The following is a 230,686-nucleotide window of genomic DNA, read 5'->3' on the forward strand; positions in this document are numbered from 1 at the left end:
CCAGCTCTTCAGCACCTTCGCCCTGATCGCCGGCATTGCACTCGCGTGCGCCGCCGGGGCCCGGCTGGCCGCCAGGAACCGGGCCGCCAACAGGTAGAGTGGAGCGTACCTTTCCAAGGAAGACGCACCGACGCGCCGGGCCCGCCCAGGCGCCGTACCTGATTGGGGAACTGACACCATGAGCGGCAGGCACACCGGACAGCAGCAGGCGCACACCGTTGAAGGGACCGACCCGCAGCTGTACGTGGCGGTCCATGAACCCGCCAGCGACGCCGGCCTCCGGCCGGTCCTCCTGCTGCACGGCTTTTCCTCCTCCTCCAAACTCAATTGGGAGGACACCGGCTGGGTGTCCTCCCTGCTTGACGCCGGCCGCCGGGTCATTACCGTTGACCTGCCGGGCCACGGCCGCAGCGGTGCGCCGGAGGACCGGGATTCCTACTCCCCCAGCAAAATCAGGGCGGACCTGCTCCAGGCAGCGTTCGACGCCGGAGCGCGCCCCCTGCATGACGGGGACCCTGCCAGCGGGCTGGACGTAGTGGGCTATTCCCTGGGGTCCCGGCTCGCCTGGGAGTTCGCCGCGACCCAGCCCGAGCTGGTGCACCGGCTGGTGCTCGGCGGACCCAACGACTCCGACCCCCTGGCCGCATTCGACCTTCGGGCCGCCCAGGACTACCTGGCGGACGGCACGCCGATCAACGACGAATCCACCGCCCAGCTGCTCAAAATGGCCCTGCTGCTGCCGAGCAACAACATCTTCGCGCTGCTGTCCCTGGTGGAGGCCATCAAGGCAGAGCCCTACGACCCCGCCGAAGCGGTACCCCACGTTCCCATGCTGCTGGTGGTTGGCGACAAGGACGAGCGGGCCCACACGCTGCCCAAGCTCGCCGAGCTGGCCCGCAGTGCCGGCTCCATGGCCGAGCAGCTGGTCCTGCCAGGCCGGAACCACACCAACGCCATCACCAGCAGGGCTTTCAAGCAGGCCGCCATTTCATTCCTGGGCGTCTAGGCTGCAGCGATCCCTTGGGCGGCGCGGATTGATTCACATCCTGTCCGGTCAGTAGTCAACCCCCGGATCCGGCCCTCCCTCCATGTGGAAGCACGCGGAGGAGGACAACACGTAAAGTGAGTTCCGCTGCGGGTTGTACTCGATTGAATGCCGGTACCCTTCCCCGCTGACGACTACCAGTTCGGGGATTCCATTGATGCCCGTCCCGGACTGGACCGTCCAACCAGGCTTCGCGGACCACTCGGCTTCGATCTGCGGCAGCAAGGCCGCGACGTCGGCATCCGGGGTAAGGACCACATCCATCATTCCCGGCCAGTAATAGCCGCCGTTCCCGCATTCAAACAATGCACGGGACTTTTCGGTCCGCGTCGACGTGGAAACTTCGCCCGGCGGCACCACTGCCTTCAGCTCGTCCTGCTGACTGAGAAGGGACTGTTTCGCGGAAGCAAGATCCAGTCCCGCAGCCGTGGAGTCCACGGCGGGCGCACATGCCGCCAGCGCCGCGAGAAGGCTGGTCGCAAGCAGGGGCGCCCCCATACGGGCAAGCCTGACGGGCATGGGGGTCGATGCACTCCACCGACGGGATGAGCGGCGTCCACGCCGAATTTTTGAACTGTTGGCTTCTCCGGCCACCGTGCCCCCAAATGTTGATCCTGCCCCCACGGTTGGCACCCAGCTTTCGCCCCCCGGCCAACGCTACCGGGGGCGGTCAATCCCGGCGATGGGCAGAACTGCCCCGCACGCACCAGCAGCCCGGACTTGGCGGTCCGGGCTGCTGGTGTTGCGGTTCCGCGCCCCGGTTGGAGGCCACGGTGCAGCGGATGGAAACCCCCGCCGTCCGGACCCCTGACCGTAGCGGCGGGGTCAGGGGGACGGTGTTAGGAGGGCCGGTGGGATCAGTGGTGGCTGCTGACGCCGAGCGGGCGGCCCTTGGTCTCCTTGGCCAGCACCACGCCGACGGCGGAAATGACGCAGAGGGCCATGATGTAGATGCCGATCGAACCGGTCCATTTGGTGGACTGCAGCAGGGCCTCCGCGATGGTTGCTGCGAAGGCGCCGCCCAGGATGGCGCCGAAGGCGTACCCGATGGAGATGCCGGAGTACCGGACATTCGCGGGGAACATCTCTGCGTACATGGCGGACATGGGTCCGTAGGACAGGCCCAGGCCGATCGTCAGGACGAACAGGGCGACGCCGTAAAGCACGATGTCCTTGGTGTCGATCAAGGCAAACATGGGGATCATCCAGGCAAAGACAATGGCGTAGCCGATCAGGAAGGTCTTGACGCGGCCGATTCGGTCGGACAGCCATCCGCCCACCAGGGTGAAGATCAGCCAGCCGAAGGACGCCAGTGTGGTGGCCAGGAGGATCTGCGGCGTGGGCATCTTCAGGGTCTTGGTGGCATAGGAGATGAAGAACGCAATCAGCAGGTAGCCCGCTGCATTGTTGCCGATGAAGATCAGGGTGGAGTACAGCACGGGCAGCTTGTGGTTCCGGACCAGCTCACCCAGCGGTGCTTTGCTTTCCTTCTTCCGCAGGGCCATCTCCTGGAACACCGGGCTCTCGGCGACGGCGCGGCGGATGAGGTAGCCCACCACGATCAGGACGATGGAGAGCAGGAACGGCACACGCCAGCCCCAGGCAGCGAAGTCTTCCTTGGACATGCTGGTGTTGAGGAAGAACAGCAGGCCGGTAGCGAGGATCATGCCCACGGGCACGCCGATCTGTGGGTAGGCACCGAAGATCCCGCGCCGGTTGACCGGCGCATGCTCGACGGCCATGAGGGCGGCTCCGCCCCATTCACCGCCGGCTGAGAAGCCCTGGATAACCCGCAGCAGGATCAGCAGCACCGGGGCCCAGGCGCCAATCTGCGCGTAGGTGGGCAGCATGCCGATGAGGGCGGTGGCCGCACCCATCATCACGAGGGTGAAGACCAGCATTGCCTTCCGGCCCAGGCGGTCACCCAGGTGCCCGGCGACAACTGCACCAAGGGGGCGGAACAGGAAGCTGATGCCGATGAGGGCAAAGGAAAGGATCTGCGCCAGGCCCGGGTTGGACTCGTTCAGCGGTGCCAGGAACAGCGGTGACAGCAGCGTTGCGGTCAGCTGGGCAAAGATGAAGAAGTCGTACCACTCGATCGTGGTGCCGACGAGGGTGCTTACGAGGACCTTGCGCTCCTCCCGCCGGCTGCTGGGACCGGCGAGCGTATCCACCTTGGAAGGTGTGGTCATTGAAACTCCATTGTTTATTGGGCAGCAGCGCCGCCCGTACGCCTTCAGAATTACCGACAGAACGGTCAGTTAGTTAGTAGGGTACTACGGAAAGTGTGATACGGAACACGGAATGGTCAATATTTGCGGTGAACGGCGACCGAAACAAAGTTCTATATTTGAACTGCAAGTTCGTATAGAGGACATTACCGGCAGTGAGTGGTCGGGACAAGAGTCACAGCACTCCAGGCCCGCCAACCTAGGATGGACATCATGACTCCTCCAGCAGCCGCAGCCGGGAAGGGAGCGGCGGCACAGGCTTCGCCGTCCCAGACCCTCTCGCGCGGCATCCGCGCCCTCGAAATCCTGGCAGCCGCGCCCGGCCCGCTGACCATCGCAGAGCTTGCCGATGCCATGGGTGTTCACCGGTCGGTGGCTTACCGGATCCTGCGCACCCTCGAAGACCATTCGCTCCTGGTACGCGATGATGCCGGACGGGTCCAGCCCGGACCCGGCCTGGCGGTCCTGGCACGCGGCGTGTCCCGCAACCTGCAGAGCGCCGCGTTACCCGAGCTTACCCAGCTGGCGAACTCGCTGGACATGACTGCATTCGTGGCGGTGTGGGACCACCACGACTGCATTACGCTCGTCACGGTCGAGCCGAGGCATTCCGGCGCAACTGTTGCCCAGCACCCGGGCACACGCCACCCCATCAACGCCGGTGCCCCCGGGATCGCCATCCAGTCCGCCCTCTCGGAGGAGGAATGGGACCGGTTGGCAACCGGAATGCCCTATCGCCCGGAGGCGGCGGAGGCGCGGCGGAAGGGTTACTCGGCCAGCCACGACGAGGTGATCGCCGGGGTCTCATCGCTGGCAGCACCGGTCCGGGTGCCGGGTGGGCGTCCGGCCGCACTTGCAGTGGTCTATATCCGTTCCGCCCATGATCCGGATGCCGTGGGGGCTGCCATCGCGGAGAGCGCGGCAAGGATCGAGCGCCAGCTGGCGTAACGGCCCTGCCAGAACAACGCCGCAACGGACCGGTGCCGCCCGCAGGAACGTGCCGCGTCAGGCCCTGCGGCGGAGGACGACGGCGGTTCCCGCGCCGAGCACAGCCAGCGCCGCCGCCGCGCAGACCGGGACGAGGAACGCGGCCGCGGCCCCGTGGAGCTGGGCCAGCTGTCCCCCAACAGAGGACCCGATGGCTGTACCGGCGACAATGCCGCTGGCCAGCGCTGTCATCACGGTACCGAGCCTGCCGGCGGGTGCCACTTTCCCGCTTACGGCGAACACGGTGACCATGACGGGACCCACGGGGAGGCCCAGGACCAGCAGGACGGCCGCCATCATGGGCAGCGATGACGGTACCAGCAGCAGGACCGCGAGCCCTGCCATCAGGACTGCGCAGGACACCCAGCGCAATCCCAGTCCCGCACGGCGCGGCCAGTAGGCAACTGAGAGTGCCGCGGCGGCCGAACTGAGGCCCATGACGGCGTACAGCAGCCCGGCGATTTCCGCGCCGGCAAGCCCGGCAGAGAAGGCACTCAGTGCGGCCTGGGTGGAACCGAAGAAGGTGCCCATGCAGGCCATGGCGAGGACGGGCAGGGAGACAGTCCACGGCAGCTTGGTGCCCTGCGCAGCACCCTTGCGGGTCCCGCGTGCCGCAGGCCGGCTGGCGGGGACGGCCCGGTGGGTGGGATGAACGGCGAAGAGAGGCACCAAAATGATGGTCATGGCCGCTGCCAGGACCAGCGGAAGCCACGGCGCCACAAGGCTGGCCAGGATCCCCACCAGGGCCGGTCCCAGGACAAAGGTCACCTCGTCGGCCGTACTCTCGTACGAAAGCGCTGTGTCCAGGTCCCGGGCGGCCCCACCGGATGGTGCCGTTGGACCTCCGGCATCGGCCGTGAGCGACATCCACCTGACCCGGGCCAGGGGCCCCACCTGTGGGCAGGTGGCGCCGGTCGCGAAGGCAGCCGCGAGGACAGCGGGCAGGAAACCGCCCGAGGCCCCAGCGGTATGGGCTGCGAGGACCAGGGCCAGCACGGCCACTGTATTGAGTACGGCCGCCAGCAACAGGACCGGCAGCTGTCCCCGCCTGTCCGCAAGGGATCCCAGTCCGGGAGCCCCCAACGCGGAGCCGATGCCCACTGCTCCTGCTGCCGTTCCACCGGCGGCAAAGGAGCCGCTGACGGATGTGACCAGGGTGAGCGTGCCCATGGCCAACATGGCCAGGGGAAGCCGCGCAAAGAGGCCAAGGGGAATGAAACCCCGGTACCAGTTGGGGAAGGCGGGAAAAGCGTCCCCCGCTGCCGCGTCCGTCATGTCCGGGTCAAGGGTTTCCCGGGATGGAGACGCCTGGGCAGGGGCGGTGCCGGTGGATGAGGGGGTGGTTTGTGGTGCCACGTCAGGGCTCGTTCAGTACGTGCGCATCGTCCCTCCTCCCGATGCGCGCAACCCGGTAACACGGACAAGTATATCGGCCCCCGTCAGGGGTTGGTCAGAGGTAGTCAGAGGAGGGCGTCCAGGCTTTCGGAGATCCGCAGCGTTGAGCCGTTCCGGTTCTTGACCACCTGCAGCTGGGTGCCGATCCGCTGTTTCATTTCGGCCACGTGGCTGACCAGTCCCACGACCCTCCCGCCGTCGCGGAGTCCTTCGAGGGCATCCATGACCTGCTCCAGGGACTGGTCGTCCAGGCTGCCGAAGCCCTCGTCAACGAACAGGGTTTCGATTTCCACGCCTCCGGATTCCTGCTGGACAACGTCTGCAAGGCCCAGGGCCAGCGAGAGGGAGGCCATGAAGGACTCGCCTCCGGACAGCGTGGAGGTGTCCCGGCGGAATCCCGTCCACTGGTCCACTACTTCCAGGCCCAGCCCTGACTTTGCTCCGCGGGCCGCCTTGGCGTCGGTGTGCTGGAGAAGGTAGCGGCCGTCGCTCATGGCGACCAGGCGTTCGGAAGCCGCGAGGGCCACCTGTTCCAGCCGCGCGGCCAGGACGTAGCTGGTCAGGCTCATCCGGTAGGTGTTCTCGCCCCGGCCGGCGGCGGCGTCGGCCAACCCGGCAAGCATCTGCGCCCGCTCCGCCGGCTCGCGTGAGGAGCCGGCCAGCGCATCATATTCAGCGGCGATGGACTTCAACGACGCCAGGCAGCGGGCGGCCAGGCCGGCAGCCAGATCGGCTTCCCGCGCCTGATTACGGGCTGTCGCCGCATCCAGGCGCAACGCTGCCAGCCGCTCCTCATCCGCTGTGAAGCCGTCGGCGGCTTCGTCCAGGGCGAGCACAATGTCCTCCGACTCAAACAGCCCTGCCACGCGGGCTGCCTCGTCCTGGGCTGCACGGATGGCGGACTCGAGGGCTGCCAGTTCAGCGGTCCCGAGGAGCTGGCTGCGGGCATCGTCGGCACTTGCGAAGCCGGCACCTGGCAGGGCCCGTTCCAGGTGTTCCTGCGCTTCGGCGGCCTGCAGCCGGGCACCATCGAGGCGTGCCTGCGCTTCGACGGCTTTGTCCAGTACCGCCACGGCCTCCTCAAGTGCCCGCAGCCGGCGTTCCAGGCTGCGGTGGCCGCCCCGGAGGCCGGCAAGCGCCGTGTCCAGCGACGCAACCTGTTCGGCCAGGTCGGCAAGGGACGCTGCCGTCCGGGACAACTCCACTTCCGTTTCGGACAGCGTGGCCCGCGCCTGGGTAAGGCCGGCGTCCAGGGCCTCCAGCCGCTGCCGCCTGTCCTGCAGTTCCTCCGCAGCCTGCTCGGCATCCGCAGCCGCAGCAAGGGCATCCTCCGCGCCGGAGCGGGCCTCCTGCACGGGCGTAGTCCCGCCTTGACCGGCGAGGACCGCCACCGCCTGCTCGGCCTCGGCAAGGTCAGCGGCAACCAGGGCGTGGGCTGCTTCGGCGGCTTCGTAAACTCCGTGGGCCCGTTCCTCGTCCTGGGCCAGGGCCGGGCCTCCGGTGCCCGCATCCGCCGGGCCGGGATGATGTCCGCTTCCGCAGACGGGGCAGGGTTCCCCGGCAACCAGCCCTGCTGCCAGTTCCGATGCAGCGTTGGCCAGCCGTTCCTCCCGCAGGTCCAGCCAGCGGCGTTTCGCCTCGAGGAGGTTCTCCCGCGAGTCGGCGTGGCGGCTCTTGACCCGGTCCCTGCGTTCGATGGCTGTCCCGTACCGCCGGACGACGTCCAGCAGCTCTGCCGCAGCACCAGCCTCCTTGCGCCGCAGCGCAGCTTCCACCGACCGGGCCTCCAGCTGGTCCATGCCGTCGGCCAGCTGTTCGCGTTCAGCCACCAGGCGCCCGGTGCGCCGGCCCAGCGTCTCCACGGCGAGCTCCAGCTCACCCAGCTTACCGGTGAGGACATGGTGCCGCTTCCGCAGCTCCTGGAGCCTGTCCTCGTCAGGCAGCCGTGCCTCGACGACGGCCAGCAGCGAACGCAGGCGGCCCAGTTCCTCCGGAGCCCCCGGCATGCTCCCCCAGGCGTCTTTTGCGGTTCCGGGGCTGGCACCGGCACTCTCTGCCGGTCCACTGCCGAGCTGGGCCAGTTCGCCGCCGTCCCCGGCAGCCATGCGCAGCAACGTCATGGCTGATTCGGCGGCCGCGGCGGCGGCGCGGACTTTGGCGGATGCAGCGTCCACAGCCTGCAGTTGCCCGTGAAGAACCTCCGCCTGGCGGTGCCGCCCAAGCCGGGCGGTAGTTTGTTCCTGTTGCGCGGCCCCTGCCTCGACGGCCTTTTGCCGTGCTGCCGCGGCTTCGAGCTTGCGGTGCCGTTCATGGCGGGCAGCCTCCTGCTCAGCCTCTGTGCGGCGGGCCTGGTTCACAACCTCAGCGGCGGCGGCCTGCTCCGTGAGTTGCGCCAGGCGCACGGCAGCAGAAGCCTGCAGCCAGTCAAGGCGGCGGGGGATGTCGTCCGCCGGCGGCGCCTCCTCTTCCGGAAGCTGGAGCGGGCCGGCCTCGGTTTCGGCACGCGAGGCGAGGATGCCGAGTTGGCCGGACAGCACGGCCACGTCCTCCCGCGCGGCGGCGGCCTGCCGGGAGAGTTCCTGTTCCAGGGCTTCAAACCTCTGGGTACCGAAAAGCTTCTGCAGCAGGTCCAGCCGGTCAGCAGCCTTGGAGCGGAGGAAGGCAGCGAAATCACCCTGCGGCAGCATCACCACCCGGGTGAACTGTTCGCGGTCCATGCCCAATAACGCCATGATCTCCGCGCCCGCTTCATCATTGCGGGCAGACTTCTCCACCCAGGCCCCGCCCACCCGTTCGCGGAGGAGCGTCTTGGCCTGCTGGAGAGTGAAGCCGTTCTTCCCACGGGCGCTGGGCTTCTCCCATGCCGGGGACCGGGTGACTTCGAAGCGGCGGCCCTGCGCGGAAAATTCACAGGTGACGGCGGGTTCCTGCCCGGGCTCCGCATGGTCGCTGCGCAGCCGCTTGCCGTCCTGCCGTGCCCCCGGAACGGAGCCGTAGAGCGCAAAGCAGATGGCATCCAGCACGCTTGTCTTGCCGGCGCCGGTGGGCCCGTTCAGCAGGAACAGGCCGTGTGCGCTGAGCCGGTCAAAGTCGATGTCTTCGGTGCCGGCAAAGGGCCCGAACGCCGAAATGCGCAGATGGTGGATCCTCACCGCGACACCTCCAGGAGCCTGAGGTTTTCCAGCGCGGCCGCGAGCGCGGTCCTTTCCACCGGGTCAGCGCTCCTTCCCCGCACGTGGTCCAGGAACCCGCAGCAGACGGCGAGGTCGTCCGGGGCGCCTGCGAGCCTGCTGCTGTAGCTGGCCTCCGTGGCGGCAGTGACGCCCTGGGGATCAAAGGCAAGGACCAGCGTGTCAGGGAACCTGGCGCGGAGCCGTTCCATGGCACGGGTGGGGCGCTGGGAATCGGTAAGGGTGACCTGGCAATAGGCGGTTTCAGCCCAGGCATAGGCCGGATCCCCCAGGAGATCCTCCAGCGGTCCCCGGAGAACGGCCAGCGAACGCGGGGCCTCCCAGAGGACTTCCGCGACCGACGCGACGCCCTCCGGGCCGATCTCCACCAGCCAGGCACCCTTCTGGTGCGTGGACTCCGAAAAGGAATAGGCCAGCGGCGACCCCGAATACCTGACGGAACCGGACAGCTTCTGCCGGTCATGCAGGTGGCCCAGCGCGGTGTAGCTGAAACCGTCGAAGAGGTCCAAAGGAACAGCTCCCACACCGCCGATGCTGAGGTCCCGCTCGCTGTCCGAACTGATGCCTCCGCTGGCGAAGGTATGGGCCAGGACCACCGAGTGGACCGTGGCCGAAGCGGCGCGCCGGGCGATGTCCTCCCGGATCAGTTCGGTTGCGGCGCGGGTGACCTCGAAATGGCTGGCCGTTTCCACCCCCAGCTGTTCGGCCACCATCCTTGGCTCAAGCCACGGAATGCCGTAGAGCGCCAGCGTGGCGTCCTTCCCGGCCGCATCAGTTCCCAGCGGCAGCAGCAGCGGCTGGTCCAGGTCCTCCACCCTGGTGCGCAGGTGCACTCCCCCGCGTTCCAGCAGGCGGGATGCGAACCCCAGGCGGATGGCGGAGTCGTGGTTGCCGCTGGTGAGGACCACCTTTGCGCCTGCGGCAGTGAGCCGGACCAGGGCGTCGTCAAGAAGGTGGACCACGTCCACGCCCGGGAGCGCCCGGTCATAGACGTCGCCGGCGATCAGGACGACGTCGACGCTGTCCCGCTCAACCGCCGCCACCAACTGGTCAACGAAGGCCCGCTGGGCATCCAGCATTCCGACGCCGTGGAAGGAACGGCCCAGGTGCCAGTCCGAGGTGTGAAGTAACCGCATGTTCCTAAGCTATCGGCAGCCACTGACAGTGCAGAAAAACGCCGCGGCAAACAGCGCTCAGGACCTTTTGCCGTCAAAGAACTCCTGCGCCTCGCTGACACCGCGGGCTTTCTCCTGGCGGGCAGCCTCCGCAGGGGCAGGCTCACTCACGGCAGCAACGTCGGCGTCATCACCGGCGTCATCGTCAACGCCGGTGTCATCCCCGGCAGTCTCCACGTCGGCAACGGGCGCAGGGGAACCGGTCACCTCGCCGATCCGGAACACCAGCCCCGCGATGGCAGCGCCGGTCAGCGGAGCCACCAGGAAGACCCACAGCTGCTCCACGGCCCAGCCGGAGCTGAAGATGGCGGAGGCAACGGCGCGGGCCGGGTTGAACGGCAGGTTTCCCACCGACTGGCCCACCTGCAGCAGGGCGGCAAACGACAGGCCGACGGCGACGGGCGCCACCGTGCGGACGCCTCCTTCACGGCCCGCGGCTCCCAGGAAGACAGCCACGATGATGGCGGCACCCAGCAGCTCCAGGAGGACAACGGCCGCGAGGGGGGCCTGGATGATTGAGTGCTCACCGAAGCCCGCGGCCACGGTATCGAAGGCGGTGCGGCTGTCGGGGATGCTGGGCAGCGTGCGCAGGATGCCGAACAGGGCAAGGGCGCCCACCAGGGCCCCGACGAGCTGCGCGGCAGCATAGGCGGCTGCCGCCCCGGCCCGAATCCGCCCGGCCAGGAGGTGCCCCAGGGTGATGGCGGGGTTGAAGTGGCCGCCGGAGATATGACCGAAGGCCAGCATGGCGGCGGTAACGGCCAGGCCGGCAGCCAGGGCGGAGGGGACCGGGCTGGACTGCGGAATGCTGAACAGGGGCACGCCCAGGCTTACCACCGCCAGGAAAAGGCTGCCAAAGGCCTCGGCCGCCAGGCGGGGCAGCAGGCCGGTGGGCGCGGCAGCCGTGCCGGGCTGCAGTGCGTCGCGGGCTGGGACAGGGGTGCTCATGATGGGACCTTTGCTTGTGGGGGTCTGGGGTTCGGGCTGCCTGGGTGGCCCGGGCGCCGCGGCCGTCCAGGAATGTGCCGCTTCCGTCGATGGTGGCGCCGGGCAACCCGAGCAGTATGCCAGCCCCGGCTGTGCGTTTGCTGGACGGCAGCTGTCCGCGGGGTTGCTCGACCACGGTATGCAGCACGGGCCTCCGGGCTGCGGACGGTAAATTTACTCCATGAACTTCGACCACGGCACCCCCGCGCCCACCCTCAAGTCCCGAATCCACGGCTCCCTGCTGGGCGGGGCGCTGGGCGACGCCCTGGGCTACGCCGTGGAATCCGATTCCATCGCTGCGATCCGACAGCGCTTCGGGGCGCAGGGCCTGGCTGGCTTTGAGGACCTGCAGGGCCCGTGCCATTTTTCCGACGACACCCAGCTGACCCTGTACACGGTGGATGGGCTGGTGGAGGCACTGGAGTGGGCCAACTCCGGCGTGGGCGCGGACGTGAACGCCTGTCTTTGGCTGGCCTACCTGCGCTGGCTGGCCACCCAGGGTGAGGAGGCCGGGCCGTCCGCCCCGGCACCCCAGCCCCGCTGGATCGACGGCAACGAGGTGCTCCGGCAGCGCAGGCGTCCCGAGGAAGACTGCATTTCCGGGCTTGCCACCGGTGAGATGGGAACCATCATCCGCCCGGTGAACCCCGGAGCCAGGGGCGCCGGCACGGTGATGCGTTCGGCACCGTTTGGGCTGGTGCCGCACATCACGCCCGACGCCGTCTATAAGCTAAGTGCCGACGCCGCCGCCCTGACGCACGGGCATCCTTCAGCCCGGCAGAGTGCGGGCATCTTCAGCCTCCTGATCCACCGGCTGGTGTCCGGCGAGGGCCTGCGGGACGCCGCCGCCGGGGTTACGGCGCACGCCGGCGCCCTTGTGGACGTTGCCCCGGAGCTGCCGGAGCGCCTTGAGGCCGCCCTCGGGCTCGCGGACAAGGCGCTCGTCGGCCCCGAAGAACTGCTCCAGGTGCTGGGCGGGGGCCGGACAGCGGAGGAAGCACTCGCCGTCGCGCTTTATGCCGTCATGGCCGCTGCCCCGGCCGACGGGGCGGACACACAGCCCGTTGACCATTTCCGTCGTGCCATGGCCGTTGCCGTGAACCACAGCGGCCCCAGCGATACCGCGGGTTCGCTGGCAGGAAACATCCTGGGAGCCTTGTACGGTGAGGACTGCCTCCCCGCGCAGTGGCTTGAATCCCTGGAAGCGCCGGAGGTGATCCGCGGCATGGCCGATCAGCTGGTGAAGGTTACGACCGGCGAAGACTGAGGTTATTGCAGGCTTCGCAGACGTCCTCCGGGATCACTCCGCGTCGCTGGAGAAACCCGAAGATGGTGCATCCCAGGCAGAACCCGGCGAAGGCCTCGAGCGAGGCAGCAACCACCAGGACGCCCAGGAGCGTCCAGGCTGCCGGTGCCGCACCGGCGGCGAAAAGGAGCAGGGCGGCGGTGGATACTGCCGCACCGATGCCCTGGGCGAAGCGTTTGGGCGGCCCGGGAACGAGCTTCACCTTTCCCAGCCGGGGGGTGATCACCTTGACCGACAGCAGGGCCAGGGGCGAAATCCGCGGGCCGAAGAGCAGCCGCAGCCAGAATCCGACGGCGATGGCCGCCAGCCCCCATCCTGAATTTGCCACCGCGGTGATGACGGCGAGCAGCACCACGAGCGCTGCCGTGGTGCGGGCGGCGTATTCGTTGACGGGGTTGGGAAAAGTGAACAGGGAGGCCATCCCGCAAGGGTAGGAGCCACCCGCCGGAGCGGCCAAGCTTTGTTGCGCCGGATGACTGTGCGCGGCCCCGCCGGGGATCAGGCGTTGACGGCAGGTGCGCGGGCGCCGGCCCAGGCTTCCCCGGGACCATCGAGCGGCCCCCGGGCATCCCCGCCGCCCACCATCTGCAGGAACTCCCCCTCGGACAGCACTTCAATGGCCTGCCCCCGGTCGTGAAGCTCCAGGACCCGGCGCGCCTTGCCGGTGAGCCTGCCCGAGCGAAGGTCCGAGGCAACGAACCCGTCTCCCACCACCAGGACGGTGGTCCGCGCGGTGACCCGGCTCTCGGTCCGCGCCCCGCACCGGGCCGACCGCAGTTTGGCGTCCGGACGGTTGATGGAGAGCTGCCCGGTGAACACCACCGTCTGGGCGTACAACGGGTGCCCGGGCTCGGCGTCCAGGTTGGGCTCCGGGTTCAGTCCTTCCTCCGGCCAGCCGGACTGGAACCGGCGGACCAAGGCGGCCCCGTTGCCGGAGTTGCCTGCCAGCGCCGCGAGGCTGGGCTTTGACAGGTCGTCCGTGGCGGGGTCGAAGGCCTGCTGCCGCGGCATTGCCAGCCCCAGGGACAGGTAGAGTTCGGCGATGCTGTTGGCACCGTTGCGGCCGGCGATGTCGACGAGGATGCCGGCGCAGGCACGGGCATCCTCCGCGGCGTCGTGGTGGTTGACCAGCGGGACGCCCGCTTCCTCGGCGGCGAAGGGCAGGGAATTGGACACCAGCGAGTAGCAGCGACGGGACAGCATGACGGTGCAGACGTAGTCATAGGCGGGGCCGGGGAGGCCGGAGACTTCCAGCGCCGAGCGGATCACGCCGAGGTCGAAGGCGGCGTTGTGCGCGGCCAGCACGTCGTCGCCGATAAATGCGCCGATTTCGGGGAACAGGTCGCCAAAGCGGGGCGCGCCGGCGACGTCAGCGGCAGTGATGCCGTGGATCCTGACGTTGTTGTGGTCGAAGGAGTCGTATCCCGCCGGCGGACGCATCAGCCAGGAGGCCTCCTCAACGATCCGGCCTCCCCTCACCTTGGTCAGCCCCACCGAGCACGGGGAGCCACGGAAGCCGTTGGCCGTTTCGAAGTCGATCGCCGTAAAGTCCAAACCCACGGCCCCTACCTTACCGCCGCGGACCCCCGGCCCCGGGGAGCACAGGCCCGTCAAGTACCCTTGAGGGGTGAACTTTCCTGTGATGAATGACCTCGCTGTGTCCATGGTGGGCGGTGCGGGACCGGTCCAGCCGAAAATGGCTTCCTTCCTGCCCGATTGGCTGAACCCCCAGGTCTTCCTGGCCGATCCCGCGCTGGCCCCCTGGGTGGTCCTGCTGGTGTGCGGCATCATCTTCGCCGAGACCGGCCTGCTCATCGGTTTCTTCCTGCCGGGCGATTCCATGCTGTTCACGGCGGGCCTGCTGGTGGCCACCGGCACCACCAAGTTCAACATCTTCGCGTTCGCCGCGTTGATCGTGGTGTCCGCGATCATTGGCAACCAGGCCGGCTACCTGATCGGATCCAAGGCCGGCCCCGCCATCTTCAACAGGCCCAACTCCAAACTGTTCAAGCGCGAAAATGTCGAGAGCGCCCACGCATTCTTCGAAAAGCACGGCGGCAAGGCACTGATCCTGGCCCGCTTCGTGCCCATCATCCGTACTTTCGTGCCCGTGATCGTCGGCGTGGCGCAGATGAGCAAGCGAAAGTTCTTCATTTACAACGTCATCGGCGCGGTGCTGTGGGGCGGCGGCGTCACGCTCCTCGGCTATCTGCTGGGCGACAAGGTCCCGTGGGTCCGCGACAACCTTGACATTATCTTCATCGTCATCGTGCTGGTCTCGGTGGTCCCCATCGGCATCGAGCTCCTGCGCGGGCTGTCCGCACGGCGGCAGGCGAAGGCGTACGGCACCGACACCGTCGACGAGTACATCGAAGAACACGAACCGGAAGAGGAGCAGAAGACTCCCCGGAACATCCATCGCGGCCGGTCGGAGTAGCAGTCCTCCGCCCGCTCCCCACACCCAAAAAGGTGCGCACCCCGCCGGGGTGCGCACCTTTTTTGCTGGTTCCGTTCGGCGGGTTCCCGCGGCCCGGCCTCGTGTCCTAGCCTGCCGCCTCCAATGCCGCCACGATGGACGGCAGCAGCGCCCGGAAGGCCTTGCCGCGGTGGCTGATGGCGTTCTTCTCCTCGGCGGACAGCTCGGCGCAGCTGCGTTCCTCGCCCGTCGGCTGCAGCACGGGGTCGTAGCCGAAACCACCGGCACCGCGCGGTTCACGCAGGAGGATGCCCTCCAGCTGCCCGTACTCCACCACCTCGCGCCCGGGGCCCTCCGCGTCCGCGGGCATGGCCAGGGCGGCGGCGCACACAAACGCGGCACCGCGGTGCTCGTCGGGAACATCGGACAGCTGGTTCAGCAGGAGTTCCAGGTTGGCGGCATCGTCACCGTGCCGTCCCGACCAGCGGGCGGAGAAGATGCCCGGGGCCCCGCCCATGACGTCCACGGCCAGGCCGGAGTCGTCGGCGATGGCCACCAGGCCGGTGGCCCCGGCCACCGCACGCGCCTTCAGCAGGGAGTTCTCGGCGAACGTCACTCCGGTCTCGACGACGTCCGGCGCACCCGCCGCAGCGGCGTCCACCACCTGGGTGTCGACGTCGAGCCCTGGCACCTGTCCGCGCAGCAGCTCACGGAGTTCGCTGAGTTTGCCTTTGTTGTGTGTGGCGAGCACCAGCCGGGGAGCCACACCGGTCACAGGGTGTCCGCGAGGGTCTCGCGCTGGATGGCAGCCAGCTGGGCGGTGCCCAGCAGCGCGAGGTCCAGGAGCTGGTTCAGCTCGTCCCGGTCGAAGGGCGCACCCTCAGCAGTGCCCTGGACTTCGACGAACTTGCCGGAGCCGGTGACCACCACGTTCATGTCGGTCTCCGCACGGACGTCCTCCACGTAGGGCAGGTCAAGCATGGGGACGCCGTCGATGATTCCCACCGAGACTGCCGCGATGGTGTCGATGAGCGGCTGGGCATTCCTGGCGATGAGCTTGGTGTCGCGGGCAAACCGGATGGCGTCGGCCAGGGCAACGTAGGCGCCGGTGATGGCTGCCGTGCGGGTGCCGCCGTCGGCCTGCAGGACGTCGCAGTCGAGCACGATGGTGTTCTCGCCCAGTGCCTTGGTGTCGATGATGGAGCGCAGAGAACGCCCGATCAGGCGGGAGATCTCGTGCGTGCGGCCGCCGATCTTTCCCTTGACGGATTCGCGGTCCGAACGCGTGTTGGTGGCGCGCGGCAGCATGGCGTACTCGGCCGTGACCCAGCCGCGGCCCTCGCCCTTGAGCCAGCGCGGGACCCCGGCGGTCAGTGATGCCGTGCACAGGACCCTGGTGTTGCCGAATTCGATCAGCGCCGATCCCTCAGCCTGGTTGGACCATCCGCGGGTAATGCTGATGGGCCGGAGCTGGTCGGGGGCGCGGCCATCGGCGCGCACAATGGGTACTGCTGTTGCTTCAGATGTCATGCCTTTAGCTTATCGAGTGCCGGTGCGGCAGGCAGGCGCTGTGGAATCAGGCGCTGGAATCAGGGGCAGCTAGATCGTGTAGTGCACGCCCGCCACGGCAACCGCAACGTCGCCGGGAAACACCGGGCGGGCTTCGGCCATCACGGTGGTCTGGGACGTCCACACCGGGATGTGGGTCAGCAGGAGCCGACGCGCGCCCGCTGCCGCTGCGGCCTCCCCGGCCCGCTTGCCCGTCAGGTGCACATCGTTGATGCCGTCATCACGGCCCTCTTCGAAGGCTGCCTCGCACAGGAAGAGGTCCGCGTCCTTGGCGGCTTCCTCGAGCCCTGCGCAGGAATCGGTGTCCCCGGAATAGGTCAGGACCCGGGACACCGGGCTGCCGTCCTTGCCGGGCTCCACCACTTCCACCCGGAGGGCATAGGCCTCCTCAATGGGGTGGTTGACGGCGAACGGGGTGATGGTGAACGGCCCCACGGTCACGGGTTCGCGTTCGGTCCAGTTGGTGAAGTCAAACTCTTCGTGCATGCCGGGATCCAGGGGCAGGCCGTAGGCGGTGGCCATCCGGTCTGCCGTGGCGGCGGGCCCCCACACGGGAATCCGGCCGCGGCCCCAGCCGCCGGGCTTCCAGCGGATGGCAACGTGCAGCCCGCACAGGTCCATGCAGTGGTCAGGGTGCAGGTGGGTGAGGAAGATCGCGTCGATGTCCTCCAGGTCCGTGTAGCGCTGGATGGCCCCCAGTGCCCCGCTGCCGAGGTCCATCACCACCTTCCAGGTCCGCTCGCCGTCGGTGGCGGTCAGGAGGTAGCACGATGCCGGGGAGCCGGGCCCGGGAAAAGAGCCCGTGCATCCCACGATGGTCAGCTTCACTGGGCGGACCCTCCGCCGCGGCGCGCCCCGGCAAGACCGCCGCCCACGAAGTTGGAGATCCGGGGACGGTTGCGCGCGCTTTGGGCGGCTGCAATCATCTCAGGGGTTATCCGGGCCAGGCTGCCCGTGGGGTACTGCGCGGCTACATGGTCCACGTGCCGGACTGACAATACTTCCGGTCCCAGGAACCGCCGGGCGAGCGCCTCGAACTGCCCGGCGTCACCGGTGGCGACGAAGTGGTGCTCGGGCGGAGCCGCCAAGGTGCGCTGCAGGTTGTGGGTGGCCAGGGCGCGGTAGACGTCCTTGGCGGTCTCCTCCGCGCTGGAGACCAGCGTGACGTCGGCGCCCATGACGTAGGAGATGACGCCCGTCAGCAGCGGGTAGTGGGTGCAGCCCAGGACCACGGTGTCCACCCCGGCGGCCTTCAGCGGTGCCAGGTATTCCTCCGCGACGGCGAGCAGCGCCGGGCCCGTGGTGATTCCGGCCTCCACGTAGCTGACGAACTCCGGGCACGCCACCGACGTGATGTCCAGGTCCGGGGCCGCGGCGAAGGTGTCCTCGTACGCGCGGGACCCCACCGTTGCGGACGTGCCGATCACGCCCACCTTTCCGGTGCGGGTGGCGGCAACGGCACGCCGGACGGCAGGCTGGATGACCTCGATGACGGGGATGCCGTACTTGGCGGTGTAGCGCTCCCGGGCGTCCCGCAGGACAGCGGCCGACGCCGAGTTGCAGGCGATGGTGAGCAGCTTGACGCCGGAGTCCACCAGTTCGTCCATCACACCCAGTGCGTTGGCCCGCACTTCGGCGATGGGGAGCGGCCCGTACGGCCCGTGCGCGGTGTCCCCCACGTAGAGGATGGACTCGTTGGGAAGCTGGTCAATGATGGAGCGGGCCACGGTGAGGCCGCCGACACCGGAATCGAAGACGCCGATGGGGCGGGCTTCCGGGGCAGCGGCCGGCAGCGCGCCTTCGCCGGAGTCAGGCTGCGTTTCTGCCGGTGGTTCCATGCTCGGGGCTGTTGTCATGATTATTCGAGGATAGGGGGTCCCGGAAGCGTCAGCCATCATCTTGTGTCCGGTAACTCATGTCTGCTGTGTCACAGCGCACGGCCTCCCCCGGGCCGCCGGAGCTCACCGCCGGGGTTCCATGGACTGCAGCATGGCCTGGACGAGGGACTCCTGCAGCCAGGTGGTGAAGTTGTACACCAGCGCCAGGTAGCTCTCCACATCCTCGGCCTGGGACCAGTCCTGCATGCGGTGGACGTGCTCGGCGTCTGCCTCGTCCCGGATGTCCAGCCGCTCCGCCAGGACCAGCCGCACGTCGTTCAACGCCATCGACCAGTGGCGGGCCCCCTCGGGGGTCAGTACGATCTCGTCCTTGTCCAGGTCCAAAGCAGCCGCGCGGAGGGCGCCGATCTTTGTTTCCCGCAGTGAACGCTCGGTGAGCTGGCGGAACTCAAGGGACGCGGCGCCGTCGTCCTTCACCACGTTGGGCAGCAGCCTCTTGACGGCACGGTCCGTGGGTTCGGCCACGTCCATGTCCAGGCCGATGAGTGCCGCCAGCGGGTCCTGCCCTGTGCGGTCCTCGGGCTGGAGCATGGACACGACGTCATCGATGAGGCTGCGGAGCAGGTCCCGTTCAGCGGGTTCCAGGTAGCCCGTGATGCCTTTGAGCCCGTATTTGAATGCCTTAGCCACGCTTCCCCTTACCCTGGCCCGGACCGCCGGACTTGCCTGAATTGCCGCCCGTGCCGCCGCTGGCTTTTTCCACCGTGGCCCAGAGCCCGAAACCGTGCATGGCCACGGCGTGGCGCTCCACCTGTTCCTTGCTGCCCGAAGCAACGATGGAACGGCCCTTCTTGTGGACTTCCATCATGAGCTTGTTGGCTTTGCTTTCCGCGTAGCCAAAGTAGCTTTGGAAAACGTAGCTGACATAGCTCATCAGGTTGACGGGATCGTTCCAGATCACCAGGTTCCAGGGGATGTCCGGGGCGGTCAGGGAGTCGGTGGACTCTGCTGTGCCGGTCCGGATGCCCTCCTGTGTATCAGGGCCGGGCGCAACGCTTATGGTCATCTGTCCATTCTATGTGGATGCCCACTAGAGTGACTTCCGTGAGCACCTCAGCCGGTTGGGACCATCCCCGCACGTCCTTTTATACCGACCACTACGAGCTGACCATGCTGCAGGCGTCCCTCTATTCCGGGGCCGCGCACCGCAGGTCAGTGTTCGAGGCGTTCGCGCGGCGGCTGCCCGACGGCCGGCGCTACGGGATCGTTGCCGGCACCGGACGGCTCCTGGAAGGCATCGCCAACTTCCGTTTCGGCGAGGCGGAACTGGATTTCCTGGAGCGCACCCAGGTGGTCAACCAGGAAACGCTGGAGTATCTGGCCAATTACAAATTCTCCGGGGACATCTGGGGCTACGCCGAGGGAGAAGCGTATTTTCCCAACTCCCCCATCCTGGTGGTGGAGGCCTCCTTCGCCGAGGCCTGCATGCTGGAGACCTACCTGCTGTCCGTGCTCAACCACGACACCGCCATCGCCTCCGCCGCGTCCCGGATGGTCAGCGCTGCGGGCGGCCGTCCCTGCATCGAAATGGGATCCCGGCGCACCCACGAGGAGGCCGCCACCGCATCGGCGCGTGCGGCAATCATCGCCGGCTTTGACAGCACGTCCAACCTGGAGGCTGGCATCCGCTACGGCGTGAAAACCGTGGGGACTGCAGCCCACTCGTTCACCCTGCTGCACGACACCGAGCGGGAGGCCTTCGAGGCCCAGATTGCCTCGCTCGGCGCGGGCACCTCCCTGCTGGTGGACACGTACGACGTCGAAAAGGCCGTCCGCACGGCTGTGGAACTGGCGGGGCCGCGGCTGGGCGCCGTCCGGCTTGACTCGGGCGACCTGGTGGCCCAGGCCCAGTGGGTACGCCGCCTCCTGGACGACCTCGGCAACGAGCACACGAAGATCGTGGTGACCTCGGACCTGGACGAGTACGCCATCGCAGCCCTGCAGTCAGCCCCTGTGGACTCCTACGGCGTGGGCACCTCGCTGGTGACCGGTTCAGGCGCCCCGACGGCGAGCATGGTCTACAAACTCGTCAGCCGCACGGACGACGACGGCAACTTCGTCTCCGTTGCCAAGGCGGCCAAGAACAAGGCCAGCGTGGGCGGCCGCAAGTACGCCCTGCGGAAGCTGGACGAACGCGGTACCGCCACCGCCGAGGTGGTGGGAGTGGGCCACCGGCCCGAGGACGACGGCAACGACCGTGCGTTGCTGCAGCAGTTCATGAAGAACGGTGAATTGCTGCCGGGCTGGACCGGGCACGAAGGCGTTATGCGCGCACGGCAGCGCCACGCAGATTCCATGGCTGAGCTGCCGCCGGTGGTCAACCGCCTGCAGCGCGGCGAGGCCGCGATCCCCACCATCTACGAGGAGCACTGATGTCGCGCGCTTTGATCATCGTGGACGTGCAGAACGATTTCTGCGAGGGCGGCTCGCTCGCCGTTCCGGGCGGAGCCGCAGTTGCAGGCGCCATCACCGAGTACCTGGACGCCCACCACAGTGAATTCGACCATGTGGTGGCCACCCAGGACTGGCACATCGACCCCGGCAGCCACTTTTCCGATACGCCCGATTACAAGGACAGCTGGCCCCGGCACTGCGTGGCAGGCACCCGCGGAGCCGAACTCCACCCGGACCTGGACACGGAGTACGTCGATGCGTACTTCCGGAAAGGCCAGTTCGCCGCCGCCTACTCAGGCTTCGAGGGCCTGCTGGCACCTGAGGACGCCGTCCCCACCGGGGAACGGCAGCCCGGCGGCCTGCCCGGCGCCCAAGCCGAGCTGGAAGCCGATGAGGACGCCATCGGCCTCGATGACTGGCTGCAGAGCCATGACGTGGAGGACGTGGTGGTGGTTGGCATCGCCACCGACTACTGCGTGAAGGCCACAGCCCTGGACGCCGTCCAGGCCGGCTACGGCGTCACTGTGGTGCGGTCGCTGACCGCCGGGATCGCCGAGGACCTGGAAGACGCCGTTGCCGAGATGGAACTCGGCGGGGCGGACATCGCCTAGCGCGCTATTTGCGGCCCACGAACCAGTCCTGGAGCTTACGCAGCCGGGACTTCAGCTGCTCCTCGTTGGCCTGGGCCACGGGCGGCCCGCCACAGACCGTGCGCAGCTTGGTGTGCACCACCCCGTGCGGGGTTCCGGTCCGGGCAGCCCAGGCGGCCACGTTCTTGGCCAGTTCGTTGCGCAGGTCCATCAGCATGCGGTGGTCCGGAACGGCAGGAACCTGCTGGGCGTCCGCGGCCGGGGCCTTCCGGTTCTTGCGGTTCAGCTGCTCATGCTGGCGCTGGCGCAGCAGCGTTCCCACCTGCTCGGCGTCCAGCAGCCCGGGGATGCCCAGGAAGTCCATTTCGTCGTCGGACCCCACTTCGCCGCCGGTGCCGAACTCGCCGCCGTCGAACAGCACCCGGTCAAAGGACGCCCGGGAGTCCAGCGCTTCGAACTTGCCCTTCGTGAGGCTGTCGGAGGCCTTCTCTTCGCGGTTGGCCTCGTCCATCAGCGAGTCTTCAGGGTTGAAGAGGCCGTCGCCGTCTTCCTTCTCGGGCCGGTCCAGCGCGTGGTCCCGCTCCATCTCCATGGAGTTGGCCAGCGCCATCAGCTGCGGCACGGAGGGCAGGAACACCGACGCCGTTTCGCCCCTCTTGCGGGCACGCACGAAACGGCCCACGGCCTGGGCGAAGAACAGCGGCGTGGACGTTGACGTGGCGTAGACGCCCACGGACAGCCGGGGCACGTCGACGCCTTCGGACACCATGCGGACAGCCACCATCCAGCGCTTGTCGCCGGCGGAAAATTCCTCGATCTTACTGGAGGCCTTGGCGTCATCGGAGAGGATGACGGTGGGCGACTCCCCGGTGATCTTCTTCAGCTGGCCGGCGTACGCACGGGCGTCCTCGTGGTCGGTGGCGATGACCAGGCCGCCGGCATCCGGCACGGTGCGCCGGACTTCGCTGAGCCGCCTGTCCGCACCGGCCAGGACAGCGGGGATCCACTCCCCTGCCGGGTTCAGGGCGGTCCGCCAGGCGTGGCTGGTGATGTCCTTGGTCACGGCCGCCTCGCCCAGGGAGGCGGCCATTTCCTCGCCCGCGCTGGTGCGCCAGCGCATCTGGCCGGAGTAGGCCATGAACATCACGGGCCGGACCACGTGGTCGCGGAGGGCGTTGCCATAGCCGTAGGTGTAGTCGGCCTTGGAGCGCCGGATGCCGTCACGGTCTTCGGCGTACTCCACGAACGGGATGGGTGAGGTGTCCGAGCGGAACGGCGTACCGGTCAGGGACAGGCGGCGCACCGCGGGATCGAATGCCTCACGCAGGCCGTCGCCCCAGGACAGGGCCTCGCCGCCGTGGTGGATCTCGTCCAGGATCACCAGGGTGCGGGCAGCCTCGGTCTTGGCGCGGTGCAGCAGGGGTTTGCTGGCCACCTGCGCGTAGGTGACGGCGACGCCAATGAAGCCGCGGCCGTGCTGGCCGTCCGAGTTCTTGAAGTTGGGGTCGATGGCGATCCCCACCTTGGCGGCAGCATCCGCCCACTGGCGCTTCAGGTGGTCGGTGGGGGCAACAATGGTCACGCGGTTCACTGCCCCGGAGTCGATCAGCGTGGAAGCAATCCGCAGCGCGAACGTTGTCTTACCTGCACCCGGGGTTGCTACCGCAAGGAAGTCGCGCGGACTGCTCGCAAGATAGCGGTCAAGGGCTTCCTGCTGCCAGGCACGGAGTTTCGGGGCGGTTCCCCAAGCTGCACGTTCCGGGTAGGCCGGAGGCAGGGTGGGGCCGCCAAAGAGCGTCTCCGTCACTACTTGTTGTTGCCCGAGCCGCCCGGACCCTTCCCGCCGTCGTTGCCCGGGCGGAGGCCATCATAGACTTCCTTGCACTCGGGGCAGACAGGGAATTTCTTCGGGTCCCGGCCCGGGGTCCACACCTTGCCGCACAGGGCAATGACGGGCTCCCCGGTCATGGCGGACTCCATGATCTTTTCCTTCCGCACATAGTGCGAGAAGCGCTCCCGGTCCCCCGGCTCCACTTCCGGGCGCAGTTCCTCGCGCTCAATGGTGGCCGTGGACGTTCCAGCCCCGGAAAGCTCGCGCATCGGGTCGTTTTCGAGAGGGTCCGTCATGCTAGTCATGGCATCCATCTTAGCCGTTCCCCCGGCCTGACGTTCGACGGCGGCACGCCCGCGCCGGGGTCCCGCACCGGCCGCCGTCGTACTTTTGGACGCTGTCACGCCGCTCCCGCAGGCGCCGTCACAGCCCCTGCCACGCGGGCTTGTTCTCGTACGTGTGGCGGTAGAAATCCGCAAGTTTCAGGGCCGAGGCGGCCGCCTCGTCCAGCAGGACCGTGGCATGCGGATGGAACTGCAGCACCGACGCGGGACAGATGGCGGCCACCGGTCCCTCCACGAAATCGCGGACCGCCTGCGCCTTTTGCGCCCCTGTGGCCAGGAGGACCACGTGGCGCGCCGCCATGATGGTGCCCAGCCCCTGGGTGAGGACGTGGTGCGGCACCTCCGCCAGGTTGGTGAAGAACCTGGCATTGTCCCGGCGTGTCTGCTCGATCAGGCTCTTGATCCGCGTCCGCGACGCGAAGGAGGAGCCTGGTTCGTTAAAGCCGATGTGCCCGTCAGTGCCCACGCCCAGCAGCTGCAGGTCCACGCCACCGGCTGCGGCGATGGCCTGTTCGTACGCCTCGCAGGCAGCCGGGATGTCGGTGGCGGTTCCGTCGGGGCCGTGGACATTCTCCGGTGCGATGTTCACGCGGTCCGTGAATTCCCGGCGTATCACCTCCCGGTAGGACTCGGGGTGGCCGGCAGGCAGGCCCACGTACTCGTCCAGCGCGAACGCGGACGCCCTGCTGAAGTCCAGGCCCCGTTCATGGCGCGCGGCAAGTTCGTCATAGACGGGCAGCGGTGATGACCCCGTGGCCAGGCCAAGGACCGCGTCCGGCTTGCGGCGGACCAGCTGTTCAATGGCGTCTGCCGCAAGTCTTCCGATCTGCCTGCTGCCGCCGAGTATCACGACTTCCATGGTGCTCCTTTCCTGGAACTGTCAGCGGTTGACTGTGACCTGCGCCAGGAGTTCCGGCCCGCGGGCCTCCAGCCACCTGCCGCCCAGCCGGACGCCGGCCCCGAAAAGGACCAGGCCCAGGACGGTTCCCACCGCGAAGTTGAGCCAGCCGAACAGGATGTTGCCCGTCACCGCCTGGGCAACCAGCAGCGCAGCCTCCGGCAGGACCAGCACCATCAGGACCAGCATTCCCACGAACTGCACGGCCAGGGTCTGCCCAACGTTGCCTGGCGGTTTCTTAAACGGGCTGTCCCCCGGCAGCGGTACGGTGACGGTGTACCGGGCCGATACCACCGAGGAAAGGCCCAGGCCGGTAAAAAGGATCCCCAGGCTGAATCCCAGCTGGCCGGGCAGTGCCGCCCAGTTACCCGTGAAGGCGGCGTAACCGACCGAGAACACCAGCACCACGGGCAGCGCAAAGGTCATGCACGCCAGTGCCCGGCCCAGCCGGTCCGCCACCCCACGGACACCGGTGGCCAGGTGCAGGGCAAACGCGGTGTTGTCATAGGAGACGTCGGCGGAGATGGACCAGGCCAGGATGAAGGCGGACACCGGGGCAAGGAAAGCCAGGCTGCCATAGCTGCCCGTCTGCGTCCCCTGGAACGCCAGGACCACCGGGAGCAGCGGGATGACCACCAGGGAACCCGAGTACCGCGGGTCCCGGAGCCAGTAGGTGAGCGACCTGGCCATCACGGCGCCGGCCGGGGTGGGCGGCAGGACGCCGAACAATCCCAGCCTGCCGCCCCTGCGCTTCCCCGCGCCGGCATACGGCGGGGTGACCAGTGCCCGTTCGAGCAGCAGCTTCCAGCACCAGGCCAGGGCGCCGAGGACCGCCACCGATACCAGCAGCTTCACCGCGGCCTGCCCGGGCCGGCCCGACGCGATGTCGCCGCCGAGTGACCATGGCGCCCCGAGCGGCGTCCAGGACAAGGCCCGGGCGAACTCGGGCAGGAACCCGGTGGATGCCGGGATGCCGCGGCCAACCCCTGCCACGATGGGGCCCAGCAGGACCAGCGGCACCATGAACGCAATGGCACTGATGTCCTTGAAGCGCCGGGAAGCCGCCAGGCTGGCTGTTGCGGTGGTGACCACCTTGGCCAGCACAATACAGGTCATGACACCCAGGCACGCCCCGGCCAAAGCGGCGAGCGCGGGGAGCACGCCCCGGGACCAGGTGACTACCGTGGACAGTGACACCAGTGCGGTGGCCAGGCCCGGGATGCCGATCAGGCCGCCGAGGGCAAGGCCGGCGAGCATCTGCTTCATGGGGATCGCAAAAGTGGTGAAGCGGGCCGGATCGAGTGTCATGTCCGTGGCCGATGCCACCACCGGAACCACGGCCCAGCCCAGGACCGCGGCGGAGCCGCCCAGGACCACGGCAGTGTGGGCGGTGACCGGCCCGGCGTTGCGCAGCAGGACAAGGGCGATGACAAGCGTTGCCACCACGCCCAGGGCGTAGAGCCCGGCGATGGCCATCCCCACCAGCTGCCAGGGGCTGCGGCGCAGTCCGTTGCGGAGCAGCGTGAGCTTGAGCCTTAGAAGGTGCGCAACCATTCCAGCCCCTCCGTGTGGCTGTGGCCGCCGACCAGCTGCACGAACCGGTCCTCCAGCGAGGCTCCGGCGCGCACCTCATCCACCGTGCCCGCGGCCAGCAGCCGGCCTTTGGCCACCACCGCCACGTGGTCGCACATCCGCTGTACCAGGTCCATCACGTGGCTGGACACGATGACCGTTCCGCCGGAGTCCACGTACCGGTCCAGGATGGAGCGGATGTTCGCTGCAGACACAGGGTCAACGGCTTCGAAGGGCTCGTCCAGGACCAGGAGCCGCGGGGCGTGGATGAGCGCAGAGGCGAGGGCAATCTTCTTGGTCATGCCCGCCGAGTAGTCCACCACCAGTGTTCCGGCGTCCTGGCTGAGGTCCATGGCGGCCAGCAGCTCCCCCACCCGTGCGGCCACCACGGCCTTATCCATGCCGCGCAGCAGTCCGGCATACGTAATCAGCTGCTCTCCCGTCAGCCGGTCGAAGAGCCTGACCCCGTCGGGCAGGATCCCCATGAGCCGCTTCGCTTCGAGGGGGTGCTGCCAGACGTCGACGCCGTGCACCACGGCGGTGCCGAAGTCCGGGCGCAGGAGGCCGGTGGCCATGGACAGCGTGGTGGTCTTGCCTGCACCGTTGGGTCCCACAATGCCGAAGAATGAACCCGCCGGGACGTCCAGGCTGATACCGTCCACCGCGATCTTGCCGCCAAACCTTTTGGCCAGCCCGCGGATGGACAGGGCCGCCACGGGGCCGGGATTCGACGCCTGGTCAGGCATGGGAGCAGTCATGGTGCCAGCCTAGTCCGCGGGCCGTCGCTGCGGGGGTGCGAAACTAACCTCATGGACATTGCCCTGGGCCTGCTGGTGATCGTTGCGGTGGTGTGCGCCGGCAGCGCGGTGGGGCGGAAGCTCAATCTCCCGGTTCCCCTGCTCCTGGTCCTGGCGGGCGTGGCGGGATCCTTCCTGCCGTTCATCCCGCCGGTCGAGCTGAATCCTGAACTGGTCCTGGTTGGCCTGCTGCCCCCGCTGCTCTACGCCGCCGCGTTCCGCACATCGTTGTTCGACTTCACATCGAACCGCCGGTCCATCGGGCTCCTGTCCGTGGGCTATGTCATCTTCGGCACACTGGGGGTTGGGGCGGTGGTCTGGTGGCTGTTCCCGGAAATCCCGCTGGCCGCCGCCATCGCCCTCGGTGCGGTGGTGGCTCCCCCGGACGCCGTGGCGGCCACGGCGATCGCACGGAAGGTGGGCATGCCCCGCCGGATCGTCAACATCCTCGAAGGCGAGTCCCTGGTCAATGACGCCACGGCGCTGGTGTGCCTGCGCGCGGCCGTGGCCGCAATCGCCGGCTCGGTGTCCGCACTGGATGTGGCCGGCGGCTTCGTGGTGGCGGCCGGCGGCGGGCTGGCGGTGGGCCTCGCCGCCGCGTACATCCTGACAGAAATCCGGAAACGGATCAGCAACGTGGCCATCAACACCTCCACGTCGCTGATGGCCCCTTTCGTAGCCTTCCTTCCCGCCGAGGCCATCCATGCCTCCGGTGTGCTCGCCGTCGTCGTCACCGGCCTGGTGATGGGCACCAAGGCACCGTCCATGCCCAACGGAGCCGCGCGGCAAAGCGCCCGCAGCAACTGGGACACGGTGCAGTTCCTCCTGGAGAACTCCGTGTTCCTGCTGATCGGCCTGCAGGTCCGGACCATCATCGACAGCGTCCAGGACGATTCCCTGGGCGCGGGCCGGGTGTGGCTTGGCTGCGCGGTGATCCTGGTGGCCGTGCTGGTGCTGAGGCCCATCTGGGTCTTTCCCGCCACATACCTCCCCCGCCTGATTCCTTCCGTGCAGCGCAAGGACCCCGCGCCGCCATGGCAGTTTCCCGCCATCGTGTCCTGGGCGGGGATGCGTGGCGTAGTCACCCTGGCTGCCGTGCTCACGCTGCCCGATGACCTGGAACACCGCAACGTCCTGGTCCTGGCCGCCATGGTGGTGGTGGTAGCACCCTGGTGCTGCAGGGCTTTACGTTGCCGCCCTGGTCCGCGCCCTGGGTGTGCCCGGGCCGGACAGGCGCGAGGATGCGCTGAACCAGGCCTCACTGATGCAGCTGGCCACCACTGCGGGTATGGAGCGCCTGGAGAAGCTTCGCCGGGACAACGACCCCCCGGAGGTCATGGACATGCTGCGGCGGCGGACCCAGGAGCGGGGACTGGCAGCTTGGGAACGCCTGGGCAGGCCCGCGGCAGAGGCGGCCACCCCCAGCCAACGGTACGCCCAGCTGCGAATGGCCATGCTGGAAGCCGAACGTGAAAAAGTCCTGGAACTCAGGCGCGGCGGGGACTTTGCCCATGAGGTCCTCAGCGAAGTCCTGGAGCGGCTGGATGTGGAAGAGTCCATGCTCGATGCCTCCCTCAACGAACTGGACTCCGCTGCCGACGGCGGTGGCGGTGAAGGGCTGTCCCAGCCCGGCGGCGTCTGCGGCCACCTGACGGCGGCCATGCCGGCACCGCTCCCCGACAACCCGGCATGTGCAGGCTGCGAACGGGAGGGCACCACACCGGTGCACCTGCGCATGTGCCTTGCCTGCGGACACGTTGGCTGCTGCGACTCCTCGGCGGGACGTCACGCCAGCCGCCACTTCAAGGAAACCGGTCACCCCGTCATGCGCAGCATCGAACCCGGCGAAGAATGGCGCTGGTGCTACGTGGACGACCTGCTCGGGTGACGGGCGGCCTTCACGGCGCCTTGCGGATCCGGATCGGCCCCTTTGCCGTGGCGGGATCGACGACGGACCCGCCCTGGGTGATGTGGACCTGGTAGCATCAACCAGGCGCCGCGCGGCTTCGCGGGCGGCTCCATGAGGTGCCGCCAGTCGTCGCCGCCCACCGCCCTGGCCGCATCGGACGGGCAGATGGTGGACGTTGCCGCCCGGGAAGCCAGCAGTTCCAGGATTTTTGCTTCCAGCTGCCGCCCAACCGGCGTGTCCGGGCCGTCCCCGCCAGCGTGTGCCATGCCTGGTTCCGTCTTCACGGGATGGGGCTCAGAAGGTCCGCCGCGGGATGGCCCGCTCGTACTGGGGCGGCCAGGCCATGTCGTGGCCCAGTTCGAACGCGGCCCGGAGCCACCAGTGGGGATCGCGCAGCGCGGCCCGGGCAATGAAGACGCCGTCGGCCTGGCCGGTGGCGATCGCGTGCTCCGCCTGTTCCGGCGTGGTGACCAGGCCAACCGTGCCGGTGGCGATTCCTGCCTCCGAGCGGATGGCGGCGGAGAACCCGGTCTGGTAGCCCAGGCCCGGCTTGATCTGCTGGTGTGCCACCGCCCCGCCGCTGGAAACGTCCACCAGGTCCACGCCGCGGGCCGCCGCCTCACGGGCCAGGCGGACCGATGCTGCCTGGTCCACCCCGCCCGGCGCCCAATCGGTGGCCGAGATCCGTAGCAGCAGGGGCATGGAATCGGGAATCACGGCGCGGATGGCGTCAACCACGGCCAGCATCAGCCGGTTGCGGCCGGCCTCGTCCCCGCCCCACTCGTCGTCACGCTGGTTGATCAGCGGGCTTTGGAACTGGTGAAGGAGGTAGCCGTGCGCCCCGTGGATCTCCATGGTGTCGAAGCCCGCGGCCACCGCGCGTTCGGCGGCGGCGGCAAAATCGGCGATGACGCCGTGGATTTGATCCACGGTCATGGCTGCGGGCGCCGCGTAGCCCTCGAACGAGGTGGTGGACGGACCAACGGTGTCCCACCCGCCTTCGGCGGCGGGAACACTGCCGTGCTTACCGGAGAAGGGCCAGAACGTGGACGCTTTCCGGCCCGCGTGGGCCAGCTGCACGCCGATTTTGGTGCGGGCAGTACCGTTCCGGTGGACGAAGGAAATGATCCGCTGCCAGGCTTCCGCCTGCTCGTCGTTGTACAGGCCGGCATCCCGGGGGCTGATCCGGCCTTCGGCGTTCACGGCCGCGGCTTCCGTGAGGATCATCGCCGCGCCGCCCACGGCAAAGCCGCCCAGGTGCACCAGGTGCCAGTCGTTCGGAACCCCCGGGGCGTCGTCGGGATCGCAGCTGTACTGGCACATGGGCGACACCCAGCCCCGGTGCTGCAGCTCCATGGACCGCAGCGCCAGCGGCTGGAACAGGGCCGGCACTAGAACAGCACCCGGGCCAGCGCCTGGCGCGCCTTGGCCACGCGCCCGTCGCCGGCGCCCACCACCTCGAACAGTTCCAGCAGCCGCACCCGTGCGGTCTCACGCTCCGGACCGAAATTCCTTCCGATGAAGGCCACCAGCCGGTTCAGGGCGTCCTCCACATGGCCGCCGGCCACGTCCAGGTCCGCCACCCCAAGCTGGGCTTCCAGGTTGTCCGGCTCATTCGCCGCCAGCGTACGCAGCGCTTCACTGTCCTGGGCAGACACGGACTGCAGCCGGTCCATCAGCTCCACCTGGGCCAGGCCGGCCTTGGCTTCATGGTCCGACGGCATTTCCTTCAGCGCCTGGCGATAGGCCTCTGCCGCGGCGGCGTAATCGCCGGCTTCGATGGCGTCGTAGGCCGCCTGGTGCAGCGGCGGCAGCGGCGCCGGCTCCTGCTCAGCGGCACCGCCGGCGTCCAGGCTTCCGGTGACGCCGTTGGCTGCAGCCACCTTGAGGAGTTCGTCGAAGAGGCTGCGCACCTGCTGCTCCTCCGCAGACCCCTGGAAGAGCGGTACCGGCTGCCCCTTCAGGACGGCGACGGCGGTGGGGACGGCCTGCACCTGGAAGGCCTGGGCAAGCTGCGGGAAAGCTTCGATGTCGGCGGCGCCCAGGACCAGGCGGCCGCCGTAGCTGGCCACGACGCGGTCGAGGGTCTCCACCATCCTGCCGGACTCCGGCGAGTAAGAAGCCCACAGCGCGAACACCACCGGAACCTGCGCGGACAGTTCCACCAACTGCTGGAAGTTCGCTTCGGTGACGTTAACCTTGAGCTCAGGTCCGCCTGCCGCCGCCCCCGGCTGCCCTTCCTGCGCCACCCCTGCCGGAGGCCCCGACGGGGGCCCGGACGGAGCTGTACCGGAAGGAGCTGCGGGGCGCTTCAGTGAGGAAAGGTCGACGGCGCCGCGCAGGTTAAGCAGGTTGGCAGCGGCGGGAGGGACTGGGCGGGAAGCTGGCGAACTCATGTTTCCCACTCTAGCCACTCCGGCCGCTGCCGGTGGTAATGCAGTCAGGCGCTACTTGAAGCTGGCGCCGACCAGGCCGCGGGTTGCGGCAACGAGCTTCATCGGGTCCGTCGATCCTGCCGGCGGCACGTAGACAGCCATCGATTCGGCGAAGTTCAACACCATGCCCGTGGTGGTTTCCTTGCCACCGGCCAGGGCTGCGGCATCGTCACCGATGCTGAGCTTGTCGCCGGCGGCCTTCGGGGTGCCTTCGAAGCCGAAGTTGATCCGGCCCAGGACCAGTGCCCCGCCGTCGGAGGTCCGGAACACCACGGTGCTCTCGGGTACCACCTTGTGGGTGAAGGAGAAGTTGCCGTTCTCGCCGGCCTTGACCACCTCTGCCTGGTAGGACAGGGTGTCGGCGATGTACGGCGAGGAGTCGCCCTCGACCAGCTTGTCCTTGAACGGCGAGTCCGCGGACGTGAGCCTGTCGGCCAGGCCGGACATTGCTTCCTCGCCGCTGTAGAGCAGCCCGGACTTGTCCGACGCGGCCAGGGTGTCGGTGCCGCCCCGGCTGATGTTCGGGAACGTGGTTCCCGGCTGCAGGGGCGTGGTTTCCATGAGCTTGTAGTTCTCGCGGGGCGACTGCTGAACCAGCGTCAGGATCTGCGGAACAACGTTGCCTTCGCCCTGGGTCACGGCCAGCACAGAACGCGGCCAGTCACGGTCGCTGGTGACAACCGTGGTCAGCAGCTTGGTGGAGCGCACGGGCATGCGTGGCTCGTAGGAACCCACCTGGGAGCGGATCTTGTAGTTCTGGGTGCGGATTTCCAGTTCGGGGCCGGCAACGCGGTCCGCGAGCTTGGCGGCGTCCTTGGCCGCGTCCCCGGCGTCGGTGGCGCTGGAGACCTGCTCCAGGATCCGGCGGAACTGTGCGTCCAGCAGGACAGGCGATCCTGCTGCTTCCTTCGCCGGCGATGAGGCACTGCCGGAAGGCTGGGGGCTGGGGCTGGCGGCCTGGGCGGCCGTGCCGGATGCAGCCAGCACTGCTGCTGCCACACCGGCTGCCACCATGGTGACCTTGGAGGACGACGACGGGTCCTGGTTCTGCGCCTTCCGGGCACGGGCGCGGGCAGCGAAGCCGGGGTCGCCGCCGCCTTCGCCCTCGCCTTCGCCGTTCTTCCGGCGGGCGGAGAGCAGCGCGAGGACGATTCCGCCCACGATCAGGAGGCTGCCCAGGACCATCAGCGGAACAGCCCACGGAGTGGACGTGTCATTTGGGAACGTCATGGACACGGTGGCCGGCGCAGGCTTGGTGCCGTCGGAGGCGAGCAGGAGGCTCCAGTCGCCGTCGGCGGGCGGGGTCCAGGTGTATTCAAGCTCGCCGCTGGCGTTCTCGTTGGACACCCAGAGGTCCGAACCTGCCGGGTTCGGTGCGGTGCCTTCGCCGTCGGCGTGCTCGACCTGGAGGGACTTTTCGTCCTCGGACACCCCGGTGATGGTGTTGTGGGCTGTCTTGCCCACCCAGGCGTCCACGTCATCCGGCCGGCCGGAGGCCAGCATGAAATTTCCGTCGCCCTGGATGTTGATCTTGACCGTCCCGCCGTGCAGGGTGCGCAGCTTCTGGTCAATGACGGTCAGCGGCGCAGCGGCGGCGCCGGCCGGCGCGGACGCGGTGAACGTCTCGGAGGGAGCCCAGATGGTTCTCTGGCCGATGCTTACCAAAAGTGTCAGGAGGCCGAGCAGCACAAGTGCGGCTGCAGTCTTTAAACGCAAGGGAAACACCTATCATCAGCGGGGGTTTGCCTTCAATAGTAACCTTTTTGTTACCAGCGCCCCCTTTTTTGCCCTTCCGCCCCGCCCGCGCCGGCCCGCGCGCGGCGCCTTCGGCTCGTGGTGACAAGCCTGCTGATAGTGTTTGCGATGATCATCACACCGGCCCGCGCAGGCGGTGCCACGCACGGAACAGGCCCCCAAATCCATTGACTGACAAGACGGACCCGTCCTCGGCTGCAGCCGGAATTCCAGGGGATCCCAGGGGCCCTGTTCCTGCCGCCGTTCCTCCGCTCGCCATGGCAGCACGGCGCGGGGGTTCAGCCGCTGCAGCCCTTGGCCATGTGGTCCGCCTGCTTCGCCAGCCATTGCCCGGCGCCCAGCCCAGGCTTCGGTTCGAGATGCCGCCGGAATACACCGGACAGGCTCCGGAGTCGGAACACGACGGTGACGATGAGCCGCAGTTCGGCCACCCCGGACCGCGCATGTCCCCCCAGCATCCGCTCTACATGGGCTTCATGGGCACCGTGGGCGTGGGACTGGCGCTGCTGGTCTACTGGATCGGTTCCCACACCACGCAGCTGCTGCTGTGGATCGTGGCGGCGCTGTTCATCGCCCTGGGCCTGGAACCGGTGGTGGGCTGGCTCGAAAACCGGAAGATCCCGCGGCCCGCCGGCATCCTGGTCTCCGTGGCAGTCCTGATGGGCGCGGTGGTCGGATTCTTTGCCACCCTCATTCCCACCATCGTTGAACAGGTCTCCGAAATCGTGCGGCAGGCGCCGGACTGGGTGCGCAACTTCATGGATTCGGATTTCTTCCGCAACGTTGATGACCAGTTCGGCGTGCGCGACCGGATCACCGAGGAACTGAACAAGTTCGTCAACGATCCCGCCGCGATGGGCGGCATTTTCGGCGGTGTACTGGGCTTCGGATCCACCGTGGCCAACAGCCTCTTCGGCGCCCTGATCGTCCTGGTCCTGAGCCTGTACTTCCTGGCAGCGCTGCCAGCCATGAAGAAGTGGGGCTACCGCCTGGCCCCGCGCTCCCGGCGGAAGCGGGTGGCCGCCCTCTCGGAGGAGATCACGCGGTCGGTGGGAAACTACGTGATCGGCCAGGCGTGCGTGGCCCTGCTCAACGCCACCTTCGCGTTCGTGGTGATGTCCATCGTCGGCATTCCATTCGCCCTGCTCCTGGCATTCGTGGTGGTCCTGCTGGCCTTCATCCCCCTGGTGGGCGGGATGATCGCGGGCATCGTGGTAACTCTCGTGTCCCTCACCGAGGGCTGGCAGGTGGCGGCCATCTACGCCATCTGCTACTTCGCATACCTGCAGTTCGAGGCGTACTTCATTTCACCGCGCATCATGCAGAAGGCCGTTGCAGTGCCGGGTGCCGTGGCGGTGATTTCCGTCATCGCCGGCGGCAGCCTGCTGGGTGTCCTGGGGGCCTTGATCGCCATCCCCACTGCCGCCGCCGTGCTGCTGCTGGTCCGGGAGATCTACATCGTCCGGCAGGACCAGCACTAGCACTGGGGGAAGCCTAGGCTCCGGCAGTCGCCGCCGGACCGTCCCATTCCTGCGGCAGCTCCGCACGGTCGGGGTCGGGACTGACAAGGGCCACAATGTCGTTCAGCACCCGGGCCGCGTACTTCTCCCCCACCCAGAGGTGCTTGGCCCCGGCCACGCCCACCACGCGTGCCTGGGGCACCAGGCTGAAGCGTTCGGTTGCCTCGGCCGGCTGCAGGAAGTCGTCATGCTCCGGTACCAGGACGGTGAGGGGCTTGCCCGATTCCGCCCACATCTGCAGGTGCTTGTCCGTGGCGCGGTGCAGCGGCGGCGAGAGCAGCACCGCACCCTCGATTTGTCCGGCCACCGGTTCCACGGCGCCGTACATCAGCGCCAGCTCGGTCCCGAACGACCATCCCACCAGCCAGCGGTTTGGCAGGCCCCGTTCGACGGCGAAGCGGACGGCTGCTTCCACGTCGTAGCGCTCGCCCACTCCCTCCTCGAAGGCGCCGCTGCTGGTGCCGCGCGGCGAGGCTGTGCCCCGGGTGTTGAAGCGCAGCACCGCGATGCCGGCCAGCGCCGGCAGCCGGTAGGAGGCCTTCCGGTAAACGTGGGAATCCATGAAGCCGCCGTGCGTGGGCAGCGGGTGGAGCGTGATCAGCGTGGCCTTGACCGGCCCCGACTCGGGCAGCGCCAGCTCCCCCACCAGCGTGTGGCCGTCCTCTGTCTGCAGCTCGATGTTCTCGCGCCGGGCAGGCAGGACAGTGGAGGCACGGATGGGAGCGGGGCCCTGGGTTGGGCTGAATTCGTACGACGCCGGATCAAAAGTCATGCCTGCCAGCTTAGCGACAGCGGAGGTTCTTCCGCCGCGCCGGGTCAGCGGTAGCGGTAGCTGCGCGTCATCCAGCAGTTGGTGTGCCAGTGCCGCCGTTCCGCGAGGCCTGCGGCAGCTCCAAAGAGGTGGTCATCCTTCCAGACCACCAGGTGGGCGATCCCGGGCAGTACGGCGGTGGAGCATTCCGGGCAGATGTAGGTCTTTTCGGCATTTTTGGCGGTCATGGTGCGCACCATCCACTCGCCGTCGGGAGCGCTTTCCCGGCGGGCGATTCCAGCCCGGGCACGCTCAAGGTCCAGTTCGGGAACGTCCGCGCTGCCCTTCCGGCCTGCGCCCCGGCCCGAAACAGGGCCCTTGCCGGAAGCGGGACGGCGGGGACGGTTGGAACGCGGCATGTCTCCATTCTGCCCCAGCCGGTCCGCACGCCGAGCCTAACCGTGGTGCCCCCGCCCTTCCGTGGCGTCCCTGCCGCTCCGCCCGGCCACCCGGCGTCGACCATGGTCTGCCGGAGCCCACGCGATAGTCTGTACGGCGTGCGACTCGTCATAGCCCATTGCTCCGTTGATTACGTTGGCCGGCTAAAGGCCCATCTCCCCCTCGCCACCCGGCTCCTGCTGGTGAAGGCGGACGGCTCCGTGCTGGTGCACTCCGACGGCGGTTCCTACAAGCCGCTGAACTGGATGAGCCCGCCGGCAACCCTGCGCGTTACATCCCCGGACGAAGTGGACCTCGAACTGGGCGTGGTGGAGCAGTGGACCGTGCAGTCGGCCAAGACCGATGACCGGCTCATCATCAACATCCACGAGAAGGTCAGCGAGTCCTCCCACGACCTAGGCGTGGACCCCGGGCTGATCAAGGACGGTGTGGAAGCGGACCTGCAGCGGTTGCTGGCCGACCAGATTGAAACGCTGGGCCAGGGCTACTCCCTGATCAGGCGCGAGTACTTCACCGCGATCGGCCCCGTGGACATCCTGGCCCGGGACGCCGACGGTGCCACAGTGGCCATTGAACTCAAGCGCCGCGGGGACATCGACGGCGTGGAGCAGCTGACCAGGTACCTGGAACTGCTCAACCGCGATCCCCTGCTGGCACCTGTCCGCGGGATTTTTGCAGCCCAGCAAATCAAGCCGCAGGCAAAGGTACTGGCCAACGACCGCGGGATCGACTGCGTCACCCTTGACTATGACGCCATGCGCGGAGTCGACGACAGCGAATCCCGGCTCTTCTAGAATTCCCTTTGTTGCTTCGGGCACCTAATTGGCGCTTTTCGAGACGGGGTTCCCTGTCACCTGTTTTTTTACCTAAATTTTTTCCTTTTTGCTGTTCGGGCCGTTGACCTGCGGGAACGGGCATGAAATTCTTATCTCAGTCTTTGTGTAGGTGTTTTTCATGCTCGCAAGACATGTTGCGAGCGCGAAGCTCCTGCAGCGCCGGACCTGTCCCAGGCAAGGCAACCCAGGATTCTTCTCGCGGAGTGACCAAGGTCGGCACGAGGTGTGCCGGTCTTAAAAAGTTCCACAATGAGGAGAAATAAATGGCACAGGGAACCGTCAAGTGGTTCAACGCTGAAAAGGGCTTCGGCTTCATCACCCCGGACGACTCCGATGGCGATGTCTTCGTTCACTACTCCGAGATCCAGACCGGCGGCTTCAAGACCCTCGACGAGAACCAGCGCGTTCAGTTCGAAATCGGCCAGGGTGCCAAGGGCCCCCAGGCAACCGGCGTAACTCTGGTCTAGTACCGCCCGGCCGCTTGCCGCGGTTGTCAGCTAAAACAAAGGATCCCCGGCGCAATTGCCGGGGATCATTTGTTTGTGAAATATATATGCGCCGCAAATATGACTTTATCGTTGAGCGGCGTATGGCCGGTTTCAGGTCACTAATTTGCGGACCAGGCGGGCGCCCTGTGCAAGGGAAAGCCCCGGCAGGTAGGCGCGCGTCAGCGCCCTCCCGATGGCAGGCAGGTGCAGCGGGTCCTGGTAGTACAGGTACAGGGCCCGGTACTCGGGCTTGAACCGGGATTTGAAGGCTGCCAGGGAGCGGAAGCCATAGACGGGCTCAAGCGCGTGCCCCACCAGGTCCAGGATCCTTACGAGGTTCTGCGCGCCCTCGTCGGCCGCGGCTGCGTCTTCCTCCCTTTCGGCGTCCCCTGCTGCGTCCCCTTGGGCTGCATCCTCCGGACGGCTCGCCAGGGGCGAGCCGGACAGCGAGATCATGTCCACGGAATCGCGCAGCTCAAGGACAGCCGAGGCGATCAGGAACTCCATGACGCCGGGAAAGCCCTCACTGCCCCTGCGCATAACGTCCAGCGTCCGGCTGACCAGCCGCCCGCCGTCGTACACCGGAAGCCAGCTGGTCACGCCGTGGACCGCACCGTTGCCGTCCACGGCCAGGCAGCAGAGGACTTCCTCGTCATCGAGTTCGTCCACTCCCCCAAGCGTGAAGCCCATTTCGGGAACGGATTTGCTTACCGCCCATTCCTCGGACACTTCGTTCAACCGGGACCGTAGTGCGGCCGTCAGCGAATGGTATGAGCCCCAGACCGCGTGCACCCCCAGCTTGGCGGCACGGTTCAGGGCCGTCCTGACGTTCTGCCATTCCTTTCCCTTGAACTCCAGCTGGTCCAGCGCAAGACGCGTCTCCTGGGCCACGGCCACCCGGGAGAAGCCACGTTCCCTGAGCGCCGGCCACAGCGTGTCGTCGCAGGAATACAGCGCGGGGATCAGCGCCTGGCTGCGGCAGTAGTCCAGGAAACCCTCCGTCACGCGCTGCTCCGCCTTGCGCTCCCCAAAGGCGCCGCCCAGGGTCAGTGCCACCGTCCCGTGCTGCTGGAAGGCCATGGCACCCGCCCCGTCCGGGCTGAACCAGTACGTGTTGGGCTCCCACAGCGCCATCCAGGACAGCGGGCCGCCGCCCTGGTGGAGCAGCTGCCGCGCGCGGTCGCGGTCCTGCTTACCGAAGTTCAGGCCGTGGTGCCGGCTCACGAGTACCCACCACACGGCCACCAGGGCCACGAGCCAGAAGATTGGCCCCGAGTAGGCGAACAGGAGGGCTTCGGCGCTGTCCTGTTCCGGGAAGACCCGGCGGAAATGCTGGGGTATGGGCACCGGAACATACTGCCGGGCCAACTCCGCGAAAAGGCCCAGCAGCCCGCCGTCGCGGGCCAGGCCGCCGGACGAGAACCAGGCCACGGTGTAGGAACTGGCCAGGACAAGCCATGTTCCGCAGACCACGGCCCCGAGGGTGCGCCGGGCACCCGGCCGGGTCTGCACGCGGAACTGGCGGCGGTTCAGCCACAGGACCACCGCAAGCAGCAGGGGAACAACCACGAGTGGAAGGACGTGGGCGAAGGCCGAGGACAGCGGCGTTGCATGCGTGCCCTGGAGGCGCGAGGGAACCAGGGCGAACAGGGCCAGGTAGACCGCTGCCAGCGCCGTGACAGCCAGCTGGATGGCCAAGGCGATGTTAAGCGCGAGCCGGCGGCCCCGGCGCATGCCGTCCGCGCAGATCAGCAGCAGGATGACCGGCACCACTGCCAGCGCCAGGCCGAACGGTCCGGCGAATCCTGCCCTGCCTGTTTCGAGGCAGGAGGCATCAACGGTGGCGCCACAGTTGAACACGAGCTGGCTGAGCGTGGGCATCGGACTCAGCACGACGTCCCGCAGGAGTGCCAGCGGGCCGGTGGGTGCGCGGGTGATTCCCGTCAGGATGGGGCCCACGGCAAAGACGGCAACGGTGAGGGCCAGGAGGTTCCTGGTCTCGCGGCCGGTGGACCGGTGGCGATGGAGCCGTCCCTGGTCCCCCTGGATCCACCAGCCTGCCAGGAGGCCAAGAAGGGCACCGATGAGCCCAATAATGGTCTCGGCGTGACCTACGTAGAGGACCAGCAGGATCGAGATGGACAGCACCACGGTACGGAGCCGTCGCTGCCACAGCAGCGTGATCCGCGCACTGGCGGCAAGGCCCGCCGTCAGCACCGGCGCATAGGGCCCGATGAGGCTGTCATTCACCATTTTGTCCAGCCAGCCGTCCCCCACGTACCCCGCCAGCTGGGTCACCAGGAGGAACACCGTGACGGCGGCAAACTGCCCGCCAAAGAAGAGTCCGACGGCGGCACGCCGGCCCAGCTTGCGCTCGGCGAGTCCGAGCAGCAGGACAATCATCAGCGACGCGGTGAGGTAGGCCAGCGGGTTTGTGGCGAAGAACAGGCTGGTGAAGAGCGACCACCACTGCCCCTCGCGCAGGCCAGGCCCGCTGACGGACGCCAGCCCCAGGAGTTGCTCGGGCGGTCCATCCAGGAAGCTCCCGGTCAGTGCGGCGGCCGCCAGGAAGGCAACCACCACGCCAAGTGTGAAGGGCATCGATTTCAGCGTGCCCAGTGCCTGCTGGACGGCCGGGCGCCCGACGGCGGCCCACATCAGGACGACGGTACGGTCCGGTTTCCTGGTGCTCACCACTGCAGGCCCCATTGGCTGCCCAGGAACTGCAGTGCGTCCGCAAAGCGCTTGGACGAGGTATCCCAGGAGTGACCGGTGTGCTCCACCTCGTGTGCCTGCACGGTGAAGCCCGCGTTCTCTGCCGCAGCGGCCAGTGTCCGGAGGTTCCCCACGAACTCCGGATCGTTTTGGCCTGCCGTAAGGTACATGCCACTGGACTCGAACCGTTGGTGTTTCATGATCTCCAGTGGAGTCTGCTTGGTGAATTCTTCGGGGTTTCCAGGAAAGGCGGCGTCGATGGTCTTCTGCCGTTCCTTGGCAATGGCGGGTTCGGCCTCGCTGGAAAATGCCAGCACGTCCGCGTAGATGTCCGGATGCCGTGTTCCCATCTGCACTGCGCAGGTGCCGCCGAAGGAGAACCCGCCCACGGCCCAGTGGCTGTGGTTGGTGTCCACCGCCAGGGTGGAACTGATCCAGCGGGGCACGTCCTGGGACAGGTAGGTGTCTGCCTTGGCGATGCGGCTGTCCATGCACATGGTGTTTGCGGACTGCGATCCGTTCGGGTCCGGGATGACCACCACGGGGGCCACCCCGCCGTGTGCGGCGGCGAATGAATCCATATGGCCGCGGATTGCGCCACCGGTGAGCCAGTCCGCCGGGCCGCCGGGCTGCCCGGCCACCAGTACCAGCACGGGCAGCGCCGGCCTGTTGGCAGCAAAATAGGCAGGGGGAAGGTAGATGAAGGCATCCCGCGTGGCCATTCCCGAGGCTGTTCCCGGGATAGCGGACTTCCGCAGCTCGCCTCCGGCCGGCAACTCCCCCTCGGGCTTCCAGCCCTGGAGCGGGACACCGTCAGATTCGCCGGCGTGCCGCATGACGTCCTGCTCGAGGACCGGTATCCGGGCCAGGGCCGTTCCCAAAAGGTCGCTTACCGTCCTGTTCAGGCCAAAGTAGGCGTTGATCTGGATTGCTGAGAGCAGTACCACCAGCAGCGCGGCGAGGATTCCGGCCCCGCGTCCGCGCCAGCCCGTCCTGGACAGGCGGAGCAGGCCCAGGAGGACTGCCGCCACTCCGGGGACCAGCCACAGCAGTACCGGATTCGGCAGGTCCTCCGGGAAAACAGTGAAGACATTGATGAGGGCCCAGTGCACCGTGGCCACCAGCGCGAACGCGGCGGCGGCAGCAAGGAGGATGCGCAGCGCCCAAGTCCGGGCCCGGTGCACGGAAGTCATGGAGGCACGCCGGGGCGGCACCAGGAGATAGGCTGCGCCGCCAACTCCCAATACCAGGACGGTTCCATACAGTGGTCCGTCCGTGAGCCGGATGTCTGAAAACCAGTCCACGCCGGCTAGCGCCAGGTCCCCACGCCGATGACCGGACCCGCTTCCAGCCAGGAGGAAAGACCCGTGTAGGCGTCGAATTTCATGGCGAAGTGGAGGTCCTGCCCCTCGTACCGGAGTTCGACGATCACCACATCCGGCTGAACCTTGACGGCTTCAGCTTCGGTGGGTTTCCTGCGCCCCAGGAGCTCCAGGGAGCTGCGTTTGAAGGTGTACTTGGGCCGGACGCTCAAGGAGATGAGCCTGAACCATTCAAGGTCGTTGTCCTGATAACGACAAACCCCCATCTGCCAGCTGTTTCCAGCTACGCAAATGGAGGCGTCCACCGTGCCGAGGGCACGCCGCAGGTTGAAGCGGCGCACCCCCGAAAGGCACAGTGCAAAGATCAGCAATCCGAACGCGATTGCCAGTGCGATGAACGAAATACCCGGTGCGTCCATCAAGGTCGTGCTAGCGGATCCCAGCGGTAGCCGAGCCGCCCAGCTGGGCGTTGTCAGCAACGATAACCACGCGGTTGTTGTCAACGGAGAAGAATCCACCGTCCACATCTACCGCAATACGGTCCCCGGATACCGGCTGGATTGCCAGTTCACCCTCGGCCAGGATCGCCAGCAGGGGCGAGTGGCCGGGCAGGATTCCGATTTCACCATCGCTGGTGCGGGCCTTGACCATCTTGGCCGCTCCGGACCACACAAAGTGGTCCGCTGCGACAATCTCAACCTCAAGCTCAGCCATATTACTTGGTCTGTTCCTGGATCTTGGCCCACTGGCGCTCAACGTCATCGAGGCCGCCAACGTTGAAGAAGGCCTGCTCTGCGATGTGGTCGAGTTCGCCGTCGCAGATGGCTGCGAAGCCTTCAACGGTGTCCTTGATGGAAACCGTGGAGCCCTCGACGCCGGTGAACTGCTTGGCGGTGTAGGTGTTCTGCGACAGGAACTGCTGGATGCGGCGTGCACGCGACACGACGATCTTGTCTTCCTCGGAGAGTTCATCGACACCGAGGATGGCGATGATGTCCTGGAGTTCCTTGTTCTTCTGCAGGATCTGCTTCACACGGACAGCCGTGTTGTAGTGGTCCTTGCCGATGTACTGGGGATCCAGGATGCGGGAAGTCGACGTCAGCGGGTCAACGGCCGGGTACAGACCACGGGAGGCGATTTCACGGGAAAGTTCCGTGGTCGCGTCGAGGTGTGCGAAGGTCGTGGCCGGAGCCGGGTCGGTGTAGTCATCTGCGGGAACGTAGATGGCCTGCATCGAGGTGATGGAGTGGCCCTTGGTGGAGGTAATGCGCTCCTGCAGGAGGCCCATCTCATCCGCCAGGTTGGGCTGGTAGCCCACGGCCGAAGGCATGCGGCCCAGCAGCGTGGAAACCTCGGAGCCTGCCTGGGTGAAGCGGAAGATGTTGTCGATGAAGAGCAACACGTCCTGGTTCTGCACATCGCGGAAGTACTCCGCCATGGTCAGCGCGGACAGGGCCACGCGCAGGCGCGTTCCCGGCGGCTCATCCATCTGGCCGAATACAAGGGCGGTGTCCTTGAGGACGCCTGCCTCTTCCATTTCCACCCAGAGGTCGTTGCCCTCACGGGTACGCTCGCCAACACCGGCGAACACGGAAGTACCACCGAAGTTGCGGGCAACACGGGTGATCATTTCCTGGATCAGAACGGTCTTGCCCACGCCGGCGCCGCCGAACAGGCCGATCTTTCCACCCTTGATGTACGGGGTGAGGAGGTCGATGACCTTGATGCCGGTCTCCAGCATCTCGGTGGAACCTTCGAGCGAAGCGAAGCTGGGAGCCTTGCGGTGGATGGGCCAGCGTTCGCTGACATCCAGCTCGGACTCGGCAACGTCCAGGGGCTGGCCCAGCACGTTGAAGATGTGGCCCTTGACGCCGTCACCAACGGGAACGGAGATCGGGGCACCGGTGTCAACGACGCCGGTGCCGCGGACCAGGCCGTCGGTTGCCTGCAGCGAGATGGCGCGGATGAGGTTGTCGCCGAGGTGCAGCGCAACTTCGAAGGTAATGGTCTTGGTCTCACCGTTGAGAGTGATCTCGGTGGTGAGGGCGTTATAGATCGACGGGATTGCGTCAGCCGGGAATTCGACGTCGACAACCGGGCCGATTACGCGCGCAATACGGCCGGTTGCACCGGACGTTGCGGCTACGTGTTCGGTAGCAGTGGCAGTCATCTCTCTCACTTCATTCAGTAGATGGCGTGGGGTTAAGTCTATCTGTGGTGTTGCTGGTTCCGCGGAACCGAGGGTCGGGAGGCTACGACGCGAGGGCGTCGGCACCTGCAACAATCTCGGAGAGCTCCTGCGTGATTTCGGCCTGGCGGGCTGTGTTGCGCAGGCGCGTGTACTTCTTGATCAGGTCCGTTGCGTTGTCGCCTGCGGACTTCATCGCCCGCTGGCGGGCTGCAAGCTCGGAAGCTGCCGCCTGCAACATGGCTGCGAAGATACGGGATTCGATGTAGCGCGGCAGCAGGGCGTCAAGGACACGCTCCGTCTCCGGCTCGAACTCGTACAGCGGCAGGAGCTCCGATTCGGAAGCAGCCTGTTCTTCCACTACTTCCAGCGGGAGCAGGCGGATGACCGTCGGCTCCTGGGTAACCATGGACTTGAAGCGGGTGTAGACAACGTGGATTTCGTCCACGCCGCCCTCTTCGAAGTCAGTTGCGAAATCTGACAGCAGCGCCTCGCCGATTTCACGGGCGGTGGCGAACTCTGGAGCGTCGGTTCCTCCGGTCCAGACCCGCGCATATTCGCGGTTCCGGAATTCGAAGTACGCCTGGGCCTTGCGGCCCACGAGGTAGGTCTTGACTTCCTTGCCTTCGTCGTGGAGCAGCTCGAAGAGACCTTCCGCCTGCTTGAGCACACTGGCGGAGTAGGAACCTGCCAGGCCACGGTCCGAGGTAATTACCAGGACGGCGGCACGGCGGATCTGCTCCGGCTCAGTGGTCAGCGGGTGGTCGATTTCGCTTTGGCTGGCGACAGCAGAAACGGCGCGCGTGATCGCGTTCGCGTAAGGCAGTGAAGCTGCTACGCGCGCACGGGCCTTCCCGATGCGCGAGGTAGCGATCAGTTCCATCGCCTTGAAGATCTTGCGCATCGACGTGGTCGAGCTGATCTTCTGGCGGTAGACCCGGATCTGGGCTCCCATACTTATCCTTTCCTAACATTCCGTAGCCGGGTGTGCCGGACCCTGGGGCCCGGCACACCCGGCGATGCGGAACTAGCGCTTCTGCTTGACGATCTTTTCCTGGTCGACTTCGCCCTCGGAGATAGCGTCATGCTCCTCGTGGCCGGCGCCTACCAGGTGGTTGTCACCCTCGCCGAAGAAGCCCTTCTTGAAGTCCACGATTGAGGACTTCAGAGCGGCAACGGTGTCATCGTCCAGTACGTTGGTCTGGGCCAGCGTGGTCAGGATCGAGGACTTGTGGCGGAGGTGCTCCAGGAACTCGGCTTCAAAGCGGCTGATGTCCTCGACCGGGACGTCATCCAGGTAACCGTTGGTGCCGGCCCAGATGGACACAACCTGGTCCTCGACCGGGAACGGCGAGTACTGGCCCTGCTTGAGCAGTTCCATCAGGCGGGCGCCACGGGTCAGCTGCTGGCGGGACGCTGCATCCAGGTCGGATGCGAACATCGCGAACGCCTGCATGTCGCGGTACTGGGCAAGGTCCAGCTTCAAGGTACCGGAGACCTTCTTCATGGACTTCACCTGGGCGGCACCGCCAACGCGGGACACCGAGACACCCACGTCAACAGCGGGGCGCTGGTTGGCGTTGAAGAGGTCCGACTGCAGGAAGATCTGGCCGTCGGTGATGGAGATGACGTTGGTCGGGATGTAGGCGGACACGTCGTTCGCCTTGGTCTCGATCAACGGCAGGCCCGTCATGGAACCGGCACCGAGCTCGTCGGAGAGCTTGGCGCAACGCTCCAGAAGGCGGGAGTGCAGGTAGAAGACATCGCCCGGGTAGGCTTCGCGTCCCGGCGGGCGGCGGAGCAACAGCGACACGGCGCGGTATGCCTCGGCCTGCTTGGACAGGTCATCGAACACGATCAGGACGTGCTTGCCGCCGTACATCCAGTGCTGGCCAATGGCCGAGCCCGCGTACGGTGCCAGGTACTTGAAGCCTGCGGGGTCGGACGCGGGAGAGGCCACAATGGTGGTGTACTCAAGCGCGCCGTTGTCCTCGAGGGTCTGGCGGATGGCGGCGATGGTGGACGCCTTCTGGCCAATGGCGACGTAGATGCAGCGGACCTGCTTGGTGACATCGCCCGAAGCCCAGTTGGCCTTCTGGTTGATGATCGTGTCGATCGCGATGGCGGACTTGCCGGTCTGGCGGTCGCCGATGATCAGCTGGCGCTGGCCGCGGCCGATCGGGATCATCGCGTCGATGGCCTTCAGGCCGGTCTGCATCGGTTCGTGAACCGACTTGCGCTGGGTCACGCCGGGCGCCTGAAGTTCCAGGGCACGGGTGGTCTCAGCCTTGATCTCGCCCAGGTCGTCCATGGGCTGGCCCAAGGGGTCAACCACGCGGCCGAGGAAGGCGTCGCCAACCGGAACGGACAGAACCTGCCCGGTCCGGTGCACTTCCTGGCCTTCCTCGATGCCCTGGAAGTCACCGAGGATAATGACACCGATCTCGCGGACGTCAAGGTTCTGGGCCAGGCCCAGCGTGCCGTCTTCGAAGCGAAGAAGCTCGTTCGCCATGACCGAGGGAAGGCCCTCAACACGGGCGATGCCGTCACCTGCGGTCGTTACACGGCCAACCTCTACGCGCTCTGCGTTTCCGGGTTCGTAGGACGCCGCGAACTCGTTCAACGCATTACGGACGTCGTCGGCGTTGATGGTCAATTCGGCCATCTGCAGTCCCTGCTCTCCTGTTTGTGATCACCGCAAACGGTGACCGGGGTTTCTATCAGTTTGGTTGTGCTTGTCCGGCTAGCCGGTCAGCTGGCGTTGCAGTTCGCCCAGCCGGGAAAGGACGGAAGCGTCGAGCACTTCGTCTCCCACCTGGACGCGGATTCCGCCAATGAGCGACGGGTCAACGTTGACGTTGACCTTCAGTTCCCGCCCGTACAGGGCATTCAGGCCCGCCTGGAGGCGTGACTGCTGCGTCTGCGACAAGGGCCGGGTTACGCTGACCGTTGCAATCCAGCGCTGCTGCCGCTTGGCCGCCAGTTCGGCGAACCGCTCCACAAGCCTGGTGGGCTTGATTCCGCGTGGCTGGCTGACTGCCTGCGTAATGAGGACTTTTGCTTCCTCACTGACGCCGGGCACCAGCCTCTCTGCAAGGGCAGCCTTCGCGGCGGAGCTTGCCTGCGGTTCGGACAGAGCACGTTGTACCTCGTGGTTGGAGGCAACAGCCTGGTTGAAGGAAAACAGGTCGTTTTCCAGCTCCTCCAGGCCAGTGATTCCGGAGGCAGAAACGGCCGACTTGTTTTCAGCAACGGAAATGACCACCGTTGCGGCAAGAGTCTCGAGTGCATCGCCGATGTCACGCGCCGATGCCCAGCGTGAGCTGGCCAGACCGGCCGCGATCTCAGCAGCATCAGCGGAGACTTTTCCGCCAACCAGCTGCCTCACCAGCGCCGACTTTTCGTCACCGCTGCGGGAGGGGTCAGTCAGGGCACGGCGCAAGCCAGCCGAGCTGTCCACCATTCCCAGAATTCCGAAGAGTTCCTTTGCCAGCTGCAGCGACGCCGTGGGAAGCTTCGCTTCCAAAGCGCCAAGGGCTGTTGCCAGCGATTCGCTCGATACGCCTGCCATTACTTAGCTGCACCTGCGTTCTGGGACTCCAGATCTGCCAGGAAGCGGTCCACTACCCGTGCTGCGCGTGCGTCGTCGTCGAGGGACTCGCCCACGATGCGGCCGGCAAGGGTGGTGGCCAGGGTGCCTACCTCAGAGCGCAGGGACACAACGGCCGCCTGGCGCTCGGACTCGATCTGTGCGTGGGCCTGCGCGGTGATGCGGGCAGACTCTGCTGCCGCCTTCTCCTTGAGATCCGCGAGGATCTGGGCACCTTCGGCGCGGGCTTCCTCACGGATGCGGTTGGCTTCGGTGCGGGCGTCGGTCAGCTGCTGCTTGTACTCTTCGAGTGCAGCAGACGCCTCAGCCTGGGCCTTTTCAGCCTTGGCGATGCCGCCTTCGATGGCCTCGGCACGCTCTGCGAAGGTCTTCTCGAACATCGGGACAACAAACTTGACCACGATGAAGAAGAGGATGGCAAAGCCCACGAAGACAACCAGCATTTCCCAGCCATTGGGAACAAGGGGGTTGACGTCGCCTTCAGCGGCGGCTGAGATGATCAGCTGATGCATATTTCACCCGTCCTTATCTACTCGGTTCTGAATGTTCGCTGAAGTTCTGAAGGTTTACTTGAGAACGAAAGCGAAGACCAGGCCCAGGATGGCGAGTGCTTCGGTCAGGGCCAGGCCAAGGAATGCGATCGGCTGCAGGACGCGCTGGGCTTCCGGCTGGCGTGCAACGCCGTTGATGTAGGCAGCGAACACGAGACCCACACCGATACCACCGCCGATAGCCGAGAGGCCATAGCCGATGAGGTTGAGGGAGCCGTTGATGGAGCCTTCCATTTTTTTTCCTTTCAAGATGCCACTTGTGTGGCAGGTTGTTTGGGTTGCTTCATCCCCGCGAGGGGAAGACTGTGGTGTGCCGCCGGAGCGTGCTGCCCGGCCGGTGAGCCTAGTGGCTGTCGGCGTGCAGTGCGCCTTCGATGTAGATCGCGGTCAGCAGCGTAAAGACGTAGGCCTGCAGGACCATGATCAGGGCTTCAAGCATGTACATGGCAATGGCACCGGCAAGAACCAGGATTGAGGTTCCCTTCAGCAGGACGTTCTCCTGCATGATGAGGTACTCGATGCCGGAACCGGCGATCATCACGATCAGGTGGCCGGCGAGCATGGTCGCGAACAGACGGAGGCTGTGCGTGACGGGCCGGACAACGAAGTTGGAGATGATTTCGATCGGAATGACGATCGGCAGGATGTACCACGGCACGCCCGAGGGGACGGTGGCCAGCTTGAAGTACCGCAGGCCGTTCTTCTTGACGCCGATGGCGATCCAGGTGACGTAGACCAGGCCTGCCAGCACATACGCTCCACCCACGTGCGAGAACGTGGGGAGCTGGAACACCGGAATGGCGCCGTAGATGTTGTTGACCAGGATGAAGAAGAACAGGCTGAACAGCAGGGGGACGTACTTGATGAAGTCCCTGCCGCCGATGATGTCCTTGGCAATGCCGTTGCGGACGAAGCCGTACGCGGCTTCGCCGGCGAACTGGAGCTTGCCGGGTACCAGCTGCTGCTTGCGTGCGGCGAGCACGAAGAAGACGGCGATAAAGACGACAGAGAGGAGGACCAGCAGCATCTGCTTGGAGAATCCTTCTGCGGCACCCCACGGCAGGATTGCCGGCAAATGCATTTCGTTAATACCAGGAGGAGTGAACTCTCCTGAATCTTGGGCCGGGAGCGCAAGCGCGATCAACGCGTTTCCTCTCTGCAGTGTCCATCATTGGGCGTTGGGCGGGGTCCGGCAGCCTGACAGCCTGCTGTTCCCCCTGTGAAATTATTTGGCATTATCTTCTCCGTCCTGGGACGGTGCGCTGGGAGCATGGCGCCCATCAGCATTTTTGCGGGAACTGGTGAGGCCATGCATGTGGGAAAGGTAGAAACCTCCGACGGCTCCAAGCAGAGCGCCTGCGAGCACAATCCAGCGCGTTCCCCACAGATAATCCAGTCCCCACCCTATCAAACTCCAGACGATGATTCCGCCAATGATGTAGCTGAATACAGCCATTCCAGCGTTGTAGCCGCCATCGGTGGATGCGTCGGAAGAAGCCGGCGTGGAGCCGTTGGAGCCGCGTTTGCCGTCGCCGTCGCCTGCGGTTTTTTTCGAATCACGCATCGGATGATCCCCTGTCTTCAGGATCGTTGTAGATCTGGAGGCGTGCCCTGCTGAAGCCGTGGATCTCCGCGGCCTGCCACAGGACGACGGCAACGACGGCACCGATGACGAACCAGCGGCCGTGCAGCCATTCCGGAGCCCCGATGACGAACAGGACAACGGCGAAGCCAACTACCTTGATGAAGTAGGTTGCTACGAACATCCCGATCGCACCCGAGGGGTTGCGGCGTCCCACGAAGTGCCCCACCAGCAGGCTGATGCCAAAGAAAAGCATCACCAGCAGGCCACCAAGGAAACTGGACACCGCCCCGGTTGCCCCGTTGAGGATTCCGGCCGGGATTGCGCACACCACAAGTCCGGCCGTCGCGGCAATCGAACTGCGCTTGAGCAGGTTCAGCCAGAGCGAACGGGTGGGACCGGACGTACCAACGGGTCCATTGCCGGAGGCAGGTCCGGACTCGGCGTTGGAGGTCATGCGATCCAATCGTCGGCACCACATGGCAGATCGCCAGGAGGCAGGGGGTGGAGTGGCAGCTTGGGCTGCCCCTAAATTCTACACGAGATAGAAATAATTCAGAACCGCCGTTACGCCGCGGTTTCCCCATTGCCGCGGGACAGGTACGGCCACGCTGTCACCAGTCCCATGACCAGCGTCGCGAAGATGTCCACGGCGAGCACGATGTGCCAGGGGAAGACAGCGAACGCCAGGCCGCCGAAGGAGAGCACGGCGGTCCACAGGTACATCAGGACCACCGCGGTACGGTGCGAATAGCCGATGTCCAGCAATTTATGGTGCAGGTGTCCGCGGTCCGCCGACCAGGGCGAACGCCCGCGGGCCGTCCGCCGGACGACCGCCAGACCGAGGTCCAGCAGCGGCAGGAAGAGGACGGCGAAGGGAAGCAGGATGGGGATAATGGTGGAGATACCGTTGGCACGGTCGTAGAGGCCCGAGGTGATCTGCCCCGTGGACACGACGCCGGCCGAGGCCATGAGGAGCCCAATCAGCATGGCGCCGGAGTCCCCCATGAAGATCTTCGAGGGAAAGAAGTTGTGCGGCAGGAAGCCAAGGCACCCGCCCACCAGCACGGCCGTAATGAGCGTAGCCAGGTCTGAATAGTCCAGCAGGACTGCGTTCCGGTGGACCCAGTAGGCGGTGATGAAGAACGCCGTGCCGCCGATGATGGCCACTCCCGCGGCGAGGCCGTCCAGCCCGTCAATGAAGTTGAAGGCGTTCATGGTGGTGACGATCAGTCCGGCCGTCAGCACTATCCGCAGTGTTCCGTCCTGGAGGTAGATGGGTTCAGGTACCCAGGGGACGATGGTCATCTGGACACCCCAGATGGCCACTGTCAGTCCGGCGGCGCTCTGGCCGATCAGCTTCACCCACCAGCGGATGTCCAGCAGGTCGTCCGCCACGCCCACCAGGACGATGACCGCTGCTCCTGCCAGGACACCCCACGGTGAAAAGTTGTTGCGGTAGATGTCCTTGACGAAGAAGGACTGGCTGGCAACGACCAGCGCCACCATGACGCCCAGGAAGATTGCCACCCCGCCCAGCCTGGACACCGGCGTGGAATGCATGTCGCGGCTGCGGATGGGCAGGTGCAGCTCAAGCCGGTGCCCCACGATGCGGGCGCCCCAGGTGGCCCCGTAGGAGACAATGGCGGCGGTGAGCCCCATGAGCAGGTACATGATCATGGGACGGCAACCGCTTCAAGGGTGGTGGTGCCAAAGCCGCTCGGCCGATGTGGCAGCCGGTTGGGGGTGGGTGGGCTCACGGGCCGGGAATCTGTTCTTCGATAAATGAAACTTCTCCGTCGCCGAGCGCGCAGCAGGCAGTGCGCACAGACGTACGCGCAGCGCCTTACAGGGCTGTATTACAGTGGACTCTAGTCAAAGATACTAGTGCCAACGGCACCATGGCTCCGCGCCACACGGGCGCACAACAGGCGGGGAACTCCCTTGCAGCCATGCTGAAAGGACCCCCATGACCCCCCGCATTGCGGTTGCCGCCGTGACTTTCGACCGGCCGAAGGAACTCTCCGTCCTGTTGGATTCGATCAATGCCCAGAGCCGGCACGTGGACACGATTTGCCTGGTGGACAGCGGCACCACCCCGGCCGCGGATGTGGCAGCGGCGCACCCCAACGTGGACTATGTGCGCTCGGAAGCGAATCTGGGCGGCGCGGGCGGATTTGCGCTTGCCGCGCTCAAGGCCGTCGCCAGCGGTGCCCGCTGGATCTGGATGATGGACGACGACGCCGAGTAAGCAGATCCGGAATGCCTCGCCACGCTGCTTCGTGAGGCTGAGGCACGCGACCTGGAGGCGGTGGTCCCTTTGGTCACGGCGCCCGGCCATCCCGACCGGCTGTCCTTCTTCTTCCGCCTGGACGGCAAGGTCACGCACGACAGGGCCGAGGTGGAGAAACGAGGCTTCCTGCCGGACGACGGCCACTTCTTCAACGGTGCGCTGATCCGCTCCGACGTGTTCTTCAAGGTGGGCCTGCCGGACATGCGCCTGTTCATCCGCGGCGATGAAGTTGATTTCACCATCCGGCTGCGCAAGGCCGGGATCCGCTTTGGCACCGTCACCACCACGGCCATTACGCACCCGCACGCCTTCGGGGAAACGCAGCACGTCTACGGCGCCCGCTGGCACGTGATCGTCCCGGACTCCGCCTTCAAGCGTTTCTACTATTACCGGAACCGGGGCTACCTGATCCGCCGCTACTTCCGGGTGCGCTCGTTCGTGGCCGACGTCGGCGGGTATCTGGGCTACTTTCTGCAGCGCCGCGACCTTTCGGGCTTTCTGGGGTGGGCACATTCGTTCACCACCGGCCTGCGGGGCAAGGGCTTCGCTCCGTTGGAGGACCAGAAGTTCTAGGCGAACCCTGCCGCTGTTTGCCGCGCTCCGCTGCTTCCGGCCCCGGTTACCTGTTCAGGCCCGGTTTTCCGAGCCTCCGGGCGGCCAGGAGCCACAACAGGACCCAGGGCTCCCCCAGCACGCGGTAGGCCACGCGGCGGGGATGCAGGAGCAGGCGCCACGCCCACTCCAGGCCCATCCTGCCCAGCCACCGGGGGGCCAGCTTCTGGACGCCGGCCAGCTGCTCGATGGCGCCGCCCACGGCGCAGTACACGGCAGGCGGCATCTCAGCCAGCCGCCGCTGCAGCACTTCCTCCTGGAGCGGCATGCCCAGGCCAAGCAGGACAAGCTGCGGCTGTTCCCGGTGCAGCCAGGCAACGGCTGCCTCCTCAAGCGCAGGACCCCATCCTTCACCGGGAAAGCCTGACACGCGGGCGCCCGGAACGATGTCATTCAGCCTGCTGACTGCCCCCGCGTTCGCCTCCGCACCCGCACCGATTACGGCAATCCGTTCAAGGCCGCGCACTTGGTCCAGAGCCGGCAGCCAGTCCGTTGAACCCAGCCGGTAATCCATGACGGGGCCTTCGGCGTTGCCGGTCCTCCCCCACAGCCACAGCACGGGTGCGCCGTCCAGGAGCACGACGTCGCTGTCCTCGTAGAGGCGGCGGAATCCGTCGTCGGACAAAGCCAGCGTGACGCTGTGCAGGTTGTGGCCCAGGACGGTACGGGTGGAGCCATCCGCAACGAAGCTGCTCAGTTCCGCCACCAGTTCGGGGACGCGCAACGGCGTGGCGTGGACGTCCAGGACAGGAATCTGCTGGCGGTCCAGCGCCATCAAGGCTGCTGGTTCCCGGCCGGCGTGGTGGATTCCGCGGCCGGCCCGGTCACGGCGGACGACCCGGACGCCTCAGGTGCGGCCCCGCCGTCGTCCTGTACATCGGCTGCGCTTGACTGGCCTGTGCCCGGCTGCCCGGCGCCAGTTGGCTCACCACCAACCTGCTCACCGCCGGCTTCCTCTTCGGCCATGGGGATCTCTCCCAGGCCCAGGACGCCGGGGACGTGCCCGCGGAGCTGGTCCAGGCTCACTGCCCCGTTGCGCACCACGCGCAGGATGGGACCGGTGGCATCCACAATGGTGGACGGCACGCCGGCTTCACCCTCCACGGGGCGCTGGCCGCCCTCCAGGTACACCTCCACGGAATCAGCAAGCTGCTCCCGGGCGGCAGCTGCGGTCTGGGCCGGGGCGTGTCCGGTGCGGTTTGCGGAGGACACGGCAAGCGGGCCGGTCAAAGTCAGCAGTTCCAGGGCCACCTCGTCGGCAGGCATCCGCAGGGCCACGGTCCCCTTGGTTTCGCCCAGGTCCCAGTCCAGGGACGGCTGTGCGTGCAGGATCAGCGTCAGGCCTCCGGGCCAGAAGGCCTCGGCGAGTTTCCGTGCGTCAGCCGAGACCTCGGTGGCCAGGCCGTCCAGGGCGTTGATCCGCGGAATCAGGACGGGCGGGGGCATGGTGCGGCTGCGCCCCTTGGAAACCAGCAGCATGGTGACGGCCTGGGGCGAGAACGCGTCCGCGCCGATCCCGTAGACGGTGTCCGTGGGGAGCACGACGCACTTCTTCTCGCTGATCGCGCGCTGGGCGTGTTCCAGGCCCCGGGCCCGCTCGTCGTCGATGGTGCAGTCATAAGTTGTGGTCACTGGCCCATTCTTTCATTCCGTGCGGAGTCCCCCACGAGCACGGCGCTGGTGGCGCGCTCCTTGCCGTTGAGGTCCAGGTGCGTTGTGATGGCTGTCCAGGTTCCGGTCCTTGCAAGCATGGCGGCGATCCAGCCGGCCTGGACTTCTGCGTGTTCCATGACGAAGTAGCCGCCCGGCCGCAGCAGCCGGGCAGCGGAGGCCGCTGCCGCCGTCGGAAGTTCCATGCCCTCCGCTCCCCCGCCGTACAAAGCTTCCGGCGGATCGTGCAGGGCTACTTCGGGTTCGTTGGGGATGGCTTCGGCGGGGATGTACGGCGGGTTGGAAACCACGACGTCGACGCTTCCGTTAAGCTCCGGGAAGGCGTCGCGCAGGTCGCCCAGGACAAGGTTGACGCCCAGCGGCGCCAGGTTTTTCGCCGCCCAGGCGTGCGCGAACGGGCTGAATTCGACAGCATGCACCTCGGCTCCGGGAAGTTCGGAAGCGAGCGAACCGGCGATGGCACCGGACCCCGTGCCAAGGTCCACCATGCGGGGACTGCGCATGCCGCGGACGTGGTCGATGGCCAGCTGGACCACCGATTCGGTCTCCGGACGGGGAATAAAAACCCCCGGCCCCACAGCCAGCTCCAGGTAGCGGAAATGCGCCACCCCGGTGATGTGCTGCAGCGGGATCCGGCGCGCACGTTCGGCCACCAGCTCGCCATACCCCTGCGGTGCGGGAGTGTCGCCAAGCATCAGGGAGCGCAGGCGTCCCAGCCCGACGTTCAGGAGATGGTCCGCCAGGAGCTCCGCGTCGGCGCGGGGGCTGGGGACCCCGGCCTCAGCCAGCAGTGCGGCAGCCTCACGGACAGCTGCAGCCAGTGTCTGGGTCTGGGCAGGCACCGCGGAGGTGGGCTCGGTCATGGGTGGCAGCTTCCGATCAGTCGCCGATGGCGTCCAGCCGCGCCTGCTCGTCCATTTCGATCGCCGACTGGATGACCGGTTCCAGGTCACCGTTCATGACCTGGTCCAGGTTGTAGGCCTTGTAGCCGGTGCGGTGGTCGGCGATCCGGTTTTCCGGGTAGTTGTACGTACGGATGCGCTCGGAGCGGTCCATGGTGCGGATCTGCGACTTGCGCTGTTCCGAGTTGGCGGCGTCGATCTGCTCCTGCTGGTGCGCCAGGATGCGGGCACGGAGGACGCGCATGCCGGCCTCACGGTTCTGCAGCTGCGATTTCTCGTTCTGCATGGCCACCACAATGCCGGTGGGAAGGTGCGTGATGCGCACAGCGGAGTCCGTGGTGTTCACGGACTGGCCACCCGGGCCCGAGGACCGGTACACGTCGATTTTGAGGTCGTTCTGGTTGATCTCGAGCTCTTCCGGCTCGTCCACTTCGGGCAGGACCAGCACGCCGGCAGCCGAGGTGTGGATGCGTCCCTGGGACTCGGTCACGGGCACGCGCTGGACGCGGTGCACGCCGCCTTCGAATTTAAGCCGGGCGTACACGCCCTCAGCGGGGTCGTTCGAGTTGCCTTTGACGGCCACCTGGACGTCCTTGTAGCCGCCCAGGTCCGACTCCGTGGCGGAGATGATTTCGGTCTTCCAGCCGCGGGACTCCGCGTAGCGGGTGTACATGCGCAGCAGGTCGCCGGCGAACAGGGCAGCCTCGTCGCCACCTTCGCCGCCCTTGACCTCGAGGATCACGTTGCGGGCGTCGTCCGGATCGCGCGGAATCAGCAGGCGCCGCAGCTTGGCGGCAGCCGTCTCCAGCGCGGCCTCAAGTTCAGGCACCTCGGCAGCGAACTCGGGATCCTCGGCAGCCATCTCCTTGGCGGCAGCAAGGTCATCCCGGATGCCTTCCCACTTGTGGTAGGCCTCAACAATGCCATTGAGCTGAGCCGACCGCCGCCCCAGCTTCCGGGCAAGCCGCTGGTCAGCATAAACAGCAGGATCCCCCAGCTGCGCCTGGATGGAGTCATGCTCATCAAGCAGGCCCTGTACGGACTCAAACATCTATAAACCTCTTTCGACTTGTACAAGTCTAATGACTGCCATGCGGAGACTGACCGCACGTCCGGACGCGCGCCCGCATTTGGTGAGATAACTGCATGGCGTTCGGATTTTGCCGCCCCGGGAGTGGCATCGGGCCTGCCGGAGCTGGGCGGCGAACGATCGAAGATCGAAGCCGCCCAGCGAAGGGGCGGGGGCGGCAAAATCCGAACGACAAAGGCGGGGCCGGCAAAATGCGTCGGCCCCGCCCCTGGTGAAACTATTTGTCGTTATCCGACTTCGCACCAAGCGTCGTCTTCTGGACCTGCATGAGGAACTCGACGTTGCTCTGCGTTTCCCGGATCTTGTTGGTGAGCAGTTCAAGGCTCTGCTGGGTCTCGAGTCCGGAAAGGACGCGGCGCAGCTTCCACATGATCTTGACTTCTTCGGGCGAGAGCAGGTTCTCTTCGCGGCGGGTACCGGATGCGTTGACATCCACGGCCGGGAAGATGCGCTTGTCTGCCAGCTGGCGGGACAGGCGGAGTTCCATGTTGCCGGTGCCCTTGAACTCTTCGAAGATGACCTCGTCCATCTTGGAGCCGGTCTCGACGAGGGCGGTGGCCAGGATGGTGAGCGAGCCGCCGTTTTCGATGTTGCGGGCGGCACCGAAGAAGCGCTTGGGCGGGTAGAGGGCTGCGGAGTCCACACCACCGGACAGGATGCGGCCGGAGGCCGGTGCTGCCAGGTTGTAGGCGCGGCCCAGGCGGGTCATGGAGTCCAGGAGGACCACCACGTCCATGCCCATTTCCACGAGGCGCTTGGCGCGTTCGATGGACAGTTCGGCCACAGTTGTGTGGTCGTCTGCGGGACGGTCGAAGGTGGAGGCAATGACTTCACCCTTGACGGTGCGCTGCATGTCCGTGACTTCTTCGGGCCGTTCGTCAACCAGCACCATCATGAGGTGGACCTCAGGGTTGTTGGTGGTGATCGCGTTGGCGATGGACTGCAGGATGAGCGTCTTGCCGGCCTTGGGCGGGGAGACGATCAGGCCACGCTGGCCCTTGCCGATCGGGGCGACGAGGTCGATGACGCGGGGGCCGATCTTCTTGGGATCGGTCTCGAGGCGCAGGCGCTCCGACGGGTACAGCGGAACCAGCTTGGCGAATTCGACGCGGTCCTTGAGTTCTTCCGGCGTCTTGCCGTTGACGGACGTGACGCGGACCAGGGCGTTGAACTTCTGGCGGTTGGACTGCTGGCTGCGGTCTTCGCCTTCGCGCGGTGCACGGATTGCGCCTACTACGGCGTCACCCTTGCGCAGGTTGTACTTCTTGACCTGGGCCAGGGAGACGTAGACGTCGTTGGGGCCGGGCAGGTAGCCGGATGTGCGGATGAACGCGTAGTTCTCGAGGACGTCGAGGATGCCGGCGACCGGCAGCAGCACGTCGTCGTCGGTGACCTCGACGTCGTCTACGTCCGGGCCCTGGTTGCGGCCGCGGCGGCGGTCGTTGCGGTCGCGGAAGCGGTCGTTGCGCGAGTTGTCCCGGTCCTGGCCGCCGGAACGGTCGTTGCGGTCATTCCGGTCGCGGCGGTTACGGCGGTTGCGGCGGCTTCCGCCGTCGGCGTCGTCGTTGTCGCGGTTGTCCCGGCCGCCATCGCGCTGGCCGGCTTCGCGGCTGCCGGCATTGTCGCGGCCGCCATCGGAATCGCGGGTGTTGTCACGGCCGCGGGTGCGGCCGCCGTCACGGCGTTCGGTGCGCTGGTGGCGTCCCCTGCTTCTGCGGGGGTTTCGGTGCGCTGTTCGCCTGCACGCTGTTCCGCGGCCGGCTGCTCTGCCGGGGTTTCCACCGGGGCTTCCTGGACGGAGGCGGCAGCGGCTTCGCCGCGGCGGCGGTTGCGGGTGCGCGGCTGGCGGCGCTCGGGGGCGCCTTCCGTTGCCTCGGTGGTTTCCGCGGGGGCGGCCGACGGCGCCTCGACGGCTGCAGCGGCAGGTGCGGCAGCGGTTTCCACGACGGGAGCTTCGGTTGCCGGGGCAACCACGCCGTCACTGACAGCGCGGCGGCTGCGGCCGCGTCCGCGGGCACGGGTGCCTTCAGCGGCAGGAGCTTCCGCGGCAGCGGCCTCCGGAGCGGCTGCGGCAGGAGCCACGCTGCTTTCCGGAGCCTTTTCCGTTGCCTTCGCAGGAGTCTTGACGGTCAGGGTCCCTGCGCGGTGGGCGGAGATGGCCGAAACCAGGTCCCCCTTGCGCATGCGGGAGCCGCCGGAGATGCCGAGCTGGCTGGCGAGGGCCTGCAGCTGGGCGAGCTTCAGGCCGGCGAGGCCACTGCTCTTGGCGGGTGCGGCCGATGATTCGGCAGCAGAAGTTGTGTGTTCCACAGCTGGCGACAGCTCAGTGGTTTCGGTCACGAAGGATCCTTCCCCCTCGACGGCGTCCAGACTGGGAGCTGGACGCGATGATTTGATCTGGGCTGCAGTTCAGATCTGCAGCCGGATTTCAGCCTTGCCGGTTGGATTTCGGCCAGCAGGGCCGGATACTGATTCACCTTGCGCTGCGCCCACGGCGCAACGCCTGACTGACGCTTCAGGGGCAGTTGGATGCTGCAGTTCCTGCGACAGACCAAGCAGGTGGCACCGGAATACATTCACAGTGGTAGATCAAACAGCAACTGAATGCAGGAGCAGATCAGATAGGCGGAATTACCGCCGGTGCACGTCCACCTTAGCACCTTCAACGTCCACTGCGAGCTTCAGAACGCGCCAGCCAATGTCCGGCGTGTTCTCCGATGTAAAGGCCTCAATGAAGGCCAGTGCATCACTGGCCTGCGCTTCGCCGTTGGCCAGCACCAGGACGGTTGGCCCGGCGCCGGAAACCACTGCTGCGTAGCCTGCTTTACGGAGGGCGCCGATGAGCGCCGCACTGGGCCGCATGGCTTCCGCCCGGTAGCTCTGGTGCAGGTAGTCCTCGGTGCCCGGCAGGAGAAACTCAGGCTTTTGCGTCAATGCATGGATCAGCAGCGCCGCACGGCCCGAATTCATGGCCGCCGCATGGTGTCCCACTGATGCGGGCAGCAGGGCGCGGGCGGCTTCGGTGGACAGTTCGAAGTCGGGTACCGCCACGATGGGGATGATCGACCCGGTCACGGTGGCAGTGGTGCTGCTGTACTGCTCACTGTCCTGCCATGACAGCGCCAGTCCGCCGAAAATCGCGGGTGCGACGTTGTCCGGGTGGCCTTCCATTTCGCTGGTGAGCTGCAGGATCCAGTCGCGGCCGCGCTGGTTTTCCGCTGGAACCATGGCATTGGCGGCAGACACAGCCGCCACGACCGCCGAGGCGGACGAGCCCAGTCCCCTGCCGTGCGGGTTGACGTTTTCGGCAGTCACCTTCAGGCCGCCGTGGCGGAATCCCAGCCGTTCAAAGGCCGCGTCCATGGCCCGGACCACCAGGTGGCTGGCATCCCGGGGAAGGGTTTCCGCCCCTTCGCCGCGCAGGTCGAAGACGAGTTCGTCCGTGTCCAGGCTTTCCACGGTCAGGGTGTCGTGCAGGGCCAGGGCAAGCCCCAGGCTGTCGTAGCCGGGACCAAGGTTGGCCGTGGTGGCGGGGACGCGGACGGTGACGCGCTGGCCCGGCTCAATCAGTTGCAGTCCGACGGCGGCCTGCGAGGTGGTGTCCAAGGTTATTTTTCTTCCAGTCCCAGCTCAGCGGCTACGGTGACGACGTCGTTGGGGACCTTGACCGGCTGGACATCGCTGCCGTCCTCGGTGCGCAGGGCCCACTGGGGATCCTTGAGTCCGTGGCCTGTGACGGTGATGACGATGGTTTTTCCGCTGGGGACCTCGCCGGCGGCGTGCTTCTTGAGCAGTCCGGCCACGCCTGCGGCGGAACCGGGCTCCACGAAGACGCCTTCCTTGGACGACAGCCAGCGGTGGGCGTTCAGGATCTCCTCATCGGTGACGGCCTCGATGAGCCCGCCGGATTCGTCACGGGCGCCGACGGCACCGTCCCAGGACGCCGGGTTTCCAATGCGGATGGCAGTGGCGATGGTGTCCGGTTCTGTGATGGGGTGGCCTGCGACGAAGGGGGCGGCACCGGCGGCCTGGAAGCCCCACATGGCAGGTGTCCTGGTGGATACGGCGGGAAGGGTACCGGCCGTCTCCGATTCGAAGGGAGCGGAGTACTCTTTGTAGCCCTTCCAGTAGGCCGTGATGTTGCCGGCGTTGCCCACGGGCAGAACGTGGATGTCCGGTGCGTCGCCCAGGGAATCGACCACTTCGAAGGCGCCGGTCTTCTGGCCCTGGATGCGGGCGGGGTTTACCGAGTTCACCAGGAAGACGGGGTAGGACTCCCCCAGCTTGCGGGCTATGTCCAGGCAGTTGTCGAAGTTGCCGTCCACCTGGAGCAGGGTGGCCCCGTGGGCGATCGCCTGGCTGAGCTTGCCCATGGAGATCTTGCCTTCGGGCACCAGGACCGCACACTTGAGGCCGGCGGCCGTAGCGTAGGCAGCAGCAGAGGCGGACGTGTTGCCGGTGGAAGCGCACACAACGGCCTTCGCGCCGGAGGCAACTGCTGCCGTCATCGCCATGGTCATGCCACGGTCCTTGAAGGAGCCGGTGGGGTTCATGCCTTCCACCTTGAGGTAGACCTCGGAACCGGTGAGTTCGGAGAGCTTCTGCGCGTGTACCAGCGGGGTGCCGCCCTCGCCCAGGGTGATGACCCTGGTGGACTCCGTCACGGGCAGACGGTCAGCGTATTCGCGGATGACACCGCGCCATTGGTGAGCCACTTAGACTCCTTCTACCCGCAAAACGGATGTAACTGAATTGATGACGTCCAGGCCCTTCACGGCCTCGACGGTGGCTGCAAGGGCAGCCTCTGACGCACGGTGGGTGACGATCCGCAGTTCGGCAGACTCCACGTTGGAAGCTGAATCGCGGTGGATGGTCTGCCGCATGATTTCGATGGAGACGCCGTGCTCGGCGAAGAGCTGGGCGATCTTTGCCAGGACGCCGGGCTGGTCGGCGACGTCCAGGCCAATGTAGTAACTCGTGGTGGCCGCGTCGATGGGCAGCGCGGGAACGTGGCCCGTGGTGGTTTCGGTGCGGCCGGGACCGCCCAGGACCAGGCGCCTGGCTGCTGACACGAGGTCGCCCAGGACAGCGGATGCCGTCGGGGTGCCGCCGGCGCCCTGGCCATAGAACATCAGCTCACCGGCATTTTCGGCCTCGATGAACACCGCGTTGAATGCGCCCCGGACGGCGGCCAGCGGATGTTCGCGGGGCAGGAGGGTAGGGTGCACGCGGACGGACACGCCTTCCTTGCCGTCAGCGTCGGTCAGTTTCTCCGCGATGGCCAGCAGCTTGATGACGAAGCCGGCGTCCTTTGCGGCGGCGATGTCCGAAGCACTGACGGAGGTGATTCCCTCGCAGTGGACATCGTCCAGCGCAAAGCGGGTGTGGAAGGACAGCGACGCGAGGATGGCGGCCTTGGCGGCGGCGTCGTGGCCTTCGACGTCGGCAGTGGGGTCCGCTTCGGCGTAGCCAAGGCGCTGGGCTTCGGCGAGGGCATCGGCGAACTGGGCGCCGGTGGTGTCCATCTGGTCAAGGATGAAGTTGGTGGTGCCGTTGACGATGCCCAGCACGCGGGTGATCCGGTCGCCCGAGAGGCTGTCGCGGATGGGGCGCAGGATCGGGATGGCGCCGGTCACGGCGGCCTCGTAGGACAGCTGGACGCCCGCCTTGTCCGCCTCTTCGTAAAGGGTGGGTCCGTCCTGCGCCAGGAGTGCCTTGTTGCCGGTGACCACGCAGGCGCCGTTGCGCAGCGCGGAGAGGATCAGCGTGCGTGCGGGCTCAATGCCGCCCATCAGCTCGATCACCAGGTCGGCGTCCTTGACGAGAGTTTCGGCGTCGGTGGTGAAAAGCTCCTGCGGCAGGTCCACGTCGCGGGGGGCGTTAACGTTGCGCACGGCGATGCCGCTGAGCTGCAGGCGGGCACCGGTGCGGGCAGCGAGGGCGTCGGCGTCCTCAATGAGGATCCGCGCAACCTGGGCTCCAACGTTGCCACAGCCCAGCAGGGCTACTTTCAGCGTTCGCATTTCCGTCATTCAGGCTCCCATGTCGCGGTTCAGCAGATCTTCTTCGGTTTCCCCGCGGACAATCAGCCGGGAAGATCCGTCGCGCACCGCGACAACGCCCGGCCGGGCCAGATAGTTGTAGTTGCTCGAGAGGGCCCAGCAGTAGGCGCCGGTTCCCGGTACAGCAAGCAGATCACCGGCTGCCACGTCCTCGGGCAGATATACATCTCTAACAACTATGTCGCCGCTCTCGCAATGTTTGCCCACTACGCGGGACAACTGCGGGGCGGCGCTGGAGGTGCGGGAGGCCAGGACGGCCGAATAATCCGCGTCGTACAGCACCGGGCGGGCGTTGTCGCTCATGCCGCCGTCCACCGAAACATACCGCCGGGGATACGTAACGTTGTTGCCCGCGTCACCGTCGCCGGACGTGCCGGGTGCGTCCACGCGGACCGTCTTCAGCGTGCCCACTTCGTACAGGGTGAAGGTGGTGCTGCCAACGATGGCGCGTCCCGGTTCGATGGAGATGCGCGGCGCGTCGATGCCAAGCTCGGCGCAGGTGGAGCGCACGACGGCGGCCATCGCGTTGGCGATCTCCGCTGCAGGGCGCGGGGTGTCCACCGGCGTGTAGGCGATCCCGTAGCCGCCGCCAAGGTCCAGTTCCGGCAGGGTGATGGAGTACTTTTCCTGCATGGCGGCAAGGAAGCGCAGCAGCTTCTCCGCGGCCAGCGCAAAGCCGTCCGGCTCGAAAATCTGGGATCCGATGTGGCAGTGCAGGCCCAGCAGCTCGATGCCGGGATGCGCTGATGCAGCTGCCACCGCTTCCTCGGCAGCGGAGATGCCGGCTTCATCGGTGGTGTCGGCAGCCATGGAGAGGCCGAACTTCTGGTCCTCGTGGGCGGTGGCGATGAATTCGTGCGTGTGGGCATGCACGCCGGGGGTGAGCCGCAGCATGACCTTCGCCCGCTCCCCGCGTCCCTGCGCGATCGCGCCGACGCGCACGAGCTCATCCAGGCTGTCCACCACGATCCGCCCCAGGCCCATGTCAAGCGCCCTGTGGATCTCGCCGTCGGACTTGTTGTTGCCGTGCAGGGCGACGTCCGCCCCGGGAATTCCGGCCCGGTAGGCCACGGCGAGTTCCCCGCCCGAGGCCGTGTCCAGCCGCAGCCCTTCTTCCTCCACCCAGCGGACCACCGCCGTGCAGAGGAACGACTTGCCGGCGTAGTAGACATCCACTCCCCCGCAGATATCCGCGAAGGCGTCGTTGAACGCGTCGCTGAATGCCCTGGCCCGGGCACGGAAGTCGTTCTCGCTCATGACGAAAAGCGGGGTCCCGTATTGCCGCTGCAACTCGCTGACGGGGATCCCGCCGATGGCAAGTTCACCATCGGCGTTCCGCGCTGCGTCACCGGCCCATATCGGTTCGTGGAGGGCATTGAGGTCATCCGGAACGGCAAGCCACTCCGGGGCAAGCGGAGAGCCGTGTGCTGCTGTGTGCGTCATGGGTCCTACATCCGTTCCGGCGCGGAAACGCCCAGCAGGTCAAGGCCGTTCGCCAGCACCTGGCTGGTGGCGTCATTAAGCCAGAGCCGGGTGCGGTTGAGGTCCGTGACGGGTTCTTCACCCATGGGGGCGATACGGCAGGCGTCGTACCAGCGGTGGTACGCCCCTGCGATGGCCTCCAGGTGTCGCGCCACGCGGTGCGGTTCGCGCAGTTCAGCAGCCTTGGCCACGATCGACGGGTAGCTGCCCAGGTAGGACAGCAGCTCGTTTTCCGTGGCGTGGTCCAGGAGTGAAGCATCGAAGCTGTCCTGGCCGTCCACCTGGCGTTCGACGCCGGCGGCCACAGCGTTGCGCGCGGCGCCCCGGGAGCGGGCGTGGGCGTACTGGACGTAGAACACAGGGTTCTCGTTGCTGTGCTTCTTCAGCAGATCAGGATCAAGGGTCAGCGGCGAGTCGGCGGGGAACCGTGCCAGGGAGTAGCGGACTGCATCCTTGCCCAGCCAGTCGATCAGGTCCTTGAGTTCGATAATGTTGCCGGCGCGCTTGGACAGCTTGGCGCCGTTGACTGACACCAACTGGCCGATCAGCACTTCGATGTTCACCTCGGGGTCGTCACCGGCGGCGGCGGCGATGGCCTTGAGCCGGTTGATGTAGCCGTGGTGGTCGGCGCCCAGGAGGTAGATCTTCTCCGTGAAGCCGCGGTCCTTCTTGGACAGGTAGTAGGCAGCGTCCGCGGCGAAGTACGTGGGCTCGCCGTTGGCGCGGATCATGACGCGGTCCTTGTCGTCGCCAAAGTCCGTGGTCCGCAACCAGACCGCACCGCCGTCGTCGAACACGTGGCCCTGCTCGCGAAGGCGCGCCACGGCACTTTCAATGGCGCCGGCGTCGTGCAGTTCCTGCTCGGAGAAGAAGACGTCGAACTCGACGCCGAAGTCCGCCAGGGTGGCCTTGATGTCCTTCATCTGGGCCTCGTAGGCGGCGGCCCGGATGACCGGAAGGGCGGCCACTTCGGTGAGCTCGCGGATGTCCGGGTGCGCGGTGAGGACTTCATGTCCAAGCTCGGCGATGTACTGCCCGGGGTAGCCTCCGTCCGGCACCGGAAGGCCATGCAGGCGGGAGTAGACGGAGTTGGCGAAGGTGTTCATCTGCGAGCCGGCGTCGTTGATGTAGTACTCCGCGGTGACATCCGCGCCCGAAGCGCGCAGCACGCGGGCGATCGAGTCGCCCAGGGCGGCCCAGCGGGTGTGCCCGATGTGCAGCGGCCCGGTGGGGTTGGCGGAGACAAACTCCATGTTGACGGTGCGCCCGGCGAGCGCAGTGTTGGTGCCGTAGTCCTTGCCGGCCTCGACGATGGCCTTGGCCAGGGCACCGGCGGCTGCGGCGTCCACGGTGATGTTCAGGAATCCGGGCCCGGCGATATCCACGGCGGAGACGCCGTCGATGGACTTGAGCCGGCTGCTGAGGACGGCGGCGAATTCGCGCGGGTTGGTGCCGGCCTGCTTGGCGAGCTGGAGGGCGATGTTGGTGGCCCAGTCGCCGTGGTCCCGGTTCTTGGGTCGCTCCACGCGCACCTCAGCCGGAATGGCTGATGCCGCAAGGGCAATATCGCCGGCGGCGACGGCGTCCTTGAGGCAGGCGGATATGGCGAGGGAAAGTTCTTCGGGAGTCACCCCTCTAGCGTACCGGGGGCCAGTGACAGCAAAGAATTTGGGCCGTGCACGCCCCCGGCGGCGTGCAAAAGAAATCTTCCCGGCCGGTTCCGTGAACCATTCGGGCGGATCCGGCGTTGACTAAACCGTAGCCACTGCCGCAAGGGCCTCTCCCCACACAAGGTGGCAGCCCCAAGGAAGTGAACAGCCCACAGAGAAACGAGAGCCTTCATGAGACCCTCCATCCCTAAAAGCCCCGTCACTCCCGGGAGTACTTTTGCCGTGAAAGGCCCTTCTGTTCCCAAAGTCCTTCTCCGGAGAAGCCTCTTCGCCGGTATCGCAGGGCTGTCCCTGGCGGGAACCGTGGCGGGCTGCGCGCCGTCCACCGCCGACGGCACCCCCGGCACTGCCGCGGCACCGGGCGCCCCCGCTGCCGGATCCTCCCTGGCCGTCAGCGGCGGCAACTACAAAGACGGAACCTACAATGCGGACGGCAACTACGTCTCGCCCAACGGCACGGAGACGGTGGGTTTGCAGCTGACGCTTGCAGCGGGCAAAGTCACGGACGTGCAGATCACCGAGCACCCGTCCAATCCCAACACCCGCAAATTCCAGGGCCAGTTCGCCGGGGGCATCGCAGCCCAGGTGGTGGGCAGGAACATCGATGAACTCAACGTCTCCAAGGTTTCCGGCTCCTCACTGACCAGCGGAGGTTTCAACCAGGCGCTGGAGAAGATCAAGGCGGAGGCGCACTAGGCGGTGTCCGCGACGGACCGGGAGGACTTTTCGTTCCAGGGGATCGGCACCGGCTGGCACATCAGCACTCCCCTGCCGCTGCCGCATGGCGTGCGGGTGCGCCTTCTGGACCGGGTCGAAAAGTTCGACGGCGACTGGTCCCGTTTCCGCGCCGATTCCCTGGTTGCCGGCTTGGCCCGGCAGCCGGGGCGCCATGTGTTCCCCGACGAGGCCGCTGCCCTGGGCGACTTGTATTGGCGGCTCTACCGGCTGACCGGCGGAGCCATGACACCGCTGATAGGCGGCAGCCTGGAGCGCCTGGGGTATGACGCAGCGTACTCCCTCCGGGCAGCAGGGCCACCGCTCCCGGCGCCACCTGGGAATCGGTCCTCACGTGGTCCGGAACGGTCCTGACCGCGGCGCCCCCGTGGTCCTGGACATTGGTGCCGCGGCAAGGGCCTGTTGGTGGACCTGCTGGCGCAGGAGCTGGCGGCCGCCGGCGTGGGCGGGTTCGTCATTGATGCCGGCGGGGACCTGCTCGCCCGCGGAACCGGCCCTGTCAGCGTGGGGCTTGAACACCCCTACAACCCGGCCCAGGCGATTGGCGTGGTGGACCTGGAAGGCCGGGCGTTGTGTGCCTCGGCTGCCAACCGGCGTGCCTGGGGCGATGGACTGCACCACGTCCTGGACGGAACCACCGGGCAGCCGGTCCGCACCGCCGTCGCCACCTGGGCACTGGCAGAGACGGCGATGGTTGCCGATGCCCTCGCCACCGCCCTCTTCTTCGTCCCGGGCGACCTGCTCCAGGAGGCGTTCGACTTTTCCTGGCTGACAGTCTTTTCCGACGGCAGCGCAGCCTATTCCGCCGAATTCGAAGGAAAGCTGTTCCCATGAGCCCCGTGGACACACCGCAAATCGACCCGTGCCCCTCCCTGACGGGCCGGATAGGCACCGCCGTGGGCAGGTTCACCATGTACCGGCTCATCCTTGTGGTCCTGGCTGTACTCGCCGCGTACAGCCTGCTGCTGAATGTGCTGGGCTGGCTGACTTTCGGAATCCCGGAAATGCTGGCACACCTGGCGCTGTGCCTGGGTTTGACCTACGCCGCCAACCGGGCGCTGGCGGCACTGTTCCGGGTCAATCCCCATACGGAGTCCTCGCTGATCACCGGGCTGCTGCTCTATTTCCTGTTCTGGCCGTCCCTGCAGCCGAGGGACCTGGCAGGGGTGGCGCTGGCGTGCGTGCTGGCGTCGGCGTCCAAATACGCATTGGCGTGGCGCGGACGGCACATATTCAATCCCGCCGCGGCCGGCGCGTTTGCCACTGGACTCACCGGGCTGAACATCGCCACGTGGTGGGCCGCGACGCCGGCCATGCTCTGGGTGCTGGTCCCGGGCGTGCTGCTGGTCCTGCACCGGACACGCAAGATGCTGATGGCATCCGTGTTCACGGGGGTGGCCACCGCGATCATTACCCTTGAACTGCTTCGCTCGGGGATGACGGCCGGGATGGGAGTCTGGCAGGCCCTCGCCCAGCGTCCGGTGCTCTTCTTTGTGGGCTTCATGCTGACCGAGCCCCTTACGTTGCCACCGCGCCGCCACCAGCAGCTGGCACTTGCAGCCGTGGTTGGGGTGCTCTTCGCGGTGCCGTGGAACCTGGGCATTGTGGCCAACTCCCCGGAGGCTGCGCTGCTGGCGGGCAACCTGCTGGCTTTCCTGGCGGGCCAGCGCGGGGCCGTAAAGCTCCGGTTCGCGGGGACGCGCCCGCTGACGCCCACCACCGCCGAGTTCTCGTTCGAGCCCGCCCGGCCGGTACGTTTCCTCCCCGGACAGTACATGGAGCTGGACCTGCCGCAGGCCAGGCCGGATGGAAAAGGCCGGCGCCGGGTGTTCAGCCTGACCGGCTCCCCCGGCGAGCGCCTGGTGAAGTTTGGCGTCCGGACGGCGGGCCCTTTGTCAGCGGCAAAGGAGTCGCTCCTGGCGCTGCAGCCGGGTGACGAAGTGACAGCCACGGCGGTGGGCGGCGACTTTATCCTGCCGCGGGATCCCCGCCGGCCGGTGCTGCTCATCGCGGCGGGCATCGGCATCACCCCATTTGTGTCCCACCTGTCCTCGGGCGCCTTGCGGGAACGGGACGCTGTGCTCCTGCTCCTGGCCAGGAGCGCTGACGAGGTGGCCTACGCGGAAGAACTCCGGACGTCCGGCATGCGTGTACTGGTGCGGCTGGCGGATGGCTCCGACCCGCCGTCCGGCCTGGCCTCCGCTTCCGCTTCCGCCGCCAGAACCGGTGCGCCCGGCCGGTTGGATGGAAAGGCGCTTGCGGAGCTTGTCCCGGATATCGACCGCCGGGAGGTCTACGTTTCCGGCTCGCCCGCAAGCGTCGCATCCCTCCGCCGCGCGGCCAGGCGGGCCGGGGCACGGAGGGTCCGGACGGACTCTTTCTCGGGCTACTGAGGCTGCTTCGGCGACCACCCCCGGCTGGTCCGGGTGGCGGTTTTCCCTTGCGGGCCACCTTCCTGCTAAGCTCTAGGACGTCCCGCCGGGAACGGCAGGATATCCGGAAATTGCCCTCGTAGCTCAGGGGATAGAGCGTCTGCCTCCGGAGCAGAAGGCCGTAGGTTCGAATCCTACCGAGGGCACACGAATTCCCCCGCCGCTTGTTGAAGCGGCGGGGGTTTCTTCGTTCCCGTGCATCCTGCCCCCCGCCGGTCAGGTCCGCCGGGAGGCGCCGGCTTAGAAACGCAGGGCTGCCTCGTCAAGGGTTGCGAGGGTCAGGACGGCTTCCTCCACCGTTTCGTGGTCTTCCAGCTCACGCTCAATCCGGCGCAGCGCCACCGCCACCTCGTGCTCCGGGTGGTCCCCCTCCAGATCCACCGCAGCCACCAGGTACAGCTTGCGCGGGCCGACGAATTCCAGGTGCAGGTAGGTGAGCCGGGCGATGTCGCGGTGCTCCAGCACCCGCCGGGCCATGGAGCGCTCGATGTCCGGGGTGACGCCCTGGCCCACCAGGAAGCGCCTGTTGCGGTCGATCAGGACAACCGCGACGACGGCGAGCAACACGCCGACGACGATCGAACCGATCGCGTCCGGCAGCGGCGAGCCGGTGACCTGGTGCAGGAATACGCCCACGAACGCCACCACGAGGCCGATCAGCGCTGCGGCATCCTCGGCGAAGACCGCGCGCAGGGTGGGATCGGAGCTGATCAGGACCTGTTCAAGGGTGTGCCGTTCGAGCTCGTGGGCCGCCTTCCGGGTCTGGCGGAACGCCTGGACGAAGGAGACTCCCTCGAAGACGAAGGCCACGGCAAGGACGACGTACGCCACGGTGAAGTCCGACGCCGGTTCAGGGGCAATGATCTCCTGGATGCCGTGCATGATGGACACCACTGCCCCGGCGGTAAAAAGGCCGAACGCGGCGAACATCGACCAGACATAGGCCTCCCGGCCGTATCCCATCGGGTGGCTCTTGTCCCGGGGCCGGGCGGACCGCCGCTCCGCGAAGAACAGGAACACCTGGTTTCCCGTATCCGCCCAGGAATGCGCTGCCTCCGCGGCCATGGAGGCCGAGCCGGAAAGGACAGCGGCCACCGACTTTGCCGCCGCCACGAGCACATTCGCCACGAAGGCGATGATGACAGTCAGCAGGGTGGAACTGGATTTGGTTCGCTTTTCGGTTTCAGCCATGCGCCTACCGTACCCAGCCCTGCCCGCTCCAGCGCCCGGCGGCTGCTGAATTTGTGGCGGTGGCGTCCCTGTCATTGTCGGTGGCTCCTCTTAGGCTGATTTCACCTAGTTGAGGGGGTACGCCATGCACGTTCCATTCTGTTCAATCATTCCGCCGTACATGCTGCGGCGACTGGCGCAGCAGGATGCGCCGGAGTTTTCGTCCGCGGCAAGCGCCGCCAGGAAAGCGCTGGGACACGTCGAATTGTTCCAGGCTGCGCGTTCGCAGGCTGTTCCGCCCCTCCCGCCGGGCCTGCGGCCGGAAAAGCCAGGGCCCGTCAACCGCGCCGTCTACGACGCCGCCGGGGACGAAACCCTCCCGGGCAGGCCTGTCCGCGAAGAAGGCGGACCAGCCACCGGCGATGCCGCCACTGACGAGGCCTATGACGGGCTGGGGAACACGCACAGGCTGTATGCCGACGCCTTCGGGCGGGATTCGGTGGACGGCCGCGGGCTGAAGCTGGACGCCACGGTGCACTTTGGCAAGCTGTACGACAACGCCTTCTGGAACGGCAGCCAGATGGTCTTCGGCGATGGCGACGGCGACGTCTTCGAACGCTTCACCAAATCCGTAAGCGTCATCGGGCACGAGCTGGCACACGGGGTCACGCAGTACACGGCGGGGCTTGTGTACCGGAACCAGGCGGGTGCCCTGAACGAATCCATGTCCGACGTCTTCGGCGCGCTCGTTGAGCAGTACGTTAGGAACCAGACCGCCGCGCAGGCCAGCTGGCTGATCGGGGAAGGGCTCTTTACGTCCAAGGTCCAGGGGCGGGCCCTGCGGTCCATGAAGGCGCCGGGGACTGCGTACGACGACGATGTGCTGGGCAAGGACCCGCAGCCTGACTCCATGGACTCCTACGTCCGGACCAGCGCGGACAATGGCGGCGTACACATCAACTCCGGCATCCCCAACCGCGCCTTTTACCTGGTCGCGGAGGCATTGGGCGGCTGCGCGTGGGAGGCTCCGGGCCGTATCTGGTACGAGACCCTGACCAACGGTTCCCTGCCGCCCGCCGCCACGTTCACGGTCTTTGCCCGTGCCACGGTCCGCGCTGCCGCCGACCTTTTTGGCCCGGAGTCCCCGGAGCATGACGCCGTTGGGGCGGCGTGGGAGACTGTGAAGGTCAAGGTTTAACCACTGCCCGGCGGCCCGCTCACTGGCTCCCGGGCCGTATGGAAGCCCAGGGGCCAGGCCATGAAGATCAAGGTGGAGCGCACCGGCGGGATCGCGGCGGTCACGCGCGTGTGGACGGTGGACGCCCGGACGGACAGCGACCTCAGCCAGTGGCAGCCCATTGTCGAGGCCTGCCCGTGGGATGCGGTTCCCAGCACGCCACGGGCGGCCGCGGCGGCCTTCGAGGCGCCCCAGCCGGACCGCTTCATCTACTCAATCACCGCAGGGCAGCGCAGGGCTGCCCTGCCCGAGCATGCCCTCACCGGTCCATGGCGCATCCTGGTTGATACCGCGAGGGCCGCCGCGGAGGAAGCCGGCGGACCACTTCCCGGCGCGGACACCGACGGGCCCGGCTGAGGACGGCAGGCGGCCGGGAAACGAAGAAGGGGCGGTTCCTTACGGCAGTAGACTGTCTGCAGCCATGACTTTTCATATCTCCTATCCCGCCGAGCTGCCGGTTTCCGAGCGCCGCGAGGACCTGATGGCCGCAATCGCCGCCAACCAGGTGACCATCATCGCCGGCGAGACCGGCTCCGGTAAGACCACACAGATCCCCAAGATGTGCCTGGAACTGGGACTGGGCGAGAAAGGCCTCATCGGGCACACCCAGCCCCGTCGGCTGGCAGCCCGGACGGTGGCGGAGCGCATTGCGGAGGAGCTCGGCGTCGAGATCGGCCAGGAAGTAGGCTTCCAGGTCCGTTTCACGGGCGAGGTTAGCAAGGCGACCAAAGTCAAACTCATGACCGACGGCATCCTGCTCGCCGAGATCCAGCGGGACAAACTGCTGCGCAAGTACAGCACCATCATCATTGACGAGGCGCATGAACGCAGCCTCAACATCGACTTCATCCTGGGCTACCTCAAGCGCATCCTCCCCCAGCGGCCGGACCTGAAGGTCATCATCACCTCGGCCACCATTGATCCCGAACGGTTCGCCAAGCACTTCGGCACCCCGGAGGACCCGGCCCCCATTGTGGAGGTGTCAGGCCGGACCTACCCGGTGGAAATCCGCTACCGCCCCCTCTCACAGCCGAAAGCGGACGAAGAAGACGCCTCGGACGACGAACTTGAGGAAGACCGGGATCCGCTTGACGCCGTCTGCGACGCCGTGGATGAACTTGCCGCCGAGGCCCCGGGGGACATCCTGGTATTTTTCTCCGGCGAGCGCGAAATCCGGGACGCTGCGGAAGCATTGCAGTCCCGCATCCAGTCCAACCGCAGGTTTGCCAACACCGAGATCCTTCCCCTGTTTGCGCGCTTGAGCCTGCAGGAGCAGCACAAGGTGTTCCATCCCGGCAGCAAGCGACGGATCGTGCTGGCCACCAACGTGGCGGAAACGTCCTTGACGGTTCCGGGCATCAAATACGTCATCGATACCGGCACCGCCCGCATTTCCCGGTATTCGCACCGCACCAAGGTCCAGCGCCTGCCCATCGAGCGCGTCTCGCAGGCATCGGCCAACCAGCGTTCGGGCCGCTGCGGCCGCGTGTCCGACGGCATCGCCATCCGGCTGTACTCCGAGGACGACTTCGAATCCCGGCCCCGGTTCACCGACCCGGAGATCCTGCGGACCAACCTCGCCGCCGTCATCCTCCAGATGACTGCCATGGGCGTTGCAAGGGGGCCCAAGGACGTGGAGGACTTCCCCTTCGTTGAACCGCCGGAAACCCGCGCCATCAACGACGGCGTCACCCTCCTTCGCGAACTTGGCGCCCTGGCTCCCCCGCGGGCCCAGGGTACCGGTGCCAAGCCTGAAGCAGCCGGGGGCAGGGGCGGGCCGCAGGGCGGCGGCCTCACCGCCGTCGGGCAGAAACTCGCCCAGCTGCCCGTGGATCCGCGCCTGGGCCGCATGATCGTCGAAGCGGGAAAACGCGGCTGCGTCCGCGAGGTCATGGTGCTGGCGGCCGCGCTCACCATCCAGGACCCGCGCGAACGGCCCACCGACAAGCAGCAACTGGCCGCGGAAAAGCACAACCGCTTCCGGGACGAAAACTCCGACTTCACCGGCTACCTCAACCTCTGGAACTACCTGCAGGAGAAGCAGCAGGAGCTGTCGTCATCGGCCTTCCGCCGGCTGTGCCGCGCCGAGTTCATCAACTACCTGCGGGTGCGGGAATGGCAGGACCTCTTCACCCAGCTGCGCCAGCTCGCCCGTCCGCTGGGGATCACGCTGGACAACAAGCGGCTGGCGGATCCTGTGGGCAACCACGACGGCATCCATATCAGCCTGCTCTCCGGACTCCTGAGCCACATCGGCATCCTGGACGAGCGCAAGCGCGAATACGCCGGTGCCCGGGGCAGCCGCTTCGCGATCTTCCCCGGATCGGCCCTGTTCAAGAAGTCCCCCACGTTTGTGATGGCGGCCGAGCTGGTTGAGACCAGCCGGCTTTGGGCCAGGGTGGCCGCCAAATTCGATCCGGTATGGGCTGAACAGGTGGCCCCGGACCTGGTGAAGCGCAGCTACAGCGAACCACACTGGTCCACCAAGCAGGGCGCCGTCATGGCCTACGAGAAGGTCACCCTCTACGGCGTTCCTATCATCGCCCAGCGGCGGATCAACTACGGCCGGGTGGATCCGGTGGTTGCCCGTGAGCTGTTCATCCGGCATGCCCTGGTGGAAGGCGACTGGCGCACCCACCACAAGTTCTTCCACCGCAACCGGGCGCTCCTGCACGAGGTTGAGGAACTCGAGGCCCGCATGCGGCGCCGCGACCTGCTGGTTGATGACGAAACGCTGTTCGAGTTCTACGACGCCAGGATCGGCCCCGACGTGGTCTCCGAGCGGCACTTCGACAAGTGGTGGAAGGATGCCCGCCGGGAGAACCCGGACCTCCTGGATTACGACAAGTCGCTGCTGCTCAGCGATGACGCCGACGACCTGGACGTCTCCGCCTACCCGAAGACCTGGCTGCACAAGGGCTTCGAGCTTCCGCTGACGTACGAATTCCATCCGGTGGCACCGGGTTCTGCCCCCGACCCGTCCGACGGCGTCACTGCCGAAGTGCCGGTCCTGTTCCTGAACCAGCTCGACGACGCCCCGTTCCGGTGGCTGATCCCCGGCCAGCGGGTGGAGCTGGTGACGGCCCTGATCAAGTCGCTGCCCAAGCAAATCCGGAAGAACTTTGTCCCGGCCCCCGATGTCGCCCGGCAGGCAGTTGCCGTCCTCGAGTCCGACTTCGATCCCGCCACCGACGATCTGGAGCCCTCGCTGGAGCTTGCGCTGCGGCGGCTCCGCGGCGCGGTCATCCCGCCCGGCTCCTGGAACTGGGACGCGGTCCCCCCGCACCTGCGCGTCAGTTTCAAAGTGGTGGACAGCAAGGGCAAGGTCCTGGGCGAGGGCAAGGACCTCGCCGGGCTCCAGGAGCAGCTGGCCCCCGCCACCCGGCGTGCCATTGCCGAATCGCTTGGCGCCACCCCGGCCTCCACTGCGCCCGGTGCCGCCCCTAACGGGCAGCGCCGGAACGGGAAGTCGTCCGACGGCGGCCCACCGGCCCGTCAGCAGGGGGCCGGGGTGCCGGGAGCCCCGGCCACGGCAGGGTTCGCGGAGCAGGAAGGCCTGACCGAATGGACCTTCGGCACCATCGGGCGCCAGGTGAGCAGCATGGTCAAGGGCCATACAGTTACCGGCTATCCGGCCCTGGTGGACCAGGGCAAGTCGGTGGCCCTGCGCGTGTTCCAGACGGCAGAGGAACAGCTCGACGCCATGCGTGGCGGGGTGATCCGGCTGCTGGCACTGCGCGTTCCGGCGCCGGACCGCTACGTCCTGGAGCACCTGAGCAACACCGAGAAACTCACGTTCAGCCAGAACCCGCACGGCTCGGTGTCGGCCCTGATCGCCGACTGTGCACTGGCCGCCATCGACAAGCTCACGCCACCGGAACTGCCCTGGGACCGGCAGGCCTTTGACGCCCTGTATGAGCTGGTGCGCGCTGAACTCATTGACACCGTCTTCACCGTCACCGCCGTCGTCGAGCGCATCCTGGCCAGCACCCGGCGGATCGAAAAGCAGCTCAGGGGCACCACCAGCCTGGCCCTGATCAGTGCGCTGAACGACGTCAAGAGCCAGCTGGAGCAACTGGTGTATCCGGGTTTTGTGGCACGCACGGGCTACGCCCAGCTCAGCCAGCTCCCGCGGTATCTTGCGGCCATCGAGAAGCGGCTGGAGCGCCTGCCCGGGAACGTGCAGCGGGATGCACTGAACATGGCAGTGGTGCAGCGGCTCGAGGACGACTACGACGACGCCGTGTCGGCGCTGCTGCCGGGGCGGCGTGCCGGACGGGAGTTAACCCAGGTGCGCTGGATGATCGAGGAGCTCCGGGTGAGCCTCTTCGCCGTCGAACTCGGAACTGCCTACTCGGTGTCGGAGAAGCGCATCCGGGCCGTGCTCAACAAGGCACTTGCGCCGGCCTGAACACCTTCGGCTGCTCCGCGCGTCCTGCGTGCCCGGCCGACAAGGGCCGGGCACGCAGCGGAGAGCCGGATGTCAGGCCACGGGTACGAACTCCCCGTAGCCGGCCGTCCGGAGGCCCTCGCGGAGCTTTTCGGCGTTGGCGTCCAGCACCGCGGGGTCCGGGTTCTGGTCCGCTGAGCCGAAGTCGAAGTCGGCCATGCTTTGCGACGGCCACACGTGCACATGCAGGTGGTTGACCTCGTAGCCGGCCACGATCAGCCCGGCCCGCCGGGCACCGAAGATGTCCACCTGGACCGCACCGATCCGCCGTGCCACTTCCATGACCCTGGCCAGGGTCTCCGGCGTGGCGTCAGTCCACCGGTCCACTTCTTCGGTGGGGACCACCAGGGTGTGGCCGTGGGCAAGCGGTCCGGTGGTAAGGAACGCCGCGACATCGTCCTCGCGCCAGACGAACCGGCCGGGAATCTCGCCCTTCAGGATCTTTGTGAACAGGGTGCTCATACGTCTGCCTCCTCGGCTGCTGCCTGCAGCGTGCTGGTGTCCAGCACGAACCGGTACTTTACGTCTCCAGCGACCATCCGGTCGTAGGCTTCATTCAGCTGTCCGGCGGCCACCAGCTCGATATCGGCAACCACGCCGTGCTCAGCGCAGAAGTCGAGCATCTCCTGCGTTTCGGCAATGCCGCCGATCAGTGAGCCTGCATAGGCGATCCTGCGGCGGATCAGGGCGCCCGGATTGACCGGCGGCATGGCTTCGGAGGGAAGCCCCAGCTGGAACAGTGCGCCGTCCACGCGAAGAGTGCGGAAGAAGGGGTTCAGGTCGTGCGGGGCCGCCACGGTGTCGATGATGAGGTCGATGCTGCGGTTCGCGGCGGCCATCGCGGCATCATCGCGGGACAGGACAACCTCATCCGCGCCCAGTTCCAGGGCGGCCGCAACCTTCGATTCGGAGGTGGTGAACACCACCACCTTCGCGCCCATGGCCTTGGCCAGCTTGACGGCCATGTGGCCCAGCCCGCCGAGCCCCACGACGCCCACCACGTCGCCTTCCTCGACGTCGAAGTGGCGCAGCGGCGAAAAAGTGGTGACGCCGGCACACAACAGGGGCGCGGCGGCGGCCGGATCCAGCAATTCCGGTACGCGCAGGACGTAACGTCGGTCCACCACGATGGACGACGAATAACCGCCCTGGGTGATCGCGTCCCCGTTCCGCCGGTCCTTTGCGCCGTAGGTGCCGGTCATACCGTTTTCACAGTACTGCTCAAGGCCGTCCAGGCAGCTTTCGCATTCGCGGCAGGAATCCACCATGCAGCCAACGCCCACGCGGTCGCCCACTACGAAATCTTTGACGTTCGAACCGGTCCTGCTGACCGTTCCCACGATTTCGTGGCCGGGGATCAGGGGGTATGTCTGGCCGCCCCATTCTCCGCGGGTGGCGTGCACATCGGAGTGGCAGAGCCCGCAGAACTCGATGGCGATTTCCACATCGTCCGGCTTGGGGGCGCGCCTGGCGACGGTCAGCGGCACCAGCCCGCTGGCTCCTGATACGGCGCCGTACGCTGCGGCGCGCACGCCGGAGTCTGCGGCTGCGGCTGCTGGGGCTCCTGCTGCTGCGGGCGCGGTTCCGGCAACGGGCGAAATGGGATTGGCAAGGGGCGGTGGTACGGGACGTCCTGGTGTCATAGTGCGACGCTACCCCCGGCTCCGCCGGAGATTCCACCCGGGCCCGCACCCTCCCCAGGTTCCGCGCCGGTGGCCACCGGCAGGTCCGGGCGGTTTGACCACTCCGAGAAGGAGCCCGGGTAGAGCGCAGCGGAGAACCCGGCCAGTTCCAGTGCGGCCACCTCATGGGCCGCCGTGACGCCGGAGCCGCAGTAGACGGCCACCGGCCGGCCGTCCTGCACGCCCAGGGCTTCGAACCTCCGCCGCAGCTCGGCCGGCGCAAGGAACCGCCCGGCCCGGTCCACGTTCGCAGCGGTGGGGGCGCTGACTGCTCCCGGAATGTGGCCGGCACGTGGATCCACCGGTTCGATCTCACCCCGGTACCTCTCCCCCGCCCTCGCGTCGAGCAAAAGGCCGCTCTGCGGCCAGCTGGCGGCAGCACCGGCGTCGACCACGGGCATCTGCCCGCTGCCCAGCACAACGTCGCCGGGGACAGGGGGGACGGGGCCCGCCTCGAGCGGCAGGCCCGCGGCACGCCAGGCGCCCAGACCGCCGTCGAGCAGGTAGACCCCGCTGACGCCGGCGTCGCGCAGCATCCACCACAGCCTGGCCGCCGCCATGTTCCCGCTGTCATCGTAGGCAACCACCACGTCACCGTTGCGCAGGCCCCACCGGCGGGCCGACTCCTGGAAACGGTCGCGGGACGGCAGCGGGTGCCGCCCCCGGTCCGGCACGGCCGGATCGGCAAGCTCCGTGGCCAGGTCAACGAATACCGCGCCCGGCAGGTGCTCCGCCAGATAGTGGTCCTGGCCATGCGGGTCGCCCAGCACCCACCGCACGTCCAGCAGTACCGTCCGGCGCCCGGCAGCAAGCCTGGCCTCAAGGCCGGGGACGTCAATCAATGGCTTCATGGTGCTCCTTCTGCGGGATCCGGGCCATCTGCTGGCGCCGGCAACGGTCCAACTTTAGGCGGGCATTCCGGCCGCCGCGGGTAGGCTGGTGCGGTGAAGATCGAGGGCAGCACCGGCACTGGCAGCGGCGGAACGGACCGGGACTGGGCGGACCAGGCCATCCGCACCATCACGGCGGAGAACAACCGTTCCGCGGACACCCACCTCTATTCGGTGGCCCTGCCGGAGCACTGGGGCATCCAGCTGTACCTCAAGGACGAGTCCACCCACCGGTCCGGTAGCCTCAAGCACCGGCTGGCCAGATCGCTGTTCCTGTTCGGCCTGGTCAACGGCTGGATCCGGGAGGACACCACCATCGTCGAGGCCTCCAGCGGAAGCACCGCTGTATCGGAGGCGTACTTCGCCCAGCTGCTGGGGCTGCCCTTCGTCGCCGTCATGGCACGCACCACCAGCCCGGAGAAAATCGCACTGATCGAGAAGTTCGGCGGCTCGTGCCTGCTGGTGGAGAACGCCTCTGACGTCTACGCGGCGGCGGAAGAGGTGGCTGCCACCTGCAACGGGCACTACATGGACCAGTTCACCTATGCGGAGCGGGCCACGGACTGGCGCGGCAACAACAACATCGCCGAATCAATCTTCGGCCAGCTCAGCCTGGAGCCACACCCGGTGCCGGACTGGATCGTAGTGGGCGCCGGCACCGGCGGAACAAGCGCCACGATCGGCCGGTACCTGCGGTATCACAGCCATCCCACCAGGCTGCTGGTGGTCGACCCGGAAAACTCCGCGTTCTACCCCGGCTGGCTGGGGGAAGCAGCCGCGCAGCCCACGGGCCTGCCTTCGCGGATCGAAGGCATTGGCCGGGCGCGGATGGAGCCCAGTTTCATTCCCACGGTGATCGACAGGATGGTCCAGGTCCCCGATGCCGCGTCCATTGCTGCGATGCGCCACCTGCACTCCTTCGCCGGCCTGCACGCCGGCCCGTCCACCGGCACCAACCTGTGGGGCGTCTGGCAGACAATTGCCGGCATGCTGTCGGAGGGACGCCGGGGCAGCATCGTGTCCTTGATGTGCGACGGCGGCGAACGCTATGCGGGCAACTACTGGAACCAGGAGTGGCTGGCTGGCCAGGGGCTGGATCCGGCGCCGCACGAAGCGGTGATTGCGCGCTTCCTGGACACCGGGGAGTGGACCGGCTAGACCTCCACCGACTCGCGCGGTGCCAGGTGCCGGTATTCTGTGCCGTACTTGGCCCCGATCCGCTTGACGTGCCCTTCAACGATTCCCAGGCCGTTGTCGTTGAGCAGCCCGTCGTGGATCTGGAACGCACGCGGCGCCCGCACGCCGATCACAAAGTCCACTACCTCGGCGGACTTGCTCCACGGGGCGTGCAGCGGAACCAGGAGTGTCTGGACCGTGATGCCGTCCGGGATGATGAAGGAGTCCCCCGGGTGGTACACGTTCTGGTCCACCAGGAAGCCGATGTTGGCCACCATGGGAATCTGGGGGTGGATCAGGGCGTGCTGGCCACCAAAGCTGCGGATGTCGAAGCCCGCCGCCTGGAACGAGGATCCCGGATCCACCGCGTGGATGCGTTCCGCGGCACCGGCAGCTTCCTGGCGCAGCTGCTGTGCCACGCCCGCGGGAGCGTGGAGCTCTAGGTGCTGGTTGCCCTGGAGGGCCTCCACCACGGCCTTGGTGTCCAAATGGTCAGCGTGTTCGTGCGTCACCAGTACGGCGTGGGCCCCGGACAGCGCCTCCGCTGATTCGGAGAAGGTTCCGGGATCCAGGACCAGAACCCGGCCTTCCTTCTCGAGCCGGACACAGGCATGGGTGAATTTGGTCAGCTTCATAAGCGCCAGCCTAGGGTCCGTTCCGGAACGCTGTCCACGAACGCCGTCCAGGAAGATCCGGCTGGTAATCTTGATGTTTGCCCCCCACGGAAGCGAGTTCGTCCATGCCTACCGGCGTCAAGGCTGATTCCGCCGCCCCGTCCCCGGCTGGAGGCGGCAAGGAACAGCGCGTTACCAAGCAGCGCAAAGCCGTCAGTGCTGCCCTTGACCGGCTGGACGACTTCGTCAGCACCCAGGAGCTCTACCGGATCCTGCAGAACCAGGGCGTGTCGGTGTCGCTTGCCACCGCCTACCGCATCCTGCAGTCACTCGCCGATGAAGGCCTGGTTGACGTGCTGCGCAACGGCGATGGCGAGGCGGTGTACCGGCGCTGCGCTGTGACCGGCCACCATCACCACCTGCTGTGCAGGAACTGCGGAAAGGCCGTGGAGGTGGAAGCCCCCGCCGTGGAGACGTGGGCCGTGCGCACTGCGTCCGAGCATGGGTTCACCGAGGTGGACCACACAGTGGAAATCTTCGGGCTGTGCCCGGACTGCACTGCCCTTAAGGCTGCCGGGAAGCTGTAAGGACCCGCCCGTTGAGGCCACGGGCCTCCCGTACCGAGCCGATGGTACGGCACACCACGTAGATCAGGAACGACAACGTGGTGACATAGGGACTGATGGGGATCCGGCCGCCCAGGGCCAGCAGGATTCCGCCCACCGTGGCCGTCACGGCGAAAACCACGCTGAGCACCACCGCAGCCACCGGCGATGACGTGACCCGCAGGGCTGCGGCAGCGGGGGTGATGAGCAGGGCGAGGACCAGCAGTGCGCCCACCACCTGGATGGACAGGGCCACGCTGACGCCCAGGACAATCATGAAGACAATGCCCAGGCTGCGGACGGGCACTCCCCGCGCCTCGGCGAGTTCCGGGTCAACGCTGGCGAAGTTGAGCGGCCGCCAGACGGCCAGCAGCACGAGCATCACGACGACGGCAGTCCCGGCGAGTGCCTGGAGCTGGACTGTGTCCACGGAAACGATCTGCCCGGTCAGCAGCCCGAACTTGTTCGCCGCGCGGCCTTGGTAGAGCGACAGGAACAGGATCCCCAGTCCCAGCCCGAACGGCATGATGACCCCGATGATCGAGTTCTTGTCCCGGGCGCGCACCCCCATCAGGCCCAGCAGCAGCGCGGCCGCCACCGATCCAACCAGCGAGCCGAAGACCACATCGGCCCCGACCAGGAGCGCAAAAGCGGCGCCTGCAAAGGACAGCTCGGAGATGCCGTGGACAGCGAACGCAAGGTCGCGCTTCATGACGAAAGTGCCCACCAGGCCGCCGAGGAGCCCCAGGATGGCGCCGGCCCAGATGGAGTTCTGTACCAGGACCAACAGTTCGCCGTAGTTGTCGAAATTGAAAATGGCGCCCAGGATGCTGTCGGCGTCCATTACGCCACCTCCCCTGCCATCGCGTCCGCCCCGGCATGATGGTGCGTTGTGGCATCGGGCAGGCCGACCACCACGAGCCGGCCGTTGGCGCGGATCACCTCCACATGGCTGCCGTAAAGATCCGAAAGCACTTCCGTGGTCATGACCTCATCGGGCGCCCCGACGCGGAAACGTCCCCCGGCCAGGTAGAGGACACGGTCCACGTACTCGATAATCGGATTGATTTCGTGGGTCACAAAGACCACGGCACTGTTGTGCTCGCGGCTTTGTTTGCTGATCAGGGCGCTCACGGCCTGCTGGTGGTGGAGGTCCAGCGACAACAGCGGCTCGTCACAGAGCAGGACCTGGGGATCGGTCGCCAGGGCCTGGGCCACCCGGAGCCGCTGCTGCTCGCCGCCGGAGAGCTGGCCCACCGGGACGTTGGCATAGTCGGAGGCACCAACCAGCTCCAGGAGCTGGTCAACCTTCCGGTTTGTCCTGGCCAGTGAGAGCCGGATTCCCCAGCGGTGGCCGTCCACTCCCAGCCCCACCAGGTCGCGGGCCCGCATGGGTGTGTCCGGTGCAAAGGATTTCTGTTGGGGTATGTAGCCGATCAGGCTGCTGCCGCGTTCCACGGGCTGCCCGCCAAGCGATGCTTCTCCCGCCTGCAGCTTCTGCAGGCCCAGCAGCACTTTCAGGAAGCTGGTCTTGCCACTGCCGTTGGGACCCAGCACGGCGAAGAACTCACCGGGCCTGATGTCCAGGTCAAGGCCCTCCCAGAGCGTGCGCTGGCCGAACCTGAGGCACGCCCCTTTTAGGCTGACGACCGATTTCACCTGTTTGTCTCCAAAACCTTGCTGATGTTGTTCACATTGTCCGTCATCCACTGCAGGTAGGTCTTGCCTTCGGGCAGGGTCTCGGTGAAGTCCACCACAGGCACGCCCGCGGTTTCAGCCGCCTTCTTCAACGCTTCAGTCTGGGGCCCTTCCGTCTGGGCGTTGTATGCCAGCAGGCGGACGGCTTTGGACCCGACCAGGTCCGTGGCTTCCTTCAGGACGGCAGGAGGAACGTCGGCGCCCTCTTCAATTGCGGCGGTGTACTGCTCAGGCGTCGCGTTCGCCAGCCCGGCATCTTCGAGCAGGTACAGCGGCACTGGCTCCGTGACTGCCACCCGGCCCCCACCCCCGGCGGCTTTCAACGCGTCCAACTGGCTGTGCAGGGACGTCAGGGAGGACTTGAGGGATTCGGCGTTGGCGGAAAACGTGGCCGCGGAGCCGGGGTCCAGGGCGGCAAGCTTGTCCGCTATGCCGTCAGTTATCCGCTCCATGGCAGGCAGGCTGTACCAGACGTGCTCGTTGAGGCCGCCGTGGTCATGACCGTCGTGCCCGCCTGCCGCGTCCGGGGTTGTCGATGGCGCTGCAGTGGCAGCTTCTTCCGGATGGGCAAGGCCGGAAACCTCGACGGCGGTCAGCACCGAAGCGCTGTCGAGCTTGCTGCTCTCCACCAGGGTGTGGATGAAGTCGTCGTAGCCGCCACCGTTTTCGATGACGAGCTGGGCCTTGGACACAGCCAGCCGGTCCTGGGCGGTCGCCTCGTAGGAGTGCGGATCCTGCCCGGCGCTGTTGATGATGGCCGTCACCTTGACCTTGTCCCCGCCGATCGTGCGGGCAATGTCACCGTAGACGTTCGTTGAGGCCACGACGTTGATCCCCTGTGCCTGGTCCGCGGTTTGGGACGGCTGGGGGCTGCAGGCACTGAGCAGGAGGCCGACTCCTGCGAGGGCGGCAAGGAAGGAGCTGGCAGCGGCTGGACGGCGCACGGAAAACCTCAGTTCACACAGGATGGGGAGGACAACAATGCCCAGCCTATACCTAAATGCGAATGATTCCTATTTAGATGGGCGCGCTGCTTCACAGGGCCCGCGCCTGACGCGCCCCTGGGAAAAGGCAGGGGCGCGTCAGGGTCTCAGCTGCCGTTCGGCTGGCCCAGCCTGCGGATTCCGGTGGCCTGCGTTGCGTCCCTGATCTCGCCGACCAGCTGTTCGATGACGTCCTCGAGGAAGAGCACCCCGCGCGTATTGCCGTCCGGGCCAATCACTCGCGCAAGGTGGGATCCGGTGCGCTGCATGACGGACATGGCCTTTTCGATCTCGTCGCCCAGCGCCAGGTTTGCCAGGGACCGGACCCGGCTTTCGGCGATGGGCAGCTCATAGGCGGACTCCGGTATGGACAGCACGTCTTTTACATGGAGGTAGCCGTAGAGCATGTCGTCGTCGTCCAGCATGGGGAACCGGGAGAAACCAGTACGGCTGACGGCTTTCTCGAACTCCACGGGGGTGGTGGATGCCCCCAGCATGACCAGGTTTCCGATCGGGACCATGATGTCCTCGGCCGTGTGCTCCGAGAACTCGAGCGCACCCGTAATGAGCCCGGCGTCATCGTCCACCAAGCCGTGGCGGGTGGACTCCTGGACAATCGACTGCACCTCCTCCAGCGTGAAGGAGGACGTGACCTCGTCCTTGGGCTCGATCCGCATCAGTTTGAGGATGTGGTTGGCCGACCAGTTGAGGACTGAAATCACCGGATGGACCAGCCGCGAGATGAACAGCAGCGGCGGGGCCAGGAACAGTGCAGCCTTGTCCGCCACGGACACCGAGATGTTCTTGGGCACCATCTCGCCGAATGTCACGTGCAGGAAGGTCACCAGCATCAGGGCCACAGCGAAGGCTGCCACGTCAGCCACTTCCGCCGGCAGACCCACCGTTTCGATGGGGACCGCGAGCAGGTGGTGGATTGCCGGCTCGGCCACCAGCAGGATCAACAGCGAACAGACCGTGATGCCCAGCTGTGCGCATGCCAGCATCAGGGAGACGTTTTCCATGGCACGAAGGGTGGTGTGGGCGCGCTTTGAGCCGGCGTCGGCCAGGGGTTCGATCTGGCTGCGGCGCGCGGACATGATGGCGAACTCAGCGGCCACGAAGAAGGCGTTGCCCAGCAGGAGGACACCCAGCCACAGTATTCCGGCCCAGTCACTCATGGCTTGCTCCTGTGGTTGGCGTCCTGCGCAGCCGGCTCCGCCGCGGGGTGGAAGCAGATACGGTCGATCCTGCGGCCGTCCATCCGGGTGACGCTGAGTGTTCCGCCGTTGACCGGAACGGTGTCGCCCACGACCGCGATCCTGCCGAGCTTGCTCATGACATAGCCGCCCACGGTTTCATAGGCTGCTTCGTCCGGAACGCTCAGGCCAGGTATGTGCTCGGACAGCTCATCGGGACGGAGGAGCCCAGGGAAGTACCAGTCGCCGGAGGCGCTTTGCAGCAGCCCCGGCCGGACCTTGTCGTGCTCGTCCGCCACCTCGCCCACGATTTCCTCCACCAGGTCTTCCAGGGTGGCAATGCCGGCGGTTCCACCGTATTCATCCAGCACGACGGCCAGCTGCAGGTTTCCCTCCCGGAGCTCGGCCAGCAGGGCATCCAGGTGGATAGTTTCGGGCACGCGCAGCACCTCGGTCATGATGGCACCCGCTTCGAGATTCTGCCGGCGTTCCCACGGCACGGCAACGGCCTTCTTGACGTGCACCAGGCCTCGGATGTCATCGGCCGAGTCCCCGATGACCGGGAAGCGTGAGTAGCCGGTCCTGCGTGCCGCATCCACGACGTCGGAGACCGGCTGGTCGGCGTCGATCGTTTCCAGCCTGATGCGCGGTGTCATCACGTCCGCCGCTGTCCTCGTGGAGAAGTTCAGGGTGCGGGCAATGAAGTTGGCAGTCCCGGCGTCAAGGGTTCCCATCGCAGCGGACCTGCGGACCAGCGAGGCAAGCTCCGCCTGCGTCCGGGCACCCGAAATCTCCTCCTTGGCTTCCAGTCCAAAGACGTGCAGGACCTTGTTCGAAAATCCGTTGAGGACCAGGATGGCCGGTTTGAAGATGGTGGTGAAGACGAGTTGCGGCCCCGCCAGGGCGCGGCCCACGGGAAACGCCAGTGCGATGGCCATGTTTTTCGGCACCAGCTCACCCAGGAGCATGGACAGCAGCGTCGCCACCACCATCGCCAGGATCAGGGAGACGGACTCCACCGCCACGTCGGGAAGTCCGACCGCGCCCAGCGGCGCCTTGAGGAGGCGGCCCACCGAAGGTTCCATGACATAACCGGTGAGCAAAGTGGTCAGCGTGATGCCGAGCTGGCAGCTGGACAGCTGGGTTGACAGTGACTTAAGGCAGGTAAGCAAGGGCACCGCGCCCGTGTCGCCGTCGTCAATTGCGCGCTGGACAGTTGCCTGGTCCAGGGCGATAAGGGAGAACTCGACGGCTACGAAGAACCCGGTGCCGGCGATCAGCAGCAAGCCTGCTGCAAGGAGGAGCCACTCCATTCAGCATCCCGCCCGGAGCGCGGGCTGAGCCGGAAGGGTAGCCGGCCGTGGGGTGGAAAAGCTGTTTCGTCCCGGCGGAGGATGATCGGCGGATACCGACGCCTGGTCCGTGCGGGTTGCGGCAAGCTGGGCCGTGGGCTGGTGATGGGCGCGTTGTCGGGGTTTGCTTACTCTGGGGGCGGACTGCGCGGCGCTGCTCTTCGAGCTCCGCTGACAGCGCCCAGGCCGGCACCTAGATTTACTGTCCATAAGAATTTCAGTCTACAGGAGCAGCCCCGCGCCGGACGCTGGGCCGGGCGGCCGGAAGTGGCCTGTTGGCCTGCCTGCGCGAGCCCCGCACGGGCGGCCGCGCGGCCCCTCGCCGCAGGCCGGTGGCCGCCATATTCGGGCCCTGGTTCGTCACTTCATGATTTGAGTCACCCTTATTGGCAGTTAACACAGGATGCTCACTAGACTTGCAAAGGTCCGGGTTCAGAGGACGCAGAGACTGGTTCGAACGTAGTGCTGAAGCACCGGGGGGCCAAAGAGAAATCAAACTCATGGAAGAGGCGTATTTCAAGTGCCAGAGCAGCCAAGCCACCGTCTACCAGAGGAATTTGGCGGAAACGAGTGGCTCGTTGACGAACTGTACGAGCAGTACCAGCAGGACAAGAACGCCGTGGATGCCAAGTGGTGGCCCCTGTTCGAATCCTTCGACTCGGGCAACGGTTCTTCTTCCAATGGAAATTCCGCACAGGCCAACCCTCCCACCCGGGAACTCCCCGTCGTGAAGCAGGCTTCCGCAGCACCGGCACCGTCGCCGGCCGCTGCGCCGGCCGCCGCCGCTGCCCCGGCGCCCGCCGCACCGGCAGCCCCCGCACCCGTTAAGAAGGCCCCTGCCACGGAAGCCCGCGACGGCGGCAAGAAGACCGAGGCCGGCACCGGCTCGCAGCCCATCCCGGCGCAGCTGCCCAAGAACGTCAAGGCGCCCACCGCACCCGAGGAAGACGTCGTCTCCGTCCTCCGCGGACCGGCGAAGGCCATCGCCACCAACATGGTCACCAGCCTCCAGGTGCCCACCGCCACCAGCGTCCGTGCCATTCCGGCCAAGCTGCTCATCGACAACCGCGTGGTCATCAACTCAAACCTGGCCCGCGCCCGCGGCGGCAAGGTTTCCTTCACGCACCTTATCGGCTACGCCGTGATCCGCGCCCTGTCCCAGTTCCCCTCCATGAACGTGTACTACGACGAGGTGGATGGCAAGCCTGTTGCAGTCCAGCCGGCGCACGTCAACTTCGGCATCGCCATCGACATGCCCAAGCCCGACGGCACCCGGCTGCTCATGGTCCCGAACATCAAGAAGGCTGAGACCCTCAACTTCGCCGAGTTCTGGCACACGTACGAGGACCTGATCAAGCGGGCCCGCAACGGCAAGCTCACCGCCGAGGACCACCAGGGCACCACCGTGTCCCTGACCAACCCCGGCGGCATCGGCACCGTCCACTCGGTGCCGCGCCTTTCCAAGGGCCAGGCCGCCATCATCGGCGTCGGCGCCCTTGACTACCCCGCAGAGTTCCAGGGCGCCAGCGAGAAGATCATCGCCCAGAACGCCATCAGCAAGGTCCTCACCCTGACCTCGACGTACGACCACCGCGTCATCCAGGGCGCAGGCAGCGGCGAGTTCCTCAAGCTGGTCCACCAGCTGCTGCTGGGCGCGCAGAACTTCTACGACGAAATCTTCGAAGCCCTGCGCATCCCCTACGAGCCCGTCCGCTGGAGCCCGGACCTGCAGGTGGACCCGGCCGACGAGATCAACAAGGTCGCCCGGATCCAGCAGCTGATCCACTCCTTCCGCGTCCGCGGCCACCTCATGGCGGACACCGACCCGCTGGAGTACGTCCAGCGCAAGCACCCGGACCTCGACGTCCTCACCTACGGCCTGACCCTCTGGGACCTGGACCGCGAATGGCCCACCGGCGGCTTCGGCGGCAAGCCGATGTTGAAGTTCCGCGACATCCTCGGCGTCCTGCGCGATGCCTACTGCCGCACCACGGGCATCGAGTACATGCACATCCAGGAGCCTGCCGAACGCAAGTGGTTCCAGGACCAGCTGGAGCACGCCTACTCCAAGCCCAGCCGCGAGGAACAGCTGCGGATTGTCTCCAAGCTGAACGCCGCCGAGGCCTTTGAGACGTTCCTGCAGACCAAGTTCGTGGGCCAGAAGCGCTTCTCCCTGGAAGGCGGGGAGTCCCTGATCCCGCTGCTTGACGCCATCATGTCCGATGCCGCCGACGACGGCCTGGACGAGGTTGCGATCGGCATGGCCCACCGTGGCCGCCTCAACGTACTGACGAACATCGCCGGCAAGACCTACGCCCAGGTGTTCCGCGAGTTTGAAGGCACCCAGGATCCGCGCTCTGTGCAGGGCTCCGGTGACGTCAAGTACCACCTGGGCACCGAAGGCACCTTCACCTCCGACAACGGCAAGGAGACCAAGGTCTACCTCGCCGCCAACCCCTCGCACCTGGAAGCCGTGGACTCCGTCCTCGAAGGCATCGTCCGGGCCAAGCAGGACCGGCTGGACCAGGGCGAGTCGTTCCCTGTCCTGCCCATCATGGTCCACGGCGACGCGGCCTTCGCCGGTCAGGGCGTGGTGGCGGAAACGCTCAACCTGTCCCAGCTCCGGGGTTACCGCACCGGTGGAACCATCCACATCGTGGTCAACAACCAGGTGGGCTTCACCACCGCCCCGTCATCGTCGCGCTCGTCCACCTACTCCACTGACGTTGCCAAAATGATCCAGGCGCCCGTGTTCCACGTGAACGGCGACGACCCCGAGGCTGTTGTCCGCATCGGCCAGCTGGCCTATGAGTTCCGGCAGCGCTTCCACAAGGACGTTGTGATCGACATGGTGTGCTACCGCCGCCGGGGCCACAACGAGGGCGATGACCCCTCGATGACCCAGCCGCTGATGTACAACCTCATCGAAGCCAAGCGCTCCGTCCGCAAGCTGTACACCGAGTCACTCATCGGCCGCGGCGACATCACCGAGGAAGAAGCCGAGCAGCTGCTCCGCGACTACCAGGAACGGCTGGAACGGGTCTTTGCCGAGACCCACGCCGCCCAGACCTCGCCTATCCCGATCGTGACCGCCGACTCCGCTGCTGTGTCCGACATCGAACGGCCCAAGGCACAGCAGTCCGATTCCAGCGTCAGCGCACCGGCCTCCACCGCCATCAGCGCCGACACCTTGGCCCGGATCGGCAAGGCACACGTCGAGATCCCCGACGGCTTCACGGTCCACCCCAAGCTCAAGCAGCTTCTGGAGAAGCGCGAACAGATGTCCCGCGAGGGCGGCATCGACTGGGGCTTCGGCGAGATTGCAGCCTTCGGCTCGCTGATCATGGAAGGCGTCCCCGTGCGCCTGGCTTACCAGGACTCGCGCCGCGGCACCTTCGTGCAGCGCCACGCCGTCTTCCACGACCGTGCCAACGGCAAGGAATGGCTGCCCCTGGGCAACCTCTCCGATGACCAGGCCAAGCTGTGGATCTACGACTCCCTGTTGTCCGAATACGCCGCCATGGGCTTCGAGTACGGCTACTCGGTGGAACGCCCGGACGCCCTGGTCCTGTGGGAGGCCCAGTTCGGTGACTTCGTCAACGGTGCGCAGACCATCATCGACGAATTCATCTCGTCCGCCGAGCAGAAGTGGGGCCAGCGCTCCTCGCTGGTCCTGATGCTCCCGCACGGCTACGAGGGTCAGGGCCCGGACCACTCCTCCGCCAGGATCGAGCGGTTCCTGCAGCTGTGTGCCGAGGACAACATGATCGTGGCCAACCCCACCACGGCGGCCTCGCACTTCCACCTGCTGCGCCGCCAGGCGTACAGCCGCCCGCGCAAGCCGCTGATCATCTTCACGCCCAAGCAGCTCCTGCGCCTGAAGGCTGCCGCGTCGTCCGTCGAGGACTTCACCAACGGCACCTTCCGCCCCGTCATCGGTGACCACGAGCAACTGCCGGCCACCGCCGTCGAACGTGTGCTCCTGGTGTCCGGCCGCCTGTACTACGATCTCCTGTCCACCCGGCAGAAGACCGGCGACAAGACCACCGCCATCGTCCGCGTGGAGCAGCTCTACCCGCTGCCGCACGCCGAGATCGAAGCGGAACTCGCCAAGTACCCCAACGCCGAAGTGGTGTGGGCCCAGGACGAGCCCGCCAACCAGGGGCCGTGGCCGTTCATGGGCCTGCACCTGCCGGAGGCCCTCGACCGCCGCGTCCGACTGGTGTCCCGGCCGGCATCGGCCTCCACCGCTGCCGGATCCATGAAACGGCACGCTGCGGAGCAGGATGTCCTCCTGAAGCAGGCATTTGCACGGAAGTAAGCAGTAAGGCTGCCCGGCCGGAGTCGAAATACCCGACTCCGGCCGGGCAGTTCTGTTTAATGGATTGACAGCGCCTCCCCGCGCCTCCGCAGCAGCGGCGGCAACGGTGGCAGCGGCCGTAACGAAGTAAACCCGTACCGAAGTAAAGAGGAACGCGTGGAAGACAGGAAGCTGCGGATCGCGGCTGTAGGAGACGAACTGCTGGCCGGACTGGGCGATCCCCGGGCGCTTGGCTGGCTGGGCCGCGTCCTGGCCCGCACTCCCCAGGACGGCATGCTGCTGGAAAGCTATGCCCTCCCCTGCCCGCAGGAAGGTACGGAAGGCCTCGCTGCACGCTGGCTGGATGAAGCCGGGAGGCGGTTCAGCCCCCAGGCGGAGAACCGGCTGGTCATCGGCCTCTCGGGTCGCGACATCGAATTCGGCCTCTCCACTGCACGGAGCCGGTTGAACCTGGCCAATATCCTGGACTCGGCTTCCCAGAACAGGATCGAAGTATTCGTCGTGGGGCCACCCCCCACCCTGGACCCCGCCCAGAACCGCCGGCTGGACGAACTCAATACTGCCTTCGCGGATGTGACCACCCGCCGCAAGCACCTCTACGTCGACACGTTCTCGCCCCTGCTGAACCACGAACAGTGGCGCCAGGACCTCGCCGCAAACGGTGGAACCCCCGGCCAGGCCGGGTACGGCCTCATGGCCTGGCTGGTACTGCACCGCGGCTGGTTCCAGTGGCTGGGCATGGACGCGCCCCAGTAGCGCCATTCGAGATATATCTTGACCCCGCCACCGGGCGGCGATACGTTGGAGCGACAACGCGATATATCGCCTTCTGGAGGGGACCATGACCGGAGAAAGCTGGACTGTCGCCAGCCCGCAAACCATCGACATCGACGCTGTGACGGCCGTGAAGCTCGGCATGGTTGGGGGTAGGTTTGAGATCATCGAGCACGACGAACCCGCAGTTCGCCTGGAATTCTCCGAGGTCCACGGCGACCCCGTGGCGGTGTCCCTGAACGGCGGCAGGCTGGAGGTCCGGCACCAACTGCACGGCGCGCAGGGCTGGTTCAAGAACCTCATGGAGACCGTAAACCACACCAGCGACAACTCGGCCGTCATTACCATCCTCGTTCCCCGTGGAGTGGAGGTGGAAGCCGGAACCGTGAGGGGGGATGGAACCGTCACAGGTATTTCCGCCCACGTGCGGCTCAACACCGTGTCGGGTTCCGTCACTGCGGACAACACCTCCGGCGAACTGCAGGTCAACACGGTCAGCGGCAGCGTGGCCGTCAGGAACCACCGGGGCGTCCTCACCGCCAAAAGCATCTCCGGTGAGGTCACGGCGTCCGGCCACTTCAGCCATGTACGCACCAACACCGTCAGCGGACACCTCAGCTTCGACCTGCTCGATTACACGCAGGATTTTGGCTCCAACTCCGTCTCGGGAGACCTCACCATCAGCCTGCCGGCTGACGTGGGCGTCGACATCGTGGCCAAGTCCGCCGGCGGGGCGGTCATCCTCGACGGGCACCAGTGCCTCCTGACGAACGGCAAAGTGGAGACGATTGCCGGGCCCGATGGGCAACTGATGCTCGTCCGGACCAACTCGGTGTCCGGCAAGACCTCCATCTCGCACGCGCCCGCGCCCGTCGACTCCAATGGGGAAGCTGAACGCTGATGGCTCCCGTCTTCGCACACGGTGCGTTGCGCCTCTATCTCCTCTCCCTGCTCGAAAGCGGCCCCAAGCACGGCTACGAGCTCATCAAGGCGCTCAAGGACCGGTTCGGCGGGACTTATTCACCGAGTGCGGGGACCGTCTACCCCAGGCTGGGCAAACTCGAAGAGGACGGCTTGGTGGCCACCGAGCCGGCGGGACGGCGCACCAACTACCGCATCACAGCAGCCGGCCTTGCTGAACTGAACCGGCGCCGGGAGGACCTGGCGGGCGTTGAGAATGACATCGCAGCTTCGGTGCAACGGCTTTCCGGAACCCTCAAGGAGGACATCCGCAGCAGCATGCGGGGGTTCCGCAGCGACCTTGCCGCAGCGGCGGAGGCAGCCCGTGCCGCGGCTGCGTCGGCCACCACCCCGCCGGGAAGCGGCCAGCCGCAGGCGCGCAGGGGGCAACCGCTCAGGGAGGCAGAACTGCTGCTGCAGGATTTCCGCGACGAGCTTCGCGCGGACCTGCGGCGCCAGGCCACGCACCGGCCCATCAGCCCCGCGACGCTGGAGACCGTCAGGACGGCCCTGGACGAAGCCCGTGCGGCCATCCGTGGCACCCTTCAGCCCTAGCACCCCGCCATGCCAGCCCTCCCGCAGGTCATCCGCCGTTTCCCGGTTCGCGGGGCGCCAGATCATGTGGGAGACTTGAGGGCAGCTCTTTTGAGTACCAACAGTAAGGAGGCCAGCTATGAGCAAGCGTGCACGCAAGCGTCGTGACCGTAAGCGTGGCGGCGCGAACCACGGGAAGCGCCCCAACACCTAGGCAAATGCCAGGGACTACGGTTCAAGTGAAGGACCCCGCAAGCCTCTCGGCTTACGGGGTCCTTTGCTGTCTTCGGCCCTGACGGGGCGAACCGCGTCTTGTACCTACGCCTCCACGGGACGGATCGCGTGGATCCGGTCCAGGATGGCGTTCTTCAGATTGTCCGGCGCAGACTCGGTGCAGGACCGCTTGACCATGTTGCGGATGACGCACTCGAGGTCATACTGCTCCGTGCACTCGGGGCAGTCATCAAGGTGGTTCTTGATTTCCGTAATATCCTCGCGGGTCAGTGCCCCGTCAAGGTACTCGTAGATGCGTTGCATCCGGGTATCGTCGCAGTCGCCCAATCCCTGGCAGTCGCTCATTTCCTGTTCTCCTGTGCTTTGCTTCCTGCCGCATCCGACGCATTTGCGGCCGTTTTGAATCCCCGCTCGGCGGCGTATTCCGCGAGCATGTCCCGCAACATTCGCGCGGTGGAGCCGGGACATCACGGTGCCGATGGGCGTGTTCATGATGTCTGAGATTTCCTTGTAGGCGAAGCCCTCCACGTCAGCGAAATAGACCGCCAGGCGGAACTCCTCCGGAATGTCCTGCAGCGCCCTCTTGACGTCGGAATCCGGAAGGTGGTCCAGGGCTTCAGCCTCTGCCGAACGCAGTCCACTTGACGTGTGCGATTCCGCCCGGGCCAGCTGCCAGTCCTCGATGCTGTCCGAGTTCGACTGCAGTGGCTCGCGCTGCCGCTTGCGGTACAGGTTGATGTACGTGTTGGTCAGGATCCGGTAGAGCCAGGCTTTGAGGTTTGTGCCCGGCTTGTACTGGTGGAAGGCCGAGAAAGCTTTCGTGTAAGCCTCCTGGACCAGGTCCTCCGCGTCTGACGGGTTCCGTGCCATACGCATGGCCGCGGAGTACAGCTGGTCGACATACTGCATGGCGTCCCGCTCAAAGCGAAGCCGGCGTTGCTCCACGCTCTCGGTGGCAACGTCCAGGGTGCTGTCCTCAGCGTCCGCTTCAACGGCCAGCGGACCGGCATCTGCCTGTCCGGCAGGCAGGGGCGCTGCGCCTGCGCTGCCGTTCGCTTCGCCGGGAGAAGCCTCATACATGGCCGCGACGGCCGGATCCAGGGTGCTCATTGCCTTCAAGTCTACTGTCAGGCGCCCCGCAAGGGGCATGCCGTACTCCGGCGGCTCGGCGGCCAGTTTGTCCACTGCCACCGGTCCTGCCTGTCTGGTCCCGTCCAACACCTTCCGCAAGGCCCAACTCCGCTCTGTATCGGGTGAATGATCGCCGGGCCCGTCCCGCGGACCCGACAGCCATAACCGTCTTCCACGGGCAAATATTCCCCAAAAGTGCAAGACTAGGACCGACTCCGCCGCTCGCCGCGGCTCGTCCATCCAGGAGGAAATCCATGTCCTTTGTCCGCACGCTCGCCCGGCCCATGCTCGCTTCCAGTTTCGTTCTTGCCGGACTGGATAAGCTCAAGAACTCCGACGACACTGCCCAGCAGCTCTCCCCCCTGCTGCGCAAGGCTGCGGCCTCGCTGCCCTTCCAGACGAGCGAGAAGACCCTGGCCCGCGTCATCGGCGGAACCCAGGTGGGAGCCGGCGTCCTGTTCGGCCTTGGCAAATTCTCCCGGCTCTCCGCCGGCCTGCTCACCGTGGTCTCCCTCCTGAACACCTTCGTTGAGTGGCGCAGCGCGGACATCAGCAGCAAGGAAGGGCGCGAAGGCCGCAGGAACCAGCTGCTCAAGAACCTCTCCCTCAGTGGCGGCGCCCTGCTCGCATCCGTGGATACTGCAGGCAAGCCCGGCCTCGCCTGGCGCGCCGAACACCTTGCCGCCGACGCGCGCCGCAACGCTTCGCACCTGGCCGCCGACGCCCGCAGGACCACCACCAAGAAGCTGAACAAGGCGGACAAGGCCGTACGCCGCGCCGTCGAGCACGCCGCGGGAGCCTAAGCACGAATGACCGCAGCAGCTGCCACCCGGGACGCATCCGGAACACCCGTCCAGCACTGGGCCGCACCTTTCGCAGCCCGGCCCGTCAATGCCACCGTAACCGTCCCCGGCTCGAAGTCCCTGACCAACAGGTACCTGGTCCTCGCGGCCCTCGCGGACGGACCGTCCCGGCTCCGGGCCCCCCTGCACTCCAGGGACTCCGCGCTCATGATCGAGGCGCTCAGGCAGCTCGGCGCCACCATCACCGAAGTGCCCGGGGACGGCTCCTTTGGACCTGACCTGGAGGTTGTTCCGCTCCCGGCGGCAGCCGCGCCGTCCGCCACCAGGATCGACTGTGGGCTTGCCGGCACCGTCATGCGGTTCGTCCCGCCGCTCGCGGCGCTCCGCAACGGAGCCAGCGTGTTCGACGGCGATCCGCATGCCCGGAAGCGTCCCATGGGGACCATCATCGAAGCCCTCAAAGCCCTGGGCGTGGCCGTTTCCGCCGAAGACGGCAGCGCCCCGTCGTCGCTCCCGTTCGTGGTGGAAGGCACAGGCGCAGTCCGGGGCGGCCACCTGGTGATCGATGCCAGCGCCTCGTCGCAGTTCGTCTCCGCCCTCCTGCTGGTGGGAGCAAGGTTCGACGAGGGCCTGCACCTTGAGCACGTGGGCAAGCCGGTGCCGAGCCTGGACCACATCAACATGACGGTGGCTGTCCTGCGCGGCGCCGGCGTGTCAGTGGACGACTCGGTCCCCAACCACTGGGTGGTGGCGCCGGGACCCATCCGCGCCTTCGACCAAAGGATTGAACAGGACCTGTCCAATGCCGGGCCCTTCCTGGCGGCGGCCCTGGCGTCACGGGGCACGGTCCGCATCCCCAACTGGCCCACGGAAACGCAGCAGGTGGGCGACCTCTGGCGCGGCATCCTGACCCGGATGGGAGCCACCGTCACCCTGGCCGACGGCGTCCTGACCGTCACGGGCGGCCCGGAGATCAGGGGCGGTGACTTCGCTGACACCAGTGAGCTGGCTCCTACCGTCGCGGCCCTGTGCGCCCTTGCCACGGGGCCCTCCCGGCTCAGCGGGATCGCACACCTCAGGGGACATGAGACCGACCGGCTGGCGGCCCTGGTCGCGGAAATCAACCGGCTCGGCGGCGACGCCGAGGAAACCAGCGACGGCCTGGTCATCCGGCCCGCCCGGCTGCACGCCGGCGTCGTCCACAGCTACGCCGACCACCGCATGGCCACTGCCGGGGCGATCCTTGGCCTCGCGGTGGACGGCGTCCAGGTGGAGGACATCGCCACCACAGCCAAGACCATGCCCGACTTCCCGCAGCTCTGGGCAAGCATGCTGGCCCAGGATGCTGCCGGGGCGCCGGGGCCGGAAGGGCGCGGCAGTGGCGCGGAGCACTGATTCCTGGGACGAATCAGACGTCCGGATCCGCCCCAGCAAGAAAGGCTCCCGGCCCCGGACCAAGGACCGGCCCAGCCACGACGATGCCGTGACCGGTCGGATCATCACGGTGGACCGCGGACGGTACACGGCAGTGGTGGGCGAAGACTCGGACAACGAGCGCGTTGTCATCGCAGCGCGGGCCCGCGAACTGCGCCGCTCGCCCGTGGTGGCCGGCGACTTCGTCTCGCTCGTGGGGGACGTGTCCGGGGCCCCGGACACGCTGGCCCGACTGGTAAAGATCCAGGACCGCCATACCCTCCTGCGCCGCAGCGCCGACGACACCGACCCCGTTGAGCGGGCCGTCGTGGCCAACGCCGACCAACTGGTGATTGTGGTGGCGGCCGCCAACCCGGAGCCGCGAACCGGGTTCATCGATCGCGCCCTGGTGGCTGCCTACGACGCAGGAATCGAGCCGATCCTGCTGGTCACCAAGGCCGACGTCAAGGACCCTGCGGAGTTGCTGTCCAACTACACCCACCTGGACTTCCCGGTGATCATCAGCCGGACTGCGGATGCTCGAGCCTCGGGGATCGACGCAAGGTCCGACGACGGCCTCTCGGCAAGGCTGGACAGCGCTGCGGTCGCCGCCCTGCGCGACCACCTCGACGGCAAGGTCACCGTAATGCTGGGGCACTCCGGCGTGGGCAAGTCCACCATGGTGAACGCGCTGACCGGTGCCGAGCGGGCCACAGGTGGAGTAAACGCGGTCACCGGGCGCGGCCGCCACACGTCGTCGTCAGCCCTGGCCCTGCGCCTGGCAGACGCGCGGCAGCTGGATCATTGACACCCCCGGCATCCGTTCCTTCGGACTGGCACACGTGGACCCGGACCGGATCCTGCGCTCCTTTCCCGACCTCTCCCCCGGCATCGAAAACTGTGAACGCGGCTGCAAGCACACTGTAAACGCGGTGAACTGCGGCCTGGACGACTGGGTGGCAGGCGGGCACGCAGGTCCCACCGGCCCGGCACGCCTGGCATCGCTCCGGCGGCTGCTCGGCGCTGACCCCCGCATGGAAGCACAGGAAACCAAAGAGCTCGGCAGCGTCAACTGACGCGTTCTCCCGGCAGAAACGTCCGCAGACGGTAGTTTGTAACCATGATCCAACCCGCTTCGAGCTACAACGATGACCTGCGCCTGGCCCATGTCCTGGCCGACTCCGTGGATGACCAGACCATGGGCCGCTTCAAGGCCCTGGACCTCCACGTTGAGACCAAGCCGGACCTGACGCCCGTCACCGACGCCGACAAGGCAGCCGAGGAGGCCATCCGCGGCCAGCTCTCCCGCTCCCGGCCACGCGATGCCGTCCTGGGCGAGGAATTCGGCAGCACCGGGCACGGTTCACGGCGCTGGATCATCGATCCCATTGACGGGACGAAAAACTTTGTCCGGGGCGTCCCGGTCTGGGCCACGCTGATCGCCCTGGTGGACGAAGGCGAGCCCGTGGTGGGCGTCGTCAGCGCCCCGGCCCTCGGCAAGCGCTGGTGGGCGGCAAAGGGCATGGGCGCGTACATGGGCCGGTCCCTGGCAGCTGCTACCCGGCTGCGCGTCTCGAACGTGTCCAGCCTCTCCGACGCCTCCCTCTCCTACTCCAGCCTGACCGGCTGGAAGGAACGCGGAAACCTCGACGAATTCCTTGGGCTGACCGAGGACGTCTGGCGGACCCGGGCCTACGGCGATTTCTGGTCGTACTGCATGGTGGCAGAGGGCTCCGTGGACATCGCCTGCGAACCGGAGCTCAACCTCTACGACATGGCTGCGCTGGTGCCGATCGTCGTTGAGGCGGGCGGCCGGTTCACCTCCCTCGAAGGCGAGGACGGACCGTTCGGCGGGAACGCGCTGGCCACCAACTCGATCCTGCACTCAGAAGTGCTGCACCGCCTCAACCCGTACCTGGACGACCTGCTGTAACTGCCACGATTTGCCCCCTTAAACGAACATTGCGACGCCGGACACCTCCAGACGGGGGTGTCCGGCGTCGTTTATTCGATATTGCGTAACAAAGCCCTTAACAATTGCCGCGGCTTCAATCCTGGCCGCCCCATGTCCTACGCTTTTATGCAGGTCACGAGTGCCAGCGCAAAACCCCGGTTTGCTGGTAAGCAACCCTCCATTCGCGGCGGGGTGCCCCGGGTGACGACCAGGCCGGTCCGGAGTGGATGCGGCAAGCGCGGATTCCCTATGCCGGAGTCCTGTATTCAAGTGAGGTCTCTGTGACAACTGCCACCGTCTCCCCCCAACCCGCCATTGCCGAAGGCCGCATTGCCGGCGATCGCCACGCCGTTGCCGGCCGTCCCCTTGCTGCCGTCACCGGCGCCGAAATCCAGGCACCGCTGATTTCCGGCGGCCACATCCGGTACGCGAACCTTGACTACGGCGCATCCGCTCCGGCGCTCTCCGTGGTCTCCGCCTACCTGAACGAGATCCTGCCCTACTACGCGAGCGTCCACCGGGGGCCGGCTACGCGTCCCAGATCAGCACGTCCGTTTACGAGAATGCACGCAGCATTGTCCGGGACTTCGTGGGCGGCCGGACGATTCGGTCATCTTCACCCGCAACACCACCGATTCGCTGAACCTCCTGGCCGGCTGCCTGCCTGCCACCAACGGCCGGCATGACGGCGAAGTCCTCTACCTGGACATCGAACACCATGCCAACCTCCTGCCGTGGCAGGGGGTTCCGCACCGCAGCATCGTTGCCGCCGACACGGTGGCGGGCACCCTGGACGCCGTCCGGACCGAACTGGAGCAGGGCGGAGTCAGCCTGCTGGCGGTCACCGGCGCCTCCAACGTCACCGGCGAGATTCTTCCCATCCGGGCCCTGGCCGCGCTGGCCCACCAGCACGGTGCCCGGATCGTGGTGGACGCGGCCCAGCTCGCTCCGCACCGCCGGGTGGACATCAGCGCGGACGGCGTCGACTACCTCGCCTTTTCCGGCCACAAGCTGTACGCGCCGTTCGGCGCGGGTGTCCTGGTGGGACGTCCCGACTGGCTGGACACCGGCGTCCCGCACCTCGCCGGCGGCGGGGCGGTCAAGGAAGCACGGCTCGACGGCGTCAGCTGGGCCACCGGGCCGGCCCGCCATGAGGGGGGCTCGCCGAACGTCCTTGGCGCCGCCACCCTGGCCCGCGCCACCCAGGTCATCGCCGAACTCGACCAGGACCGGTGGCATGCCCACGAGTCAGCGATCAGGTCTTTCCTGGTGGAGGGCCTGCAGGACATCGACGGCGTCACCGTCCACCAGATCTTCAAGGACACCAACCCGGAAACGGACACCATCGGCGTGGTCAACTTCTCAGTCGAGGGCTACGACGCAGGGCTGGTGGCCGCCTACCTTTCCGCAGAGCACGGGGTGGGCCTGCGCGACGGACGCTTCTGCGCCCACCCCCTGTTGAAGCGCCTGGGCCTGCCGTCCGGTTCCCTCCGGGCAAGTTTCGGCGTGGGTTCGCGGCTGGAGGACGCCGAACGCCTCCTCACCGGCATCCGGACACTGCGCAGCAACGGACTGGGATGGGACTACGTGGTGGACGCGGGCCGCTGGGTGCCCGCCAACGATGTCCGCACCTACCCGCACTGGGCGCCCAACACTCCCGGGACGGCCGGCGCAGCCCCCTGCCTCGACGACTGAGCGGCGGGGCGGCGACTGCCTGCTGATGCCGGGCATGCGGTAAATTCGAAGGACATCCGCAGGCAGCACCAGAAGGAGGCCACGCGTGGTTCGGGGTGGCCCCAGGCTTGATAACGGCCGGCGCACGGAGCTCGGGCAGAGCTTCCAGGACGGCGGCCGCCACTACCAGCGCGTCCGGCCCGGCTACCCTGCGGAATCTGCACGGTGGCTGGTACCGGCCGGAGCCCATGACGCCCTGGACGTGGGCGCGGGTACGGGAAAGTTCACCGCGTTGCTGCTGGCCATGGGGCTGAACGTCACCGCCGTCGACCCCTCTGCGGACATGCTCGCCCAGCTGAAGGCCCACTGCCCCGCCGCCACGGCTGCGCCTGGGACTGCCGAGGCGACAGGCCTTCCCGACGCTGCCTTCGACGTCGTCACCGTTGCCCAGGCGTGGCACTGGTGCGACCCCCTCGCGGCAAGCACCGAGCTGGCGCGCGTCCTGCGCCCGCACGGAACGCTCGGCCTGGTCTGGAACCAGCTGGACACCTCCATCCCCTGGGTGCACCGGCTTTCCCGGATCATGCACGCCGGCGATGTGTACCGACCCGGCCACAAGCCCGTCGTCGGGCCCGAATTCCACGGGCTCGAAGGGCACGTCACCCACTGGCAGGACAGGGTGACCACCGGTGACTTGATGGAACTCACCAAGTCGCGCAGCTACTATCTGCGTGCCGGCGAGGCGACGCGGGCAAAAGTTCTGGCCAACCTGGACTGGTACCTGCACGAGCACCTGGCCCATGCCCACGGCCAGGAACTTGACCTTCCCTACCTCACCCTGGCCTGGCGCGCCACCAAGTCATGACGCACGCGGTTTGCGGCGGGGTGGCCGAAGCAGCGCACGCTGCCGCACCGGCCAAACCGGTAGGCTTGGGCATGTGAAGACCAGCGCGCCCTCCTCCTCAATCGAGGACTACGTCAAGGTCATCTACTCATTCACCGAATGGCAGGACAAGCCCATCACGTCCTCCCAGCTGGCACAGCGGCTGGGAGTGGCAAATTCCTCGGTCTCGGAAATGGTCCGGAAGCTGAAGGACCAGGGCCTGGTGGACCACAAGCCCTACAGCGCCGTCACGCTGACCGAGGCCGGCCTGCGGCTGGCACTGTCAATGGTCCGGCGCCACCGGCTCATCGAGACCTACCTCGTCCAGCGGCTCGGCTACAGCTGGGACGAGGTCCACGATGAAGCTGAACAGCTGGAGCATGCCGTGTCGGATACGTTCATCGAACGCGTCGCCGCGAAGCTCGGAGACCCTAAGCGGGACCCGCACGGCGACCCCATCCCCACCGCGGACGGCCAGGTCCTGATGCCGCGCGCCCACCTGCTCGCCGCGCTGGACCAGGGACACAGCGGCAAGATCACCAGGATCAGCGATGACAACCCTGAACACCTGCGGTACCTCGCCGCCCAGGACATCGACCTCGACGCGGAAGTCGAGGTGATGGGACGGAGGCCGTTTGGCGGCGCCCTTATGGTGCGGATCGCCGGTTCCGGCGGCACCCGCGAGTACGACCTTGCTGACGAAATCGCCTCAGCGTTGTGGGTCTCCAGCGACACCCCGCACCCAGGCTGCGTCCTGGGAAGCTAGCCCCGTTCACCTCCGCCGATTTGGCCGGTTCCCGTATTGTGGAAGGTGATGATCAGCAGACGCGACGCAGCAATAACCCTTGATGTTCCCCTTGAGATGGCACAGCGCCACGGCCTGCCGAAATGGATGTCGGAGGACGAGCTCCGCGGCATCATGGACAATCCCCCGCCCTGGCTGGTGCAGTCACGGGCCAACCGGACCGGCAAGCGGCCCGTCTGGGTACACCTGGAATGCGCCGTCTGCGGGTACGAGGAAGCCGCCCGGCCCAAGAAGTGGTGGCCGGACTTCACCTACGTGGTGTGCGGGCATCATGCCCCTTCCGACGTTCCCGCCGTGCGCCCCGGCTGCGTCCGCAGCGAGTACGACGGCGTGGGGACGCGTTTCGTGGGCATCGCTGACGTGGAAGCGCCACCGGTCAGCCAGTAGTCTTTCGTACTTCGCCTTCCGTGCTTCGCCTTCCGGACGTGCCCGCCCACGGTGCCGGGCCGCCGTCGACCCTTATCCAGCACCGTTGGCCGTCATTTCCTCCGGAACAGCTGTCAGGTGGAGCTCGACGCCGTCGCGCAGGACGGCCAGGTCGAGGGGCCGGCCGATGGCATCGGCGAACAGCAGGCGCTGCAGGCTCTCGGCGTTGCTGACGGGACGGCCGCCGGCTGTGACGATCACGTCCCCTGCGGACAGGCCTGCCGTGCCTGCGGGCGAACCGGGCAGCACCTCAACGACCCGGAGCCCTTCGCGCAGCCCGGTCCGGATCACGGCGCTGGAGCCGAGCTGCATGGGGGTGCTTACCAGGCCCAGGTACGCGCGGCGCACCCTCCCGTCTGACAGGAGCGCGGAGATGATCCTGCGGGTGGTGGCGTTGATCGGGATCGCCAGCCCCAATCCGGCTCCGGCCACGGCAGTGTTGATGCCCACGATCCTGGCATGGGTGTCCGCCAGCGCACCGCCGGAGTTTCCGGGGTTCAGGGCCGCGTCTGTCTGGATGACGTCCTCGATGACCCGCCGGTTTCCGCCCGACCAGACCGGAATAGCCCTGCCCAGGCCGCTGACCACCCCCGCAGTCACCGAACCGGCCAGTCCCAGCGGGTTTCCCACTGCGACCACGAGTTGGCCCACCCGGAGGGATTCCGCCGCACCGAACTCTGCAGGCCGGATCCCGGGCCGCGAACCTTTCACCACGGCAAGGTCTGACAACGGGTCCGCGCCCACCAGTTCCAGCTCCATCCTGCTGCCGTCGCCAAAGACCGCGAAGCCTTCCCGGGTGCTTACCACCACGTGGGAGTTTGTGAGCAGGTAGCCGTCCTCGGTGAAGAGGACCGCGGAACCTGCGCCCACCCTGACCCGTCCATTGCGGCGCTGCGCCGTCATTTCAATCGCTGCAACGTGGGGGGTGACTGCTGCCGCCACCCGCATCACCGTCTGCGAGTAGGAGTCCAGGACGTCGCCTGTGTCCGCTGGCATTGGTTCTTGCGCCTGTTCCATGGCGCACCTCCGGATTCAGTCCGCTCTCGGCGGTCGGGTGCCCTCAGGGGCCTTACGGAAGTCAACGATGCAGGGCCCGAATCCAGTCCCGCGCCGGCTACGCCTTCGGTGAACGGTGGAGGGGCAGCGCTGCACTTCGTGAGGGGTACCCCCAACGCCCTCAATATTCCATCAAGTAGAGAAATACCTGCTGCCCCGCTGTTAGCTTGGGGCAATGTCATGGGGGAATCACGGACCAGCCGCTGTGGAGCAGCCGGCAAAGGTCCGCGTCGAATGGATTGATGCGGCGCGGGGCCTGTGCGTCGTCGCGGTGGTGCTCTTCCACGTTGGGTTGTGGCACTTCCTCCGGTTCGAGCACGATGCCAGCGCTGCGTTCGCCTTCTGGGACATGGTGGCAACCGGACTCGGCTCAGTTCGCATGCCGCTGCTCCTTGCCGTCTCCGGAATCCTTGCGGCATCCAAGGTCCGTAACGGGTTCGGGAACGGCAGGGCATGGAATTCCAGCCTGAGCAACTATTACCTGTACGCCGTATGGCTGCTTCTCTATGCACTGCTCGGCATCGTCCTGGCGGGTTCGCCGCGGCCGCAGCGGGTTGTCTCTGTCGGTGATTTCTTCCTGCAGCTCATCGCCCCGGACACTCCCCTCTGGTTCATTTACGCCCTGGCCGTCTACGTCCCGCTGCTGACCCTCTGCAGGAAGCTCCCGTCGTGGGTGGTACTGGCCGCTCTTGCAGCCCTGAGCATCATCACCGCAACGCTGGTAGACAGCACTGCTTACCAGTGGGGCAAAGTCCCGGAGCTTGCGGTCTTCTTCGCCGCCGGTGTCTACGGAAAGAACATCTTCCTGCACATCGCGGGCGCCCGCAGGCTGCGCTGTCTCGCTGTGTCACTCCCGGCCCTCGCTGCCCTGATGGCGCTGCCGGAGAACCACCCCGGACTCGATCAGGCCGTCTTCATCCTTCAAGGATTGGCCGCTGTGATTGCACTGGTAGCGGTGATCAGTGCAGTCACCAGGTGCCGGCTCATTGCGGTGGCAGGGTCGTGGATTGGGCGGCGCACCCTTGGCATCTATCTCCTGCACGCGCCCATTATGGATTTCCTTGTCCTGGCTTTCCACGGCCCCTTGTCGCCGGTTGAGCCCGCCATCTCGAAGTCATTGCCCATCGCGCTTATTTATCCGCTTGCCTTGACCACGGCCGTCATCGCCGCCTGCGTGGGGGTCGAATCCCTCTTCAGGAGATGTGGGTTGACGTTCCTGTTCCAACGTCCGGGCGCCACACCGGGTCCTGTACCCACCCGTGCGCGGCTGCTGTCAAGGCTCTAGGATCGGTAGCATGACTGATTCGCCTGCCGGGTCCCGGACCGAACTGTTGAAACATGACGAATGCTGGCGGTATCTTCGGTCCTCCTATATCGGCTTACTGGCAGTCATCAACGGTGATGTGCCCGAGATTTTTCCCGTGAACTTTTCCGTTACCGGAGAAACGCTGGTGTTCCGCACGGCACCGGGCACCAAGCTGCGCGCCCTGCTCAGTGGGGCAGTTGCTGCGCTCGAAGTGGACGGGCTCAATCCGTACGCCACGGAAGTCTGGAGCGTAGTGGCCAAAGGCCGGCCGGAACCCTTCGATGAGGAACGGATGGCTTTGCCGGACGGCGATGCCGACCGGGAACCGTGGGAGCCGGGTATCAAGGACCATCTGGTGGCCCTTACCCCCACGGACATCACCGGGCGGCGTTTTGCCGTGCGGTCGCGCACTCGGTGGTGGCCGCCGGTCGACTTCTCCGCGGACTGGCTCTAGGCCCCCGGCAACCCTCCGCAGTTCCCGTCAGGACGTGCAGTTCCAGGCAGGACGTCACGACGTGAGAATCACCTTGAGCGCCTTGGTCTCGGCAGCCCGGGAGAACGTGTCGTAGGCGTCGAGGAACTGGTCGAAGCCGAAGTGGTGCGTGGCGAATTTCTCCGCCTTGATCTTCCCCTGGGCCACGAGCCTGAGCAGCATCGGCGTGGTGTTGGTATTCACCAGGCCCATGCTGATGTTGATGTTCTGGATCCATAGATTTTCCAGATGCAGTTCCACTGGTTTTCCATGCACCCCCACGTTGGCCACAGATCCGCCGGGCCGTACTATCCCGGTGCACATGGAAAAGGTCGCGGGGACGCCCACGGCCTCGATGGCGACGTCGACGCCGCGCCCTCCGGTCAGGGCCATGACCTGTTCCTTCCAATTGCCGCTGCCCGAGAGGACAGTGTCCGTGGCGCCGAACTCCATCGCCTTTTCGAGGCGGTTGGCGTCCAGGTCGATGGCCACCACGGTGGCAGCCCCATAGAGCCCGGCTGTGGTGATCGCCGCCAGTCCCACGGGCCCGGCACCGACCACGGCTACGCTGTCGCCCGGCTTGACCCGGCCGTACTGGACGCCGATTTCGAACCCGGTGGGAAGAATATCGGACAGCATCACCGCCTGCTCGTCGCTGACGCCCTCAGGCAGCAGGTGCAGCGAGTTTTCGGCATAGGGAACCCGGACATACTCCGCCTGGGTCCCGTCGATCAGGTGGCCGAAGATCCACCCGGTGCCTTCCGCACCTTCGGCCCCGAGGCAGTGTGAATAGAGGCCCGTCCTGCAGTTGGCGCAGTGGCCGCAGGATTTGATGCAGGAGATGATGACGCGGTCGTCTATCTTCAGGCCGGTGACGGACGGACCGGTTTCCACGACGGTTCCTACGCCCTCATGGCCCAGGATGCGCCCCTTTTCGACGGCGGGAACGTCACCTTTGAGGATGTGCAAATCCGTGCCGCAGATGGTGGTGGTGTCGACTTTGACGATGGCGTCACCGGGTTGCTGGATCCTGGGGTCCGGGACGTCGGTCCAGGACTTCTCCCCGGGTCCGCCATAGACGAGGGCTTTCATGGGATTCTCCTTTGGCTGAGGGCCGGCCCTGTGGCGTGCCGGGCGGCTTGCGCCGACTGTGCAGCCCCAGCAGGCATCCCACAGCGTCCCACCGTGCCGGGCGGGTCCCAAGTGCCATAGGTCCTTCCTTTTTCGCCGGGCCTTTATGCCCTTTCCGGACGCCGGAGAGTTGCCTACGCTGTGGCCTATGACTGACAACACAAACGTACCTGTGCCGGAAATCCTCGATGCGGAAGAGTGCTGGACGCTCCTCGGCCAAACCGGGGTGGGGCGGCTGGCCGTCATCACCGGTGGCCATCCCGATGTCTTTCCCGTCAACTACAAGGTGGACGGCCAAACGCTGGTTTTCCGGACCGGCGCCGGCACCAAGCAGCAGGCCATCCAGTCGGACGCCACCGTGGCGCTGGAAGCAGATGCTGTCAGCGCACAGTTCGGCCTGGCCTGGAGCGTCGTGGTCAAAGGCAAGGCTGTTGACACAGCGCCGACAGGACCTGACCTTGATAACATCCGACGGGCCCTGTTTCCCTGGCAGGGCGTGGGGCAGGAGCATTTCATCCGTATCACGCCGGAGTCGGTAACGGGACGGCGCTTCACCGTGAGCGCCCCGCTTTTGTGGCAGACCCCCTTGGACGACGCAACCCGGGCCTGCTTCGAGTAGGCGGGCCGGCTTCGAGTAGGCGGGCCGCCACGAGGCACGGGCCAGTAGGCTCCAGGCAGGAGAAACAGTGCGCGCATGGTGGGTGAATGAGCCCGGTGCCGTGTCCACCCGTCCGCTGGTACAGGGGATCCGCGCCGCGCCCCGGCCGGCAGCCGGTGAAATCCTGGTGGAAGTAAGCGTCTGCGGCGTTTGCCGCACCGACCTCCACCTCACTGAGGGAGATCTGCCTCCGCGGCACCCGCAGGTGGTGCCCGGGCACGAAGCAGTCGGCGTCGTCATTGAAACGGGGCCGGACTGCTCCCGCTTCAGGGTCGGTGACAGGGTCGGGGTGGCATGGCTGGGCGGTGTCTGCGGCCGCTGTGACTACTGCCGCCGCGGCGACGAGAACCTGTGCCTCTCGCCGGTGTTCACCGGATGGGACAGGGATGGCGGCTTTGCCGAGCAGATGACTGTCGTAGAGGATTTTGCCTACCCGGTGCCCCCGGTCTTCACCGACGAACAAGCCGCCCCGCTGCTCTGTTCCGGGATCATCGGATACCGGGCCCTGAAGCGCGCCGCCCTGCCCGTTGGCGGGCGCCTGGGCATCTACGGCTTCGGCAGCTCTGCGCACATTACGGCCCAGCTTGCCCTCAAGCAGGGCGCCTCCGTGTTCGTGATGACGCGTTCTGAAAATGCCCGGGCGCTCGCACTGGAGTTGGGAGCCGAGTATGCGGGAGACGCGTACGACAGCCCGCCGGTACCGCTCGATGCTGCCATTCTGTTCGCCCCGGTGGGAGGCCTGGTCCCGGTGGCGCTGCGTGCCCTGGACCGTGGCGGGACCTTGGCCATCGCCGGGATCCACCTGAGCGGCATCCCCTCCCTGGATTACGGCAGGGAACTCTTCTTCGAACGCCAGGTGCGCAGCGTGACGGCCAATACCCGGGCCGACGGGCGTGAGTTCCTGGCCCTCGCGGCCCGGCTTTCCCTGGCCATCACCACCACCGCCTATCCGTTCGAGGCTGCGGACAGGGCTTTGGAAGACCTGGCAGCCGACAGGATTACGGGATCCGCCGTCCTCCGGCTCCGGCCGGAGGAAAGTCAGCCGAACAGGACAGCGGCCTCCTGGTAGCGCGCCTCCGGCACCACCTTCAGTGCCCCCAGCGCTTCCTCGAGGCCAACGTTCACGATGTCGGTGCCACGGAGCGACACCATGGTGCCCCATCTTCCTGCCGCCGCTGACTCGACAGCAGCCAGGCCCAGCCTGGTGGCAAGAACACGGTCGAAGGCGGTGGGCTCGCCACCGCGCTGGATGTGGCCCAGGACTGTGGCACGGGTTTCTATGCCGGTCCTTATCTGAAGTTCCCCTTCAAGCAGCAACCCGATGCCTCCCAGGCGCGGTCGTCCGAAAGTATCCAGGCCGCGGGGGGCGTAAGGGGCTGGGTGGCCCTCGGGGGCGAAGGCCTCGGCCACGACGACAAGGGGCGCCCTGCCACGGTCACGGGCGGAAAGTACCCACGAGCAAATTTGGTCCAGGGACACGGGATGCTCAGGCATCAGGATGGCGTGTGCGCCGGAAGCCATTCCCGAATGCAGCGCTATCCAGCCGGCGTTGCGGCCCATGACTTCGGCAACCATGCACCGGTGGTGGGATTCGCCTGTAGTCCGCAAGCGGTCGATGGCCTCGGTGGCAGTCTGGACCGCTGTATCAAAGCCGAACGTGTAGTCCGTGGCGCCGAGGTCATTGTCGATGGTCTTGGGCACCCCCACCACATTGATGCCCTGTCCGCACAGTTCGCGGGCCGCCGCCAAGGTGCCCTCTCCCCCGATGGCAATCAGTCCGTCGAGGCCGTTGCGCTGGACGCAGGCGCGTACGCCGTCGATCCCCTTCCCTACCAGCGGATTGGTCCTGGACGTGCCCAGGATGGTTCCGCCCAGGCGCGAAATCCCCCGGACGCTCGTCCGGGGTAAAGGAACAACGTCCTGTTCCAGGACACCACGCCACCCATCCCGGAATCCCAGGAATTCGTACCCATGCGCAACGTCACCGCCCAGCACGGCTCCCCGGATAACCGCGTTGACTCCCGGGCAGTCACCCCCGCTGGTAAGGATCCCCAGCCGCTTCATGACGCCGCCACCCCGGAAGCCATGGAAGGCAGCGGAAAATGCCGGGTCTCGCCGGGAGGGAGGCCCACGTCCTGGCCACCCACGTGCACTTTGATGGGCCCGGCGTCACCGGGTGCCGAGGCGATGCTCATGTCCCCGTCCTTAAGATGAATGCGAAGGCGGTGTCCCCGGTACAGGACATCAAAGGCAACCGCGCGCAGCCCTGTGGGCAGGTTGGGAGCAAACAGGATGGTGTCGCCGCTAAACCTTAGCCCCGCAAAGCTGCGCTGCACCACGTCGATGGTTCCAGCCATCGCACCCAAATGGATGCCCGCGCGCGTGGTGCCGTGCTGCGTGTCGTCGAGGTCGGCGTCGAGCGCTTCACGGAAGCTGTCCCAGGCCCGGTCGGCGTCAACTCCGGCCAGCACGGAGGCGTGGGCAACGCGGCTCAATGTCGAACCATGGGCGGTCCTGGCAAGGTAGTACTCGATGGTCCGGTTGAGCTGCTCGTGCGTAAACCCGTAGCCCAGGCGTTGCAGGACGGTGAGCAGCCCCTCGTGTCCCAGGAGGTATGGAAGCATCAGGACGTCTGCCTGCTTTGCCAGCTTGTAGCCGTTGGTTTCGTCGTCTTCGGCTTCCAGGATCAGGTCCAGCCGCTCAATGTCACCATAGGTGTCGCGGTAATGTTCCCAGTCGAGCTCCTTCAGCTGCTCGTAGCCCTCAAACTGGCTGATGACCCCGTCTCTGTGAAAGGGCACATACATCGTGGTCCCCAAACGTTCCCACCCGGCCGCTTCCTCATCCGTGACGCCAAGACGGTCCATCAGCCCGGCGCGCTCACTGCCGTGCAGGAATGCCATGATCCCCGCGGCCTGGGAGCAAACCCACGCCGCCATGACGTTCGTGTAGGCATTGTCATTCAACCCTGGTTCGTCGCGGCCGGGATATGCCGTGTGGTATTCATCCGGGCCCACAACGCCACGAACGTGATACCGCGCACCATCCTGGTCGTATGCCGCCAACGAGAAGAAGAAGCGGGCAACCTCAATGACCAGTTCAGCCCCCTTCTGAAGCAGCCAGAGCTTGTCCCCGGTTGCCTGGAAGTACTGCCAGGCGTTGAAGGCGACCGCCAGGCCGGAGTGCACCTGCAGATGCGAGTAGTCCCGGACCCATCTGCCGGACCTGTCGTTGTACAGCCATTTCGGGGTTTCCTCGCTCCCGTCGCTGCCGCTTTGCCAAGGGAACTTTGCTCCCGCCAGCCCGGCCAACGATGCTGCATGCCGTGCGGCGGGAAGCCGCCGCCACCTGTACTCAATGACGGAACGGGCAATATCGGGCGTCCTTGACGTGAGGACAGGCAGGACAAACAGTTCGTCCCAAAAGACGTGGCCGCGGTAGCCCTCGCCGTGGAGTCCGCGCGCAGTGACACCGGCATCCAGTTCGGCGGTGTGGCGCGTCAGCGTCTGCAGGAGATGGAAGATGTGCAGGTTTAGGACCAGGCGTACCTGGACGGGAGCGTCGATCTCCACCAGGAATGGACGGAGTTCCCGCCGCCATGCTTCCTCATGGGCCGCAAGGAGGGCATTGAAATCCCCGCCTGCCCGGTCCAACACTGCGCGGGCGCCCGTTTCCGGGGAAGAGATGGCACGGTCACGGGATGTCACCACGGCTACCGTCTTGGTGATCCGAACTGCGGTACCGGCGTCCAGGGAAAGCAGCAGGGTGCGGAAATGGAAGGCCCCTTTCCTGCCGTCCTCAATGGCCGTTGCTTGGGGAGATACATGGGTCCGGTAGGCTGCGGCGATGCGGATCAGGCTTTGGGTGGTTTCAACTTCGACGACGGAGGCCGCGTCCGGGGGCAGGTCCTGGTCCGCGCACTGCGGGGCCGTCCTGTCAGCCAAATGGACATCGGACCCCTGGGCGCGTTCCGGCAGGTTGGCATTGCGGACACCGGCGTTGATCCCGCTGCGAACCTCCACTGCTCCGCTCCAGCCCAGTGCGGTGACAGTCGTCTCGAGCACCAACAGATGTGGTTCGGCCATGGATACGAAGCGGGTTTGAACCACCTCTATGCGGCGGCCGTCCCCGCCCTTCAACAGCAGGCGGCGCTCCAGCACAGCCCTTTTGAGATCAAGGACCCGGCGTTCGCGGACCGGGGTCATGCCGCCCTCTGACCACCACTCCTGGCCGTCCAGGCGGATATCCAAAGGAAGGCAGTCCGGCGCATTGACCATGTGTTCCTCGAGCAGCATTTCGCCGGTCGCATTCACCATGACGCGGTTGTAGACACCGGCGAGGTACATACCGGCGTAACTGAACGGACCCCCCTCGGGCACGGCTCCGCGGATCCCCATGTACCCGTTGCCCAAGGTGGTCAGTGCTTCCCGGTGTCCCTCGTGCAGGGCATCGAATCCTTCGTAGGCGAGGTGCCAGGCGTTGCCGATGATCAGCCCCAGGTCCAGTTCACCCACGTCATTAAGCACAGTGCCCGCTCCCGCCGCCTCCAGCTGGCGGCGGCTGCCACTGCGATCGATTCCCACCACGAGGCCAAAACCGCCCCGCCGCCCGGCCTCAACGCCTGCAGCGGAGTCCTCAATCACCACGGCATGTGAGGGAGCGACTCCCAGCCTCGCTGCCGCCGCCAGAAAGACATCAGGGGCGGGCTTTCCCTGCATCCCAAGACTTGCCGCAGTGGCTCCGTCCATGACGACGGTGAAGAAGCCCTGGATACCCGCTGCGTCCAGGACAGAGGCCGCATTCCGGCTTGAGGTGACCACGGCCGTTGGAACTCCCGCGCCTGTAAGCCTTTGCAGCAGCTGCAGCGTCCCGGGGTAGCTTTGGACGCCGTCCCGCTCGAGGTGTTCCAGGAACAGTGCGTTCTTCCACCGGCCCAGGCCGAATCCGGTCCAGGCTCCGGCCTCATCCGCCTCCTGGCCTTTCTCGAGATGTACTCCCCTGCTTGCCAGGAACCGCACCACCCCTTCCTCCCGCGGCATGCCGTCGATAAAGGTGAGGTAGTCCGCCCTGCTGAGCGGGGCACGGTTGGTACCAGGGGGAATCCTCGGGTCCTGCAGGATCCGGTCGAACGCGTCCTTCCAGGCGGCCTGGTGGACCAGCGCCGTGTTGGTTACCACCCCGTCCAGGTCGAAAATGACGGCGTCAAAAGGAGGCTTGGCAGCAGCGGCGGTAGGGGACGCGATCATAGGTCAGTGGTACCAGCAAGGAGTCGTCCAGCAAAGGGCCGATGGGCCCGCCGGCGGCTACGCGGTGTCCCTGCCTGCGGATTGCCCCACATGGTTCCACCATGTCAGCGGTGACGTGATGGTGAAGCGCCTGCCGCTGACGGACGTGGGGACGATGCGGACAAAGTGGTCCTTTTCTCCGGCCTGCCAGGGAAACAACGTGAGGCCGGCCCCGGTCAGGAGCTCTTTTGAGGGCTCCAGGATGACTGCCCTGCCTTTCACCAGCACGCTCCATGCCTGGGAATCGTCGTGGCCGTCGGCTTCAAGGGCGACGGCGAGTGGTCCCCCGGCGGCCCGCAGCTTCGTTCCTTCCCCGGTGCGGAAAACAACTGACTGTTGATCCACCTTGTAGTTGACGGGGAAGACTTCCGGATACCCGTCCACCAGGACAGCCAGATGGCCGACGGAGACGCCGCGCAGGAGGTCCCAGCACGTTCCGGCATCCAGGACTTCCGTAGGCGGTTGTGGCGGATCGTTGTGCATATGTGGACGGTACCTGCATGCCGGTCCGCCCCGGTAGAGCATTTGGGCCCGGGCGTGGATCATGGCAAAGAAAAACACCCCGGTCCGAAGACCGGGGTGTTTCACAAGGGTGGGCCGGACATCCTGTGGATGTCCGGCCCGCCGGGGTGGAGATGGGGGGAATTGAACCCCCGTCCGATGTCGTGTTGTCAGGGCTTCTCCGGGCGCAGTTTGCGTCGGATTTTCTCGGCCCCAGCCATGCCGCAAACAGCTGGCTGATCCGGGCCCAGTCATCTAAAAGTCCCGTTTACTCCGATGACGGGAGCAAACAGCAGTGGCTATCTAAATGACGCCAGGATCCGGGGCGATAGCAACCCCGGGCTGACGGACTGTCTTACTGCTTAGGCAGCAAGAGCGAAGTCAGTGCGCTTAGATTCGGCACTTATTGGTTTGCAGAAAGCGTTTACGAGATAATTCTGCATCCTCGGCCCGCTTCACCTGTCGCGACTAACACCGTCGAAACCGATCATCCCCGTATTTTGTTACCAAACCGGCTGGCAAGCCTGCCGGACTATCCATACTAACGCACGCCCTGCCGAAATAATTCCTAGCGCCGGCGGTTGCGCTCGCGCATCTCGCGCTGGGCCTCACGGTTGTCCTGCTGTTCCCGCAGTGTCTGCCGCTTGTCGTACTCACGCTTACCGCGGGCAACGGCGATTTCCACCTTGGCCCGGCCGTCCACAAAGTACAGCTGGAGCGGCACGATGGTGTAGCCGGCTTCCTGGACCTTGCGGGAAATCTTGATGAGCTCCTCGCGGTGCAGCAGCAGCTTACGGCGGCGGCGCGCAGCGTGGTTGGTCCAGCTGCCCTGGTTGTACTCGGGAATGTGGATTGCTTCCATCCACAGTTCGTCGTTGTAGAACGTGCAGAATCCGTCCACCATCGAGGCGTGGCCCTCGCGCAGCGACTTCACCTCGGTGCCCATCAGTGCGATGCCGGCCTCGTAAGTGTCCAGCACGTGATAGTCGTGCCGGGCCTTGCGGTTGGTGGCCACCACCTTACGGCCACTTTCTTTGGGCACGGGAAAACTCCTCGGGTTCAGGTCGGATGCCTCCGGGCCTTCGGCCCGGAGCTATACAAGTCTACGGCAGCGGCGCTTGTGCCCTACAGCAGGCCCATGGGGTCCACAGCCCTGCCGTTGAGCCAGGTTTCGAAGTGGGCGTGGCAGCCGGTGGAGTTGCCGGTGCTGCCCGAGTAGGCGATCAGCTGGCCCTGCGAGACCCTTTGCCCGTTTGAGACCACGATGCTCGAGTTGTGGTAGTAGATGGTGGTCAGGGTGTTGCCCTGCATCACGCCATGATCGATCTTGACGCGCCACCCGCCACCGTCGGCGGAGTTCCACCCGGAGCTGAAGACCTCCCCGGCGGCTGCCGCATACACGGGGGTGCCGCAGGCGGCACCGAAGTCGATGCCGGTGTGCATGTAGCCGCCGGTGCCGTAGAAGTCGATCGTTCCCGGCGGAGTGGTGCGGTACCCAAAGCCGGAAGTGATGGGGATGCTGCCGTCGAAAGGATGGCGGAGGCCAAAGGCCGACGGCGAGCCGGCCGCGGGCGGTACGTACGGCTGGACGGGCGGGGCGGGGCGGTTCGCTGCCGCAGCGGCAGCGGCAGCGGCTGCAGCTGCGGCCTCAGCCTGCCGGCGCTGTTCTGCTTCCCACGCCTCGCGGGCCTTGCGGTCACGTTCAGCAATTTCGTTGGCCACCTGGTTCTGGTTGGCCTGGACGCCGGCGAGCTGCGCCTGGATCCCGGGCTTGGCCGCCTGGAGCTCGGCATCGAGCCGGGTGGTGTCGGCAATCAGCTGGTCAACCTGGGCCTTCTTGGCCGCAGCCTCATCGCGGGCTGCCTTCTCCCGCTCCAGGGCGGCATCTGCCTTGGCCTTAAGGTCCTTGATTTCCGCTTCAACGGCCTGAAGCCGGGCTTCGGAGTTGACGTTGGTGGCATTCTGCTGGCTGAGCTTGTCCATGGCAGCGTTTTGGCTGCGCATGGCCTGGTCCGCGAGGTCCATGGTTTCGGTCAGGCTGCTGCCGCTGTTGGAACCGAAGAAGAGAGACAGGTTGGAGGGAACGCCGCCGGACTTGTAGGCCTGGGTGGCGATCTGCCCGATCAGTTTTTTGGTGTCCGCGATCTTCTGCTTGTCTGTTTCCAGCTGCTGGGTGATCTTGGCTTTGTTCTGCTGGGCCATGTCCACGCGGGCCGACAGGGCTTCGACTTCTTTGACCGCGCCGGCTACCCGACCCTGGGCCTCAAGCAGCGCCTGCTGGGCACCCGGCAACTGGCCCTGGTAGATCACCAGGTCACCGGCAGCTTTGGCAATCCGGGAATCGACAAACTCCAGGGACGCCTGGACACGGGCAGCTTCAGCCTCGAGCGCAGCCTTGCGGTCTTCGAGGTCGTCTGCGAACGCCACAGGAGTCGCAACGGCCATGCCGGCGGAAAGGATGAGGGTGAGCACGCCGCTGACGATCCCCAGACGGCGGGCAGCGGACCGCCCGCGGCTGTGCCGGGGGCGGTGCAAGGTCTGATCAGTTACGTTCATGGGCATTCCTCGGTCGGTGTGCACAGCCTAAACGCGCAAATATCTGCGTAAGGTCAAGAGAGACGAAATTCCTGCCAAGGATCCGCCAAGGACCAGCAGCGCCGGTGCGAGGATCAGGGTCTGGCCGGAGGAGATGAAGGCCGTGTCAGGGTACTGGCGGGACATGTAGTCGCCCAGGAAGAACTGCGCTACTGCCCACAGGGTGCCCGAGGCCAGGGCTGCACCGATGACCGCCGCTATGACGCCCTCGAGGATGAACGGCAACTGGATGACGGTCTTGGATGCACCGACAAGCCGCATGATTCCGGTCTCCCTGCGCCTGCTGAATGCAGAGAGCCTGATGGTGGTGGCGATCAGCAGGATCGCGCAGACGATCATCACACCTGCGATGCCCACTGCCACCAGGGAAGCCCCGTTCATCACCGAGAAGAGGCGTTCGAGCAGCTGGCGCTGGTCAATCACCGTTTCCACGCCCGGTTGGGAGGAGAAGGTCTCGCTGATGATCTGGTACTTCTCCGGGTCCTTCATATTGATCCGGAACGATGCCGGCAACTGGTCCGGCGTCACGGAATCAACGATGGGCGAGTTGGAGAACTGGTCCTTGAAGTGCTTGTAGGCCTCATCCTTGGACTCAAACTGGAAGTCATTGATGTACTGCGCCACGGCCGGTGACTCCAGGAGCGCGTTCAGGCCCTGTTGCTGCTCAGGGGTGACGGGCCCCGAGGCGCAACCCGGCGCCGTCGAACCTTCGCTGCAAAGGAAGATGGCCACCTGGACCTTGTCGTACCAATAGCCCTTCATCTGGTTGATCTGCATCTGCAGCATGCTTACCGCGCCCACGAACGTGAGGGACACGAACGTGACCAGGATGACTGAGACCACCATGGAAAGGTTGCGGCGCAGGCCGCTGCCGATCTCGGAAAGAATGAATGCGAGCCTCACCGCTGGGCCTCGCCTTCGGCGCCGCTGCCCGGAAGACCGGCGTCGGGCGTTTCCCTGCCGCTGGCGTCCTTCAGGCGCCGTGACTGGCCGACGACGGGGATCATCGAGGTGTACAAGGCCCTGGCTTCGTCGCGGATCACCACGCCATTCTTGAGTTCCACCACCCGCTTGCGCATCTCGTTGACGATGTCGTCGTCGTGGGTGGCCATCACCACTGTGGTTCCGTTCTGGTTGATCTTGTCCAGCACGCCCATGATTCCCATGGACGTGGTGGGGTCAAGGTTTCCCGTCGGCTCGTCTGCGAGGAGGATTCCGGGCCGGTTGACAACGGCGCGCGCGATGGCCACGCGCTGCTGCTCGCCGCCGGACAGCTCGTGCGGCATGCGGTGTTCCTTGCCTTCGAGTCCGACTGTTTTGAGGACCTCGGGGACGGTGTCGCGGATCACGCTGCGGCTCTTGCCGATGACCTGCATGGCGAATGCGACATTGGCGAACACGTTCTTCTGCGGCAGGAGCCGGAAGTCCTGGAAGACGACGCCGATGCCGCGCCGGAGGCGGGGAACGCGCCAGCTGGAAATCTTGGCGACATTCTGGCCGGCGACGTACACGGCACCGGAGGTGGCGCGGTCTTCCTTCAACACCAGCCGGAGGAAGGTGGACTTCCCGGAACCGGAAGCACCTACGAGGAAGGCGAATTCGCCGCGGTCGATCTCAAGATTGACGGAATCCAGTGCCGGTCGGGCTTTCTGGTCGTAAACCTTGGTGACATTTTCGAATCGGATCATGGCCCTAAGTACCCTGCAGGGCATGGCTGATCCGTCTGATGCAGCCCAGTTCTGCAGCCGGTGCACGGGTTTTCGTTTGGGGAAAGTAGGGCCCCGGCCCCTCGACTATACGCAGGATGGCCGTCGGTTGGGCGGGCTTTCGGTCGCGTGTCGCCGGATCAGCCGGCGGCCAGCCGGGAGGACCCGGGAGGACGGCCTACTTTTCAGCGTTGCGGTTGTCAGTGCGCCAGCGGATGCCCGCGTCGATGAAATCGTCAATCTCGCCATCGAACACCGCAGACGTGTTGCCCACCTCGTGTTCGGTGCGCAGGTCCTTCACCATCTGGTATGGGTTCAGGACGTAGGAGCGCATCTGGTCGCCCCAGGAGGCCTTGACGTCGCCGGTCAGCGCCTTCTTTTCCGCGTCCTCCTGTTCCTTCTTCAGCAGCAGGAGCCGGGACTGCAGCACGCGCATGGCAGCTGCGCGGTTCTGCAGCTGCGATTTCTCGTTCTGCATGGAGACCACGGTGCCGCTGGGGATGTGGGTGAGGCGGACGGCAGAGTCCGTGGTGTTGACCGACTGGCCGCCCGGGCCGGAGGAACGGAATACGTCCACCCTAATTTCGTTGTCCGGGATCTCGATCGAGTCTGTCTGCTCGATCAGCGGAATGACTTCAACGGCCGCGAACGACGTCTGGCGGCGTCCCTGGTTGTCAAACGGGCTGATTCTGACAAGGCGGTGGGTGCCGGCTTCCACACTGAGCGTGCCGTACGCATACGGCGCCTTCACCTCAAAAGTGGCTGATTTCAGTCCGGCTTCCTCCGCGTACGAGGTGTCCATGACCGTGGTGGGGTAGCCGTGCCGCTCAGCCCAGCGGAGGTACATGCGCATGAGCATTTCGGCGAAGTCCGCCGCGTCCACGCCGCCCGCACCGGCCCTGATGGAGACCACAGCTTCGCGTTCGTCGTATTCGCCGGACAGCAGGGTGACCACTTCCAGGTCCTTGAGGGCCTTCTTGATGGACTCGAGTTCGGCAGCGGCCTCCCCCATCGAGTCGGCGTCGTCCTCGTCCTGCCCGAGTTCCACCAGGACCTCGAGGTCGTCGATCCGGGACTCCAGGTTGGTGAGGCGCTCCAGTTCAGACTGGCGGTGGGACAGCCGGGAAGTGACTTTCTGCGCGGCCGCGGGATCGTCCCAAAGGTTTGGCTCCCCCGCCCGCTCGCTGAGTTCGGCGATGTCTTCCTTGAGCGCCTCCACGTCGGTGACGCGTTCGATGGACTCGTAGGTGGCGCGGAGCGCGCGGATTTCAGCGGAAAAATCAATATTGGCCATGGTGGTTTAAGCCTACGCTATCGGGGAATACCGGCGGGCTCGGCGGCCTGCGTCCTACCGGGTCAACCGCGAGCGCGCGGTTGACGTCGCCTCAATGGGGATGCCGTCGGGTATCAGGAAATTCACCACAGGCGGGTGGACGGCCGCTGTGAGGACCACGACGGCGGTGGAACCGTCCGGCGTACCCGTTGCCCCCGCAACGGCAAGGCTGGAGAAACGTTGCGACGCAGGGCTCCTGGCAACGAAGTCGGCGGCCACGTTCCGGACGCGGGCCGGGTTGAGGACTGCCGAGGGGCTGCCGCCCTGTGATGAGACCTCCCCCAGCGTGTAGCTGTCGGCAGCAGCAAGCGATGCCCCGTCCGCCAGGGACAGCAGGCGCTTGTGCTCCAGATAGACGGCGGATATTCCGATGACCACCGTCGCCACCAGGAGCGCCAGGACCACGTAGCCGAGGATCATAACCATCAACTGGCCGTTCTCGTCCGGTTCCCTGCGCTTCACCGGTACCGCCCTACCAGCTGGGAGGATGACGCTTGAACCTCTGTGGCGGACAGCCCCTCGGCAAAGGGGATGAACGGCAGCGGCACACTCAGGCTCACCGTCACTGTTACCGTACTGCCCGCCGCCTGGCAGTCTGCGGGGCTGCAGGCGGTGGTCATGCTGGCCCGGTCCGCCTGGTGACCGAAATCCGAGAGGGCAAGTGCCACCGCCTGCTCGGCTGCAGCCTGGGCGGTTGAGGCATCAGGCTGGGCCACGTAGACCTTCGCTGCCTGGTCCGCGGCGCCCACCACGGCGAAGGAGCCTCCCTGGATCTGCCCGACGGTGATCACGAAGTACACCAGCGGAACCATCAGCAGGAGTGCAAGGAACGTAAATTCGACCACTGCGCTTCCCTGTTCATGGGCCGGGCCCGGCTGGTTCCCGCCTTCCCTGCGGGCAGGCGCGGACTCCTGGGATGGGTTCCCCGGGCCGGTGTCCCCGGGCCGCTCCCGGCAGAGTGCTTCTGCCAGCCGGGTCCGGAAGTGCAGGTGCGCCTTGGCGCCCAGCACGGGGTGGTAGCCGGGCGTTGTTTTCCGGGTGAATGGGTCAGGGCTGGACAGCTGCATGCCCTTTCACCTCCAGCAGGTCCCGCGGTCCAATGAGACCAATGACAGGCATGGGAGAGCGGACCGTGACTTCCAGGGTGCGCATGCCGCTGACGTTCACTTCCTTGGAACTGATTTGTTCCGCGAAGCCCGGGTTGAGGGCCAGGCTTATGAGGCTGCGGGTCCGTTCTTCGGCGTCGGAGGCATTGCGGTCAGCGAGGGTTCCGTATCGCGCCCCGGACGCGGCAGCATCGATGAGGGTGTTCCTGACGTGGAGGACCAGGGTCAGCTGGACTATCGCGAGGAAGAACATCGTCAGCAGCCCACCGACCAGGACGAAGTCCACCACGGCCGATCCCCGCTCGCCTGCCCGGGACAGCGCCGGCTGCTCAGCCGTGCGGGGAGCAGCCCTCCTCATGGTTCAGTTCCCCACCTTGTCCATTGCCTGGTTGAACATGGCCTCAAGTGCAGGGCCTGCGAGCGCCAGCAGGGCCGCCACCAGAACCGCTGACATTAACGTAATCATCACCCAGCCCGGTACGTCGCCGCGCTCCGGATGATCGCATTTGGGTGCCGGTACTTCCCGGCCGTGATCAGAACCGACGTTGCACTGTGCGGCCTGACGCGGGTGCGGGCGAACAGCCCGGATCATCTGGAGCTGCAGCACGGCGGCCAGGGACAGAAACAGCGTCGCCCAGCGGATTCCCATGGTTTTCATCTTTGCGTCCTATTCCTGTTTCGGTGAGGGGACTTGCAGGTGTTGCTGAAATGCGGGCTTCGGGTTGTACTCATCGTCAGAAGCCCAGGTTGATCGCCGCGAGACCGGGAAACACCGCGAATACCACCGTCAGGGGAAGCACTCCGAATACCAGCGGCACCATCATGGCGATTTCCTTTTTCCCTGCGGCTTCCATGAGGTCGCGCTTCGCTGAATCGCGTACGTCCTGCGCCTGGGCGCGGAGCACGTCTGCGAGGGGTGTCCCCCGTTCCACCGCTACGATGATGCCGTCGACGAACCTGACCAGCGGTGCAAGATCGGTGCGCGCCGAGAACTCCTGCAGGGCCAGGACCAAGGGCTTGCCTGCCCTTGTCTCCGCGAGGATCTTCGAGAATTCCTTGGACAGTTCGCCCTTCGCACTTCTGCAGACCCGGTCCAGGGCGCCCGTCGCACTCTCCCCTGCGCCGACCGCCAGGGCCATCAGTTCGGCAAGGCTGGGGAATTCTGCCATCATCCGGGTTTCCCGTCGTCGGACCTGGACGCCGAGCCAGTAGTCGCGCAGCACAAAGCCCGCTGCGGCACTCCCAATGATCACCGCGGCCGCGAGGAAAGGGCTGAACCTGCCCGCTGCGGCACCAATGAAGACGACGGTGAGGGCGAATACGAAACCGGCCGCGGCCCACAGCAACTGCTCGGCGCGGAAGTCGATGGGTGACTTGTTGATTCCAGCCTGGGCAAGGCGCCGCGTGGTGGCGCCGGGCGAGGGGTTGAGTTTTCCCAGGGCGGACAGCCAGTCACGGAAGACGGGACGGAGGATCCGTTCAAGAGGGCCGAATGGCGTCAGGTTCTGCTCGCTGGCGCGCAGAAGTCGCGACTCCAGGTTCTGCGACTTCAGTTGGGGCTCAATCCGATCCGACAGCGTCAAGGGGCGCATTGGAGGGGACCGGAAAGTCACGAGCCACAAACCGAGGCCAAGACCGATTCCACAAGCCAACGCTGCAGGAGAAGGGACAATCATCGGAGCACCCTTTCGTCCTGCGGCAGCGCCCCGATCTTCAACATGATCGTGTAGCAAACCAAAGAGACCACCAAGCCCCCGAGCAGTACTGCGGCACCCATGGGAGTGTTGTACGCCTGGATTGCCTCGGGCCTTGTCGCGAGGAGGATCATCACGATCCACGGCGCAGCAACGGCGAGCCGGGCGGCATTGATGGTCCAGGACTGCCTCGCCTCGAGCTCGCTGCGGGTCCGTGCGTTTTCCCGCAGGAATTCAGCCAGTGTGCCCAGGAGCTTCCCCAGGTCGGAGCCCCCTACTTCGCGCGTCAACCGGAGTGCTTCGATGATGCGGTCAGCAACCGGATCGGCCAGCCGCTGTTTCAGCTTGTTCAGAGAACCATAGAACTGGCCGCCGGCGCGGTAGTCGGCACCGAACTCGCGAAACAGGGGCCGCAGTTCTTCGGGCCCCTTGTCCCCAAGTTGGATAAGGGCCTCCGGCAGGGGCAAGCCTGCCCGGATTGCAGACCGCAAGTGATCGACGACGTCGGGCCAGAGTTGGCGCAGCATTGCCGTCCGTTTCCTGGCCCGCCAGCGGAGTATGGTGATCGGCAGCCACGCTCCGAAGAGCCCGAAACAGCCGGCGATAGGCCAGGAGCGGCTAAGCGCGTAAAAGAGCAGTGCCACAAAGATCCCCAGCCCAAGGCACGTCCCCAGAAGACCGCGCGCAGAGACTTTGTCGACCCCGGCGCCCGCGAGCAGGTCAGCCAGTCGACCGGACCTACGCTCGCGGTGACCACGGTTTGGCGTTTCCCAGCAGGACCACCAGATGAGGAAGAGGCCAACCCCGGCGAGCGTTCCCACCAGCGTGGCCGTCATCGCTGATCCAGCAGAGCGGCGACGTCGTACCCGGCCCTCGAGAATTTCTCCGCCGAAGGCATGGCATTGGCGCGGGGGTGCAGGGCGCCGTCCTCCAGGCCAAAGACCAGGGATGATTCGATAACGCCGTTCTCCACGCGACGGCCCAGCGACAGGATCTGCGTGACTTGCCGCCGTCCATCAGGGTGCCTGCTGCAGTGCACGACGAGATCGATGCAGGATGCGACAGTGGGAACAACGAAAGCACTGGAAATGTTCTCGCCCGCCAACAGCGGGAGCGTGCATATCTTGGTGACTGCATCATGTGCCGAGTTCGCGTGGACGGTACACATTCCCGGCAGGCCCGAGTTCAGGGCAATGAGCATGTCCAGGCTTTCGGCTTCGCGCACCTCCCCCACCACCAGCCTGTCCGGACGCATCCGCAGCGCTTCCTTCACCAGGCGCCGGAGGGGAATTTCGCCCTCGCCTTCGAGATTCGGTTGACGGCACTGGAGGCCCACAACATCCCGGAGGGGAAACTGGAGCTCGAAGATCTCCTCGACGGTGATGACACGTTCCCGGCTTCCGATGCTCGCGGCCAGGCAATTCAGCATGGTGGTCTTACCCGCCTGGGTTGCTCCGGACACGAGGATGTTGAGGCCGCTGGACACCGCAGCGCCGAGAAAGCGTGCTGCTTGCGGCGTCAGCGTGCCCAACTCCACCAGATGTTCCAAGCGGGTGGCCTTCACCACGAACTTGCGAATGTTCACTGCCCAGTGACGGCGGGTGACATCTGGAATCACCACGTGCAGCCTTGAGCCGTCCGGCAGCGCGGCATCGACGAACGGGGATGACATATCCAGTCTTCGGCCGGAGCTTTTGAGCATGCGCTCCACGAGATCGCGCACCTGCTGTTCCGTGAGGCTCAGCGACGTCAGTTCAGACTCGCCGTTGCGCGCCACGTAGATTTCGTTGGGTGCATTAAGCCAGATCTCCTCGATCGACGGGTCATCGAGGAGCGGTTGGAGTACACCGAACCCGGCGACGGCGTCGAAGAGGAACCGGCGGGCCGCATCAAGCGGGCCGAGGGGCGGCAGGGGCCCCATCAAAGCCCGTTCGTCGTAATCCGTGACGGCTGCTTCGACCAACCGCCGGACCTCGCCTGCCTGCCTGAGCGGGTCCAGTCCACGGCGGCGGATGAGCTCGCGGACTTCGTCCTCGACAATTCCCAGCGCGTCCATATGTTCCCCCATACAACTGCCGCCCCCGGTGGAGGCAGTGCGACTGGGCTACAGCCTAGGGAGCTTGCCCGGCGGCAACAAGTCATCCTCCGGCTGTGTGGATAACTGACAAACCTCAAGATTGTCTCCAGTAGGCCTCAGGATTGAATCGGCAGGACCACAGGATTCACATAAGTAACATCAGAATCACTGGTTCCGCTGGTAACACGGGTGCTATGGTGAGCGCGTTATTTATCGAAATAGCACTATCAGGTGCCTTCCTGGGGGAATTCACCTGAGCAGTATCCAAAGAGGCGCTCGGGGGAGCGCCCCATTGTCTCCGGAGCACATATGAAGCGGAACCTGTCTCAGTCCCGTCGCCCAGTCCTGAAGTCTTTTGGACTCGTACTACTTGCCTGCTCCTTGTTAACGGGACCCGGCCTGAGCGGAGTCGCCTTCGCCGTTGATTCCAGCCCGACACCCGCTCCGTCACCTACTTCCACGACGGCGCAATCCCAGACTGTGCCTTCGTAAGCACCGACCTTGCAGGGTGTACCCACTACGCCCCCTCCGGCCCCGGCAGCGACCGCTTCACCTGCAGCTCCGGCCCCTGCGCCGTCTCCCACTGGCACTAACCCGGCAGCGCCCTCCACCACGAAGAAGTTGTCCAGGCAGGAGCTGCTCGCTGCCGGTGGGGCCCAAATGGGACAGCGTTCCTCGCGGGTGGCACGTGATACGGCAATCGCGGCAGGTTCAGGTTTGTCGACGCAGTCTTTGTCCACGGAAGGCACCTGGAGCCCAACATTTGGCGTCCTTGGACTGGACGTCAGCAAGTGGCAGCCAAGCGTGGACTGGCAAGGCGAGTGGAACAAGGGCGCCCGGTTTGCCTACGTAAAGGCGTCCGAAGGCACCTACTACACAAACGAATTGTTCAACTCCCAATACCAGGGCGCACGCAACGTGGGCATGATTCGCGGTGCCTACCACTTCGCCCATCCGTCATCGACATCCGGCGCTGACCAGGCGCGCTTCTTCGTCAACAACGGAGGGGGCTGGAGCGCGGACGGCTACACACTGCCCCCGGTCCTTGACATTGAATACAACCCCTACGATGGCAACATCTGCTATGACATGACGCCCACCCAAATGACGGCATGGATTGCGGACTTCGGCTCCACCATGCGGGCGTTGACGGGCCGGTTGCCGGTGATCTACTCGACCACCGATTGGTGGGCAACCTGCACCAACAACTCCGCCGCATTCGGGGACTACCCGTTATGGGTCGCTTCCTATCCGCTGTCACCGGCTTCCTCGCCCGGAATGCTGCCGGCAAGCTGGAGCACGTACAGCATCTGGCAGTACAGCAGCACCGGTCCCTTTGCCGGCGACTCAAATGTATGGAACGGCGACTTCGCAGCACTCCAGCGGTTCGCGGGAAGCAGCGCTCCCACTATCCAGGTCCCGTCCCAGGCCACCCAGCAAATTGCAGCGTATGCAGGCAGCCACCCCTCCCTCGGCAGCCAAACCACCGCCATCACATGCGGTTTGACCAGTGGCGGCTGCTACCAAGGATTCCAAGGCGGCACCGTCATGTGGTCCTCAGCCTCCGGGGCTTTCGCTGTATCGGCCGGACCTGTCACCGGCGCGTGGCAGGCCCTCGGCGCTGAGCGCAGTCCGGCCGTCTATCCGACCAGTGACCTGATCTGCGGACTGAAGAATAACGGCTGTTTCCAGAACTTCCAGGGCGGCAGCATCATGTCCTCCCCTGCCACAGGTGCCGCCTTCGTTCCATTTGGCGCGATCCGGGATGCCTGGGCAGCGCAGGGCTACGAAAACGGGCCCTGGGGCTACCCGACGAGCAATGCTACATGCGGGCTGCGGTCGGGCGGTTGCTTCCAACTGTTCCAGGCAGGATCGGGGCTGTGGAGTCCTTCCAGCGGCGCGCACCTGGTCAAATCAGGACCGATTCTGGACGCCTGGGCAAAAGACGGGTTTGAGAACGGCCTCCTTGGCTTCCCAAGCACGGATGCGACCTGCACGGCTTCCGACTGCACCCAGCTGTTCACCGGCGGAGTTATCGGATGGACCTCCGCAGCTGGAGCCTGGCCCATCTACATGGGCATCGGTGACACCTGGAAGGCAGCGCGCGCAAAGGGAGAACCAATCGGGTTCCCCCTGGCCAAGGAAGTGTGCGGACTTCGTGGCGGCGGCTGCTACCAACTGTTCCAAGGTGGAAGCATCCTGTTCTCCCCCACGTCCGGGGCGTACTCGATGACGGGCCGCATCCTTAACTACTGGGCGCAATCCGGCTTCGAAAACGGCCAGCTCGGCTACCCGACAGGTCCGGCCAGTTGCGGCGCCGTGCAGAGCGAATGCTGGCAGTCCTTTGAAAAGGGAACGGTCGCCTACTCCGCGGCCACACCGATCCAGACCATCCCGGTAAGCCCCATGGCCCAGGCGTGGAAGAACCTCGGCGCCTCAGGAGGGGCCCTCGGTTACCCCTCGTCAGCACAGATCTGCGGCCTCAAGGACGGCGGATGCTTCCAGATGTTCGCCAAAGGTGCCCTCATGTACTCCCCCGCTGCAGGGGCGCAACCCAGCCTGCTGGGGCCCATCCGTGACTTCTGGCAGAAGCAGGGGTTCGAAAACGGCGTCCTTGGCTACCCTGCTTCGAATGTCATTTGCGGGCTGGTCGGTGCCGGGTGCTTCCAGAACTACCTAGGCGGGACAGTGATGTGGTCCAATGCCAGCGGGGCGCACGCCATGTCGTTCGGTCCGGTCCGGGACGCCTGGATAGCTTCCGGTTTTGAGAACGGAATCCTTGGCTACCCCACGAGCGAACAGATGTGCGGTCTGCGGAACGGCGGCTGCTTCCAGAACTTCGTGAACGGAACCGTGATGTACTCACCTGCCACCGGGGCCCAGACCATGTCATCGGCACCTATTCGCGACAAGTGGGCCACCACAGGCTTTGAGGGCGGATCGTTGGGCTACCCCACCAGCGGCGCCATCTGTGGCCTGCGGAACGGCGGTTGCTTCCAGAACTTCGAGAAGGGAACCATCATGTGGTCCGCCGCGAGCGGCGCCCAGGTGATGGTACCGGGACCCATCCAGCAGAGCTGGGCGGCGCAGGGCTTCGAAAACGGTGCGCTGGCATTCCCTACTAACGGCCAGACCTGTACCGCCGACAAGCTTTCCTGCAGCCAGACCTTCCAGGGAGGCACCGTCAGCTGGACCTCCACGGGCGGGGCGAAAACCCGCCTCAACTGACCCGGCCCGCAAACAGCAGGGGCGGGACCGCTTTCGCGGTCCCGCCCCTGCTGTTTTGTTGTGGATCAGCGGCCGTGTTCCAACAGCTCGATGAGGTAGGAGCCGTAACCGCTCTTGACGAGAGGCTCCGCCCGCTCGCGCAGTTCGTCATCCGTAAGGAATCCCAAACGCCAGGCAATTTCCTCGGGTGCCCCGATCTTGAGCCCTTGCCGGTTCTCAGTGGTCCGGACAAAGTTCGAGGCGTCGTTCAGGTCATTGAAAGTTCCCGTGTCCAGCCATGCTGTCCCCCGCGGAAGAATCTCGACCTGCAGCTTGCCGCGCTCCAGGTAGGTTCGGTTAACGTCAGTGATCTCAAGCTCTCCCCGGGCCGACGGCTTGAGGTTCTTTGCAATATCCACGACGTCGTTGTCGTAGAAATAGAGCCCGGGCACCGCATAGTGGCTCTTGGGTTCCGCAGGCTTCTCTTCCAGCGAGACCGCCTTGCCGTTCTCGTCGAACTCCACAACGCCGTAGGCCTTCGGATCGGCCACCCAGTAACCGAACACTGCTCCACCGTCAATGTTTTCGAAGCGCCGCAGCTGCGTGCCCATGCCGTGCCCGTAGAAGATGTTGTCGCCCAGGACAAGGGCCACGCTGTCGTCACCAATGTGCTCGGCACCGAGCACAAACGCCTGTGCGAGGCCGTCGGGAGACGGCTGCTGCTTGTAGGTGATCGAGACACCAAACCGGGACCCGTCACCGAGGAGCCGCTCGAACTGCTCAGCGTCGTGGGGGGTGGTGATAATGAGGATGTCCCGGATGCCCGCGAGGATCAAGGTGGAGAGCGGGTAGTAGATCATGGGCTTGTCGTAGACCGGGACCAACTGCTTACTGACGCCCAAGGTGATGGGGTGGAGCCTCGAGCCGGTACCGCCGGCGAGTATTATTCCGCGCATGCACCCATCTTTCCTTTAGCTAAGTGCAGCGGCAAATCCGGTAGTCTTGGGAATTATGCAGCGACTTCTTGTTACCGGCGGCGCTTACTTCATTGGCTCGAACTTTGTCCACTACGTTATTGAGAACACAGAAGACCATGTCACTGTTCTGGACAAGTTGACCTACGCCGGCAACCTCGCGTCGCTGCAGGGCCTTCCAGCCGACCGCTTCTCATTCGTTCAGGGTGACATTGCCGACCCCGCACTCGTTGACGGGCTCGTTGCCGAGGCAGATGTAGTGGTCCACTACGCAGCAGAATCGCACAACGACAACTCCCTGCACGACCCCCGGCCGTTCCTTGACACCAACATCATCGGTACCTACACCCTCATCGAAGCAGCGCGGAAGCACAGCAAACGCTTCCACCACATTTCCACTGACGAGGTCTACGGCGATCTCGAGCTCGATGATCCCGAGCGCTTTACGGAACAGACACCGTATAACCCGTCCAGCCCGTACTCCTCCACGAAGGCCGGGTCCGACCTGCTGGTCCGCGCCTGGGTTCGCTCATTCGGTCTCCAGGCAACCATCAGCAACTGCTCCAACAACTACGGTCCCTACCAGCACGTGGAAAAGTTCATCCCTCGGCAGATCACCAACGTGATCGACGGCATCCGGCCCAAGCTCTACGGCAAGGGGGAAAATGTCCGCGACTGGATCCACGCCAACGACCACTCCTCCGCCGTCCTGGCCATCATTGCCAAGGGGCGCATCGGCGAGACCTACCTGATTGGCGCCGACGGTGAGAAGAACAACAAGGACGTCGTTGAACTGATCCTGAAGCACATGGGCCAGGCGCCGGACGCCTACGACCATGTGATCGACCGGGCCGGCCACGACTTGCGCTACGCGATCGACTCCACGAAGCTGCGGACCGAGCTCGGCTGGGAACCCCGGTTCTCCAACTTTGATACCGGCATAGAGGACACTATCGCCTGGTACCGGGACAACGAGGACTGGTGGCGCCCACAGAAGGCCGCCACCGAGGCCAAGTACAAGGAACAGGGCCAGTAGGGCATGTCCATCGAGTTCTCCAAAAAGCTCGCCGTCCACGAAACGCCCATTCCCGGCGTCGTTCTCTACGACCTTCCTGTCCACGGCGACAACCGCGGCTGGTTCAAAGAAAACTGGCAACGGGAAAAAATGGTTGCTCTCGGCCTGCCGGACTTCCGGCCCGTCCAGAACAACATCTCCTTTAACGAGAAGGCAGGTACTACCAGGGGGATCCACGCAGAACCCTGGGACAAGTTCATCTCGGTCGCCACGGGACGGATCTTTGGAGCATGGGTGGATCTGCGCCAGGGGCCCACGTTTGGTGCCGTTTTCACTGCCGAACTTGATCCGAGCCAGGCGATTTTCATTCCGCGCGGCGTCGGCAATGCTTTCCAGACCCTTGAAGATACGACGGCTTACACGTACCTCGTAAATGACCACTGGTCCGCGGACGCCCAGGGCCAGTACACCTTCCTGAACCTGGCGGACGAAACCGTGGCCATCGAATGGCCCATCCCGCTCTCCGAAGCCGAACTGTCCGATAAGGACAAGGCGCACCCCCGCCTCGCGGACGTCGTGCCCATGCCACCGAAGAAGACCCTGGTGATCGGCGCCAACGGCCAGCTGGGTAAGGCGCTGCGGAAAGAGTACGACGGCGACACTTCCGTTGAGTTCGCATCGCGCAGTGAGTTCGACCTCGGCAGTCCGGACGCGTTCAAAGACCGCAACTGGAAGAACTACTCCGCTGTCATCAACGCGGCGGCCTACACGGCCGTTGACGCGGCGGAGACTTCGGAGGGGCGCGCAGCCGCCTGGGCCACCAACGTGACCGCGTTGACGCAGCTTGCGCGAATTGCCGTTGAGCATGACCTCACCCTGGTGCATGTCTCCTCTGACTACGTGTTCGACGGGGCCAAGGAAGTCCATGCGGAGACTGAAGCGCTCACGCCGCTTGGTGTCTACGGGCAGACCAAAGCAGCAGGCGACGCTGTTGTCAGCGTGGTCCCCCGGCATTACATCGTCCGCACGAGTTGGGTCATCGGTGAAGGCAACAACTTTGTACGCACCATGGCCTCGCTCGCTTCACGCGGAGTGGAACCTTCCGTGGTGAACGACCAGTACGGCCGCCTCAGTTTCACTGATGACATCGCGGCAGGTATCCGGCACTTGCTGCACACCGGCGCTCCCTACGGCACCTACAACCTGAGCAACGACGGCGACCCGCAGTCGTGGGCGGACATCGCAGCGGACGTCTACGAATTGTCCGGCAAGAGCAGGGACGCCGTGACGGGCGTGAGCACCAAGGAATACTTCGAGGGGAAGGATGCTGCCCCCCGCCCGCTTAACAGTGTTCTGGATCTCTCCAAGATCAAGGCAGCAGGCTTCGAGGCACCGCCGGCAGGGCTGCGCCTGACCGAGTACGTTAATTCGACCACGAGCGGATTCCCAGCATGACCGAAGCACGCCACGACACCCTTGTCATCATGCCGGCCTGGAATGAGTCGGAAGCGATCGGCAACACCATTGCGGAAGTCCTTGAGTTTGGACCCCCATGCGATGTGCTGGTGGTGGACGACGGCTCCCGTGATAACACCGCCCGGGTGGCACGCGCGGCCGTCGCCACCGTTGTGCAATTGCCGTTCAACATGGGCGTCGGTGGCGCGATGCGGACCGGCTTCAAATATGCCCAGATGCATGGTTACCGGCAAGTCATCCAGGTGGACGCTGATGGCCAGCATGACCCCCGGGACATCAAGACAGTCCTTGACGGATTGCGCGACGCCGATATCGCCATTGGTGCCCGGTTCGCCGAGGCGGGAAACTACACCGTTCGCGGCCCCCGAAAGTGGGCCATGAACGTCCTGGCGTGGACAATATCCCGGCTTGCACGGACAAAGCTCACCGACGTGACCTCCGGTTTCCGCGCAGCGAACACCAAAGCCATCCGCCAATACCTGGACCATTACCCCGCTGAGTACCTGGGCGACACGATTGATTCACTGGTCGTGGCGATCCGTTCAGGCTGCACCGTCCGCCAGGTTGGCGTTTCTATGAGGGAGCGTCAGGGAGGCACCCCCAGCCATGACCCGATAAAGGCCGCCATCTACCTCGGCCGCTCAGGGATGGCGCTCTTGTTCGCGCTGACGCGCAAGAAATCCACACCTTCCACCAACTAGGAATCCACATGTCCCTCCTTATGGGCTCCATCGTCGTCGTGGCGATTCTCTTCTTCGTCTTCGAAATGCTGCGACGGCAGAAGTTGCGCGAGAAATACGCTGTTCTCTGGATCGTCATCGGCATCGGCACTCTTCTGCTGGCGGCCTTTCCCGCCCTGCTTGAGCAAGCCAGTGGCCTGCTCGGGATCCAGGTCCCCGCGAACCTTCTCTTCATCACCACCCTCGTCCTCCTTGTCGGGGTATGCCTTCACCTGTCCCGTGAGCAGTCGCAGGCCGAGGATGAGGTGCGCATTCTTTGCGAAGAGGTGGCCCTGTTGAAGGTGGAGCTTTCGGCACTGCAGCAGAGCGTCGGGTCACACCCGCGACAGGACGGAACCACCGGCCCCGCTGCGTAGCAGGAGCACTTCCGCGGGCCTGGCCAGGCGGACCAAACAAAAAAGGGAGCGACCCCCGCGGGGCGCTCCCTTTCCTATTGGATCGGTCAGCCGAAGATGTGCTTTGCCAGCCGTGGGAGGGAGTCCACCTTGCCCATGGCCACAGACTTGACCACCAAGGACGCAGCATTCAGCCGCGAGGTGGTGTGGAAGGACGCTGCGCGGGCAGCGCGGTTCCAGCCAAGTTCCTTGAACCGGGCTGCCTGCCCTTCAAAGAAGCGCCGCTCTTCATCAAAGCGGCGCCCGTCAAGGGCACGCACGGAAGAATCTGACGCCGAGTGCCTCCGGTACAGGAAGGACAGCGTGGGGTCCACCACAAGGGAGCCGCCTTCTGCCGCTATGTCCAGCAGCAGGGCAAGGTCCTGAACGACGTCCAGGCCGTCCGTGAAGCCAATCCGCACGATGGTCTCCGACCGCCAGGCCAACGACGGAAAGTATGCCCAGTCAGCACGTACCAGGCTGGTAGCCATCTGTTCGCCCTTGAGCTCGATCCGCTCGCGGGTCTTCGGGGCGTAGGCCTTTTTGACGGCATCAGCCAGGGGGATGCAGGCAATGCCCTTTTCATCAATGACCTGGACACCCGGCTGGACAACGCTGGCATGCGGGTAGGTCTCGAACGCATCGACTACGACGTCCAGGTAGTTGGGCAGCATGACATCGTCTGCGCCCATGATGACCACATACGGTGCCTCGACCATGGTCAGCGCCTTGCGGTAGTTGCCGTTGGCGCCCAGGTTTTTCTCGTTCTTGAGGTACGTAACGCGAGGGTCAGTAATCGTCGAGAACCAGCGTTCCGGCTCGGGATCCGGGTAGCCGTCATCGATCACGATGAGCCGCCAGTCTTCGTTCTCCTGGTTCATCACGCTTCGGGCTGCGAGCTTCATCTGATCGACATCGCCGTAGTAGGGCAGCATTACGTCAACGGTCATGGACCTGGGATTCCTTCCGTGGGCTCCGCTCGAAGAACTCGGCGGCTTCCCCACGATTATAGTTGACGGGCCCTTGTCGGGCCTGTCAGGCACGGCTTGCTAGACTGCTTGGGGTCCTGCCCGCCCCGCTGGCACCGCCCGGAGTGAGGAGAATTACTTTTGGAGCCCACAACCACACGGCCGCGCATCAGCGTGTGCATGGCTGCCTACAACGGCGCCCGCCACATCAGCGAGCAGATCGATTCGATCCTTCCCGAACTTGGCGCCCACGACGAAGTCATTGTCGTCAACGACTGTTCCACGGACAACACTGCTGCCATCGTCGCCGCTGTTCCGGATGGCCGGATCCGGCTGATCAATGCCGAACAAAACCGCGGCTATGTTTCAACATTTGAAAGAGCCCTCGGGGAGGCGCGGGGAGAGTTCGTTTTCCTTTCGGACCAGGACGATGTGTGGCTCCCGGGCCGGGTGGAACGCATGATTTCGGCCTTGGACGGCAAGGACATGGTGGTCAGTAACTGCAGGCACTTCGACGGAGCGCCCGGCTCATTCCATGAAATTCGTTTACGGGCCAAGGATTCCACCCACCACGTACGCAACCTCCTCGGCATCGTGGTCGGTTACCGGCTCCACTGGGGTTGCGCGATGGCCGTTCGGCGGAACCTTTTGGCGCAGGCACTGCCGTTCCCCAACTACATGAACGAATCCCACGACCAGTGGCTTGCCACTGTGGGCAACGTCAACCGCTCCATCGTCTACATGGAAGAAGACACCATCCTGCACAGACTTCACGGCGAGAACCTGACGCCCCACGGTATCCGCTCAGCCTCAAAAATAATTCGTGCACGGCTTGCCTTCCTGCGCAACGTCTACATCGCAGTAAGGCGCTCCCGGCAGGCGAGGCAGGCGTGATGGTCCAGTCCGGCCCGAACCCGACCAGTCCCCACCCCGGCGTGTGTGGAGTTGTATCGGCCTATAACCCCGGTGATGAAAATGTTGCCAACGTAAAGTGGCTGTTGCGCTTCGTCGCCCACGTCGTGGTTGTCGACGACGGCTCGCGCGACGATGTATCGCAGGCCCTGGCAGAGATGGAGCAGGCAGGTGCCGTTGTTCTGCGCCTCGGCACCAATTCCGGGATCGCCCGGGCCCTGAACACGGGAATCAAGGAAGCACTCGAGCGCTGGAACCCGGAGTGGATTGTCACCATGGACCAGGATTCCAGGTTCACTGGAGACTACATCGGTGCCGCTCTCGCTACTGTTGCAGCATCCAGTGACCCGCACAGCGTAGGCATGGTGTGCGCGGAGTCGCACAATCACATCCCCCTGCCGGTATGGGGCAGCCGGGATGAGCCCCAGATCTTCGACCCCATGACCAGCGGAACGTTGATGCGTGCACGCACGTTCGATGCAGTTGGCCTCTTCGATGAAGGGTTCTTCATCGATTGCGTGGATTCTGAATTCAATGCCCGGCTCCGGGAGCACGGACTTCGTGCACTGGCAGGACGGGGCTGCAATCTCGAGCACAGCTTGGGCAGTGCACGGCCGATGAAGATTCTCGGCTGGCACGCGCACATCGGAGCCAAAAAGCTCTACATCTACTACCACGCGCCGTTCCGGGTCTACTACATCACCCGGAACTCACTGACACTCGCACGCCGGTATGCGCTGAAACAACCGGCTTGGGTGCTGCGCCGAATCTACATGGAAATCCAAAGCAACATTGTGCGCTTCGGATTTGGTCCCAACCGGCGCAAACACGCGGTTGCCGCTGCAGCCGGCATCCGGGACGCCGTTCGTCAGCGGATGGGCAAGATTGACGACGACCTCGCTGCCCGCCTGCGCTAGGCGTCGGCTCCCCCATTCCCCTGCACTGCCCGGTCAACATCGAAAGAAAACTCATGACCACCAACTCAGGATCAATCTTCGTCCTCTATCACCGCGGCTTGCGCACCGGAGGGCCCGAAGCCCTCCACCAGCTGGTCGATATGCTGCGTGAGCTTGGGCAGGACGCCTATCTGGTCCCGCACCCGCACACAGCAGGCAACGACCGCGTGGAGCAGTACGGGATTTACGACGCCCCGGAGGCGCCTGAAATCATCGATTCCGCCGAAAACGTTGTGGTCTATCCGGAGACCTACGTCCACGAGATGTCCCACATCAAGCAGGCCCGCCGCATGTGCTGGTGGCTCAGCATCGACAACTCGCTGACCTTCATGGCCGAGCGTATGTGGTACCGGAACACGGTAAGCCTGTTTGAAAAGGCAAAGGAAGCGGCCGTCCCCTTCGCCCGGATGTGGAAGAACGGCGTGACGCCGGCAAAAATGCGCACGGACAAGGACGTCATCCACCTCGTGCAGTCCTCTTATGCATGGGCCTTCGTTGCCACCAGGTTGGACGTCGTGCCATCCCTGGTGTCCGACTACACCCCCACAAGGGAGTTCCAGGCCACCGCCACCGCCAAGCGGAACCGCCAGCTGGTCACCTACAATCCCGCCAAGGGCGGACACATCATCGATGCGGTGAAGGCCGCGAGCCCACCCACCATTGAGTGGCAGCCAATCGTCGGGATGACCCGCGCTGAGGTTGTTGCGACCCTGCAGCAGTGCGGCGTTTATTTGGACTTGGGGCACCACCCCGGTAAAGACCGCATGCCTCGGGAGGCAACACTTTCCGGCGCCCTGACCATCGTGGCCCGTCGCGGATCCGGTGCCTTCTACGCTGACGTTCCCATCCCCTGGGAACACAAGATCACGCCGGGAGATACCGAGGTTGCCACCGCTGCAGCCATGCTTCCGCAGCTCATCGCCAACTTCGAGCAGGAAGTGGCGAAACAAGCCAGCTACCGCGAAACCATCCTCAACGAACGTTCCCGGTTCAAGCGGGAGGTTGAGGACGTCTTCGTCAACGGTCGCCTGGGCAAGGACGCCTATGACTATGTGTAGTCGACGCACCGCGGCCGGGACCACGGCATGATCAAAAGGATCGCCGCTTTCGCCGGATTGCCGCTGCTCGCCTCGCTTGCATCATTCATCCTTTTGCCCATCATTGCCAGAGTGGGTGGGGCGCCGGCCTGGAATTCCCTCGCCGTAGGCCAGGCTGTAGGGGCAATCGCGGCGATTGTCATAGGTCTGGGGTGGCCGCTGACAGGCCCCGCCGCCGTCGCCTCAGAAAGCGATCCGGGAACCCGGCGCCGGCTTTACGCCACCAGTTTCATTACCCGCGCATTTGTCTTCGTCTGCGCCATCCCCCTTATGGCAGCCGCCCTCTCGTTCACGGGAGCCAAAGAACAGTTCTGGGTTGCTTTCCTGATGGCCTGCGCCCAGGCGGCGGCAGGACTCACCCCGGCTTGGTACTGCATTGCCACCGGACACGCCGGCAGGATCGCAAAATACGACGTTGTTCCCCGTATGGTGGCGACTCTGGGCGTCATCCCACTTTTGTTCGCAACAGGTCAGATCTTCCTCTACCCACTTGCGCTTCTGCTGCTGGGCCTCGCGGGCACCATGTGGTTCAACAAGGATCATTCCCAACGGGCGGACTTCGAGGGGCTGACGCCCCGCGCAGTGATCCGGGAGATCTGGGGACTGAGAGGCGGTGCCGTCGTGACGGTCGCCGCAGGAGCGTACGCTTCCACCCCCGTCCTTGTGGTGCAGTTCGCCGCCTCTGCCTCCGGCCTGGCTGCGTTTGTGTCAGCGGAGAAGCTGTACCGCATTGGACAGCTCGCGACGGCCGCGCTGGGAAACAGCCTCCAGGGGTGGGTCAACGAGTTCGGCTCAAACCATGCCGAGCGGCGAAAGTTCTCCCTTCTGGCTTTGTCAGTCCTGGGAGCAGCCGGCTGGCTGATCCTTGCTGTCCTGGGTCCATGGGTGAGCACCCTCCTTTTCGGTTCGGCGTTGGCCGCTGACTTCTGGACCTGTTTCTGGTTCGGTCTGTCGTTCCTCCTCGTCTGTGTCACAACGTCCACCGGAGCCCACTGGCTGGTGCCCGCAAAACAGATGCGCACCGTCTTCTCCAGCACCATCGCAGGAGCCATCGTTGGGCTCCCGGCCATGGTCATCCTGGCGCACCTGATGGGCGGCCCGGGCGGCGCACTGGGTCTGGTAGTGGGCGAAGTTGCGGTAACCGTCATACAGCTGCGTGCCATCATCCGTCTGCTGCGGGAACCGTCGCCGCAGGACAGGACTGAGGAAATTCCGTCGTGAACTGGCTGACCATTCTTCCGGCCTCGGCAGTCGCAATCCTGCTCCTGTATATCCCCGGTGCCGCAATCGCGTCGTGCCTCAAGTTCCGGTTGGGCGGGGTTCTCGGCATCGCGCCCCTTCTATCAACTGCAGCCGCCGGACTTGCCGGGGTCATCGGTGGGTTCCTCCACGTGCCCTGGAGCGTCCTGCCGTATCTTCTCGTCACCGCGGTTCTCGCCGCCGGAGCATTGGTCCTGACGCGCCGTATTCCGTGGCGCCTGGCTGCCCCCGCCTGGAGGCAATCCCTGCCCTTCGCTGCCTTGGCACTCGCAACGCTGCCCATGAGCTGGCGGTTCATCCAGCTTGTGGGGTCACCGGACCACCCGTCACAGGTCTTCGATAACGTCTTCCACCTCAATGCCATCCGCTTCATCATCGACAGCGGAAACGCCTCATCGCTGACGCTGGCGTCGATACAGGGAGTGCAGGGCCTTGACGCGGTCTATCCCGCGGCGTGGCATTCTTTTGCTGCCCTCCTGGTGCAGCTGGCTTCCGTGGATATCCCTACCGCTGAGAACGTCCTGAACCTGGTCATCGTCGTGCTCCTCTGGCCCGCGTCCTGCCTGTTCCTCGTCACGAAGACCATCTCGCGCAGGCCGGCGGCCCTCATCATCACCGCGGTGGTCGCCGGCGCACAGGTTGCCTTCCCCTTCCTCATGATTGTCTGGGGCCCTTTGTTCCCCTACGCCATGGCCCTCAGCATGATGCCGGTAGTGATAGTCGAACTCGCAGCGCTGGTCCGTATCGGGCGGACGCGGACGGACCCACTTCCCAGCTGGGCAGCGGCACTGGTGTTGTCGCTGGCAGGTCTCGCATTTGCCCACACGAGCTCCATCAACATCACGGTGGCGCTTGGCCTTCCGATCCTCGCCATTTTGTGGTGGCGGATCATGCCGCGCCGGGAGATGTGGCGGGTGAACCCCGCCGGAGCGTGGCTGTTCCTTGGCGGGACCGTGGGGATCCTCGCCGTCGCCGCGGTCCTGTGGTTGAAGCTGCGCCCTGCCCCGTATGACAACTGGGGACCAACCGTGAAGCCGGGCGCCGCCGTCGGGGAAATACTCACAGCCAGCACGATGCAATCAGCCATACCGGCCGTCGTGGTTTCCATCCTGTCGGTCTACGGCCTCCTCACCACCTTCAAAGTGGGGAGGTGGCGCTGGATGGCTGCGTGCTACGCCGTACTTGGAGGGCTCTATATCGTTGCGGCGTCGTTCCCGAAAGGCAGCATCCGGGACATCCTGATCGGCACCTGGTACCAGGACACCTACCGCCTCGCTGCACTCCTGCCCCTGCTGGTGACCCCACTTGCCGTCATCGGAGGTCTGCGTCTGTGGGACTCAGCCCGCTGCTCCCGCCCAGGCGCGCGGACGTGGCAGGTGTGGGAAGCTTCCATCGACCGGACAGGTGCAAGCGGGAAAACAGTACTGTCCACGGCCGCTGTGGTGGTCTTCGCCCTCCTCGCTTCGTTCGCAGGCCCGCTGAGCCACTACATCAAAGGCGCCTCGTCCGTTTACCGCTTCGACGCACAATCGGAGCTCCTGACACCCGATGAGCTGGCTTTAATACAGCGGCTCCCTACCCACGTCCCTTCCGATGCAGTCATAGCTGACAATCCGTGGAACGGGAGTTCACTCGCTTATGCGTACACCGGCCGCCGCGTCCTGACAACGCATCTGTTTTCAACAGACGACCCTGATACGGAACTGATTAATAAAAAGCTCGGAGAGGCCGCGGACAACCCTGCCGTCTGCGCCGCCCTGCGCAATAAAAACGTGCAGTACGTACTGGACTTCGGGGCCCGTTACCTGATCGACCTGCCAGGGTCCGAAAAGTACCCGGCGTTGACCAACCTTGCGCCCGGAAACGGATTGACCCTGGTGGATTCGCAGGGTCCGGACGCACGGCTATACCGGATTTCCAGTTGTGGATGAGCGTGGCCTTCGCCGGTGTGGCGCTTACCGTGCCCATACTTGCAGTGCTGGACCACTAGGCTGGATAGGTGATTCCCGTTTCTCGACGAACTAAAATCGGTGCCGCTGTTGTGCTGTCCGCACTCCTGCCCCTGTCTGCATGCGCAACCATGCCGCCGGGGACAATCGAGGGGGCCCTGACCGGAATTGGAAGCAATGCCGGCCAGGGAGCTGTCAGTGCGTGGGGCCTGGCGTGGGGAAGCTCGGTGAAGGGAACCTACGTCAGCTACTCCCCCGACGGGTCCGCGGCAGGGCTGAAAGCGTTCCAGGACGGGCAGTCACAGTTCGCTGTTGGTTCCGCTCCGCTCTCGGAAACCGAGGCTTCCGCGGTCCGGGGAATGTGCACAACCAAGGGTGCCATGTCCCTGGCTGCCGGTGTACTGCCGGTGGGTGTAGCCGTCAAGCTCAAGGGCGTCAACGACCTCATCCTGGACGCGAAAACCCTTGCACAGATCCTGCAGGGCGGCATCACGCGCTGGAATGACCCCAAAATAGCGGCACTGAATCCGGAGACCTCCCTTCCTGACGTGGCCATCACGGTTCTCGTACAGGAGGGGCCCTCGGATACTGTCCGCCCGGTTAATTCCTACCTCAAGGAAGCGGGAACCGACTGGAACGCGCCCGCTGAGGACCGATGGCCGGGCAGTGTAAAAGGTCAAGTCCAGTCTCCCCCCTTGGACCTCGCGAACAAGCTGGACGACACCAACGGAGGCCTGTCGATCCTTGATGGAAGCATCATCGGGAACAGGTTCGTCGCTGCCCAGCTTGTCTTCGACGGCAAGCCCCGGCGGCTCCAGGCATCCTCAGTGGTGGACGCCGTGTCCACCGGCAACGTAACCGCGTCATCAACTGCAGTCACCCAGGCACTGGATGGGCGCTCGGGTTATGGCCTGGGCACCGTTATCTACATGTACATGTGCAGGGAGTACACCGACGACCATATGGGCAGGCTGGCCCGCTCATTCGGTGAAAGCGCACTCAGCGAAGAAGCACAAAAGAACGCGAACGCATTCGCCTTCGTCATGTCGCCTAGCAAGAAGGCGGTGAACGAAGGGCGCGCCCTCGTCAATGCAATTGGAGACGGACAGTGAGTTTATTCCTAAGAAGTGTTCGCGCGCGTTCCCTTCCCCGGCCCCTTCCCACCTTCGCGCTCCTGACTGCGATCTTCTTCCTGCTGTTTGGTCTGTGGTCCCTGGCAACACCCTTGATGGGCGTCCCCGACGAACCGGCCCACACCATCAAGGCGGCAGCCGTGGTCCGGGGCCAGGTACTGGTTGAGGACGGCACATCGTTCGGCCACGGCGTCCACGTCCGCGTTCCCAACTACATCGCCAGTCTTCATGCCCAGAGCTGCTACAAGTTCAACAGGGCCCAGGCAGCCGACTGCGCAGCGCCCCTCTACGTGGACGATACGTTCACGAACATCGGTGTCACGTCAGCAGGCTCCTACAACCCGATGTACTACTGGATAGTAGGGCTTCCTACCCTGTTCATGTCCGGCGCACCCGCAATCTACGGCATGCGCCTGGTCAGCGCCCTCTTGTGCGCTGTGTTCTTCGCCGCTGGGTTCACAGCCTTGACGGAGCTGAGGCGGCCAAAGTACGCCGTCCTCGTCGCAGCGCTTGCAATGACGCCCATGGTTCTGTTCCTCGGCGGAGGCATCAACCCCAACTCATTGGAGATTGCCGCCACGATGGCTGCCTTCTCGGGTTTCGTCGTCGTCCTGGACAACCGAAGGGGCACCAAGCGCGTGTTGCCCGCCCTGGCCACCGTCGCGGCCGCGACGGTGGTGCTGGCAAATGCCCGGCAAATATCACTGGTGTGGCTGCTGTGCGCCCTCATCGTAGGGGTTTGCTCCTTCCGGCTCCGCAGGGTCGTGACCGTCTTCAGCGACCGGCGGGTCCTCACGGCTGTAGCACTGGCGGTTCCGGGGGCCCTGCTGGGCCTGCTGTGGATGTACATCGCGGCGAACGGCCCCGCCAACGTCGGAGTTGCTCCTGAGGGTATTGCCAGTCCGCACCCCGACGCCCCCCTCTACAGGGGCTTCATGATCATGCTTGACCAGACCTACGACTTCTTCCCGCAATACATCGGTACCATGGGCTGGCTGGACACGCCGGTCCCCGAACTGGTTGCCCTTGTTTGGGGCGGCTTAATGATTGCAGGCCTTGTGGTCCCCTTCTGCGTCCGCCCGCTGCGGAACTGGACGGGTTACTGGGTGGCGCTGGCCATGCTGTACCTGGTCCCGGCGCTCCTGCAAACCGCGTTGTGGCGCGGAATGGGATTCATCTGGCAGGGCCGCTACACGCTTCCCTTGGTGGTAGTTCTGTTCATCAGTGTGGGACTTGGCCTGCGGAAGCTGCGCTTCCCCGGCGGCGCTCTGGCGTTGCGCATTTCCAGGGTCTTCTTTTGGCTCATCGTCGCGTGCCACACGCTCGCCTTTGTCTATGTTCTGCGCCGCTACGTCGTCGGCATCAGCGAAATAGCCAACTGGCAAACACTGTTTTCGTCACCGCACTGGCAGCCGCCCCTGGGCTGGCTGCCTCTGACCGTCCTGTACCTGCTCGTGACAGCGGTCGGAGCCCTGCTCCTCTTCCGGTACCTCCACCCAGGAAGTCTCCTGGTGAAGGGAACTCTGTCCCGGAACGGCGGAACCCGACACAGCTCAGGCCGGGCGGCCGATAAAGAGGAAGAAGTCATTGGTCGGGAGCCTGCGCCGTCAGGTGCACGCGCTGCGGCTGAAGCGCAGATGAGTGCCGGCGAGAGCCTGCGGCAGGGAAAATAGACTGACCCGGGGCCACCCGGCGGGTCCGAGGGACTCTACCTTGGGGGAAACAGTGTGCCGCCCGTTGTCGACGGATCAACCTGCAGGCTGCCTGCCCGGCATCGAACGGCCGTCAGGCACCTTGCAGGCGGACGGACTGAGGCGTGGGCAGCCGTCCGGCAAGACCGTCCTCTACAGAGTGGTTAGGCCGGGAGGAATCGTCGCGCCGGCGGGCGGGGGTGGAAGCCTGAAGCGCAACACCCGCGTTTCCCTATGAGCGGGCCTCTTCCGGTGTACGCCGGAAGATCCAGTGCCGGTACAGGAAGTAATTCCACGCCGTCGTAAGGATGGTGGCAGCTGTCTTGCCAATGACGTAGGTCCAGCCCACGGCGTCGAACCCAGTGACGATGAGGTCGCTGATCACGATGTTGACGATGACCAGCAGGATGTACTTCAGTGCACTGATGCTGCCGCTGTTGTTGGCGCGGAACGTGAACAGGCGCTGCAGGAGAAAGTTGAAGACCAGGCTCACGATGAACGCGATGGGGGTCGCTATCCATAGCGGGACATCGAAAATTTCGTGGAGGATGGCCAACAGCCCGAGGTCCAGGGCAAACGAGACGCCGCCAACGAGCAGGAACCTGACCACCGGGTGCTGGTAGAGCCCCATCACCATCCCCGGAACAGCTGGAGCAGCCTCGACGGGGGTTTCCGGTGATGAAGACGTGCCTGACGGCGGTGTTGGCATGGGTGGGTGATCCTCTCATGGTTGCGGAGTGTTCAGCCTCTGCACAGCCCGCCTCCAAGTATCCTTAAAGCTATCATGCCGTATTCCACTCGCCCCTTGCTCATGCCCAAAATCAGGACAGCCGGCCCGCGCCGCCTCCCGCCGTCGCCAATCCGGGTACTCATCGTTGCCTGGCTGATTTTCGGCTCCATTGGCAGCGTCTGGAGTTTCGCGTCCCCGCTGATGTCCGTCCCTGACGAACCCGCGCACGCCATCAAGGCCGCTGCGGTGGCCAGGGGGCAACTTATGGGTACGGGGTCCGGCGTGCAGGGCGATCCGTTGGTTGTCCAGGTCCCGGGATACATTGCGAACCTGAATGTCCGCAGTTGTTTTGCCCAGCACTCGAATATCACCGCGGACTGCGCCAAGCCGGTCGACGCAACGGACCGCGGCTGGACCGCAGGAAAGACGTCCGCCGGAAACTACAATCCGGTGTATTACGCGATCGTCGGCATGGGAAGCCGGGGCCTCAGTGGTGAGCCGGCAATCTACGCCATGAGAATCATCAGCAGCTGGCTCGTCGGATTCTTCCTGGCAGCAATCTTCGCGGCCGCCTTCTCGCTTCGCCACTTCAGGCGCCCCGTCATCGCCGCCGCTGTTGCCCTGACGCCGGCGGTGTTCTTCCTCTCCGGTTCAATTAACCCCAATGCTCTGGAGATAGCGACCACCGGCGCCGTCTTCCTCAGCCTGTGCGCCGTCTTTGAACAGGTGGTAAGCAGGACATCGCTGCAACGGCTCCCGCTGGTTCTCCTTACCCTGTCCGCATCGCTCCTGGCGCACACCCGTCCGCTTTCACTGCTGTGGCTGGCGCTCGCTGCGATCGCAGCCGTACTGTGCTACGGCTTCGGGACTCTTATGAAGACCCTGGCCCAGCGCGGCTTCCAGATAGCCATGGGCATCATCGCGTTGTCCTGCGTGTTCGCTCTTTGGTGGGTCTTCTCCGCCAGGAGCTTTGACAGCCTTCTTGCGGGCGCACCTATGCGGGCAGAAGATGCGGCCGTCGCCATGCTGGATAAGACCGTGTTCTTCATGGTCGAGTACGTTGGTGTCCTGGGCTGGATCGACACCATGCCCCCGCCCGGCACCCTTTACACCTGGGTGCTTGGATTTGGCGCCCTGCTGTTTCTCGCCTACACGGCGCGCCCTGTGCGCGGCCGCTGGGTCATGGCCCTGCTCACGGTCACAGTCATCGCCGTGCCCACCGCGCTCCAAGCAAGTTCGAGTGAAAAGCTCGGCTGGATCTGGCAGGGCCGCTACGCACTCGCCATGGTGGTGACCTTGATTCTTGCAGCTGGGGTAACCACGCGGTTCCGCCAGTTCCGGATCACACCGTGGTCCAAGTCCATGATCCGCTGGGGCCTGGTCCTGGGCGTCCTCGCCCACACGTACATCTTCCTGGAGGGACTGCGCCGCTACACCATCGGCATTCAGGACCACGTCAACTGGACCGAAATGTTTGATCCCCGTTGGCAGCCGCCGCTGACCTGGCAGGGCCTCGCCGTCATTTACATCGCTCTTCTGGCCGCCGGTGCCGTGTGCCTGTACCGCCTGCTCACGGTGAAACGTGCAGTGTTCAGCCTGCCCCATGCAGAGTCAGTATCCGCCGTGGACGGGGCGTAAGCCTCCTTTAGGACGCAAAACGGCTGCCGGATGTGAATCCGGCAGCCGTTTCGTTGTTTAAGTGCAGCTACCCGTTCCCGTGAAAAGTTTTCCGCCACGCCTCCATCGATACCAGGTCCGCAAGCGCTGCGCGGTAGTCCGCCGCCAGGGCGTCCCAGTTTTTGTAGAGCGCCGCGTGCTGAAGAGCCGACTGGCCCAGCATGGCTTTCAGCTTTTTTGGGTCGCGTTTGTACCAGGAGGCGGCTGTTCCCTCGGCATTGGACACTACGACGGAATCAAACTGCGCCGTACGGAACCACCTGTTGTCGACGTGGGCAAGGTAACCCTGCGGGCGTTCAAGCGAGGCCGCGGAGGGCTGCTTGAGCAACTGCCGCGCCACTGTCGTCAGGCCCCACTTGACCATGTCCTTCTTCGCGGGCATCTGGCTGTCACCCTGTCCCGAAAGCCCTGCCCCGAGGGAAGGTGCGGGAAAATCGTCTATGTCTTCACGCAGCTGTGCATCGGGGAAGGAGTCCCGCAGCCTGTTGATGCTGGCCAGCTTGGTGGCGAGGGACGGATGCAGATGGGAGGGGCCGGTCATCAGGTCCGACCTCGCCGTCAGCCGGTTCTGCACCGTGAAGTACTGAAGCGAGACGAGGTGCTTTACGTCTTCCTGGAAAGATTCCCGCAACACGGAGCCGCCCTTCGGCTGTGGGCTGTGGAGGAGGGCGGTTATCAGGCGGTTCCGGTTATGGAAATATGCCTGCCAGCCAACCAGGTCGTCTTTATCAATCCATGAGATATGCCAGAGCGCCGCGCCGGGCAAGGATACGGTCCGGTAGCCGTCGGCCCGGGCGCGCAGCCCGTATTCCGAGTCGTCCCATTTGATGAACAATGGGAGTGGAAGGCCGATGTCGCGTATGACGGAAGTGGGTATCAGGCACATCCACCAGCCGTTGTAGTCGACGTCGACGCGCCTGTGCAGCCACGGCGTCTGCCGGAGATTCGACACACTGAAGTCGTGCCGCATCTGCATGTCCTGGTGCGGCTGGCTGGGTGAAAACCGCCGGGAATCAATCGTTTCGCCCATTGAATACAGCGTGCTGCGGCTGTACAGGTCGAACATGTGGCCGCCGACGATGGTGGGCTTACGGCAGCGGCCTGAGAACGCCATCATGCGCAGGATGCTTTCCGGCTCCATCACAACGTCGTCGTCAAGGAGCAGAACGTAATCGCTGCCGTTTTCAACAGCTTCATACATTCCACGGGCGAACCCTCCGGAACCACCCAGATTCGGCTGGTCGATCACTCGAAGCTTGGGGCCGATGCGGGCTGCAACTTCAGCGAAGCCGGGTTGGTCAGCCACCTTGACGGTGCCCTGGTCAACGATCAGTACTTCCCGGGCCACCTCGAGCGCTTCCGGGTGTTCTGCCAGGGCACGGACGTTGGCAAGGCAGAAGTCCGGCTTGTTCATTGTGGTGATCTGGATGGTCGCTGTTTCGAGGGGCCGTTCTGCGGGAGCCCCCTCCCAGCGGGCCTCCCCCAGGATAAGGTCACCCCGGCTTGACGCCAGGTCGAACCAATACCACCCGCCGTCACCAAAGGGTTTGATGGAAAGATTGAATTCTGTTCGTGAGTCGCCGTCGACCCTCGTGCCATCCACTCGTTGAATGGTGCCGCGCGCGTTTGATTTGTAGACGGTGATGGATCCGTGCCCGGACGTCTCGACCACCAGGCGAACCTCGCGCAGGTGTGTCCACCTCCGCCAGTAGCTGGCGGGAAACGCGTTGAAATAGGTTCCCAGCGAGATTTGCTCCCCTGAACGCACGCGTATGGAGAACCGGGACAGCAGGTCGTCGAAGTGCACCTCCCGCTGGCTGGATCCCACAAGTTGCAGCTTGTCCTCTGCCCGTTTGGGATTCCGGGCCGACTCATCGCTTTCCCGGAAACGGATCCCTGTTGCCGGGCCGGGGTCCGCATAGAGCGACATCGTGTCGACTCCGGATTCCGGCGGGAATATCACCCGCTGGAGTGTCGCCCAGCCCGGCGAACCGCTCATGCGTCCACGCCTCCGCTTTCCAGCTTCACGCCGCTTTCGAAGTGCGGCCTGATCTTGTTGTCGAACATGCTCAGCGCGGACCCGATGGCCATGTGCATGTCCAGGTACTTGTAGGTGCCGAGGCGGCCGCCAAACAGGACATCCTTCTCCGCGTTGGCGAGGTCGCGGTACTTGAGCAGCCGCTCCCTGTCCGCCGAGGTGTTGACCGGGTAGTAGGGCTCGTCGCCCTTCTCCGCAAAGCGCGAGAACTCGCGCATGATGACAGTCTTCTCACTCTGGTAGTCGCGCTCAGGGTGGAAGTGGCGGGGTTCGATGATGCGGGTGTAGGGGACGTCGTCGTCGTTGTAGTTCACAACGGACGTGCCCTGGAAGTCGCCCACCTCAAGGACTTCTTCTTCGAAGTCGATGGTGCGCCAGGACAAGTCACCCTCGGCGTAGTCGAAGTAGCGGTCAACCGGGCCGGTGTAAATAACGGGGATGTTGCCCACCACTTTGTTCTTGCTGTACTCGTGGGACTCATCGAAGAAGTCGGTGTTGAGCCGCACCTCGATGTTGGGGTGCTCCGCCATCTTCTCGATCCAGGCGGTGTAGCCGTTGGTGGGCAGCCCCTCGTACTTGTCGTTGAAGTACCGGTTGTCGTAGTTGTAACGCACGGGCAGCCGGGAGATGATGCCGGCCGGCAGGTCCTTGGGATCCGTCTGCCACTGCTTGCCGGTGTAGTGCTTGATGAAAGCCTCGTACAGTGGGCGGCCGATCAGCTGGATGCCCTTGTCGTTCAGGTTCTGGGGGTCCGTTCCCGCCAGCTCGCCGGCCTGCTCCTGGATGAGGTCCCTTGCCTGCCCTGGTGTGAGGTTGGCCCGGAAGAACTGGTTGATGGTGGCCAGGTTGATGGGCAGCGAATAGACCTCGCCCTTGTGGACGCCGTAGACCTTGTGCACGTAGTCAGTGAAGGTGGTGAACCTGTTGACGTACTCCCACACGCGTTCGTTGGAGGTGTGGAACAGGTGGGCACCATACCGGTGGATCTCGATGCCGGTCTGCTCTTCCTTTTCGCTGTACGCGTTGCCTCCGATGTGGTGGCGGCGGTCGATGACGACGACCTTCAGGCCGAGCTCGGTAGCGGCCTGTTCTGCGATTGTCAGGCCAAAAAAGCCGGACCCTACGATGACGAGGTCAGCGGTCACAAAATCTCCTGGTTCGAATGCGGGCAGCGCAAAAGCGTGCATTGTCTGCTGCTCCAGCCTACCCGAGGGACCGCAGGGCCCGTCGAATCAGCATGCCCGCTGTGAGTTGGTGCACACGCCGTTTTCAGGCAGGGCGCAGCACTCCGCCGCCCTCAAGGTAGGCGTCCCCCGTTTCCGGGCAGATCCACTGCCTGCCCTCTTGCGTGAGAGGCTTGCCCGCCTTCCCGACCCATCCGATTCGTCGCGCCGGGACTCCCGCCATGAGGGCAAAGTCCGGCACGTCCTTGGTGACGACGGCGCCTGCCGCCACCATGGCCCACGCACCGATCGTCACGGGTGCTATGCAGACGGCCCGGGCGCCGATGGCCGCTCCCTGCCGGATGGTGACGCCCACTTTGTCCCAGTCATCCTCCGTCTTCAGGCTGCCCTCCGGGGTCACGGCACGGGGAAAGACATCGTTGGTCAGGACCACCGCCGGGCCGATGAAGACTCCCGCCTCCAAAACTGCCGGCTCGTACACCAGTGCGTAGTTCTGGACCTTGCAGTTCTCTCCCAGGACCACGCCCGGGCCAATGTAGGCACCGCGGCCAATAACGCAGTTCTCCCCCAGGCGCGCTGCCTCCCTGATCTGGGCAAGGTGCCACACCTTGCTGCCTGCCCCTATGCAGGCTCCGGCGTCGACGTCCGCGCTGTCAGCGATCGTGTTCAAAGGGGACTCCTTCGCTGCTGTCGGACCGCCTAGTCAGGTCCAGGGTGTAGTGATCCTAACCGGGCTGCCACCTACCGGGGAGCCCGGAAACCACACGTTTATCCACATAGGCCGTGAAACGCCTGCCGGGCGCCGCGTGCCGTGGCTAGCGTGTGGGTACATGCACCAAGGATCCCAAGCGATGACACTCAATTTCACACTGGTTGGCGGCCCGGGATCATCACCGGAGCAGCTGCCCGTGGAACTATCCATCAGCGCCCCGACCGGGACGCCAGGCGACATGATCCACGAGCAGCTGGTCCGGAAGTTCCGTACGGGCGCCGTCACGGTAGATGGGGAGGACCTGCGTTGCGTGGCCTTCGGAGTACCGCCGCTTGTAGAGGCCGCGATCCTTGTCGACGGCGGCCCCATCCCGTCAAGCCGGCGCCCGCGGCGCCGCCCGTCCCCTGAAGCCGCGGCCCCCCTGGCTCTTGCCATCCACAGCGGCGCCGCCGCGGGGACGGTTGTTCCGTTGCGGCGCGGCAGTTACAGCATTGGCCGAAGCGGAACGCGGATAGTCATCCCGGACCCGGAGTTGTCGCGTGAACATGCGCGGGTTGTGGTCACGGACACCGACATCCTGTTGATTGACCTGGACAGTGCCAACGGCACCTATGTTGACGGTGAAAGGATCCGGACCAAGGTCATCTCCACGGATTCCAGCATCAGATGTGGGCAATCGAACCTGTCCCTGGTCTTTGCAGACCCGCCTGGCCGGGCGCTTGCCGACGCCGGCCAGTCCGTGACGGAGCCCATTGTCGTACCCGCGCGCGTTGACGCTGGAAACCGGGCAGCACTCGTTCTCACCGCGGTTCTCCCATTGGCAGCGGGGGTGATGCTGGCCGTATTCACAGGGATGTGGATGTTCCTTGCCTTCTCCGCGGCTTCCGCGTTCGCCGTCCTTGTTCCTGCTGTCAGCGGACGGCGGCAGAGACGGGATCTGTCAGCCGCCCTGCAGGCCGCAGTTGAGGAAGACAGGGAACGACGACGGCGGAGTGCACCGTCCCTGTCCCTCGTCGCGTTGGCAGCACCACGGGGCAAGGAGACGTCCGGTCCCGGCTCCGGCGGAGGCGTCTGGTTGCGGCTGGGCCAGGCAGCGCAGGCGGCCAACGTCCGGATTGAACCGGCAGGCGCCGGTCCAACGGTTCCACCGGCAGGGGCGGTGCCCCTGGTCCTGGACCCGGGCCGCGGACTCACCACCATTGGCGGTCCGCGGTTCGCCACTGACGGCGCCATCCGGTCCATACTCATGCAACTGGGAGGGTATCCGCGCGCAGGCAGAACGCACGTCCTGGTTCATGGAAAGCCAGGAAGCCTGCCACTCGCCGCCCGGTATCTGCCCAGGGTGACTCTCACTGCAACACCACACGCCGCCCTCGGTGTCGTGACCAGCGGTCACCCGCACGGCTGCGAGCGCGCCGTACTGCTGATTCGGGGGGAAAGCTCTGAAGGGGCAGCTGATGACTCAATACGGGACGCAGCGATTCGACACGGATGGCAGGTGCTTCACTTCCGGCCTGAAGAGGGGGAATGGCCCACACCTGACGTCTTTCTTTCCGAGCGCAGGTCTGTCCTGTTCGAGGAGCTTTGCGAGACCATTTTTGTTCCCGATCTGGTGCCGGAGGATGTCTTCACTGGTTTCTGCCGGCGCATGGCAGGCGCCACGCGGCAAGGCACGGTACAAGGGGGAACCGTTCCCGCCACCTGCAGCCTCGGCGATGTCCTGCCGTTGACGTCTGCAGCCACCGCCGCCCGCTGGGGATCCAGCGGACAAAAGGACGGACTGGCCGTACCGCTGGGCCTCACTGCGGCAGGAACCAAAACCCTGGATCTGCAGCACGACGGGCCCCACCTCCTGGTGGCGGGCACTACAGGCTCCGGGAAATCGGAACTGCTCTGCAGCCTCACGCTCGCACTCGCCCTCAGCTACCCGCCCGAGCGGGTCAACTTCTTCCTGATCGATTTCAAGGGCGGCTCGGGGCTTGGTCCACTGAGTGACCTCGTCCACTGTGTGGGACTGCAGACCGACCTTTCCAGCTCCGAAATGGAACGGACACTGACCTCGCTCCGCGCCGAACTGCAGCTCCGGGAGCAATGCCTTGCTGCGGCCCGGGTACCGGACCTTTCCGCGTACCGCTCCACTAAGGCGGCGGAGGACTTTGTCCTCCCCCACCTTGTCATTGTCATCGACGAGTTCAGGATGCTGGTTGAGGATGCGCCGGAGGCGCTCCGTGAGTTGCTGCGGATAGCGTCCATCGGGCGTTCCTTGGGCATTCACCTGATCATGGCAACGCAGAGGCCGCAGGGAGCGCTGACAGCGGACATCCGCGCGAACGTCACGTCCAGCATCGCCCTTCGTGTGCAATCCGACATGGAGTCGGTGGATGTGGTCAATTGCAGGAGCGCTGCGGCCATCAGTGTGGACGCACCTGGCCGGGCGTTCCTGGCCCGCGGGACGGAGGCCGCCGAGGAGTTCCAGGGTGCGTCACTGGCCGTGGCGGCGACGGGCGGTGCATCATGTCCCGTCGCTGTCCACCGGACGATTGATTTTCTCGCGGGCCAGGTTACCCGGCCCGGCAAGGCGCCAGCCTCTGTGCCAACTCCTGCGGAGGCGGTGGAACCCTTGGCAGCCATGGTGCGGAACCTCTGCACCCAGCAGGAGAAGCAGGTCCCGAGGAGGCCCGTCGCCTCTCCGCTGCCGGAGGATCTGGAAGAACCCGTCCCCGGGGGCCAGTCCCCCTGCTCTGCCGCCCCCGCTTCCCGGCCGCTGGAGCCCGTCAATCCGACGGGTGAGGTCCGCCTCGGCCTCATGGACATGCCCGAACAGCAACGGGTGGAAGCCCTGGCGTGGAGTCCTGTCCGCCACCGCCACGCAGCGTTTATCGGCAGCCCTGCGTCCGGTGCCGGGGCGGCCTTGGAACTGGCCGTCCACACATTGATGACCTGTGGCAGTGAAGCCCACTTTTACGTGCTGGACGCCACGGGAGGTTTCCTCCCGCTGGCCAGTGCAGGCCGGGTGGGTGCACTGGCCGGACTGGATGACCTGCGGCGTGGAGTTCGGATTTTGGAGCGGCTTGTCCGGGAGCTGGGTCAGCGGCGGAGCCACCCAACCTCCGGGGAGGTGCCTCTTGTCGTCGTCGTCTCCGGCTGGGGATCCTGGGTGTCGGCTTTCCGTGCGGGACCGCTGGCATGGGCTGAGGACCTGGTCCATGACCTGGTCCGTGACGGCGCCCTGGCAGGGATAACGCTGCTGCTCTCCGGGGAACGGGAGCTTGTCACTGCCAGGTTCTTCGGTGCCCTTCCCAACCGTTTCTATTTTCCGGCCGGTTCCACCGAGGAGAGCCGCGCCATGTGGCCACGAATGCCCTCGGTACCTGCAGTTGAAGGGAGGGCTGTTGCCTTCGGCCCGGTTTCAAACGGCAGTCCTGCTGTCTGCCAGTTCTACCGGAGCCCGGCCCCGAATTCACTGGGCAAAGGCGGCGCAGGATATCCGGTTGCCTCGCTGCGGCCATTCCGGCTGGAACCCCTCCCCGAGCAGATCACGGTGACGGAGGTGACAGCAAGGGCCGCACCGGCACTCCGACAGGGTCCCTTAGACGAAGCCCAGCCAGGCCGGGAACCAGCCGCCGGCGGCCGTCCGCCGGAGCGCCCCATGACCCGCACGGGGCAACGGGATGTCTTCCTCGGAGTCGCCGGGGATGAGCTGGCCGCAGCGTCCTTCCGCATTCCGGCCAGCGGGGTAGTTGCGGTGCTTGGCAACCCCGGAAGCGGCAAGAGCAATACCCTGCGCGCATTGGAGGCACTCAACCCCGACCAACTGTGGTGCGCGCATCAAGGGCCATCCCAGGCCGCGGACGACTTTTGGGCGGACATGCTCCTGCAGGCGGGGAGTGGTTGTTTGCCGCGGGAGGCACTGCTGCTGGTTGACGACGTCGACCAGCTCGCACCTTCGGCATTGAGGGATGTGGGCGAACTACATGCCCTGGGCCATTCCCTGGTGGTAACCGCTGGTTACAGTCCTGCACTTCTCCATCGTGTCCCGCTCCTCATCAATGCACGGTCATCCGGCGCCGGGCTACTGCTCGGCCCGCGTTCGATCGCTGACGGCGACCTTTTCGGGATACGGTTCGACGTCGAGTCCAATCCCCCGCCGGGACGTGCTGCCCTCATCACCGGCGGCCGGGCCGTCCCCCTCCAGGTGGCGTGGGCTGGAGCAGATGGGTGACCGGCCCGCGGGCCAGGACGTGCACACCGTCAGCCACATATCGGGGACGATCCAGCTCAGAGGGCAGGGGGTGCACTCCCTGTGCGGGAGGCATATCTGACAACCGGGTTGGTAAAGAGGAGAACGATGGCGGTGACGGCGGGGACGACCATCGCCAGGCCGGCCAGGACGAGGCCGCTGGTCATCGTGGGCACCCCGATGGTGAGGACGAATAGCTGGGCGACCAGCGCTGCCGCCCTGGTCCACCGGTAGCCCCGGTAGAGGAAGACTGCCACCGCGTACAGCCACGCCGAAAAAGCCAACAGGAGTCCCAAAGTGAAGACGGCACCCCAGAAGGACAGGACCGGGCTGCCACTGAGCAGCTCGTAGGCATACCAGCCAGCTGCCGCCAGGAGGGCAGTGGCCTCGGCAGCCGCAACGATGGCGACGACTTTCGCGGCCGTGGGCACCGGGTTCCGCCGCCCGTTCGTCCCGCCGTCGGGGACGCCGCCGGGTTCGTCGGAAGAGGATGGGGTACCTGCTGGGTCTACCGGGGGTCTTGACACACTGGCACCCTACCGGACATAGTCGGACACTGGTGAGGGCCGGAGCAGCCACTGTGATGCATCGCTCAGGTTTCGTGGGATATCAGGCGTTATTACCCCTTGTTTACACAGCGTTAACATGACAGGCTTGATGCAGATGACCAAGGGGGCCCAGAGGGCCCTTTTCCTTTGTAGCCACTAGTGAATAATTTCACAAAGGCTTATCCCAGAAATGGAGCAACTGATCAGCATGGATTGGCGTAACCGCGCAGCGTGCCTCGACAAGGACCCGGAACTGTTCTTCCCCGTCGGGAATACAGGACCGGCCCTCCTGCAGATCGAGGAAGCCAAGAGCGTCTGCCGCCGGTGCCCCGTTGTCGACACCTGCTTGCAGTGGGCCCTTGAGTCCGGCCAGGACGCCGGAGTCTGGGGCGGAATGAGCGAAGACGAGCGCCGCGCCCTGAAGCGGCGCGCTGCCCGCGCACGCCGCGCTTCCTAGGATCCCGGTGCCGGCGAAACGGCACAAGACGACGCTACCGGCACACAGAGGCCCCGCGACAAATCCATTTCGGATTGTCACGGGGCCTCTGTCAGTTCAAGCCCGCGGTCAGTTAAACCACTGGCCGGAGCGCACCTCCTACTTCCCGGCCAGGCTGAGCCGGATCTTGACCTCGGTCCCGCCGCCCTCGCGGCGCTCCCACGTGATGGTCCCGCCGAGCTCACTCGTGACGAGGGTCCGCACAATCTGCAGGCCAAGGCCCTCCACATGCGGGGTCTGCGGAAGGCCCACGCCGTCATCGGCGATGGTTACAGTCAGCTCTTCGCCGTCCTCCGCTTCGGACCGGTCGGCCACCAGCCAAACCGTGCCCGCCCTCCCCTCAAGGCCGTGCTCCACAGCATTGGTCACCAGTTCGTTGATCACCAGGGCAAGCGGCGTGGCGAGATCGCTGGGGAGCTCCCCGAAGCTGCCGGAGCGTTCCGTCCTGACCTGCTGGGAAGGGGAAGCCACTTCCGCGGACAGCCGGAACTGGCGGCCGATCAGTTCATCGAAATCAACGCTCTGCGTCAGTCCCTGCGACAACGTCTCATGGACCAGTGCGATGGTGGCCACGCGGCGCATGGCCTGCTCCAGGCCCTGTTTTGCTTCATCGCTCACCATCCGCCGGGACTGCATCCGCAGCAGCGCAGCCACCGTCTGCAGATTGTTCTTGACCCGGTGGTGGATTTCGCGGATGGTGGCGTCCTTGGTTACCAGCTCCATTTCACGGCGGCGCAGCTCTGAGACATCGCGGCAGAGGACCAGCGCGCCGAATCGCTGCTGCTCGTCCCGGAGCGGGATGGCACGCAGGGACAGGCTTACTCCCCTGGACTCAATCTCGCTGCGCCAGGGCATGCGGCCGGTAACTACAAGCGGCAGGGTCTCATCGACCAGCCGGCGGTCCTTGAGCAGGCCCGCGGTTACCTCAGCGAGCGAACGTCCCTCCAGGGACTCCCCGTCGCCCAGCCTGCGGAAGGCTGAAACTCCGTTTGGGCTCGCGTACTGCACCACCCCGTCGGCATCCAGCCTGATCAGCCCGTCGCCCACGCGGGGAGCGCCCCGCCGGGAGCCCGTGGGAGAGGCAAAGTCCGGCCACAATCCCAGCGTGCCCATCCTTAGCAGATCGTAGGCGCACTGCCGGTAGGTCAACTCAAGCCGGGACGGCATCCGTGAACTGGAGAGGTCCATATGGGTGGTAACAACTGCAAGTGTCCGGCCGTTGCGCACCATGGGGACAGCCTCTACCCGCAGGGCCATCTCACTGTTCCAGTTCGTCTCGCTGGAGCGCTCAATGGACCTGCTGTTCCATGCCTTGTCCACGAGCGGCTGCAGGTCGGAGCGGATACCCTCACCCACGAAGTCACTGTGGAATGCCGTGTGCGTGGTGGAAGGACGCACGTGGGCCAGGGCAATGTAGCCAAGCTCCGGGTGGGGGAACCACAGCGCCAGGTCGGCGAACGCAAGGTCCGCGACCATCTGCCAGTCCCCCACCAGGAGGTGCAGCCACTCGGCATCGCCCGGCCCGAAATCAGCGTGCTCCCTGATGGGGTCCGTAAAGATTGCCACTGCACCTCCAGTTACGGCGCCTGCTTCCTAGCGCCGGACGATTGACCTCAAGAGCCTCAATGCTACCGACAGTGAGGCCATGTCGTCGGCCTCCAGTGCGTTCACCTCGTCGAACATGCTCTTTGCCCGGCCCAACTGCTCGGCATTTTGCGCCTCCCAGTCCTTGAGCCGCGCATCCGGCGACCCGGTGGCGGACGTGGCGTCCAGCACCGCCGTCGTCATATCCGACACCGTTGAGTACAGGTCATCGCGCAACGCTGCCCGTGCCAGCGCCTGCCACCGGTCCTGCCGGGGAAGGCTGCTGATCCGTTCAAGCAGCGAGTCCGCGTGGAACCGGTTGAACACGGTGTAGTAAACGGCCGCGATCTCCTCTACCCGGTCCTTCCGGGAGCGGGCGATCTTGGCGATGTCCAACAGCACGAAGCTCTCGAACAACTCGGCCCAGCGCAGCGCAAGGCCTTCCGGGAGTTCCCACTCGCGCCCCTTCGCCAGCCACGCCGCCACCCGCTCGCGGTCGTCGCCGCGGAGGTAGTCCAGCAGCCGGGCGCGCATGGGATCCATCAGCGGCTTGAACTCTGCCACCACCTCGGCAATGGGGCGGGAAACACTTTCCTGGCTGAGCAGCCAGCGGACTGCCCGGTCCAGGAGCCGACGGATGTCCAGGTGAACTGTGCTCCAGTGCTCCGTGGGGAACGAGGCAGGCAGGCTGTTCAGTTCCCCCACCATCGCGTCCAGCTCATATACCTCGCGCAGCGCCACAAACGCCTTGGCCACGGCAACTTCGCTGGCCGAGGTTTCCTCCATCACCCGGAAGGCAAACGTGATACCGCCAAGGTTGATCATGTCGTTGGCCACCACCGTGGCGATGATTTCGCGGCGCAGCGGATGCGTGTCCAGTTCGGCGTCAAAACGTTCACGAAGCTGGTGCGGGAAGTAGGCACGCAGGGTGTCACGGAACCAGGGGTCATCGGCGAGATCGCTGTCCCGCAGGGCCGACGCCAGCTCGATCTTCGCGTAGGCGGCCAGTACTGACAGCTCCGGAGACGTCAGCCCCTGGCCCTGCTGCAGCCGTTCCCGCAGCGTTTCGGTGGTGGGCAGCGCCTCCAAATCGCGCTTAAGGTCGGCGCTCTTCTCCAGGCAGTCCATGAGCCGCTCGTAACTCGGGCTCCACTCAGCCACCCGCGTCCGGTCGTTCAGGAGCAGGATGTTCTGGTCGATGTTGTCTTCGAGAACCAGGCGCCCCACTTCATCGGTCATGGAGGCAAGGAAGTCAGCGCGCTCCCCGCGGCAACTTGCGGCAGCAACCATCCGGTCAACGAAGATCTTGATGTTGACCTCATGGTCGGAGCAATCCACACCGGCGGAGTTGTCGATGGCGTCCGTGTTGAGGATGACCCCCTGCAGCGCTGCTTCAATGCGGCCGCGCTGGGTCATTCCCAGGTTGCCGCCTTCACCCACTACCTTCACCCGCAGGTCCCGGCCGTTGACCCGGATGGCATCGTTGGCTTTATCGCCTACGGAGGCGTTCGACTCGGAAGACGCCTTGACGTAGGTTCCGATTCCGCCGTTGTAGAGCAGGTCAGCCGGCGCCAACAGGATGGCACGCAGGAGTTCAGGCGGGCTGAGCTCAGCGGTTTCCGCCGGAAGCCCCAGCGCGGCCCGGACCTGCGGGGACACGGGAATGGACTTGGCCTGACGGGCGAAGACACCGCCGCCTTCGCTGATCAGCGACTTGTCGTAGTCGTCCCAGGAAGACCTGGGCAGGTCGAACAGCCGCTGGCGCTCCGCGAACGAGGCTGCCTCATCCGGGTTGGGGTCCACGAAGATGTGCCGGTGGTCAAATGCCGCCAGCAGGCGGATGTGCCGGGACAGCAGCATCCCGTTGCCGAACACGTCGCCGGACATGTCCCCCACGCCAACCACGGTGAAAGGTTCGGTCTGGGTATCCAGGTCCAGTTCGCTGAAGTGGCGCTTCACCGACTCCCAGGCGCCCCGCGCCGTGATGCCCATGGCCTTGTGGTCGTAGCCCACGGAACCGCCGGAGGCGAATGCGTCCCCCAGCCAGAAGCCATACTCCGCGGACAGCCCGTTGGCGATGTCCGAGAAAGTAGCCGTTCCCTTGTCCGCCGCGACCACAAGATAGGAGTCGTCGTCGTCATGCCGGACAACGTTCGACGGCGGCACGAGCCGTTCGCCGCCGCCCTCGGTAAGGAGGTTGTCGGTAAGGTCCAGCAACCCGCGGATGAACGTCTTGTAGCTTTCGACGCCTTCGGCCATCCAGGCCGCGCGGTCGGTTGCGGGGTCCGGAAGCTGCTTCGCGAAGAAGCCGCCCTTGGCTCCCGTAGGCACGATAACGGCATTCTTGACCGTCTGCGCCTTAACCAGGCCCAGGACTTCCGTGCGGAAGTCCTCCCGCCTGTCGGACCAGCGGAGCCCGCCGCGGGCAACCTTGCCGAACCGGAGGTGCACACCCTCGACGCGCGGGGAGTAAACCCAGATTTCGAACATGGGCCGCGGGAACGGCAGCCCTTCAATATGGGCGGGATCCAGCTTGAAGCTCAGGTGCGGCTTGTTTTGGTAAAAGTTGGTGCGGAGGGTGGCCTCGATCAGGTTGACGAAGGTGCGCAGCACGCGGTCGGCGTCGAGAGTGGCAACTTTTTCGATGGACGCTGCCAGTTCCTGCCGCACCGAAGCCTGGGCCTCAGCGCGTTCACCATCGCTGATGGAGGGATCGAAGCGGGCCGCGAAGAGGGCGCTCAGCCCCCTGGTCACATCCGCGTTGGCCAGGAGAGTGTCCGCCATGAAGCCGAAGGAACTGCTGTTGCCCATCTGGCGCATGTACCGGGCGTAGGCGCGGAGCATGGTGATTTGCCGCCATTGCAGACCTTCCCGCAACACCAGTCGGTCAAAGTTGTCCGATTCCGCAGCACCGGTGACGGCCGCGCCAAAGGAGTCGGCAAGAAGCCCGCCCGTGGACAGGGGGTCCACTCCCGCCGGGTACTTCAGCCCCAGGTCGTACAGGAAGAAGTCCCGGTGGTCTGCTGTTTCGATTTCAAAGGGCCGCTCGTCCAGGACCTCGAGCCCGAGGTTGTGGAAGTAGGGCAGGATCTGGCTCAGGCTTTTGGGCTCCAGCATGTAGAGCTTTACCCGGGCGTCTTCCTCCAGTGTTGCACCGGCGCCTTCGGGAAGGTACACGTGGACTCCAGGACGGTCCTGCCGTGCCCCGGCGTTCCGCTCGGCGGCGGCCCCGTACTTTTCGAACCGGGCGATGTCTTCGAGGGCGTCCTCCACTTCGTAGTCCACGCGGTAGCTGGCCGGGAACGCCTCGGCCCAGGTGGCAGCCAGTTCCTTGGCCTCGGCTGGGTCCCGGCCCTCACGCAGGACCTCCGCGATGCCTTCGCTCCAGGACCTCGCCGCCCGGACCAGCCGCTTTTCCAGCTCGTCGCTGTTGACGTGGCTGACGTCGGCGTCCTTGGGCAGCCGGATGCGGAAGAACAGGCGCGCGAGTGCCGATTCGGTCATCCGGGCTTCGTAGTCGATCGAGACTGCCTGGAAGGTTTCCCGAAGTTCCTGTTCGATGCGAAGCCGGACGTTCGTGGTGTACCGGTCCCGGGGCAGGTACACGACAGCGGACATGAAACGCCCATAGATGTCAGGCCTCAGGAACAGCCGGGTACGCCGCCGTTCCTGCAGTTTCTGGATTCCAAGCGCGGTTGCGGCCAAATCGGGGATTTCGATCTGGAACAGCTCATCGCGTGGGTAGGTTTCCAGGATTCCCAGCAGGTCCTTGCCCGAGTGCGAGTCCGGCGGGAAGCCGGCGTTCTGGAGGACCGCATCCACCTTTTCCCGGACGATAGGAATGTCGCGGACGGAACCGGCATAGGCGCTGGTGGCAAAAAGGCCAATGAAGCGGCGTTCGCCGTTGACGTTACCCGCAGCGTCAAAGCTCTTGATGCCGATGTAGTCCAGGTACGCCGAGCGGTGCACGGTGGACCGTGAGTTGGCCTTGGTGATGACGAGGGCGCGCTTTTCCCGCGCCTTTTTACGGCCGGTATCAGTGAGGTGCTGGATGTGCGGGGAGTCCGCGGCTGCCCGGAGCAGTCCGAGGCCGCTGTCCTCGCGCAGTTCCAGGACGTCTTCGCCGTCGACGTTGAGCAGATCGTATTCGCGGTAGCCCAGGAACGTGAAGTTTCCATCGTCCAGCCAGCGCAGCAGATCCTTGGCCTGCCGCAATTCGGCAATCTGCGCAGAGTTGGCCACCTTGTCCAGGCTTTCGGCGATCTCCAGCGCCTTTTGGCGCATCCTTGGCCAGTCCTCGACGGCGGCCCTGACGTCGTTCAGGACGCGGGTCAGGCCCGCGAGCAGGGAAGTCTTCACTTCGTCGGAAACCCGGTGGATTTCGACGGCGATCCAGGACTCCATGTGCGAGGCATTTTCACCTTGCGCAATGAGGTGGGAAAGGTTGGGCATTGCCGCTGTGTCCCCGCTGGAAATGCCCAGGTGTGCCGGAACCCTGTTGACCTTGACCAGTTCGCCCGTTTCCCGGTTCCTGGTTGCTACGAAAAGCGGGTGGACCACGAGCCTGATGGCCGCGTGCTGCCGGACAAGTTCGGCGTTGACGGAGTCGACCAGGAACGGCATGTCGTCAGTAACGACAAAGATGACGCTGCTGTCCTCTTCATCGATGATCGCTATCTTCGCCTGACCGGGCTGCCGCACGGACGCTGCCCGGCGGTGTTCCTCGGCACGGGCTTCCAGAACATCCCGGGGGTAGCTTCGGGCATCCTCCTCAGCCAGGTGCTGGTAGTAGTCCCCCATGAAGCCTTCAAGGCCTTCAATGGAGAGGGGCTGGTCCTCCACACTGGATCCAGACGACATCGACAACGCCTCCATCAGAGATATTCGCCGCACCTTTGCAGCTCTTATGGCGAGCCTAGTCCTTTGCCCTTCGCCGTGGTGTGGAAGAAAATACAGAGGATTTGGCTTTTCGCTGGTCTGGTGCACAAACAAGTTCGCGGATGGCACGCCGAAGCGCGGAGTCGGGGCACGCTTCAAGCAGCAGCGACCCTGCAAGGAGTGCTGCATCGGCGGCGCCGGGGTCGTAGGGCAGGAACGCTTTGAGTTCCGACGCGGGGCCGTACCGTTCCCAGGCATCCCGCAACTGGCGCTCCGGGGCTCTGCCCACGGAGGAGGAACGCACCTTGTTCATGACGACAGTGGGTGAGGCTTGCGGTACAGCACCTTCCAGTTCGGCAAGCGCACGGACCATCCGCGGGACGCCCACGGGATCAGCCGCGCCAACGGCATAGACCGCGTCCGCCAGCTCCAGGGGACGCAGCGTCGCGGCATTCCGTCGCGGCGCCATGGTGTCGAAGCTCAGCTCTTCATCGGCTTCGAGGCAAAAGCCGGTATCCACCACCACAACGTCCGCGATCTGCCGGGCCCGTTCAAGAACAAGCGACAGGGCAGTGGCGCGCAGCTCAGTCCAGCGGTCCGCGCGGGTAATCCCCGTAAGCACCCGGAACGTCCCGGACGCAGTGGCGACGGTGGCGGCCACCTTCCTAAGGGCGTCCGGGTCCAGCAGCCCCTGGTCGGCAAGCCTGCACGCCTGGGCAAGCCCGGCTGACTCATCCAGGAGACCCAGCACCGCCGCGACGCTGGCGCCGTAGGTGTCCGCGTCGACCAGCAGGACATCCCGGCCATCGGCAGCCATCTCGCCGGCGATGTTCACCGCAACAGTGGTCCGTCCCGGCGCCCCGGCCGGTCCCCAGACAACGATGAGCCTGCCGGCTGGTTCGCCCTCGGGGCCAGGTGCAGGCTGCACGGGGTCTAAGGCCAGCGCAGCCCCGGTGTCAGCTCCCCCGCTCAGGATGGCGGGACGGGCAGCACCTGTCAGCTGGGCAACGGCATCGGCGATCCTGTCCGAAAGCTCTGCTGACTCGACTCCCGTCAGCGCCGACGCGACACCGATTTTGCGGAGCCTGGCCGCCTCCTCGGCATTGTCCGTCAGCGCGATGACTGCCACCCCAACAGCTCCAAGCCGGTCGACAAGGGAAGCAGTCAATCCGTCGGACCCTTCTGCCACTACGGCGGCCCTTGCCAGACCGCTTTGACAGGCAGCGAGGAGCTCGGGAAGTTCGGTGCATCGTCGAACCACCGTCACCGGACCGTGCAGCCTTTCGAGGCCGCCCACCAAGTCCTCCCGGCTTTGGCCAACGGTGACAACCGGGATACTCATCGGGCCCCGCCGGGATTCCACACAACGGATATCTTCGCGTCGTTGGCCTGGGCACCCAGCAACGCAGGCATCTGCTTGTCCTCCACCAGGACCATCAGCACGGTGGTCTTTGACGATCCGAGGGCAGTGGACCCGGTGGTGACCTCAGCGATTTCAGCTCCGGGAAGGATGAGTTTCGGCTCGCTGTATCCGTTCTTTGCATCCGGCTGCGCCACCCAGACGTCCACCTTCGCACCGGCAACCGCCTGGGACGGCAAAGTCTGGGCGATGTTGAGCGCCACCGGCTTACGGTCCAACCGGTCCACCTCGCCCAGGCTTGCCCTGGGAACCAGCTGGTCCTTGGCGATCCGCTGCACGGCGACAACGTCCTGGGGCAGGCCGTCCTCCACGGTGATGTAGTGCTGCTCCGTGTCGCCCAGGCGGACCTTCGCGCGGACCACGTTCTCCGCTGTCAGGCGCTCACCCACGGCAATGCCGTCCCGGGCCGCGAAGACCTCGGTGGTGCGGTCTGCGCTGCCGACCAGGAAAGTAACCCCTGCGACAGACACCAGGACCAGGAGAACGCCCACCAGCAACCGCGGGTCCTTCCACGACGGGCGCTTCAGCCGTGGCGCCGTGGCGCTCGAATCAGGAACCATACCGTTCTCCCCCTAGGTACACCGGACCTGCCCACTCTGGCCGGACTCCTCATTGTTACCGCCAGGGACCGGGAACAAAAGTCATTTGCCTAAATACCGGCTATCTGTGGAAAACGGGCGCAAACAACGTCATGTGATGGCAAAATGGGCGTATGCCAAGGTTCCTCACGCTCGCAGACGTCGCCGAGCAACTCCAGATCAACTCCCCCGCCGCGTACGCCTTGGTCCGCAGCGGGGAGCTGAAGGCCATTCAGGTTGGCGGCCGCGGGCAGTGGCGCGTCGAGGAGAAGATGCTGGAACAGTACATCGAGGAACGCTATGCCGAGGCCAGCCGCATGATCCAGGAGTCCCGTTCGAAGTCAGTGTGACGCCCTTAGGCTCCGCCGGCCTTATGGGACCTGATCATCGCCAGCGCCGCAAAAGGTATCGCTGACACCTGGCCAACGCTTTGGGCCCTCCGTGCCTCGCCCGGAATCACCGCGGCAAGGTCGATGTAGTCCCGGCCGACCCGGTCAATGACGCCCTCCACCCGCACGGCTCCGGTTCCCCCGGCAATCATCACGGTCACTTCCGCCCGATCCCGGGCAAGGGCCCGCAGGGAATGGGCAAGTCCGATCGAGCGGCGGACCGGTGAGTCCTCCGTCCGCACATGCCTGCCCAGGCCCACGTACCGGGCTGCGGCCGCATAGGGAATGAGCACCTGATGCCGTTCTTCATCCAGGACCAGCGCATCAGCTCCAACATGGGTCAGCTCCCCCTGCGCCGATTCGCCGCACAGGAGGTGGACCATGATCCTGTAACCAACGGCTGCCCGGAGCCTGTCATCGAGCCGCAGGCCAACCATCTCGGCCCGCATCCGCTCGCTGACCTCGCTCTCGAGCGCCAGCCGGTCAGCCTCCGCGAGCTGGCTTTCCATGTCGTTGAAGAGTGCATCCCAGCGCATCCCGCCAGCGTAGGGTTCCCTGCCCCGCCCGTCAACGCGCGCCTTATTTCACTCCAACGTCTGGACAAAAAGGGTTTAGGCGGTCCAGACTGAGTCAAACAACATCAAACAGCGTCAAACAACATCAAGGCGGTTGTAAATGGGACACTCAGGTAGGACCGGATGGTCGGATGCCGCCATAGCGTTGGCCTTTCTGGTGCTTGGAATCCTGCTCTGCATCCTGGGAGCGGGCCAGCTGGTGCAATGGCAGGACGCCGCCACGCATCAGCAGGGGTGGACCGTAGAGGTCCTCCTGGCAGCCGCCGCAACAGCAGTCGGCCTCGGACTTTTACTGTGGTGGGCATTTTCAATGCTGGCTGCTGGAGCCTCCGTCCTGCTGGAGCGGCTGGGCCGGTACCGGGCTGCTGCGGCCGCCCGCCGGCTCTCACCTGCATTCATGCAGCGGGCGGTGATTGCCGCCTTTTCGATGCAGCTGATAGCCGGCGCCGCGGCACATGCGGCCACCAACGCGCCGGGGCCGGAGTGGACACCCACGCACGAACAGTCCTCGGCGGCTTCCGCCAACCCTGCAACTGCGCACGTTGCTCCGACACCCCGCCAGGGCGCTGGCCCGGGCATGCATCTCTCTGTCCAACCGGGCCCCGCGGAGGTGCCACCACCGGACCGGGAAGCCGCGTCGCCGGCATGGCAACCCGCCGCGGCCCTGCCCACCGCCGCCACGCCCAACCCGGGATGGCAACCGGCCTCCCCGGTGGTGGAGCCAGGCCTGCTCGCCGCACCGGAAACCAGGACCGCCGCCGGCGCGGAGCCGGACCCACGGAAAGCGATTGGCGGGGCGGCCCCGGTGACCGTGCTTGCCGGCGACACACTATGGGACATCGTGGCGGCCCAGCTGGGGCCGGAGGCATCGGATGTGGACATAGCCCTCGAATGGCCCCGGTGGTACGCAGCGAACCGCGGACTGATCGGCGGGAGCCCGGATGTCCTGCTACCGGGACAGATCCTCCAGGCGCCGCAGGCGCCATAGCCACTGGCGTTTTCCGTGCTGCGCCGGCGCCGGGGCCGGGGCAGGTAATACCGACGATCCAACCGACGTGCCGGCATGCCGGACCGGCCTGCCCGCATTGCCCGGCGCCATGCCAGCCAATAGATCATCAGCTATTCCGCGATTCGAACCAAGGGGAACACCATGACCGCAGTGACACCTGCCCGGACCGCCCAGCGGCTGGCTGCCAACACCGTAAACGGCGGGAGGGCCCTCGCGAAAACCGCGTCAGCGTCAACAACGGCGGTGACCGCAGGCCGGTCCCGCGCCGCGGACCCATCGTCCCTGAGGCCCGTCAGTGAAGCTGCGGAAGTAAGGGCCATTACCCGCGGAACGGTTCAGGCTGCCATGGAGGTCCTGGCAGGGATCCGTCCCATACACCAGCTGGCGCGCCGGCTGGATCCTCGGTGCCTGGCATCGCTGCAGCACCGGGCGGCCCTGATCAGGCGCGAACTTACCAGGACGGGCAATCCCGCCCTTGCCCGTCTACACCGGAACTCCACAGTCCGCTCCGTGCGGGTGTGCGAGGTAGCGGAGGGAATTTACGAGGCAAGCGCTGTCGTGGTGGATGACGTACGGGCACGTGCCGTTGCCGTCCGGCTTGAGCGCAGCAAGCAGGTCTGGCGCATCGTTGAACTCGTCATCGGCTAAACCGTTGGGTGATTTGGTGCGCACCCGAAAGCACACGGTGCACCATACAAACAGGGCAGGGGCCCATCGGCCCCTGCCCTGTTCCTTAACGCCTGTGCGCGTTTACGGCTGTGTCTACTAGCGCTTTTTCTTCTTCGCCGGGCGCTTGGCGGCGTCCTGGGCAGCTGCCTTCGCAGGATTGCCGGAGCGTCCACTACCTGTCCGGGTTTCCACACGGGTTTGTGTTCCGCCGGTCTCGCTGGGAGCCGTGTACTGCAGCTGCGCGGGCTTTTCGGGTGCCTCAAGCCCGGCGGCATGGACCTGCGGGTCCACGTGCTCAGTATGTCCGCCGGCCGCGTCCTGGACGACGACATCCTGGGCCGGCGTCACCTCGACCTCAAGGTTGTAGAGGAAGCCAACGCTTTCCTCCCGGATGGCCTCCATCATGCTTTGGAACATGGCGAAACCTTCGCGCTGGTACTCCACCAGCGGATCACGCTGCGCCATGGCGCGCAGGCCGATGCCCTCTTTGAGGTAATCCATCTCGTAGAGGTGTTCCTGCCACTTGCGGCCAATGACGGAGAGGACCACACGGCGCTCGAGTTCCCGCATGCTTTCGGAGCCGATGACCTCCTCGCGGGCCTGGTACACCAGGCGGGCGTCGGAAAGGATCTCCTCCTTCAACAGCTCCACGGTGACCCTGGACTTGCCACCGGCCTCTTCGATGATGTCTTCGGGAGTAACGCTGACAGGATAGAGCGTCTTAAGGTTCGTCCACAGCTGGTGGAAGTCCCAGTCGTCGCCGTTCCCTTCCGCGGTGGCGGCGTCGATCAAGGCAGCGATGGTGTCCTCAATGAAGTACTGCACCTTCTCGTGCAGGTCATCACCTTCCAGGATCCGACGGCGGTCGCTGTAGATGGCTTCGCGCTGGCGGTTGAGGACGTCGTCGTACTTCAGCACGTTCTTGCGCTGCTCGGCGTTGCGGCCTTCCACCTGCCCCTGGGCAGAGGCGATGGCCCTGGATACCAGCTTTGATTCCAGCGCAACGTCGTCCGGCACCGAGCTGTTCATCAGCCGTTCCGCCGCCCCGGAATTGAAGAGCCGCATGAGGTCGTCGGTCAGCGACAGGTAGAACCGGGATTCACCCGGGTCGCCCTGGCGGCCGGAACGGCCGCGGAGCTGGTTGTCGATGCGTCGCGACTCGTGGCGTTCGGTGCCCAGGACGTACAGGCCGCCGAGGTCCAGGACTTCCTCGTGTTCGTCCTTGACGGACTGCTTGGCGGCTTCAAGCGCTGCGGGCCACGCGGCTTCGTACTGTTCGGAGTTCTCCTCCGGGTCCAGCCCGCGCTTGGCGAGTTCGGCGACAGCCGTGAATTCGGCGTTTCCGCCCAGCATGATGTCAGTGCCGCGGCCGTCCATGTTCGTGGCCACGGTGACGGCACCCTTCCGGCCTGCCTGAGCGACGATGGCAGCTTCCCGGGCGTGGTTCTTGGCGTTCAGGACCTCGTGGCGGATACCTTCCTTGGCAAGCAGCTTGGACAGGTACTCGCTCTTCTCCACGCTGGTGGTGCCCACGAGGACGGGCTGGCCTTTTTCGTGGCGCTCGGCGATATCGCGCACCACGGCGTCGAACTTTACAACCTCATTCTTGAACACGAGGTCCGGCTGGTCGATCCGCTGCATGTCCCTGTTGGTGGGGATGGCCACGACGCCCAGCTTATAAGTGCTCATGAACTCGGCCGCCTCAGTCTCGGCGGTACCGGTCATTCCGGAAAGCTTGCCGTACATACGGAAGTAGTTCTGGAGCGTCACGGTGGCCAGAGTCTGGTTTTCCGCTTTGATCTCGACGCCTTCCTTGGCCTCGATCGCCTGGTGCATGCCTTCGTTGTAGCGCGGTCAGGATGCGGCCGGTGTGCTCGTCAACGATCAGCACTTCGCCGTCCAGGATGACGTAGTCCTTGTCCCGCTTGAAGAGTTCCTTGGCCTTGATGGCATTGTTCAGGAAGCCGATCAGCGGGGTATTGGCGGACTCGTACAGGTTGGAGATGCCGAGGTAGTCCTCCACCTTTTCGATCCCGCTCTCGAGGACGCCCACCGTGCGCTTTTTCTCGTCGACCTCGTAGTCCTTTTCGGGCTGCAGCCGGAGCACCACTTTGGCGAATTCGCTGTACCAGCGGTTGGTGTCCCCCTGCGCAGGCCCGGAGATGATCAACGGGGTGCGAGCCTCATCGATCAGGATTGAGTCCACTTCATCGACGATGGCGAAGTTGTGGCCGCGCTGGACAAGTTCGGTCCGGTCCCACGCCATGTTGTCGCGCAGGTAGTCGAAACCAAACTCGTTGTTCGTCCCGTACGTGATATCGGCGGCGTACTGCTGACGGCGAACGGCGGGATCCTGGTTGGCCAGGATGACACCGCTGGTCAGGCCCAGGAAGCGGTAGACACGGCCCATGAGCTCGGACTGGTATTCGGCGAGGTAATCGTTGACCGTGACCACGTGGACGCCCTTGCCGGTAAGGGCGTTCAGGTAGGCGGGAGCGGTCGCCACCAGGGTCTTGCCTTCACCGGTCTTCATTTCAGCGATGTTGCCCAGGTGCAGGGCGGCGCCGCCCATGAGCTGGACGTCGAAGTGGCGCATGCCCAGGGTGCGGGAGGACGCTTCACGCACTGCTGCGAAAGCCTCCGGAAGCAGGTCCTCGAGCTTCTCGCCGTCCTGGTGGCGGGCGCGGAGGCGGTCCGTCTCCTCGCGCAGTTCGGCGTCGGTAAAGGTCTTGAATGAGTCTTCGAGGGCGTTGATGGAATCGGCATAGTTCCGCAGCTGCCGGAGTGTTTTCTTGTCACCCGTGCGGAGAATTTTTTCGATAAGTGATGCCACGTGAAGATGCTCCCAGTCTGATGCCGCCGAATTCTGGCGTGTTCAGTCTACGGGAGAGACACGCCGCCGGTGCTCCTTTTCCCTGAGAGCGGATACTCCCTACGGACGTGCCAGCTCCTGCGCCAGCCGGGCGGCAAGGTCTCCTGCCGGCCCCACTTCCACATCCGGCAGGCCAAGCCATTGGCCCATGAGCTTGAGCTCGGCGGCAAGTTCGACGGCGGTATCCGCCGGTGCGTCGGGCTCGGCGAACGCGGCCCTCGCCAGCAACCGGCCGCCGGCCCGGTCTGCTTTCAAATCCACCCGCGCCACGATCCTGTCACGCAGCAGGAAGGGCAGCACGTAATAGCCGAAGCGCCGGTTGGGTTCCGGGGTGTAGATCTCGATCCGGTAATGGAAGCCGAACAGTTCGGAAAGGCGCCGCCGCTCAAAGACCAGGGAATCGAACGGGCTCAAAAGCGCCCGGCCGGTGGCACGCCGCGGCAGCAGCGAATCCACATGCCGGAAGATCTTCCGGTTCCAGCCCGCCACCGTGACGGGTTCCAGCCTGCCTTGCTCCACCAGGTGCTCGACAGCCAGGGCTGTGGCCTTGACCGGAGTCCGGAAGTAGTCGGCGAAGCAGCGGATGCTGCCGATTCCGTGGGCCTGGGCGGCCGCGTCGGTCAGGCGCCGGAGTGCAGCCTCTGGATCCTTCTCCCCTGCGGCGGCGGCCGCATCCGGGAGGACCTTGGAGGTCAGCGTGTACCTGCGCTCGAACTGCCCGGTCCGGGAGGCCGCCGACACCAGACCCGCTTCGAAGAGGTGTTCAAGGACCCGTTTCACGGCGTTCCAGTTCCACCCCCAGTTGTCCGCCTGTTTCTCTTCGACATGCCCAATCCGTGACGTCAGTTCAGATGCCGTCATGGGCCGGGACCGGGCGAGGACCGCCAGGATCCTGGCAGCAACCTCATCGCGGAGCACGGGGTCCATCCGGGACGCGCCCACCCAGGCCCGCTTTTGCCAGAGAAGGAGGTCCTGGTAATGCTCCGGCCGGATGTAGCTGGCTTCGTGAGCCCAGTATTCGAACATCCGTCGCGGGTGGCTGGCGGACATGCGCTGCAGGATGTCCCGGTCATAGTTGCCAAGGCGGGAATAGAAGGGCAGGAAGTGGCTGCGGACCAGGACGTTTACGGAGTCGATCTGGACCAGCTGGAGACGGGCAAAGGTACGGCCCACCGCCCGTGCTGTCACGGGGCCGGTGGGCCGTCCTTTGTGGAGTCCCTGCGCTGCCAGCGCGATCCGCCGGGCCTGGTCAAGGCTCAGCGTTGCCGACAATTCAGACCTCTCTGGTGGTTGGTACCACCTTGGACGTTGCCAGGTACGTCAGACAGTGGCGGCTGCGTCGTCGGAGCGGTAGGCAAGGACCTTTTCCTCCACGACAGTGTCCCCTGGCTCGCATTCGTGGTCCAGGGTAATGACGCCGTAGGTCCAGCCGCGGCGGCGGTAGACCACGGACGGCGTGTTGGTGGCCTTGTCCACGAAAAGATAGAAGTCGTGGCCGACGAGCTCCATGTTGTCTACGGCGTCGTCGAGGGTCATGGACGCAGCGGGGAAGACCTTGCGCCGGATCAGTACCGGCGAGCTCCCGGCCGGGATGTCATTCTCGACATCGTAGGGGGATTTTTCCTCCGGCGCCTGCGCTGTTTCGCTCCTGCGGTTGGCCTCGAGGTAGAGCGGTTCGTGCGCGCTGGCTGGTTCAAGGGAGGCGGTTGCTTCACGGACGGCCTTGGGCGTGTGGCGGCCATGGTGGACCTTTTTGCGGTCCTTCGCGCGCCGGAGGCGCTCAAGCAGCTTGTTGTAGGCGAGGTCAAAGGCGGCAAATTTGTCTGCGGCGCTCGCTTCGGCACGGATTACGGGGCCCCTGCCCAGGACTGTCACTTCGACGGTCAACTGGTCGCCGGTTTGCCGGGCGTTGGTCTCCTTGGAGACTTTCGTATCCACCCGCTGGATCTTGTCGCCAAGCGATTCGATCTTTGCGATCTTTTCCCCGGCGTATTCGCGGAACCGGTCTGAAACGGTCAGATTTCGTCCGCTGATCATAAACTCCATGGTGCCCTCCAAATGACTTCGGTGACACGACGGCGGCACTTCCCTGGGCCGGGCTGTTTGACAGTCGAGCCCCTCTCCGAGCCGCCATCGAAAGGTACATTCTGTTCTTGGTACCCACCACCGACGTTAGTTCATAGCCACCTGTTATTCATCCTTTCCCAGTTTATTTTTTTCTAAGTCATGGCTCCTTCCGTGCGGGCCGGCGGCGGGCGTGCCGGGGTCCGCCGCAGCGGGCGGGCGTGTCGCGGCAAGCACGACGGCGCCCCTCACCTGGGCTCCGGCCAGGTGCAGGGCACGGGCTGCTTCTCCGATGGTGGCGCCGGTTGTCAGGACGTCGTCGACAATGATGCAGGGACGGCCCAGGACCTTGGTGCGGGCGCGGGATTTGACCTGCATGGACCCCCTGACACGTTGGGAGCGGGCGCCCCTGCCCAGACCTTTTTGGCCCGCCAGACCTTTCTGCCCGCCCAGACCCTTTGGTCCTTCCAGAAGCGCCCGGGGCTTCTTGCCCAGGACATCCGCGACGTCGAGGCCTGGCAGTTGCCGTGCGGCCTCCTTCAGGAGCAGATGGACCGGGCTGAACCCCCGGTTGACGTATGCCGCGGTACCGGTGGGCACCGGAACCAGCAGGAACCCGCTGCCGCCGCGGGCCGCTGCCCTGACCGCCGCGGCCAGCGCCCTGCCAAGGTTCCTCCCAAGCTGGTGCTGGCCGTGCCTTTTGAACGACAGCAGGCCTTGAGCCAACTCGTCCCGGTACACCCCCGCGGCCACCACCGGCAGCATGATGGTCCCGTCGACATCCATCAGCGCGGGGGCTCCGCTTTCGGCGCGGAAGGGGTCCCTGGTCAGCTGGCGGATGCGGCTGCAGCACGAGGCGCAAAGGGTCCGGTCTTCGGCCCCGCAGCAGACGCAGTCCACCGGCACCGCCAGTGCAAGGAGATCTGCCGCCGCGCCGGACACCCAGTCGGCAAGGCGCAGGAGCGCTGCGGCGTGTTCGGCCCTGTGCAGTGCCGGCCAGGGCGGCGGCGGCTGAAGGTCGGGATCCATCCGCCGGGTCCCCTGCCGGCCAGGGCCAGCTGTTCCGCTTCCTCCGGATATTCCGTTCACTGCCCCAGCATGCAGCAGATGCCCAGGCATCAGGAGAGTCTGGCGCACCTATGTGGACAAGTCGGATGACAGGGGTCAGCCGGGAAACGCGGGGTCGATGGGACCCTTGATCTGCGGCGACCAGCCATTGCCGAGGCGCTGGAAGATACCCTCTCCGGACTGGACGTAGATGTCGTCTGCACCATTTCCGGCACTGATGGCAACCAGTCCGGGCCAGGGAGCCAGCTGCTGCGGCTGTCCGGAGGTGAGGGACAGCAGCTCCGGCGTGACGTTCGCACCGGCTGCCTCCTTCATAACGGCAACGGTGGTTCCGTTCACCCAAACACCTTGGTCGGGATCGCCGGCGCTGACCAAAGTGATGGGCGCGGTCAGTTCGCGCGGCGTGCCGTCGCCGGCGCGGATCACCCCGGCCACCTGCACCTTGGACTTCCCGTTCTGCTCTGAAATGACCAGGGCGCGCACGCCGTCGCGTGAGATCCGGAGCTCCTTCACCGTCCGGCCGGCAAGCCACGATGGCGCCAGCGTCACGGACGGGACAGGTGCCCCCTCCGCCACTCCGGTGGGATGGAACGCCACGACTTCGGTGGCACCGGTAGCACCGGGTCCGGCCGTCCACACCCAGTCGTTAACACTGAAGGACGGCCGGCTGAGGGTGCTCCGGGTGGTCAGGGCACGGGCAGGTTGCCCCGGGCTGATGCTGTAAAGCGTGGTGCGGCCGTCGTTGAGGAAGGCGGCGGTCTGCGACACCGGGGATTCCGCAGGGTAGCGCGGGTTTAGCGCGGAGACCGGCTGCATGTCGGGCAGTGGCGAAACGCGGTTGTTTTCGTAGCGCACCAACTCATTGCCACTGATGGCGATCTGGCGGGAAGGAACGGTTTTATCCAGCACCGGAGGAAGGACGGACCCGTTGTCCTCCACCCGGACCAGGTCCTGGTTGGCACGCAGCTCAACGTTGACAACGTCGGGCTGGCTGCGGAACGTCAGGGTCAGCTGCATCTGCATGCGCAACCGGTCCTCCGCCGAGGTTTCCGTCAGCTCCTTTGCCGTCAGATCCACCTGCGCGGCCCCGGAGACCACCGGGACAGACTCACGTGCCAGCTTGATTCCCGATGGGAACGCGCTGGCGACGGCGCCGCGGAGGTATGGGGCGGGCCCGGCCAGCAGCGCGCTGGTCATGGCTTTGACCGTCTTGTTCTTCAGGAACCAGCGGACATCCGGGATGGCGTAGGTGAACGTGGGGTCGTAGAAGTAGATGGGGTAGGCGCCGTAGATCACTTTGAACGTTTCCTCGGCAATGGCCGTCCCGTCCGGAATCGCGGAGATCCGCCACTCGCCGTCCACCTGGGTCACCGTCACCGGAATGCGTTCCACTGTTCCCGGCGGCGACTGGGTGGCGATGCCGTCGCCGTCCACGGTGTAGGAGACATCCAGCTCGTAGTTGAAGACGTTTTCTGTTTCTGTGGGGACGACGCGTGCCTCCCGGTAGACCAAGGCTCGTTTGTCCGGCTTCCAGGACACCGCCGACGCCTGCGTCAGGTACTGCCGGGCCACGGCGTAGTCGTCCTCGTAGCCGCTGCCGGCCCGGTAGAAGTAGTCGATGATTGTTTCCGGGGACGCACCGGGCTGGGGTGCTGCGGGAAGGAAGACGGGCGCGTTGACGTTGCCGGCGCTGCTTTCGCTGCTTTTCCCCACCGGGCCGGAGGTGGGGATCCGCGCGCAGCCCGACAGGAGGACGATGAGCAGCACGAGCAGTGCCGCGGGGTACCTGGCATGGCGCATCGAGGCCCTCATGGTGTCTCCTCGGGGGGCCGCACTGGGGCGGGACCGGCCGCACCAGTCTGGAGCAGCAGCATGTTTTTGTAGTCCTGTTCCGCGGGGATGCTTCCCGGCGCTCCGGGTATGGTGGCGTCCCTGGGTTCCAGTTGAACTGGTGACTCGGTGATTGCGCCGTCCTGGCGCAACGGAAGGGTCAGCCGGAAGTTGGCGCCATCGCCTTTCCTGCCCCATGCCTGGAGCCAGCCATGGTGCAGTTTGGTGTCCTCCATGGCGATGGACAGTCCCAGGCCGCTGCCTCCTGTCGTGCGGGCGCGGGCGGGATCGGCACGCCAGAACCTGTCGAAGACCCTGGCCGCCTGCGATGGGTCCATTCCGATCCCGTGGTCCCGGACGGAAACGCCCACCGCCGTCTCATTTATCGCGACCGTGACAGTCACCGGCTTGCCCTCACCGTGCTCCACGGCGTTCAGGATCAGGTTCCGCAGGATCCTGTCGATCCGCCGGGCATCCATTTCCACGATCACGGTCTCTTCCGGGGCTGTGTAGAGGATTTCCGAGCCATACTCGGCTGCGACCGGCGCCGCGCCCTCAATGACGTGGGCGATGACCTGGAGAAGGTCCTCAGGTTCAGCATCCAGGACCGCCACGCCTGCATCGAAGCGGCTGATTTCCAGCAGGTCGGAGAGCAAGGACTGGAAGCGCTCCACCTGGTTGTACAGCAGCTCGGCGGACCGTTTGTTGATGGGGTCAAAGTCGTCCCGGGCGTCGTACAGAACCTCCGCGGCCATCCGGACGGTGGTCAGCGGTGTCCGGAGCTCGTGCGAAACGTCGGACACAAAGCGCTGCTGCATCTGCGACAACGTGGCCAGCTGGGTGATCTGCTCCTGCAGGCTGGCTGCCATGTGGTTGAAGGAGGCACCAAGGCGGGCCACCTCGTCCTCGCCTTTGACCACCATGCGCTCCTGCAGCTGGCCGTCTGCGAGCTTCTCGGAAACCATGGCGGCGTGACTCACCGGGCTGACCACGTTGCGCGTGACATACCAGGCGACGGCGCCGATCAGCAGGACCAGTACCGCACCGCCGGCCCAGAGGACGCTTTGGATCTCATTCAGAGTTTGCTGCGCGGTGTTGAGGTCGTAGATCAGGTACAGCTCGTAGACAGTGCCGTTGAAGGTCACCTTGTTGCCCACGGCGATTCCCGGCCGGTCCTCGGTCCCAACGGGAATGACGGTGGATGCCCAGTACTGGTCCTTCCCGGATTCCTGGACTGCTTTGCGCAGGTCAGGGGGGATGACGCTGACCGTCAACTGGTCCGACGCGCGGGATTCAACCCAGCGGTTGCGGGGTTTGGTCTGGTTGGGCACCGCCTCGAAGACGTAGCGCCTTTGGATGACCGAACCGCGCCCTTCCACGGCGCTGAGCGTGTCCGAGACCAGGGTGATGACGCTCGACTGGTCGGTGACCTGGGCGCCGTCGAACGTCTCCTGAACCTGCTTTACGTTGTAGCGTGTCTCGGATTCGGCCTGCGTCAGCCGCTCCTGGAACAGGTTGTTGGCGATCTGGTTGGACAGGTAGGCACCCACGACAGCGAACGACGTCACGGCCAGCATCAGGGTGGTAAGAACGGTTCGGAACTGCAGGGACCGGCGCCAGCGCTGCTGCAGCGCCCGGCCAAGGTACCTCAGCCCCGGGAGGAAGCGGCGGACTCCGGTCCGCACCAGCCGTGCCACGCGCAGCGCCACGATCACGGCTCGACGCTGCCAGATCAGTGCGCGGAAGGCAACATGCCGAAGACCGGGAGTCACGGAATTTCCGGGTCCGGGCACGTTGGCCTCGTCGCCGCCCCGGGATGGGCTGTCCGGCCCGGCGCCGCGGCTCAAACCTTCATCAGCGGCGTGCGGCGTTGTGCGCTGGTCCGGTTCCCCGCCCTGCGCAGCGGGGTCAGACCCCTGCTTTGTAGCCGACACCACGCACCGTCAATACAACTTCCGGAGCTTCCGGGTCCTGCTCGATCTTGGACCGCAGGCGCTGGACATGGACGTTGACCAGGCGGGTATCAGCGGCGTGGCGGTAGCCCCAGACCTGCTCCAGCAGCAGTTCGCGGGTGAAGACCTGCCAGGGCTTGCGGGCCAATGCCACCAGCAGATCGAATTCCAGCGGCGTCAGGGAGATCCGCTCGCTGCCCCTGCTGACGGTGTGCCCGGCGACGTCAATGGTGATGTCCGCGATTTTAAGCGTCTCGGGGGCCTTCTGGTCGCCGGGGCGAAGGCGGGCGCGCACGCGTGCCACCAGTTCGGCGGGTTTGAACGGTTTGGGCACGTAGTCGTCAGCGCCGGATTCCAGTCCGCGGACGACGTCTGAGGTATCTGACTTGGCGGTCAGCATGACGATGGGCACATCCGACTCAGCGCGGATCTGGCGGCAGACCTCGATGCCATCCATACCGGGAAGCATGAGGTCGAGCAGGACCAGGTCCGGCCGCGACGACCGGAAAACGTCGAGGGCCTGGGCGCCGTCGGCGCAAAAGACCGGCTCGAAGCCGTCATTACGGAGGACAATTCCAATCATCTCGGCCAGCGCTTCATCATCATCTACCACCAGAATGCGTGCCTTCATAGCTATATATTCCCTTATCGGGATGGGTTTGTCCTGTTGAGCGGCTTCCGGGCATGGCGGGACACTAGGCCGGCCGACGGCGGAACTATAGTCTTGGGGTCATGCCCTGCATTGCCGGTGCGCGCCTTCCGGCGGCCGGCACGCGGGGCAGGCGGACTGATATGGGGGAGGAAATCAGTGTCAGCACAGGGGCCGGAGCGCGGGGAGCCCACGCCGGCGTGGCCCGGCAACAGACATGACGACGGCGGGTCCGCGGCGCCGGAGGACCCGGCCCGGCACCTGCCTGGGAGCAGCCGTGGGCGCCGCGCGTGGCAATCGGACACAGGCAAGCAGCCCGGCCCAGGGCAGCAATCCGCCGCCGAACAGCAGTGGGCGCCAGTGCACCCGGCGCAGCAGGCACCCGGGTGGGAGGAACGGCGGCCTTGGCAACAGCAGTCGCCGCAGCAACCGCCCCAGTGGCAACAGCGTGGACAGTACCCCTACTCCGACGCGCCGCACTCCGGCCCGCCCTACCCCGGTGCGCCTTACGGAGCCTCCCCCTACGGACAGCCCCGCTATGTCGCCCCGCCAAAGCCGGGCATCATCCCCCTGCGTCCCCTGATGTTCGGGGAAATCCTGGATGGCTCGTTCCAGGGCATCCGGCGCAATGCCAAGGCGATGCTGGGCGCCGGCATCCTGGCCCAGTCCCTGTCGGCCATCCTCGCCGCAGTGCTTACAGGGGTCGTTGCAACGTCGTCCGGGTCGATTGAATCCTGGGCGACGACCGCCAGCAGCGCCGACGTCGCATCCCTCGGGATTGGGCTGATGGTTACCTTTGCCTTTCTGTCCATCCTGTCCGTCTTCATGTCCGTGGTTCTCCAGGGCGCCATGGTGGTCCCCGTGGCAAGGTCCGTCCTGAACAGGCCCACCGGCTTCCGGCGCATGCTGTCCTTGGTGCGTCCACGGATCGGGGCGCTGATCAGGCTGGCCGCCGTGCTGATGGCTGCCGCAGTGGCCGCGATAGCGCTCTTCTTCGCCGTCATCGTGCTCCTGTTCTCCAATGTCCGCGGCGCGGCAGCGCTGCTGGTCATCCCGCTGATGATGGGCTTCGCCGTCCTGTTCCTCTGGGTGGCGATCAAGCTCATGGTGGCGCCTGCCGCCGTCGTCATCGAAGAACTGGGCGCCCTGGCCGGACTGCGCCGCTCGTGGACCCTCACGCGGGCGAACTGGTGGCGCATCCTTGGCATCACCCTGGTGGTGGGAATCCTGGTCGCTGTCATCACCCAGGTGGTCCTGATCCCCGCAAGCATCCTGCCGACGGTCCTGTCAGGAGTCGTCTCGCCGCACGGCGGCAGCGGGCAGGACGCGACGCTTACCGTGACCATCAGCATCATTACCGCGGTGGTCGGTGCCCTGGTGGGTGCGGTGGGCTACGCCTTCCAAACGTCTGTCATGGCCTTGCTCTACATGGACCTGCGGATGCGCAAGGACGGGCTGGATATCGTGCTGCTGCGCGACCTGGAGACCGGGGCGGATCCCGACGGGATCCCGGGCCGGAACGCCGGGACCGGCAGCACCCCGTACCCCGGGTACGGCACAGCCCCGGGGGCATGGCCGTATGGCCGCTGAGCCGCCGGTGCTGCCCGGAGCCGATGAGGCCCGGCGATGGGCGGCAGAAGAGTTGGCCAAACGTGAATACCGGGACGCCGCCCCCTCCTGGCTGGACACACTGTGGCGGAACTTCCTCAACTGGCTGCAGTCCCTTGACGGCTCGCCCGGGGATGCCGCACCGGTGCCCAGCCCCGTCATCGCCCTCGTCATTGCCGTCATCATCGCCGCCGCCATCCTCCTTGCCCGCCCCCGGCTGAACGCGCGGGGACGAAAGGCCAGCGACGTGTTCGAAAGGGAAACCGCACTGACCGCCGGGGACTACCGGAACCGCGCGGAAGCCGCAGCCGCGGCCGCACAATGGGGCGACGCCGTCGTCGACCGTTTCCGTGCGGTGGTCCGCAGCGCCGAAAACCGGACCATCCTTGATCCGCAGCCAGGCAGGACGGCAGACGAAGCCGCGCAGGCGCTGTCCGTGCCGTTCGCCGGTGAATCCCGGCGCCTGGCCCGGGCAGCGGCCACATTTGACGGCATCCGCTACGGAAACAGGGCAGCGGGCAGTGGCGATTACCAGGAAATGGTGGCACTGGACGTGGCATTGGACGCCACGAAACCTGCCGCCGCCGGCAGCACGGTGACACAGTTATGAGCGGACCCACCATTGCCGGCACGGAGCCTGGACAAGGCACGGACGCGGCCCAAGGAACGCGGCAGTCGCAAGGACCTGATCCGACGGGCCGGAAACTCCTGGCGGGCTCGCTGATGAGGTGGCTGCGGCAGCATCGTGCCGCCACCGCAGCAGCAGCGGTGGTGGCAGCTGCAATGGCCCTGGTCATCGGTACGCAGCTGGCGCCCAAGGGTGACAGGCTGCCCCTTTCAGTCCACAATGCCGGACCGGAGGGGGCCAGGGCGCTGAGCGAAATCCTGGGCCGGCGCGGAGTTTCTGTCCACACCCCCGGCCGGTTCGACGCTGCGCTGGACGACCTGCACTCAAGCTCCTCCCCCACCCTCCTGCTCTATGACAGGAACGGTGTGCTGGACAGGCAGCAGCTGGCCGGTCTGATGGCTGCTGCTGACCGCATGGTGGTGGTCACCCCCAGGCTGGACACCCTCGCCGCCCTTGACAGCGGCATCCACCAGGCCGGCGTCGTCCCCGACGCCTCTCCGGTCCTTGACCCCGGCTGCACCCAACCTGACGCGGAAGCAGCAGGACAGGTCACGGGCAACAAGGGATTCGTGTACGACGGCGGCACCACCTGCTACCGTGCGGCAGGAACCGCCGGGATGCTTGCCGTCAGCGGTGACGGCCGCCGGCTGGCCGTCCTGGGCAGCACGGCGGTCCTGGGCAACGACAAACTGGACGAGCTGGGAAACGCCGCCCTCGCGGTCCGGCTGCTCGGCGCGGCACCGGATCTCGTCTGGTACCTGCCCTCGATCGAAGATGCAGCGGCCAACGGGTCCGGGAAAACCCTCGACGACCTTGCACCGGGCTGGGCCCGCTTCCTGGGCCCCTGGCTGCTGCTGGTGGCGGTCGTTGCCATCCTATGGCGTGGCCGCCGGCACGGGCCGCTGGTGTTCGAACCGTTGCCCGTGGTGGTCAAGGCCGTTGAAACGGCGGAAGGCCGCGCCCGGCTCTACCAGGACTCCCGTGCCGTCGACCCGGCCCGGGACAACCTGCGCGCCGGCCTGCTGGTGCGGCTCTCCGGAAAACTGCGGCTGGGGCCCGGCGCCACAGCGGAGGACACGATTGCCGCAGCAGCCCGGCTCCTTGGCAGGGACCCGGCCGGCGTCCGCGCCTTGGTTAATGAACGCCCCACAACAGAAGCCCGGCTGGTGGCCTGGTCCCAGGCCCTGGACAAACTGGAGAAAGAGGTCATGACCCGATGAGTGAACAGAGCAGTGGCCCGGGGGTCCTGAACCCCACAGACCCCAACAGCCCGATGAACGACGACGGCCCACGGCAGGCGCTGCTTGCCGTCCGCCGCGAGGTGGCCAAGGCAGTGGTGGGACAGGATGCCACGGTCACGGGCCTGCTGATCGCCCTGCTTTCGCAGGGGCATGTGCTGCTGGAAGGCGTACCGGGGGTCGCCAAGACCCTGCTGGTCCGGGCGTTGTCCTCCGCCCTGAGCCTGGACACCAAGCGGGTGCAGTTCACCCCCGACCTCATGCCCGGCGATGTCACGGGATCGCTGGTTTACGACTCCCATACGTCCGAGTTCAGCTTCCGGGAAGGACCGGTCTTCACCAACCTCCTGTTGGCCGATGAGATTAACCGGACCCCGCCAAAAACCCAGGCTTCCCTCCTCGAAGCCATGGAAGAGCGGCAGGTGTCCGTGGACGGGGCAGCCAGGCGTCTCCCGGCCCCGTTCCTGGTGGCGGCAACCCAGAACCCGGTGGAATACGAGGGGACGTATCCGCTGCCCGAGGCGCAACTGGACCGGTTCCTGCTCAAGCTGACCATGCCCTTGCCCGGACGCGGCGAGGAGATTGAGGTCATCCGCCGGCATGCCGCCGGATTCGATCCCCGGGACCTGGCAGCAGCCGGCGTCCGGGCCGTGGCGGGCGCGGAGGACCTGGAACGGGCACGGGAAGCTGTGAACCGCGTAGCGGTGGAACCGGAAATTATCGGCTACATCGTTGACCTGGTGCGCGCCACCAGGGCCGCTCCCTCCTTCCAGCTTGCTGTTTCACCGCGCGGTGCCACTGCCCTGCTCAATACATCCAGGTCTTGGGCCTGGCTCTCGGGGCGTCCTTTCGTCACCCCGGACGACGTCAAGGCCTTGGCCTTGCCCTGCCTGCGGCACCGGGTGGCGCTGCAGCCCGAAGCCCAAATGGACGGGGTCCGGGTGGACGACGTCCTGGGCAGCATCCTGGCCTCCGTCCCTGTTCCCCGCTGATGGCCGTCTCGGGGCGCTTCGTGGCGGTGGTGCTGCTGGGCCTGGTGCCGGTGCTGCTGTTCCCGGGATGGTTGACCGTGTTCACCACGGCCGCCGTGCTCGTTGCCCTGTTGGGCGTCGACCTGTTGTTGGCAGGATCCCCCAAGCGGGTGGGTGCGGTACGCGCGGAGCCGGAGAACGTCACGCTCAACAACGCGGTGGAGGCGGTCCTCACGCTCCGCAACGGGGGCACCCGCAGGCTCCGGGGATCGTTCAGGGACGGGTGGCAACCATCAGCGGGCGCCCAAAATCCCGTCCAGGCCATCGACGTCCCGGCCGGCGAAAGCAGGCGGTTCGCGGTCAGGCTCCGGCCGGTCCGTCGGGGGGACCTCGCTGCACCGCATGTGACCATCCGTTCCTATGGTCCGCTCCGCCTGGCAGCCCGGCAGCGGACCATCGATTGCCCCGGCTCGGTGCGGGTGCTGCCGCCGTTCCATTCCCGCCGGCATCTGCCCTCGAAGCTGCGGAAGCTGCGCGAACTCGACGGCAAGGCCGCCGTCCAGATCCGTGGCGCCGGCACGGAGTTCGATTCCCTGCGTGACTATGTCCGCGGCGATGACGTGCGGTCCATTGACTGGCGCGCCACGGCCAGGCGCTCCTCGGTGGTGGTCAGGACCTGGCGCCCGGAACGGGACCGGCGGGTGGTCATGGTCCTGGATACCTCCCGCACGTCCGCGGCGAGGATCGCCGACGAAACGCGGCTGGACACCGGGATCGAGGCTGCGCTCCTCCTGGGCGTGCTGGCCGAACGGGGCGGCGACCGGGTGGACTTCGTGGCCTTGGACCGCAGGACCCGGGCGCGCGCCGGTTCCGCAGGCCAAGGCAACATCCTGGGCCGGCTGGTCCAGGCGATGGCTCCCCTTGAGGCAGAGCTGATCGAGATGGACTGGCCGGCTGTCCCGGCGCAGGTCCGCGCCGTCTCCGCGCACCGGTCCCTCGTGGTGCTGCTGACGTCGCTGGACAGCGGAGCTCCCGAGGAAGGCCTGCTGCCCGTGGCGGAGCGGCTGGCCAGCCAGCACGTGGTGGTGGTGGCGGCGGTCCGCGACCCCCAGCTGGGCACCATGCTCCGGGAACGCAGCGACGCCACCGGTGTCTTCCGTGCGGCTGCCGCCGAGCGCGCCCTCCTGCAGCGCGCGGCGGTCACCGCCGAACTGCGCCGCTACGGCGCAGAGGTGGTGGACGCGGAGCCCCACGACCTGCCACCCCGGCTTGCGGACATGTACATCCGGCTCAAGGCTGCCGGTAGATTGTGAAGCCGGAGGCAGACAGCGCCGCCGCAGGCAACAGGAGGTCCACGTTATGAGCGTCCCCATCTACCGGCAGGCCCTGGGCTCCGGGTTCTCCCGGCTGCAGCCAGAGCTTCAGGAGTACTTCTCGCTGGCACCGGGTTCCGGACAGTACGGGGTAGGGGAAGGAACGTTCGACGTCGTGGGGTGCCGCCAGCGGTGGCTGCGCCCTTTGCTGCGGCTGGCGGGCGGGGAAGAGGCCTTTTTCCCGGAATACGGTGAGAACATCCCGTTCCGGATCGAGAACCACGCCCACCAGGATCCGTTCGGCCGCTCCAGCCTTACCGCCCGCCGTGAAATCCGCTTCCCGGACCGCACCCGGCTCTTCCAGGACACCACCAGTGCCACCCGAAGGGATGGCAACACCCAACTGGTGGACTACGTGGGACGCTACCGGCGGCTGGTGACGGACCTGAACCTGAGTGTCACGGCCGAGGGAAGGCTACGTGGCGTTTCTGAGGCATCGAGGCTCTTCGTGGGTCCTCTGCGGGTACCGCTCCCGGCCGCCCTCGACGCCAAGGCTTACGCCGAGCAGTGGTGGGACCCGGCCGAAGGCAGCGATGGACGGCACCGCATCCAGGTGAAGGTCATCCAGCCGCAGATCGGCCTGGTCCTGGTGTACGCCGGGGCCTTCGACTACCGCTTGCGCCCCTACACCGGCGGCAGTTCCGCCCAAAGCTACCTGCCCCGCTACGCCCAGCCGGACCGCTGGGAGAACAGGGTGTAGCTAACCCAGCGCCTGCTGGTTCAGGCCGTCGGCCACCTGGGTGAGCATGTGCAGGACGGCCGTGGCCTGGGCGGGTGTGTGGCCGGTCAGCCCTTCCGAGGGCGTCACCCGGATAGCGCCCAGCAGCGACGGCGGCAGGCCCAGCTGGCGCCAGGGTCGCCAGACGGATTCCACGCACTGGGCCACTTTGGGCAGGCGACCGCCGGCAGGCACGTCCAGGGCACCGGCCCAGAACTGTTTTCCAGCCTCCACCGCTCCGGCCACCTGCTCCCACTGGCGGTTGGTCAATGCCTTCAGCGGCAACGCGACGCCGTCAGCCCCTGCCGAGAGGGCCAGGTCGATGGGGGCTTCGATTTCGGGGAAGGACACGACAACCTCGGCTGCACCGGCGGCCCGCAGGGAGTCCAGGACCAGGCGCCAAGACTCGCGTGCTTCCGATCCCGCAATGGCGCGGAGGGTGCGGTAACCGCTGGCGGTGGGTATGGTCCCGGCCAGGACGGCGGCAATGGCGGGCTCGTCCACCTGCACCACGAGCCGGGCGCCGGGCACGGCCGCGGCCACCCTGTTGAGGTAACCGGCCACGCCCGCCGCGAGGGAGGCGGCCAGGTCCCTTCGGGCGCCGTAGTCCAGCAGGGCGCGTTCACCGTTGTGCAGGTACAAGCCGGCGGCAAGGCTCAGCGGTCCCACCAACTGCACTTTGAGTTCACCCGCCGATACGTCTTCCGCGCCGACAACATCGGCCAGGACGTTCAGGTCGGTCGACAGCGCCGACGCTGCCCGCCGCATGTCCTTGCCCGGGCGGTCCACGAGCCGCCAGCCGTGCGGCTGCACATCCACCGCGAGTTCCTCCAGGAGGGAGGCGGTACGGCCCAGGGCGTCGGAACCGACCCCACGGTCCGGCAGTTCAGCCAGGAAGGGAAGGTGCGGGCTGCCAAGCTCCCCGCGGATGCTCCTGGCGGCTTCCAGCGGATCCTCGCCCGGCCAAGGGCCCAGGCCGGTGGCCGTGACTTCTTTGGCCCTGGCCTGGGTGGAAGAGGCTGCGTTTAATGAGGAAGCGTTTGATGGATCACCGGTGAAAGGGGCACCCGCCGGAAGCGGGCCGGCGCCCGCATGGCGCTGTTCCCGGTTCACGCCAGCGCGGAGGTCTGCGGTTGCTGGCCGGAGGAGGCCTGGTGGTCCTCGGCAATGGCCTCGTGGTGGCGGATCACTTCGCCGATGATGAAGTTGAGGAACTTCTCGGCGAAGGCCGGGTCGAGGTGGGCATCCTCGGCAAGGCGGCGCAGCCGGGCGATCTGCGCGGCTTCACGCCCCGGGTCACCGGCGGGAAGGCGGTGGTTTGCCTTCAGGAAGCCCACTTTTTGCGTCGCCTTGAAGCGCTCGGCCAGGAGGTACACCAAGGTGGCGTCGATGTTGTCAATGCTGGAGCGGATGGACAGCAGTTCAGCCATCACAGAATCGTCCACGTGGCCTGCAAGCGAGCTGGCGGATGGATCAAATTCGTCGGCGCCAGGAGAGCTGGGGTTGTGCTGCGTCATGGCTCCAGTCTAGGGGAGCCGGAGGAACCACCGCGGGTGTGAAGCGCCGGTGCCGCCCATCTGGCGGCACCGGCGCTGTCCGTGGCAGGACTGCCTGCAGGACTTCCTGCGGGTCAGATTCCCAGGAGCGCGCGGTGCTCCTCCCGGCGTTTGGCCTGTTCGGCCGGGTCCGGCACCGGCAGGGAGGCGATCAGCCGGCGGGTGTAGTCGTGCTGGGGGTTGCCCATGACCTGGCTGCCGATCCCCTGCTCCACCAGTTTGCCCTTGTACAGCACGCCCACCCAGGAGGACAGGATGTCCACCACGGCAAGATCGTGGCTGATGAACAGGCAGCCGAACCCGAACTCTTCCTGGATGTCCCGGAAAAGCTCGAGAACTTTTGCCTGCACCGAAACGTCGAGGGCCGACGTCGGCTCATCCGCTATCAGCAGCCTGGGGTTCAGGCTCAGTGCCCGCGCCAGTGATGCCCGCTGCCGCTGGCCGCCGGACAGTTCGTGCGGGTACCGTCCCGCATACGACGCCGGCAGCTGGACGGATTCAAGCAACTCACCAACGCGCTTGCGGGCCTGGGCGTCGCTTGGCCGGGTGTGGATGAGCATGGGTTCGGCGATGCACTCCCCGATGGTCAACTGCGGGTTGAAGGAGGCGGCAGGGTCCTGGAACACGAAGCCGATGTCCTTGCGCAGGGGTTTGAACGTGCGTTCGCGAAGGTTCAGCATCTCGTAGCCCAGCACTTTGAGGCTGCCGCCGGTGGTTCGGTTCAATCCGGCGATGGCACGGCCGATGGTTGTCTTGCCGGAGCCCGACTCCCCCACCAGGCCGAAGACCTCGCCCCTGGCCAGGGTGAAGCTGACACCGTCAACGGCTTTGAAGGCCGGTGTCCCCAGCCGACCCGGGTACTCAATCTCCAGGTTGTCGGCGGCCACCAGCACTTCCTCATCCTGGTGGGGCCGCTCGGTGAGGCCTTCCGACGCCGAATTGCGGCCCAGGTGCGGCACCGCGGCAAGGAGGTTGCGGGTGTAGCCCTGCTTTGGTTCAGCGAAGAGCGTCTTCGCGGGGGCTTCCTCCACGACGTCGCCCTGGTACATCACCACTACCCGGTCCGCCAGGTCGGCCACGACCCCCATGTTGTGGGTGATCAGCACGATCGAGGTGCCGTATTTGTCCCGAAGGTCCCGGAGGAGTTCCAGGATTTCCGCCTGGACGGTGACATCCAGGGCGGTGGTGGGCTCGTCGGCAACAATCAGGCCGGGGTTCAGCGCCAGGGCGGCCGCGATCACCACGCGCTGCTTCTGGCCGCCGGAAAACTGGTGCGGGTAGTAGTTGACCCGGTGCTCGGGGTCGGGGATGCCCACCTTGCCCAGCGCCTCGATGGCCCGGGCTTTGGCCTCCTTGGCGGACACCCGTCCCCCGCCGTTGGCACCGGCGTGGGCACGGATGCCTTCGGCAATCTGCCAACCCACGGTGAACACGGGGTTCAGGGCGGTGGAGGGCTCCTGGAACACCATGGCCACGTCCCGGCCGCGGATTTGGCGCAGCCGGTCGGGGCTGAGGCTGATGACGTTGGCACCATTGATCAATACCGCGCCGGAACTCACAGCCGTTTCCGGGAGCAGGCCAAGGATGGTCTTTGCGGTGACGGTCTTCCCGGAGCCGGATTCCCCCACAATGGCCAAGACCTCCCCCGCCTTGACGTCCAGGCTCACATCCTTGACGGCGTACACGTCGCCACCGTCCGTGGCGAAGGTGACCTTCAGGTGGTCGATGTCCAGGACTGTCTTCCGGTCCTGCTCCAGACGGCCGGACAGTGGACCGGAATTTTCGGAACCTGGGTTTTCGTTCACGGGTTGCTCAATTCTGTTTCGGGGCCGGATTCATGCGGAGCCGCGGGCCCAGCAGGAGTAGCCGGTACGCCGGCGGGTGCCGCCTTGCGGCTGCTGCGCTTGCGGCCGCGGAGGCGCGGATCGTTGAGGTCGTTAATGCTTTCGCCCACCAGCGTCAGCCCGAGGACGGTCCAGACAATGGCCAGGCCGGGGAACAGCCCGGTCCACCAAATGCCCGATGTGGTGTCCGCGAGCGCCTTGTTCAGGTCAAAGCCCCACTCTGCCGCCGAGCTCGGCTCAATGCCGAAGCCCAGGAAGCCCAGCCCGGCCAGGGTCAGAATGGCTTCGGAGGCGTTGAGGGTGAAGATCAGCGGCAGGGTCCGGGTGGCATTGCGGTAGATGTGCCGGGTCATGATGCGGATGTTGGAGGCACCCACCACCTTTGCGGACTCGACGAAGGGCTCCGCCTTGAGCCGGATGGTCTCGGCACGGATCACCCTGAAGTACTGCGGAATGAACACCACCGTGATGGAAATGGCGGCGGCCAGGATCCCGCCGAACAGGCTGGACTGTCCACCACTGATGACGATGGCCATAACGATGGCCACCAGCAGTGACGGGAAGGCATAGATGGCATCCGCCACGACCACCAGGACGCGGTCCAGCCACCCCCCGATGTAACCACTGACCAGGCCGAGGATGACACCGGCGAAAATTGAGAGGATGACGGCCACGATGATGACCAGGAGCGCCGTCTGCGTACCCCAGATCACGCGGGACAGGACGTCGTAACCGCCCACCGTGGTGCCGAGGAGGTGCTTGCCGCCGGGCGCCTGCTGGGTGGGGAAGCTGCCGTCAGCGTCCGACAGCTGCGCGAAGCCATAGGGGGCCAGCAGCGGCGCGGCAAGGGCCGTCAGCAGGAAGATGCCGGTGAGGACGAGCCCCACCACCAGCATGAAGCGCTGCAGTCCGACGCTCTTGTTGAAGTGCGAAACAACCGGCAGCCGCCGGATCATGGATGCCCGTGGGTTGGCGACGGGTTCAAGGGTGGTATCGGCAGACATTTCAGTACCTCACGCGGGGGTCGATCAGCGCGGCGATGATGTCCACGATGAAGTTGGTGACGGCGACGATGACGGCCAGCAGCACCACGATGCCCTGGACAGCCACGAAGTCGCGCGCCGTGAGGTAATTGGCGAGCTGGAACCCGAGGCCTTTCCATTCGAAGGTGGTCTCAGTCAGCACGGCGCCTCCGAGCAGCACCGCAATCTGCAGGCCCATGACTGTGATGATCGGGATCAGCGCCGGCTTGTAGGCGTGCTTGGTGACCAAGCGGAACTCGCTGACGCCGCGTGAACGGCCGGCCTCGATGTAGTCCTTGCCCAAGGTGCCGATGACGTTGGTCCGGACAAGGCGCAGGAAGACTCCGGCCGTCAGGAAGCCCAACGCCACCGCCGGAAGGACAGCATGTGACATGACGTCGCTGAAGGCGGCCATGTTTCCGCTGCGCAGGGCGTCCAGCCAGTAGATGCCGGTGGGTGCCTCCAGCGCGGTGAGGGACAGTTCCGTCCGGGTGCCTGCGCGGCCCGCTACCGGCAGCCAGCCCAGCCACACGGAGAACACGAGTTTGAGCAGCATGCCCGCGAAGAAGACGGGGGTGGCGTAGAACAGGATGGCCAGGATCCGGAGCACTGCATCCGGCAGGTGGTCGCGCCGGTGGGCGGCGACCATGCCAAGCGGGATCCCCACCAGCAGCGCGACGATGAGCGCGTTGATTGCCAGCTCCAAGGTGGCCGACCCGTAGGTGGTCAGCATCTCGGTGACCTTGCGGTTGTCCGAGAGGGTGGTGCCGAAGTTCCCGGTGACCAGTTGGCCCAGGTATTCGAAGTACTGCACGAGCAGGGGCCGGTCGTATCCGGCGGCGTGGATCCGTTCCTGCAGCTGTTCCGGGGGCAGCCGGCCGCCCATGGCGGCGGTGATGGGGTCACCGGTGATCCGCATCAGGAAGAACACCATGGTGACGAGGATGAGGATGGTGGGGAAGATCAGGAGGAAGCGGACCAGGATGTACTGGCCCAGCCCTCCGCCTGTTTGTTTTTTCTTGGGCGGAAGGAGTGCGTCGGCGTCACTGGGTGGCGCGTCAATCAAAGTTGTCATCGGTACCTGGATTCGTGGTGACCGGGAGCCAGCAGTCCCCTCGTTGCTGGCTGATGACCGGCAAAAGGCGGGACACCGTTGCGGCGTCCCGCCTCTGGCCCGTCAGAGCCCGATGGGGGTGGAGTGCTTACTTGGACAGGACGCCAAGGCGGGTCTTGAAGGACGGATCAAGGGTCTTTTCGACACCCTTGACGTCCTTCCCGGCCACCAGCAGCTGCGAGCCCTGGAGGAGCGGCAGCGTGGACAGGTCCTTGGCAACGGCCGTCTGGACGTCGCCGATCAGCTTCTGGCGCTCGGTCTTGTCCGGCGTGGTGAGCTGCTTCTGCACGAGGTCCGTGACCGTGGGGTTCTCGTAGTGGTTCTTCAGGAAGTTGCCCGGGATGAAGAACGGCGTGAGGTAGTTGTCCGCATCCGAGTAGTCCGGGAACCAGCCCAGCTGGTAGACGGGGTAGGCGTCGGCGGTACGGGCCTTGGAGTAGGTCACCCATTCGGTGGACTGCAGGTCCACGGTGAACAGGCCCGACTTCTCCAGCTGCTCCTTGATCATGGCGTACTCATCACCGGAGGACTTGCCGTAGTGGTCGGGGTTGTATTGCAGCTTCACGTTGACCGGGCCGGTGACTCCGGCGTCCGCCAGGGTCTTCTTGGCCTTGTCCAGGCTCGGTTTGCCGTTGCCGTCGCCGTACAGCTCCTTCATGGGCTGGGTTGCTCCGGGCAAGCCGTCCGGAACCACGGAGTACGCCGGGACGTAGGTGCCCTTGTAGACCTGGTCGGAGATGGCCTGGCGGTCCACGATGTCAGCCATGGCCTGCCGCACCGCGAGGGCCTTGGCGGGGTTGGCTTCCGGTGTCTTGGCGCCGAAGGGCATGGTGTCGAAGTTGAAAACGATGTAGCGCAGTTCGCCGCCGGGTCCCTTGTACACCTTGACCTTGGAATCCTTGTCCAGGTCTGCGGCGTCGGTTGCGGTCAGGCTGCGGCCGGCAACGTCGATATTGCCGCCCTGGACGTCCAGCTTGAGGTTGTTGGAGTCGGCGTAGTACTTGATGACGGCGCTGTCATTGGTAAGCTTGCCCAGCAGTCCACTGTAGTCAGCGTTGGCCTTGAGGCTGACAAGTTCGTTCTTCTTGTAGGAATCGATGGTGTAGGGGCAAGGGCTTGCCGGCGACGATGTCCTCATCGCTCATCACCTTGTCCGCCGGGAAGACTTCCTCGTCGACGATGGGGCCGGTGTTGGTGCCCAGGACACTGGGGAACACCTGGTCATTCCCTGCTTTGAGGTTGAACACCACAGTGGTGTCGTCCTTGACGTCAACGGACTTGAGGTTCGAGAGCAGGGACGCCGGTCCGTTGGGGTCGTCGATCTTCACCACGCGGTCGTAGGAGAACTTCACGTCCGAAGCGGTAAGCGCGTGGCCGTTGGCGAACTTCAGGTTGGGCTTGAGCTTCACCGTGAACTCTGTCGGTGAGGTAAAGGACGCGGACTCAGCGATGTCCGGGCTGACCTCAGCCGAGCCGGGCTTGGAGTTCATCAGGAAGGGGTAGACCTGGTTCATCACCAGGAAGGACCCGGCGTCGTAGGAGCCGGCGGGGTCGAGGGTAACGACTTTGTCCGTCGTTCCGAAAGTGATGGCACCGCCACCGGCATTTCCGGTAGACGTTCCTCCGCCGCCGCCGCCCGAGGGCCCTGTGCAGGCTGTCAGGGCCAGGGCGGAGATGCCTGCCAGCGCGATGGCGCGGTGCAGGGCCGTTGTGCTCTTGATCATCTGTGAACTTCTTTCCGATGAGTACGCGCACGCCCGCGGTCATAGGTTGATAGCCCCAGACGCCGGCGTGCAGTGCTGATCCCTAGATTGAATCAGAGAGTCAGCCCTCAGGACGGCCGTTCTTGTGAGTTCAAACACAAAATTTTCCTAAAAGTTACCCGACGGGGCCCAGCAGCACCGTCAAGGGACGCCCGCCCGGGTACAGCAAAGCACCGCCACGGCAGAACCGTGGCGGTGCTGAAGGCGGCCGGGTTACAGCGCGGCGCGCTGGAGCGAGCGGGCGGCGTCGATGGTGGCCTGGCCCAGCACCCTGCTGCCCTGGTACAGCACCACCGTCTGGCCCGGTGCGACGCCGCGCAGCGGCGTCACCAGACGGACCACCAACTGGCTTGCCCGGGTGCCTTCAGTGGAGGGCTCCATCCGAGCGGTGGCCGGAACCGGGTCCCCGTGCGCCCGGACCTGCGCGTAGCATTCGAACTCGGCGCCTGTTTCCACCTCGGCGATGGGCAGGCCCGCCCAGGAGACCTTGATGCCGCGGATCTCATCGATGGCCAGCAGCGCCTCGGGGCCCACCACCACTTTGTTTTCCCTGGGCCGGATTTCCAGGACGAAGCGGGGCTTGCCGTCGGCGGCGGGGGTTCCGAGTTTGAGGCCGCGCCGCTGGCCGACGGTGAAGGCGTTGGCGCCGGGGTGCTCCCCTACCTTCGCGCCGGTTTCATCCACGATGTCACCCTGGGCCATGTCGATCTTCTCGGCCAGCCAGCCGGCGGTGTCGCCGTCGGGAATGAAGCAGATGTCGTGGCTGTCGGGTTTGTTGGCGACGGAGAGGCCCCGCCGTTCCGCTTCGGCACGTACCTCAGCCTTGGAGGGGGTGTCCGCCAGCGGGAACATGGAATGCTTGAGCTGCTCGTGGGTGAGGACGCCCAGGACGTAGCTCTGGTCCTTGGCCCAGTCAGCCGCACGGTGCAGTTCCCGGTTGCCGCCAGCGTCCTCGATGACCTTGGCGTAGTGGCCCGTGCAGACGGCGTCGAAGCCCAGCGCGATGGCCTTTTCCAGCAGGGCGGCAAACTTGATGCGCTCGTTGCAGCGCATACAGGGGTTCGGCGTCCGGCCGGCGGCGTATTCGTCAATGAAGTCCTGGACGACGTCTTCCTTGAAGCGCTCGGAGAAATCCCACACGTAATAGGGAATGCCCAGAACGTCGCAGGCACGCCAGGCGTCCCGGGAATCCTCGATGGTGCAGCAGCCGCGGCTGCCCGTGCGCAGGGTGCCCGGCATGCGCGAAAGGGCCAGGTGGACGCCGACGACGTCGTGCCCGGCTTCCACCGCGCGGGCGGCGGCAACGGCAGAGTCAACTCCACCGCTCATGGCTGCTAGTACTCGCATGCTGGCTTTCTGTTGGGGGATGCCCGCTGCCCGGGGCCGTGCTTGACGTACCGGCGGCGGAAACGATCTTCGCCTATCCATTCTACGGCGGCAGGCAAATCAGCCCGCTTCACGCCCGGCGAAGCGGGCGGCAGGACGCGCCGGCTGGGGCTCAAGCGCCCGGAAAGCCCTGCCGGGCCGCGGTCCCCGCGGTCTGGATGGAGGACTCGTGTCCAGCCATGCCGGCCTGGCGCGCCCGCGAATAAGCTTCGGGCAGCGCTGCAAGGAGGGCGTCGACGTCGGCTTCCGTGGAGGCGTGCCCCAGGCTGAACCGCTGGGCTCCGCGCGCCGTTTCCTCGTCCAGGCCCATGGCCAGCAGCACGTGGGAGGGGCGGGGCACCCCTGCCGTGCAGGCTGAACCCGTGGATGATTCGATGCCGGCAAGGTCGAGGAGGAACAGCAATGAGTCCCCTTCACAGCCCGGGAACGTGAAGTGCGCATTGCCCGGGAGCCGGCGGTCGCCGGGCGCTCCGCGGAGGACTGCCTCCGGAACGCGTTCGCGGACGCCGTCGACCAGCCGGCCGCGCAGTGCTGCGATCCGGGCCGCCTCGGCGGGCAGCCCGGCAGCGACAGACTCCGCGGCGGCAGCGAAGGCAGCGATGGAGGCGGTGTCCAGCGTCCCGGACCGGACGTCGCGCTCCTGGCCGCCGCCATGCTGCACCGGCGTCAGTTTGACGGCCCGCCCCAGCAGGAGTGCGCCTACACCCACCGGACCGCCGATCTTGTGCCCGGAGATGGACATGGCATCCAGGCCGGAATCCTTGAAGTGCACCGGCACTGAGCCGAACGCCTGGACGGCGTCGGAATGCACCGGGACGCCGGCGGCCTGCGCCAGTTCCACAATCTGCCCGATGGGCTGGATGGTGCCTACCTCGTTGTTGGCCCACATGACAGTCACCAGCGCCACCGAGCCGGGGTCGCGGGAGAGTTCCTTCTCGAGGACCTCAAGGTCCACAACGCCGTCACCGTCCACCGGCAGCCATGCCACTTCGGCACCTTCGTGGCGTTCGAGCCATTCCACCGTGTCCAGGACTGCGTGATGTTCGACGGCGGAGCAGAGGATGCGGCGTCGCCCTGGCTCTTCTGCCACCCGGGACCAGTACATGCCCTTCACGGCGAGGTTGTCCGCCTCGGTGCCTCCGGACGTGAAGATGACCTCCGAGGGATGGGCGCCGGCCGCGGCCGCGATGGCCTCTCTGGCGTCTTCGACGGCACGGCGCGCCCTGCGGCCGGAGCCGTGCAGCGACGAGGGGTTGCCGGTCCGTGCCAGTTCACGCGTCAAGGCAGCGAGCGCGGCACCGGAAAGCGGCGTGGTGGCGGCGTGGTCGAGGTAGGCGGGCATCCTCTAATTCTATCGTGGCCGGTCCCGGTGGCCGCCGCGTGGAGCGGTCAGCTCCCGCCGGTAATCCGTGCGCAGCAGTGGCCTGCAACGGGGACAACCCGGTCCTCGGCGCCGCCGCAGCCAACCGCAGCCCCCCGCAGGAAGGCGCCGTTCATGTCGCACACCACTGCGGCGTGCGCCCGCGACAGCCGGTGGAACGGGCAGTTGGGCAGCAGGTAGCCCCCGTCCCCGTCAGGCTCCGGCTGATAGCCCGTTTCTGCCAGGAACTCTTCCAGGCCTGCGGAACCTTCTGCCAGTGCCCGGCCTTTCCGGAAAGCGACGGCGCGCAATGACTCCCCCACCGCCAATCCTTCGGCCTCGGTGGCCTCGATGGCCTCGGCCATCAGCTCCCCGGCGAGGTCGTAGTTCCGGTCCGGTACGGACGCTCCCACTTCACTTCCAACCGGCCGGTACATCTTGGCGGGACGACCTGACCCCGGACCGGTCCTGCCGGCGGGCTTGTGGAATTCCACGGCCAGCAGGCCGTCCTGGACCAGCCTGTCCAGGTGGAAGGAGACGGTGCTGCGCGCCATGCCGGCAGTTTCGGCCAGCTCGTCGCGTCCCAGCGGGCGTGGTGAGGCCGCGACCAGTTCAAAAAGCTGCAGTCTCTTGGCGTCGGTCAGCGACGCAACGGCAGCAATCCTGTCCGCCCAGGGAAGTCGGTACATGGCGCCTCCAATTCCAAAGTCAAGATGTATTGATTATAGATCGTCATCTTTCTAAAATTGGCATACCTACTTTTAGAAGGAGAGCACCATGAAATCAGCATCGGCAATGCGGGCCCAGCATGCACCAGCCACCGCCGGCCCGGCAGGCGTTCCTGCTGCTGCGTACCGTGTTCACCGTCGCACCGGTCCTTTTCGGCCTGGACAAATTCACCAACATCCTCACGCACTGGACCGTGTACCTGGCACCCCAGGCCACGGCCGTCGTGCCGCTGCCGGCCCAGACCTTCATGTACATCGTGGGGGTCGTGGAAATCATCGCGGGCGTGGCCGTGGCAGTGCGTCCTAAATACGGCTCGTTGATCGTGGCCGCGTGGCTGGCCGGAATCATCATCAACCTGCTCCTGCTGGGCAGCTTCTACGACGTCGCTCTGCGTGACTTCGGGCTGCTGGTTGGCGCCTTGGCCCTCAACCGGCTGTCAATAGGGACCAGTCGGACCACTGCGTGACTCCCCAGGCGTTTGCCGGGCGCAGGACATTGCAGCCACACAGACCCGCCGGCGGCTGAGCCCTCCAGCTGCCGGCGGTTTTGCGCCTGCAAACGGCAGGGCCTTACGCGGTCGGCGGCACCAGCGGCAGGTACCGGGCCACGTCCTGGCGGGCCGCACCAAGTGTTGCCGCATCCGGGCAGGACACCGATACGTAGGCCGATGACCCGGCAGTACCAAAAACCCTTGCCAGTACCGCAATGGCGCGCCCGCCGGGAGCTGCCTGATCCAGGGCCAGCACCTCCACGTTCCGGCCGGGAGCCTCCGGGGTACCGCCCCACTGCAGGGTTGCCGTCTTCAAGTACGAGGGCTGGATGGTTGCGTCCAGGTACTGGAAGAGGGCAACAGTGGACTCCCGGTCGTCACCACGGACCAGCGCTGCCTGGCCGGTGGCAGCCCGTGCGGAAACGATGCAGCCATCGGCCTTGGCATATTGGCTGGCACCGGCCACGTTTTCCTTCGCCAGCTGCCAGCCCGGCGCACCTTTGAGCTCATCGGAGATTGCCACGGGCACTCCGGGAGCCAGGTCACCGCCGGCAGCGAAGGACATATCACGCGCAGCCACCGCGGCGGCATCATGGCCGGGGGTGATGGTGGGAGTGGCCGTCACCGGAGTGCCGTCAGGGGCTGCGGTGACGGAGGGATCCCGGACGTCCACGCTGCAACCGCTTAGAAGCACGGCACCCAGGCAGCCGATCACCAGGGCTGCTCCCCCGCGCCATGCCCTGCCTGCCCGCTCCGCCGTCGTCGGCATCTCCATCTCCACTCCGTCGCATCCCCTTATACCGGTGTTCGCACCGCGCACGCACGAGTCTAGACTCCGGCCTCCCGGGAACCCACCAGCCCGGAATGTTCGTTGTCACCGCAGGCGCACCATCCATGCTGGCTAGACTGGGCGGGCGCTCCGCTTTCCCGCCGGGACTGAGGAAGCCGCGCACCAAGAGAAGGAAGATTGCTTGACCGAGAGCAGCAGCTCCCATTACCAGGTCCTTCGGGTGGCCGTCACCGCCACCGAGAAAGAAATCAAGGTGGCCTACCGCCGCGCGGCCAGGATGGCCCATCCGGACCACGGGGGCGACGCCGCAACGTTCCGCCGCGTTACCGCTGCCTATGAGACGCTGATCGATCCGCAGCGCAGGAAGGCGTACGACCGCTCCTATGGCGCGGGAACGGTCCGGGATGCTTCGTCCGACGACGGCGCCCACTTTGATGCCCCCGCCGCTGGAAGCCGGGCGTCCGCCACCGTCCACCGGCCGGGCAACGCCAGGAATACAGCGGGGGACCCGCCCGTCTACGTTCCCCCCTACGATGGAAACGATGCTCCACTCATCCCGCTGGCACAGGCGCGGCAGCAGGTTCACGGGATGCCTCGAAAGCGGGGAATTTTCGGCGCCGAGGCACGCATCCAGCGGGAGATGCGCACCGTGCAGCTGCTGACCCGCCAGGTTCTGCTTACCATCCCTGCCGCCCGGCTGGTCAACGGCCTGCAGTCGCCCGCGGACAACAGCCACATCGACCACGCCGTCCTTTCCGGCTACCGGTTGGCCCTGGTCAACTCGATGCTCCTGCCCAGGGGCGCCTACGCCTGGGACGGCCGGACCCTCAACCACGGGGGCCGCGCTGTGGCACCCCCGCAGCTCGCCCGGGTGGTGTGGGCCATGCAGGACATCTTTCCCGAGCTGAACGTCACGGGATGGACCGTGGTGCACAGCCCCGACGGCAACCTCCACGAGCCGGTGATCGATCACCACCGCCGCCCCGCAGGCGCCCTGGAAACCGTCCAGATCGTCAATGCAGCGGGCATGGTGCGGGGCCTGAAGGAATTTCTGGCGTCCGGCCCGGCTCCCAACACCGTGAACATCCCGGTCCTGGCCCGGCTGCTGCGCGGCATGCACTGACCGCGGGTAGCTAGGATGGGGGGGTGTTCCGCATCCTTTTCCATGAACCTGAAATCCCCGGCAATACCGGCAACGCCATCCGCCTTGCCGCGATCACCGGTGCCGAACTGCACCTTGTGGAACCCTTGGGCTTCGACTTCTCGGACGCGAAACTGCGCCGGGCAGGGCTCGACTACCATGACCTCGCCGTCGTCACCGTGCACAAGACCATCGAAGTCGCCTGGGAGCACCTGCAGCCCGAACGCGTCTACGCGTTCACCTCGGACGGCACCACCAGCTACACGGACATCGCCTACCGCCCGGGAGATGTGCTGCTCTTCGGACGTGAATCAGTGGGCCTGCCGCCGGAGATGAAAACCGATCCCCACGTGACCGCCACGGTGCGCCTGCCCATGTTGCCGGCCCTCCGTTCCCTGAACCTGGCCAACGCCGCCTCCATCGCGGTGTACGAGGCCTGGCGCCAGCAGGGCTTCGCCGGCGCCAGGATCTAGGCCCGCCGGGCAACGGGTCACGCCGGCACGGAAAAAATTGCTTACCGCCCCATCCACCCTCCACGCGGCGCCGAATGACTCTTGAAGACATTCGAGCGGACCAAGGAGCGGCAGGTGACCCTACTGGAGGCACGTTCCAGACCGGACAACCGCAGTCGGCACGGCACTGCTGAGGATCCGTCGCCCGGAGACTTATGCTTGGACGTAATGGAAACTCCCAACGCGCCGAATCCCGAAGGCTCCGCCGCGGTGACCGACCCACCTGCAGACCTCAGCCAACGCCTCTCGGCCCTTTTGGCGGGGATTGCCCGCGGGGACCAAGCGGCTTTCGCCGAGTTCTACCAGCTCACGTCCCGCAGGGTCTTCGGTATGGCGCGCCGCGTCCTGATCGACCCTGAACTCAGCGAAGACACCACGCAGGAGGTCTTCCTGCAGGTCTGGCAGAACGCTGCAAAATTCGATCCGCAGGCAGGCAGCCCGCTGTCCTGGCTGATGACCATCTCGCACCGCCGCGCGGTGGACAAGGTCCGGTCGTCGCAGTCCTCCACGGACAGGGAGGCCAAGTACGGCGCCAGCACGCAGGAGATCGACCATGACAGCGTGTCCGACGAAGTGGGCAGCAGGCTGGAGGCCGAGGCGGTGGTCCGCTGCCTGGGGACGCTGACCGAAACGCAGCAGGAGTCCGTGCGCCTTGCTTACTACGGTGGCCTTACCTACCGGGAAGTCGCAGAACGGCTGAACGCAGCAGTGCCCACTATCAAGTCCCGCATCCGCGATGGACTGATCCGATTGAAGACCTGTTTGGGGGTGAGTTGAGATGAGTGGAATGGATGACAGCCGCGACGGCCGGTCACGCGCCTTCGGGGACACTGTGGCCATGGACATCGCTGCTTACCGCGCCGTCGACCTTGCTGAACTCTACGCCCTGGATGCGGTCACGGAGCAGGAACGCGAAGCCATCGACCGTTACATCTCGACGGCCCCGGAAACGGAACGCCGGGCCTTCCTTGAGCGCGTCCGCCAGTCCAGGGAGGCGCTGGTCCGCACTTTCCGTGCAGAGGAGGAACCGCCGTCGGACCTGTTCCAGCGGATTGTCGCCCAGCTTCCCGCCCAGTTCCCCGGGCAGGACGGGCTGACCGGCGAGGGCGCGCAGGCACCGGCAGGCAGTACGGCACTGCCTCCCCGGCCGGGGCCACAGGATGAACTGGCAGAGGCCCGGAAGCGCCGGGAGCAACGCCGGGGCGGTTCCGGCATGCGCCGGTGGCTGGTGGGAGTGGCAGCGGCAGCAGCCATCGCCCTGGGCGGCGTGGGCGTGGGCGCGTACATGGCAGACCAGAACGATCCCGTCAACCAGGTGGCCAGGGCCAACGACCTGCGTGAGGCCTCCGTGAACGTGGTGGGCGGCGGCAAGGCAACCCTCCTGATCTCCGCGTCAGAGGACGCAGCCGTGGTGAAGATGAGCGGCGTGCCCGCTCCCCGGCAAGGTCTACCAGATGTGGCTGATACCCAAGGACGGCTCCGCTCCGGTGTCGCAGGGTCTGATGGACGAGCAGGCGCTGTCCAAGCCTGCCGTGGTCCAGGGCATCCACTCGGCGGCATCACTGGGCATCACTGTCGAGCCTGCAGGCGGCTCCAAGGCACCGACGCTGCCCACGGTGGCCGCGGCCCCACTGGGCGCCTAGCACCCGCAGTAATCGGAAACGCGTTAACCCAGAACGCCCCGTTCCTCCCACCGGAAGGAACGGGGCGCCTGGTTTAACTCAGAATCCGGCGATGGTGCCGGGCCCGTTGATGGCCACCACATGGAATGCTTCCGCGCTGCGCCCCTCCGGGAAGCCGGCCCTGCCGGCGTTCAGGAGCATGCCCTGGCGGACGGTGGCCTCCATGGCCTCCACGTCCGGGTGCTGGCTCACATGGACGTGGATGGCGGCGAGCTTGGCTTCCACCTGGTCGGTGACGTCGACGAAGTGGTTTTCCCGTTCCCCGGGGCCGGCGTAGAGCCACAACCACGGCAGCTTGTACGCATCCAGGCCTGCTTCCGCCAGTTCAGGGTAGGCAAAGGGGTTTTCGAGGGCCGGGTACACCGCGCGGGTCACCGCCTCCCCCACGGCCAGGTGGTCAGGATGGCTCTTTTGGATCCGTTCCCAGTTCCGTTCCGGGTGCATGGCAAGGACGACGTCGGGGCGGATTTGCCGGATCAGCCGCACCACCCCTTTCATCACCTCATGCGACGCCTCGAGGTACCCGTCACGCTGGTGGAGGTAGTGGATGTCGGTGACGCCCACCAGTTCCGCGGCCCGCCGCTGCTCGGCGTCCCGCATGGCGATGATGTCCGCGCGGTGGGCGGGGTCGAAGCCGCCGGCGTCGCCGTCGGTCATGATGCAGTAACTCACCTGCACGCCCGCTGCCGTCCACGCGGCGATGGTACCGGCAGCGCCGAAATCGATGTCGTCAGGATGTGCCGCAAAACAGAGCACCCGCCCAACCCGGTGGATGTCCGGGTTGAACGGGCTCTGTGCCTGCTCGTGGGAGGCAGTCAAAGAATCAGCCTTTTCGCTTCTTGATCTCGGCGGTGGCCTGCGGCAGCACGTCGAACACGTCGCCGATGATCCCGAAGTCGGCGATCTCGAACACCGGCGACTCCGCGTCCTTGTTGACCGCAACAATGACCTTGGACGTCTGCATGCCGGCTTTCTGCTGAATGGCGCCGGAAATGCCGGCCGAAATGTAGAGCTGCGGGGAGACGGTCTTGCCCGTCTGCCCAACCTGCGCGTCATGGCTGATCCACCCGGCATCCGTGGCGGCACGCGATGCACCTACGGCGGCGCCGAGGGCATCCGCCAGTTCCTCGACGGGGCCGAAGTTGCCGTCCATGCCGCGTCCACCGGCCACCACGATGCGGGCATCCGTGAGGTCCGGGCGGCCGCTGGCCACCTTCTGCTCCCGCGCGGTGATCCTGGCCGCAGCGGCTACTGCCGGTACCTCCACGGTGGCGGTCTCCGGGCTGGTGGCCGCGGGAGCCGGTTCCGGAGTGACGTTGTTGGCTTTGAGGGTCAGCACGGAGACAGGGGTGGTGGCCTTGCAGGCGGTGTTGTAGGAGCCGGCGAGGACGGACTTGTGCGCGGTGCCGTCCGGATCGACGGCGACGACGTCGGTGATGACGCCGGCATTCAGGCGGATGCCCAGCCGTGCCGCGATTTCCTTGCCTTCCGGGGAGTTGTCCAGGAGCACGATGTCGGCGCCGGTGCTTTCAGCCGCGGCGGCCAGGTAGGCCGCTTTGGGCGCCACCAGGAAGTCATCCAGGTCATCCGTTGCCGGACGCAGGATGGTTCCCACGCCGTATTCGGCGAAGGTGCCGGCGGCGTCGTTGGACAGGTCTCCGTTGAGCGCCACGGCGCTCTCGCCAAGGGAACGCGCCAGGGTCAGCAGCTCGAGGCTGCTTTTCTTGAGCGAGGCGCCGGGGTTATCGATGAATACAAGTACTTTTGCCATGTCGGTGTCCCTCTTAGAGCAGCTTCTGGGCGGCCAGGAAGTCAACCAGCTTAATGCCTGCGTCGCCTTCGTCGGTGATGATGGTGCCTGCAGTCCTGGGCGGCCGCTGTTCCGCGCTGGTCACGGTGGTCCAGGAACCGGCGAAGCCCACCTGGGCGGGGTCCACGCCGATATCGGCCAGGGACAGCGTGCTGATGCTCTTGCGCTTGGCGGCGATGATGCCCTTGAAATTGGGGTACCGCGGCTCGTTGATCTGGTCTGTCACGGACACGACGGCGGGCAGCGGCGCCTCCACCGTTTCGGAGGAGGTGTCGGCATCGCGGCGGGCCGTCAGCCGGCCGCCGTCGACCTCAAGCGTGGAAGCGAACGTCACCTGCGGCAGCCCAAGCCGCTCGGCCAGCTGCGCCGGAACAAGGGAGGTCTCCCCGTCGGTGGAAGCCATGCCGGTGATGACCAGGTCCACGTCACCCAGGTGGCGGACGGCGGCTGCAAGCGCAAGGGAGGTGGCTGCGGCGTCGGAACCGGCCAGGGCGTCGTCCGTGAGGTGAACCCCCTCGGTGGCGCCCATCTGCAGCGACTTCTTGACCGCGTTGACGGCTCCTGCAGGCCCCATGCTCAGGGCGATGACCTGGTTGCCCGCCTTGCTGCCGCCGCGTGCCTCCGCCAGTTGCAGTGCTGCCTCGAGCGCGTACTCGTCAAGCTCGGACAGGATGCTTTCGTCGCGGTCGGCGGTATTGCCCTCCCCGTTGAGGTGACGGTCGAACTGGGCGTCCGGTACATGTTTGACCAGGACTACGATCTTCAATGTCTCTTCCACTGTTTCTACAGCAGCCTTCCATGCTTGTGGACAGCCAGCCGGGTGGGACATGGCCGCGATATGCCCGGCAGGCGGGTAGCTCCTAGCTAACCATATCGGCGCGTCCGGGCGCCCTCTTCCGTTAACGCCTGTGTCAGGCTTTTTCGCCGGGACATGCCGACGGCGGCGCCCCCTCAAGTGGGGACGCCGCCGTCGTTACTGCCTGGCATTGCTGCTGGGGTGCCTTAGCTGGCAGCCGCACCCAGCGTGACGTCGAACGTCTGCTCCTTGCCGCTGCGCATGACGGTGATCTTCACGGTGGATCCAGCCGGCTGTTCGCGGACGGCCGCGGTCAGCTGGTTGGGTTCGCCGATGGTGAGGTCGTTGAACTTGGTGATGACGTCACCAACCTTGATGCCGGCCTTTCCGGCCGCCGAGTTGGGGTCGACGGTGGCGACGTCAGCCCCCACCGAGAACTCGGAGGATGCGCCCGACGAGGTCTTGGCCTTGACGCTGACGCCGAGCTGCCCGTGGGATGCCTTGCCGCTGTCGATGATTTCCTGCGCCACCCGCTTGGCGTTGTTGATGGGGATGCTGAACCCGACGCCGATATTGCCGCTCTGGGACGTTGACGTACCGGACCCCGCGGATGCGATGGCCACGTTCACGCCGATGATCTCGCCCTTGCTGTTCACCAGGGCGCCGCCGGAGTTACCGGGGTTGATGGCTGCATCGGTCTGGATCACATTGATGGCGATGGAACCCTCGCTTGAGCTTTGCTGGCTCTGGCCGCCGCCAGGAGGGGCGAACTGGAATCCCTGGTCACCCCCCTGGCTGTTGTCCCCGCCCTTGGGCGCTGCGGACGATGCCACGCTGATGGTCCGGTTGAGGGTGGACACGATGCCGTCCGTGACCGTTCCGGTCAGGCCGAGCGGGGAACCAATGGCGATGGCGGTATCGCCAACGTTGAGCTTGGAGGAATCACCGAGCGTGGCGGGGGTGAGTCCTGACGTGTCGTCAACCTTGATGACGGCGAGGTCGGACAGCGGGTCGGTGCCCACCAGTTTTGCGGGCAGGACCTTTCCGTCGCTGGTGCGGATTTCCAGGCTGGCGCTGGCAGTCTGGCCATCGAGGGTCACCACGTGCGTGTTGGTCAGGATGTGCCCCTGGTCGTCCAGGACGATGCCGGAACCGGTGCCCCCGGAGCTGCCGCTGGTGGCGCTGATGGTGACGACGCTCGGCGAGGCCTTCACGGCGGCTGCGGTGATGGCGTTGACATCGTCCTTGTTGTTCACGATGACCGTGCCGGGCTGGTTGCTGCTGCCGACGGTTGAGGTGCTGGACCCGGTGTTGCCAAACATTTCACCGGCACCAACTGTTGCCACTCCGCCGCCCACGAGTCCTGCCGCGAGGATGCTTGCCACGAGGGTGCCGACGCCGAAGCTTGCCTTCCGGCGCGGGGCATCCTTGGGGTTTGGCGCCAGTCCCACACTTCCGTTGGGAGCCCCTTGGCCGCCGCCATGCATGGGGTGGCCGTGCTGGTCCTGCTGCTGGCCATAATGTCCGGACTGGCCATAGAACGGCTGCCGCTGCGGGTAGACGGGGCGCGGCGCACCCGGCAATTCCTGGGTTTCATGGGGCCCGGCGGCCCTCTGCCGGTGGTCCCCTGCGTTGTAGCCACCCTCAGATCCCCCGGTGGCTCCGCCATTCCCATACTGAGCAGGTGCCGGGCGGTCTCCGGGCTGCTGCGGGCCCTGCTGCTGCCACGGGTTCCGGCTGTCCCCCTGGTTGTCCTCCGGGACCGGTCCTGGGGTTTGATTCTCAGTCATGGGACTTCCTTTCATCCTCGTCTGCCATTAACTATGACCGGTCCCGCTGGAACAAGCTCGGATGTTTGCTGAAAGCTTCCTGAACGCCGGGCCGATGGCCGTTGCGCGCCGGAGCGTTTCGCTGGCGGCATATTCGGCCGCATGGACTGGCTGTGGGGTGCACCATAGAATCAAGATGAATTGCCACAGCGACCTGCGGCTTCACACCAAGCGTGGGGGCGCTGCTGGATTCGACGACTGATTCGTCCCGAATCGGTGTCAGGCGTGCTGAAGGGTTGCACATGCGGTCAAAGTTCAAACGTATCCTCGCCGTGATCGGCCTTGCCGGGCTGCTGGCGGTACCCGCCGGCGCTGCCTGGGCCGAAGACCCGGTAACCATTCCCTCCGGGACCAATATCGTTGACAACGCCAACGTGCTGGGCAGCCGAAAGGGTGAGGTCCAGGATGCGATCCAGAAGCTGCTGAAGGACCACAAGTACAACCTCTACGTGGTCACGGTAAAGTCCTTCGACAACCCCTCCGACCCCACGGTCTGGAGCCAGGCTGTGGCAAAGACCAAGGGTATGGGCAAGGCGGACGTCATCCTTGCCATCGCCACCGACCAGGGCAAGTACTACTTCTCCCCCAATTCGGCCAGCGCCATCTATTCCAAGCGATCCAACATCACCCAGAATGCGGTGGTGGCCAACCTCGCAGGTGGCAAGAAGGACTACGCGCAGGCCGCCATTGACACCGCCTCCGCCGTGGGGGACGCCGCAGGCGGCGGCAGCGGCAACGTCTCTTCCGGTAACGGCGCCGGAGCCGTCCTCCTGGTAGGTGCAGGCGTGGTGGTCGCTGGAGGCGGCGCCTACCTGTACTTCCGCAACCGCCGGAAGAAGGCCGCAGGCCAGGTGGCCTCCAGCGGAAGCTACGGCCCCCAGGGCGCCGAGCTCGACCCCCTGGCATCACTCAGCGTGGAGGAACTTCGCCGGAAGAGCGGTTCCCTGCTGATCGAAGCAGATGACGCCATCAAGTCCAGCGAGCAGGAACTCGGTTTCGCCCAGGCGCAGTACGGTGATTCCGCGGTCGGAAACTTCACCAAGGCCTTGGCGGAAGCGAAGGCCCACATGACGGAGTCCTTCAAGCTCCAGCAGCAGCTCGATGACCACATCCCGGATACGGAAGAGCAGCAGCGGACCTGGCTGGGTGAGATCATCCGCCGCTCGGAGGCCGCGCTCGAGTCCCTCCAGGAGCAGAAGGCGGACTTCGACTCCTTGCGGGAGCTGGAGAAGAACGCTCCCCAGGCCCTGGCAGCCGTCAACGCCGGAGCCCGCGAAGCCGATGGCAAGATCTCCAGCGCCGAACAGTCCCTGCAGGAAATGCGGTCCAAATACGCGGACAGCGCGCTGGCACAGGTTTCGGACAACATCGTGCAGGCCAAGGAACGGCTCGCCTTTGTGCAGAATGCATCCGAAACCGCCCAGCAGAAGCTCGGTTCGGGCGAAGGTAGCCTGGCGGCCGTGGCCGTCCGTGCGGCCGAGGAAAGCCTGCACCAAACCAATGTCCTCCTGGACGCCATTTCCAAGGTCGCCACCAGCCTCGACGAGGCCCGCAACGGCCTGGAAGCCGCCGTTGTGGACACCTCCCAGGACCTGGCCCAGGCAAAGGCCATGATCCAGTCCGGCGCCCATGCGGAGCTGGTAAGCCCCGTAGCCGCGGTGGAGGCCGCCCTGGCACAGGTGAAAACCGAAATCCAGGGCGGAAGGATCGACCCCATCGCCACCCTGCAGCGGGTGGAAACCGCCCACCAGTCCCTGGACCAGGCCCTGACCGGCATCCGCGACCAGCAGGAGCAGGCCCGCCGCGCGCAGGCATCCCTGCAGCAGACCATCATGTCGGCCCAGGCCCAGATCAGCGCCACCTCCGACTACATCACCGCCCGCCGCGGCGGCGTGGGCACCGAGGCACGCACCCGGCTGGCCGAGTCCCAGCGGAACCTCGACTACGCCTTGTCCATCGCCCGCACCGATCCCGTCACCGCACTCACCTACGCGCAGCAGGCCCATGCCCTGGCCGCGCAGGCCGCGCAGCTGGCCCAGGCAGACGTGGACCACTTTGACGGCTACGCGAACCAGGGCTTCAGCCGCGGCGGCATGTTCGGCGGCGGAGGCGGCGGCGGCCTCGGCGGTGCCATCCTGGGCGGCATCCTGATCAACTCCATCCTTAACGGGGGCCACGGAGGCTGGGGCGGCGGTGGCGGCTGGGGCGACGGCGGCGGTGGCGGCGGCTTCGGCGGCGGCGGCGGGGACTTTGGCGGCGGCGACTTCGGCGGCGGCGACTCCGGCAGTTTCTAGAGACTTCCGCCGGACGCGCCGGAAGATCCCGGCAGGCGGACAGACGCAGTACACCACTGTGCACCGGTTCCAGTGGTCAACACAGAGCAGGACGAAAGGCAAACACCATGGTTAAGCAGTCCATTTTCGGCCGGATCGCGCAGCTGGCAAAGGCGAACATCAACTCCTTGCTGGACAACGCCGAAGATCCGCAGAGGATGTTGGACCAGATGGTCCGCGACTACACCAACAACATCGCAGAAGCCGAGTCTGCCGTGGCGCAGACCATCGGCAACCTCCGGATGCTGGAAGACGACTACAACGAGGACGTCAACAACGCCCGCGACTGGGGCAACAAGGCCCTTGCCGCTTCCCGCAAGGCTGATGAGTTCCGCGCGGCCGGTGATGTAGCCGACGCCGAGAAGTTCGACAACCTGGCAAAGGTGGCGTTGCAGCGCCAGATGGCGGCGGAAAGTGAAGCAAAGGGTGCAGAGCCGAGCATCGCCTCCCAGCGGGAGGTAGTGGACAAGCTGAAGACCGGCCTGGAACAGATGAAGAACAAGCTCAACCAGCTGACCAGCAAGCGCAACGAGCTTGTTGCCCGGTCCAAGACGGCGGCGGCACAGTCCCAGGTCCACGACGCCATCAAGAGCATCGACATCATGGACCCCACCAGCGAGGTGGGCCGCTTCGAGGAAAAGATCCGCCGCGAAGAGGCCAAGGTCCGTGGGCAGCAGGAGCTCGCAGCATCCAGCCTGGACGCACAGTTCAACCAGCTGGAGGACTTGGGTGAGCAGACGGAGATCGATGCCCGGCTGGCGGCCCTCAAGGCCGGAAACTCCAAGCCTGCCCTTGGCGCCGCGGGCTCCGCATCAACCGAATCGACCGTGGACGAAGCCGACTTCGACAAGCTCTAAAGTTCGGGGCACCGCCTCCAGCTGATACGCAATGGCCGGGACCGTGGTCCCGGCCATTGCTGCGTCCGCTGTGTGTAGCGTGGTGCCATGACTTCTTCTGATGGCACGTCCCTGGTTTGGCTGCGCGATGACCTGAGGTTGGACGACAACCCGGCCCTCGCAGAGGCCGCCGGTCGGGATGCGCCGCTTACAGTGGTTTACGTCCTGGACGAGGAGTCCGACGGCGTGCGGCCCCTTGGTGGGGCAGCGCGCTGGTGGCTGCACCACTCCCTGGCCGCACTGTCCGCCGACCTCGAAAGCAAGGGATCCCGCCTGGTACTCCGGCGTGGCCCCGCCGGCGACGTCATCAGGGACCTTGCTGTCCGGACGAAGGCAAGCCACCTGTTCTGGAACCGCCGTTACGGGCAACCCGAACGGACTATCGACGCCGGGCTCAAGGAGTGGGCGGCCGGGAACGGGATCGAGGCCGCAAGCTGCCAGGCGAACCTGCTCTTCGAGCCCTGGACAGTGAAGACGGGGGCGGGCGGGCCCTACAAGGTGTATTCGCCCTTCTGGCGGGCGTGCCTGGCATCCCAGGACATCCGTGACCCCTACGAGGCGCCGGACGCGTTGCCCGGTCCCGCGCCTGCCGGGAAGGGCCTTCCTGCCAGTGACACGCTCAGCAGCTGGCAGGCCCTGCCCTCCAAACGCGATTGGAGCGCCGGACTGGCCGCCACGTGGGTGCCCGGTGAAAAAGGCGCCCTGGACCGGCTCGAGGACTTCCTGGACGGGCCCATCGAGGAGTACGGGACGGGCCGGAACCTGCCCGGCACCGAGGGCACCAGCCGACTCTCACCACATTTGCGCTTCGGTGAAGTGAGCCCGTTCCGCGTGTGGCGCGAGATTCGCCGCCGGCATCCCCGCGAGGTCCCTTCCGACGTCGGCACCTACCGGGCCGAACTGGGCTGGCGGGAATTCAACTGGCACCTGCTGTACCACAACCCCGACCTGGCGACCCGCAACTTCCGGCCCGCCTTCGACAAATTCCAGTGGGCCTCCCCCAGCCGGCAGGAGCTGGCCGCGTGGCAGCAGGGAAACACCGGCTACCCGCTGGTGGACGCCGGGATGCGGCAACTGTGGCAGACAGGCTGGATGCACAACCGGGTGCGCATGGCCGCCGCGTCATTCCTGGTCAAGAACCTCCTGACCGACTGGAGGGTCGGGGAGGAATGGTTCTGGGACACCCTGGTGGATGCCGATGCCGCCAACAACCCCGCCAACTGGCAGTGGGTGGCTGGCTCGGGGGCGGACGCCTCGCCCTATTACCGGATCTTCAACCCGGTGACCCAAAGTAAGAAGTTCGACGCCGACGGCAGCTACCTGAGGGCCTTCATCCCCGAACTCCGGGAACTCAAAGGCAAGGAAATCCACGAACCGTGGGCGGCGGATACCGACGGATACCCCCAGCCGCTCGTGGACCTGCCCGGGTCGCGGGAACGGGCCCTGGACGCCTACCAGAAGCTCAAGGACGCCTGACGTCGCCCCCGCGGCGCTGCCCCGTCAGCGGCTGACCTTGCCCATCAGGGACGCGATGGGCCGCAGGAAGACCGGCCGGGCCAGGAACCAGGCCGCCACCATGACCGCCACGGAGGCGAGGAATACCCAGAAGCCAAACCAGCCGTCGTCGTCGCGGACCCCGTACATGTGGTTCAGGTTCCGCAGTGCGCCCGTGGTGAGCACCAGGAAGACGTGGACCACGATGAAGGCCACAAAGTAGATCATTACCGGGAAGTGGACGGCACGGGCCCATTCGATGGGGAACGCCTTGTTGAGGCCGGTTGCCTTCTTGGGCCAGGCTCCGGACATCCGCAGGCCCGTGATGAACGAGAGCGGCGCCGCGATGAAGACGGTCACAAAGTATGCCAGCAGCTGCAGTGCGTTGTAGTTGATCCAGCCGTCCTCGGTGGGCCAATCCAGCGACGCGTACTGCAGCGCGGCTGAGAGCGCGTTGGGGAAGACGTCCCAGCTGGTGGGGACAATGCGCATCCACTGCCCGGTAGCGAACAGCAGGACCGCGAAGATGAGCCCGTTGAGGATCCAGAGGGCATCCAGGGTCAGGTGGAACCACAGTTCGAGGCTGATCTTGGTGGGCGCGTTCCTGGTGCGGATCAGGCCCTTGTTGTTCCTGGTCCAGTACCCGCTGGGCCGGGTGGTGGTCCGGACCTGCCACCCCGTCCGGATGATCAGGAGCAGGAAGAACGCATTGAGGAAGTGCTGCCAGGCCAGCCAGGCGGGGAATCCCACGGGCGCGTTGTCCGGCAGTTCGGACCGGCCCGGGTAGTCGGCGACAAAGGATGCCACGGCCGGCAGTCCGATGAGCAGCCTGGCCAACAGCACCACCAGGACCAGTGCCACGAGGACGGCGGGAACCATCCAGTAAAGCCGGGACCGCTTACCCGTCGCGGAGCCGGGCTTCTTCGTGGGTGTGGCCATCGAACAACATACCTCTCAGGAATGACGGGGGGCTGCCCGCAGATCGCGGGACCCTTCGAAAGAGAATACTAGGAACTGGGCGCATCCAAGGAAAAGAAAGGCCCCGCCCGGCGTAACTGCCGGTCGGGGCCTTCATAAGTTGCGGGGACAGGATTTGAACCTGTGACCTCTGGGTTATGAGCCCAGCGAGCTACCGAACTGCTCCACCCCGCGTCGCTTGATCAACACTACCCTACTTTCGCGGCCGCCCTCACCACCACACCACGAGCCCGCCGTCACCGGTGAACCCACCCGTGAACCACAGCGCCCGGGAAAGCAAAAGAACCGGGCAAAGCGAAAGACCCGGACATTGTTTCCAATGTCCGGGTCTTTCCTCAGTTGCGGGGACAGGATTTGAACCTGTGACCTCTGGGTTATGAGCCCAGCGAGCTACCGAACTGCTCCACCCCGCGTCGCAAGAACTACTTTACCGGGAGGTGAACCGCAGGCCAAATCGTGGCGGCGTGACGTCCGTTACGCCGCCCGGCACCCAGCCCCGCGGGGACCGGGTGCCGGGTGCCGCCGTCGTACTACTGCCCTGCCGACGGGGACGGGGACGGGGAGGACGAAGGCGATGCCGAGGCAGCGGGGGCCGGGCTGGCCTCCGGAGCAGTGACCGGAATCTTGGCCTCCGCGTCCATCGCCTTCTTCAGCGCGGCCGCAACCTTCTTCTGCGCGTCGCCATAGGCAGCGAAGTCGCCGGCTGCGAGCGCCGTTTGGCCTGCCTGGATGGCGGCGTTTGCCTCGTCCAGGGCCGCCTTGAGCTGGGCCTTGGCGTCCGCCTCTGCGGGAGTGGCAGGCGCTGACGGACCGGCCGGTGTCTGGCCATTGTTGGCCGAATCCCCCGCGGCCGCACCGGAATCCCCACCGAAGAGCTGCTTGAGGGCTGCATCAAGTGTGGGCGCGAAGCCCACCTTGTCGCCGAAGGCCACCAGCACACGCTGCAGCGTGGGGTATGACGTCTCACCGGTCGACTTGAGGTAGACCGGCTGGACGTACAGGATGCCGCCGCCCACCGGCAAAGTGAGAAGGTTGCCGTTCAGCACGTCGGACGCGCCCTGCCGCAGCAGGTTGAGTGCCTGCGACACAGTGGGATCCGAGTTGAACTTGTTTTGCGCCTGCCCCGGACCGGGCACCTGTGTTTCCGGCGGGATCTGCAGCAGCCGCAGCTTTCCATAGCCGTCAGCCTTTAGCCTGGTTGCCTGCATCCGAATCAGCGGCGAGGAAGCCGTACAGGACGTTGCGCGCATTACCGTTCACGATCTGTGGGATAAAGGACGACGTCAGCTGGAACGCCGGCTTCTGCTGGTCCGGCATCTGCAGCGACATGTAGAACGGCGGCTGCTTTACGTCGGTGTCCACGGTGGGGTCAGCCGGCGTGCTCCATGCGTCGTTGTTCTTGTAGAAGCTGGTGGGATCGGTGACGTGGTACTGCCCCAGCAGCTCGCGCTGGACCTTGAACAGGTCCTCCGGGTAGCGCACGTGGCTCATCAGCGCACCGGACATCTCCGAATACGGCTTCAGCGTTGAAGGGAAGACCTTCTGCCAGGCCTTGAGGACGGGGTCGGTGTCGTCCCAGGCATACAGGGTGACCGAGCCGTCATAGGCATCCACCGTAGCCTTGACGGAGTTGCGGATGTAATTCACCGTGCTGTTCGGCAGGGCCACGGCGCGGCCCGAGCTCGTCTGGGAATCGGCAGTGGCATCAGACAGGGACTTCTGCTGCGAGTAGGGGAAGTACTGGCTGGTGGTGTAGCCGTCCACGATCCACTTGACCCTGCCGTCCACCACAGCCGGATAGGCGCCGCCGTCAACAGTCAGGTACGGTGCCACCTTCTGGACACGCTCGCGGGGGTTGCGGTCGTAAAGGATTTGCGACTCCGGGTTCACGCCATCGGAGAGCAGCAGATCCGAGGACTGGAACTTGATGGCGTAGAGGATCTTGTTGAAGAACGAGCCAACGTTCGGCCCGCCATTGCCCTTGAAGGTGTACTGGGTTTCCCCCTCGCCTTCCTTGCCGGAGGGACGGTCCTGCTCGCGCGGCGTGGCACCGTCGGGAGCCCCCACGATCGAGTACTCGGGCGAGGATTCACCGAAGTAGATCCGCGGTTCGTAGGTGGTGTCGTTGCCCAGCACGCCGGTGGACGGAATGCCGGACTGCAGGAACTCAGGCTTGCCGTCCACGGTGAACTTGTTGCCCTTGGCCGCCACCACACCGTAGCCGTGCGTGTATACGACGTGCTGGTTCAGCCAGCCCTGCTGGTTGGTTGCGACGTTCGTGGGGTTCAGCTCCCGCACGGCGATCACCGTGTCCTGGATCTTGCCGTCCACCTCGTACCGGTCCACGTTGAGGGCCTTGGGGAACTGGTAGTAGGGGCGGTACTGTTCCAGCTGCGCAAAGGCGTCGGAGATCAGGTTCGGGTCCAGGAGCCGGATGTTCGCCGTGGTCTGCGCGTCAGGTGCAAGTGCCCCCGTGCTGGCGGTGTTGGTGGCGTCATAGCGGGTTTCCTGGATGCCGTCCAGGCCGTAGGCCTTGCGGGTGTTCTCGATGTTGCGCTGGATGTACTTGCTTTCCAGGGTCTGCTCCGACGGGCGGACCTGGAACTGCTGAATGACCCACGGGTACACGCCGCCGGCCAGGATGGAGGTGATGACCAGCATGGCCGTGCCGATCACGGGAAGGCGCCAGCGGCCGATGACGGCTGCAACGATGAAGAGGATGGCCACCAGGACGGCAGCGACGGCGAGGATGGCCTTGGTGGGGATGACGGCGTTGACATCGGTGTAGAGCGCACCGGCCCAGCGGCCGCCGTTGCTCTGCACGGACGAGTAGCGGTCCAGCCAGAAGTTGACACCCAGGAGCACCAGGAAGGCGGCACCGATGACGGCGATGTGAATCTGCGCTGCGCGGCTGGTGAACACGCCGCGCTCCATGAGCCGGATGCTGCCGTACAGGTAGTGGGTGAGGATGCCGGCGATGCCTGCGATCACCACCACGCTGATGAGGAACCCGGTGACGAACCCGAGGAACGGCAGGGTCATCAGGTAGAAGCTGATGTCCATGTTGAACTGCGGATCGGGCTGGCCGAAGCCGACCTGGTTGAAGAACAGCAGGACTTTCTGCCACTGGCTCGCGGCCGCGCTGCCCGCAAAGAGGCCGAAGAGGACCGGCAGGCCGATCATGACAATCCGGCGGACCGGCTCGAGCTGGGCCTGGTACCGGTTGAGGTTGTCCCGGATCTCAGAGTCCGGGGCGTAGACGGGCCGGGCGTTGTAGGCAATGCGGATGGAGAAGAAAACCGCCGCGAACATGATGGCGAAGCCGGCTGCGAAAGTGGCGATCTTGGCAAGGTTTTCGGTGACGAAGACCTCGAGGAAGCCCAGTTGCCGGTACCAAAGGACGTCGGTCCAGACGTTGGCGAAGAAAATGAAGCCCACTACCACCAGGGCAACGACGATGAGGGTGGGCGTCAGGGCTCCCCGTCGCGATGGGGGCCTTCCTGTGGACGTGGTGCTGGCGGGACGGGACAAACTGGGTACCTCATAGCTGGTCGTCGAAACATTCGAAGCGTGCGAGCGACGTACGGTACCGGTCAAACGGCTGGTTTCGTCCGTCATCAGTGCCACGAGTGGCGGTAAAGCTTAGTTCCTGTCGAAACTGTTTGGGCCCAGTCTATGCATGGCGCAGGCGGCCTATTTCCCCGTGCACGCCGGAAGTGCGGATGTGTCCTGCCCGCTCCCGGCCAGTTCCACCGCGTGCCGCGCTTCTGCGAGGTTCTCCACGCGGACCACCTGGAGTCCGTCGGGGATGTGTCCGGCAACCTCGTCGCAGTTGGCGGCGGGCGCCAGGAACAGGGAGGCTCCGGATGAGCGCGCACCCCGCATCTTCTGGCCGATGCCGCCAATGGGGCCCACCGCACCGTCCGGCGAAATGGTGCCGGTGCCCGCGATGTGCTTGCCGCCGGTGAGGTCGCCCGGCGTCACCGTGTCGATGATGCCCAGCGAAAACATGAGTCCGGCGCTGGGGCCACCCACCTTGTCCAGGGAGATCTGCACCTGGAAGGGGAAAGTAAACAGGTACTTCAGCATGACGCCGAGAATGAAGCGGCCCTGGCCGTTGTCCTTGGGCGTCACCTCGAGGGCAACAGGCTGGCCGTCGCGTTCCACCGTCACCGCGGCCGGGGCCCCCTTGCCCGAAGCCAGTTCATCCTGGATGACGGAGAGTGAGGTGATCTCCTTGCCGTTGATGGACTTGAGGATGTCGCCCTGCTGGATCTTGCCCGCAGATGCCGAGTCCTTGGACAGGCCCGCGGCCTGGAGCTGCTGGCCGAACGGAATCTTGAGTTCGTTCAGGGCGGAGGCCACCGCGTTCTCCTGGGACGTGGCCATGGCCACCGCACTCTGCTCCTGGGCCTCCTCCTTGGTGGTTCCCGTGGGATAGATCAGTTCCACCGGGTAGACGGCCTTGGAGTTGTCCAGCCACGCGGAGAAGGCGTTAAGGATGCTGACGGAGCCGGTGGGGCCGCCGTCGACATACACGGTGGTCAGGTCCAGGCTCCCGGCAGCGGGATAGGTCTCGTGGCCGCTGACATTGATCACCGGATGCCCCTGGCTCTCCCCCAGCGTGTTGTAGGTGGGCCCGGGCGACTCGATCACGTAAGGCACCGGAAGGGTGCCCACGGCAATCCCCAGCCCCAACGCGGCCAGCCCGGCAACCATCATGGTGGAAAGCCGCCTGCCCGGGCGTCCGCCGTCGGCCGCCCTGACACTGCTGCCCGCGCCTGCCACGCCGCTTCCGCCCGGGCTTTCCGGCGGACTGCCGGCCCCGAAGGGTCCGGGGCTGGAGAAGGGGGAAACGTCGGGAACGTGGTCCTCGGAGGAGTGGCCGCCACGGGTTGTAGTCACCCCACCAACAGTACGCGGTGGCGGCGCGCCGGGGGGCTTTGCCTAGAGCGAACGACGGCGGCGGGCGGCAGACAGCCGACCCCCACCGGGGTACCGTGAAGGTTGATCAACAGTCACACCATCGATCGGCGGGACCATGACCTCCAACCCACTCAATCCGTCCAACGGCGACGACACCCCCAAGGATCCGTTGACCGAAATGCTGCAGAACCTGATGGGCGGCAAGGGGATGGAAAACTTCGACCCCTCCGAACTCGCCAAGGCTGCCGGCCTGCCGGACGACCCCAACCTGCTGGCCCAGATGTTCTCCCAGGTGCAGGCCATGATGAGCGCACCGTCCGAGGGGCCCGTCAACTGGACGCTGGCCCACGACAACGCCCGGCGCGTAGCCGCCGGCAGCTCCGACCCGTCGGTTTCGGCGCAGCAGTCCCGGGAGGTGGACGAGGCCCTCCGCCTCGCCGAGCTGTGGCTGGACCCGGTCACCGACCTGCCCGCCACCGGCCTGATCGGCAAGGCCTGGTCGCGCGCGGAGTGGGTGGAGGCCACCCTGGGCACCTGGAAGCGCCTGACCGAACCCGTGGCCAACAGCATCGCCAATGCGCTGTCCTCCGCCATGACGGAGCAGATGCCGGAAGAGATGAAGTCCATGATGGGCGGCGCCTCCTCCATGCTGCAGAACATGGGCGGCGCGATCTTCGGCATGCAGCTGGGCCAGGCCATCGGCGCCCTGTCCAAGGACGTGGTGAGCTCCACCGACATCGGCGTCCCGCTGGCCGACCTTGAAATGGCACTGCTGCCGGCAAACGTTGCCGCCTTCGGCGAGGGCCTGTCCCTGCCGGAGAACGATATCCGGCTGTTCCTTGCCGTGCGGGAAGCCGCCCACGCCCGGCTCTTCGTGCAGGTTCCCTGGCTGCGCGGACACCTGCTGGGCGCCATCGAGGCCTACGCCCGCGGCATCCACATCGACACCTCGCGCATCGAGGAACTCGCCCGCGACCTGGACCCGAGCAACCCGGAGGGCATCCAGGAGGCATTGTCCCAGGGTGTGTTCATGCCGCAGCGGACCCCGGCGCAGGAACAGGCCCTGGAGAAGCTCGAAACGGCGCTCGCCCTGGTGGAGGGCTGGGTGGACGAACTGACTGCGGCGGCCACCGAGAAGGTGCTGCCGTCGGCCGGGGCGCTCCGGGAAACCGTGCGGCGACGCCGGGCAACGGGTGGTCCCGCCGAGCACGCCTTCGCCTCCCTGGTGGGGCTGGAGCTGCGGCCGCGCAGGCTTCGGGATGCCGCCACCCTCTGGGCCACGCTGAAGGACGAACGCGGCATCGAGGGCCGGGACGCCATCTGGCACCACCCCGACCTGCTGCCCACCGCCGAAGACCTGGACGATCCGAAGGGCTTCAGCTCACGCCGCAAGCTCGCCGAGGCCAGCGACAGCGAAGTTGACGACGCCCTGCAGAAACTGCTCAGTGGCGGGTTTGACGATACTTCCGCTGAAGAGGGCGGAGCAGCGGACACCAAAGATGCCGGGGACAAGGACGACGACGGCGAAACCGGAGAGCCCAAAAACTGACACCCCCAGACGCCGATAAAGACCCCGGTGGGCCAGGAAGTCCTGGCCCACCGGGGTTTTTAACGCCCGATCGGTGTTCCGGACATGGGCTGGCCGGCCTCGCCGCTGCCGGCCGTGCCGTCCTTGTCCAGCCCCTCCAGCCCCCGGGAAGTGGCGAACGAGACGCCCTCCAGGAATGCTTTGGCCCGCGGAGTTTCCGGGTAGGCCTCCAGCAGCTTCCAGAATGCGGCGTTGTGCGAAGCCACCAGGAGATGGGCCAGTTCGTGCAGCAGGACGTAGTCGATGACCCACTGCGGCATGGGCCGCAGTTTGTCCGACAGCCGGATGGTCCCGTCGGCCGGCGTGGCGGAGCCCCACCGGGAGTTCTGGTTGCTGACCCAACGGACGGACGTGGGCGCCGGCCTGCCGCCGAGGTACTGTGCCGACAGCTGTGCGGCGTGGGCTGCAAGGGCATCATCGGTAGCGGGGCGGCGCCGGCCGGCTGCAGCCCGCCGCTCCCCCTGCTTGTGCAGCTTCGCCAGCATCCGCTGCACCCACTCCCGCTCTTGGGCAGCAGTGAAACGGGCCGGAATGGCGACCACCGCCGTGCCGTCCTCCCAGAACGCGGCCACCGTCCGCGTGCGCCTGGCAGAACGCCGCACCTCAACCGGGGAACCGTGGGATGTGGTCAGTGATGCTGCCTGCTGCGTGCTGCTGCTTGCCGGGCTGCCCCGCCTCACAGTACGGAACTTTCGACAAGAACCCGGAGGACGTCTTCCCCGTACTTTTCCAGCTTTGACGGGCCGACGCCCGCGAGGCCGGCGAGCTCCTCCAGCGATGCCGGCCTGGCTTCGGCAATGGCGGTGAGGGTGGCGTCCGTGAAGACGACGAACGCGGGGACATCCGCCGACTGGGCCACCTCGCGGCGCCAGTTGCGCAGGGCGTCAAAGGTCTGTTCCTCGTAGGTGGGGGGACAGGCGTTGCAGCGGCCCACCTTGCGTTCGGCCCCGGTGGCGAGCATGGTGCCGCAGACCCGGCACACAGCGGGCGCGGCAGCCTTTCGGCGGGGCGGGGTTCCCTTTCCGCGGGCACTTGAACTTGCCACCGAGTCAGGCCGCAGCCCGTCCAGGAACCGGGACGGCTTCCGGTTGGCGCGGCCGCCGGGGGTCCGGGCGGTGCTCCACGAGAGGGACAGGTGCTCACGGGCCCGGGTGATGCCGACATACAGCAGCCGGCGTTCCTCATCCACCGATTCGGGAGAGTCCGCGAAGGAAATGGGCATCAGGCCCTCGCTGAGCCCCACCAGGAAGACCGCGTCCCATTCCAGGCCCTTGGCTGCGTGGAGGGAAGCGAGCGTCACGCCTTGGACGGTGGGCGCGTGCTGGGCCAGGGAGCGTTCCTGGAGTTCGTTGACGAAATCCGCCAGGCCAAACTCTGGACCGCGGCTTTGGACGAGTTCATCGGCGAGCGCCACCAGCGCCGCGAGCGACTCCCACCGCTCACGCAGGGCTCCTCCGCTGTGCGGGGCAGAATCCGTGTACCCGAGCGACGAGACGATGTCCCGGACCAGCTGGCCCAGTGGTTCCGGCGTATCGGTTTCTGAAACGGCCCGGGTGGCTGCGCGCAACTGGAGGATGGCGTCCCGGACCTCCTTGCGGGCGAAGAAGCGTTCGCCTCCCCGGAGCTGGTAGCCGATTCCTGCCGCCGCAAGCGCCTGTTCGTAGGCTTCGGACTGGCCGTTGGTGCGGAAAAGGACGGCTACCTCGCTGGCGGGAGTCCCGGCGTCGAGCAATGCCTTGATCTTCTGCGCCACCGTGGCGGCTTCGGCCTCGTCATCCGTGCATTCGGTGAACTGGGGGGCCGGCCCGGCGGGGCGCTGCGCCACAAGCTGAAGGGGGGCTGCCCAGGCGGCGTCGGCGGCAGGGCCACCACTCCGGCGGCCGGCCAGCAGGTCATTGGCCAGTTTCACCACCTGCGGGGTGGACCGGTAGTCCCGGACGAGCTTGACTACATTGGCCTGCGGATAGCGGGCTTTGAAGTCCAGCAGGTGCCTGGGCGATGCGCCGGTAAAGGAGTAGATGGTCTGGCTGGCGTCGCCCACGACGCACAGTTCGTCACGGCCGCCGAGCCAGAGCTCCAGGAGCCGCTGCTGCAGCGGGGAAACGTCCTGGTACTCGTCCACGACGAAGTGCCGGTACTGTTCCCGGACCGTTGCAGCAACCTTCTCATCTTCCTGCAGGATGCCCACCGTGATCAGCAGGACGTCCTCGAAGTCGATCACATTGCGGTCGGTCTTGACGTCCTCGTAGGACTGGAAGACGCGGGCCACCGCAGTAAGGTCGAACCCGCCAGGAGCGCCCCTCCCCTGCGCGTTTTCAAGGTAATTGGCCGGCGTAAGCATGGACACTTTGGCCCACTCGATCTCAGAGGCAAGGTCACGGATGGAGGCCCGGTCCGTGCTGAGCCGGAGCCTCCGGGCGGCCTCTGCAATCATCTGGGCCTTGTGGTCCAGGAGGTTGGGCAGGGTGCCGCCCACGGCCTGGGGCCAAAAGAACTGCAGCTGGCGCAAGGCTGCGGCGTGGAACGTCCGGGCCTGCACATTTCCGGCACCGAGGTCGCGCAGCCGGCTTCGCATCTCTGCCGCCGCCCGGGCAGTGAAGGTCACGGCGAGCAGGCGCTGCGGGCTGTAGACGCCCGAGTGGACGCCATAGGCAATCCGGTGGGTGATGGCACGGGTCTTTCCGGTTCCCGCGCCGGTCAGCACGCACAACGGGCCGCTCAGCGTACTGGCCACCTCACGCTGTTCTGCGTCAAGCCCCCCAAGGATCCGGTCCTCAAGGGAGGCTGCTCCGTCAAAATTTTCTGTAGTCACTTCTGCTGCTTTGTTTCTCGACTACCGCATGCTGGAGTCTGGTGGATGGAATAACTTAGTCGCCGGTCCGGTCCTGGATCCGGCCGCCGTACCAGTGCTCAATCAGGGAGCGGGCAATGGAGAGCCTGCTGGAAATGGTGATCTCACCACTGAGCACCGCTTCCTGGAGTTCCTCGCGGCTGAACCAGCGGGCCCTGGTGACCTCCACGCCGTCGGGCGTTGCCTGGGTGTCCTCGGTGACGGCGGTAAATCCAAGCATAAGGGAGGCCGGGAACGGCCACGACTGCGAGCCGAGATACTGGCAGGCGGTGACCCGGACGCCCACCTCTTCCTGGATCTCGCGGACCACAGCTTCCTCCAAAGACTCCCCCGGCTCAACGAACCCGGCCAGGGTGGAGTAATTCCGGGCGTCCACGGGGCCACCACCGCCAAGGAGCAGCCGGCCGTCCGGGCCGACGACCGTGACGATGATGGCGGGGTCGGTCCGGGGATAGTGTTCAGATTTGTCTGCCGGGCACCGGCGTACCCAGCCGCCGGCTTCAACGTCCGTTGGTGTGCCGCAGCGGGGGCAGTGTGTGTGGGCTGCATGCCAGTTGGCGATGGCGCTGGCTTCCACGAACAGGGCTGTGGAGGTGGCGGTCAAGGCTGCTGCGACGTCCCGAAAGCCGGCCCAGGAAGCGTCTGCGGGAATACCGGCCGTGCCGGGTTCCGGAGGAGCAGGCAGGACGAACAGCAGCAGCTCGGTCCCCGCCGGAACGTCCGAAGCAGGCAGGGCGGATCCGAGGTACACCACGAGCTCCGGCGCTGATCCCGCCTCTTTGAGGTGTGCCAGGAGTTCCCTGGCCCCGGTCAGGACCAGGTTGCTGCCGCGCACCAGGCCTTGCCGGCCTGACAGCACTGCGGCCACCGCGTCCGGCCCGGCCAGCAGGTCATCAATCATCCCGGCCCTGATGCGGGCGGCTGATCCGCGGTCCACCAGTGCCGGCCTCACCGGGAGCAGGGTGTCCACCAGATGGTTCGCCGGCAGCGGCGCCGGCACAGCCTGATGGACGGTTACAGCGGACTCCGTGTGGCTCATGCTTCCACCGTACTGACTGCTACAGACATTTCACATTTTGGCCGGGCCCCATCCGCCCCGGGGTGCCCCCTAATTCCAGCTATCTCGAGACTCGCCGCGGCCAGACCGCCGTCTGGGACGGCGCGCAATCTACCGTGGAACGGTGAGAAGAAAACCGATTGAACTGGCGGCGATTGCAACCGCGGCAGTCCCCGGACTGACCCCGACAGCTGTTAGCTCTGCGCCGGACGACCCCGCGGACTTCGACTCGGCCCTGCTCCTCGATTCCGAAGGCAAGCGCTGGCGGGTCCGGTCGCCGCGGCACGCCGAAGCCAGCGCACGGCTGGAAACGGAGTTCCTGGTGCTGCGCGCCTTCGCTCCCGCCGTCCGGGCCGAACTGCCGTTCCTGATGCCAACGGTCGCCGGCAGTGTCCGGTTGGGAAGCCTGACCACATTCGTCTACTCGCACCTGTCCGGGAGCACGCGCAGCGTGGAAGAGCTGACCTCCGGACCGTCAGGCCTCGCCCGCGAAATCGGTTCCGCGCTGGCCGCGGTCCATGACCTCCCCCGGTCGCTGGTCAGCAACGCCGACCTCCCCAGCTACACCCCCAATGAGTTCCGCCAACGGAGGCTGAACGAACTGGACCAGGCGGCAACGACGGGCAAAATCCCGGCCGCACTGCTGCGCCGCTGGGAACATGCCATGGAGGACGTATCCCTGTGGCGGTTCAACCCCTGCGTTGTCCACGGCGACCTGCACGAGGACAACCTGCTGGTGGAGTCAGGCCGGGTGACTGCGGTAACCGGTTGGACGGACCTGCGCATCGGTGACCCCGCAGACGATTTCGCCTGGCTGGTGGCCTCCAACGAACAGGACTTCATTGATGCCGTACTGAAGTCGTACACGTCCAGCCGCCGCGACGTGCCGGACCAGCACCTGCTGCGCCGGGCCGCCCTGTCAGCCGAGTTCGCCCTGGCGCAGTACCTGGTCAAGGGCCTGGCGGCCGTCGACCACGACATGGTCAGCGAGGCCGAGGGAATGCTCGAGAGCCTTGCCAGCGACATCGCCGAATTCGGCGGCCAGCCGATCAGTGTGGAGCCGCTGCCGGTCAAAGGCACTCCCGCCGCACCTGCAGCAGCCGCACCCGCGGCGGCCGGAACGCCGGCTGCAGTCCCGGCCCCCTCACATGGCAGTTCAGCGGTCAGTCCCGCAGTGACGGTCATCCCGGTCCCCGTCGAACCGGCAGCAGATGCCATGCCGGATGTCCCGTCGCCGGCAGCAGTTCATGCACAGCCCGCCGTCCACGTGGCCCCTATCCCGGTGGAGCCAGCCGCGGGTGCTGAGGCCGCGGAGGTGCGGGCCGGAGAAACCAAGGCGGCGGACGACACGTCCACGGCAGCCATCTCGGTCATCAACGCGAACCGGAGCTGAGCCCGACAGGCCGGGCCCCCTGAGGCACCACCGTGGTGTTCCCCAGGTGTGGGCCCAGCCTCAAGGCCGGGTAATCGCAGCGGCAACGATTCCCTCCAGGTCGGCCGCCGTCCCCAGGTCGTGCGGCCGCACTACTGCGTTGTCAGCAACGTAGAAGAATGCCGCCCGCACCTCCTCCAGCGGAACATCCTTGAGGCGCGCCCAAGCCAGCCGGTAGACCGCCAGCTGCACCGACCGGGTCTTCAGCTGCTCTGCCGACGGCCGCCGGCCGGTCTTCCAGTCCACCAGATCCCAGCGGCCGTCAGCGTCCTGGAACACTGCGTCCACCCGGCCGCGCACCACCACTTCGCCCACCCTGGTTTCCACGGGAACCTCAACGAAAGCCGGTGACCTGTCGGCCCACGGGGAAGCCTTGAAGGTGGCTACCATCTCATCAAGGTCGTAGGCAGCATCGATATGGTCGTCCGAACCCGGTGCTTCGCCGAGGTCCAGCATGCCGGCCTTTCCGAAATACTCCTCTACCCAGGCGTGGAACGCCGTGCCCTTCCGCGCCGACATGCCCGGTTCGCGTGGCACAGGGCGGCGCAGGCGGCCCAGCACTGCCGTGGGGTCGTCTCCAAGGTCAACAAGGGTGGAAGCCGATATATGGGTGGGCAGGTGCACATCCTGGCCGCCTGACCTCCTTGCCCTGCGCTCCAGCAGCAGCGCAGCTTCGCGTGCCCAGCCTGCAGCTGCCCCCGTGAGCCCGGGCAGTGATCTGTCTTCCTCTCCGGGCTTGCCTGCCTGCCCTGTCCCCTCAGTCCGAAGCAGCCGGGCAGAACCGGCGGCCAGTATTCCGAGCACCTGCTGCGCCGCCGTTTCCATGGCTGTCCTGCGCCCGCTGGCCAGGCGCAGGCGTTCACCCGTCCGTGGGTCGACAGGTCCTTCAAGAGGATCGTAGGGCCAGCGGGCTTCTTCCGTTTCCAGCGTCAGCGGGCTCTGTTGGGGCAACGCTGCCTCTTCCAGCGACAACGGATGGACAACAGTAAGCACCCTGGATCCGCCATCAGCCGGTTGCGTGAGGGCTTCCAGTTCCGCGAGGAACGGGGACATTTCCGCGCGGCCGGCCCGCGATCCCACCCAGGCGGCACTGGACACCCACAGGACATGTTTGGCCCTGGTGTAGGCAACGTAAGCCAGCCGGCGTTCCTCCGACTCGCCGTGGGCCTGCACCCCGGCTTTGTACTCTTTCTCGGCATCCAGCCAGCCTTTCTGGTCCGGCTGGTCGAGGTCCCACTGCGGCAGGTCTGCCCGGTCCCCACGAAGCGGCCATGGCAGGGCAGCAGAACCGCTGCTCCAGCGGGAGTCCCGGTCGCTGGGAAAGGCGCCCGCGTTCATGCCCGGAACAAACACGACGTCCCACTCCAGCCCTTTGGAAGCGTGCACCGTCAAGAGCTGCACGGCTTCCCGGTTGACGTCGCTGGCCGTCGCCTCCAATCCGTTTTCCTCCGCCGACGCAGCCTCAAGCCAGGACAGGAAAGCGAGGATGTCCACCCGTTGGGAGGTGCGGAGGAACCCTGCAGCCGCATCCTGGAAGGCGTCGAGGTTGCGGCGGGCCTGGTGAATGCTGATTCCGGGGCGGGCGGCGACCTCGATGTCCAGCAGCATGGCCCTTTCGACCTCCCCCAGGAGCGTGGTGAGGTCGTCCCCGAGGTAGCCGCGCAGTTGCCGCAACTCGGCTGACAACCTGGCAAGCCTGCTGCGCGCCTCCGGGCTGAAGGTGCGGCCATTGGACGAGGTCCATCCGTCCCGGGGCAGGAAGTCCAGGGCCTCCACCAGGCTGGCTCCGTCGGTCAGGTCACCCTCAAGGACGGGGGCATCTGCTTCCTCGTTGTCATTGTCCTGGACGTCGTCGTCGAACCCCTGTGCGGCCTTCCCCCGGCTGCGTGCCAGCTGGCTGGACCAGTCGCGCAGGGCCATGAGGTCGGCAGGTCCTATCCGCCACCGGGCACCTGCGATAAGCCGCATGAGGGCATCAGACCGGCCGGGGTCTGCAAGGACGCGCAGCGTGGCCACCAGGTCCACGATTTCCGGAGTGTCCAGGAGGCCGCCGAGGCCCACGATTTCGTAGGGGATGCCCCGGGCCTCAAACTGCCGCCGGACGGGCTCCATCTGCGCGCGCCGGCGGCACAGCACGGCGAGCGCCGGGGGCTCCGGTGTACCGTCCGGCTTCAGCTCGAAGTCCGTCACGCGGTACCGCAGGACATCGTCAGCCAAGGCAGCAGCTTCCTGCACGTCGCTGGCGAAACGCCCCAGCACCACGGTTCCGTCCACGGCGTGGGGGCTCGGTTGCAGCGGCGGCACTTCAGCAGCAGCCGGCCTGCTTCCGGCAGGTCCATGATGTGCAGCTGTCCGGCCCAGGGATTGGGACATGACGTTGGCAGCTGCGAGGATCGACCGGCCGTTCCGCCATGCAGTGGTCAGGTAGGAGGTCGGGGCGGGCGCCCAGCCGGTTCCTTCCCCCGCTCCCCCGGTGCGCACGGGAAACTCGCGAACGAAGTGGAACAGCTGCCCCGCCGAAGCGCCGCGAAAACCATAGATCGACTGATTGGGGTCGCCGACCGCCGTCACGGCATGGCCGCCGCCAAAAAGGCGGGAGAAGAGGACCAGCTGGGCATACGACGTGTCCTGGAATTCGTCGAGCAGAACCACCTTGTACCTTTGGCGTTCCATCTGGGCCGCCAAGGGAACATCCTGCGCCACCTTGGCAGCGAGGGCCACAAGGTCGCCGAAATCGAGTGCCCCGCGGGCCCGTTTGGCGGCGGCGTAGCGGCCCACCATGTCGGCGACGCTTGCCCGGGTCCGCAGCATACCGCCGAGGTCCAACGCGGCCTTTGGCGTGTTCCTCTTCTTGTCGGCCAGGTACGGCAGGGATTCAAACTCCGAAAGACGCGCCATCAGCCACGCTTCCACGTCTTCGGGTTCCTGAAGGTGTTCGGCGCATTCACCGGCCAGTTGGATGACGGCCTTCACCAGGGTGGACTTGGCCGCACGGAAGTGCTGGTATTCGCCGTCGTAGGCTTCAACCACCTCGCTGGCAAGCTGCCAGGCCTGCGCACCCCCCAGCAGAACCACGTCCCGCTCCACCCCAAGCCGCAGCCCGTAGTCGGAAACGATGCCGCTGGCGAATGAGTGGTAGGTGGACACCTTGGGCTCCAATGCGTCACTGCTGACCAGCCCTGCCGGGAATAGCTCCCGGTGGTCGTCCTTCGCGGCAAGACGCTGCAGCGCAAGGAGTTTTGACCGGATCCTGCTGGCGAGTTCACCCGCAGCTTTGCGGGTGAAGGTCACGCCCAGGACTTCCTCAGGGGTGACCCATCCGTTGGCCACCAGCCATACCACCCGGTCGGCCATGGTGGCGGTCTTGCCCGATCCGGCGCCCGCGATGACCAGCCGGGGCGCCAAGGGGGACGAGATGATGGCGGATTGCTCGGGCGTGGGGGTGTTCTTCTCGCCGAGCAGCAAGGACAGTTCTTCGGGGCTGAAACGCACGGCCGGGGTGGCCTCCGCAGTAGGGAGTGCCCCACTCATTCGGTCACCTGCCGTCCACGCACACACAGCGGGCACACCTCGGGAAGCCGGCAACCATGACCGCCGTGGCTGCCCTTGGCGGGATCGTGCCGGGCAATGAATTCACTTCCACCCATGACGGCGGCGGCCTCCTTGACCATATCCAATGCCCAGTTCTCCTGTGGGTCGAGTGGTTCCTGCTGTTGGATGGCGGGACTTTTTGCCCCGGTCCCGAGCTGCGCCAGCACGGCCCCGCCGGACAGGCCCTGGCCGCCGCCGGAGGCGTCAAACCCGCCGGCGAGCACTGCTGCCTGGTAGGCGCCCAGCTGCGGATGGCGGGACAGTTCGTCCTTGCCCGGCTGCCTCTTCCCGGTCTTGAGGTCCACCACCACCAGCCGGCCTTCCCCATCGATTTCCAGCCGGTCCACCTGGCCGCGGAGCACGGACTCCCGCGGCGGAGCTTCATCCACCGCCACTCCGCCGAGGGCCACTTCGAAGTCCTGTTCAACACCCAGCAGACTGCGGCCCTCGTCTCTCATGGACAGCACATACTGCGCCAGCTTCCGCACCATGGACTCGGCGCGCTGGAAGTCCAGCCGGCCCTCCCAATTGTCCTTCATGCCCAGCGCGGGCCACCGGCGCACGAGTTCAGCAACGTACTCGGATCCGGATGCGTCCGGCATGTCCTGCGCGATTGCATGCACCAGGGTGCCCAGGCTTCGGGCGAAGTCTGTGGCAGGCTCCCCTCCCGCTGCCTGGACGAACCAGTCCAACGGCGACTTCTGCACCGTTTCCACTTTCGACGGGGACACGGACACGGTTCCCCCGGGCGGGACCACAGCCTCGGAGGTGGTCAACGGGGCGAGTCCCCACCAGCTGCCAGGGTGGGCTCCGGCCACGGCTGGTTCGGCCGCTGCGAGATGCGCCAGGACCCTGGCGGCTTCCGCGGCTTGCGGCGCCGCGGCGTCGAGCTGGGCATGCTGCCTGAGCTCCGCCACCAGGGCGCGCAGCGTCATGGGCCGTTCCACCTGGGTGAAAGCCCGGCCCTCGCCCTCCGGTCCCAGTGGTGAAACAAAATCCAGGAACGATGACGGTTGGTGGTCCTCCGACGAAACCGCCGTGCAGACCAGCAGTTCGCGTGCCCTGGACACCGCAGTGGAGAAGCTGCGGAGTTCGTCATAGCGGATATCCCGCAGACGGCTGAGGGGATCGCGCTGCAGGGCGTATTCCGGGCCGTGTTCCACGGCATCCGCGTACAGGGTGCTGCCGAGCAGTTCACCGCGGAGCCTCGTATTGGGCCACACCCCCTCCTGCAGCCCGGCAATGATCACTACGGGCCACTCCCGCCCTGCTGCACTAGCCGGCGTCATCAACTCCACAGCGTCATCGAGCTGGGCCCGGGCTGCGAGGGTGTCCATGGGAAGCTCCTGGTTGAGGAGGTACTCCAGGAACTGTTCGGGGCCGGCGCCGGGCATTTGGTCCACGTAGCGTTCCGCGGTGTGGAAGAGCGCCATCATGGCATCAAGGTCGCGGTCAGCCCGCGCCCCGTGCGGTCCTCCCGACAAAGCTGTCGCTGTCCAGGCCGACGAGAGGCCCGTTGAGTCCCAGAGCGCCCACAGTACCGACTCGGCATTGGCACCCGGCAGTCCGGCTGCTTCCCGGCCCGCACGGATCATCCGCGCCGTGCGCCGTGCAGCGCGCCCTTCGATCCCCAACGCGCCCAATGCTCCCGGCTCAAGCAGGGCCTGGACCAGCAGCGCATCACTGGCGCGGCCCCCGCCGCCCAGGAGTTCCTCGCGCCGCAACGATTGCCGGAGCCTGCGCAGCTCAATGGAGGTAGCGCCGCCGATGCGGGAGGTGAGGAGGGACACCGCGGCTTCGGGCGTCAAAAGCTCCGGATCCAGCGCAATGGCGAACGCATCGAGGAGCGGACGTACAGCTACCTCATCGCGCACCGCGGATTCAGCCACGGGCACCCGCACGGGAATGCCCTGCCCGGACAAATAGCGCTGCAACTCGCTGACCTGGCCGCCGTTGCGCACGATCACTGCCATATCCGCGAGATCTCGGTTGTGGTTTATGTGCTGGTCCAGGATCCGCTGGGCAACGTACCGCAGCTCATGCACCGGAGTAGGGACAAGGTGGGCCTCGACCCTGCCGGGTTCACCAGCATGGCCGGGCCGGCTGAGGCGGCGGGCCAGTTGGCCGCCTGCCCGCTGTGAGATGCGGCCTGCGACGTTCAACCACGCCTCTGCCACTGCAGGCGCCAGGCCGTGGGCGTGCCACAGCGGACGCTCGAGGACCGTCGACTGGGCTGACAGCAGCCGGGGCAGTTCAGCCACCAAGTCCGGCCGGGCGCCCCGGAATCCCTGGACCACAGTGTCCGGGGACGACGTCACGTAGCAGTCTTTACCGGCGGCGATATCCGCCAGCAACTCGAAGATGGCGGGGTTTGCTTCCTGGATATCGTCCACCAGGACAACCTGCAGCCTGGCACGTTCCGCTGCGAGGAATTCGGGCGCGTCCTGGAAGATCTGCCGGGCGGCTGTGATGATACCGGCGGGGTCGAAGGCTTCGGGCATCCGCAGGTCAAGGACGTCCCGGTACTCGGCGTAGAGGCGCGCCGCCGCCTTCCAGTCCGGCTTACCGCAGGAGTCCGCCAGTTGCGCAAGGTCCTCAGCCGTGCGGCCCGATTCAATGATGCGGTCAAAGAGTTGCCGCACCTCCTGGCGGAACCCCCTGGTTTCCAGGGCGCCATCAAGATCGGACGGCCACGGCAGTTCCAGGCCCGGCAGCCTGTGGCCCTCAAGGAGTTCCTTGATGATGAGGTCCTGTTCAGGGCCTGACAGCAGGCGCGGCGGCCTGGACAACGGTATGACGCCTTCAGCCTTGGCGCGGCGGATCAGGTCGAATGCGTACGAGGCCCATGTCCTGGCAGGAGTGGTGCTGAGGCTCCTGTCGAGCCGGGCAGTGAAACGGTCCCGCAGGAAGTCGGCAGCAAGCCGGGTGGGCGCAAGGATCAGCATGCGTTCTGGATCCACGCCGTCGCGGAAGACCCGTTGGACCGCGGCCTCGACGAGGACGGTGGTCTTTCCCGTGCCTGGTGCACCCGGAACCAGGACCGGTCCGGAACCTTGGGTGACGTCAACTGCTGCCTGCTGGTCAGGTGTGAGCACGGGTGACTCGGCGTGCACCCGCCGGGGCGGCAGCAACCGGAGGGCGGTGGTGGCCTGCGCGGCGCTCCCGCCGTCCGGGCTTCCGGGCACGGGGAAAGCCGGCTCCCTGCCTGCTTCCGGCTCCTGCCGGTGCGGGTCCCAGGGTCCGGTCAAAGGAATTGTTACGGTCACAAAATCATTCCATCATCAGGCACCGACAACCTGTGGAGCCGACGCTCCAGTTCCTCGGCAACTGCGTCGATACTGTCAAAATCACTGTCTGTTGGCGCCCAGCGTGCCGTGCCCAAATCCACCCGCCACCGCCCCTCCCCCGTGCGGAGATAGGAACTGTAGTCGCCAACCAGCGGGGTGCCTTCTTCAAGGTAAAGCAGCAGGGCCTCGGCCTCGTGCCCCGGGGGTGCGTGGCCGCTGGCCTTCAGGACGCGCCACCAAGGGACGGCGCCACCATGGTGGCTCATGACGGAACCGACCTGGCGTGGGCCGCCCGCACCCAGGAGCTCGGCAACGTCCCCATAGGATACGGCCGCCCCCGGCGGTACCAGGCCCACGACGGCCAGGACCGCTTGGACGTACTCATTCCGCATTGATCCAATCTAGCCGCAGTGGCGTTCCCCGGAATTGTCGGCGGGTCCCCTTAGCGTTGAAGCATGAGTTCCTGGAACACCCTCCCCCGCGCAGCCTTCGATCTGGAAACCACGGGCCGCAACTCGCGGGCGGCAAGAATTGTCACGGCATCAATCACCGTAGTGGACCACCAGGGTGAGGTCATCAAGGAGCATGAGTGGCTGGCCGATCCGGGGGTGGAGATACCTGGGGAGGCCAGCGACGTCCACGGCATCACCACCGAACAGGCCAGGCGTGACGGCCGCCCTGCCCATGAGGTCACGGGTGAGGTCGCCGCCGTCCTGCAGGAGCTGTTCGATTCCGGCACTCCGGTGATCGCCTTCAACGCGAGCTACGATTTCACTGTCCTTGCCGCCGAGTCGGCACGGTACGGGATTCCGCAGCTGAGCCGCTTCCCGGTCCTGGATCCCTACATTATGAACAAGCAGGTTGACCGCTACCGCAAGGGAAAGCGGACACTCACCGCACTGTGCGAGGAGTACGGGGTGGTCCTGGACAACGCGCACACTTCCGCGGCGGACGCCCTGGCAACCCTCAGGGTGCTGGATGCCATGGCAGGCAAGTTTCCCAAGCTGATGATGCTTACCAGCCAGCTGCACCAGCTTCAGGTGGACTGGGCGGTCAGCCAGGCATCGGACTTCCAGGAGTACCTTCGGAAGACGAAGCCGGCCGCTGTCATTGAGGGAGACTGGCCGGTGTTGCCGCCGCAGGATGCCACGACAGGTGGCTTCTAGGGGCGCTCCTGCGCTCACCGTTTTTGGGAGGCATGTCACAGTCACGCCGCTTAACAAAGTTTCGGGTTGCAGGCCGGGCATCGTTCGTTGGGATGGAGTTATAACCCTGCAACTGCTTGGCCCCGCGCCGCAGGGACGGAATTATATTTGGCTGGAATGCGCCTAACTTCCGTTTTGTTCACCTCACGTGCGGTATTCACTCAAGTGAGACAATAAAGTTTTGCGGTCACCCCTGCCCCGGACAGCTGGACCAGCGCCGGGCAGGTGCCAGGCGCCACAGCGCTGCCTTGCGGCCCGGTCGACTTATGCCTCATATGAAAGTGACAACCTGATGAACATCAAAGCGTTGAAGTGGCTCAGGACCGTTCCTGTTGCCCTGGCCCTTGCGGCATCCCTGGCCGCCTGCGGCGGCGGTTCCTCCCAGCCCAGCGGCTCCCCCACGGACGCACTGAAGGGCAGTGACCAGCAGACGCTGGACAAGTACACCACCGCCGATGTCACCCCCCTCGACAAGATTGATAAGAGCAAGCTCGGCCTCGTCACCGAGGGCACCCTGCGCGTGGGAACGTTGTCAGACGCCCCACCCAATATCTTCGTTGATTCCTCGGGCAAGTTCACTGGCTACGACAATGAGCTTCTGCGGGCGATGGCCGACAAGCTGGGGCTCAAGGTCGAGTTCGCCTCCACCAAGTTCCAGGCGCTTCTCAGCCAGGTAAAGAACAAGCAGTTCGACGTGGGATCCTCCTCGATTTCCACCACGGACGCCCGCCGTGAAACGGTTGCCTTCACCAATGGTTACGACTTCGGTTACATGGCCCTGGTGACCAAAGAAGACGCCAAGGTTCAGACGTTCGCGGAACTGAAGAGCGGCCTGCGCATCGGCGTCGTCAGCGGCAGCGTCCAGGAAGACTACGTCAAGAACACCCTGAACATTGAGCCTGTTTCCTTCCCCGACTACAACACCGTTTTCGCCAGCCTGAAGAGCGGGCAGGTGGACGCATGGGTGGCTCCGTCCCAGCAGGCGACCGGCCAGGTCAAGCCCGGTGACGGCACGAAAATCGCCGAGAAGAAGCTCAACACCCAGAACTTCACCGCTTACGCCGTTGCCAAGGACAACCCTGCCCTGCTCGAAGCGCTGAATTCGGCCCTTGATGCCATAGTCGCCGACGGCACCTGGTCCAAGCTGACTGCCGAGTGGTACACGGACCGCCCGACGGCTGCCGAGCAGACCCCCGAGGGTTGGAAGCCGGGCAGCAAAGCCGTCAAGATCCCAACGAAGTAGACACCAGCTACCCAGAAAAGATAACGACGCCATATGGATTTCCTGACACGACTCAGAGAGACCTTCCTTGACTGGGAGAAGATCGCTGAGGTTCTGCCAAGCATGTTCTCTGTGGGCCTGCCCAATACGCTGGTCCTTGCGATCACTTCGGGACTTATCGGGGCCTTCGCCGGCCTGGTCCTGGCTCTCATGGGAATCTCGCGGAATCCTGTGGCACGGTGGGCCGCCCGGGTGTACACAGACGTATTTCGTGGACTCCCGGCCGTCCTCACGATTCTGGTCATCGGCCTGGGATTCGGACCGATATTCCGCGAGATGACGGGCAGCAACAGCCCCTACCCCATGGGCGTTGCGGCTCTGTCGCTCATGGCCGCCGCGTACACGGGCGAAATCTTCCGCTCCGGCATTCAGAGCGTAGACAAGGGGCAGCTCGAGGCGTCACGCGCCCTGGGATTCGGCTACGGTGCATCCATGCGCCTGGTGGTGGTTCCCCAGGGTATCCGCCGGGTGCTTCCTGCCCTCATGAACCAGTTTATTGCGCTGATCAAGGATTCCTCGTTGGTCTTCACCTTGGGCTTGCTGGCCACGGAACGGGAACTGTTCCAAATCGGCCAGGATGCGGCCGCCCGCAGCGGGAACCTGTCCCCATACGTGGCAGCTGCCATTTTCTACCTGGCCATGACCATCCCGCTCACTCACCTGGTCAACTACATCGACGCCCGGCTGCGCAGCGGCCGGTCGGAAAAGAAAGAACCGGACGACGCCGCGGCCGTCGTCGGGAAGGGAGCCCAGGCATGAGCGAGTTCGCATCAGGAACACTGAGCGCCAAGAACATCCACCTTTCCTTCGGCAGCAACCACGTCCTGCGGGGCATCGACCTGCACGTTCCGCAGGGCACCACGGCGTCCGTCATTGGACCGTCGGGCTCCGGCAAGTCCACCCTGCTGCGGGTCATGAACCGGCTGATCGAACCCGACCAGGGGGACATCCTGCTGGACGGCCGCTCGGTCCTGAAAGACAATCCCGACGAGCTCCGCCGCCGGATCGGCATGGTGTTCCAGCAGTTCAACCTGTTCCCCCACAAGACCGTGGAGGAAAACGTCTCGCTGGCCCTGCGCAAACTGCGCAAGCTCTCGAAGGAGGAGGCGCGCAGCGAGGCGCTGGAACAGTTGGATCTGGTGGGCCTGAGGCACAAGGCCGATTCCCGCCCGGCCAACCTTTCCGGCGGCCAGCAGCAGCGCGTGGCCATTGCCCGGGCGCTGGCCATGAAGCCGGAGGTCATGTTCTTCGACGAGGCCACCTCCGCCCTCGACCCCGAACTGGTCAAGGGTGTCCTGGCACTGATGACTGACCTCGCCAAGGGCGGCATGACCATGGTGGTGGTGACCCACGAAATGGGCTTCTCCCGCAACGTCTCCGACGCCGTGACGTTCATGGATGCCGGCGTCGTGGTGGAGTCCGGGCCGCCTGAGCAGCTCTTCACCGAGCCAAGGACCGACCGGCTCAAGGGCTTCCTCTCGGACGTCCTCTAACGCCTCGCACGCAAAGAAATCCCCGGCTGCAGCCTGCAGCCGGGGATTTTTTCGTAAGGAACGACGGCGGTGCTAGCCCTGGGCGGCTGCGGCCGCCTTCGCTGCGGCAGGCAGTGCATCGTAGATCCGGTTCATGGCGGCGTCGTCGTGGGCGGCGGAAAGGAACCACGCCTCAAAGACCGACGGCGGAAGGTAGACCCCCGACTCCAGCATGGAGTGGAAGAACGGCGCGTAGCGGAACGCCTCCTGCGCCTGTGCATCGGCGTAGTTGTGGACCCCGTTGGCCGAGGTTCCGAAGGCCACCGAGAACAGGTTCCCCGCGAACTGGATTGAGTGGTCCACCCCTGCGGAATCCAGCGCGTTGGAGACGGCGGAGGAAAGCTCCAGGGAACGGACGTCGATGAAGGAGTAGACATCGCGGGTGGCGTGGGTCAGTGTGGCAACGCCGGCAGCCATCGCCACCGGGTTGCCTGACAAGGTGCCCGCCTGGTACACGGGGCCGGTGGGCGCGAGGTATTCCATGACGTCGGCACGGCCGCCGAGGGCCGCCGTCGGCATTCCACCGCCGATGACCTTGCCGAAGGTGAGCAGGTCGGGCGTCCACGGGTTTTCCGCATCCGGCGCACCGCCGGTGAGGCCCCAGTAGCCCGAGTAACCGGTGCGGAACCCGGTCAGGACCTCATCGACGATGAGGAGCGCACCGTGCTCGCGGGTGATCTGCGACAACCCAAGGTTGAATCCCTCGGCGGGGGTTACTACGCCCATGTTCGCCGGCGCGGCCTCGGTGATCACGGCAGCGATGTTCGGCCCGTGCACGGCGAAGGCTTCCTTGACGGCGGTGAGGTCGTTGTAGGGCAGCACCAGCGTCTCCGCGGCGGTTGCTTCCGTGACACCGGCGGAGCCGGGCAGGGCAAGGGTTGCCAGGCCGGAACCCGCGGCGGCCAGGAGTCCATCCAGGTGGCCGTGGTAGCAGCCGGCGAACTTGATGATGAGGTTGCGGCCGGTGAATCCGCGGGCCAGCCGGACGGCGGTCATGGTGGCTTCGGTGCCGGTGGACACCATCCGGAGGCGTTCGACGGCGGGAACGCGCTCCTGGACGATGGCTGCCAGGTTGGCCTCGTCCGGGGTGGATGCGCCGAAGGAGAGCCCCCGGTCGACGGCGGCGTGCACCGCTTCCAGCACGGCCGGGTGGGCGTGGCCCAGCAGGGCCGGACCCCAGGAGCAGACCAGGTCCACGTATTCCTTGCCGTCGGCATCTGTCAGATACGGTCCCTTCGCTGAGACCATGAAGCGCGGGGTCCCGCCGACGGAGCCAAAGGCCCGCACCGGCGAGTTGACGCCGCCGGGCATCAGCCGGCGGGCGCGGTCGAAGAGTGCCTCGTTGCGAGGATTGCTGGAAGTCATGGTTCCTATTCTCTCAGTTAGCCGGAAGCTCAGTTAGCCGGTAAGCGCAGTCAGCCGCAGAAGCCCAGTCAGCCGGCGAGCAGTTCCGCCACCCGGGGCGCCACCGCCGTGCCCATCAGTTCGATTGAGCGCATCATGGCGCTGTGCGGCAGCGGACCGTTGCTGTATTTCAGGTCGAAGCGGTCAACACCCAGGTTCCGCTTCAGCCGGACGATTTTTTGGGCCACCGTTTCCGGTGATCCGACGTAGAGGGCCCCTTCTGCGGAACAGAGCGCATCGAACTCACCGCGTCCGGCCGGACCCCAGCCACGCTCGGCCCCGATCCTGTTCCGGAGTGCCAGCCAGTGGGGATAGAGCTCTTCCCGGGCCTGCTCATCCGTGTCGGCGACATGGCCCGGCGAGTGCGTGGCCATCTGCTGCATGGGATGTCCGTATTTGCCCATCGCCTCGCGGTAGAGGTCGGCCAGGGGCCGGAAGCCCCGCGGCTGGCCGCCGATGATCGCGAAGATGATCGGGTAACCGTACTGGGCGCACCGCAGCACGGATTCGGGGGTGCCGCCCACGCCGATCCATGTGGGCAGCAGGTGGTGCTCCAGGGGCGGGTAGACGCTCAGCCCGTGCAGGGCGGGACGCGTGCGGCCCTCCCAGTGCACGGGTTTTTGCGCCCGGACCTTGTCGAACAGTTCGAGTTTTTCCTCGAACAGGACCTCGTAGTCCGCCAGGTCCAGCCCGAACAGCGGGAAGGATTCAATGAACGATCCGCGCCCGAGCATCACTTCGGCCCGGCCGTTGGAGATGGCGTCCACGGTGGCAAAGCGCTGGAACACCCTGATGGGATCGTCCGAGCTGAGGACCGTCACGGCGGACCCCAGCCGGATGCGGGACGTGCGCGCCGCGGCGGCGGCCAGGAAGACTTCCGGCGCGGAGACGGCGTAGTCCTTGCGGTGGTGCTCCCCCACGCCAAAGGCATGGAGTCCGACGGCGTCCGCCAGTTCCGCCTGCTCCAGCAGCTGGCGCAGGACCTGGGCATGAGGCTGCGGACTGCCGTCCGGGTTCGCGCCGATGTCACCGAAGGTATTCAGGCCAAAGAGGATCCGGTCCTCCCCCACGGGTGCGGTTGGCGCGGCGGAAGGACCGGTCACCGGGTTTCCTTCAGCCAGCCGGTCAGTTCGGCGGCCCAGTAGGTGAGGACCGTATGGGCGCCGGCACGCCGGATACCCAGTACGGACTCGGTGATGGCGGCACGGCGGTCGATCCACCCGTTGGCGGCGGCGGCCTCGATCATCGCGTATTCGCCGGAGATCTGGTACGCGGACACCGGTACCGGGCTCATGGCGGCAACGTCGGCGACGATGTCCAGGTAGCTCATGGCCGGCTTGACCATGATGATGTCTGCACCCTCGGCCAGGTCCAGTTCCACCTCGCGCAGGGCTTCGGTGCGGTTTCCGGCGTCCATCTGGTAGGTCCGCCGGTCGCCCGTGAGCTGGGAGTCCACGGCCTCGCGGAAAGGTCCGTAGAACGCGGAGGCGTACTTCGCGGAATACGCGATAACGGAGGTGGTCACGTGCCCTGCTTCATCCAGTGCCGAGCGGATGGCGGCGATCTGGCCATCCATCATGCCTGACGGGCCGAGCATGTGGGCGCCGGCCTCTGCCTGGGCCACGGCCATCCTGGCGTAGATCTCCACGGTGCGGTCGTTGTCCACGTAGCCGTCGGCGTCGAGCACTCCGCAATGCCCGTGGTCGGTGAATTCGTCCAGGCAGACGTCACTCATGATCACCAGGTCATCGCCCACCTCCGCGCGGACGTCCCTGATGGCCTTGTTCAGCACGCCCTCAGGATCCAGGGACGCGGTGCCCTCGGCGTCGCGGGTTTCGGGAATGCCGAAGAGCATGATGCCGCCCAGGCCGAGCTCAACCGCTTCGGCGGCGGCCCGCTTCAGGGTGTCGGTGGTGTGCTGGACTACGCCCGGCATGGACGTGATGGGGTTGGGCTCGGTGAGTCCCTCCCGGAT

General features: G+C 65.9%; 186 protein-coding genes, 3 tRNA genes, 1 other RNA gene, 12 pseudogenes and 1 riboswitch (2 of these 203 only partly in view). Of the genes and pseudogenes, 75 read left to right on the forward strand and 127 right to left on the reverse strand.

Annotated elements, in window-relative coordinates; translation table 11 throughout:
- Nucleotides 1–97, forward strand: the end of a protein-coding gene (locus NMQ03_RS13105) for an amino acid permease (protein WP_255172557.1). 1,301 nt of this gene lie to the left of the window's left edge; 97 of the gene's 1,398 nt are visible here — the last part of the coding sequence; its start codon lies beyond the left edge, outside the window; it ends in the stop codon at nt 95–97.
- Nucleotides 98–178: 81 nt separating this feature from the next.
- Nucleotides 179–1,006 (forward strand): alpha/beta fold hydrolase, encoded by an 828-nt coding sequence (locus tag NMQ03_RS13110; protein ID WP_255172558.1) that lies wholly within the window; start codon nt 179–181, stop codon nt 1,004–1,006.
- A 48-nt stretch (nt 1,007–1,054) separates the two neighbouring features.
- Here the strand turns inward: NMQ03_RS13110 and NMQ03_RS13115 are convergent, their stop codons facing one another.
- Both NMQ03_RS13115 and NMQ03_RS13120 read right to left on the reverse strand, forming a co-directional pair.
- Nucleotides 1,055–1,543 (reverse strand): hypothetical protein, encoded by a 489-nt coding sequence (locus tag NMQ03_RS13115; RefSeq protein ID WP_255172559.1) that lies wholly within the window; start codon nt 1,541–1,543, stop codon nt 1,055–1,057.
- Between the two features lie 359 nt (nt 1,544–1,902).
- On the reverse strand, nt 1,903–3,237 hold the full coding sequence (locus NMQ03_RS13120; protein WP_255172560.1) for an MFS transporter: 1,335 nt from the start codon (nt 3,235–3,237) through the stop codon (nt 1,903–1,905).
- Between the two features lie 252 nt (nt 3,238–3,489).
- On the opposite strand from NMQ03_RS13120, the gene NMQ03_RS13125 reads away from it, so the two are divergent.
- Nucleotides 3,490–4,224, forward strand: a complete 735-nt coding sequence (locus tag NMQ03_RS13125) for an IclR family transcriptional regulator (RefSeq protein WP_255172561.1) — start codon at nt 3,490–3,492, stop codon at nt 4,222–4,224.
- 57 nt (nt 4,225–4,281) lie between these two features.
- Here NMQ03_RS13125 and NMQ03_RS13130 read toward each other — a convergent pair whose 3' ends face one another.
- The 4 genes from NMQ03_RS13130 to NMQ03_RS13145 all read right to left on the reverse strand — a co-directional run bounded on the left by NMQ03_RS13130 (nt 4,282) and on the right by NMQ03_RS13145 (nt 10,972).
- Nucleotides 4,282–5,619, reverse strand: a complete 1,338-nt coding sequence (locus NMQ03_RS13130) for an MFS transporter (RefSeq protein WP_369693183.1) — start codon at nt 5,617–5,619, stop codon at nt 4,282–4,284.
- 104 nt (nt 5,620–5,723) lie between these two features.
- The gene (locus tag NMQ03_RS13135; protein WP_255172562.1) at nt 5,724–8,810 is read right to left on the reverse strand and encodes an AAA family ATPase; all 3,087 of its coding nucleotides are present in this window, start codon (nt 8,808–8,810) and stop codon (nt 5,724–5,726) included.
- Nucleotides 8,807–9,985 carry an exonuclease SbcCD subunit D gene (locus tag NMQ03_RS13140; RefSeq protein ID WP_255172563.1) on the reverse strand — a complete coding sequence of 393 codons (1,179 nt, stop codon included), beginning with the start codon at nt 9,983–9,985 and terminating at the stop codon, nt 8,807–8,809. The genes NMQ03_RS13135 and NMQ03_RS13140 overlap by 4 nt, the downstream gene beginning before the upstream one ends.
- 57 nt (nt 9,986–10,042) lie before the next feature.
- Nucleotides 10,043–10,972 (reverse strand): MIP/aquaporin family protein, encoded by a 930-nt coding sequence (locus tag NMQ03_RS13145; protein WP_255172564.1) that lies wholly within the window; start codon nt 10,970–10,972, stop codon nt 10,043–10,045.
- A 220-nt stretch (nt 10,973–11,192) separates the two neighbouring features.
- Between NMQ03_RS13145 and NMQ03_RS13150 the strand changes: the two genes are divergently transcribed.
- The gene (locus NMQ03_RS13150) at nt 11,193–12,278 is read left to right on the forward strand and encodes an ADP-ribosylglycohydrolase family protein (protein WP_255172565.1); all 1,086 of its coding nucleotides are present in this window, start codon (nt 11,193–11,195) and stop codon (nt 12,276–12,278) included.
- On the opposite strand, the gene NMQ03_RS13155 is transcribed toward NMQ03_RS13150, so the two are convergent.
- Nucleotides 12,259–12,738 (reverse strand): DUF4395 domain-containing protein, encoded by a 480-nt coding sequence (locus NMQ03_RS13155; RefSeq protein ID WP_255172566.1) that lies wholly within the window; start codon nt 12,736–12,738, stop codon nt 12,259–12,261. The two genes, NMQ03_RS13150 and NMQ03_RS13155, sit on opposite strands and share 20 nt — an antisense overlap.
- 77 nt (nt 12,739–12,815) lie before the next feature.
- Nucleotides 12,816–13,877: an exonuclease domain-containing protein gene (locus tag NMQ03_RS13160; RefSeq protein WP_255172567.1), complete on the reverse strand. Its 1,062-nt coding sequence runs from the start codon at nt 13,875–13,877 to the stop codon at nt 12,816–12,818.
- 82 nt (nt 13,878–13,959) lie between these two features.
- Between NMQ03_RS13160 and NMQ03_RS13165 the strand changes: the two genes are divergently transcribed.
- The gene (locus NMQ03_RS13165) at nt 13,960–14,754 is read left to right on the forward strand and encodes a VTT domain-containing protein (RefSeq protein ID WP_255175608.1); all 795 of its coding nucleotides are present in this window, start codon (nt 13,960–13,962) and stop codon (nt 14,752–14,754) included.
- Between the two features lie 106 nt (nt 14,755–14,860).
- On the opposite strand, the gene rdgB is transcribed toward NMQ03_RS13165, so the two are convergent.
- The 6 genes from rdgB to clpS form a co-directional block, all read right to left on the reverse strand.
- Nucleotides 14,861–15,508: an RdgB/HAM1 family non-canonical purine NTP pyrophosphatase gene (rdgB, locus tag NMQ03_RS13170; RefSeq protein ID WP_255172568.1), complete on the reverse strand. Its 648-nt coding sequence runs from the start codon at nt 15,506–15,508 to the stop codon at nt 14,861–14,863.
- Complete coding sequence (gene rph, locus NMQ03_RS13175; protein ID WP_251046341.1) at nt 15,505–16,263, reverse strand: ribonuclease PH; 759 nt, start codon at nt 16,261–16,263, stop codon at nt 15,505–15,507. The genes rdgB and rph overlap by 4 nt, the downstream gene beginning before the upstream one ends.
- Before the next feature lie 69 nt (nt 16,264–16,332).
- Nucleotides 16,333–17,130, reverse strand: coding sequence for an MBL fold metallo-hydrolase (locus NMQ03_RS13180; RefSeq protein WP_159631670.1), 798 nt, complete (start codon nt 17,128–17,130; stop codon nt 16,333–16,335).
- Nucleotides 17,127–18,197, reverse strand: coding sequence for a glutamate racemase (gene murI, locus NMQ03_RS13185; RefSeq protein WP_255175609.1), 1,071 nt, complete (start codon nt 18,195–18,197; stop codon nt 17,127–17,129). The genes NMQ03_RS13180 and murI overlap by 4 nt, the downstream gene beginning before the upstream one ends.
- 66 nt (nt 18,198–18,263) lie before the next feature.
- A complete protein-coding gene (locus NMQ03_RS13190; protein ID WP_255172569.1) occupies nt 18,264–18,830 on the reverse strand; it encodes a DUF2017 domain-containing protein in 567 nt (188 codons plus the stop codon).
- Nucleotides 18,823–19,206 (reverse strand): ATP-dependent Clp protease adapter ClpS, encoded by a 384-nt coding sequence (clpS, locus tag NMQ03_RS13195; protein WP_255172570.1) that lies wholly within the window; start codon nt 19,204–19,206, stop codon nt 18,823–18,825. Before clpS ends, NMQ03_RS13190 begins: the two co-directional genes overlap by 8 nt.
- Nucleotides 19,207–19,244: 38 nt before the next feature.
- Here clpS and NMQ03_RS13200 point away from each other — a divergent pair, with 38 nt between their 5' ends.
- Nucleotides 19,245–20,573, forward strand: a complete 1,329-nt coding sequence (locus NMQ03_RS13200) for a nicotinate phosphoribosyltransferase (RefSeq protein WP_255172571.1) — start codon at nt 19,245–19,247, stop codon at nt 20,571–20,573.
- On the forward strand, nt 20,573–21,205 hold the full coding sequence (locus NMQ03_RS13205; protein WP_255172572.1) for an isochorismatase family protein: 633 nt from the start codon (nt 20,573–20,575) through the stop codon (nt 21,203–21,205). Before NMQ03_RS13200 ends, NMQ03_RS13205 begins: the two co-directional genes overlap by 1 nt.
- Nucleotides 21,206–21,209: 4 nt before the next feature.
- Here NMQ03_RS13205 and NMQ03_RS13210 read toward each other — a convergent pair whose 3' ends face one another.
- The 5 genes from NMQ03_RS13210 to NMQ03_RS13230 form a co-directional block, all read right to left on the reverse strand.
- On the reverse strand, nt 21,210–22,991 hold the full coding sequence (locus NMQ03_RS13210; protein WP_255172573.1) for a DEAD/DEAH box helicase: 1,782 nt from the start codon (nt 22,989–22,991) through the stop codon (nt 21,210–21,212).
- Complete coding sequence (locus tag NMQ03_RS13215) at nt 22,991–23,329, reverse strand: DUF3039 domain-containing protein (protein WP_255172574.1); 339 nt, start codon at nt 23,327–23,329, stop codon at nt 22,991–22,993. The genes NMQ03_RS13210 and NMQ03_RS13215 overlap by 1 nt, the downstream gene beginning before the upstream one ends.
- Nucleotides 23,330–23,438: 109 nt before the next feature.
- Nucleotides 23,439–24,218 carry a glucosamine-6-phosphate deaminase gene (nagB, locus tag NMQ03_RS13220; RefSeq protein ID WP_255172575.1) on the reverse strand — a complete coding sequence of 260 codons (780 nt, stop codon included), beginning with the start codon at nt 24,216–24,218 and terminating at the stop codon, nt 23,439–23,441.
- 21 nt (nt 24,219–24,239) lie between these two features.
- The gene (locus NMQ03_RS13225; protein WP_255172576.1) at nt 24,240–25,811 is read right to left on the reverse strand and encodes a transporter; all 1,572 of its coding nucleotides are present in this window, start codon (nt 25,809–25,811) and stop codon (nt 24,240–24,242) included.
- The gene (locus NMQ03_RS13230; protein WP_255172577.1) at nt 25,793–26,587 is read right to left on the reverse strand and encodes an ABC transporter ATP-binding protein; all 795 of its coding nucleotides are present in this window, start codon (nt 26,585–26,587) and stop codon (nt 25,793–25,795) included. The genes NMQ03_RS13225 and NMQ03_RS13230 overlap by 19 nt, the downstream gene beginning before the upstream one ends.
- Before the next feature lie 51 nt (nt 26,588–26,638).
- Here NMQ03_RS13230 and NMQ03_RS13235 point away from each other — a divergent pair.
- A pseudogene (locus NMQ03_RS13235) lies at nt 26,639–28,514 on the forward strand (Na+/H+ antiporter).
- Nucleotides 28,515–28,524: 10 nt separating this feature from the next.
- Here NMQ03_RS13235 and NMQ03_RS21210 read toward each other — a convergent pair.
- The 5 genes and pseudogenes from NMQ03_RS21210 to NMQ03_RS13255 form a co-directional block, all read right to left on the reverse strand.
- The gene (locus NMQ03_RS21210) at nt 28,525–28,596 is read right to left on the reverse strand and encodes a DUF3253 domain-containing protein (protein WP_369693221.1); all 72 of its coding nucleotides are present in this window, start codon (nt 28,594–28,596) and stop codon (nt 28,525–28,527) included.
- 97 nt (nt 28,597–28,693) lie between these two features.
- Nucleotides 28,694–28,801, reverse strand: a pseudogene (locus NMQ03_RS21215) (DUF3253 domain-containing protein); the annotation flags it as partial.
- 28 nt (nt 28,802–28,829) lie between these two features.
- A complete protein-coding gene (locus NMQ03_RS13245) occupies nt 28,830–29,927 on the reverse strand; it encodes an NADH:flavin oxidoreductase/NADH oxidase (RefSeq protein ID WP_255172579.1) in 1,098 nt (365 codons plus the stop codon).
- Complete coding sequence (locus NMQ03_RS13250; protein WP_255172580.1) at nt 29,927–30,931, reverse strand: tetratricopeptide repeat protein; 1,005 nt, start codon at nt 30,929–30,931, stop codon at nt 29,927–29,929. Before NMQ03_RS13250 ends, NMQ03_RS13245 begins: the two co-directional genes overlap by 1 nt.
- A gap of 51 nt (nt 30,932–30,982) precedes the next feature.
- The gene (locus tag NMQ03_RS13255; protein WP_255175610.1) at nt 30,983–32,659 is read right to left on the reverse strand and encodes a hypothetical protein; all 1,677 of its coding nucleotides are present in this window, start codon (nt 32,657–32,659) and stop codon (nt 30,983–30,985) included.
- A 323-nt stretch (nt 32,660–32,982) separates the two neighbouring features.
- Between NMQ03_RS13255 and NMQ03_RS13260 the strand changes: the two genes are divergently transcribed.
- Nucleotides 32,983–34,206 (forward strand): AI-2E family transporter, encoded by a 1,224-nt coding sequence (locus NMQ03_RS13260; RefSeq protein ID WP_255172581.1) that lies wholly within the window; start codon nt 32,983–32,985, stop codon nt 34,204–34,206.
- 13 nt (nt 34,207–34,219) lie between these two features.
- On the opposite strand, the gene NMQ03_RS13265 is transcribed toward NMQ03_RS13260, so the two are convergent.
- The gene (locus tag NMQ03_RS13265) at nt 34,220–35,017 is read right to left on the reverse strand and encodes an alpha/beta hydrolase (protein WP_255172582.1); all 798 of its coding nucleotides are present in this window, start codon (nt 35,015–35,017) and stop codon (nt 34,220–34,222) included.
- 44 nt (nt 35,018–35,061) lie between these two features.
- A complete protein-coding gene (locus NMQ03_RS13270) occupies nt 35,062–35,415 on the reverse strand; it encodes an ATP/GTP-binding protein (RefSeq protein WP_159631654.1) in 354 nt (117 codons plus the stop codon).
- 138 nt (nt 35,416–35,553) lie between these two features.
- On the opposite strand from NMQ03_RS13270, the gene nucS reads away from it, so the two are divergent.
- Nucleotides 35,554–36,249: an endonuclease NucS gene (nucS, locus tag NMQ03_RS13275; RefSeq protein WP_159631653.1), complete on the forward strand. Its 696-nt coding sequence runs from the start codon at nt 35,554–35,556 to the stop codon at nt 36,247–36,249.
- A 305-nt stretch (nt 36,250–36,554) separates the two neighbouring features.
- Nucleotides 36,555–36,758 (forward strand): cold-shock protein, encoded by a 204-nt coding sequence (locus NMQ03_RS13280; RefSeq protein ID WP_011692441.1) that lies wholly within the window; start codon nt 36,555–36,557, stop codon nt 36,756–36,758.
- A 132-nt stretch (nt 36,759–36,890) separates the two neighbouring features.
- Here the strand turns inward: NMQ03_RS13280 and NMQ03_RS13285 are convergent, their stop codons facing one another.
- From NMQ03_RS13285 to NMQ03_RS13350, 14 genes are all read right to left on the reverse strand, one after another.
- Nucleotides 36,891–39,437 (reverse strand): bifunctional lysylphosphatidylglycerol flippase/synthetase MprF, encoded by a 2,547-nt coding sequence (locus NMQ03_RS13285; protein ID WP_255175611.1) that lies wholly within the window; start codon nt 39,435–39,437, stop codon nt 36,891–36,893.
- Between the two features lie 32 nt (nt 39,438–39,469).
- Nucleotides 39,470–40,798, reverse strand: a complete 1,329-nt coding sequence (locus NMQ03_RS13290; protein WP_255172583.1) for an esterase family protein — start codon at nt 40,796–40,798, stop codon at nt 39,470–39,472.
- Between the two features lie 5 nt (nt 40,799–40,803).
- Complete coding sequence (locus NMQ03_RS13295; protein WP_159631651.1) at nt 40,804–41,235, reverse strand: DUF2550 domain-containing protein; 432 nt, start codon at nt 41,233–41,235, stop codon at nt 40,804–40,806.
- A gap of 10 nt (nt 41,236–41,245) precedes the next feature.
- Complete coding sequence (locus NMQ03_RS13300) at nt 41,246–41,530, reverse strand: F0F1 ATP synthase subunit epsilon (RefSeq protein WP_018760117.1); 285 nt, start codon at nt 41,528–41,530, stop codon at nt 41,246–41,248.
- Nucleotide 41,531: 1 nt separating this feature from the next.
- Nucleotides 41,532–42,986, reverse strand: coding sequence for a F0F1 ATP synthase subunit beta (atpD, locus tag NMQ03_RS13305; RefSeq protein ID WP_255172584.1), 1,455 nt, complete (start codon nt 42,984–42,986; stop codon nt 41,532–41,534).
- An 82-nt stretch (nt 42,987–43,068) separates the two neighbouring features.
- Nucleotides 43,069–43,959, reverse strand: a complete 891-nt coding sequence (locus tag NMQ03_RS13310; protein ID WP_255172585.1) for a F0F1 ATP synthase subunit gamma — start codon at nt 43,957–43,959, stop codon at nt 43,069–43,071.
- A 72-nt stretch (nt 43,960–44,031) separates the two neighbouring features.
- Nucleotides 44,032–45,669 (reverse strand): F0F1 ATP synthase subunit alpha, encoded by a 1,638-nt coding sequence (atpA, locus tag NMQ03_RS13315; protein ID WP_141160059.1) that lies wholly within the window; start codon nt 45,667–45,669, stop codon nt 44,032–44,034.
- 78 nt (nt 45,670–45,747) lie between these two features.
- The gene (locus tag NMQ03_RS13320) at nt 45,748–46,575 is read right to left on the reverse strand and encodes a F0F1 ATP synthase subunit delta (protein WP_255172586.1); all 828 of its coding nucleotides are present in this window, start codon (nt 46,573–46,575) and stop codon (nt 45,748–45,750) included.
- The gene (locus NMQ03_RS13325; protein ID WP_175316623.1) at nt 46,575–47,126 is read right to left on the reverse strand and encodes a F0F1 ATP synthase subunit B; all 552 of its coding nucleotides are present in this window, start codon (nt 47,124–47,126) and stop codon (nt 46,575–46,577) included. The genes NMQ03_RS13320 and NMQ03_RS13325 overlap by 1 nt, the downstream gene beginning before the upstream one ends.
- A gap of 54 nt (nt 47,127–47,180) precedes the next feature.
- A complete protein-coding gene (atpE, locus tag NMQ03_RS13330) occupies nt 47,181–47,399 on the reverse strand; it encodes an ATP synthase F0 subunit C (RefSeq protein WP_003804776.1) in 219 nt (72 codons plus the stop codon).
- A gap of 109 nt (nt 47,400–47,508) precedes the next feature.
- Nucleotides 47,509–48,309 (reverse strand): F0F1 ATP synthase subunit A, encoded by an 801-nt coding sequence (atpB, locus tag NMQ03_RS13335; RefSeq protein ID WP_159631646.1) that lies wholly within the window; start codon nt 48,307–48,309, stop codon nt 47,509–47,511.
- 81 nt (nt 48,310–48,390) lie between these two features.
- Nucleotides 48,391–48,729: an AtpZ/AtpI family protein gene (locus tag NMQ03_RS13340; RefSeq protein ID WP_255172587.1), complete on the reverse strand. Its 339-nt coding sequence runs from the start codon at nt 48,727–48,729 to the stop codon at nt 48,391–48,393.
- Nucleotides 48,722–49,204, reverse strand: coding sequence for a hypothetical protein (locus NMQ03_RS13345; protein WP_255172588.1), 483 nt, complete (start codon nt 49,202–49,204; stop codon nt 48,722–48,724). Before NMQ03_RS13345 ends, NMQ03_RS13340 begins: the two co-directional genes overlap by 8 nt.
- Before the next feature lie 110 nt (nt 49,205–49,314).
- Nucleotides 49,315–50,427, reverse strand: coding sequence for an MraY family glycosyltransferase (locus NMQ03_RS13350; RefSeq protein ID WP_255172589.1), 1,113 nt, complete (start codon nt 50,425–50,427; stop codon nt 49,315–49,317).
- Between the two features lie 289 nt (nt 50,428–50,716).
- Here NMQ03_RS13350 and NMQ03_RS13355 point away from each other — a divergent pair.
- Nucleotides 50,717–51,613: pseudogene (locus NMQ03_RS13355) on the forward strand (glycosyltransferase).
- 46 nt (nt 51,614–51,659) lie between these two features.
- Here the strand turns inward: NMQ03_RS13355 and NMQ03_RS13360 are convergent.
- The 10 genes and pseudogenes from NMQ03_RS13360 to argS all read right to left on the reverse strand — a co-directional run bounded on the left by NMQ03_RS13360 (nt 51,660) and on the right by argS (nt 64,490).
- Entirely contained in the window at nt 51,660–52,427 is a 768-nt protein-coding gene (locus NMQ03_RS13360) for a WecB/TagA/CpsF family glycosyltransferase (protein ID WP_255172590.1), read from the reverse strand.
- Nucleotides 52,427–53,284: an L-threonylcarbamoyladenylate synthase gene (locus tag NMQ03_RS13365; protein ID WP_255172591.1), complete on the reverse strand. Its 858-nt coding sequence runs from the start codon at nt 53,282–53,284 to the stop codon at nt 52,427–52,429. Before NMQ03_RS13365 ends, NMQ03_RS13360 begins: the two co-directional genes overlap by 1 nt.
- On the reverse strand, nt 53,281–54,186 hold the full coding sequence (gene prmC / locus NMQ03_RS13370) for a peptide chain release factor N(5)-glutamine methyltransferase (RefSeq protein ID WP_255172592.1): 906 nt from the start codon (nt 54,184–54,186) through the stop codon (nt 53,281–53,283). Before prmC ends, NMQ03_RS13365 begins: the two co-directional genes overlap by 4 nt.
- Nucleotides 54,187–54,202: 16 nt before the next feature.
- Entirely contained in the window at nt 54,203–55,276 is a 1,074-nt protein-coding gene (prfA, locus tag NMQ03_RS13375) for a peptide chain release factor 1 (protein WP_159631638.1), read from the reverse strand.
- A gap of 256 nt (nt 55,277–55,532) precedes the next feature.
- Nucleotides 55,533–57,655: pseudogene (gene rho / locus NMQ03_RS13380) on the reverse strand (transcription termination factor Rho).
- A 291-nt stretch (nt 57,656–57,946) separates the two neighbouring features.
- Entirely contained in the window at nt 57,947–58,921 is a 975-nt protein-coding gene (gene thrB, locus NMQ03_RS13385) for a homoserine kinase (protein ID WP_159631636.1), read from the reverse strand.
- A gap of 2 nt (nt 58,922–58,923) precedes the next feature.
- Nucleotides 58,924–60,030: a threonine synthase gene (gene thrC / locus NMQ03_RS13390; protein ID WP_224026471.1), complete on the reverse strand. Its 1,107-nt coding sequence runs from the start codon at nt 60,028–60,030 to the stop codon at nt 58,924–58,926.
- Nucleotides 60,031–61,347: a homoserine dehydrogenase gene (locus NMQ03_RS13395; protein WP_255172593.1), complete on the reverse strand. Its 1,317-nt coding sequence runs from the start codon at nt 61,345–61,347 to the stop codon at nt 60,031–60,033. It abuts the gene before it with no gap.
- Nucleotides 61,348–62,820: a diaminopimelate decarboxylase gene (gene lysA / locus NMQ03_RS13400; RefSeq protein ID WP_255172594.1), complete on the reverse strand. Its 1,473-nt coding sequence runs from the start codon at nt 62,818–62,820 to the stop codon at nt 61,348–61,350. It abuts the gene before it with no gap.
- 5 nt (nt 62,821–62,825) lie between these two features.
- The gene (gene argS, locus NMQ03_RS13405) at nt 62,826–64,490 is read right to left on the reverse strand and encodes an arginine--tRNA ligase (RefSeq protein ID WP_255172595.1); all 1,665 of its coding nucleotides are present in this window, start codon (nt 64,488–64,490) and stop codon (nt 62,826–62,828) included.
- 324 nt (nt 64,491–64,814) lie between these two features.
- Between argS and NMQ03_RS13410 the strand changes: the two genes are divergently transcribed.
- The 4 genes and pseudogenes from NMQ03_RS13410 (at nt 64,815) to NMQ03_RS13425 (ending at nt 67,842) form a co-directional block, all read left to right on the forward strand.
- Complete coding sequence (locus tag NMQ03_RS13410; RefSeq protein ID WP_255175612.1) at nt 64,815–65,225, forward strand: FMN-binding protein; 411 nt, start codon at nt 64,815–64,817, stop codon at nt 65,223–65,225.
- Nucleotides 65,226–65,228: 3 nt separating this feature from the next.
- Nucleotides 65,229–66,098 (forward strand): annotated as a pseudogene (locus NMQ03_RS13415) (FAD:protein FMN transferase).
- Nucleotides 66,095–67,657 carry a ferredoxin--NADP reductase gene (locus NMQ03_RS13420; protein ID WP_255172596.1) on the forward strand — a complete coding sequence of 521 codons (1,563 nt, stop codon included), beginning with the start codon at nt 66,095–66,097 and terminating at the stop codon, nt 67,655–67,657. Before NMQ03_RS13415 ends, NMQ03_RS13420 begins: the two are co-directional and overlap by 4 nt.
- A gap of 112 nt (nt 67,658–67,769) precedes the next feature.
- Nucleotides 67,770–67,842, forward strand: a tRNA-Arg gene (locus tag NMQ03_RS13425).
- Nucleotides 67,843–67,936: 94 nt separating this feature from the next.
- Here NMQ03_RS13425 and NMQ03_RS13430 read toward each other — a convergent pair.
- A complete protein-coding gene (locus tag NMQ03_RS13430; RefSeq protein WP_255172597.1) occupies nt 67,937–68,887 on the reverse strand; it encodes a cation diffusion facilitator family transporter in 951 nt (316 codons plus the stop codon).
- 124 nt (nt 68,888–69,011) lie between these two features.
- On the opposite strand from NMQ03_RS13430, the gene NMQ03_RS13435 reads away from it, so the two are divergent.
- The 3 genes from NMQ03_RS13435 to hrpA all read left to right on the forward strand — a co-directional run bounded on the left by NMQ03_RS13435 (nt 69,012) and on the right by hrpA (nt 74,514).
- Nucleotides 69,012–70,064 (forward strand): M4 family metallopeptidase, encoded by a 1,053-nt coding sequence (locus NMQ03_RS13435; RefSeq protein WP_255172598.1) that lies wholly within the window; start codon nt 69,012–69,014, stop codon nt 70,062–70,064.
- Nucleotides 70,065–70,124: 60 nt separating this feature from the next.
- On the forward strand, nt 70,125–70,460 hold the full coding sequence (locus tag NMQ03_RS13440) for a protealysin inhibitor emfourin (protein ID WP_255172599.1): 336 nt from the start codon (nt 70,125–70,127) through the stop codon (nt 70,458–70,460).
- A 64-nt stretch (nt 70,461–70,524) separates the two neighbouring features.
- Nucleotides 70,525–74,514 (forward strand): ATP-dependent RNA helicase HrpA, encoded by a 3,990-nt coding sequence (gene hrpA / locus NMQ03_RS13445; RefSeq protein ID WP_255172600.1) that lies wholly within the window; start codon nt 70,525–70,527, stop codon nt 74,512–74,514.
- Nucleotides 74,515–74,586: 72 nt separating this feature from the next.
- Here the strand turns inward: hrpA and NMQ03_RS13450 are convergent, their stop codons facing one another.
- The 3 genes from NMQ03_RS13450 to NMQ03_RS13460 are packed head-to-tail and all read right to left on the reverse strand — an operon-like array spanning nt 74,587 to nt 77,086.
- Nucleotides 74,587–75,015: an HIT family protein gene (locus NMQ03_RS13450; RefSeq protein WP_255172601.1), complete on the reverse strand. Its 429-nt coding sequence runs from the start codon at nt 75,013–75,015 to the stop codon at nt 74,587–74,589.
- On the reverse strand, nt 75,012–76,196 hold the full coding sequence (locus NMQ03_RS13455; RefSeq protein WP_255172602.1) for an NAD(P)-dependent alcohol dehydrogenase: 1,185 nt from the start codon (nt 76,194–76,196) through the stop codon (nt 75,012–75,014). The genes NMQ03_RS13450 and NMQ03_RS13455 overlap by 4 nt, the downstream gene beginning before the upstream one ends.
- Nucleotides 76,193–77,086 (reverse strand): sulfurtransferase, encoded by an 894-nt coding sequence (locus NMQ03_RS13460; protein ID WP_255172603.1) that lies wholly within the window; start codon nt 77,084–77,086, stop codon nt 76,193–76,195. Before NMQ03_RS13460 ends, NMQ03_RS13455 begins: the two co-directional genes overlap by 4 nt.
- Nucleotides 77,087–77,179: 93 nt before the next feature.
- On the opposite strand from NMQ03_RS13460, the gene NMQ03_RS13465 reads away from it, so the two are divergent.
- Nucleotides 77,180–78,283, forward strand: a complete 1,104-nt coding sequence (locus NMQ03_RS13465) for a PLP-dependent cysteine synthase family protein (protein WP_303693457.1) — start codon at nt 77,180–77,182, stop codon at nt 78,281–78,283.
- On the opposite strand, the gene NMQ03_RS13470 is transcribed toward NMQ03_RS13465, so the two are convergent.
- Nucleotides 78,280–78,936 carry an MBL fold metallo-hydrolase gene (locus NMQ03_RS13470; protein WP_255172604.1) on the reverse strand — a complete coding sequence of 219 codons (657 nt, stop codon included), beginning with the start codon at nt 78,934–78,936 and terminating at the stop codon, nt 78,280–78,282. The two genes, NMQ03_RS13465 and NMQ03_RS13470, sit on opposite strands and share 4 nt — an antisense overlap.
- 104 nt (nt 78,937–79,040) lie before the next feature.
- On the opposite strand from NMQ03_RS13470, the gene NMQ03_RS13475 reads away from it, so the two are divergent.
- Nucleotides 79,041–79,502, forward strand: a complete 462-nt coding sequence (locus NMQ03_RS13475) for a Fur family transcriptional regulator (RefSeq protein WP_159631620.1) — start codon at nt 79,041–79,043, stop codon at nt 79,500–79,502.
- Here the strand turns inward: NMQ03_RS13475 and NMQ03_RS13480 are convergent.
- From NMQ03_RS13480 to NMQ03_RS13500, 5 genes are all read right to left on the reverse strand, one after another.
- Nucleotides 79,480–80,364, reverse strand: coding sequence for a metal ABC transporter permease (locus NMQ03_RS13480; protein ID WP_255172605.1), 885 nt, complete (start codon nt 80,362–80,364; stop codon nt 79,480–79,482). The genes NMQ03_RS13475 and NMQ03_RS13480 overlap by 23 nt on opposite strands.
- Complete coding sequence (locus NMQ03_RS13485) at nt 80,364–81,179, reverse strand: metal ABC transporter ATP-binding protein (RefSeq protein WP_255172606.1); 816 nt, start codon at nt 81,177–81,179, stop codon at nt 80,364–80,366. Before NMQ03_RS13485 ends, NMQ03_RS13480 begins: the two co-directional genes overlap by 1 nt.
- Nucleotides 81,176–82,162, reverse strand: a complete 987-nt coding sequence (locus tag NMQ03_RS13490) for a metal ABC transporter solute-binding protein, Zn/Mn family (RefSeq protein ID WP_255172607.1) — start codon at nt 82,160–82,162, stop codon at nt 81,176–81,178. The genes NMQ03_RS13485 and NMQ03_RS13490 overlap by 4 nt, the downstream gene beginning before the upstream one ends.
- A 146-nt stretch (nt 82,163–82,308) precedes the next feature.
- Nucleotides 82,309–83,379 carry a hemolysin family protein gene (locus NMQ03_RS13495; protein ID WP_255172608.1) on the reverse strand — a complete coding sequence of 357 codons (1,071 nt, stop codon included), beginning with the start codon at nt 83,377–83,379 and terminating at the stop codon, nt 82,309–82,311.
- Nucleotides 83,376–84,710, reverse strand: coding sequence for a hemolysin family protein (locus NMQ03_RS13500; protein ID WP_255172609.1), 1,335 nt, complete (start codon nt 84,708–84,710; stop codon nt 83,376–83,378). Before NMQ03_RS13500 ends, NMQ03_RS13495 begins: the two co-directional genes overlap by 4 nt.
- A 559-nt stretch (nt 84,711–85,269) precedes the next feature.
- Between NMQ03_RS13500 and NMQ03_RS13505 the strand changes: the two genes are divergently transcribed.
- The 4 genes from NMQ03_RS13505 to NMQ03_RS13520 all read left to right on the forward strand — a co-directional run bounded on the left by NMQ03_RS13505 (nt 85,270) and on the right by NMQ03_RS13520 (nt 91,359).
- Nucleotides 85,270–89,070 carry a multifunctional oxoglutarate decarboxylase/oxoglutarate dehydrogenase thiamine pyrophosphate-binding subunit/dihydrolipoyllysine-residue succinyltransferase subunit gene (locus NMQ03_RS13505; RefSeq protein ID WP_255172610.1) on the forward strand — a complete coding sequence of 1,267 codons (3,801 nt, stop codon included), beginning with the start codon at nt 85,270–85,272 and terminating at the stop codon, nt 89,068–89,070.
- 156 nt (nt 89,071–89,226) lie between these two features.
- The gene (locus tag NMQ03_RS13510; protein WP_141160025.1) at nt 89,227–89,826 is read left to right on the forward strand and encodes a GDSL-type esterase/lipase family protein; all 600 of its coding nucleotides are present in this window, start codon (nt 89,227–89,229) and stop codon (nt 89,824–89,826) included.
- Nucleotides 89,827–89,911: 85 nt separating this feature from the next.
- Entirely contained in the window at nt 89,912–90,745 is an 834-nt protein-coding gene (locus NMQ03_RS13515; RefSeq protein ID WP_255172611.1) for a DUF4097 family beta strand repeat-containing protein, read from the forward strand.
- Nucleotides 90,745–91,359 carry a PadR family transcriptional regulator gene (locus NMQ03_RS13520; RefSeq protein WP_255172612.1) on the forward strand — a complete coding sequence of 205 codons (615 nt, stop codon included), beginning with the start codon at nt 90,745–90,747 and terminating at the stop codon, nt 91,357–91,359. Before NMQ03_RS13515 ends, NMQ03_RS13520 begins: the two co-directional genes overlap by 1 nt.
- 297 nt (nt 91,360–91,656) lie before the next feature.
- On the opposite strand, the gene rsrA is transcribed toward NMQ03_RS13520, so the two are convergent.
- Together rsrA and NMQ03_RS13530 are read right to left on the reverse strand one after the other, a co-directional pair.
- Nucleotides 91,657–91,917: a mycothiol system anti-sigma-R factor gene (gene rsrA / locus NMQ03_RS13525; protein ID WP_056334975.1), complete on the reverse strand. Its 261-nt coding sequence runs from the start codon at nt 91,915–91,917 to the stop codon at nt 91,657–91,659.
- Nucleotides 91,914–92,721 (reverse strand): annotated as a pseudogene (locus NMQ03_RS13530) (sigma-70 family RNA polymerase sigma factor). The gene rsrA and the pseudogene NMQ03_RS13530 overlap by 4 nt, the downstream one beginning before the upstream one ends.
- A gap of 236 nt (nt 92,722–92,957) precedes the next feature.
- Here NMQ03_RS13530 and NMQ03_RS13535 point away from each other — a divergent pair.
- From NMQ03_RS13535 to NMQ03_RS13570, 8 genes and pseudogenes are all read left to right on the forward strand, one after another.
- Nucleotides 92,958–93,506: a DoxX family protein gene (locus NMQ03_RS13535; RefSeq protein WP_255172613.1), complete on the forward strand. Its 549-nt coding sequence runs from the start codon at nt 92,958–92,960 to the stop codon at nt 93,504–93,506.
- A gap of 6 nt (nt 93,507–93,512) precedes the next feature.
- Nucleotides 93,513–94,901, forward strand: a complete 1,389-nt coding sequence (gene aroA / locus NMQ03_RS13540) for a 3-phosphoshikimate 1-carboxyvinyltransferase (RefSeq protein WP_255172614.1) — start codon at nt 93,513–93,515, stop codon at nt 94,899–94,901.
- A pseudogene (locus NMQ03_RS13545) lies at nt 94,885–95,995 on the forward strand (ribosome small subunit-dependent GTPase A). The gene aroA and the pseudogene NMQ03_RS13545 overlap by 17 nt, the downstream one beginning before the upstream one ends.
- Nucleotides 95,996–96,039: 44 nt before the next feature.
- On the forward strand, nt 96,040–96,852 hold the full coding sequence (hisN, locus tag NMQ03_RS13550; RefSeq protein ID WP_255172615.1) for a histidinol-phosphatase: 813 nt from the start codon (nt 96,040–96,042) through the stop codon (nt 96,850–96,852).
- 152 nt (nt 96,853–97,004) lie between these two features.
- Nucleotides 97,005–97,118, forward strand: a riboswitch (SAM riboswitch).
- Nucleotides 97,119–97,154: 36 nt separating this feature from the next.
- Nucleotides 97,155–98,568 (forward strand): annotated as a pseudogene (locus NMQ03_RS13555) (aminotransferase class V-fold PLP-dependent enzyme).
- A gap of 85 nt (nt 98,569–98,653) precedes the next feature.
- Nucleotides 98,654–99,412, forward strand: a complete 759-nt coding sequence (locus NMQ03_RS13560) for a class I SAM-dependent methyltransferase (RefSeq protein ID WP_255172616.1) — start codon at nt 98,654–98,656, stop codon at nt 99,410–99,412.
- Between the two features lie 73 nt (nt 99,413–99,485).
- Nucleotides 99,486–100,196 carry a metal-dependent transcriptional regulator gene (locus NMQ03_RS13565; RefSeq protein ID WP_255172617.1) on the forward strand — a complete coding sequence of 237 codons (711 nt, stop codon included), beginning with the start codon at nt 99,486–99,488 and terminating at the stop codon, nt 100,194–100,196.
- Between the two features lie 48 nt (nt 100,197–100,244).
- Nucleotides 100,245–100,622 carry a hypothetical protein gene (locus NMQ03_RS13570; protein WP_159631605.1) on the forward strand — a complete coding sequence of 126 codons (378 nt, stop codon included), beginning with the start codon at nt 100,245–100,247 and terminating at the stop codon, nt 100,620–100,622.
- Between the two features lie 72 nt (nt 100,623–100,694).
- On the opposite strand, the gene NMQ03_RS13575 is transcribed toward NMQ03_RS13570, so the two are convergent.
- Nucleotides 100,695–101,678: a S1C family serine protease gene (locus NMQ03_RS13575; RefSeq protein WP_255172618.1), complete on the reverse strand. Its 984-nt coding sequence runs from the start codon at nt 101,676–101,678 to the stop codon at nt 100,695–100,697.
- Nucleotides 101,679–101,892: 214 nt separating this feature from the next.
- Here NMQ03_RS13575 and NMQ03_RS13580 point away from each other — a divergent pair, with 214 nt between their 5' ends.
- Nucleotides 101,893–103,002 (forward strand): acyltransferase, encoded by a 1,110-nt coding sequence (locus NMQ03_RS13580; protein WP_255172619.1) that lies wholly within the window; start codon nt 101,893–101,895, stop codon nt 103,000–103,002.
- A gap of 10 nt (nt 103,003–103,012) precedes the next feature.
- Nucleotides 103,013–103,477: a pyridoxamine 5'-phosphate oxidase family protein gene (locus tag NMQ03_RS13585; RefSeq protein ID WP_255172620.1), complete on the forward strand. Its 465-nt coding sequence runs from the start codon at nt 103,013–103,015 to the stop codon at nt 103,475–103,477.
- Between the two features lie 54 nt (nt 103,478–103,531).
- Here the strand turns inward: NMQ03_RS13585 and NMQ03_RS13590 are convergent, their stop codons facing one another.
- Nucleotides 103,532–104,587 carry a zinc-dependent alcohol dehydrogenase family protein gene (locus tag NMQ03_RS13590; protein WP_255172621.1) on the reverse strand — a complete coding sequence of 352 codons (1,056 nt, stop codon included), beginning with the start codon at nt 104,585–104,587 and terminating at the stop codon, nt 103,532–103,534.
- A gap of 187 nt (nt 104,588–104,774) precedes the next feature.
- Between NMQ03_RS13590 and NMQ03_RS13595 the strand changes: the two genes are divergently transcribed.
- Nucleotides 104,775–105,245, forward strand: a complete 471-nt coding sequence (locus NMQ03_RS13595) for a pyridoxamine 5'-phosphate oxidase family protein (protein WP_255172622.1) — start codon at nt 104,775–104,777, stop codon at nt 105,243–105,245.
- A 67-nt stretch (nt 105,246–105,312) separates the two neighbouring features.
- On the forward strand, nt 105,313–106,353 hold the full coding sequence (locus tag NMQ03_RS13600; RefSeq protein WP_255172623.1) for a zinc-dependent alcohol dehydrogenase family protein: 1,041 nt from the start codon (nt 105,313–105,315) through the stop codon (nt 106,351–106,353).
- Here the strand turns inward: NMQ03_RS13600 and NMQ03_RS13605 are convergent.
- The 16 genes from NMQ03_RS13605 to NMQ03_RS13680 form a co-directional block, all read right to left on the reverse strand.
- Nucleotides 106,323–107,348, reverse strand: a complete 1,026-nt coding sequence (locus NMQ03_RS13605) for an ATP-dependent 6-phosphofructokinase (protein WP_255172624.1) — start codon at nt 107,346–107,348, stop codon at nt 106,323–106,325. The genes NMQ03_RS13600 and NMQ03_RS13605 overlap by 31 nt on opposite strands.
- On the reverse strand, nt 107,345–110,530 hold the full coding sequence (locus NMQ03_RS13610) for an HAD-IA family hydrolase (protein ID WP_255172625.1): 3,186 nt from the start codon (nt 110,528–110,530) through the stop codon (nt 107,345–107,347). The genes NMQ03_RS13605 and NMQ03_RS13610 overlap by 4 nt, the downstream gene beginning before the upstream one ends.
- A 57-nt stretch (nt 110,531–110,587) precedes the next feature.
- On the reverse strand, nt 110,588–111,052 hold the full coding sequence (locus tag NMQ03_RS13615) for a pyridoxamine 5'-phosphate oxidase family protein (RefSeq protein ID WP_255172626.1): 465 nt from the start codon (nt 111,050–111,052) through the stop codon (nt 110,588–110,590).
- Nucleotides 111,053–111,196: 144 nt separating this feature from the next.
- Nucleotides 111,197–111,565, reverse strand: a transfer-messenger RNA (tmRNA) gene (ssrA, locus tag NMQ03_RS13620).
- 73 nt (nt 111,566–111,638) lie between these two features.
- Nucleotides 111,639–112,112, reverse strand: coding sequence for an SsrA-binding protein SmpB (gene smpB / locus NMQ03_RS13625; RefSeq protein WP_043453530.1), 474 nt, complete (start codon nt 112,110–112,112; stop codon nt 111,639–111,641).
- 83 nt (nt 112,113–112,195) lie between these two features.
- Nucleotides 112,196–113,626 (reverse strand): M23 family metallopeptidase, encoded by a 1,431-nt coding sequence (locus tag NMQ03_RS13630; protein WP_255172627.1) that lies wholly within the window; start codon nt 113,624–113,626, stop codon nt 112,196–112,198.
- A gap of 27 nt (nt 113,627–113,653) precedes the next feature.
- A complete protein-coding gene (gene ftsX / locus NMQ03_RS13635) occupies nt 113,654–114,568 on the reverse strand; it encodes a permease-like cell division protein FtsX (RefSeq protein WP_255172628.1) in 915 nt (304 codons plus the stop codon).
- Nucleotides 114,565–115,353: a cell division ATP-binding protein FtsE gene (gene ftsE / locus NMQ03_RS13640; RefSeq protein WP_255172629.1), complete on the reverse strand. Its 789-nt coding sequence runs from the start codon at nt 115,351–115,353 to the stop codon at nt 114,565–114,567. Before ftsE ends, ftsX begins: the two co-directional genes overlap by 4 nt.
- 196 nt (nt 115,354–115,549) lie before the next feature.
- Nucleotides 115,550–116,665 (reverse strand): peptide chain release factor 2, encoded by a 1,116-nt coding sequence (prfB, locus tag NMQ03_RS13645; RefSeq protein WP_255172630.1) that lies wholly within the window; start codon nt 116,663–116,665, stop codon nt 115,550–115,552.
- 54 nt (nt 116,666–116,719) lie between these two features.
- Nucleotides 116,720–117,166, reverse strand: a complete 447-nt coding sequence (locus tag NMQ03_RS13650; RefSeq protein WP_255172631.1) for a pilus assembly protein TadG-related protein — start codon at nt 117,164–117,166, stop codon at nt 116,720–116,722.
- Nucleotides 117,163–117,771 (reverse strand): hypothetical protein, encoded by a 609-nt coding sequence (locus tag NMQ03_RS13655; protein ID WP_255172632.1) that lies wholly within the window; start codon nt 117,769–117,771, stop codon nt 117,163–117,165. Before NMQ03_RS13655 ends, NMQ03_RS13650 begins: the two co-directional genes overlap by 4 nt.
- Entirely contained in the window at nt 117,752–118,168 is a 417-nt protein-coding gene (locus NMQ03_RS13660) for a TadE family protein (RefSeq protein WP_255172633.1), read from the reverse strand. Before NMQ03_RS13660 ends, NMQ03_RS13655 begins: the two co-directional genes overlap by 20 nt.
- Nucleotides 118,169–118,171: 3 nt before the next feature.
- Nucleotides 118,172–118,468, reverse strand: coding sequence for a hypothetical protein (locus NMQ03_RS13665; RefSeq protein ID WP_255172634.1), 297 nt, complete (start codon nt 118,466–118,468; stop codon nt 118,172–118,174).
- A 76-nt stretch (nt 118,469–118,544) separates the two neighbouring features.
- Nucleotides 118,545–119,486 carry a type II secretion system F family protein gene (locus tag NMQ03_RS13670; RefSeq protein ID WP_255172635.1) on the reverse strand — a complete coding sequence of 314 codons (942 nt, stop codon included), beginning with the start codon at nt 119,484–119,486 and terminating at the stop codon, nt 118,545–118,547.
- Complete coding sequence (locus NMQ03_RS13675) at nt 119,483–120,340, reverse strand: type II secretion system F family protein (RefSeq protein ID WP_255172636.1); 858 nt, start codon at nt 120,338–120,340, stop codon at nt 119,483–119,485. The genes NMQ03_RS13670 and NMQ03_RS13675 overlap by 4 nt, the downstream gene beginning before the upstream one ends.
- A complete protein-coding gene (locus NMQ03_RS13680) occupies nt 120,337–121,560 on the reverse strand; it encodes a CpaF family protein (protein ID WP_255172637.1) in 1,224 nt (407 codons plus the stop codon). Before NMQ03_RS13680 ends, NMQ03_RS13675 begins: the two co-directional genes overlap by 4 nt.
- Nucleotides 121,561–122,298: 738 nt before the next feature.
- Between NMQ03_RS13680 and NMQ03_RS13685 the strand changes: the two genes are divergently transcribed.
- Nucleotides 122,299–124,809 (forward strand): GH25 family lysozyme, encoded by a 2,511-nt coding sequence (locus tag NMQ03_RS13685; protein ID WP_255172638.1) that lies wholly within the window; start codon nt 122,299–122,301, stop codon nt 124,807–124,809.
- A gap of 65 nt (nt 124,810–124,874) precedes the next feature.
- Here NMQ03_RS13685 and rfbA read toward each other — a convergent pair whose 3' ends face one another.
- A complete protein-coding gene (gene rfbA / locus NMQ03_RS13690; protein WP_159631583.1) occupies nt 124,875–125,744 on the reverse strand; it encodes a glucose-1-phosphate thymidylyltransferase RfbA in 870 nt (289 codons plus the stop codon).
- Between the two features lie 55 nt (nt 125,745–125,799).
- Between rfbA and rfbB the strand changes: the two genes are divergently transcribed.
- From rfbB to NMQ03_RS13710, 4 genes are read left to right on the forward strand one after another with little or no spacing between them, the layout of a single operon-like run.
- The gene (rfbB, locus tag NMQ03_RS13695; protein ID WP_255172639.1) at nt 125,800–126,798 is read left to right on the forward strand and encodes a dTDP-glucose 4,6-dehydratase; all 999 of its coding nucleotides are present in this window, start codon (nt 125,800–125,802) and stop codon (nt 126,796–126,798) included.
- 3 nt (nt 126,799–126,801) lie between these two features.
- Entirely contained in the window at nt 126,802–128,232 is a 1,431-nt protein-coding gene (locus tag NMQ03_RS13700; protein WP_255172640.1) for a bifunctional dTDP-4-dehydrorhamnose 3,5-epimerase family protein/NAD(P)-dependent oxidoreductase, read from the forward strand.
- Nucleotides 128,229–128,954, forward strand: a complete 726-nt coding sequence (locus tag NMQ03_RS13705; RefSeq protein ID WP_255172641.1) for a glycosyltransferase family 2 protein — start codon at nt 128,229–128,231, stop codon at nt 128,952–128,954. Before NMQ03_RS13700 ends, NMQ03_RS13705 begins: the two co-directional genes overlap by 4 nt.
- An 8-nt stretch (nt 128,955–128,962) precedes the next feature.
- A complete protein-coding gene (locus NMQ03_RS13710; protein WP_255172642.1) occupies nt 128,963–129,349 on the forward strand; it encodes a DUF2304 domain-containing protein in 387 nt (128 codons plus the stop codon).
- Between the two features lie 86 nt (nt 129,350–129,435).
- On the opposite strand, the gene NMQ03_RS13715 is transcribed toward NMQ03_RS13710, so the two are convergent.
- Complete coding sequence (locus NMQ03_RS13715; protein ID WP_159631578.1) at nt 129,436–130,317, reverse strand: glycosyltransferase family 2 protein; 882 nt, start codon at nt 130,315–130,317, stop codon at nt 129,436–129,438.
- Nucleotides 130,318–130,515: 198 nt separating this feature from the next.
- Here NMQ03_RS13715 and NMQ03_RS13720 point away from each other — a divergent pair, with 198 nt between their 5' ends.
- The 7 genes from NMQ03_RS13720 (at nt 130,516) to NMQ03_RS13750 (ending at nt 139,315) form a co-directional block, all read left to right on the forward strand.
- Nucleotides 130,516–131,229, forward strand: a complete 714-nt coding sequence (locus NMQ03_RS13720) for a glycosyltransferase (RefSeq protein ID WP_255172643.1) — start codon at nt 130,516–130,518, stop codon at nt 131,227–131,229.
- 104 nt (nt 131,230–131,333) lie between these two features.
- A complete protein-coding gene (locus tag NMQ03_RS13725; RefSeq protein ID WP_255172644.1) occupies nt 131,334–132,164 on the forward strand; it encodes a glycosyltransferase in 831 nt (276 codons plus the stop codon).
- Nucleotides 132,165–132,217: 53 nt separating this feature from the next.
- The gene (locus tag NMQ03_RS13730) at nt 132,218–133,261 is read left to right on the forward strand and encodes a hypothetical protein (RefSeq protein ID WP_255172645.1); all 1,044 of its coding nucleotides are present in this window, start codon (nt 132,218–132,220) and stop codon (nt 133,259–133,261) included.
- 27 nt (nt 133,262–133,288) lie between these two features.
- The gene (locus tag NMQ03_RS13735) at nt 133,289–134,521 is read left to right on the forward strand and encodes a lipopolysaccharide biosynthesis protein (RefSeq protein WP_255172646.1); all 1,233 of its coding nucleotides are present in this window, start codon (nt 133,289–133,291) and stop codon (nt 134,519–134,521) included.
- Nucleotides 134,518–136,491 carry a DUF6541 family protein gene (locus tag NMQ03_RS13740; RefSeq protein WP_255172647.1) on the forward strand — a complete coding sequence of 658 codons (1,974 nt, stop codon included), beginning with the start codon at nt 134,518–134,520 and terminating at the stop codon, nt 136,489–136,491. Before NMQ03_RS13735 ends, NMQ03_RS13740 begins: the two co-directional genes overlap by 4 nt.
- 110 nt (nt 136,492–136,601) lie before the next feature.
- Entirely contained in the window at nt 136,602–137,621 is a 1,020-nt protein-coding gene (locus NMQ03_RS13745; RefSeq protein ID WP_255172648.1) for a substrate-binding domain-containing protein, read from the forward strand.
- Nucleotides 137,618–139,315 carry a DUF2142 domain-containing protein gene (locus NMQ03_RS13750; protein ID WP_255172649.1) on the forward strand — a complete coding sequence of 566 codons (1,698 nt, stop codon included), beginning with the start codon at nt 137,618–137,620 and terminating at the stop codon, nt 139,313–139,315. Before NMQ03_RS13745 ends, NMQ03_RS13750 begins: the two co-directional genes overlap by 4 nt.
- Before the next feature lie 250 nt (nt 139,316–139,565).
- On the opposite strand, the gene NMQ03_RS13755 is transcribed toward NMQ03_RS13750, so the two are convergent.
- The gene (locus tag NMQ03_RS13755) at nt 139,566–140,042 is read right to left on the reverse strand and encodes a GtrA family protein (protein WP_255172650.1); all 477 of its coding nucleotides are present in this window, start codon (nt 140,040–140,042) and stop codon (nt 139,566–139,568) included.
- A gap of 75 nt (nt 140,043–140,117) precedes the next feature.
- On the opposite strand from NMQ03_RS13755, the gene NMQ03_RS13760 reads away from it, so the two are divergent.
- On the forward strand, nt 140,118–141,701 hold the full coding sequence (locus tag NMQ03_RS13760; RefSeq protein WP_255172651.1) for a DUF2142 domain-containing protein: 1,584 nt from the start codon (nt 140,118–140,120) through the stop codon (nt 141,699–141,701).
- Nucleotides 141,702–141,768: 67 nt separating this feature from the next.
- Here NMQ03_RS13760 and NMQ03_RS13765 read toward each other — a convergent pair whose 3' ends face one another.
- From NMQ03_RS13765 to NMQ03_RS13775, 3 genes are all read right to left on the reverse strand, one after another.
- Entirely contained in the window at nt 141,769–143,739 is a 1,971-nt protein-coding gene (locus NMQ03_RS13765) for a glycosyltransferase (RefSeq protein ID WP_255172652.1), read from the reverse strand.
- A complete protein-coding gene (gene glf, locus NMQ03_RS13770; protein ID WP_255172653.1) occupies nt 143,736–144,923 on the reverse strand; it encodes a UDP-galactopyranose mutase in 1,188 nt (395 codons plus the stop codon). Before glf ends, NMQ03_RS13765 begins: the two co-directional genes overlap by 4 nt.
- Nucleotides 144,924–145,047: 124 nt before the next feature.
- On the reverse strand, nt 145,048–145,632 hold the full coding sequence (locus NMQ03_RS13775; RefSeq protein ID WP_255172654.1) for an acyltransferase: 585 nt from the start codon (nt 145,630–145,632) through the stop codon (nt 145,048–145,050).
- A 181-nt stretch (nt 145,633–145,813) separates the two neighbouring features.
- Here NMQ03_RS13775 and NMQ03_RS13780 point away from each other — a divergent pair, with 181 nt between their 5' ends.
- Entirely contained in the window at nt 145,814–149,896 is a 4,083-nt protein-coding gene (locus NMQ03_RS13780) for an FtsK/SpoIIIE domain-containing protein (protein WP_255172655.1), read from the forward strand.
- 56 nt (nt 149,897–149,952) lie between these two features.
- Here NMQ03_RS13780 and NMQ03_RS13785 read toward each other — a convergent pair whose 3' ends face one another.
- On the reverse strand, nt 149,953–150,345 hold the full coding sequence (locus NMQ03_RS13785; RefSeq protein ID WP_255175615.1) for a hypothetical protein: 393 nt from the start codon (nt 150,343–150,345) through the stop codon (nt 149,953–149,955).
- Between the two features lie 325 nt (nt 150,346–150,670).
- Between NMQ03_RS13785 and NMQ03_RS13790 the strand changes: the two genes are divergently transcribed.
- Nucleotides 150,671–150,919 carry a WhiB family transcriptional regulator gene (locus NMQ03_RS13790; RefSeq protein WP_003804966.1) on the forward strand — a complete coding sequence of 83 codons (249 nt, stop codon included), beginning with the start codon at nt 150,671–150,673 and terminating at the stop codon, nt 150,917–150,919.
- A gap of 138 nt (nt 150,920–151,057) precedes the next feature.
- Here NMQ03_RS13790 and NMQ03_RS13795 read toward each other — a convergent pair whose 3' ends face one another.
- Genes NMQ03_RS13795 through NMQ03_RS13810 form a run of 4 tightly spaced genes read right to left on the reverse strand, consistent with a single transcriptional unit; the run spans nt 151,058 to nt 159,400 of the window.
- On the reverse strand, nt 151,058–152,524 hold the full coding sequence (locus NMQ03_RS13795; protein ID WP_159631565.1) for a sensor histidine kinase: 1,467 nt from the start codon (nt 152,522–152,524) through the stop codon (nt 151,058–151,060).
- A 27-nt stretch (nt 152,525–152,551) separates the two neighbouring features.
- Complete coding sequence (locus tag NMQ03_RS13800; RefSeq protein WP_255172656.1) at nt 152,552–157,402, reverse strand: NAD-glutamate dehydrogenase; 4,851 nt, start codon at nt 157,400–157,402, stop codon at nt 152,552–152,554.
- A gap of 55 nt (nt 157,403–157,457) precedes the next feature.
- A complete protein-coding gene (locus NMQ03_RS13805) occupies nt 157,458–158,762 on the reverse strand; it encodes a P-loop NTPase (protein ID WP_255172657.1) in 1,305 nt (434 codons plus the stop codon).
- Entirely contained in the window at nt 158,759–159,400 is a 642-nt protein-coding gene (locus NMQ03_RS13810) for a hypothetical protein (protein ID WP_255172658.1), read from the reverse strand. Before NMQ03_RS13810 ends, NMQ03_RS13805 begins: the two co-directional genes overlap by 4 nt.
- Before the next feature lie 152 nt (nt 159,401–159,552).
- On the opposite strand from NMQ03_RS13810, the gene NMQ03_RS13815 reads away from it, so the two are divergent.
- Nucleotides 159,553–159,768 carry a helix-turn-helix domain-containing protein gene (locus NMQ03_RS13815; protein ID WP_018768505.1) on the forward strand — a complete coding sequence of 72 codons (216 nt, stop codon included), beginning with the start codon at nt 159,553–159,555 and terminating at the stop codon, nt 159,766–159,768.
- A 5-nt stretch (nt 159,769–159,773) separates the two neighbouring features.
- Here the strand turns inward: NMQ03_RS13815 and NMQ03_RS13820 are convergent, their stop codons facing one another.
- The gene (locus NMQ03_RS13820) at nt 159,774–160,343 is read right to left on the reverse strand and encodes a hypothetical protein (RefSeq protein ID WP_255172659.1); all 570 of its coding nucleotides are present in this window, start codon (nt 160,341–160,343) and stop codon (nt 159,774–159,776) included.
- A 139-nt stretch (nt 160,344–160,482) separates the two neighbouring features.
- Between NMQ03_RS13820 and NMQ03_RS13825 the strand changes: the two genes are divergently transcribed.
- Both NMQ03_RS13825 and NMQ03_RS13830 read left to right on the forward strand, forming a co-directional pair.
- A complete protein-coding gene (locus tag NMQ03_RS13825) occupies nt 160,483–161,370 on the forward strand; it encodes a LysM peptidoglycan-binding domain-containing protein (RefSeq protein ID WP_255172660.1) in 888 nt (295 codons plus the stop codon).
- A 162-nt stretch (nt 161,371–161,532) separates the two neighbouring features.
- Nucleotides 161,533–162,039: an Rv3235 family protein gene (locus NMQ03_RS13830; RefSeq protein ID WP_255172661.1), complete on the forward strand. Its 507-nt coding sequence runs from the start codon at nt 161,533–161,535 to the stop codon at nt 162,037–162,039.
- Between the two features lie 117 nt (nt 162,040–162,156).
- Here NMQ03_RS13830 and secA read toward each other — a convergent pair.
- The 7 genes and pseudogenes from secA to mtrA all read right to left on the reverse strand — a co-directional run bounded on the left by secA (nt 162,157) and on the right by mtrA (nt 172,477).
- Nucleotides 162,157–164,893: pseudogene (gene secA / locus NMQ03_RS13835) on the reverse strand (preprotein translocase subunit SecA).
- 99 nt (nt 164,894–164,992) lie between these two features.
- The gene (locus NMQ03_RS13840; protein ID WP_255172662.1) at nt 164,993–166,204 is read right to left on the reverse strand and encodes a winged helix-turn-helix domain-containing protein; all 1,212 of its coding nucleotides are present in this window, start codon (nt 166,202–166,204) and stop codon (nt 164,993–164,995) included.
- 48 nt (nt 166,205–166,252) lie between these two features.
- Nucleotides 166,253–166,978 carry a ribosome hibernation-promoting factor, HPF/YfiA family gene (gene raiA, locus NMQ03_RS13845; RefSeq protein ID WP_159631557.1) on the reverse strand — a complete coding sequence of 242 codons (726 nt, stop codon included), beginning with the start codon at nt 166,976–166,978 and terminating at the stop codon, nt 166,253–166,255.
- Between the two features lie 144 nt (nt 166,979–167,122).
- Complete coding sequence (locus NMQ03_RS13850) at nt 167,123–168,025, reverse strand: ComF family protein (protein WP_255172663.1); 903 nt, start codon at nt 168,023–168,025, stop codon at nt 167,123–167,125.
- A 135-nt stretch (nt 168,026–168,160) separates the two neighbouring features.
- Nucleotides 168,161–169,876: an LpqB family beta-propeller domain-containing protein gene (locus NMQ03_RS13855; protein WP_255172664.1), complete on the reverse strand. Its 1,716-nt coding sequence runs from the start codon at nt 169,874–169,876 to the stop codon at nt 168,161–168,163.
- Entirely contained in the window at nt 169,873–171,831 is a 1,959-nt protein-coding gene (gene mtrB, locus NMQ03_RS13860) for an MtrAB system histidine kinase MtrB (protein WP_255172665.1), read from the reverse strand. Before mtrB ends, NMQ03_RS13855 begins: the two co-directional genes overlap by 4 nt.
- The gene (gene mtrA / locus NMQ03_RS13865) at nt 171,803–172,477 is read right to left on the reverse strand and encodes an MtrAB system response regulator MtrA (protein WP_255172666.1); all 675 of its coding nucleotides are present in this window, start codon (nt 172,475–172,477) and stop codon (nt 171,803–171,805) included. Before mtrA ends, mtrB begins: the two co-directional genes overlap by 29 nt.
- Before the next feature lie 177 nt (nt 172,478–172,654).
- Between mtrA and NMQ03_RS13870 the strand changes: the two genes are divergently transcribed.
- From NMQ03_RS13870 to NMQ03_RS13895, 6 genes are read left to right on the forward strand one after another with little or no spacing between them, the layout of a single operon-like run.
- Nucleotides 172,655–174,085, forward strand: a complete 1,431-nt coding sequence (locus NMQ03_RS13870) for a hypothetical protein (RefSeq protein ID WP_255172667.1) — start codon at nt 172,655–172,657, stop codon at nt 174,083–174,085.
- Nucleotides 174,075–174,713, forward strand: a complete 639-nt coding sequence (locus NMQ03_RS13875) for a DUF4129 domain-containing protein (RefSeq protein WP_255172668.1) — start codon at nt 174,075–174,077, stop codon at nt 174,711–174,713. Before NMQ03_RS13870 ends, NMQ03_RS13875 begins: the two co-directional genes overlap by 11 nt.
- A complete protein-coding gene (locus NMQ03_RS13880) occupies nt 174,710–175,951 on the forward strand; it encodes a DUF4350 domain-containing protein (protein WP_255172669.1) in 1,242 nt (413 codons plus the stop codon). Before NMQ03_RS13875 ends, NMQ03_RS13880 begins: the two co-directional genes overlap by 4 nt.
- The gene (locus NMQ03_RS13885; RefSeq protein WP_255172670.1) at nt 175,948–176,961 is read left to right on the forward strand and encodes a MoxR family ATPase; all 1,014 of its coding nucleotides are present in this window, start codon (nt 175,948–175,950) and stop codon (nt 176,959–176,961) included. Before NMQ03_RS13880 ends, NMQ03_RS13885 begins: the two co-directional genes overlap by 4 nt.
- Nucleotides 176,961–178,253, forward strand: a complete 1,293-nt coding sequence (locus tag NMQ03_RS13890; RefSeq protein WP_255172671.1) for a DUF58 domain-containing protein — start codon at nt 176,961–176,963, stop codon at nt 178,251–178,253. Before NMQ03_RS13885 ends, NMQ03_RS13890 begins: the two co-directional genes overlap by 1 nt.
- Before the next feature lie 46 nt (nt 178,254–178,299).
- Nucleotides 178,300–179,013 (forward strand): DUF4166 domain-containing protein, encoded by a 714-nt coding sequence (locus NMQ03_RS13895; RefSeq protein WP_255172672.1) that lies wholly within the window; start codon nt 178,300–178,302, stop codon nt 179,011–179,013.
- On the opposite strand, the gene NMQ03_RS13900 is transcribed toward NMQ03_RS13895, so the two are convergent.
- The 9 genes and pseudogenes from NMQ03_RS13900 to NMQ03_RS13940 all read right to left on the reverse strand — a co-directional run bounded on the left by NMQ03_RS13900 (nt 179,014) and on the right by NMQ03_RS13940 (nt 189,765).
- Nucleotides 179,014–180,006 (reverse strand): hypothetical protein, encoded by a 993-nt coding sequence (locus NMQ03_RS13900; RefSeq protein ID WP_255175616.1) that lies wholly within the window; start codon nt 180,004–180,006, stop codon nt 179,014–179,016.
- Between the two features lie 134 nt (nt 180,007–180,140).
- Nucleotides 180,141–180,548, reverse strand: coding sequence for a chorismate mutase (locus NMQ03_RS13905; protein ID WP_159631548.1), 408 nt, complete (start codon nt 180,546–180,548; stop codon nt 180,141–180,143).
- 113 nt (nt 180,549–180,661) lie between these two features.
- Complete coding sequence (locus NMQ03_RS13910; RefSeq protein ID WP_255175617.1) at nt 180,662–182,356, reverse strand: ABC transporter ATP-binding protein; 1,695 nt, start codon at nt 182,354–182,356, stop codon at nt 180,662–180,664.
- Between the two features lie 32 nt (nt 182,357–182,388).
- Nucleotides 182,389–183,435, reverse strand: coding sequence for an ABC transporter permease (locus NMQ03_RS13915; RefSeq protein WP_255172673.1), 1,047 nt, complete (start codon nt 183,433–183,435; stop codon nt 182,389–182,391).
- A gap of 1 nt (nt 183,436) precedes the next feature.
- Nucleotides 183,437–184,528 (reverse strand): ABC transporter permease, encoded by a 1,092-nt coding sequence (locus NMQ03_RS13920; protein ID WP_255172674.1) that lies wholly within the window; start codon nt 184,526–184,528, stop codon nt 183,437–183,439.
- Between the two features lie 127 nt (nt 184,529–184,655).
- A pseudogene (locus NMQ03_RS13925) lies at nt 184,656–186,291 on the reverse strand (ABC transporter substrate-binding protein).
- Between the two features lie 252 nt (nt 186,292–186,543).
- Nucleotides 186,544–187,659 carry a tRNA 2-thiouridine(34) synthase MnmA gene (gene mnmA, locus NMQ03_RS13930; RefSeq protein ID WP_255175618.1) on the reverse strand — a complete coding sequence of 372 codons (1,116 nt, stop codon included), beginning with the start codon at nt 187,657–187,659 and terminating at the stop codon, nt 186,544–186,546.
- Between the two features lie 169 nt (nt 187,660–187,828).
- Nucleotides 187,829–189,058: a cysteine desulfurase family protein gene (locus tag NMQ03_RS13935; protein WP_255172675.1), complete on the reverse strand. Its 1,230-nt coding sequence runs from the start codon at nt 189,056–189,058 to the stop codon at nt 187,829–187,831.
- Nucleotides 189,059–189,105: 47 nt separating this feature from the next.
- A complete protein-coding gene (locus NMQ03_RS13940; RefSeq protein WP_255172676.1) occupies nt 189,106–189,765 on the reverse strand; it encodes a metalloregulator ArsR/SmtB family transcription factor in 660 nt (219 codons plus the stop codon).
- A 119-nt stretch (nt 189,766–189,884) separates the two neighbouring features.
- On the opposite strand from NMQ03_RS13940, the gene NMQ03_RS13945 reads away from it, so the two are divergent.
- Nucleotides 189,885–190,271 (forward strand): hypothetical protein, encoded by a 387-nt coding sequence (locus tag NMQ03_RS13945; protein WP_255172677.1) that lies wholly within the window; start codon nt 189,885–189,887, stop codon nt 190,269–190,271.
- A 103-nt stretch (nt 190,272–190,374) separates the two neighbouring features.
- On the opposite strand, the gene NMQ03_RS13950 is transcribed toward NMQ03_RS13945, so the two are convergent.
- A complete protein-coding gene (locus NMQ03_RS13950; RefSeq protein ID WP_255172678.1) occupies nt 190,375–191,070 on the reverse strand; it encodes a hypothetical protein in 696 nt (231 codons plus the stop codon).
- A gap of 196 nt (nt 191,071–191,266) precedes the next feature.
- Between NMQ03_RS13950 and NMQ03_RS13955 the strand changes: the two genes are divergently transcribed.
- The 4 genes and pseudogenes from NMQ03_RS13955 (at nt 191,267) to NMQ03_RS13970 (ending at nt 194,381) form a co-directional block, all read left to right on the forward strand.
- The gene (locus tag NMQ03_RS13955) at nt 191,267–192,208 is read left to right on the forward strand and encodes a J domain-containing protein (protein WP_255172679.1); all 942 of its coding nucleotides are present in this window, start codon (nt 191,267–191,269) and stop codon (nt 192,206–192,208) included.
- Between the two features lie 23 nt (nt 192,209–192,231).
- Nucleotides 192,232–192,699, forward strand: coding sequence for a tRNA (cytidine(34)-2'-O)-methyltransferase (locus NMQ03_RS13960; protein WP_255172680.1), 468 nt, complete (start codon nt 192,232–192,234; stop codon nt 192,697–192,699).
- Nucleotides 192,700–192,906: 207 nt separating this feature from the next.
- Nucleotides 192,907–193,515 carry a sigma-70 family RNA polymerase sigma factor gene (locus NMQ03_RS13965; RefSeq protein ID WP_255172681.1) on the forward strand — a complete coding sequence of 203 codons (609 nt, stop codon included), beginning with the start codon at nt 192,907–192,909 and terminating at the stop codon, nt 193,513–193,515.
- 10 nt (nt 193,516–193,525) lie between these two features.
- Nucleotides 193,526–194,381: pseudogene (locus NMQ03_RS13970) on the forward strand (anti-sigma factor).
- Nucleotides 194,382–194,459: 78 nt separating this feature from the next.
- Here NMQ03_RS13970 and NMQ03_RS13975 read toward each other — a convergent pair.
- From NMQ03_RS13975 to NMQ03_RS13990, 4 genes are all read right to left on the reverse strand, one after another.
- Nucleotides 194,460–195,239: a PIG-L deacetylase family protein gene (locus NMQ03_RS13975; RefSeq protein ID WP_255172682.1), complete on the reverse strand. Its 780-nt coding sequence runs from the start codon at nt 195,237–195,239 to the stop codon at nt 194,460–194,462.
- A gap of 4 nt (nt 195,240–195,243) precedes the next feature.
- The gene (locus tag NMQ03_RS13980) at nt 195,244–196,191 is read right to left on the reverse strand and encodes an electron transfer flavoprotein subunit alpha/FixB family protein (protein ID WP_255172683.1); all 948 of its coding nucleotides are present in this window, start codon (nt 196,189–196,191) and stop codon (nt 195,244–195,246) included.
- 13 nt (nt 196,192–196,204) lie between these two features.
- The gene (locus NMQ03_RS13985; RefSeq protein ID WP_255172684.1) at nt 196,205–196,996 is read right to left on the reverse strand and encodes an electron transfer flavoprotein subunit beta/FixA family protein; all 792 of its coding nucleotides are present in this window, start codon (nt 196,994–196,996) and stop codon (nt 196,205–196,207) included.
- A 236-nt stretch (nt 196,997–197,232) separates the two neighbouring features.
- Nucleotides 197,233–198,816 carry a S1C family serine protease gene (locus NMQ03_RS13990; protein ID WP_255172685.1) on the reverse strand — a complete coding sequence of 528 codons (1,584 nt, stop codon included), beginning with the start codon at nt 198,814–198,816 and terminating at the stop codon, nt 197,233–197,235.
- Between the two features lie 281 nt (nt 198,817–199,097).
- Between NMQ03_RS13990 and NMQ03_RS13995 the strand changes: the two genes are divergently transcribed.
- The 3 genes from NMQ03_RS13995 to NMQ03_RS14005 all read left to right on the forward strand — a co-directional run bounded on the left by NMQ03_RS13995 (nt 199,098) and on the right by NMQ03_RS14005 (nt 203,560).
- Complete coding sequence (locus NMQ03_RS13995) at nt 199,098–201,149, forward strand: TPM domain-containing protein (RefSeq protein ID WP_255172686.1); 2,052 nt, start codon at nt 199,098–199,100, stop codon at nt 201,147–201,149.
- Nucleotides 201,150–201,256: 107 nt separating this feature from the next.
- Nucleotides 201,257–202,045: a PspA/IM30 family protein gene (locus NMQ03_RS14000; protein WP_255172687.1), complete on the forward strand. Its 789-nt coding sequence runs from the start codon at nt 201,257–201,259 to the stop codon at nt 202,043–202,045.
- 87 nt (nt 202,046–202,132) lie between these two features.
- Nucleotides 202,133–203,560, forward strand: a complete 1,428-nt coding sequence (locus NMQ03_RS14005) for a deoxyribodipyrimidine photo-lyase (protein WP_255172688.1) — start codon at nt 202,133–202,135, stop codon at nt 203,558–203,560.
- A gap of 24 nt (nt 203,561–203,584) precedes the next feature.
- On the opposite strand, the gene NMQ03_RS14010 is transcribed toward NMQ03_RS14005, so the two are convergent.
- From NMQ03_RS14010 to NMQ03_RS14030, 5 genes and pseudogenes are all read right to left on the reverse strand, one after another.
- On the reverse strand, nt 203,585–204,517 hold the full coding sequence (locus NMQ03_RS14010; RefSeq protein ID WP_255172689.1) for a cytochrome b/b6 domain-containing protein: 933 nt from the start codon (nt 204,515–204,517) through the stop codon (nt 203,585–203,587).
- 139 nt (nt 204,518–204,656) lie between these two features.
- A tRNA-Met gene (locus tag NMQ03_RS14015) sits at nt 204,657–204,730 on the reverse strand.
- A gap of 165 nt (nt 204,731–204,895) precedes the next feature.
- Nucleotides 204,896–204,969: transfer RNA gene (locus NMQ03_RS14020), tRNA-Met, on the reverse strand.
- 117 nt (nt 204,970–205,086) lie between these two features.
- Nucleotides 205,087–208,087: pseudogene (locus NMQ03_RS14025) on the reverse strand (UPF0182 family protein).
- Between the two features lie 162 nt (nt 208,088–208,249).
- Entirely contained in the window at nt 208,250–209,461 is a 1,212-nt protein-coding gene (locus tag NMQ03_RS14030; protein ID WP_255172690.1) for a PDZ domain-containing protein, read from the reverse strand.
- 136 nt (nt 209,462–209,597) lie between these two features.
- Between NMQ03_RS14030 and NMQ03_RS14035 the strand changes: the two genes are divergently transcribed.
- Nucleotides 209,598–211,031 (forward strand): zinc-dependent metalloprotease, encoded by a 1,434-nt coding sequence (locus tag NMQ03_RS14035; RefSeq protein WP_255172691.1) that lies wholly within the window; start codon nt 209,598–209,600, stop codon nt 211,029–211,031.
- Between the two features lie 59 nt (nt 211,032–211,090).
- Here NMQ03_RS14035 and NMQ03_RS21220 read toward each other — a convergent pair whose 3' ends face one another.
- The 3 genes from NMQ03_RS21220 to nudC are packed head-to-tail and all read right to left on the reverse strand — an operon-like array spanning nt 211,091 to nt 214,960.
- Nucleotides 211,091–211,750 carry a YgjP-like metallopeptidase domain-containing protein gene (locus tag NMQ03_RS21220; RefSeq protein ID WP_369693184.1) on the reverse strand — a complete coding sequence of 220 codons (660 nt, stop codon included), beginning with the start codon at nt 211,748–211,750 and terminating at the stop codon, nt 211,091–211,093.
- On the reverse strand, nt 211,747–213,882 hold the full coding sequence (locus tag NMQ03_RS14045; protein WP_255172692.1) for an ATP-dependent DNA helicase UvrD2: 2,136 nt from the start codon (nt 213,880–213,882) through the stop codon (nt 211,747–211,749). Before NMQ03_RS14045 ends, NMQ03_RS21220 begins: the two co-directional genes overlap by 4 nt.
- 55 nt (nt 213,883–213,937) lie before the next feature.
- A complete protein-coding gene (gene nudC / locus NMQ03_RS14050; protein ID WP_255172693.1) occupies nt 213,938–214,960 on the reverse strand; it encodes an NAD(+) diphosphatase in 1,023 nt (340 codons plus the stop codon).
- A gap of 142 nt (nt 214,961–215,102) precedes the next feature.
- Between nudC and NMQ03_RS14055 the strand changes: the two genes are divergently transcribed.
- Nucleotides 215,103–216,371: a macrolide 2'-phosphotransferase gene (locus tag NMQ03_RS14055; RefSeq protein WP_255172694.1), complete on the forward strand. Its 1,269-nt coding sequence runs from the start codon at nt 215,103–215,105 to the stop codon at nt 216,369–216,371.
- Nucleotides 216,372–216,431: 60 nt separating this feature from the next.
- Here NMQ03_RS14055 and NMQ03_RS14060 read toward each other — a convergent pair whose 3' ends face one another.
- From NMQ03_RS14060 to NMQ03_RS14070, 3 genes are read right to left on the reverse strand one after another with little or no spacing between them, the layout of a single operon-like run.
- Nucleotides 216,432–219,941, reverse strand: coding sequence for a UvrD-helicase domain-containing protein (locus NMQ03_RS14060; RefSeq protein WP_255172695.1), 3,510 nt, complete (start codon nt 219,939–219,941; stop codon nt 216,432–216,434).
- Nucleotides 219,938–223,267 carry an ATP-dependent DNA helicase gene (locus tag NMQ03_RS14065; protein ID WP_255172696.1) on the reverse strand — a complete coding sequence of 1,110 codons (3,330 nt, stop codon included), beginning with the start codon at nt 223,265–223,267 and terminating at the stop codon, nt 219,938–219,940. Before NMQ03_RS14065 ends, NMQ03_RS14060 begins: the two co-directional genes overlap by 4 nt.
- A complete protein-coding gene (locus NMQ03_RS14070) occupies nt 223,264–223,680 on the reverse strand; it encodes an MGMT family protein (protein ID WP_255172697.1) in 417 nt (138 codons plus the stop codon). The genes NMQ03_RS14065 and NMQ03_RS14070 overlap by 4 nt, the downstream gene beginning before the upstream one ends.
- A 63-nt stretch (nt 223,681–223,743) precedes the next feature.
- Here NMQ03_RS14070 and NMQ03_RS14075 point away from each other — a divergent pair, with 63 nt between their 5' ends.
- From NMQ03_RS14075 to NMQ03_RS14090, 4 genes are all read left to right on the forward strand, one after another.
- Complete coding sequence (locus tag NMQ03_RS14075; RefSeq protein WP_255172698.1) at nt 223,744–224,454, forward strand: 3'-5' exonuclease; 711 nt, start codon at nt 223,744–223,746, stop codon at nt 224,452–224,454.
- A gap of 331 nt (nt 224,455–224,785) precedes the next feature.
- Nucleotides 224,786–225,736 (forward strand): ABC transporter substrate-binding protein, encoded by a 951-nt coding sequence (locus NMQ03_RS14080; RefSeq protein WP_255172699.1) that lies wholly within the window; start codon nt 224,786–224,788, stop codon nt 225,734–225,736.
- A 33-nt stretch (nt 225,737–225,769) separates the two neighbouring features.
- Nucleotides 225,770–226,534 carry an amino acid ABC transporter permease gene (locus NMQ03_RS14085; protein WP_255172700.1) on the forward strand — a complete coding sequence of 255 codons (765 nt, stop codon included), beginning with the start codon at nt 225,770–225,772 and terminating at the stop codon, nt 226,532–226,534.
- Nucleotides 226,531–227,268, forward strand: a complete 738-nt coding sequence (locus NMQ03_RS14090; RefSeq protein WP_255172701.1) for an amino acid ABC transporter ATP-binding protein — start codon at nt 226,531–226,533, stop codon at nt 227,266–227,268. The genes NMQ03_RS14085 and NMQ03_RS14090 overlap by 4 nt, the downstream gene beginning before the upstream one ends.
- Before the next feature lie 72 nt (nt 227,269–227,340).
- Here the strand turns inward: NMQ03_RS14090 and hemL are convergent, their stop codons facing one another.
- The 3 genes from hemL to hemB all read right to left on the reverse strand — a co-directional run.
- Nucleotides 227,341–228,672 (reverse strand): glutamate-1-semialdehyde 2,1-aminomutase, encoded by a 1,332-nt coding sequence (gene hemL / locus NMQ03_RS14095; RefSeq protein ID WP_255172702.1) that lies wholly within the window; start codon nt 228,670–228,672, stop codon nt 227,341–227,343.
- A 68-nt stretch (nt 228,673–228,740) separates the two neighbouring features.
- A complete protein-coding gene (locus NMQ03_RS14100) occupies nt 228,741–229,814 on the reverse strand; it encodes an LLM class flavin-dependent oxidoreductase (protein WP_255172703.1) in 1,074 nt (357 codons plus the stop codon).
- Nucleotides 229,811–230,686 carry the 3' portion of a porphobilinogen synthase gene (gene hemB / locus NMQ03_RS14105; RefSeq protein WP_255172704.1) on the reverse strand. Its footprint extends 108 nt past the window's final position, so only the last 876 of its 984 coding nucleotides appear in the window; the start codon falls outside the window, past its right edge; its stop codon occupies nt 229,811–229,813. The genes NMQ03_RS14100 and hemB overlap by 4 nt, the downstream gene beginning before the upstream one ends.

Source organism: Arthrobacter sp. DNA4 (assembly GCF_024362385.1).
GTDB lineage: Bacteria > Actinomycetota > Actinomycetes > Actinomycetales > Micrococcaceae > Arthrobacter.

Excerpts from the sequence above, each read along its gene's own strand:
- aroA (WP_255172614.1), top strand. The coding sequence starts at position 93,513 with ATGACCGCAGCAGCTGCCACCCGGGACGCATCCGGAACACCCGTCCAG.
- mtrA (WP_255172666.1), bottom strand. The coding sequence starts at position 172,477 with ATGAAGGCACGCATTCTGGTGGTAGATGATGATGAAGCGCTGGCCGAG.
- nudC (WP_255172693.1), bottom strand. The coding sequence starts at position 214,960 with ATGAGCCACACGGAGTCCGCTGTAACCGTCCATCAGGCTGTGCCGGCG.
- NMQ03_RS13665 (WP_255172634.1), bottom strand. The coding sequence starts at position 118,468 with ATGAAAACCATGGGAATCCGCTGGGCGACGCTGTTTCTGTCCCTGGCC.
- NMQ03_RS13435 (WP_255172598.1), top strand. The coding sequence starts at position 69,012 with ATGCACGTTCCATTCTGTTCAATCATTCCGCCGTACATGCTGCGGCGA.
- NMQ03_RS13155 (WP_255172566.1), bottom strand. The coding sequence starts at position 12,738 with ATGGCCTCCCTGTTCACTTTTCCCAACCCCGTCAACGAATACGCCGCC.
- NMQ03_RS13920 (WP_255172674.1), bottom strand. The coding sequence starts at position 184,528 with ATGACAACTTTGATTGACGCGCCACCCAGTGACGCCGACGCACTCCTT.
- NMQ03_RS13680 (WP_255172637.1), bottom strand. The coding sequence starts at position 121,560 with ATGGACGCGCTGGGAATTGTCGAGGACGAAGTCCGCGAGCTCATCCGC.
- NMQ03_RS13270 (WP_159631654.1), bottom strand. The coding sequence starts at position 35,415 with ATGCCGCGTTCCAACCGTCCCCGCCGTCCCGCTTCCGGCAAGGGCCCT.
- NMQ03_RS13675 (WP_255172636.1), bottom strand. The coding sequence starts at position 120,340 with ATGACGGCCACGCTGGTGGGAACGCTCGCCGGGGTTGGCCTCTTCCTC.
- NMQ03_RS13590 (WP_255172621.1), bottom strand. The coding sequence starts at position 104,587 with ATGAAAGCCCTCGTCTATGGCGGACCCGGGGAGAAGTCCTGGACCGAC.
- NMQ03_RS13340 (WP_255172587.1), bottom strand. The coding sequence starts at position 48,729 with ATGCGTGATTCGAAAAAAACCGCAGGCGACGGCGACGGCAAACGCGGC.
- NMQ03_RS14060 (WP_255172695.1), bottom strand. The coding sequence starts at position 219,941 with ATGAGTGGGGCACTCCCTACTGCGGAGGCCACCCCGGCCGTGCGTTTC.
- ftsE (WP_255172629.1), bottom strand. The coding sequence starts at position 115,353 with ATGATCCGATTCGAAAATGTCACCAAGGTTTACGACCAGAAAGCCCGA.
- NMQ03_RS13515 (WP_255172611.1), top strand. The coding sequence starts at position 89,912 with ATGACCGGAGAAAGCTGGACTGTCGCCAGCCCGCAAACCATCGACATC.
- NMQ03_RS13230 (WP_255172577.1), bottom strand. The coding sequence starts at position 26,587 with ATGACTGCTCCCATGCCTGACCAGGCGTCGAATCCCGGCCCCGTGGCG.
- NMQ03_RS13805 (WP_255172657.1), bottom strand. The coding sequence starts at position 158,762 with ATGAGTATCCCGGTTGTCACCGTTGGCCAAAGCCGGGAGGACTTGGTG.
- NMQ03_RS13360 (WP_255172590.1), bottom strand. The coding sequence starts at position 52,427 with ATGGCGCTGGACCGCCAGCAGATTCCTGTCCTGGACGTCCACGCCACG.
- atpD (WP_255172584.1), bottom strand. The coding sequence starts at position 42,986 with ATGACTGCCACTGCTACCGAACACGTAGCCGCAACGTCCGGTGCAACC.
- NMQ03_RS13430 (WP_255172597.1), bottom strand. The coding sequence starts at position 68,887 with ATGGCTGAAACCGAAAAGCGAACCAAATCCAGTTCCACCCTGCTGACT.
- NMQ03_RS13990 (WP_255172685.1), bottom strand. The coding sequence starts at position 198,816 with ATGACTGAGAATCAAACCCCAGGACCGGTCCCGGAGGACAACCAGGGG.
- NMQ03_RS13755 (WP_255172650.1), bottom strand. The coding sequence starts at position 140,042 with ATGCCAACACCGCCGTCAGGCACGTCTTCATCACCGGAAACCCCCGTC.
- NMQ03_RS14090 (WP_255172701.1), top strand. The coding sequence starts at position 226,531 with ATGAGCGAGTTCGCATCAGGAACACTGAGCGCCAAGAACATCCACCTT.
- NMQ03_RS13250 (WP_255172580.1), bottom strand. The coding sequence starts at position 30,931 with ATGAGTTCGCCAGCTTCCCGCCCAGTCCCTCCCGCCGCTGCCAACCTG.
- NMQ03_RS13700 (WP_255172640.1), top strand. The coding sequence starts at position 126,802 with ATGTCCATCGAGTTCTCCAAAAAGCTCGCCGTCCACGAAACGCCCATT.
- NMQ03_RS13705 (WP_255172641.1), top strand. The coding sequence starts at position 128,229 with ATGACCGAAGCACGCCACGACACCCTTGTCATCATGCCGGCCTGGAAT.
- NMQ03_RS13940 (WP_255172676.1), bottom strand. The coding sequence starts at position 189,765 with ATGTACCGACTTCCCTGGGCGGACAGGATTGCTGCCGTTGCGTCGCTG.
- NMQ03_RS13905 (WP_159631548.1), bottom strand. The coding sequence starts at position 180,548 with ATGACGCAGCACAACCCCAGCTCTCCTGGCGCCGACGAATTTGATCCA.
- NMQ03_RS13885 (WP_255172670.1), top strand. The coding sequence starts at position 175,948 with ATGAGTGAACAGAGCAGTGGCCCGGGGGTCCTGAACCCCACAGACCCC.
- NMQ03_RS13995 (WP_255172686.1), top strand. The coding sequence starts at position 199,098 with ATGCGGTCAAAGTTCAAACGTATCCTCGCCGTGATCGGCCTTGCCGGG.
- NMQ03_RS13440 (WP_255172599.1), top strand. The coding sequence starts at position 70,125 with ATGAAGATCAAGGTGGAGCGCACCGGCGGGATCGCGGCGGTCACGCGC.
- NMQ03_RS13260 (WP_255172581.1), top strand. The coding sequence starts at position 32,983 with ATGGCAGCACGGCGCGGGGGTTCAGCCGCTGCAGCCCTTGGCCATGTG.
- NMQ03_RS13935 (WP_255172675.1), bottom strand. The coding sequence starts at position 189,058 with ATGCCCGCCTACCTCGACCACGCCGCCACCACGCCGCTTTCCGGTGCC.
- NMQ03_RS13205 (WP_255172572.1), top strand. The coding sequence starts at position 20,573 with ATGTCGCGCGCTTTGATCATCGTGGACGTGCAGAACGATTTCTGCGAG.
- NMQ03_RS13980 (WP_255172683.1), bottom strand. The coding sequence starts at position 196,191 with ATGGCAAAAGTACTTGTATTCATCGATAACCCCGGCGCCTCGCTCAAG.
- NMQ03_RS13140 (WP_255172563.1), bottom strand. The coding sequence starts at position 9,985 with ATGCGGTTACTTCACACCTCGGACTGGCACCTGGGCCGTTCCTTCCAC.
- NMQ03_RS14010 (WP_255172689.1), bottom strand. The coding sequence starts at position 204,517 with ATGGCCACACCCACGAAGAAGCCCGGCTCCGCGACGGGTAAGCGGTCC.
- clpS (WP_255172570.1), bottom strand. The coding sequence starts at position 19,206 with ATGACCATAAGCGTTGCGCCCGGCCCTGATACACAGGAGGGCATCCGG.
- rfbB (WP_255172639.1), top strand. The coding sequence starts at position 125,800 with ATGCAGCGACTTCTTGTTACCGGCGGCGCTTACTTCATTGGCTCGAAC.
- NMQ03_RS13715 (WP_159631578.1), bottom strand. The coding sequence starts at position 130,317 with ATGACCGTTGACGTAATGCTGCCCTACTACGGCGATGTCGATCAGATG.
- NMQ03_RS13780 (WP_255172655.1), top strand. The coding sequence starts at position 145,814 with ATGACACTCAATTTCACACTGGTTGGCGGCCCGGGATCATCACCGGAG.
- NMQ03_RS13455 (WP_255172602.1), bottom strand. The coding sequence starts at position 76,196 with ATGACACCAGGACGTCCCGTACCACCGCCCCTTGCCAATCCCATTTCG.
- NMQ03_RS13820 (WP_255172659.1), bottom strand. The coding sequence starts at position 160,343 with ATGCGCTGGGATGCACTCTTCAACGACATGGAAAGCCAGCTCGCGGAG.
- atpE (WP_003804776.1), bottom strand. The coding sequence starts at position 47,399 with ATGGAAGGCTCCATCAACGGCTCCCTCAACCTCATCGGCTATGGCCTC.
- NMQ03_RS13300 (WP_018760117.1), bottom strand. The coding sequence starts at position 41,530 with ATGGCTGAGCTTGAGGTTGAGATTGTCGCAGCGGACCACTTTGTGTGG.
- NMQ03_RS13470 (WP_255172604.1), bottom strand. The coding sequence starts at position 78,936 with ATGAAGCTGACCAAATTCACCCATGCCTGTGTCCGGCTCGAGAAGGAA.
- prmC (WP_255172592.1), bottom strand. The coding sequence starts at position 54,186 with ATGACCGAGCCCACCTCCGCGGTGCCTGCCCAGACCCAGACACTGGCT.
- NMQ03_RS13915 (WP_255172673.1), bottom strand. The coding sequence starts at position 183,435 with ATGTCTGCCGATACCACCCTTGAACCCGTCGCCAACCCACGGGCATCC.
- NMQ03_RS14000 (WP_255172687.1), top strand. The coding sequence starts at position 201,257 with ATGGTTAAGCAGTCCATTTTCGGCCGGATCGCGCAGCTGGCAAAGGCG.
- NMQ03_RS13830 (WP_255172661.1), top strand. The coding sequence starts at position 161,533 with ATGACCGCAGTGACACCTGCCCGGACCGCCCAGCGGCTGGCTGCCAAC.
- NMQ03_RS13285 (WP_255175611.1), bottom strand. The coding sequence starts at position 39,437 with ATGTGGGCCGCCGTCGGGCGCCCGGCCGTCCAGCAGGCACTGGGCACG.
- prfA (WP_159631638.1), bottom strand. The coding sequence starts at position 55,276 with ATGTTTGAGTCCGTACAGGGCCTGCTTGATGAGCATGACTCCATCCAG.
- NMQ03_RS13615 (WP_255172626.1), bottom strand. The coding sequence starts at position 111,052 with ATGCACAACGATCCGCCACAACCGCCTACGGAAGTCCTGGATGCCGGA.
- NMQ03_RS13765 (WP_255172652.1), bottom strand. The coding sequence starts at position 143,739 with ATGAGCGGTTCGCCGGGCTGGGCGACACTCCAGCGGGTGATATTCCCG.
- NMQ03_RS13320 (WP_255172586.1), bottom strand. The coding sequence starts at position 46,575 with ATGGCAGGCGTATCGAGCGAATCGCTGGCAACAGCCCTTGGCGCTTTG.
- NMQ03_RS13965 (WP_255172681.1), top strand. The coding sequence starts at position 192,907 with ATGGAAACTCCCAACGCGCCGAATCCCGAAGGCTCCGCCGCGGTGACC.
- NMQ03_RS13265 (WP_255172582.1), bottom strand. The coding sequence starts at position 35,017 with ATGACTTTTGATCCGGCGTCGTACGAATTCAGCCCAACCCAGGGCCCC.
- hisN (WP_255172615.1), top strand. The coding sequence starts at position 96,040 with ATGATCCAACCCGCTTCGAGCTACAACGATGACCTGCGCCTGGCCCAT.
- NMQ03_RS13790 (WP_003804966.1), top strand. The coding sequence starts at position 150,671 with ATGGATTGGCGTAACCGCGCAGCGTGCCTCGACAAGGACCCGGAACTG.
- NMQ03_RS13595 (WP_255172622.1), top strand. The coding sequence starts at position 104,775 with ATGACTGACAACACAAACGTACCTGTGCCGGAAATCCTCGATGCGGAA.
- NMQ03_RS13815 (WP_018768505.1), top strand. The coding sequence starts at position 159,553 with ATGCCAAGGTTCCTCACGCTCGCAGACGTCGCCGAGCAACTCCAGATC.
- NMQ03_RS13535 (WP_255172613.1), top strand. The coding sequence starts at position 92,958 with ATGTCCTTTGTCCGCACGCTCGCCCGGCCCATGCTCGCTTCCAGTTTC.
- NMQ03_RS13125 (WP_255172561.1), top strand. The coding sequence starts at position 3,490 with ATGACTCCTCCAGCAGCCGCAGCCGGGAAGGGAGCGGCGGCACAGGCT.
- NMQ03_RS13225 (WP_255172576.1), bottom strand. The coding sequence starts at position 25,811 with ATGGTTGCGCACCTTCTAAGGCTCAAGCTCACGCTGCTCCGCAACGGA.
- lysA (WP_255172594.1), bottom strand. The coding sequence starts at position 62,820 with ATGACGCACACAGCAGCACACGGCTCTCCGCTTGCCCCGGAGTGGCTT.
- NMQ03_RS14085 (WP_255172700.1), top strand. The coding sequence starts at position 225,770 with ATGGATTTCCTGACACGACTCAGAGAGACCTTCCTTGACTGGGAGAAG.
- NMQ03_RS13110 (WP_255172558.1), top strand. The coding sequence starts at position 179 with ATGAGCGGCAGGCACACCGGACAGCAGCAGGCGCACACCGTTGAAGGG.
- NMQ03_RS13630 (WP_255172627.1), bottom strand. The coding sequence starts at position 113,626 with ATGAACGTAACTGATCAGACCTTGCACCGCCCCCGGCACAGCCGCGGG.
- mnmA (WP_255175618.1), bottom strand. The coding sequence starts at position 187,659 with ATGAGCGGTGGAGTTGACTCTGCCGTTGCCGCCGCCCGCGCGGTGGAA.
- NMQ03_RS13345 (WP_255172588.1), bottom strand. The coding sequence starts at position 49,204 with ATGACCTCCAACGCCGAGTCCGGACCTGCCTCCGGCAATGGACCCGTT.
- NMQ03_RS13150 (WP_255172565.1), top strand. The coding sequence starts at position 11,193 with ATGAACTTCGACCACGGCACCCCCGCGCCCACCCTCAAGTCCCGAATC.
- hemL (WP_255172702.1), bottom strand. The coding sequence starts at position 228,672 with ATGACTTCCAGCAATCCTCGCAACGAGGCACTCTTCGACCGCGCCCGC.
- NMQ03_RS13890 (WP_255172671.1), top strand. The coding sequence starts at position 176,961 with ATGGCCGTCTCGGGGCGCTTCGTGGCGGTGGTGCTGCTGGGCCTGGTG.
- NMQ03_RS13720 (WP_255172643.1), top strand. The coding sequence starts at position 130,516 with ATGGCTGCCTACAACGGCGCCCGCCACATCAGCGAGCAGATCGATTCG.
- NMQ03_RS13295 (WP_159631651.1), bottom strand. The coding sequence starts at position 41,235 with ATGGACGCACCGGGTATTTCGTTCATCGCACTGGCAATCGCGTTCGGA.
- NMQ03_RS13165 (WP_255175608.1), top strand. The coding sequence starts at position 13,960 with ATGAATGACCTCGCTGTGTCCATGGTGGGCGGTGCGGGACCGGTCCAG.
- NMQ03_RS13810 (WP_255172658.1), bottom strand. The coding sequence starts at position 159,400 with ATGGTTCCTGATTCGAGCGCCACGGCGCCACGGCTGAAGCGCCCGTCG.
- hrpA (WP_255172600.1), top strand. The coding sequence starts at position 70,525 with ATGACTTTTCATATCTCCTATCCCGCCGAGCTGCCGGTTTCCGAGCGC.
- NMQ03_RS13460 (WP_255172603.1), bottom strand. The coding sequence starts at position 77,086 with ATGAAGCCATTGATTGACGTCCCCGGCCTTGAGGCCAGGCTTGCTGCC.
- NMQ03_RS13730 (WP_255172645.1), top strand. The coding sequence starts at position 132,218 with ATGACCACCAACTCAGGATCAATCTTCGTCCTCTATCACCGCGGCTTG.
- NMQ03_RS13655 (WP_255172632.1), bottom strand. The coding sequence starts at position 117,771 with ATGCAGCTGTCCAGCCCTGACCCATTCACCCGGAAAACAACGCCCGGC.
- NMQ03_RS13145 (WP_255172564.1), bottom strand. The coding sequence starts at position 10,972 with ATGAGCACCCCTGTCCCAGCCCGCGACGCACTGCAGCCCGGCACGGCT.
- NMQ03_RS13610 (WP_255172625.1), bottom strand. The coding sequence starts at position 110,530 with ATGATCGCGTCCCCTACCGCCGCTGCTGCCAAGCCTCCTTTTGACGCC.
- NMQ03_RS13475 (WP_159631620.1), top strand. The coding sequence starts at position 79,041 with ATGCCTACCGGCGTCAAGGCTGATTCCGCCGCCCCGTCCCCGGCTGGA.
- NMQ03_RS13500 (WP_255172609.1), bottom strand. The coding sequence starts at position 84,710 with ATGGAGTGGCTCCTCCTTGCAGCAGGCTTGCTGCTGATCGCCGGCACC.
- nagB (WP_255172575.1), bottom strand. The coding sequence starts at position 24,218 with ATGGAAGTCGTGATACTCGGCGGCAGCAGGCAGATCGGAAGACTTGCG.
- NMQ03_RS13310 (WP_255172585.1), bottom strand. The coding sequence starts at position 43,959 with ATGGGAGCCCAGATCCGGGTCTACCGCCAGAAGATCAGCTCGACCACG.
- raiA (WP_159631557.1), bottom strand. The coding sequence starts at position 166,978 with ATGGAGTTTATGATCAGCGGACGAAATCTGACCGTTTCAGACCGGTTC.
- NMQ03_RS14005 (WP_255172688.1), top strand. The coding sequence starts at position 202,133 with ATGACTTCTTCTGATGGCACGTCCCTGGTTTGGCTGCGCGATGACCTG.
- NMQ03_RS13215 (WP_255172574.1), bottom strand. The coding sequence starts at position 23,329 with ATGGATGCCATGACTAGCATGACGGACCCTCTCGAAAACGACCCGATG.
- NMQ03_RS13605 (WP_255172624.1), bottom strand. The coding sequence starts at position 107,348 with ATGAAGCGGCTGGGGATCCTTACCAGCGGGGGTGACTGCCCGGGAGTC.
- NMQ03_RS13280 (WP_011692441.1), top strand. The coding sequence starts at position 36,555 with ATGGCACAGGGAACCGTCAAGTGGTTCAACGCTGAAAAGGGCTTCGGC.
- NMQ03_RS13450 (WP_255172601.1), bottom strand. The coding sequence starts at position 75,015 with ATGAGCACCCTGTTCACAAAGATCCTGAAGGGCGAGATTCCCGGCCGG.
- NMQ03_RS13575 (WP_255172618.1), bottom strand. The coding sequence starts at position 101,678 with ATGGAACAGGCGCAAGAACCAATGCCAGCGGACACAGGCGACGTCCTG.
- NMQ03_RS13825 (WP_255172660.1), top strand. The coding sequence starts at position 160,483 with ATGGGACACTCAGGTAGGACCGGATGGTCGGATGCCGCCATAGCGTTG.
- NMQ03_RS13735 (WP_255172646.1), top strand. The coding sequence starts at position 133,289 with ATGATCAAAAGGATCGCCGCTTTCGCCGGATTGCCGCTGCTCGCCTCG.
- rph (WP_251046341.1), bottom strand. The coding sequence starts at position 16,263 with ATGACATCTGAAGCAACAGCAGTACCCATTGTGCGCGCCGATGGCCGC.
- NMQ03_RS13585 (WP_255172620.1), top strand. The coding sequence starts at position 103,013 with ATGACTGATTCGCCTGCCGGGTCCCGGACCGAACTGTTGAAACATGAC.
- NMQ03_RS13120 (WP_255172560.1), bottom strand. The coding sequence starts at position 3,237 with ATGACCACACCTTCCAAGGTGGATACGCTCGCCGGTCCCAGCAGCCGG.
- NMQ03_RS14035 (WP_255172691.1), top strand. The coding sequence starts at position 209,598 with ATGACCTCCAACCCACTCAATCCGTCCAACGGCGACGACACCCCCAAG.
- NMQ03_RS13950 (WP_255172678.1), bottom strand. The coding sequence starts at position 191,070 with ATGGAGATGCCGACGACGGCGGAGCGGGCAGGCAGGGCATGGCGCGGG.
- NMQ03_RS13570 (WP_159631605.1), top strand. The coding sequence starts at position 100,245 with ATGATCAGCAGACGCGACGCAGCAATAACCCTTGATGTTCCCCTTGAG.
- NMQ03_RS13855 (WP_255172664.1), bottom strand. The coding sequence starts at position 169,876 with ATGAGGGCCTCGATGCGCCATGCCAGGTACCCCGCGGCACTGCTCGTG.
- NMQ03_RS13495 (WP_255172608.1), bottom strand. The coding sequence starts at position 83,379 with ATGAGTGACTGGGCCGGAATACTGTGGCTGGGTGTCCTCCTGCTGGGC.
- NMQ03_RS13945 (WP_255172677.1), top strand. The coding sequence starts at position 189,885 with ATGCACCAGCCACCGCCGGCCCGGCAGGCGTTCCTGCTGCTGCGTACC.
- NMQ03_RS13115 (WP_255172559.1), bottom strand. The coding sequence starts at position 1,543 with ATGGGGGCGCCCCTGCTTGCGACCAGCCTTCTCGCGGCGCTGGCGGCA.
- atpA (WP_141160059.1), bottom strand. The coding sequence starts at position 45,669 with ATGGCCGAATTGACCATCAACGCCGACGACGTCCGTAATGCGTTGAAC.
- NMQ03_RS13875 (WP_255172668.1), top strand. The coding sequence starts at position 174,075 with ATGGCCGCTGAGCCGCCGGTGCTGCCCGGAGCCGATGAGGCCCGGCGA.
- murI (WP_255175609.1), bottom strand. The coding sequence starts at position 18,197 with ATGGCTGACGCTTCCGGGACCCCCTATCCTCGAATAATCATGACAACA.
- prfB (WP_255172630.1), bottom strand. The coding sequence starts at position 116,665 with ATGGCCAATATTGATTTTTCCGCTGAAATCCGCGCGCTCCGCGCCACC.
- NMQ03_RS13760 (WP_255172651.1), top strand. The coding sequence starts at position 140,118 with ATGCCGTATTCCACTCGCCCCTTGCTCATGCCCAAAATCAGGACAGCC.
- NMQ03_RS14080 (WP_255172699.1), top strand. The coding sequence starts at position 224,786 with ATGAACATCAAAGCGTTGAAGTGGCTCAGGACCGTTCCTGTTGCCCTG.
- NMQ03_RS13670 (WP_255172635.1), bottom strand. The coding sequence starts at position 119,486 with ATGATTGTCCCTTCTCCTGCAGCGTTGGCTTGTGGAATCGGTCTTGGC.
- NMQ03_RS13325 (WP_175316623.1), bottom strand. The coding sequence starts at position 47,126 with ATGCATCAGCTGATCATCTCAGCCGCCGCTGAAGGCGACGTCAACCCC.
- NMQ03_RS13880 (WP_255172669.1), top strand. The coding sequence starts at position 174,710 with ATGAGCGGACCCACCATTGCCGGCACGGAGCCTGGACAAGGCACGGAC.
- NMQ03_RS13660 (WP_255172633.1), bottom strand. The coding sequence starts at position 118,168 with ATGAGGAGGGCTGCTCCCCGCACGGCTGAGCAGCCGGCGCTGTCCCGG.
- NMQ03_RS13480 (WP_255172605.1), bottom strand. The coding sequence starts at position 80,364 with ATGGACGCCGACAGCATCCTGGGCGCCATTTTCAATTTCGACAACTAC.
- NMQ03_RS13710 (WP_255172642.1), top strand. The coding sequence starts at position 128,963 with ATGTCCCTCCTTATGGGCTCCATCGTCGTCGTGGCGATTCTCTTCTTC.
- NMQ03_RS14075 (WP_255172698.1), top strand. The coding sequence starts at position 223,744 with ATGAGTTCCTGGAACACCCTCCCCCGCGCAGCCTTCGATCTGGAAACC.
- NMQ03_RS13420 (WP_255172596.1), top strand. The coding sequence starts at position 66,095 with ATGAGCCCCGTGGACACACCGCAAATCGACCCGTGCCCCTCCCTGACG.
- NMQ03_RS13520 (WP_255172612.1), top strand. The coding sequence starts at position 90,745 with ATGGCTCCCGTCTTCGCACACGGTGCGTTGCGCCTCTATCTCCTCTCC.
- NMQ03_RS13800 (WP_255172656.1), bottom strand. The coding sequence starts at position 157,402 with ATGTCGTCTGGATCCAGTGTGGAGGACCAGCCCCTCTCCATTGAAGGC.
- rfbA (WP_159631583.1), bottom strand. The coding sequence starts at position 125,744 with ATGCGCGGAATAATACTCGCCGGCGGTACCGGCTCGAGGCTCCACCCC.
- NMQ03_RS13895 (WP_255172672.1), top strand. The coding sequence starts at position 178,300 with ATGAGCGTCCCCATCTACCGGCAGGCCCTGGGCTCCGGGTTCTCCCGG.
- NMQ03_RS13850 (WP_255172663.1), bottom strand. The coding sequence starts at position 168,025 with ATGGATCCCGACCTTCAGCCGCCGCCGCCCTGGCCGGCACTGCACAGG.
- NMQ03_RS13350 (WP_255172589.1), bottom strand. The coding sequence starts at position 50,427 with ATGATCATGTACCTGCTCATGGGGCTCACCGCCGCCATTGTCTCCTAC.
- NMQ03_RS13580 (WP_255172619.1), top strand. The coding sequence starts at position 101,893 with ATGTCATGGGGGAATCACGGACCAGCCGCTGTGGAGCAGCCGGCAAAG.
- NMQ03_RS13395 (WP_255172593.1), bottom strand. The coding sequence starts at position 61,347 with ATGACGGAAATGCGAACGCTGAAAGTAGCCCTGCTGGGCTGTGGCAAC.
- NMQ03_RS14070 (WP_255172697.1), bottom strand. The coding sequence starts at position 223,680 with ATGCGGAATGAGTACGTCCAAGCGGTCCTGGCCGTCGTGGGCCTGGTA.
- rsrA (WP_056334975.1), bottom strand. The coding sequence starts at position 91,917 with ATGAGCGACTGCCAGGGATTGGGCGACTGCGACGATACCCGGATGCAA.